Annotated in this window: 202 protein-coding genes, 1 tRNA gene, 5 pseudogenes and 2 riboswitches (1 of these 210 only partly in view); of the genes and pseudogenes, 93 read left to right on the top strand and 115 right to left on the bottom strand. The window is 67.3% G+C overall.

The features are described from left to right. Positions 1–656, top strand: partial view of an MFS transporter gene (locus tag AC5P9W_RS10860; protein ID WP_194445614.1) — the 3' portion only. 493 nt of this gene lie to the left of the window's left edge; only the last 656 of its 1149 coding nucleotides appear in the window; its start codon lies beyond the left edge, outside the window; it ends in the stop codon at positions 654–656. Here the strand turns inward: AC5P9W_RS10860 and AC5P9W_RS10855 are convergent. Then, positions 653–1351: a TorF family putative porin gene (locus tag AC5P9W_RS10855; RefSeq protein ID WP_111097664.1), complete on the bottom strand. Its 699-nt coding sequence runs from the start codon at positions 1349–1351 to the stop codon at positions 653–655. The genes AC5P9W_RS10860 and AC5P9W_RS10855 overlap by 4 nt on opposite strands. A gap of 178 nt (positions 1352–1529) precedes the next feature. Here AC5P9W_RS10855 and AC5P9W_RS10850 point away from each other — a divergent pair, with 178 nt between their 5' ends. Beyond that, positions 1530–1919 (top strand): DUF6165 family protein, encoded by a 390-nt coding sequence (locus tag AC5P9W_RS10850; RefSeq protein WP_031270855.1) that lies wholly within the window; start codon positions 1530–1532, stop codon positions 1917–1919. Positions 1920–1925: 6 nt separating this feature from the next. Here the strand turns inward: AC5P9W_RS10850 and AC5P9W_RS10845 are convergent, their stop codons facing one another. Continuing rightward, a complete protein-coding gene (locus tag AC5P9W_RS10845; RefSeq protein ID WP_021204740.1) occupies positions 1926–2603 on the bottom strand; it encodes a response regulator transcription factor in 678 nt (225 codons plus the stop codon). 190 nt (positions 2604–2793) lie between these two features. Then, complete coding sequence (locus AC5P9W_RS10840; RefSeq protein WP_021204739.1) at positions 2794–3366, bottom strand: OmpO family porin; 573 nt, start codon at positions 3364–3366, stop codon at positions 2794–2796. A 281-nt stretch (positions 3367–3647) separates the two neighbouring features. Here AC5P9W_RS10840 and AC5P9W_RS10835 point away from each other — a divergent pair, with 281 nt between their 5' ends. Beyond that, a complete protein-coding gene (locus AC5P9W_RS10835) occupies positions 3648–4007 on the top strand; it encodes a DUF1428 domain-containing protein (RefSeq protein ID WP_005407745.1) in 360 nt (119 codons plus the stop codon). A gap of 15 nt (positions 4008–4022) precedes the next feature. On the opposite strand, the gene AC5P9W_RS10830 is transcribed toward AC5P9W_RS10835, so the two are convergent. Together AC5P9W_RS10830 and AC5P9W_RS10825 are read right to left on the bottom strand one after the other, a co-directional pair. Continuing rightward, positions 4023–4715: a hypothetical protein gene (locus AC5P9W_RS10830; RefSeq protein ID WP_495219188.1), complete on the bottom strand. Its 693-nt coding sequence runs from the start codon at positions 4713–4715 to the stop codon at positions 4023–4025. 107 nt (positions 4716–4822) lie between these two features. Continuing rightward, positions 4823–5716: a histone gene (locus AC5P9W_RS10825; protein ID WP_478434381.1), complete on the bottom strand. Its 894-nt coding sequence runs from the start codon at positions 5714–5716 to the stop codon at positions 4823–4825. Positions 5717–6206: 490 nt separating this feature from the next. Between AC5P9W_RS10825 and AC5P9W_RS10820 the strand changes: the two genes are divergently transcribed. From AC5P9W_RS10820 to AC5P9W_RS10780, 9 genes are all read left to right on the top strand, one after another. After that, complete coding sequence (locus tag AC5P9W_RS10820; RefSeq protein WP_019661805.1) at positions 6207–7640, top strand: Do family serine endopeptidase; 1434 nt, start codon at positions 6207–6209, stop codon at positions 7638–7640. 100 nt (positions 7641–7740) lie between these two features. Then, positions 7741–8106, top strand: a complete 366-nt coding sequence (locus AC5P9W_RS10815; protein WP_010486932.1) for a hypothetical protein — start codon at positions 7741–7743, stop codon at positions 8104–8106. 8 nt (positions 8107–8114) lie between these two features. Then, positions 8115–8585 (top strand): phage holin family protein, encoded by a 471-nt coding sequence (locus AC5P9W_RS10810; RefSeq protein WP_111097669.1) that lies wholly within the window; start codon positions 8115–8117, stop codon positions 8583–8585. Beyond that, positions 8582–9049 (top strand): hypothetical protein, encoded by a 468-nt coding sequence (locus tag AC5P9W_RS10805; RefSeq protein ID WP_021204736.1) that lies wholly within the window; start codon positions 8582–8584, stop codon positions 9047–9049. Before AC5P9W_RS10810 ends, AC5P9W_RS10805 begins: the two co-directional genes overlap by 4 nt. Before the next feature lie 67 nt (positions 9050–9116). After that, positions 9117–10226: an AI-2E family transporter gene (locus AC5P9W_RS10800; protein ID WP_111101780.1), complete on the top strand. Its 1110-nt coding sequence runs from the start codon at positions 9117–9119 to the stop codon at positions 10224–10226. A 31-nt stretch (positions 10227–10257) separates the two neighbouring features. Continuing rightward, positions 10258–10977 carry an HAD family hydrolase gene (locus AC5P9W_RS10795; RefSeq protein WP_111101779.1) on the top strand — a complete coding sequence of 240 codons (720 nt, stop codon included), beginning with the start codon at positions 10258–10260 and terminating at the stop codon, positions 10975–10977. A gap of 3 nt (positions 10978–10980) precedes the next feature. Continuing rightward, on the top strand, positions 10981–12348 hold the full coding sequence (locus tag AC5P9W_RS10790; RefSeq protein ID WP_021204734.1) for a leucyl aminopeptidase family protein: 1368 nt from the start codon (positions 10981–10983) through the stop codon (positions 12346–12348). A gap of 135 nt (positions 12349–12483) precedes the next feature. Continuing rightward, entirely contained in the window at positions 12484–13587 is a 1104-nt protein-coding gene (locus tag AC5P9W_RS10785; protein ID WP_197575448.1) for a catalase, read from the top strand. Next, entirely contained in the window at positions 13584–14120 is a 537-nt protein-coding gene (locus AC5P9W_RS10780) for a cytochrome b (RefSeq protein ID WP_019661813.1), read from the top strand. Before AC5P9W_RS10785 ends, AC5P9W_RS10780 begins: the two co-directional genes overlap by 4 nt. Before the next feature lie 581 nt (positions 14121–14701). On the opposite strand, the gene AC5P9W_RS10775 is transcribed toward AC5P9W_RS10780, so the two are convergent. The 3 genes from AC5P9W_RS10775 to AC5P9W_RS10765 are packed head-to-tail and all read right to left on the bottom strand — an operon-like array spanning position 14702 to position 16649. Beyond that, positions 14702–15304 (bottom strand): response regulator transcription factor, encoded by a 603-nt coding sequence (locus AC5P9W_RS10775; protein ID WP_058979816.1) that lies wholly within the window; start codon positions 15302–15304, stop codon positions 14702–14704. Further along, the gene (locus tag AC5P9W_RS10770; protein ID WP_021203849.1) at positions 15301–16524 is read right to left on the bottom strand and encodes a sensor histidine kinase; all 1224 of its coding nucleotides are present in this window, start codon (positions 16522–16524) and stop codon (positions 15301–15303) included. The genes AC5P9W_RS10775 and AC5P9W_RS10770 overlap by 4 nt, the downstream gene beginning before the upstream one ends. Next, positions 16521–16649 (bottom strand): hypothetical protein, encoded by a 129-nt coding sequence (locus AC5P9W_RS10765; protein WP_021203848.1) that lies wholly within the window; start codon positions 16647–16649, stop codon positions 16521–16523. Before AC5P9W_RS10765 ends, AC5P9W_RS10770 begins: the two co-directional genes overlap by 4 nt. 202 nt (positions 16650–16851) lie before the next feature. Here AC5P9W_RS10765 and AC5P9W_RS10760 point away from each other — a divergent pair, with 202 nt between their 5' ends. The 4 genes from AC5P9W_RS10760 to AC5P9W_RS10745 all read left to right on the top strand — a co-directional run bounded on the left by AC5P9W_RS10760 (position 16852) and on the right by AC5P9W_RS10745 (position 21399). Next, a complete protein-coding gene (locus tag AC5P9W_RS10760) occupies positions 16852–18105 on the top strand; it encodes an efflux RND transporter periplasmic adaptor subunit (RefSeq protein ID WP_021203847.1) in 1254 nt (417 codons plus the stop codon). A gap of 103 nt (positions 18106–18208) precedes the next feature. Next, the gene (locus tag AC5P9W_RS10755; protein WP_004137569.1) at positions 18209–18898 is read left to right on the top strand and encodes an ABC transporter ATP-binding protein; all 690 of its coding nucleotides are present in this window, start codon (positions 18209–18211) and stop codon (positions 18896–18898) included. A gap of 14 nt (positions 18899–18912) precedes the next feature. Continuing rightward, entirely contained in the window at positions 18913–20070 is a 1158-nt protein-coding gene (locus tag AC5P9W_RS10750) for an ABC transporter permease (protein ID WP_021203846.1), read from the top strand. Positions 20071–20082: 12 nt separating this feature from the next. Next, entirely contained in the window at positions 20083–21399 is a 1317-nt protein-coding gene (locus tag AC5P9W_RS10745; RefSeq protein ID WP_021203845.1) for an ABC transporter permease, read from the top strand. 94 nt (positions 21400–21493) lie between these two features. Here the strand turns inward: AC5P9W_RS10745 and AC5P9W_RS10740 are convergent, their stop codons facing one another. Then, positions 21494–21772 carry a YrhB domain-containing protein gene (locus tag AC5P9W_RS10740; protein ID WP_019661820.1) on the bottom strand — a complete coding sequence of 93 codons (279 nt, stop codon included), beginning with the start codon at positions 21770–21772 and terminating at the stop codon, positions 21494–21496. A gap of 358 nt (positions 21773–22130) precedes the next feature. On the opposite strand from AC5P9W_RS10740, the gene AC5P9W_RS10735 reads away from it, so the two are divergent. Next, on the top strand, positions 22131–24956 hold the full coding sequence (locus AC5P9W_RS10735; protein ID WP_206621617.1) for a TonB-dependent receptor: 2826 nt from the start codon (positions 22131–22133) through the stop codon (positions 24954–24956). Between the two features lie 116 nt (positions 24957–25072). Here AC5P9W_RS10735 and rarD read toward each other — a convergent pair whose 3' ends face one another. Together rarD and yedA are read right to left on the bottom strand one after the other, a co-directional pair. Then, a complete protein-coding gene (gene rarD / locus AC5P9W_RS10730) occupies positions 25073–25969 on the bottom strand; it encodes an EamA family transporter RarD (protein ID WP_019661822.1) in 897 nt (298 codons plus the stop codon). Further along, positions 25966–26871, bottom strand: a complete 906-nt coding sequence (gene yedA, locus AC5P9W_RS10725) for a drug/metabolite exporter YedA (RefSeq protein WP_019661823.1) — start codon at positions 26869–26871, stop codon at positions 25966–25968. Before yedA ends, rarD begins: the two co-directional genes overlap by 4 nt. A gap of 223 nt (positions 26872–27094) precedes the next feature. Here yedA and AC5P9W_RS10720 point away from each other — a divergent pair, with 223 nt between their 5' ends. Further along, positions 27095–28429 (top strand): MFS transporter, encoded by a 1335-nt coding sequence (locus tag AC5P9W_RS10720; protein WP_206621618.1) that lies wholly within the window; start codon positions 27095–27097, stop codon positions 28427–28429. 67 nt (positions 28430–28496) lie between these two features. Further along, positions 28497–28796 carry a hypothetical protein gene (locus tag AC5P9W_RS10715; RefSeq protein WP_031270448.1) on the top strand — a complete coding sequence of 100 codons (300 nt, stop codon included), beginning with the start codon at positions 28497–28499 and terminating at the stop codon, positions 28794–28796. Positions 28797–28959: 163 nt separating this feature from the next. Here AC5P9W_RS10715 and AC5P9W_RS10710 read toward each other — a convergent pair whose 3' ends face one another. The 4 genes from AC5P9W_RS10710 to AC5P9W_RS10695 all read right to left on the bottom strand — a co-directional run bounded on the left by AC5P9W_RS10710 (position 28960) and on the right by AC5P9W_RS10695 (position 33607). Further along, positions 28960–30612, bottom strand: coding sequence for a M28 family metallopeptidase (locus tag AC5P9W_RS10710; protein WP_206621625.1), 1653 nt, complete (start codon positions 30610–30612; stop codon positions 28960–28962). A 105-nt stretch (positions 30613–30717) separates the two neighbouring features. Next, positions 30718–31650: an MBL fold metallo-hydrolase gene (locus AC5P9W_RS10705; RefSeq protein ID WP_111097679.1), complete on the bottom strand. Its 933-nt coding sequence runs from the start codon at positions 31648–31650 to the stop codon at positions 30718–30720. A gap of 201 nt (positions 31651–31851) precedes the next feature. Further along, positions 31852–32148: a hypothetical protein gene (locus tag AC5P9W_RS10700; RefSeq protein WP_111097680.1), complete on the bottom strand. Its 297-nt coding sequence runs from the start codon at positions 32146–32148 to the stop codon at positions 31852–31854. 166 nt (positions 32149–32314) lie between these two features. After that, entirely contained in the window at positions 32315–33607 is a 1293-nt protein-coding gene (locus AC5P9W_RS10695) for a tryptophan--tRNA ligase (RefSeq protein WP_111097681.1), read from the bottom strand. A 108-nt stretch (positions 33608–33715) separates the two neighbouring features. Here AC5P9W_RS10695 and AC5P9W_RS10690 point away from each other — a divergent pair, with 108 nt between their 5' ends. Beyond that, positions 33716–34516, top strand: coding sequence for a hypothetical protein (locus AC5P9W_RS10690; RefSeq protein ID WP_019661830.1), 801 nt, complete (start codon positions 33716–33718; stop codon positions 34514–34516). A gap of 72 nt (positions 34517–34588) precedes the next feature. Here AC5P9W_RS10690 and AC5P9W_RS10685 read toward each other — a convergent pair whose 3' ends face one another. From AC5P9W_RS10685 to rocF, 3 genes are all read right to left on the bottom strand, one after another. Next, complete coding sequence (locus tag AC5P9W_RS10685; protein WP_019661831.1) at positions 34589–34810, bottom strand: CsbD family protein; 222 nt, start codon at positions 34808–34810, stop codon at positions 34589–34591. A gap of 201 nt (positions 34811–35011) precedes the next feature. Beyond that, the gene (locus tag AC5P9W_RS10680) at positions 35012–35149 is read right to left on the bottom strand and encodes an entericidin A/B family lipoprotein (protein ID WP_019661832.1); all 138 of its coding nucleotides are present in this window, start codon (positions 35147–35149) and stop codon (positions 35012–35014) included. A 162-nt stretch (positions 35150–35311) separates the two neighbouring features. Continuing rightward, positions 35312–36232, bottom strand: a complete 921-nt coding sequence (gene rocF / locus AC5P9W_RS10675; RefSeq protein ID WP_021203836.1) for an arginase — start codon at positions 36230–36232, stop codon at positions 35312–35314. A 131-nt stretch (positions 36233–36363) separates the two neighbouring features. Here rocF and AC5P9W_RS10670 point away from each other — a divergent pair, with 131 nt between their 5' ends. Then, entirely contained in the window at positions 36364–36711 is a 348-nt protein-coding gene (locus AC5P9W_RS10670) for a hypothetical protein (RefSeq protein WP_057503835.1), read from the top strand. Positions 36712–36735: 24 nt separating this feature from the next. On the opposite strand, the gene AC5P9W_RS10665 is transcribed toward AC5P9W_RS10670, so the two are convergent. Continuing rightward, on the bottom strand, positions 36736–37506 hold the full coding sequence (locus AC5P9W_RS10665; RefSeq protein ID WP_495219183.1) for a DUF3011 domain-containing protein: 771 nt from the start codon (positions 37504–37506) through the stop codon (positions 36736–36738). Between the two features lie 582 nt (positions 37507–38088). Between AC5P9W_RS10665 and AC5P9W_RS10660 the strand changes: the two genes are divergently transcribed. Continuing rightward, positions 38089–38496: a hypothetical protein gene (locus tag AC5P9W_RS10660; RefSeq protein WP_495219182.1), complete on the top strand. Its 408-nt coding sequence runs from the start codon at positions 38089–38091 to the stop codon at positions 38494–38496. A 460-nt stretch (positions 38497–38956) separates the two neighbouring features. On the opposite strand, the gene AC5P9W_RS10655 is transcribed toward AC5P9W_RS10660, so the two are convergent. The 6 genes from AC5P9W_RS10655 to birA form a co-directional block, all read right to left on the bottom strand. Then, on the bottom strand, positions 38957–39259 hold the full coding sequence (locus AC5P9W_RS10655; protein ID WP_058979789.1) for an addiction module antidote protein: 303 nt from the start codon (positions 39257–39259) through the stop codon (positions 38957–38959). Positions 39260–39317: 58 nt separating this feature from the next. Further along, positions 39318–39605: a type II toxin-antitoxin system RelE/ParE family toxin gene (locus AC5P9W_RS10650; protein ID WP_111097688.1), complete on the bottom strand. Its 288-nt coding sequence runs from the start codon at positions 39603–39605 to the stop codon at positions 39318–39320. 206 nt (positions 39606–39811) lie between these two features. After that, positions 39812–39887: transfer RNA gene (locus AC5P9W_RS10645), tRNA-Thr, on the bottom strand. 40 nt (positions 39888–39927) lie between these two features. Then, a complete protein-coding gene (locus AC5P9W_RS10640) occupies positions 39928–40782 on the bottom strand; it encodes an SPOR domain-containing protein (RefSeq protein WP_188250543.1) in 855 nt (284 codons plus the stop codon). A 9-nt stretch (positions 40783–40791) separates the two neighbouring features. After that, the gene (locus AC5P9W_RS10635; RefSeq protein ID WP_019661840.1) at positions 40792–41523 is read right to left on the bottom strand and encodes a type III pantothenate kinase; all 732 of its coding nucleotides are present in this window, start codon (positions 41521–41523) and stop codon (positions 40792–40794) included. Next, positions 41520–42488, bottom strand: a complete 969-nt coding sequence (gene birA / locus AC5P9W_RS10630; RefSeq protein WP_164144457.1) for a bifunctional biotin--[acetyl-CoA-carboxylase] ligase/biotin operon repressor BirA — start codon at positions 42486–42488, stop codon at positions 41520–41522. The genes AC5P9W_RS10635 and birA overlap by 4 nt, the downstream gene beginning before the upstream one ends. Positions 42489–42632: 144 nt before the next feature. On the opposite strand from birA, the gene AC5P9W_RS10625 reads away from it, so the two are divergent. After that, positions 42633–42911: a hypothetical protein gene (locus AC5P9W_RS10625; RefSeq protein WP_005411956.1), complete on the top strand. Its 279-nt coding sequence runs from the start codon at positions 42633–42635 to the stop codon at positions 42909–42911. Next, a complete protein-coding gene (locus tag AC5P9W_RS10620; RefSeq protein ID WP_495219179.1) occupies positions 42878–43669 on the top strand; it encodes a M90 family metallopeptidase in 792 nt (263 codons plus the stop codon). The genes AC5P9W_RS10625 and AC5P9W_RS10620 overlap by 34 nt, the downstream gene beginning before the upstream one ends. A gap of 127 nt (positions 43670–43796) precedes the next feature. Here AC5P9W_RS10620 and AC5P9W_RS10615 read toward each other — a convergent pair whose 3' ends face one another. The 4 genes from AC5P9W_RS10615 to dusA form a co-directional block, all read right to left on the bottom strand. Continuing rightward, complete coding sequence (locus AC5P9W_RS10615) at positions 43797–45221, bottom strand: ATP-binding protein (RefSeq protein WP_032953760.1); 1425 nt, start codon at positions 45219–45221, stop codon at positions 43797–43799. A gap of 25 nt (positions 45222–45246) precedes the next feature. After that, positions 45247–45930, bottom strand: a complete 684-nt coding sequence (locus tag AC5P9W_RS10610) for a response regulator transcription factor (RefSeq protein ID WP_053520384.1) — start codon at positions 45928–45930, stop codon at positions 45247–45249. Between the two features lie 73 nt (positions 45931–46003). After that, positions 46004–46378, bottom strand: a complete 375-nt coding sequence (locus tag AC5P9W_RS10605) for a hypothetical protein (RefSeq protein ID WP_058979781.1) — start codon at positions 46376–46378, stop codon at positions 46004–46006. Positions 46379–46590: 212 nt separating this feature from the next. After that, on the bottom strand, positions 46591–47622 hold the full coding sequence (dusA, locus tag AC5P9W_RS10600) for a tRNA dihydrouridine(20/20a) synthase DusA (RefSeq protein WP_111101768.1): 1032 nt from the start codon (positions 47620–47622) through the stop codon (positions 46591–46593). Between the two features lie 220 nt (positions 47623–47842). Between dusA and AC5P9W_RS10595 the strand changes: the two genes are divergently transcribed. Together AC5P9W_RS10595 and AC5P9W_RS10590 are read left to right on the top strand one after the other, a co-directional pair. After that, positions 47843–48262: a lysozyme inhibitor LprI family protein gene (locus AC5P9W_RS10595; protein WP_024956209.1), complete on the top strand. Its 420-nt coding sequence runs from the start codon at positions 47843–47845 to the stop codon at positions 48260–48262. 42 nt (positions 48263–48304) lie between these two features. Then, positions 48305–50086: a peptidoglycan-binding domain-containing protein gene (locus AC5P9W_RS10590; RefSeq protein WP_021203769.1), complete on the top strand. Its 1782-nt coding sequence runs from the start codon at positions 48305–48307 to the stop codon at positions 50084–50086. Positions 50087–50308: 222 nt separating this feature from the next. Here the strand turns inward: AC5P9W_RS10590 and AC5P9W_RS10585 are convergent, their stop codons facing one another. Both AC5P9W_RS10585 and AC5P9W_RS10580 read right to left on the bottom strand, forming a co-directional pair. After that, positions 50309–50740 carry a hypothetical protein gene (locus tag AC5P9W_RS10585; protein WP_146256770.1) on the bottom strand — a complete coding sequence of 144 codons (432 nt, stop codon included), beginning with the start codon at positions 50738–50740 and terminating at the stop codon, positions 50309–50311. 1000 nt (positions 50741–51740) lie between these two features. After that, complete coding sequence (locus tag AC5P9W_RS10580) at positions 51741–51920, bottom strand: hypothetical protein (RefSeq protein ID WP_021203768.1); 180 nt, start codon at positions 51918–51920, stop codon at positions 51741–51743. A 104-nt stretch (positions 51921–52024) separates the two neighbouring features. On the opposite strand from AC5P9W_RS10580, the gene AC5P9W_RS10575 reads away from it, so the two are divergent. After that, positions 52025–53005: a cation efflux transmembrane domain-containing protein gene (locus tag AC5P9W_RS10575; RefSeq protein ID WP_206621622.1), complete on the top strand. Its 981-nt coding sequence runs from the start codon at positions 52025–52027 to the stop codon at positions 53003–53005. 111 nt (positions 53006–53116) lie between these two features. Further along, positions 53117–53542 (top strand): organic hydroperoxide resistance protein, encoded by a 426-nt coding sequence (locus AC5P9W_RS10570; RefSeq protein ID WP_004153735.1) that lies wholly within the window; start codon positions 53117–53119, stop codon positions 53540–53542. A 227-nt stretch (positions 53543–53769) separates the two neighbouring features. Here the strand turns inward: AC5P9W_RS10570 and mmsB are convergent, their stop codons facing one another. Genes mmsB through AC5P9W_RS10545 form a run of 5 tightly spaced genes read right to left on the bottom strand, consistent with a single transcriptional unit; the run spans position 53770 to position 59309 of the window. Further along, positions 53770–54660: a 3-hydroxyisobutyrate dehydrogenase gene (gene mmsB, locus AC5P9W_RS10565; RefSeq protein WP_021203766.1), complete on the bottom strand. Its 891-nt coding sequence runs from the start codon at positions 54658–54660 to the stop codon at positions 53770–53772. Next, positions 54657–55832, bottom strand: coding sequence for an enoyl-CoA hydratase/isomerase family protein (locus AC5P9W_RS10560; RefSeq protein WP_155028810.1), 1176 nt, complete (start codon positions 55830–55832; stop codon positions 54657–54659). Before AC5P9W_RS10560 ends, mmsB begins: the two co-directional genes overlap by 4 nt. After that, positions 55829–56626 carry an enoyl-CoA hydratase gene (locus AC5P9W_RS10555; RefSeq protein WP_495219176.1) on the bottom strand — a complete coding sequence of 266 codons (798 nt, stop codon included), beginning with the start codon at positions 56624–56626 and terminating at the stop codon, positions 55829–55831. The genes AC5P9W_RS10560 and AC5P9W_RS10555 overlap by 4 nt, the downstream gene beginning before the upstream one ends. Then, positions 56623–57789: an acyl-CoA dehydrogenase family protein gene (locus AC5P9W_RS10550; protein ID WP_111101765.1), complete on the bottom strand. Its 1167-nt coding sequence runs from the start codon at positions 57787–57789 to the stop codon at positions 56623–56625. Before AC5P9W_RS10550 ends, AC5P9W_RS10555 begins: the two co-directional genes overlap by 4 nt. 14 nt (positions 57790–57803) lie before the next feature. Further along, on the bottom strand, positions 57804–59309 hold the full coding sequence (locus AC5P9W_RS10545) for a CoA-acylating methylmalonate-semialdehyde dehydrogenase (protein WP_019661851.1): 1506 nt from the start codon (positions 59307–59309) through the stop codon (positions 57804–57806). Positions 59310–59423: 114 nt separating this feature from the next. Between AC5P9W_RS10545 and AC5P9W_RS10540 the strand changes: the two genes are divergently transcribed. Next, entirely contained in the window at positions 59424–60791 is a 1368-nt protein-coding gene (locus tag AC5P9W_RS10540) for a helix-turn-helix domain-containing protein (protein ID WP_019661852.1), read from the top strand. A 134-nt stretch (positions 60792–60925) separates the two neighbouring features. Here AC5P9W_RS10540 and AC5P9W_RS10535 read toward each other — a convergent pair whose 3' ends face one another. Both AC5P9W_RS10535 and AC5P9W_RS10530 read right to left on the bottom strand, forming a co-directional pair. Continuing rightward, on the bottom strand, positions 60926–61363 hold the full coding sequence (locus AC5P9W_RS10535) for a YfbO family protein (protein ID WP_111097697.1): 438 nt from the start codon (positions 61361–61363) through the stop codon (positions 60926–60928). Between the two features lie 43 nt (positions 61364–61406). Continuing rightward, positions 61407–63254: a patatin-like phospholipase family protein gene (locus tag AC5P9W_RS10530; protein WP_167693005.1), complete on the bottom strand. Its 1848-nt coding sequence runs from the start codon at positions 63252–63254 to the stop codon at positions 61407–61409. A gap of 154 nt (positions 63255–63408) precedes the next feature. Beyond that, positions 63409–63623, top strand: a riboswitch (cobalamin riboswitch). A 161-nt stretch (positions 63624–63784) separates the two neighbouring features. Between AC5P9W_RS10530 and AC5P9W_RS10525 the strand changes: the two genes are divergently transcribed. Together AC5P9W_RS10525 and pncA are read left to right on the top strand one after the other, a co-directional pair. Beyond that, positions 63785–64471: an epoxyqueuosine reductase QueH gene (locus AC5P9W_RS10525; protein ID WP_019661858.1), complete on the top strand. Its 687-nt coding sequence runs from the start codon at positions 63785–63787 to the stop codon at positions 64469–64471. Positions 64472–64526: 55 nt separating this feature from the next. Then, positions 64527–65153 carry a bifunctional nicotinamidase/pyrazinamidase gene (pncA, locus tag AC5P9W_RS10520; RefSeq protein WP_111097699.1) on the top strand — a complete coding sequence of 209 codons (627 nt, stop codon included), beginning with the start codon at positions 64527–64529 and terminating at the stop codon, positions 65151–65153. Between the two features lie 86 nt (positions 65154–65239). On the opposite strand, the gene purU is transcribed toward pncA, so the two are convergent. After that, positions 65240–66091, bottom strand: coding sequence for a formyltetrahydrofolate deformylase (purU, locus tag AC5P9W_RS10515; RefSeq protein ID WP_026347242.1), 852 nt, complete (start codon positions 66089–66091; stop codon positions 65240–65242). Between the two features lie 114 nt (positions 66092–66205). Between purU and AC5P9W_RS10510 the strand changes: the two genes are divergently transcribed. Beyond that, positions 66206–67117: a LysR family transcriptional regulator gene (locus AC5P9W_RS10510; RefSeq protein WP_021203759.1), complete on the top strand. Its 912-nt coding sequence runs from the start codon at positions 66206–66208 to the stop codon at positions 67115–67117. A 3-nt stretch (positions 67118–67120) separates the two neighbouring features. Here the strand turns inward: AC5P9W_RS10510 and AC5P9W_RS10505 are convergent, their stop codons facing one another. From AC5P9W_RS10505 to AC5P9W_RS10495, 3 genes are all read right to left on the bottom strand, one after another. Continuing rightward, entirely contained in the window at positions 67121–68221 is a 1101-nt protein-coding gene (locus AC5P9W_RS10505) for an NADH:flavin oxidoreductase/NADH oxidase (protein ID WP_206621623.1), read from the bottom strand. A 121-nt stretch (positions 68222–68342) separates the two neighbouring features. Continuing rightward, positions 68343–69158: an NAD-dependent protein deacetylase gene (locus AC5P9W_RS10500; RefSeq protein ID WP_111097701.1), complete on the bottom strand. Its 816-nt coding sequence runs from the start codon at positions 69156–69158 to the stop codon at positions 68343–68345. Positions 69159–69201: 43 nt separating this feature from the next. Next, positions 69202–69603 carry an acyl-CoA thioesterase gene (locus AC5P9W_RS10495; protein WP_005407672.1) on the bottom strand — a complete coding sequence of 134 codons (402 nt, stop codon included), beginning with the start codon at positions 69601–69603 and terminating at the stop codon, positions 69202–69204. Positions 69604–69755: 152 nt separating this feature from the next. Between AC5P9W_RS10495 and AC5P9W_RS10490 the strand changes: the two genes are divergently transcribed. Further along, a complete protein-coding gene (locus tag AC5P9W_RS10490) occupies positions 69756–70391 on the top strand; it encodes a LysE family translocator (RefSeq protein ID WP_206621624.1) in 636 nt (211 codons plus the stop codon). A 134-nt stretch (positions 70392–70525) separates the two neighbouring features. Here AC5P9W_RS10490 and AC5P9W_RS10485 read toward each other — a convergent pair whose 3' ends face one another. From AC5P9W_RS10485 to AC5P9W_RS10470, 4 genes are all read right to left on the bottom strand, one after another. Beyond that, positions 70526–71545, bottom strand: coding sequence for a ribonucleotide-diphosphate reductase subunit beta (locus AC5P9W_RS10485; RefSeq protein WP_005420683.1), 1020 nt, complete (start codon positions 71543–71545; stop codon positions 70526–70528). A gap of 147 nt (positions 71546–71692) precedes the next feature. Next, the gene (locus AC5P9W_RS10480) at positions 71693–74095 is read right to left on the bottom strand and encodes a ribonucleoside-diphosphate reductase subunit alpha (RefSeq protein ID WP_019661866.1); all 2403 of its coding nucleotides are present in this window, start codon (positions 74093–74095) and stop codon (positions 71693–71695) included. Between the two features lie 642 nt (positions 74096–74737). Then, positions 74738–75838 carry a cell division protein ZapE gene (gene zapE / locus AC5P9W_RS10475; RefSeq protein ID WP_111097704.1) on the bottom strand — a complete coding sequence of 367 codons (1101 nt, stop codon included), beginning with the start codon at positions 75836–75838 and terminating at the stop codon, positions 74738–74740. Next, positions 75835–76506: an alpha/beta hydrolase gene (locus AC5P9W_RS10470; protein WP_495215683.1), complete on the bottom strand. Its 672-nt coding sequence runs from the start codon at positions 76504–76506 to the stop codon at positions 75835–75837. Before AC5P9W_RS10470 ends, zapE begins: the two co-directional genes overlap by 4 nt. 43 nt (positions 76507–76549) lie before the next feature. Between AC5P9W_RS10470 and AC5P9W_RS10465 the strand changes: the two genes are divergently transcribed. After that, entirely contained in the window at positions 76550–77407 is an 858-nt protein-coding gene (locus tag AC5P9W_RS10465; RefSeq protein ID WP_206621540.1) for an EamA family transporter, read from the top strand. A 301-nt stretch (positions 77408–77708) separates the two neighbouring features. Here the strand turns inward: AC5P9W_RS10465 and AC5P9W_RS10460 are convergent, their stop codons facing one another. The 3 genes from AC5P9W_RS10460 to AC5P9W_RS10450 form a co-directional block, all read right to left on the bottom strand. Beyond that, positions 77709–79154, bottom strand: a complete 1446-nt coding sequence (locus AC5P9W_RS10460) for an ExeM/NucH family extracellular endonuclease (protein WP_111101761.1) — start codon at positions 79152–79154, stop codon at positions 77709–77711. A gap of 210 nt (positions 79155–79364) precedes the next feature. After that, positions 79365–79883, bottom strand: coding sequence for a c-type cytochrome (locus tag AC5P9W_RS10455; RefSeq protein ID WP_005407662.1), 519 nt, complete (start codon positions 79881–79883; stop codon positions 79365–79367). A gap of 218 nt (positions 79884–80101) precedes the next feature. Beyond that, complete coding sequence (locus AC5P9W_RS10450) at positions 80102–80719, bottom strand: TetR/AcrR family transcriptional regulator (RefSeq protein ID WP_021203751.1); 618 nt, start codon at positions 80717–80719, stop codon at positions 80102–80104. Between the two features lie 161 nt (positions 80720–80880). On the opposite strand from AC5P9W_RS10450, the gene AC5P9W_RS10445 reads away from it, so the two are divergent. From AC5P9W_RS10445 to AC5P9W_RS10435, 3 genes are read left to right on the top strand one after another with little or no spacing between them, the layout of a single operon-like run. Continuing rightward, a complete protein-coding gene (locus tag AC5P9W_RS10445) occupies positions 80881–82044 on the top strand; it encodes an isovaleryl-CoA dehydrogenase (protein ID WP_014035590.1) in 1164 nt (387 codons plus the stop codon). Positions 82045–82054: 10 nt separating this feature from the next. Next, positions 82055–83665, top strand: a complete 1611-nt coding sequence (locus AC5P9W_RS10440; RefSeq protein ID WP_021203750.1) for a carboxyl transferase domain-containing protein — start codon at positions 82055–82057, stop codon at positions 83663–83665. Between the two features lie 8 nt (positions 83666–83673). Next, positions 83674–85689 carry an acetyl/propionyl/methylcrotonyl-CoA carboxylase subunit alpha gene (locus AC5P9W_RS10435; RefSeq protein ID WP_495219174.1) on the top strand — a complete coding sequence of 672 codons (2016 nt, stop codon included), beginning with the start codon at positions 83674–83676 and terminating at the stop codon, positions 85687–85689. Between the two features lie 19 nt (positions 85690–85708). Here the strand turns inward: AC5P9W_RS10435 and AC5P9W_RS10430 are convergent, their stop codons facing one another. Next, complete coding sequence (locus tag AC5P9W_RS10430) at positions 85709–86875, bottom strand: putative peptide maturation dehydrogenase (protein ID WP_058979737.1); 1167 nt, start codon at positions 86873–86875, stop codon at positions 85709–85711. A gap of 138 nt (positions 86876–87013) precedes the next feature. On the opposite strand from AC5P9W_RS10430, the gene AC5P9W_RS10425 reads away from it, so the two are divergent. Further along, a complete protein-coding gene (locus AC5P9W_RS10425; RefSeq protein ID WP_021203747.1) occupies positions 87014–87310 on the top strand; it encodes an NHLP-related RiPP peptide in 297 nt (98 codons plus the stop codon). A gap of 7 nt (positions 87311–87317) precedes the next feature. Here AC5P9W_RS10425 and AC5P9W_RS10420 read toward each other — a convergent pair whose 3' ends face one another. The 4 genes from AC5P9W_RS10420 to aceB form a co-directional block, all read right to left on the bottom strand. After that, positions 87318–89810, bottom strand: coding sequence for a putative peptide modification system cyclase (locus AC5P9W_RS10420; RefSeq protein ID WP_111099315.1), 2493 nt, complete (start codon positions 89808–89810; stop codon positions 87318–87320). A gap of 13 nt (positions 89811–89823) precedes the next feature. Further along, positions 89824–90864: a GGDEF domain-containing protein gene (locus AC5P9W_RS10415; RefSeq protein ID WP_019661878.1), complete on the bottom strand. Its 1041-nt coding sequence runs from the start codon at positions 90862–90864 to the stop codon at positions 89824–89826. 418 nt (positions 90865–91282) lie between these two features. Beyond that, a complete protein-coding gene (gene aceA, locus AC5P9W_RS10410) occupies positions 91283–92584 on the bottom strand; it encodes an isocitrate lyase (protein WP_019661879.1) in 1302 nt (433 codons plus the stop codon). Positions 92585–92648: 64 nt separating this feature from the next. Beyond that, positions 92649–94271, bottom strand: a complete 1623-nt coding sequence (gene aceB / locus AC5P9W_RS10405; RefSeq protein ID WP_111099317.1) for a malate synthase A — start codon at positions 94269–94271, stop codon at positions 92649–92651. A gap of 110 nt (positions 94272–94381) precedes the next feature. Here aceB and AC5P9W_RS10400 point away from each other — a divergent pair, with 110 nt between their 5' ends. Beyond that, a complete protein-coding gene (locus AC5P9W_RS10400) occupies positions 94382–95350 on the top strand; it encodes a LysR family transcriptional regulator (protein ID WP_495219172.1) in 969 nt (322 codons plus the stop codon). Positions 95351–95645: 295 nt separating this feature from the next. Beyond that, positions 95646–96563: a LysR family transcriptional regulator gene (locus AC5P9W_RS10395; RefSeq protein ID WP_495219171.1), complete on the top strand. Its 918-nt coding sequence runs from the start codon at positions 95646–95648 to the stop codon at positions 96561–96563. Between the two features lie 128 nt (positions 96564–96691). Here AC5P9W_RS10395 and AC5P9W_RS10390 read toward each other — a convergent pair whose 3' ends face one another. Further along, positions 96692–97948: an MFS transporter gene (locus AC5P9W_RS10390; protein WP_021203744.1), complete on the bottom strand. Its 1257-nt coding sequence runs from the start codon at positions 97946–97948 to the stop codon at positions 96692–96694. 124 nt (positions 97949–98072) lie between these two features. Then, positions 98073–98699: a signal peptidase I gene (lepB, locus tag AC5P9W_RS10385; RefSeq protein WP_346484374.1), complete on the bottom strand. Its 627-nt coding sequence runs from the start codon at positions 98697–98699 to the stop codon at positions 98073–98075. Between the two features lie 257 nt (positions 98700–98956). Here lepB and AC5P9W_RS10380 point away from each other — a divergent pair, with 257 nt between their 5' ends. Next, entirely contained in the window at positions 98957–99358 is a 402-nt protein-coding gene (locus tag AC5P9W_RS10380; protein WP_021203742.1) for a hypothetical protein, read from the top strand. A gap of 3 nt (positions 99359–99361) precedes the next feature. Then, entirely contained in the window at positions 99362–99808 is a 447-nt protein-coding gene (locus AC5P9W_RS10375) for a 3-dehydroquinate dehydratase (RefSeq protein ID WP_004153636.1), read from the top strand. Positions 99809–99925: 117 nt separating this feature from the next. On the opposite strand, the gene dcp is transcribed toward AC5P9W_RS10375, so the two are convergent. The 3 genes from dcp to arfB form a co-directional block, all read right to left on the bottom strand. Then, positions 99926–102082 carry a peptidyl-dipeptidase Dcp gene (gene dcp / locus AC5P9W_RS10370; RefSeq protein ID WP_021203741.1) on the bottom strand — a complete coding sequence of 719 codons (2157 nt, stop codon included), beginning with the start codon at positions 102080–102082 and terminating at the stop codon, positions 99926–99928. Positions 102083–102193: 111 nt separating this feature from the next. Next, on the bottom strand, positions 102194–102796 hold the full coding sequence (locus AC5P9W_RS10365) for a lysophospholipid acyltransferase family protein (protein WP_010487088.1): 603 nt from the start codon (positions 102794–102796) through the stop codon (positions 102194–102196). 4 nt (positions 102797–102800) lie between these two features. Next, positions 102801–103232 (bottom strand): alternative ribosome rescue aminoacyl-tRNA hydrolase ArfB, encoded by a 432-nt coding sequence (gene arfB / locus AC5P9W_RS10360; RefSeq protein ID WP_005420755.1) that lies wholly within the window; start codon positions 103230–103232, stop codon positions 102801–102803. Positions 103233–103365: 133 nt separating this feature from the next. Here arfB and AC5P9W_RS10355 point away from each other — a divergent pair, with 133 nt between their 5' ends. Next, positions 103366–103893, top strand: a complete 528-nt coding sequence (locus AC5P9W_RS10355; protein WP_019661887.1) for a DUF2059 domain-containing protein — start codon at positions 103366–103368, stop codon at positions 103891–103893. A 76-nt stretch (positions 103894–103969) separates the two neighbouring features. Here the strand turns inward: AC5P9W_RS10355 and AC5P9W_RS10350 are convergent, their stop codons facing one another. The 4 genes from AC5P9W_RS10350 to AC5P9W_RS10335 form a co-directional block, all read right to left on the bottom strand. Next, a complete protein-coding gene (locus AC5P9W_RS10350) occupies positions 103970–104710 on the bottom strand; it encodes a pseudouridine synthase (protein ID WP_021203740.1) in 741 nt (246 codons plus the stop codon). Positions 104711–104865: 155 nt separating this feature from the next. After that, positions 104866–105444, bottom strand: a complete 579-nt coding sequence (locus AC5P9W_RS10345) for an O-methyltransferase (RefSeq protein WP_021203739.1) — start codon at positions 105442–105444, stop codon at positions 104866–104868. A 5-nt stretch (positions 105445–105449) separates the two neighbouring features. Beyond that, on the bottom strand, positions 105450–107105 hold the full coding sequence (gene ubiB / locus AC5P9W_RS10340) for a ubiquinone biosynthesis regulatory protein kinase UbiB (RefSeq protein WP_021203738.1): 1656 nt from the start codon (positions 107103–107105) through the stop codon (positions 105450–105452). Then, a complete protein-coding gene (locus AC5P9W_RS10335) occupies positions 107102–107737 on the bottom strand; it encodes a ubiquinone biosynthesis accessory factor UbiJ (protein ID WP_021203737.1) in 636 nt (211 codons plus the stop codon). The genes ubiB and AC5P9W_RS10335 overlap by 4 nt, the downstream gene beginning before the upstream one ends. A gap of 401 nt (positions 107738–108138) precedes the next feature. Between AC5P9W_RS10335 and ddlA the strand changes: the two genes are divergently transcribed. Beyond that, positions 108139–109233 carry a D-alanine--D-alanine ligase gene (gene ddlA / locus AC5P9W_RS10330; protein WP_031269342.1) on the top strand — a complete coding sequence of 365 codons (1095 nt, stop codon included), beginning with the start codon at positions 108139–108141 and terminating at the stop codon, positions 109231–109233. Between the two features lie 175 nt (positions 109234–109408). Here the strand turns inward: ddlA and AC5P9W_RS10325 are convergent, their stop codons facing one another. From AC5P9W_RS10325 to oleC, 3 genes are all read right to left on the bottom strand, one after another. After that, positions 109409–109564 carry a DUF1328 domain-containing protein gene (locus AC5P9W_RS10325; RefSeq protein WP_005407633.1) on the bottom strand — a complete coding sequence of 52 codons (156 nt, stop codon included), beginning with the start codon at positions 109562–109564 and terminating at the stop codon, positions 109409–109411. 81 nt (positions 109565–109645) lie between these two features. Continuing rightward, positions 109646–110638, bottom strand: a complete 993-nt coding sequence (gene oleD / locus AC5P9W_RS10320) for a 2-alkyl-3-oxoalkanoate reductase (RefSeq protein WP_495219169.1) — start codon at positions 110636–110638, stop codon at positions 109646–109648. Then, entirely contained in the window at positions 110635–112293 is a 1659-nt protein-coding gene (oleC, locus tag AC5P9W_RS10315) for an olefin beta-lactone synthetase (protein ID WP_495219167.1), read from the bottom strand. Before oleC ends, oleD begins: the two co-directional genes overlap by 4 nt. Before the next feature lie 104 nt (positions 112294–112397). Here oleC and AC5P9W_RS10310 point away from each other — a divergent pair, with 104 nt between their 5' ends. Continuing rightward, positions 112398–112829, top strand: a complete 432-nt coding sequence (locus AC5P9W_RS10310; RefSeq protein WP_005407630.1) for a YkgJ family cysteine cluster protein — start codon at positions 112398–112400, stop codon at positions 112827–112829. 114 nt (positions 112830–112943) lie between these two features. On the opposite strand, the gene AC5P9W_RS10305 is transcribed toward AC5P9W_RS10310, so the two are convergent. The 4 genes from AC5P9W_RS10305 to AC5P9W_RS10290 all read right to left on the bottom strand — a co-directional run bounded on the left by AC5P9W_RS10305 (position 112944) and on the right by AC5P9W_RS10290 (position 118456). Beyond that, on the bottom strand, positions 112944–113834 hold the full coding sequence (locus AC5P9W_RS10305; protein WP_021202089.1) for an alpha/beta fold hydrolase: 891 nt from the start codon (positions 113832–113834) through the stop codon (positions 112944–112946). A 140-nt stretch (positions 113835–113974) separates the two neighbouring features. Next, positions 113975–114991 (bottom strand): 3-oxoacyl-ACP synthase III, encoded by a 1017-nt coding sequence (locus AC5P9W_RS10300; RefSeq protein WP_014035559.1) that lies wholly within the window; start codon positions 114989–114991, stop codon positions 113975–113977. Positions 114992–115094: 103 nt separating this feature from the next. Continuing rightward, the gene (locus AC5P9W_RS10295) at positions 115095–115412 is read right to left on the bottom strand and encodes a DUF4156 domain-containing protein (protein WP_019661896.1); all 318 of its coding nucleotides are present in this window, start codon (positions 115410–115412) and stop codon (positions 115095–115097) included. Positions 115413–115606: 194 nt separating this feature from the next. Continuing rightward, on the bottom strand, positions 115607–118456 hold the full coding sequence (locus tag AC5P9W_RS10290; RefSeq protein ID WP_019661897.1) for a M16 family metallopeptidase: 2850 nt from the start codon (positions 118454–118456) through the stop codon (positions 115607–115609). 415 nt (positions 118457–118871) lie between these two features. On the opposite strand from AC5P9W_RS10290, the gene AC5P9W_RS10285 reads away from it, so the two are divergent. Further along, positions 118872–119348, top strand: a complete 477-nt coding sequence (locus tag AC5P9W_RS10285; protein ID WP_014035556.1) for an XAC0231 family protein — start codon at positions 118872–118874, stop codon at positions 119346–119348. Positions 119349–119417: 69 nt separating this feature from the next. Beyond that, positions 119418–119897 carry a tRNA (cytidine(34)-2'-O)-methyltransferase gene (locus AC5P9W_RS10280; RefSeq protein ID WP_021202091.1) on the top strand — a complete coding sequence of 160 codons (480 nt, stop codon included), beginning with the start codon at positions 119418–119420 and terminating at the stop codon, positions 119895–119897. A 304-nt stretch (positions 119898–120201) separates the two neighbouring features. Here AC5P9W_RS10280 and AC5P9W_RS10275 read toward each other — a convergent pair whose 3' ends face one another. Further along, the gene (locus tag AC5P9W_RS10275) at positions 120202–121365 is read right to left on the bottom strand and encodes an acyl-CoA dehydrogenase family protein (protein ID WP_111104930.1); all 1164 of its coding nucleotides are present in this window, start codon (positions 121363–121365) and stop codon (positions 120202–120204) included. A 257-nt stretch (positions 121366–121622) separates the two neighbouring features. Here AC5P9W_RS10275 and AC5P9W_RS10270 point away from each other — a divergent pair, with 257 nt between their 5' ends. Beyond that, positions 121623–123299, top strand: coding sequence for an electron transfer flavoprotein-ubiquinone oxidoreductase (locus AC5P9W_RS10270; protein ID WP_019661900.1), 1677 nt, complete (start codon positions 121623–121625; stop codon positions 123297–123299). Positions 123300–123363: 64 nt separating this feature from the next. After that, positions 123364–123765, top strand: a complete 402-nt coding sequence (locus AC5P9W_RS10265) for a c-type cytochrome (protein ID WP_021202094.1) — start codon at positions 123364–123366, stop codon at positions 123763–123765. On the opposite strand, the gene AC5P9W_RS10260 is transcribed toward AC5P9W_RS10265, so the two are convergent. Next, complete coding sequence (locus tag AC5P9W_RS10260) at positions 123759–127358, bottom strand: ATP-binding protein (RefSeq protein WP_180832892.1); 3600 nt, start codon at positions 127356–127358, stop codon at positions 123759–123761. The two genes, AC5P9W_RS10265 and AC5P9W_RS10260, sit on opposite strands and share 7 nt — an antisense overlap. Before the next feature lie 75 nt (positions 127359–127433). On the opposite strand from AC5P9W_RS10260, the gene AC5P9W_RS10255 reads away from it, so the two are divergent. The 7 genes from AC5P9W_RS10255 (at position 127434) to pnuC (ending at position 136200) form a co-directional block, all read left to right on the top strand. Next, the gene (locus AC5P9W_RS10255) at positions 127434–128072 is read left to right on the top strand and encodes a response regulator (protein WP_019661903.1); all 639 of its coding nucleotides are present in this window, start codon (positions 127434–127436) and stop codon (positions 128070–128072) included. A 378-nt stretch (positions 128073–128450) separates the two neighbouring features. After that, positions 128451–129221: a hypothetical protein gene (locus tag AC5P9W_RS10250; protein WP_134729736.1), complete on the top strand. Its 771-nt coding sequence runs from the start codon at positions 128451–128453 to the stop codon at positions 129219–129221. Between the two features lie 112 nt (positions 129222–129333). Next, positions 129334–131319 (top strand): XVIPCD domain-containing protein, encoded by a 1986-nt coding sequence (locus AC5P9W_RS10245; protein ID WP_495219164.1) that lies wholly within the window; start codon positions 129334–129336, stop codon positions 131317–131319. Between the two features lie 246 nt (positions 131320–131565). Further along, positions 131566–131973: a glycine zipper 2TM domain-containing protein gene (locus AC5P9W_RS10240; RefSeq protein ID WP_021202098.1), complete on the top strand. Its 408-nt coding sequence runs from the start codon at positions 131566–131568 to the stop codon at positions 131971–131973. 125 nt (positions 131974–132098) lie between these two features. After that, the gene (locus AC5P9W_RS10235) at positions 132099–133223 is read left to right on the top strand and encodes a phosphotransferase enzyme family protein (protein WP_495219162.1); all 1125 of its coding nucleotides are present in this window, start codon (positions 132099–132101) and stop codon (positions 133221–133223) included. A 43-nt stretch (positions 133224–133266) separates the two neighbouring features. Further along, positions 133267–133362, top strand: a riboswitch (TPP riboswitch). A 70-nt stretch (positions 133363–133432) separates the two neighbouring features. Further along, a complete protein-coding gene (locus AC5P9W_RS10230) occupies positions 133433–135622 on the top strand; it encodes a TonB-dependent receptor (protein WP_495219160.1) in 2190 nt (729 codons plus the stop codon). Positions 135623–135630: 8 nt separating this feature from the next. Next, positions 135631–136200, top strand: coding sequence for a nicotinamide riboside transporter PnuC (pnuC, locus tag AC5P9W_RS10225; RefSeq protein WP_031269344.1), 570 nt, complete (start codon positions 135631–135633; stop codon positions 136198–136200). A gap of 105 nt (positions 136201–136305) precedes the next feature. Here the strand turns inward: pnuC and AC5P9W_RS10220 are convergent, their stop codons facing one another. The 5 genes and pseudogenes from AC5P9W_RS10220 to AC5P9W_RS10200 all read right to left on the bottom strand — a co-directional run bounded on the left by AC5P9W_RS10220 (position 136306) and on the right by AC5P9W_RS10200 (position 139907). Continuing rightward, positions 136306–136725 carry a hypothetical protein gene (locus tag AC5P9W_RS10220; protein WP_111104918.1) on the bottom strand — a complete coding sequence of 140 codons (420 nt, stop codon included), beginning with the start codon at positions 136723–136725 and terminating at the stop codon, positions 136306–136308. A gap of 181 nt (positions 136726–136906) precedes the next feature. Continuing rightward, positions 136907–137881, bottom strand: a complete 975-nt coding sequence (locus tag AC5P9W_RS10215) for a Dyp-type peroxidase (RefSeq protein ID WP_312543136.1) — start codon at positions 137879–137881, stop codon at positions 136907–136909. A 122-nt stretch (positions 137882–138003) separates the two neighbouring features. Beyond that, the gene (locus AC5P9W_RS10210; RefSeq protein ID WP_111104914.1) at positions 138004–138372 is read right to left on the bottom strand and encodes a VOC family protein; all 369 of its coding nucleotides are present in this window, start codon (positions 138370–138372) and stop codon (positions 138004–138006) included. A 67-nt stretch (positions 138373–138439) separates the two neighbouring features. Then, positions 138440–139206, bottom strand: a pseudogene (locus AC5P9W_RS10205) (helix-turn-helix transcriptional regulator). A 125-nt stretch (positions 139207–139331) separates the two neighbouring features. Then, on the bottom strand, positions 139332–139907 hold the full coding sequence (locus AC5P9W_RS10200) for an OmpO family porin (protein ID WP_021202106.1): 576 nt from the start codon (positions 139905–139907) through the stop codon (positions 139332–139334). 215 nt (positions 139908–140122) lie between these two features. Between AC5P9W_RS10200 and AC5P9W_RS10195 the strand changes: the two are divergent. The 3 genes and pseudogenes from AC5P9W_RS10195 to AC5P9W_RS10185 form a co-directional block, all read left to right on the top strand. Then, a pseudogene (locus AC5P9W_RS10195) lies at positions 140123–140708 on the top strand (DUF2268 domain-containing putative Zn-dependent protease); the annotation flags it as partial. Between the two features lie 274 nt (positions 140709–140982). Continuing rightward, a complete protein-coding gene (locus AC5P9W_RS10190) occupies positions 140983–141255 on the top strand; it encodes a hypothetical protein (RefSeq protein ID WP_005407606.1) in 273 nt (90 codons plus the stop codon). Between the two features lie 157 nt (positions 141256–141412). After that, positions 141413–142105, top strand: coding sequence for a hypothetical protein (locus AC5P9W_RS10185; RefSeq protein WP_495219158.1), 693 nt, complete (start codon positions 141413–141415; stop codon positions 142103–142105). Between the two features lie 21 nt (positions 142106–142126). Here the strand turns inward: AC5P9W_RS10185 and arsH are convergent, their stop codons facing one another. Next, positions 142127–142855 carry an arsenical resistance protein ArsH gene (arsH, locus tag AC5P9W_RS10180; RefSeq protein WP_111104908.1) on the bottom strand — a complete coding sequence of 243 codons (729 nt, stop codon included), beginning with the start codon at positions 142853–142855 and terminating at the stop codon, positions 142127–142129. A 17-nt stretch (positions 142856–142872) separates the two neighbouring features. On the opposite strand from arsH, the gene AC5P9W_RS10175 reads away from it, so the two are divergent. The 5 genes and pseudogenes from AC5P9W_RS10175 (at position 142873) to AC5P9W_RS10155 (ending at position 146059) form a co-directional block, all read left to right on the top strand. Next, positions 142873–143202 (top strand): ArsR/SmtB family transcription factor, encoded by a 330-nt coding sequence (locus AC5P9W_RS10175; RefSeq protein ID WP_021204021.1) that lies wholly within the window; start codon positions 142873–142875, stop codon positions 143200–143202. A gap of 1 nt (position 143203) precedes the next feature. Then, positions 143204–143623, top strand: a pseudogene (gene arsN2, locus AC5P9W_RS10170) (arsenic resistance N-acetyltransferase ArsN2); the annotation flags it as partial. Between the two features lie 36 nt (positions 143624–143659). Continuing rightward, on the top strand, positions 143660–144163 hold the full coding sequence (locus AC5P9W_RS10165; protein ID WP_241744953.1) for an arsenate reductase ArsC: 504 nt from the start codon (positions 143660–143662) through the stop codon (positions 144161–144163). 8 nt (positions 144164–144171) lie between these two features. Continuing rightward, the gene (gene arsB, locus AC5P9W_RS10160; RefSeq protein WP_495219156.1) at positions 144172–145203 is read left to right on the top strand and encodes an ACR3 family arsenite efflux transporter; all 1032 of its coding nucleotides are present in this window, start codon (positions 144172–144174) and stop codon (positions 145201–145203) included. A 481-nt stretch (positions 145204–145684) separates the two neighbouring features. Next, entirely contained in the window at positions 145685–146059 is a 375-nt protein-coding gene (locus tag AC5P9W_RS10155) for a hypothetical protein (RefSeq protein WP_021204024.1), read from the top strand. Between the two features lie 60 nt (positions 146060–146119). Here the strand turns inward: AC5P9W_RS10155 and AC5P9W_RS10150 are convergent, their stop codons facing one another. Further along, the gene (locus AC5P9W_RS10150; protein WP_495219154.1) at positions 146120–146794 is read right to left on the bottom strand and encodes an Ivy family c-type lysozyme inhibitor; all 675 of its coding nucleotides are present in this window, start codon (positions 146792–146794) and stop codon (positions 146120–146122) included. Between the two features lie 59 nt (positions 146795–146853). Here AC5P9W_RS10150 and AC5P9W_RS10145 point away from each other — a divergent pair. After that, positions 146854–147141: pseudogene (locus tag AC5P9W_RS10145) on the top strand (YybH family protein); the annotation flags it as partial. Positions 147142–147284: 143 nt separating this feature from the next. On the opposite strand, the gene AC5P9W_RS10140 reads toward AC5P9W_RS10145, so the two are convergent. From AC5P9W_RS10140 to AC5P9W_RS10120, 5 genes are all read right to left on the bottom strand, one after another. Beyond that, positions 147285–148310, bottom strand: coding sequence for an NAD(P)H-dependent glycerol-3-phosphate dehydrogenase (locus AC5P9W_RS10140; RefSeq protein WP_021204061.1), 1026 nt, complete (start codon positions 148308–148310; stop codon positions 147285–147287). A gap of 20 nt (positions 148311–148330) precedes the next feature. Further along, complete coding sequence (gene secB, locus AC5P9W_RS10135) at positions 148331–148849, bottom strand: protein-export chaperone SecB (RefSeq protein WP_005407596.1); 519 nt, start codon at positions 148847–148849, stop codon at positions 148331–148333. 99 nt (positions 148850–148948) lie between these two features. After that, positions 148949–149386, bottom strand: coding sequence for a rhodanese-like domain-containing protein (locus tag AC5P9W_RS10130; RefSeq protein WP_058980222.1), 438 nt, complete (start codon positions 149384–149386; stop codon positions 148949–148951). 57 nt (positions 149387–149443) lie between these two features. Then, positions 149444–149869, bottom strand: coding sequence for a hypothetical protein (locus AC5P9W_RS10125; protein WP_058980224.1), 426 nt, complete (start codon positions 149867–149869; stop codon positions 149444–149446). A 32-nt stretch (positions 149870–149901) separates the two neighbouring features. Beyond that, positions 149902–150369 carry a YiiD C-terminal domain-containing protein gene (locus tag AC5P9W_RS10120; protein ID WP_008266702.1) on the bottom strand — a complete coding sequence of 156 codons (468 nt, stop codon included), beginning with the start codon at positions 150367–150369 and terminating at the stop codon, positions 149902–149904. A 35-nt stretch (positions 150370–150404) separates the two neighbouring features. On the opposite strand from AC5P9W_RS10120, the gene AC5P9W_RS10115 reads away from it, so the two are divergent. The 3 genes from AC5P9W_RS10115 to AC5P9W_RS10105 all read left to right on the top strand — a co-directional run bounded on the left by AC5P9W_RS10115 (position 150405) and on the right by AC5P9W_RS10105 (position 153598). Further along, positions 150405–151214: a uroporphyrinogen-III synthase gene (locus AC5P9W_RS10115; RefSeq protein WP_021204065.1), complete on the top strand. Its 810-nt coding sequence runs from the start codon at positions 150405–150407 to the stop codon at positions 151212–151214. A gap of 104 nt (positions 151215–151318) precedes the next feature. Beyond that, positions 151319–152296: a uroporphyrinogen-III C-methyltransferase gene (locus tag AC5P9W_RS10110; RefSeq protein ID WP_164144797.1), complete on the top strand. Its 978-nt coding sequence runs from the start codon at positions 151319–151321 to the stop codon at positions 152294–152296. 6 nt (positions 152297–152302) lie between these two features. Beyond that, positions 152303–153598: a heme biosynthesis HemY N-terminal domain-containing protein gene (locus AC5P9W_RS10105; RefSeq protein ID WP_495219152.1), complete on the top strand. Its 1296-nt coding sequence runs from the start codon at positions 152303–152305 to the stop codon at positions 153596–153598. 92 nt (positions 153599–153690) lie between these two features. Here AC5P9W_RS10105 and AC5P9W_RS10100 read toward each other — a convergent pair whose 3' ends face one another. Beyond that, on the bottom strand, positions 153691–154986 hold the full coding sequence (locus AC5P9W_RS10100; RefSeq protein ID WP_099551602.1) for an acetyl-CoA C-acetyltransferase: 1296 nt from the start codon (positions 154984–154986) through the stop codon (positions 153691–153693). 93 nt (positions 154987–155079) lie between these two features. On the opposite strand from AC5P9W_RS10100, the gene AC5P9W_RS10095 reads away from it, so the two are divergent. Continuing rightward, positions 155080–155967, top strand: a complete 888-nt coding sequence (locus AC5P9W_RS10095; protein ID WP_188250451.1) for a hypothetical protein — start codon at positions 155080–155082, stop codon at positions 155965–155967. 213 nt (positions 155968–156180) lie between these two features. On the opposite strand, the gene AC5P9W_RS10090 is transcribed toward AC5P9W_RS10095, so the two are convergent. From AC5P9W_RS10090 to glnA, 11 genes are all read right to left on the bottom strand, one after another. Further along, on the bottom strand, positions 156181–156807 hold the full coding sequence (locus tag AC5P9W_RS10090; protein WP_021204068.1) for a superoxide dismutase family protein: 627 nt from the start codon (positions 156805–156807) through the stop codon (positions 156181–156183). Between the two features lie 32 nt (positions 156808–156839). Further along, a complete protein-coding gene (locus AC5P9W_RS10085) occupies positions 156840–157409 on the bottom strand; it encodes a superoxide dismutase family protein (protein ID WP_019661930.1) in 570 nt (189 codons plus the stop codon). 93 nt (positions 157410–157502) lie between these two features. Then, positions 157503–158951, bottom strand: a complete 1449-nt coding sequence (gene ntrC, locus AC5P9W_RS10080; RefSeq protein ID WP_111097745.1) for a nitrogen regulation protein NR(I) — start codon at positions 158949–158951, stop codon at positions 157503–157505. Then, positions 158944–160005, bottom strand: coding sequence for a two-component system sensor histidine kinase NtrB (locus AC5P9W_RS10075; RefSeq protein WP_021204071.1), 1062 nt, complete (start codon positions 160003–160005; stop codon positions 158944–158946). The genes ntrC and AC5P9W_RS10075 overlap by 8 nt, the downstream gene beginning before the upstream one ends. A 115-nt stretch (positions 160006–160120) precedes the next feature. Beyond that, on the bottom strand, positions 160121–162163 hold the full coding sequence (locus tag AC5P9W_RS10070; protein ID WP_134729772.1) for a TonB-dependent receptor: 2043 nt from the start codon (positions 162161–162163) through the stop codon (positions 160121–160123). A gap of 103 nt (positions 162164–162266) precedes the next feature. Then, entirely contained in the window at positions 162267–162581 is a 315-nt protein-coding gene (locus tag AC5P9W_RS10065; RefSeq protein ID WP_021204073.1) for a hypothetical protein, read from the bottom strand. Between the two features lie 84 nt (positions 162582–162665). After that, on the bottom strand, positions 162666–163841 hold the full coding sequence (gene mltA / locus AC5P9W_RS10060) for a murein transglycosylase A (RefSeq protein WP_026347252.1): 1176 nt from the start codon (positions 163839–163841) through the stop codon (positions 162666–162668). Positions 163842–163908: 67 nt separating this feature from the next. Next, positions 163909–164655: an N-acetylmuramoyl-L-alanine amidase gene (locus AC5P9W_RS10055; protein ID WP_495219151.1), complete on the bottom strand. Its 747-nt coding sequence runs from the start codon at positions 164653–164655 to the stop codon at positions 163909–163911. Positions 164656–164876: 221 nt separating this feature from the next. Then, positions 164877–166313: an ammonium transporter gene (amt, locus tag AC5P9W_RS10050; protein WP_495219150.1), complete on the bottom strand. Its 1437-nt coding sequence runs from the start codon at positions 166311–166313 to the stop codon at positions 164877–164879. A gap of 22 nt (positions 166314–166335) precedes the next feature. Continuing rightward, positions 166336–166674: a P-II family nitrogen regulator gene (locus tag AC5P9W_RS10045; RefSeq protein WP_004134334.1), complete on the bottom strand. Its 339-nt coding sequence runs from the start codon at positions 166672–166674 to the stop codon at positions 166336–166338. A 346-nt stretch (positions 166675–167020) separates the two neighbouring features. Next, complete coding sequence (gene glnA / locus AC5P9W_RS10040; RefSeq protein WP_019661939.1) at positions 167021–168430, bottom strand: type I glutamate--ammonia ligase; 1410 nt, start codon at positions 168428–168430, stop codon at positions 167021–167023. A gap of 224 nt (positions 168431–168654) precedes the next feature. On the opposite strand from glnA, the gene AC5P9W_RS10035 reads away from it, so the two are divergent. Next, positions 168655–169449 (top strand): undecaprenyl-diphosphate phosphatase, encoded by a 795-nt coding sequence (locus tag AC5P9W_RS10035; protein WP_111097740.1) that lies wholly within the window; start codon positions 168655–168657, stop codon positions 169447–169449. Positions 169450–169522: 73 nt separating this feature from the next. Continuing rightward, positions 169523–170347, top strand: coding sequence for an META and DUF4377 domain-containing protein (locus tag AC5P9W_RS10030; RefSeq protein WP_134729776.1), 825 nt, complete (start codon positions 169523–169525; stop codon positions 170345–170347). 179 nt (positions 170348–170526) lie between these two features. Here the strand turns inward: AC5P9W_RS10030 and AC5P9W_RS10025 are convergent, their stop codons facing one another. The 9 genes from AC5P9W_RS10025 to AC5P9W_RS09985 form a co-directional block, all read right to left on the bottom strand. Then, the gene (locus AC5P9W_RS10025; protein ID WP_111097738.1) at positions 170527–171135 is read right to left on the bottom strand and encodes a YbhB/YbcL family Raf kinase inhibitor-like protein; all 609 of its coding nucleotides are present in this window, start codon (positions 171133–171135) and stop codon (positions 170527–170529) included. Between the two features lie 10 nt (positions 171136–171145). After that, complete coding sequence (locus tag AC5P9W_RS10020) at positions 171146–173215, bottom strand: tetratricopeptide repeat protein (protein WP_206621524.1); 2070 nt, start codon at positions 173213–173215, stop codon at positions 171146–171148. A gap of 56 nt (positions 173216–173271) precedes the next feature. Then, positions 173272–174261, bottom strand: coding sequence for a YheT family hydrolase (locus AC5P9W_RS10015; protein ID WP_026347255.1), 990 nt, complete (start codon positions 174259–174261; stop codon positions 173272–173274). Between the two features lie 52 nt (positions 174262–174313). Beyond that, positions 174314–175105, bottom strand: coding sequence for a lysophospholipid acyltransferase family protein (locus tag AC5P9W_RS10010; protein WP_019661944.1), 792 nt, complete (start codon positions 175103–175105; stop codon positions 174314–174316). A gap of 121 nt (positions 175106–175226) precedes the next feature. Further along, positions 175227–175661, bottom strand: a complete 435-nt coding sequence (locus AC5P9W_RS10005) for a hotdog fold thioesterase (protein WP_021204081.1) — start codon at positions 175659–175661, stop codon at positions 175227–175229. Positions 175662–175671: 10 nt separating this feature from the next. Continuing rightward, positions 175672–177723, bottom strand: a complete 2052-nt coding sequence (locus AC5P9W_RS10000; RefSeq protein ID WP_495219148.1) for a phospholipase D family protein — start codon at positions 177721–177723, stop codon at positions 175672–175674. Continuing rightward, the gene (locus AC5P9W_RS09995; protein ID WP_019661947.1) at positions 177720–178346 is read right to left on the bottom strand and encodes a YceI family protein; all 627 of its coding nucleotides are present in this window, start codon (positions 178344–178346) and stop codon (positions 177720–177722) included. The genes AC5P9W_RS10000 and AC5P9W_RS09995 overlap by 4 nt, the downstream gene beginning before the upstream one ends. Positions 178347–178350: 4 nt before the next feature. Beyond that, on the bottom strand, positions 178351–178827 hold the full coding sequence (locus AC5P9W_RS09990; RefSeq protein ID WP_019661948.1) for a SixA phosphatase family protein: 477 nt from the start codon (positions 178825–178827) through the stop codon (positions 178351–178353). Positions 178828–178876: 49 nt separating this feature from the next. Beyond that, entirely contained in the window at positions 178877–179506 is a 630-nt protein-coding gene (locus AC5P9W_RS09985) for a nucleotide-binding protein (RefSeq protein WP_010487235.1), read from the bottom strand. A gap of 123 nt (positions 179507–179629) precedes the next feature. Here AC5P9W_RS09985 and AC5P9W_RS09980 point away from each other — a divergent pair, with 123 nt between their 5' ends. Continuing rightward, positions 179630–181114, top strand: a complete 1485-nt coding sequence (locus AC5P9W_RS09980) for an AAA family ATPase (RefSeq protein ID WP_206621522.1) — start codon at positions 179630–179632, stop codon at positions 181112–181114. Between the two features lie 600 nt (positions 181115–181714). Here the strand turns inward: AC5P9W_RS09980 and AC5P9W_RS09975 are convergent. Beyond that, the gene (locus AC5P9W_RS09975) at positions 181715–182350 is read right to left on the bottom strand and encodes a tetratricopeptide repeat protein (protein WP_019661950.1); all 636 of its coding nucleotides are present in this window, start codon (positions 182348–182350) and stop codon (positions 181715–181717) included. 169 nt (positions 182351–182519) lie between these two features. Here AC5P9W_RS09975 and AC5P9W_RS09970 point away from each other — a divergent pair, with 169 nt between their 5' ends. After that, positions 182520–186206, top strand: a complete 3687-nt coding sequence (locus AC5P9W_RS09970; RefSeq protein WP_111099342.1) for an indolepyruvate ferredoxin oxidoreductase family protein — start codon at positions 182520–182522, stop codon at positions 186204–186206. 85 nt (positions 186207–186291) lie between these two features. Here the strand turns inward: AC5P9W_RS09970 and AC5P9W_RS09965 are convergent, their stop codons facing one another. After that, positions 186292–186906 (bottom strand): DUF938 domain-containing protein, encoded by a 615-nt coding sequence (locus tag AC5P9W_RS09965; protein WP_180832937.1) that lies wholly within the window; start codon positions 186904–186906, stop codon positions 186292–186294. A 749-nt stretch (positions 186907–187655) separates the two neighbouring features. Here AC5P9W_RS09965 and AC5P9W_RS09960 point away from each other — a divergent pair. The 10 genes from AC5P9W_RS09960 to AC5P9W_RS09915 all read left to right on the top strand — a co-directional run bounded on the left by AC5P9W_RS09960 (position 187656) and on the right by AC5P9W_RS09915 (position 201820). Further along, positions 187656–189287, top strand: a complete 1632-nt coding sequence (locus AC5P9W_RS09960; protein WP_206621521.1) for a TldD/PmbA family protein — start codon at positions 187656–187658, stop codon at positions 189285–189287. 30 nt (positions 189288–189317) lie between these two features. Beyond that, positions 189318–190952 carry a TldD/PmbA family protein gene (locus AC5P9W_RS09955; protein WP_134735930.1) on the top strand — a complete coding sequence of 545 codons (1635 nt, stop codon included), beginning with the start codon at positions 189318–189320 and terminating at the stop codon, positions 190950–190952. A 21-nt stretch (positions 190953–190973) separates the two neighbouring features. Then, positions 190974–192308, top strand: a complete 1335-nt coding sequence (locus AC5P9W_RS09950) for a TldD/PmbA family protein (RefSeq protein WP_019661955.1) — start codon at positions 190974–190976, stop codon at positions 192306–192308. Further along, entirely contained in the window at positions 192308–193015 is a 708-nt protein-coding gene (locus tag AC5P9W_RS09945; RefSeq protein WP_111098123.1) for a DUF4159 domain-containing protein, read from the top strand. The genes AC5P9W_RS09950 and AC5P9W_RS09945 overlap by 1 nt, the downstream gene beginning before the upstream one ends. 16 nt (positions 193016–193031) lie before the next feature. After that, the gene (locus AC5P9W_RS09940) at positions 193032–194015 is read left to right on the top strand and encodes an AAA family ATPase (RefSeq protein ID WP_019661957.1); all 984 of its coding nucleotides are present in this window, start codon (positions 193032–193034) and stop codon (positions 194013–194015) included. A 7-nt stretch (positions 194016–194022) separates the two neighbouring features. Next, a complete protein-coding gene (locus AC5P9W_RS09935; RefSeq protein ID WP_197575746.1) occupies positions 194023–194919 on the top strand; it encodes a DUF58 domain-containing protein in 897 nt (298 codons plus the stop codon). Then, positions 194916–196037: a BatA domain-containing protein gene (locus tag AC5P9W_RS09930; RefSeq protein ID WP_111103565.1), complete on the top strand. Its 1122-nt coding sequence runs from the start codon at positions 194916–194918 to the stop codon at positions 196035–196037. The genes AC5P9W_RS09935 and AC5P9W_RS09930 overlap by 4 nt, the downstream gene beginning before the upstream one ends. After that, entirely contained in the window at positions 196034–198199 is a 2166-nt protein-coding gene (locus tag AC5P9W_RS09925) for a hypothetical protein (RefSeq protein ID WP_206621519.1), read from the top strand. The genes AC5P9W_RS09930 and AC5P9W_RS09925 overlap by 4 nt, the downstream gene beginning before the upstream one ends. Next, entirely contained in the window at positions 198196–200016 is a 1821-nt protein-coding gene (locus AC5P9W_RS09920) for a hypothetical protein (protein ID WP_206621518.1), read from the top strand. Before AC5P9W_RS09925 ends, AC5P9W_RS09920 begins: the two co-directional genes overlap by 4 nt. Before the next feature lie 103 nt (positions 200017–200119). Further along, on the top strand, positions 200120–201820 hold the full coding sequence (locus AC5P9W_RS09915) for a DUF262 domain-containing protein (protein ID WP_206621517.1): 1701 nt from the start codon (positions 200120–200122) through the stop codon (positions 201818–201820). A 20-nt stretch (positions 201821–201840) separates the two neighbouring features. Here AC5P9W_RS09915 and AC5P9W_RS09910 read toward each other — a convergent pair whose 3' ends face one another. Together AC5P9W_RS09910 and AC5P9W_RS09905 are read right to left on the bottom strand one after the other, a co-directional pair. After that, positions 201841–202494 (bottom strand): hypothetical protein, encoded by a 654-nt coding sequence (locus AC5P9W_RS09910; protein ID WP_495219147.1) that lies wholly within the window; start codon positions 202492–202494, stop codon positions 201841–201843. A 63-nt stretch (positions 202495–202557) separates the two neighbouring features. Then, on the bottom strand, positions 202558–203076 hold the full coding sequence (locus AC5P9W_RS09905) for a hypothetical protein (RefSeq protein ID WP_206621516.1): 519 nt from the start codon (positions 203074–203076) through the stop codon (positions 202558–202560). A 191-nt stretch (positions 203077–203267) separates the two neighbouring features. Between AC5P9W_RS09905 and AC5P9W_RS09900 the strand changes: the two genes are divergently transcribed. From AC5P9W_RS09900 to AC5P9W_RS09885, 4 genes are all read left to right on the top strand, one after another. Then, entirely contained in the window at positions 203268–203477 is a 210-nt protein-coding gene (locus AC5P9W_RS09900) for a hypothetical protein (RefSeq protein ID WP_206621541.1), read from the top strand. A gap of 93 nt (positions 203478–203570) precedes the next feature. Beyond that, positions 203571–206060 carry a DEAD/DEAH box helicase gene (locus AC5P9W_RS09895; protein ID WP_111098116.1) on the top strand — a complete coding sequence of 830 codons (2490 nt, stop codon included), beginning with the start codon at positions 203571–203573 and terminating at the stop codon, positions 206058–206060. Beyond that, complete coding sequence (locus tag AC5P9W_RS09890) at positions 206057–207079, top strand: ribonuclease H-like domain-containing protein (protein WP_111103607.1); 1023 nt, start codon at positions 206057–206059, stop codon at positions 207077–207079. The genes AC5P9W_RS09895 and AC5P9W_RS09890 overlap by 4 nt, the downstream gene beginning before the upstream one ends. Before the next feature lie 78 nt (positions 207080–207157). Then, positions 207158–207472, top strand: coding sequence for an I78 family peptidase inhibitor (locus tag AC5P9W_RS09885; RefSeq protein WP_058983243.1), 315 nt, complete (start codon positions 207158–207160; stop codon positions 207470–207472). 92 nt (positions 207473–207564) lie between these two features. On the opposite strand, the gene AC5P9W_RS09880 is transcribed toward AC5P9W_RS09885, so the two are convergent. Beyond that, positions 207565–209556 carry a M56 family metallopeptidase gene (locus AC5P9W_RS09880; RefSeq protein ID WP_188250441.1) on the bottom strand — a complete coding sequence of 664 codons (1992 nt, stop codon included), beginning with the start codon at positions 209554–209556 and terminating at the stop codon, positions 207565–207567. Positions 209557–209559: 3 nt separating this feature from the next. Continuing rightward, positions 209560–209946 (bottom strand): BlaI/MecI/CopY family transcriptional regulator, encoded by a 387-nt coding sequence (locus AC5P9W_RS09875; RefSeq protein ID WP_019661969.1) that lies wholly within the window; start codon positions 209944–209946, stop codon positions 209560–209562. 189 nt (positions 209947–210135) lie between these two features. Between AC5P9W_RS09875 and AC5P9W_RS09870 the strand changes: the two genes are divergently transcribed. Further along, positions 210136–211203: a serine hydrolase domain-containing protein gene (locus AC5P9W_RS09870; protein WP_206621958.1), complete on the top strand. Its 1068-nt coding sequence runs from the start codon at positions 210136–210138 to the stop codon at positions 211201–211203. Between the two features lie 30 nt (positions 211204–211233). Here AC5P9W_RS09870 and AC5P9W_RS09865 read toward each other — a convergent pair whose 3' ends face one another. Continuing rightward, positions 211234–212340, bottom strand: coding sequence for an SDR family oxidoreductase (locus tag AC5P9W_RS09865; protein WP_206621959.1), 1107 nt, complete (start codon positions 212338–212340; stop codon positions 211234–211236). Positions 212341–212537: 197 nt separating this feature from the next. Between AC5P9W_RS09865 and AC5P9W_RS09860 the strand changes: the two genes are divergently transcribed. Beyond that, the gene (locus AC5P9W_RS09860) at positions 212538–212846 is read left to right on the top strand and encodes a putative periplasmic lipoprotein (RefSeq protein ID WP_019661972.1); all 309 of its coding nucleotides are present in this window, start codon (positions 212538–212540) and stop codon (positions 212844–212846) included. Here the strand turns inward: AC5P9W_RS09860 and AC5P9W_RS09855 are convergent. Continuing rightward, on the bottom strand, positions 212834–213892 hold the full coding sequence (locus AC5P9W_RS09855; RefSeq protein WP_019661973.1) for a DNA topoisomerase IB: 1059 nt from the start codon (positions 213890–213892) through the stop codon (positions 212834–212836). The two genes, AC5P9W_RS09860 and AC5P9W_RS09855, sit on opposite strands and share 13 nt — an antisense overlap. A gap of 111 nt (positions 213893–214003) precedes the next feature. Between AC5P9W_RS09855 and AC5P9W_RS09850 the strand changes: the two genes are divergently transcribed. The 3 genes from AC5P9W_RS09850 to AC5P9W_RS09840 all read left to right on the top strand — a co-directional run bounded on the left by AC5P9W_RS09850 (position 214004) and on the right by AC5P9W_RS09840 (position 220529). Beyond that, positions 214004–214393, top strand: coding sequence for an I78 family peptidase inhibitor (locus tag AC5P9W_RS09850; protein ID WP_026347258.1), 390 nt, complete (start codon positions 214004–214006; stop codon positions 214391–214393). 174 nt (positions 214394–214567) lie between these two features. Further along, positions 214568–219022 (top strand): glutamate synthase large subunit, encoded by a 4455-nt coding sequence (gene gltB / locus AC5P9W_RS09845; RefSeq protein WP_206621960.1) that lies wholly within the window; start codon positions 214568–214570, stop codon positions 219020–219022. A gap of 61 nt (positions 219023–219083) precedes the next feature. Beyond that, complete coding sequence (locus AC5P9W_RS09840) at positions 219084–220529, top strand: FAD-dependent oxidoreductase (RefSeq protein ID WP_019661976.1); 1446 nt, start codon at positions 219084–219086, stop codon at positions 220527–220529. On the opposite strand, the gene AC5P9W_RS09835 is transcribed toward AC5P9W_RS09840, so the two are convergent. Beyond that, positions 220515–222923: an ATP-binding protein gene (locus AC5P9W_RS09835; RefSeq protein WP_206621961.1), complete on the bottom strand. Its 2409-nt coding sequence runs from the start codon at positions 222921–222923 to the stop codon at positions 220515–220517. The genes AC5P9W_RS09840 and AC5P9W_RS09835 overlap by 15 nt on opposite strands. A gap of 167 nt (positions 222924–223090) precedes the next feature. Here AC5P9W_RS09835 and AC5P9W_RS09830 point away from each other — a divergent pair, with 167 nt between their 5' ends. Further along, entirely contained in the window at positions 223091–223957 is an 867-nt protein-coding gene (locus AC5P9W_RS09830; RefSeq protein WP_111102371.1) for a methylglyoxal synthase, read from the top strand. Positions 223958–224225: 268 nt separating this feature from the next. Here the strand turns inward: AC5P9W_RS09830 and AC5P9W_RS09825 are convergent. After that, positions 224226–224337: pseudogene (locus tag AC5P9W_RS09825) on the bottom strand (IS110 family transposase); the annotation flags it as partial.

Raw genomic sequence — 224337 nt, 5'->3', positions numbered from 1 at the left:
CATTGCAGCGCGGCCTGCCGCGCTTCCACCACAGCGCCGGCCTTGGCTACTTCGCATTGCTGCGCTCGATCGGCGTGCTGTTCGTGCAGGAACCGGTGCTGCGCCAGCGCACGCTGCTGGGCGCCTGCAGCTTCGCCATGTTCGCGATCTTCTGGACGCCACTGGCGTTCCTGCTGGCACAGCCGCCGTATGCCTACAGCGACGCCACCATCGGCCTGTTCGGGCTGGTCGGCGCGGCCGGCACGCTGGCGGCCGGCCTGGCCGGCCGCATGTCCGACCGTGGCCAGACCGGGCGTGCCACCGCCATCGCGCTGGCGCTGCTGCTGCTCTCGTGGCTGCCACTAGGGCTGTCGGCCCACTCGTTGCTGGCGCTGCTGGTCGGCGTGGTGGTGCTGGACCTGGCCGCGCAGCTGCTGCACGTCAGTAACCAGAACCTGATCTATGCACTGCAACCGGCAGCGCGCAACCGCCTCAATGCCGGCTACATGACCGGCTACTTCATCGGCGGTTCGCTGGGTTCGCTGCTGTCGGCGCAGGTCTACCAGCGCTTCGGCTGGACCGGCGTCTGCGTAGCCGGTGCTGCGGTGGCGGTGCTGGCCCTGCTGCTGTGGCTGCCCGGCGCGCTGCGTGCGCGCCAGGCCTCGGTGGCCGACTAGAAACTGCCCTGCAGCGCCAGCTCCCATCGTCCACCGGCATTGCCCGGGAACAGGCGCTTGGCCGCACTGTCGGTGTCATGCACGGTGGCACGCAGCTCCCATGCCGGGGCCAGCGTGGCAATGGCACTGAGCTGCCCATGCAGGTAGTCCGGGCCCTGCGCGGTGGCCAGCCAGTACTGGCCCACCGCCGCTTCCAGGCGGACGCGTTCGTGCAGCGGCACACGCACGCCCAGCTGGGCATAGGTACCGCGATGGCCACCGGCCAACGCATCGTTGGAATGGGCGACCTGCAACCAGGCGCGCTGCTTCCAGCTCACTGTGGTGTTGAGTTCGGTCCAGTCCAGCGCGCGGCCGGTGCCCGGGTACATGTAGCGGGTCAGGTTGGCATCCAGTGTCCAGTCCGGGGCCAGCGCACCGGACCAGCCGGCCACCAGGTCGAACTCGCTGCGCGCGCCATTGTCCGGCTTGAACGAAACGTTGGAGCCCCACACGCTGGCGTACCAACCCGATGGGATCGAAACCTTCGCACCCGCCTGCACCGCCGGGTCGCCGTCGCTCTGCGAGCTGCCACGCCACACGTAGTCACTGGTCAACGCCGCACTGCCACTGACCTGTACCTGTGCCTGCGCGCTGCCGATCCCGAGCAGCCCTGCCAGGGCGGCCACCACCGCCGCCATCATCCCCTTGCTGTTCACTGCACTGTGTTCCTCGTCGAAGGCGGTTATGCCGCCGGGAACGCAGTGTCGAGGCGGTGGCCGTAACGGATCGAGGGTGCTGCCGGGGCCGTGGCGCAAATTCGGCGTAAATCCCGTGATCGGGGCCACATGCCGGCAGCGCGGTATCATGGTGCCCTGTTTCCAGAGAACCAACCGCGTGGACGCCATCCTGACCCCGGTATCGATCGGCGAGCTGATCGACAAGATCACCATTCTCGAGATCAAGGCCGAACGCATCGACGATGCGGCCAAGCTGAGCAACGTGCGCACCGAGCTGGACGGCCTGCTGCCGTTGCTGCAGCAGCAGCTGCAGGCTCAGCCGGCGCTGGCCGTGCTGAAGCAGCAGTTGAAGGCAATCAACGAGCGCATGTGGGACATCCAGGACCAGCTGCGCGACAAGGAAGCGGCCCAGGTGTTCGACGATGGCTTCATCCAGCTGGCACGCGGTGTCTACGGCACCAATGGCGAGCGCGTGCAGGTGAAGAACGAGATCAACCGCGTGGCCGGTTCGGCTCTGGTGGAAGAGAAGCAGTACCAGGGCGAGTAAGCCCGCTCATCCGCATTCGAGCAGGTGCCGGATGCGGAACAGCTCACCATCGCTGTGGATGCCCAGCTTCTCGTACGCCGTCCGCTTCTGCGTGCTGACCGTACTGGCCGTGCGCCCGAAGCGCCGCGCCACCTCCCCGGTGGTGCAGCCCTGCAGGACCAGCCGGAGCACCTCGCGCTCACGTCGGCTCAAGGGCGTCAGCACCGGCGCCGGTGTGCGCCGCATGCGTGATCGGTTCAACTGCGTGCGCAGCTCCGGGGGCACGAAGCGGCCGCCACGGGCCAGTACCTCCACCGCGCGCCGCAGCATCGCCGGCGTGGTTCCCTTTGACAGGAAGCCGCGCGCGCCGGCCTGCATCGCCATGGTCACCATGCTGGCATTGCAGTGCGCAGACAGCACCAGCACCGGCAGCAGCGGCCAGCGCCGCGACAACAGCCGCAACAGGGACAGGCCCTGTTCGGGACCATAGGGCGCCAGCAGGTCGATCAGCAGCAGGTCGATGCCATCCGGCTGGCGCTGCAGCAGATCGAGCAGATCAGCTTCGCGGGTGAAGCTGCCACAGACCTGCACGCCACCGTGCTGGCAAAGCACCACCTCCACCCCCAGACGCAGCACGGGATGCGGCGCCAGCATTGCCAGGCGGCGGGGCCGATCGAGGGGCAGAGCGGGAACGGCAGGCGGCATCACATGGATCCGACGATACGAAGTGCCCACCGTAGGGCCGCGCCGGGAGCAGCGGAATCCAATTTATTGCAACGCAGCAGCGGCCTCGGAACATGCTCAGCTGCGGTTTCGGGTCGTCACAACGCAACAGGCCCGGCATAAGCCGGGCCTGTCGAGGCATCTTCAGCGCGCAGGCGCGCCGAGGAAGCAATTACCAGCTGAAGCGCGGGCCGACGGTGTATTCCTTGTCGCCGTCGCGGTTCATCTTCAGCTCGCCGTTCAGGCCCCAGTTCTGGTTCAGCTTGACCTGACCACCCAGGCGGCCGTACCACTGGCCTTCCGGATTGATGCCGTGCTTCTTCGAGAAATCTTCGTAGCCGACCATGCCGTAGACTTCGGCGTGGGCACCGAAGGCGGTGCGGATACCGGCTTCAGCGCTGTAGCCGTTGAAGTCCAGGCCGTGCTTCTGGTCGCGCTTCTGGTAGGCAACGCGAGCAACGAAGTCGGTGGTCGGGGCGATTTCAACGTTGTAGCCGGCGCCGATCTTCCACTGGTCCAGCTTGATGTTGGTGTGGTCGATTTCCTGGCGGCTGTAATCACCGAAAGCGTGGAAGTTCGGCAGGAAGCCGTACGAGCCCTTCACGCCCCAGCCGTCGGCCTTGAACGCATCGATGTCGGTCTTGGCGTAGTCGGCTTCGGCATAGTTGTACGACAGGTTCTCAGCAGCCGAGGCGGTGAACGGCAGGGCAGCGGCCAGGGCCAGAGCAATCAGCGAATTCTTCATGGGGGTACACCTTTACTTTCTTATGGTGTGCAGCAGCGCCAAGGCGCCATCGCATCGGGAATGTAAATTCTCCGTTATTCGCCACAACGCTCCCTGAAAACAGCGTTCTTCGCATTGCTGAATTTTTTGGCTTGATTCAGGCTGTTTCTGGCATACGCGCGCGGCGCGCGTGCATTTCATCGGCACAACGACTTCCGGTTGCAGGATGTCGATCCACGACGCCCTGGTTCGTCGGGTACTTGAAGGCCGTGCATGCGGCACGGTCCATCCGGAGGCAGGCAATGAGCTACATCGATGGTTTCGTCCTGGCGGTGCCCACCGCCAACAAGGAGAAGTTCCTCGCCCACGCACGCACAGGAGATCCCGTTTTCATCGAATACGGCGCGCTGCGCGTGGTCGAGTGCTGGGGCGATGACGTGCCGCACGGCAAGACCACCGACTTCTTCGGCGCGGTGAAAGCCACGCCGGATGAGACGGTGGTGTTTTCCTGGATCGAATGGCCGGACAAGCCGACCCGCGACGCCGGCATGAAGAAGATGATGGAAGACCCAAGGTTTGATCCGGCGACGAATCCGATGCCGTTCGACGGCGCGCGGATGATCTACGGCGGCTTCGTGCCGATCTACGAACTGACGCGCTGAACCGGGCGGACGTGCTCAGCGCGCGTCCGTTTCATCGCTGGCAGCGGCATGGCCGGCGCCCAGTGCGGCGCCAGCGCCGAGGCCCACACCGCCCATCCCAGCGCCCATTCCGCCACCGCCACCTCCTCCACCCGCACGACCGCCCTTGGCATCGCCCTCGTTGCGGCCCTTGCCGCCGCCACTGGCGCCACCCGGCCGGGTCGGCCCCTGCGGCGGTATCTGCAGGTCGGCCGGAATCGGCGCCAGATCCAGCGCTTCGCGCACGAAGTCGCGCAGCGAGACCACCAGTTCGTGGGTATGTACCGGCCGCCCCTGTGCCAGTTCATTGGCGGCACGCGCGGCCAGCCGCACCTGTTCGTCGGTGCCCAGCAGCAGGATGTCCGACAACGCCGCTTCAACGGCATCACGAATGCGGCGCGCGCGATCCGAACGGGGCTCGGCGATGCCCTCGGCATCCTCGCGCTGGCGCAGGTCACGGCGATGGCTGGGATCCACACCCAGTTCGCCGGTGAACGAACCGCCCAGGGTCTTGTAGGCCGCCATCAGTGTGCGCAGCCGTTCATTGATCTGCCGGTTCTCGCGCTCGCGGCGCTGTTGCAGGGTCTGCATCACCAGCAGGCGGATGCCCACGCCCAGCAGGGTGATCAGGACCAGGCCGGCCAAGGTGGACAGCACGCCCTGCCAGGAACTGAAGTCGATACCGCGCATGCCCGGGGCTCCGGCGGGAACAACCTGCATCTTGCCCCAGACCGCGTCCCAGAAACGCGAAAGGCCCCACCACCCGGGGGGTGGCAGGGCCTTCGGTCACGGCGCGATTACTTGCGCTTGGCGACCTTGCGCACGGCCTTCTTGGCCGGAGCCTTCTTGGCGGCGACCTTCTTCAGCGGCGCAGCCTTCTTGGCAACCGTCTTGCGGGTGGCGGCAACCTTCTTGCCAACTGCCTTCTTGGCAACGGCGGTCTTCTTGCCGACAACCTTCTTGGCAGCGGCGGTCTTCTTGCCGACGGCCTTCTTGGCGACAGCAGCCTTCTTGCCCACAACCTTCTTGGCGGCAGCGGTCTTCCTGGTGGCGACCTTCTTGGTGGCGGCAACCTTCTTGCCGACAACCTTCTTCGCAGCCACGGCCTTCTTGCCAGCGACCTTCTTGGCGGCGACGGTCTTCTTGGCCACGGCCTTCTTGGCGGTAGCGACCTTCTTGCCGACAACCTTCTTGGCGGCCGCGGTCTTCTTGGCAACGGTCTTCTTCGCGACGGCAGCCTTCTTGGTGGCGGCCTTCTTCACGGTGGCGACCTTCTTGCCGGCAGCCTTGGTGGCGGCCTTGGTGGTCTTCTTGGCAGCAGCGGCCTTCTTGGTCACAGCCTTGCCTGCAGCTGCCTTCTTCTTGGCCACTTCCTTCTTCAGGGCAGCGGCTTCGGCCTTGGCGTTCTTCTTGGCGGCTTCCAGCTTCTTCTTGGCGTTGGCAACAGTCTTGCCCACCGACTTGGCAGCCTTCTCGGCCTTCTTGGCAACGGTCTTCTCGACCTTGGCCACGGCCTTCTTGGCCTTGGCAACGCGGGTACCGGCAGCCTTGGTGGCGCGCTTGACGGTCTTCTTGACCGACTGCACTGCGTCTTCGGCAGCGTGGGCGATGGTCTCGCCAACGTTGGTGGCGGTTTCTTTGACGTTCTCGACGGCGTCGGTCACGACCGACACACCATTACCGTTGCTCATGTTGCCCTCCTGGGGACCTTAAGTATCAAAACGGGGCGATGCTATACCGACATTGACGATCGTGGAACGGGGCACGCACGAGCAATCGCATCTGATGCGACGGCAATGGTGTAGTCGGGTACCCTCGCGAGTACGATGTGTTGACGGGAAACCCCTTTTTTCAGTGCTGCGCCGCACGATGCGGGCAGCGGCAGGGGCTGCGTGCGCACACCCCGCCCGGACGTCGCGAAAGGCATGCGATATGGCGCATCGCGGCATCGGGATGCGCAGAACTGCGCAAGCATCGGCCTGCATACCCACGCGCTTGGGCAGACGTCGGCACAGTGCGAGGAACCTCCGGCGTTGCCGCCTGCGGCCCACGGTAGCGATGTTGGCCCGGGTTCCGGGCATGGCGTTTTCATGGCGCATTTATCCAGATCGCGACACACTCATTCAGCTTGTTCTACCGTAGGGCCGTACCGCCCCCACCCACGCCAGCGAACCGACTCCCATGCGACCGCTTCCTACCCTGCTCACGCTCGCAATCGCCGCCGCCTTCGGTGGCTTCGTTGCCACCGGCATCAATGCCCACATGGACAACCGTGCCGACGCCGCGCCGCTGCCGGCGGTGTTGCCGACCACGGCGGCCTTGCCGGCTTCGGTGGCCGGTCAGGCGGTGCCGTCGCTGGCACCGATGCTGGAAAAGGCAATGCCGGCGGTGGTCAGTGTCAACACCAAGCAGGTGGTGCGCGTGCGCAACCCCTTCTTCAACGACCCGTTCTTCCGCCGCCTGTTCCCGGATATCCCACAGGAACGCATCAACGAATCGCTGGGCTCGGGCGTGATCATCGACGCCAAGGAGGGGCTGGTGCTGACCAACCACCATGTCATCGACAACGCCGATGACGTACAGGTGACACTGGCGGACGGGCGCACGGTCAAGGCCGAGTTCCTCGGCTCGGACCGCGATACCGACATCGCGCTGATCCGCATCCCGGCGCAGAACCTGACCGACATCAAGCTCGGCAACAGCGACCAGCTGCGCGTAGGCGACTTCGTGGTGGCCATCGGCAACCCGTTCGGCTTCAGCCAGACCGTTACCTCGGGTATCGTTTCGGCGGTGGGCCGCAGCGGCATCCGCGGGCTGGGCTACCAGAACTTCATCCAGACCGATGCGTCGATCAATCCGGGCAACTCCGGTGGCGCGCTGGTCGACCTGCAGGGCCAGCTGGTCGGCATCAATACCGCCAGCTTCAACCCGCAGGGCAGCATGGCCGGCAACATCGGCCTGGGCCTGGCGATTCCTTCCAACCTGGCGCGCAGCGTGGTCGACCAGCTGGTCAAGCACGGCGTGGTGGTGCGCGGCACGCTGGGCGTGGAAAGCCAGAACCTGACCGCGCAGATCGCGCAGGGCCTGGGCCTGGGCGAAACCCGCGGTGCGCTGATCACCCGCGTGCTGGCCGGCTCGGCCGCCGCCGCAGCCGGGCTGAAGCCGGGCGACGTGGTGGTGTCGGCCAACGGCCAGCGCGTGGACAGCGCCGAGGCCCTGCACAACGTGGAAGGCCTGGCGGCCGTCGGCAGCGCGATGACGCTGGACGTACGCCGCGAAGGCAAGCCACTGCAGATCAAGGCGACACTGAAGGAACAGGCGCGCGCGGTCACCGGTGAGAGCCTGGACCCGCGCCTGACCGGCGCGACCTTCGTCGACCTGCCCGAGTCACTGCGCCAATCCGGTGTCGGCGGCGTGCTGGTCAGCGAGGTCAAGCGCGGCAGCCGCGCTGCCAGCAACGGCCTGCAGCAGGGCGACATCATCACCGACGCCACCGTGGGCGAATTCGCCGACCTGGCCAGTTGGCGCGCCAACTTCCAGCAACGCCCGCCGACCCTGGTGGTGCGCGTGCTGCGCAACAACGGCCAGCAGCAGGGCCAGCTCGTGATGCGCTGATCGCCCTGCCGTAACACCCCCTATACCCCGGCAATGCTATTGCTGTCAGTCCAGGTCGGCACCGCCGACGCCGTTCCCCCATCGCAACAGGAGTGATTCGATGAGCCCCACCAATACCGAGAACCTGAAGGAACACCTGGGTGAAGCCGGTTCCCACCTGAAGCAGGCCGCCAGCGCCGCCGGCGGTGCGATCAAGGGCGCCACCGGTGCCGCGACCGACGAACTGCGCATCGGCAAGGCCAACGTCAAGGCTGAACTGTCCGACAGTGCACTGTCCGGCCTGGCCGCTGCCGAGTTTGGTGGTGCCGCCGCCAAGGAGCAGGTCGATGCGCTGATGGACAAGGGCAAGGACCTGATCGACAGCGCCGCCGAATTGATCCGTGAGCGTCCGCTGGCCTCGTTCGGTGTTGCCTTCGCGGCCGGCTGGATCATCGCCAAGCTGGCCCGCGGCAGCAGCGACAAGTAAGCCGCGGCGTGAGCGAAGACAACGCGCAAGCCCCTGATCCGGCGGCTACCCCGCCGCTGGAGGAGAGCATCCGCCAGGTCGGCGCGGCCGGTCGTGCCGCTGCCGACTCGGCCAAGCACTCGCTGCGTTCGCTGCGCCGGTTGGCCTCGGCCGACTTCGCGCTGGCACGCAGTGCCTTCGGCCGCGCGCTGGCCTGGGCCGGCGTAGCGATCGTATTTGGTGCGTCGGCCTGGCTGCTGATGGCCGCCACCCTTATCGCGCTGCTGCAAAGCTGGGGCCTGAGCTGGCTGCAGGCACTGCTGATCACCTCGCTGCTGAGCCTGGCCGTCACCGGTTATGCGATCTGGCGGGTGTCCTACTTCTTCCACCACACCGGCATGCACGCCACCCGGCGCCAGCTGTCCCGCCTGGGCCTGTTCGACGAGCCCAGCGAAGACGACCCCGATGCCGATGTGGAGCTGCCAGAGGGCAAGCCATGAAGTTCGGTGCGCTGCAGCGTCGGGTGAAGCGCTGCGAACAGGTGGTAACCGTGCGTCTGGTCGAGACCCAGGACCACTGGTCCACGCTCGGCCAGGTCTGGCGCCAGGGCTGGTCGCCACTACGCATCGTGGTAGTGGGCCTGGCCGGTGGCTTCATTGCCGGCAAGCTGGAAATGCCGGGCAAGGTCAACGGTGCGCGCTGGCTGCAGATGGTGGGTTCGGTCTCGAACCTGTTCGCCAGTGCGCAGGCGGCGTTCGCCACGGCGATGGCGGCGCAGGCGGCGGCCACCGCCGACGATGCGGCCGAAGAAGCCGGCGATGCCAGCGAACAGGCACACGCAGCGGCCTCCGCCGCTGAAGCACGGCCCGCAGCGGCAGCGCGAGCTGTGCCGGAGCCGGAGCCGGAACCGGACCTGCGCGAACCGCGCCCGGCCGAGGCGGCCACCGAGCTGTCCGAACGTTGATCCCTGGAATCCGCCGCGCCGGTCGCGGCCGGCGGATAATGCGCTCCCCTTTCCGGCTGATGCGTCGATGAGCGAGTCCTCCCTGTCCCCGTCACCGGCCGGCCACGACGCATCCGAGGCACCGCTGCCGCCCCCGTCGCGCCCACGCGGACCGATGTCGCTGGTTGTGCTGGCGACCCTGGCCGTGGGCTATACGCTATGGGCGGCGCAGGACATCATCCTGCCGGTGCTGCTTGCGATGTTCTTCGCGCTGGTCGGCAATCCCATCCTGCGCCTGCTGCAGAAGCTGTGGATTCCGCGCGCGCTGGGCGCGCTGTTGATCCTCGGTGCGGGCCTGGGCGTGACCGGTTCGCTGGCCGTGCAGCTGATCGGACCGGCGATGGAATGGGCGCAGGAAGCACCGCAGCAGCTGCGCAAGGTCGCCCGCCAGGTGCAGAACCTGACCAAGCCGGTGCAGCAGGCCAACCAGGCGGCGGAAAACTTCGCCCGTGTGGCCGGCGGTGACAGCAACCACAAGGTGCAGGTGATCCGCACCCAGCTCGACGACCCCTACCGCATGCTGACCCGTGCACCGCGGCTGGCTGCCTCGGTGTTGGCCGTGGTGCTGCTGACGCTGTTCTTCATGATCTACGGGCAGAGCCTGCAGCGCGCGGCGATCGCCCTGTTCCCCAACCGCCAGCAGCAGCGCTTCACTACCGACATCCTGCGTTCGATCGAACGCGAGGTCTCGCGTTACGTGCTGACCATCACCGTCATCAACACCTTGGTCGGGCTGGTGTTCGCCGGCGTGCTGATGCTGCTCGGTATCGGCCTGCAGGAAGCGCTGCTGTGGGGCACGGTGGCCGCGCTGCTGAATTTTGCGCCGTATGTGGGTCCGCTGATCGGCGTGGCGCTGATGCTGTTGATGGGCTTCGTCGAGTTCCGCGACCCGCTGCAGGCCCTGCTGCCCGCAGCCGCCTACCTGGGCCTGCACACACTGGAAGGGCAGATGGTGACCCCGATCGTGCTGGGCCGTCGGATGAAGCTGTCGCCGCTGGTGCTGATCCTGGCGCTGATGGTGTTCGGCTGGGCCTGGGGCATGATCGGGCTGCTGCTGGCGGTGCCGCTGCTGGTGTGCATCAAGCTGGTGCTGGCACGCCTGGACGGCATGCAGGGCTGGGCACGCCTGCTGGAATGAAAGCCCGCGCGGGCAGGGGTAGAATGGCGGGGTGAATTTCCCCGTCCAAGCCATCACCCTCGACCTTGACGACACGCTGTGGCCGTTCGCTCCGATCGGCGCCCGCATCGAACAGGTCCTGCACACCTGGATGTGCGAACACAGCCCCGCTACCGCCGCGATGTATCCGGTGGAGGCGATGCGCGAACTGCGCGAGCGGCTGTACCACGCCCATCCGCACCTCCACCACGACCTGAGTGCGCTGCGCCGGCTGACCCTGCACGAAGCACTGCACACCAGCGGTGCCAGCCTCGATCTGCTGGAGCCTGCGTATGAAGTGTTCTACGCCGCACGCAACCAGGTGGAGTGCTATCCCGATGCGATCGATGCACTGGCACGGATTGCCGCGCGGGTTCCGGTGGCGGCGCTGAGCAATGGCAATGCCGACCTGGAACGGGTCGGCCTGGCCCATCATTTCGCCTTCCAGCTGGGTGCGCGCGAGCATGGCGCGGCCAAGCCCGAAGCCAGCATCTTCCACGCTGCCTGCACCCGACTGGGTGTCGCGCCGGCACAGGTACTGCACGTCGGCGATCATGCCGACATGGACGTGGCCGGGGCGATTGCCGCCGGCCTGCGCGGGTGCTGGATCAACCGCGAGGCAGCCACCTGGACCCATCCGCAGCTGCAGCCGGACCTGCAGTTCGACACCCTCACCGGCCTGGCCGACTGGTTGGATGCCAACCTCGACGCCGCCGCACTCCGGAGTACCTGACGCATGAGCGAGATCACTGGTTTCACTGCCGACACCGCCGCAGCGCTGCCGCTGTACGTGCTGGACCGCGAGCAGTTCGCCGCCTGGAAGGACGGCCAACCGGCCGCCACCCAGGCCTGGCTGGCATCGCAGGGCTTCACCGCCGGTGCCTTCACCACGGCGTTGCTGCCCGGCGCCGATGGCCTGTCCGGAGCGGTGATCGGTGTGGGTGATCGCGCCGATGCCTACAGCTATTCGCATGCCCCGCACGCCCTGCCGGAAGGCAGCGTGTGGCAGCTGGCCAACGAACTGCCGGCCGCCGAACAGGCGCTGCTGCAGCTGGGCTGGGGCTTGGGCAGCTACCGCTTCGACCGCTACCGCAAGCGCCACCGCGCACCGGCGCAACTGGTAGCCGCGCCGACCGGCGAGGTGGCCGACCTGATCACCGCCAGCCTGCGCGTGCGCGACTGGGTCAACACTCCCACCGAAGATATGGGCCCGCAGCAGCTGGAAGACGCTGCCCGCGCCCTGGCCGCTGCGCACGGCGCGCAGGTCGAGGCGATCACCGGTGACGAACTGCTGAAGCACAACTTCCCGGCCATCCACGCCGTGGGCCGCGCATCGCACCGCGCGCCGCGTCTGGTGGTGCTGCGCTGGGGCAAGGACACCGATCCGTCGCTGGTGCTGGTCGGCAAGGGCGTCTGCTTCGACACCGGCGGCCTGGACATCAAGCCGGCCGACGGCATGCGCAACATGAAGAAGGACATGGGCGGCGCCGCGCATGCGCTGGCCCTGGCCGGCCTGGTGATGGCACGCGGGCTGCCGGTACGTTTGACCCTGCTGGTGCCGGCGGTGGAAAACGCGATCGGTCCGGAGGCGTTCCGCCCGGGTGAAGTGATCGCCACCCGCAAGGGCCTGAGCGTGGAGATCGACAACACCGACGCCGAAGGCCGCGTGATCCTGTGCGACGCATTGACCTTCGCCGGTGAGCAGAAGCCGGACCTGGTGCTGGACTTCGCCACCCTCACCGGTGCCGCGCGCATCGCACTGGGCCCGGATCTGCCAGCGCTCTTCAGCAACGATGACACGGTGGCCCAGCAGTGGCTGCAGGCCGGTGACGCGACCCGCGACCCGGTCTGGCGGATGCCGCTGTGGCGCCCCTACCTGCGCTACCTGAGCAGCGGCATCGCCGACCTGGCCAACGCCGGTTCGCGCATGGCCGGCTCGGTGACCGCCGCGCTGTACCTGGAACGCTTCCTGGAAGACGGCCAGCGCTGGGCGCACCTGGACGTGTACGCCTGGAACGACGGCGAACGCCCGGGCCGTCCGGCCGGTGGCGAAGCGCTGGCGTTGCGCTCGGCGTGGGCGATGCTGAAGGCGCGCTACAGCTGATCGGGTGGGTGCCGACCTTGGTCGGCACGCCGTCCCCGGCAAACTTGACGAAAATTTGAATACCGGGCCTGGAAGGGTTCTGCGAGGATGTGTGGGTCGACCACCCACACGCTCCGTGAAGGCAGGACTCCGACCATGTCGCTCTTCCGCTACACCCGTGCCGGCCAGACGGCGGGCGCACCGCGCAGGCATTCGCCGCTGCTCTGGATCGCACTGATCGCGCTCATTCTGGGTGCCGTGGCGCTGGCCTTCGCCTGGCTGGCCGGCTGGATTGGAAACCGCCTCACCGCGCAGCGCTTCACCGATACCATCGAGGCCACCGGCCCGGCCCACCCGGGCTTCCGCCGCGCGCACAGCAAGGGCATCTGCGTGAGCGGCTGGTTCGAACCCAGTGCGCAGGCCCGCACCCTGTCCAGTGCACGGGTGTTCTCGCAGCGCCGCGTGCCGGTGATGGGCCGCCTGTCGATCGGCGGCGGCGACCCGTACGGCGCCGACAACACTGCACGCGTGCGCAGCCTCGCGGTGCAGATGGTCAGCGATGATGGGCAGGAATGGCGCATGGCGATGAACAGCTTCCCGTTCTTCGCGGTGCCCAGCGCCGAGGCGTTCTACGAGCAGACCCGCGCTTCCATTCCCGACCCGGCCACCGGCAAGCCCGACCCGCAGAAGATGGCTGCGGTGCTGGCGAAGTACCCCAGTGCGCAGGCCTTCCAGCAGTGGGCCAGGACGGCGCCGTGGACCAGCAGCTGGGCCGACACCACCTTCAACAGCGTCAACAGCTTCTGGTTCACCAATGCGCAGGGCCAGAAGCGCGCGGTGCGCTGGCGCTGGCAGCCGCAGGCGCCGGTGGTGGAGATGGATGCGGAAACGCGCAAGCAGGCCAGCGTCGATTTCCTCAGCCAGGAACTGCAGCAGCGCCTGGCCAACGGCCCGGTGCGCTGGAACCTGGTCGTGACCACCGCCGAGCCCGGCGATGCCATCGATGATCCGTCGGTGCCATGGCCCGAGTCGCGTGACCAGGTAGTGGCCGGCGTACTCAGCGTGGACCGCATGCAGTCGCAGGAACAGGGTGCCTGCGGTCAGATCAACTTCGATCCGCTGATCCTGCCCAGCGGCGTGCGCGGCAGTGACGATCCGATCCTGGCCGCCCGCTCGGCGGTGTATTCGCAGTCCTTCAACCGCCGCGAACGCGAGCGCGCCACCGGCAACGTCGAACAACCGAAGGAGGCCGCACGATGAGCATCGGCAACGGCCACTTCAACCTGCTGGCGCGGGTGCTGCACTGGTCCATGGCACTGATGATCATCGCCATGCTGTTCATCGGCGTGACCATGGTCGCCTCACTGCACCTGCGGCCAATGCTGATCGACCTGCACCGCCCGCTGGGCATCGCCATCCTGGTGCTGGTGCTGCTGCGCCTGTACAACCGGCTGCGCCATCGCCCGCCGCCGCTGCCTTCCGACCTGCCCGCCTGGCAGGTGCTGGCGGCCAAGGCCTCGCACTGGATGTTGTATGCGCTGATGCTGGCGATGCCGTTGATCGGCTGGGCGATGCTGTCGGCAGGCGGTTACCCGATCGTGCTGTGGGGCGGCCTGCACCTGCCGCCGATCGTGCCACACACACCGGCGCTGTACGCCGCGTTGCGTAATGCGCACAGTCTGCTGGCCTACGTGCTGTTCGCAACGGTGCTGATGCACGTGGGTGCGGCGCTGTTCCACCTGTGGGTGCGGCGCGATGGGGTGTTCCAGGCGATGGCGCGCGGGAAGGATTGAGAGCGAGCTCCTCTGCGCCCACGCATGAGTAGCGCCGGGCCATGCCCGGCGGATCGTTTCCGCGCCTGCGGTGGGGTGTCACTTTTCTTTTCGCGCGAAAAGAAAAGTAACCAAAAGAAACGCGCCGCCAGAGCGCGAGCCGGTGCTGCGCACCGGTGCCCTGTGCTTCTCGGTGAATCAGGGGACGGCGCCGAACTCGCTACGCTCAAACACCGGCGCCTCTTCGCCCCTGATTCCCCTGCGATGCTCGGCTCGCTCAAGGCGGACCCAACATCAAGAGCGACAGCTGCACCCAGAGATCCACGCCATGCGTGGATGCTGTTGCCGTTGATCTTGACCTTCCAGTCCGCCTTGAGCGAGCCGAGCACCGCAGGTCCGGCGAGGGCGAAGAGGCGCGGGTGTCTGAGCGCAGCGAGTTCCGCGCCGTCCCTCGGCGGGCCGAGGAGCGCAGGGCACCGGCGTGCGCAGCACGTCGGCTCGCGGCCGGCGGAGCGTTTCTTTGGTTACTTTCTTTGCGCGCAAAGAAAGTGACACCCCTCCGCGGTCGCGGAAATGACATCACCGGGAAAAGCAGGCCGCCGCTACAACCACCCCTTCTGTCGCGCCAGCCGATAGGCCTCAATCCGGTTGGCCACACCCAGCTTGCCGATGCACTCGGACAGGTAATTGCGCACCGTACCGTGCGACAACCCCAGCTGCTCGGCAATCTCGCTGGCGGTTCGGCCCTCCCCTGCCAGACGCAGCACACGGCGCTCGCGGTCGGTCAGCGGATCGGCCTGCGACCACGCATCCAGTGCCAGCTGCGGGTCGATCGCACGGATGCCCTGTTTCACCTTGCGCAGTGCATCGGCCAGGTTCTCGGCCGGTGCGTCCTTCAGCAGGTAGCCCAGCACGCCCGCCTCCAGCGCGCGGCGCAGGAAACCGGCGCGTGCGAAGGTGGTTACGATCACCACCTTGATCGGCAGCTCATGGCGGGCGATGCGCTGCGCCAGCTCCAGCCCGGACAGGCCCGGCATCTCGATGTCGGTGACCAGGATGTCCGGCTTCAGCTGCTGCAGCATGCGCCACGCGGTTTCGCCGTCGGCGGCGCTGCCCAGCACCTCGATATCAGGCTCCAACCCCAGCAGCGCCGACAGTGCGCCGCGCACCATCGCCTGGTCCTCGGCCAGCAGGATGCGGATCATGCGGCACCGTCCTGCACCAGCGACGACGGCGTGCCTGGCGGCAACGGTGTGGTCGCAGCAGCCAGTGGCACGCGCACGGTCAGCAGCGTGCCCTCGCCCTTTGCGGACTGAACCTGAAGGTTGCCCCCCAGGGCGGCCACGCGTTCGCGCATGCCGCACAACCCGTTGCCCTCGGCCTGCACACCGCCACGACCATCATCGCGGATCTGCATCGCCAGCATGCGTCCTTCCAGCATGAATTCCACCCGTGCCTGTGTCGCCTGTGCATGGCGCACGATGTTGGTCGCGGCCTCGCGCAGCACCAGCGCCAGCCCGCGTTCGACATCCACCGGCATCGCCGGTGGTGGTGCGTATTGAAGGTGGACCTGCTGGCACTCCAGCAGCAGCCGCGCCGACGCCAACTCACCGGCCAGGTCACTGGCGCGGATACCGGTGACCGCGCTGCGCACCTGCGCCAGCGCTTCGCGGGCAATGTCCTCGGCTTCGCCGATTTCCTGCCGCGCCCGCGCGTCGCCACGATCGTGCAGCTTGCGGGCCAGTTCCAGCTTCAACGTGATCAACGACAGGGTATGGCCGAGCAGGTCGTGCAGGTCGCGGCCGATGCGTTCGCGCTCGGCGGTGGCTGCGAGCCGCCGCACCTCGTCCTGCGACAGCTGCAGTGCCGCATCCTTCTGCTGGTTGAGTGCCTCCACGTTCACGACCAACCCGACGATATAGGACACGGCGGGGATCCAGACCAGGCTCTGCCACGGGTACTGGAACAGCAGTGCGAGGCCGCAGAACAGGAGGTTCAGGCCAGTGAGCTGCAGCAGGTACTGCCACCAGCCACCGCGTCCGCTCACCCGCAGCAGCACGCAGCCGAACACGAAGTAGGTCAACCCGGACGGGTACCACGGCAGCAGCACCAGCGACATCCCGATCAGGCCCAGGGCATAGCGCGGCGCGTGATGGCGTGGCGCCACCATCACCTTGGCGTACAGCAGCAGGAACACCGGATAGCTGGCCACTGTAAGCAGCAGCCAGCGCAGGGTGAAGCCATGGCCGAGCAAGGGCGTCAGGAAGATCCACACCGACCACAGCAGGTGGATCGCCTCGCTCCAGGGTGATTTTCCCCGGCGCAGCGTCTCGGCCACCGCCGAGTCCGGCGCGGGGCGCAGCAGGGAGGCAAGCCAGGTGGACGGCACAGGCGGTTCCAGGCGGGGATGATCGCCGCCGATCATGCCAGTTCGGCTGGCTGCGCGCAGGCGCCACCGCCGGCAAGGTGGCACCGGCGCAACCCGCCGCAGATCACGGTACGCTTGGCGGTACCGCTGCAGCGGGCCAGCGATGGGGTGGTCGGATCCATGAGCGGTACCGGCAGCGGGGACGTTGCCATCCTGTGCCGCCGCGGTCACATTTCGCAGTTGCCGCCGTCAGTGTCATCGGGTGACAGCTGTCACTGCCGTCATCGCTGTGCCTGCCTTCATGCTGTGCCGCACGCTCCACCGCCGGAACCGCCGCCGTCCGCGCTTCCGGCCACACCCGCCCGAACGCCTGTGATGGAACGAATGAACGCTTCTGCCGAGCTGTTGAAGGAACTCCGTATCGACCGCAAGTCGCCGCCGCCCGCCTCCGGTGGTGGCAGCAACGGCGGTGGTCGCCGTTGGTTGTGGATCGCGACCATCGTGGTCGTGCTGCTGATCGCCGCTGCCGTGGCGTTCCTGTTCGGCCGTGCGCCGGCCGTGGAGGTGGAAACCGCGCCGGCCGTGGCCATCCAGCAGGGTAGCGCCAGCAGTTCGGTGCTCGACGCCAGTGGCTACGTGGTCGCCCGGCGCATGGCCACGGTCTCGGCCAAGATCACCGGCAAGGTGCGCGAGGTGATGATCGAAGAAGGCATGCGGGTCGAGGCCGGCCAGGTGATGGCCACGCTGGACCCGATCGATGCCGATGCGCAGCGCAGCCTGTATGCCTCGCAGCTGCAGGCCGCACGCAGCCAGGTGGCCGGGCTGGAGGCTCAGCAGAAGCAGGCCGCCGCCGAAGCCAGCCGCCTGCAGGCACTGGTCGGCCAGCAGCTGGTGTCACGTTCGCAGTACGACCAGGCCGTGGCCCAGCGCGACAGCCTGCGTGCGCAGCTGGAAACGGCCCAGCGCAACGTCAAGGTCGCCCACGACCAGCTGGCCATCGCCGACCTGGGTGTGGACAACAACATCGTGCGCGCGCCCTTCTCCGGCGTGGTCACCGCCAAGGCCGCGCAGCCCGGTGAGATCGTCTCGCCGCTGTCGGCCGGCGGTGGCTTCACCCGTACCGGCATCGGCACCATCGTCGACATGGACTCGCTGGAGATAGAAGTCGAGGTCGGCGAGGCCTTCATCGGCCGCGTGCAGCCGAAGATGCCGGTGGAAGCCACGCTCAACGCCTACCCCGAATGGAAGATTCCCGGCGAGGTGATCGCCATCATCCCCACCGCCGACCGCGGCAAGGCCACGGTGAAGGTGCGCGTGGCGCTGAAGGTGAAGGACCCGCGCATCGTGCCGGAAATGGGCGTGCGGGTCAGCTTCCTGGAACAGGCACAGCCGCAGGCCACAACCAAACCGCAGGGCGTGCGCGTGCCGGCTGGCGCGGTGGTCCAGCGCGAGGGCGCCCCGGTGGCCTTCGTACTGGGTGACGAGAACCGCGTGCAGCAGCGCACGGTCGAGGCTGGCCAGGCAATGGGCAAGGACCGCCAGATCCTCAAGGGCGTGAGCGCAGGTGAATCGGTGGTGCTGAACCCGCCGGACACCCTGCGCGATGGCGCCAAGGTGCAACAGAAACAAGCGCAGTAGCGGCCTGGCGCCCACGGGCGCCGCCGGCAGCACCGCTCGACGCACGCCTGCGGCCCCTTGCCGTGGCGCTTCCCCGTTTCCCGCCTTCCGTGGAGAACCACCCATGTCGACCCTGGTTTCACTGCGCAACATCACCAAGACCTACCAGCGTGGCCCCGAGAAAGTGCAGGTGCTGCACGGCATCGACCTGGACATCGCCAGCGGCGACTTCGTCGCGCTGATGGGTCCGTCCGGCTCGGGCAAGACCACCCTGCTCAACCTGATCGGCGGCCTGGACAACCCCAGCGGCGGCGAGATCAGCATCGAGGGCGAGCGCATCGACCAGATGAGCGGCGGCCAGCTGTCGACCTGGCGCAGCCACCACGTCGGCTTCGTGTTCCAGTTCTACAACCTGATGCCGATGCTGACCGCGCAGAAGAACGTGGAGCTGCCGCTGCTGCTGACCCATCTCAATGCCGCGCAGCGCCGCCGCAATGCCGAGATCGCGCTGACCCTGGTCGGCCTGGCTGACCGCCGCAGCCATCGCCCCAATGAACTGTCCGGCGGCCAGCAGCAGCGCGTGGCGATCGCGCGGGCGATCGTCTCCGACCCGACCTTCCTGATCTGCGACGAACCCACCGGCGACCTCGACCGCCAGTCGGCCGAGGAGATCCTTGGCCTGCTGCAGCAGCTCAACCGCGAACACGGCAAGACCATCATCATGGTCACCCATGACCCGAAGGCCGCCGAGTACGCCACGCACACGGTGCACCTGGACAAGGGCGAGCTGGCCGACGCGCCGCTGGCCCACTGACGGAGGCCACGGCGATGAAATACTTCTCGTTGGTGTGGGCGCAGCTGTTCCGCAGCCGTACCCGCACCCTGCTGACCCTGCTCTCGGTGGTGGCCGCGTTCCTGCTGTTCGGCATGCTCGATTCGGTGCGGGTGGCGTTCTCGTCGGGTGGCAGCGTGGAAGGTGCCAACCGGCTGATCGTGGCCTCGCGGCTGTCGATCACCCAGTCGCTGCCGATCCGCCTGGAAACCCAGGTCCGCCAGGTGGCCGGCGTGCGCGACGTGGCCTACGGCATGTGGTTCGGCGGCATCTACCAGGACCCGAAGAACTTCTTCCCGAACTTCTCGGTGTCCCCCAACTACTTCGATGTCTACCGCGAGCTGCAGATCGACCCGGCACAGCTGGAGGACTGGAAGCAGACCCGTACCGGCGCCATCGTCGGCGAAACCCTGGCCAAGCAGTTCGGCTGGAAGATCGGCGACACCATCCCGCTGCAGGCCACGATCTTCCCGCGTGGCGGCAGCAACGACTGGCCGCTGGTGCTCAAGGGCATCTACCGTTCCAAGGACCGTGCGCTGGCCGCCAACGAAGAACGCCAGTTGATGATGAACTGGAAGTACTTCGATGAATCCAACGACTACATCAAGAACCAGGTGAGCTGGTACACGGTGACGCTGGACAACCCGGACCACTCTTCGCGGGTGGCGCAGGCGATCGACGCGATCTCGGCCAACTCCGACCACGAGACCAAGACCCAGACCGAATCGGCCTTCCAGCAGGCCTTCGTCAAGCAGTTCGCGGATATCGGCATGATCGTCACCTCGATCATGGGTGCGGTGTTTTTCACCCTGCTGCTGTTGACCGGCAACACCATGGCGCAGGCGGTGCGCGAGCGCGTGCCGGAGCTGGCCACGCTGAAGACACTCGGCTTCAAGGACGGCACCGTGCTGACCCTGGTGATGGTGGAGTCGGTGCTGCTGATCGGCCTGGGCGGCCTGATCGGCATGGGCCTGGCCGCCCTGATCCTGCCGGCGATCGGCCCGAAGAGCATGGGCATGCTGCCGCCGCACGTACCGACACCAACCTGGCTGATGGGGCTGGGCCTGATCGTGGTGATCGGCATCATCGTGGGGCTGCTGCCCGCGCTGCGTGCCAAGCGCCTGAAAATCGTCGATGCACTGGCCGGCCGCTGAGGAGGATTGCAGATGAACAAGCTCAAGAAGTGGCTGGGCAACGGCATAACCGTGCTGCTGCTTGCGATCGGCCTGGTGCTGTGGATCAGCCTGCCGTGGATCGGCGTGCTGGCCGTGGCCGTGCTGGTGGCGCTGTGGCTGCTGCTGACCCGCGGCGGACGGCTGGCGTTGGCCGCCACCCGCATCGGCGTGGCCAGCCTGCCGCAGCGCTGGGGCGCATCGTCGGTGATCGTGGTCGGCATTGCCGGCGTGGTCGGCGTGCTGGTGGCGATGCTGGCGATGGGCGAAGGCTTCCAGGCCACGCTCAACAACACCGGCGATGACACCACCGCCATCGTGCTGCGCGGTGGCTCGCAGGCCGAGACCAACTCGGTGATCACCCGCGAGCAGGTACCGATGCTGTCCACCCTGCCCGGCATCAGCCGCGATGCGCAGGGCCGGCCGTTGCTGTCACCGGAACTGTCGCAGGTGGTCAACCTGGTGTCCAAGTCCGATGGCACCGACGTCAACGCGCAGTTCCGCGGCGTCGGTCCGCAGGCCTGGGCCGTGCATGACAAGGTCAAGATCATCGAAGGCCGCAGGTTCGCCACCGGCCTGCGCGAGATCGTGGTCGGCCAGGGTGCCAAGGGCCAGTTCCGCGACATGGACGTGGGCAGGACGCTGACCCTGGGCAACCAGACCTGGACCGTGGTGGGTGTATTCGCCACCGGCGACGCGCACGATTCGGAGCTGTGGACCGACGCCGATACACTGGCCACCACCTACCAGCGCAGCGCCTGGCAGTCGATCAGCGTGCGTACCGAGGGCAAGGCCGGATTCGAGCAGTTCAAGGCAGCAGTCGCCGCCGACCCACGCCTGAAGCTTGACGTGGAAACCACCCGTGTCTACTACAGCAAGCAGGGCGGCGGGCTGACCAAGCTGATCGACATCCTCGGCAAGGTGATCGGCACGATCATGGCGGTGGGTGCAGTGTTCGGCGCACTCAACACCATGTATGCGGCAGTGGCCACCCGTGCGCGCGAGATCGCCACCATGCGCGCGATCGGTTTCCGCGGCCTGCCGGTGGTGACGGCAGTGATGCTGGAGACGATGCTGCTGGCGCTGCTCGGTGGCCTGCTCGGCTGTGCGGTGGCGTGGCTGCTGTTCAATGGCTACAGCGTGTCCACCATCGGCAGCAACTTCAGCGCAGTGGTGTTCAAGTTCCATGTATCGCCGGAACTGCTGTGGACCGGACTGAAATGGGCGCTGGGCATCGGCCTGGTCGGCGGCCTGTTCCCGGCGCTGCGCGCGGCACGTTTGCCGATCACCACGGCGCTGCGCGAAACCTGAGCATCACGCAGCGGCATTTCGCACATCCTGCAGGGACGGAGCGAAGGCTCCGTCCCTTTCAGGTTGCCGAACTCAGACATCCGCCGCCGCAGCATCAAACGGCGGGGCCGCGCGCGGCCAGATGCTGGCGGAGGACTTCCTCGGGCGGATACGCCGTGCCCAGCGCGTGCTGCTCGCCTGTGTGCCGGTCGACGAAGATCGGCCCATTGCCGGCCAATGCATCCGAGATTTCGCCGGATTGCAGGTAGCGCAGCGACTGGAAGCAGAACAGCCAGCCTTCGACCACTTCGTGCTCATGCGTGATGGCAACCGGCTCATCGTCGCTGGCAAGTGCAGCCTCCACGCGACGGCGTGCTTCTTCAAGCTGGATCATTCCTTCATCTCCTGCCTTCGATGACGAGGCGAAGAGCATTTCATGCGGGCAGATGCATCACAACGACTGCGCGCCTGCATACAAGCGCGTACTGCGACGCGTTGTCGCAACTACTCAAGCGTGCCAGCTTCGTGCCGCTATCGATGCCTCTGCCCATCGCGAACGCAGCGCGCGTGACGCCGCGCACAGCGCATCTGTGGATTGTTGGTTGCGATTCATGTTCACGCACATTCCGCAGCATCGCGACAAACAGTTGCGAATGAAAACACTCTAGAATCCGGCCCCCCACGTTGGTTTGCAGCACCCCACGCGTCCACAGAATGGACGCTTGTTTTTTCTGAAACACGAGATTTCACGGATGTCCCTGAAGACCACCCCGCTGCGCAACGCGATCATCATCGCGCTGGCCGCCAGCTGCACTACCCCCGCCTTCGCACAGGATGCGGGCGACAACACCACCAACCTCGACCGCATCGAAATCACCGGCTCGCGCATCCGCCAGGCCAGTGTCGAAACCGCTCAGCCGGTGGTCGCGCTCAACCGCGCGGAGATCGAGAAGAAGGGCTACGTCAACGTCGCCGACATCCTGCAGGATGTGACCGCTGCCGGCTCGCCAAGCATGAGCCGCGCGTCGTCGCTGACCTCATCGCGCGATTTCGGCGGAATGTATGTCAGCCTGCGCAACCTGGGCCCGGAACGCAGCCTGGTGCTGATCGACGGCCGCCGCATGGGCGTCAGCGCCGGCGGTTATTCCGACCTGGCCTCGATCCCCTCGGCCATCGTGGAGCGCGTGGAAGTGCTGACCGATGGCGCATCGGCGTTGTACGGCTCCGATGCCATCGCCGGTGTGGTCAACATCATCACCCGCAAGAACTTCGATGGTGGCGAAGCCAGCGTCTACGTCGGCCAGTACGGCGAAGGCGATGGGCAGAAGCGCTCCTACAGTGCCACTTTCGGCAAGACCTTCGACCGCGGTTGGTTCAGCGTTGGCGCCGAGCGCACCAAGGAAGACGAAGTGATGGGCGGCGCGCGCGAGTTCAGCCGCTACGTCAACGGTCCGCGCCATCCGAACGATGGCCTCAACGGCACCACGCCGTGGGGCAGCGTCACCGTCGGCGGCAAGCCGCTGACCGTCGGTCCGGGCGGCGACCCGACCAGCGCCGGCAACTTCCACGCGCCGAACCCGGCCGATGGTGCCAACACCAAGACCAACATGAGCCTGCTGACCGGCCTGGAGCGCACCTCGGTGTTCGCCAACGGCGGCTTCTCGATCACCGATGACCTGCGCATCGTTGCCGATGCCATGTACAGCAAGCGCGAATCGACCAAGCACCTGGCTGGCTACCCGTACTCGGTCACCGCCACGCAGGCGCGCAACGGCAGCCGCGCCGCCCTGTCCAAGGACAGCGCATTCAACCTGTGGGGCCAGGACGTGCTGTTCTCGCATCGCACCGAAGAGATGCTGCGCGGCACCGAGAACACCCTGGAAACCAAGCGCGGCAGCCTGGGCCTGGAAGGCAGCTTCGAAACCGGCTCGCGCTACTGGGACTGGAACGTCAGCTACACCTACAACCGCAATGAAGGCGAGCGCGTCGGCACCGGCAGCATGTACCAGCCGAACGTCAACCTGGCCGTCGGCCCGTCCTTCATCGAGAACGGCGTGGCCTACTGCGGTACCCGCACTGCGGTGATCGCCGGCTGCGTGCCGTGGAACCCGGCCGCGCCGATGGGCTACACCGGCCCGGGCTCGCTGAGCAACCAGGACGTGCAGGACTACCTGTTCGCCCGCTACGTGGACAAGAGCCAGACCACCACCAAGGTGGCCAGCGCCAACATCTCCGGCTCGCTGTTCTCGCTGCCGGCCGGCGACATCATGGCTGCGATGGGCTTCGAGCACCGCACCGAAGAAGCACGCTACACCCCGGACCTGATGGTGCAGAACGGCCAGATTGCCGGCACCAGCGGCAAGCCGACCCAGGGTGACTACTCGCTCAACGAGGTCTACCTGGAAATGCAGGTGCCGCTGCTGGCCGACATGGCCTTCGCCCGCGAGCTTTCGCTGGACGTTGCCGGTCGCTACTCGGACTACAACAATTTCGGTTCCACCACCAACAGCAAGTTCGGCGTGAAGTGGAAGCCGATCGACAGCCTGCTGGTGCGCGCCACCTACGGCACCGGCTTCCGTGCACCGACCGTGGACGACCTGTACGGCGGCACTGTCAGCAGCCGTGACTCGTTCACCGACCCGTGCGATACCTCGTTCGGCACTGCCGCCACCAGCGCCGCCGTTGCCGCACGCTGCAAGGCCCTGAAGGTGCCGGCCAACTTCCGCCAGCTCAACAGCGACGGCAGCGTGGCCAGCAAGCCGGGCCAGCAGGCCACCACCGATTTCAACTCCGGTTCCAACCCGAACCTGAAGCCGGAAACCGCCAAGACCTGGACCGTGGGCCTGGTCTACAGCCCCGACTTCGTGCAGGGCCTGGACGTCAGCCTGGACTGGTGGAAGATCCGCATCGACAACGCCATCGTTGGCGAGTCGGCCACCAACATCCTGGAACAGTGCTACGTGCAGGGCTCGGACGCCGCCTGCGGCCGCTTCACCCGTAGCAGCAACGGCCAGGTCAACACGCTGGACCGTTCGCTGGTCAACGCCGGCTACCGCGAAACCGCCGGCTATGACATCAGCGCGCGCTACCGCCTGCCGGAAACCGCGTTCGGCAAGTTCGCCGTTACCTGGAACACCACCTATACCGACTATCTGGAGCAGCGCAACGACAACGCCGCGACCACGCCGGTGGAACAGCTGACCAGCTGGGGTGGCAACTTCCGTGTGCGCTCTACCCTCAACCTGGACTGGCAGTACGGCAACCTGGGCATCGGCTGGACTGCACGCTACTACTCCAGCATGAAGGAGAAGTGCTCCTACATGGACGAGTGCAACATGCCGGGCTTCAGCTCGGCCTACACCGATGCCTCGCCGACCAACAAGGTGGGTTCGAACACCTTCCACGACCTGCAGGTGCGTTACGCCCTGCCGTGGGACGGCACCGTCTCGCTGGGCCTGAACAACGTGTTCGACCACCAGGGTCCGATCATGTACAGCCAGCCCAACAGCAGCTTCGTCTACTACGGCGGTTTCGACATCGGTCGTTTCATGTACATGAAGTACCAGCAGCGCTTCTGAGCCTGCACCCGCGTTCCCGCCACCGCCATCTCTCTCCTGGCGGTGGATGGAAGCAGGGCGGCGCCCCCCGGGGCGCCGCTCTTTTTTTCATGCGTGCCAGTCGATCCGGCCCGGTGCTACCGCTTGGCGCGCATCGTGCGGATGTTGTCGCCAACGAACAGGATCAGGCCGGCCCAGATCGCGGCAAAGCCAATCGCCTTGCCGGCGTCGAAGGCTTCGTGGAAGAAGAACACGCCCAGCAGCAGCTGCAGGCTCGGCGCGATGTACTGCAGGATGCCGACCAGTGACAACGGAATGCGCTTCACGCCGTAGGCAAAGCCAATCAACGGTACCGCCGTCACCACACCGCCGAAGATCAGCAGCAGGTCGTTGCGCCAGCCCCAGCCGTGGAAGAACGCGCCCCCATGACCATTTTCGGCCCAGATCGCGAAGCCCAGCGCCGGCAGGAACAGGTACATGCTCTCCACGCCAAGGCCCGCCACCGGATCGACCGAAACCAGCTTGCGCAGCAGGCCGTACAGGCCGAACGAACAGGCCAGGCCCAGCGCGATCCATGGTGGTGTGCCGGCATCGATGGTCAGCCAGGCCACGCCCACTGCCGCCATCGCCACCGCCACCCATTGCAGGCGGCGCAGCCGCTCCTTCAGCACCAGCACGCCCAGCAGCACGTTCACCAGCGGGTTGATGAAATAGCCCAGGCTGGTCTCGATCACATGGCCGGCGTTGACCGCCCAGATGTACAGGCCCCAGTTGAAGGCGATGGTCAGGCTCGAGACCAGCAGAATCGGCAGCGCGCGCGGCTGCGCAGCGATCTTCCGCCACCAGCCCAGGCGTGCGCTGAGCAGCAGCCAGCCCAGCACCAGCACGGTGCTCCAGATGATGCGGTGGGCGATGATCTGGAACGATGGCACCTCATTGAGCAGGTGCCAGTACACCGGCACCAGACCCCAGATGACGAAGGTGGAAGCCGTGACCAGCAGGCCACGGCGCTGTTCTTTCTCGTCCATGCTCATTTCTTGCGCGTCCTTGCCATCGTCAGTACCACCACACCCAAGAGAATCACCGCCATCGCCAGCAGGTCGCGCCAGCCGAAGCGCTCACCGTTGAGCAGCGCGCCCAGCAGCACCGCAATGACCGGATTGACGTATGCATAGCTGCCAGCCAGCGCCGGGCGCACGTTCTGCAGCAGCCACACGTAGGCGGTGAACGCGACGATGGAGCCGAACACGCACAGGTAGGCCATCGCCAGCAGGCCACCGGTATCGGGCAGCGTGGTCGGGCGCTCGCCGACCGCCAGGCCGATCAGCACCAGCAGCACACCGCCACAGATCATCTGCCCGGCGGCGGTCATGAACGGGCCCGGCAGGTCCAGTCCGCGTGCCCACACCGAGCCGAATGCCCAGCCGACCGGCGCGATCAGCAGCAGCACCAGCCCGGTCGGCGAGGCGGTCAGGCTGCTGCCTGCGTTGAGCCAGACCACGCCGAGGAAGCCGATGGCGATGCCCAGCCACTCACCGCGGCTGGCGTGCTGGCCGCGCAGCGCCGAGAACAGCGCCATCCACAGCGGCACCGAGGCCACCGCAGTGGCTGCCAGTCCCGAGGACACCTCGCGCTCGGCCAGCACCACCATGCCGTTGCCCAGCACCAGCATGGTCACGCCCATGATGCCCAGGTTGCGCCACTGCCGCAGGGTCGGGTTCGGCATCTTCCAGAACAGGCGCAAGGCCAGGAACATCAGGCCACCGGCAATGATGAACCGGCTGCCGGACACCATCGTCAGCGGCAGCGCGCCCCCGTGCAGGGCCTTGGCGATGCCCAGGTAGGTCGACCCCCAGACCACGTAGACCAGCAGCAATGCCAGCGCAACAAGGCCACCCCGGGGGGCAGCCGCAGACGAAGAGGGGGGAGCCGACATGACACACCAGGGAGCCGGGGGAAGGCGGATTCTAGGACGTTTTGAGTATGGTCCGGGACCCCATACGGTGGCACGCTGTCATCCATCCATGCACCCTGCTCTGGTCTGCTACCCCGTGTTGACGGCCCATGCAGTACCAAGAGGGCTGTCCGGCCGCGCCGCCCCAAGGCCGGGCGCCGTTTTCCCTGCGCACGGACGCGCCGCATCGAGGATTCCCACCCAGATGAGCACCACGTCCCATCCTGCCGTACCCGCGAACGACCGTGCCGCCCTGCGGCGTTCGATCTCCAACACCCTCAAAGGCTCCGCCGGCAACCTGGTGGAGTGGTACGACGTCTACGTGTACTCGGTGTTCGCCGTGTACTTCGAATCGCAGTTCTTCTCGCCGGACGACAAGAACTCCACCCTGTACGTGTGGGCGATCTTCGCCGCCACGTTCCTGATGCGCCCGATTGGTGCCTGGTTCTTCGGCCGCTTCGCCGACCGCCATGGCCGTCGCCTGGCGCTGACGGTCTCGGTCACGCTGATGGCACTGTGTTCGTTCCTCATCGCCATCACCCCCACCGCCGCCAGCATCGGCATCTGGGCCGCCGTGATCCTGCTGTTCGCGCGCCTGCTGCAGGGCTTCGCCACCGGCGGCGAATATGGCGCCAGCGCCACCTACATGTCCGAGGCCGCCATCCCGGGCCGCCGCGGCTTCCTGTCCTCCTTCCACTACGTCACCCTGGTCGGCGGCCATGTGCTGGCCCAGCTGAGCCTGCTGCTGATGCTGACCTTCTGGGGCAAGCCGGAGATCTCCGAGTGGGGCTGGCGCATCGCATTCGGCATCGGTGGCGTCGCCGCAGTGGTGGTGTTCTGGCTGCGCCGCGGCATGGACGAATCGCTGTCGGAGTCGTCCATCGAGGCCGCGCGCGAGGGCAAGGCACAGAAATCCGGTTCGATGTACGAACTGTTCGTGCACCAGTGGCGGCCGCTGCTGCTGTGCTTCCTGATCACCGCCGGTGGCACCGTGGCCTTCTACACCTACTCGGTGAACGGCCCGAAGATGATCCAGAGCGCCTTCGCCGGCAACGATCCGATGACCGGCACCCTGATCAACCTGGGCGTGCTGGCCTTCCTGATGGTGCTGCAGCCGGTCGGCGGCTGGCTGTCTGACATCATCGGCCGCAAGACCCTGCTGGTGTTCTTCGGCGCCGGCGGCGTGCTGTACAGCTGGTACCTGATCACCCAGCTACCGCACCAGCATGACGCCACCTTGGCCTTCCTGACCCTGGCACTGGCCTTCGTCATCCTCACCGGCTACACGTCCATCAACGCGGTGGTGAAGGCCGAGCTGTTCCCCACCCACGTGCGTGCGCTGGGCGTAGGCTTGGGTTACGCGCTGGCCAACTCGCTGTTCGGCGGCACCGCCCCGCTGCTGTACCAGGGCGCGCTGAAGACCGGCCACGTCGACTGGTTCGCCCTCTACGTGACTGCCACGATCGCGGTATCGTTGGTGGTCTATGTGTTCTTCCTTACCAACAAGGGCCCGAACTGGCTCGACGGCACCCGCAAGTAAGCGCGTTGCCCTGATCGCGGCCACCGGTGCACTGCCGGTGGCCGCTGCGTCTCCCGCTCCTCCACTGATGTGGATCGCGGTGACGCTGGCCGCAGCCACGGCACTGGCCTGGCTGCTGCGCCGCCCCAGCGCACAGGCCGCATGGCCACGCATCGGTTTCGGGGTCGCCCTGCTGCTGTTCTGCGCCGCACTGGCGCTGCAGCTGGCAGTGGACCTGGGCAGCGGCCACAGCTCGCTGCAGCTGCGCCTGCATCGCGGCGTCAACGGCGGATCGCTGGTCGGCCTGCGCACGATGGTGGCGTGCTATCTGGCAGCGCTCGCTGCCAGTGGCTGGGGCGCGTGGGCGCTGTTGCGCCGGCGCAGGTAGTGCCGGCCGCTGATCGGCAATCGGCAATCGGCAATCGGTAGAGTCGACTGTTAGTCGACTGCTCTCTCGGTCGGCACCGAAAAACCCGCGCTGCGCGCGATAGTCGACTATCAGTCGACTCTACCCGCGGCGGAATGACATGACACCCCGCCGATCCCGATCCTCAACGGCGGGCCGCTTCGCTCTTGTCGCGCGCGCCGCGGAACTCCGATTCCTTTTCCCACGTCGGCCAGCGGCGGCTGTTGGCCAGCTCGGCGCCCAGGTCGTAGACCAGCAGCGTGTCGGCAGCGTGGCCGCTCGGGTCCCAGCTCGGCGTCCAGGCATCGCAGGCCTGGTGGTAGCAGTCGGCGAAGTACTTCTCGCGCAGCGCGCGCCCGGCTTCAACCCCACCTTCCAGCTTGTCCAGGCCCGGGCCGATGGTGATCGCTGGCACGCCCAGGCGGGCAAAGGCGAAGTGGTCGGCGCGGTAGAAGAAGCCGGCTTCCAGGTTCGGATCCGGGCTGTAGCTGCGGCCGCGGGCCTTGGCCACGCGTTCCAGGTCGCCTTCCAGCGACACCCGGCCCTTGCCCCACGAGGCGATGTCGCGGGTCGGGCCATCCGGGCTGAACATCTCGATGTTCAGCACCGCAGCGGTCTTGTCCAGCGGCGCCAGCGGATGCGCGGCGTAGTAGCTGGCGCCCAGCAGGCCCTTCTCTTCGGCGGTCAGTGCCACGAAGTACAGCGTACGCTGCGGCTGCGGGCCAGCGGCGAACACACGGCCCAGTTCCAGCACCGTAGCCACGCCGGTGGCGTTGTCGATCGCACCGCGGCGGATGCGGTCACCCTTGGCGTCGGGCTGGCCGACACCGAACGCATCCCAGTGCGCGGAGAAGATCACCGCCTCGTCGGCATGCTCGCCACCGGGCAGCTTGGCCACCACATTGCGGGTGACTACCTGTTCGCGCTTGAGCGCGAAGTCCACGCTCAGCTTGGCGTTGTCCAGCGCCACCGGGCGGAAGTCGGCACGCATCGCCTTGCGCTTCTCCGCATCGAAGTCGAGGCCGGCGTCGGCGAAGATCGCCTCGGCCAGCTCGCGCTGCATCCAGCCGCGCAGCGGCGTGTGCTGCGCCATCGCCTCGGCCTGGCTGCGTTCGATGTCGAACAGCGGCGAGGTACCCGAGCTCTTCACCGTGGCCCAGCCATAGGCGGCCGGCGCGGTCTCGTGCACGATCAGCACGCCCTCGGCGCCACGGCGTGCGGCTTCCTCGAACTTGTAGGTCCAGCGGCCGTAGTAGGTCACCGCCTTGCCGTCGAACGCGCCCGGCGCATCGGCTTCGAAATCGGCGTCGTTGATCAGCACCACGGCGATCTTGCCGTGCAGGTCCACGTCCTTGTAGTCGTTCCAGTGGCGTTCCGGCGCATCAATGCCGTAACCGACGAACACCAACGGTGCATCCTTGATCTGCACGCGCTTGCGCGGCTGCAGGCTCTGCAGGGTTACGTCCACGCCATTGGCCAGCGCACGCTTGCCCTGCTTCAGCGACAGGCTGGCCTTGGCCGCGCCCTCCAGCTGCGCGCGCACCAGCGGCACCGGCTGCACCCAGCTGCCGTCCACGCCGCCCGGCTGCAGGCCATAGCTGCGGAACTGCTCGATCAGGTACTGCACCGTGCGCTCTTCGCCCTCGGTGGCCGGTGCGCGGCCCTCGAACTCATCCGACGCCAGCACGCGCACGTGCCGCGACAGTGCCTGCGGATCGATGCCGCCACCGGGAAGGTCATTGGCCGCATGGGCCAGGCCACCGACGAACAGGCAGGACGACAGCAGCAACACGCGCATCGGATTCACGGCAGTACCACGGCTAGCTTGGAAGTCACCAGAGTGTAACGTGGTCGTGACATCGCGGTGCAGCGTGAGCTTGCGTCATCCACGCATGGCGTGGAGCTACCGACGGATGCGATCCAGCCAGCAGGCCAGGCCCTGCGCGTTGAGTTCGATGTCCATCGCCAGCACCGCAGTCACCGCCGCATCGTCCAGCGCACAGCCATGCAGCTGCGCACGTTCCAGGTACAGCGCCTGCAGTGCAGCCAGCAGGCAGCGGTGACGGTCCGGCCGGCCGTCGCACTGGCGGCCGATGGCGGCCATCGCATCGATCTGCTCGAACAGGTCGTTGGCCAGTTTCTCCACCTGTTCCACACGACCGTAGTGGGTCAGGTACATCGCCTGCGGGCCGTAGCCCAGCATGCGCCGGATCGAGGCCTTCATCGCTTCCGGGTCGAACTGTACCGGCGACGACGTCGGGAAGATGAAGGCCCCCTGCGCGCTGTCCAGCTCGCGGTAGGAAATGCCGAAGGTATCGCCGGTGAACCAGCTGCGGCTTCGTGCATCCCATACGCAGTAGTGGTGCAGTGCGTGGCCCGGCGTGTGCAGCAATACCAGCTCGCGGCCGGCCAGGTCGATACGGTGGCCGTCCTCGGCCACCACCACACGATGTTCGGGAATGGCCTCGATACGACCATAGCTGCGAGCGATTTCCTCGGCGCCATACACCGCCGTAGCACCGGCGATCAGCCGGGTCGGGTCGATCATGTGCGGTGCACCGCGCGGGTGCAGCACCGCCTTTGCGTTCGGCAGCTGCTGCATGAGCAGGCCGGCGCCGCCGGCGTGGTCCAGATGCACGTGCGTGAGCAGCAACCAGTCCACCGCGTCCACGCCCAGGCCGGCATCCGCCAGCGCCTGCAGCATCGCCGGCACCGACAGGCCGGTACCGCAATCGACAAAGGCCGCGCGGCCGCTTTCAACGATCAGGTAAGCCGCGTCGAAGTCCGGGCGCTGGAAACCGGTATCGATGGGATGGATGCTGGGGTCGGCGGTCATCGGCACGCACCTGGCAGGATCGGGAACAGACACCATGGTAGGCGCGCAGGCGACCCGGGTTCGATGCGGCTTTGGTCGGAGGGCGCTTCTGTAGAGCCGAGCCCACGCTCGGCTGCCATTCTGTCAGGCACCAGCCGAGCATAGGCTCGGCTCTACAGCGGCACGCGAAGTCGAGCATGGCTCGACTCTACAAAGGCGGGACTACCGGTCCAGCCATCGCGGCCGCAGCAGCAGCGCCAGCACCAGCACCGCCAGGAACGCGCCGTAGGCGTAAAGCACCGCCAGCACCTGCGGCCAGATCGGGCCGGCACCGGGTTGCATCACGCCGATACGGTAGCCCCACAGCATCGACGCGATGCTCAGCGCGAAAGCCAGCAACAGGGTGGTGCCATCGAACAGGCGCCGCCGCGGGGTGCGCGGCTGGCGCGGGAACAGCCAGTACAGGCTGCCCAGCAGCAGGAACCAGGGCAGGAACAGCAGCAGCGACAACCAGGCCATCGCAGACTCCATGTCATCGCGCCGGAGGCGCGCGGACATCATGCCATGACCTTCGTTCGCGGGTAGGGCCGGTCGCTGGCCGGCATTCCCTATGCAAATACCGTGGTAGTGCCGGCCGCTGGCCGGCGTTTCCCATGCAATTGCCGGTCAGCGGCCGGCACGACCTTTATTCTTCGCGCAGCACGGCCAGCGCGGCCAGTACCGCGTCCACCTCGGCGTCCAGCTTGAACAGCTCGCTCTGCAGCTGGTCGCCCTGCTCGGCCTGCTTGATCACGGCAATCAACTGCCCGGCATCACGCGGCGAATCGAAGCCTTCGCTCTGGATCAGCAGCGTGCCGTCACCGGCGGTCAGCTTGAAGTAGAACCGGCCGTCCTTCTCACGGTACTGCTTGAACTGCGGCGGCGCCACGCGGGCCACGCCGGCATCTTCGCTGGCGATGTCGCCCGCCGTGGACAGGTCGCGCAGGCCCACGGCGTGGCGCAGTTCTTCCAGCAGCGGTGCCGCCAACTGCTCGCGCAGCTGCTGGCCACGGCGCTTGAGCAGCGCTTCGATTTTCTCCGGCTTGGCCATCAGCGCGTTGTAGCGCTCGCGCAGCGGCGACAGTTCGCTGTCGATGCGCTCGAACAGCTGCTGCTTGGCATCGCCCCAGCTGATGCCCGCAGCGAACGCCCTAGCGAATTCGGCGGTCTGTTCCGGGGTGGCGAAGGCCTGGTACATCTGGAACAGTGCCGAGCCCTCGGTGTCCTTCGGCTCGCCCGGTGCGCGCGAATCGGTCAGGATCGAGAACACCAGCTTCTTCAGCTCCTCGCGCGGCACGAACAGCGGAATGGTGTTGTGGTAGCTCTTGCTCATCTTGCGGCCATCCAGGCCCGCCAGGGTCGCCACCTGTTCGTCGATTACCACCTCCGGCAGCGGGAAGTACTCCTTGCCGTACACGTGGTTGAAGCGCTGGGCAAAATCGCGCGCCATTTCGATGTGCTGGATCTGGTCACGGCCCACCGGTACCTGGTTCGCCTTGAAGATCAGGATGTCGGCAGCCATCAGCACCGGGTACATGAACAAGCCGGCGCTGACACCTGCGTCCTCGTCCAGACCTTCCTCGCGGTTCTTGTCCACCGCCGCCTTGTAGGCATGCGCGCGATTGAGGATGCCCTTGCTGGCGATGGCGGTCAGGAACCACATCAGCTCCGTCGTCTCGCGGATGTCGCTCTGGCGGTAGAACCACACGTGTTCCGGGTCCAGGCCGCAGGCCAGCCAGCTGGCTGCGATCTCCAGGGTCGCGCGCTGGGTGCGCTGCGGGTCCTGCGACTTGATCAGGCTGTGCAGGTCGGCCAGGAAGAAGAAGCTCTCGATCCCCGGCGCGCGGCTGGCCGCGATGGCCGGACGGATGGCGCCAACGTAGTTGCCCAGGTGGGGCGTGCCGGAGGGGGTGATGCCGGTAAGGACTCGGGTGGTCATGACTGCGTGGGGTAACCTTCGATGAACGGGGCCAGTTTACCTTGCACGCCACCAACCCCGTCAGGGCCCGCGGCGCGTTCATTCACGCAACCCCGCTGGAGACGCCCGATGAAACGCCTGCTGCCCCTGCTGCTTATCCTGCCTCTGGCCGGCTTCCGCCCGGCCCCGATGCCGCCGCCGGTCTACGAGGGCGGCCCCGTGCGCATGGCCCTGGTCGACCGCGACCGCGGCACCGAACTGCGCAGCTACCCCGCCGAGGGCCAGCGCTGGGTGGCCGGTGAGCGCGGGCACCGCTACGCCGTGCGCCTGTACAACGACAGCCCCCGCCGGGTGCTGGTGGTGCTGTCGGTGGACGGCGTCAACGCCATCTCCGGCGAAGATGCCGATCCCTCGCAGACCGGTTACGTGCTCAACCCCGGACAGCGCGCCGACATCACCGGCTGGCGCAAGAGCCAGGACGAAGTGGCGCAGTTCGTCTTCAGCAGCCCCAGCGGCAGCTATGCCAGCCGCACCGGCCGCCCCGACAACATCGGCGTGGTGGGCGTGGCCGTGTTCGAGGAAGCGCGCCGCTGGCGCCCTGAGCCGATCCTGCGCCGCGGCCTGCCACCGCCGGCGCCGGCTGCACAGGCCGAAGCGGCCGCCGATGCCAGCGCCAGCCGCATCGAGGGCTACGCCAGCAAGCCGCAGGCGCCGGCGCTGGGCACCGGCCACGGCGCGCGCGAGCAGTCCTCGGTGCGCGATACCGAGTTCGAGCGCGCCAGCCGCAGCCCGGCGCAGGTGTTGCAGCTGCGCTACGACAGCGCCCGCAACCTGCGCGCGCGCGGCATCCTGGTCGATTCGCCGTCACGCCTGCCGCGCGAACCGCAGGCGTTCCCCAACCGCTACGTGCCGGACCCGCCGGCACGCTGATCCTCCGCGCAGACAACACAACGCCCGCAACCTTTCGGCGCGGGCGTTGTGTCGTGGGGGAAATCCGGGGGCTTACTTGTAATCCGGGTAATCCTTGCGCACGCTGTCTTCGAAATCCCGGACTTCCTTCTCGGCGCGGTCCTTGGCCCAGCCATAACGCTCCTGCAGGCGACCGGCCAGGTATTCGGCATTGCCTTCGGCCACATCGAAATCGTCGTTGGTCAGATCGCCCCACTTGGCCTGGGCCTTGCCCTTCAGCTGCGACCACTTGCCGGAAATGATGTCTTTGTTCATTGCTGGGAGTCCTTGGTTGCAACGGCGTTCTTACCGTGGTTCCAGCTTCGCGCAGTCGCTGTTGAGTACCGGTCAACCAGCAATGAAATGCGTGCTCACCTGCTTGAATGGTTCACTCCGCTTGCACAGCCGTGTGTGGCAGCGTGCAAGAAAAAGGCCGGGGATGATCCCCGGCCTTTTTCCTTCCGTTCCGCGCCGGGCTCAGTTGCCCTTGGCGGCATCCTCAACCTTCTCACCGGCCTTCTGCACGTCCTTGCCGGCACCGGCCACAGTGTTGCAACCGGCCAGCAGGGCCACCGAGAACATCGACAACAGCATCAGGGCAACTACGCGCTTCATGGGCTTCTCCTTGGGTTTGCCGCTACACCGCTTCATTCGCGGATGGGATTCTTTCGCTCAGCGGGAGAAGGCCAATGCCCGCCGCCGCCGCGTGAAGTGCAATCTGGCGGCAGGGGCGTGGAGCGGGTGTGAACGGATCGGCGATCCGTTCAGGCGGTTGCCTTAGTCGCGCATCAGGGTGGACTTGCCGAACAGGCTCTCGACCAGGTCCACGGCCAGTTCGGCGGTGGCATTCTGCTTGTCCAGCAAGGGGTTGAGCTCGACGATGTCCAGCGACCCCATGCACCCGGTGTCAGCGATCATCTCCATCACCAGCTGCGCCTCGCGGTAGTTCACCCCACCCGGCACGGTGGTGCCCACGCCCGGCGCGATGCTCGGGTCGAGGAAGTCGACGTCGAAGCTGACATGCAGGTGGGTGTTCTCGTCGATGCCCGCCAGTGCTGCTTCGACCGTGCGCTTCATGCCGTTCTCATCGATGTAGCGCATGTCATAGACATCCACGTTGTGGGTCTTGATCAGGCGCTTCTCTTCCGGGTCCACCGAACGGATGCCGATCTGGTGCACCTGGGTGGGAGTGATCGCCGGTGCGCTGCCGCCGAGGTGGGTCAGCGCCTCCGGGCCGAGGCCGCACAGGCAGGCCACCGGCATGCCGTGGATGTTGCCCGAGGGGGTGACATCGCTGGTATTGAAATCGGAATGTGCATCCAGCCACAGCACGCGCAGGGTCTTGCCCTGCTCGCGGCACCAGCGTGCCACGGCAGTGATCGAACCGATGCCCAGGCAGTGGTCGCCGCCGAGCATGATCGGCATGCGGCCGGCCTGCAGTTCGGCATAGCTGGCTTCCATCAGTGCATGGTTCCACGCCACCACTTCCTCCAGATGGCGGTAGCCCTGCACCGGCGCGGTCCACGGGTTGCGCGGGCCATCCAGGTTGCCCAGGTCGCGCACGTCCACGCCGCGCGCTTCCAGCGCCTCCGGCAGGCCCGCCACGCGCAGCGCTTCCGGCCCCAGCCGTGCACCGCGATGGCCCGCACCGACATCGGTGGGAACGCCGATCAGGGATACGGAAATGGGATGGGCCATGGGTGCCTCCTTGCGGGGGAAAAAGAAGCACAGTCTAGCTAGAGCTGTGTGACACCACTCGCGGCGGTGCAGCAGGGCATTGGCATGGCATGATGCCGCGCGGACCCAACCGCCCTTCATGGAAGATTGCGATGTCGCCCTTCATCAATACCGCCTGGCCACGCTTTTTCACCGTGGCGCTGCCGGTCGCCGTTTTTGCGGTTTTTTTGAGCAACTCGATCGATGCGTCGCCGAATGGCTGGCTGATGCAGGCGACACTGCTGCTGGTGCCGTTCTCGACCCTGGTATTCCTCGGGTTGGGCTGGCAGCGTCTGCGCAAGGCACACGCTGAATACCCGATTCTGAAAAGCGAACTGCACCGTATGCTGGCGGCGTTGATCGGCAACGTGAAGGTGGCCGCGCTGTGGTTCGGCCTGACCTTCGTTGGTATGTTCACCCTGATGCTGGCGTGGGTGTTGCTGTATAGGTCCTGCGGCTGAAGCCTGTCCCAACCCGCTGCGCGCTCAGCGTCCGCGGCGGCGCACCGGCGTCACGCTCTGCACCTGGCCGTTGTTGCGCATCATGCACAGGAAGCGGCCATCGGGGTAATCGATGATCAGTTCCTGGTAATCGCTGCCCACAGGCATCTGGGTGACCAGGGCGCCCTGCGCGCCCTTGCGCATGTTGCAGGCGCCCAACGCGGTATCGCCTGTCGGCGCGGGGGTAGTCACCGAGGACACATTGCGGAACACCGCGCGGCAGCCGCCATTGACCCACACCGAGTGCCGCGACAGGCCCCAGTTCTTGCCCTCCTCGCAGCGGGTACGGCTGAGCTGGTGCACGATTTCCACATTGCCGCGGGTATTCAGATCGCACGACGCCTGCTGCTCGCCGGTGGACTCGCAGGTGACTTCGCGCGGCAGCGCGGCATCGCCGGCGGCAGCGTCGCGAGGGCGGGCGCTGCTTTCAGCGGGCGCGGGCGTGCCGCTGGTACTGACCTGACAGATGCCATTGGTGCCGCCTCGGCCGGTGTAGCTGATCTGCGGCGTACCGTCATCGCTGCGGCTGATCGACAGGGTGATGCCGCTGTTGGCGTCGCGGGCTTCGAAATAGCGGTCGTTGAAATGTTTCAGCGTGGCCTCGCGGCCCTGCACATAGACCGGCCCGCCCTCGTCTGCGTGAACATCGATGCCGCCCGGGCAGCTGGCGTTGAAGAACGGCACAGCGGCCATGGCCGGGGCTGCGAACGCGGCGGACAACAGTGCGACGGTGAGCGGCAGGGCGTGGCGACGCATGGGGAGGTCCCGAATGGTATGTGCCCGAAGTATGCGGTGGGGAGCCGGGAGCGGTGTGTGAGGAGAATCAGTATCCGGGTGCGCGTTTTGAGGGGTGTGTTTGCTATGGTGGCCGTGACGCTCTGTCCGGGCTGTTAAGCCAGCTTTACTTGGTAGGCGGTTCCACGCCTTGCAACAGCGCCGACGCCCGAGATTTCCAGCGGATGATCGCACTGCGCGATATGTCGCTTTCTGCATCACAGCGGCGCGAACAGGCCAATCGCGATAATTCATTTTTCCTTTCAGATCACCCGATGCCATCGAAACAATCGACTGGCAGGCGGGGGTTTGGCGTGCGCATGATGAATCGCCACCTGCAGAGGTGGCCGGGTCTTCCAAGCCCGATTGATTGAAGCTGTATACGCTTGCCAGCCGGCGTCGTCCTCCCAAGAGCGGCGCCGGCTGGCAATCCGTTCGCCGATCGACGGCGGGCGGTGCGTGGGGGCCCTGTGCCCGCCGGCTCATCGATCTCCGGTCTTGGAAGCCACGCATCGCCCGCCACCCTATCGTGGCGGCACCTCTGTGCCTGACGAGGATGCCCGTATGTCTAAGACGCTCTACCCGTATCTGACCGCCACGTTGGGCGACGCCGCCCTGCATCTGCCGCTGGAACTGGCGCAGCCGCTGGAAGCCGCCTTTGCCGCCGCCAACGATGCACCCGCGCCCATCAACCTGCCCGGCTGCCTGCAGCGCATCCAGGCCGGTGACGCCGCCGATGGACAGCCGTGGCAGGGACCGGCAGGCACACCTGGCGACGCCGTGGCTGCCGCACGCAGGGACCGCGCCGCAGTGGGCCTGGTATCGCTGCTGGAGCTGTACCACGCCGCAGAGCGCGTGCGCGTGGATGGGGAAGAGAAGGACGACATCGGCGATGGCACGCGCGAGGGTCTGATGCTGGCCTGCCGGGGGCTGGCGGAGTATGTGGCGTTGCAGGTGGGTGGGGCTCAGTAATTCAGAACATTGAGATGCCCAATGCACAGGTTCACAACGTCACTGCCCCGGCTAGCGAATCAGGCAGACCCGCTGCTGGAATGAGCGCACCCTATCCAAACCTGAAGCCTGTTCTCGTTGAGCTGCGGCTGGACGAAGTGGATTCGCGCGCCGGCGCTGTTGCCGAGTTGATCGCCTCCACCGCACGCCCATGGCGCTCTCGATAAGCCCTGAAGTCATGTGGTACAGCTTCGTGCTGAATGACAGAGCCATCACCCGGATCCGTCCTGGAACGCGGACGAATTGCACGATCTCATTCATCAATTACGAAGGTGCGAAGGAGGTGTTCACTTGTGGCACGTCGGCCGCCTTCGGAGATGGATCGTCGACAAGGGGGTTGATCCGCATCATCCGGTTTGATTGAGACTGATCGCACCTGACTTCTTGAGGCGGCGGAAGTGGAGCGCAGTGCCTTGATGCCTCACGCGGCACTGGCATGCAGACGCACACCCAAGGCACGGGTCACCTTCAGGATGGTGGCGAAATCGGGGCTGCGTTCGCCGGACAGTGCGCGGTAAAGACTCTCGCGCGACAGGCCCGCCGCGCGCGCAACCTTGCTCATACCCTGAGCGCGCGCGATGTCGCCGAGCGCCTTGGCAATGAACGCGGAATCGCCGTCGCTTTCCTCGATGCAGGCGTCGAGATAGGCGGCCATTTCTTCGGGTGTCCGAAGGTGTTCGGCCACATCAAATGCTTTGAGTTCGACTTTTTTCTTGGTGGCCATGATGGAACAGCTCCAGTACTTCGGTATTGATTCGTTTCGACTACAGCCGGTTCGACGCTCACAGGGCACGTGCAATCTCCCTGGCCTTTTCGATATCGCGATGCTGTGAGCTTTTGTCACCTCCGACCAAAAGAATCAGCAACTGCCTGCCGCGCTGGGTGTAGTACAGGCGGTAGCCCGGCCCTGCATCGATACGCAGTTCGGAAATACCGTCCCCCAGACGGCGGTGATCACCCGGATGGCCTTCGGCGAGCCGACCGATACGGGCCAGGATGCGAGCGCGTGCAGTTACGTCCTTGAGAGCGTCAATCCATGTCGCGAACTGACGGGTACGCTGGATCTTCATGGAAAAATGTAGCCTACTGGCTACACATTTTCAACTACGAGAAACGCGCATCAACCACGAAGCACGCGCACAGGCAGGTGGGACGCGCCTCGTCAGGTGCAAGATGAGATAACAGCAAGGAAGGAAAAGAACGGGAGAGACGCAGCAGGGAGCAGTGCTCGACCGATTACTGCGCCGCCATGTCGAGCTGCACAACTGGAGTGTGGTGGTGCCGCTTATCCGAATCGAACGGATGACCTACTGTTTACAAGACAGTTGCTCTACCAACTGAGCTAAAGCGGCATGGGTGGATCACCGGCGGCAGCGCCGCAGTCAGGGGATTCTAGCGCAACCGCGTGCATTCCAGCGACCGGCTCTGTGCCGCCCCGCTGCGCTGCTGGGCCTGGGCCGGCTGCGTGCCCGCCGCCAGTTGCGCTTCCAGCCACCACTGGCCGGCGTCGCCGCTGGCGACCAGGCGCGGCTGGAAGCCGGCGGCCTGCACCGCTGCCATGCGGCGCTCGGCGCCCTCGCGATTACGGTACTGGCCCAGCGCCACGGCGTTGGCGTCCTCGCCCTGGCTGATGATGTAGTAGTCGCTCAGGCCGGCGGCGACGATGCGCTTCACGGTGGCCTGCGCTTCGTCGCGGTTGGCGGCGGCCGGCAGCATCACCCGGTAACGGGCACTGCCGCTGGCAGCGGGCTGTTCGCGCAGGCGCACCTGGCTGAGCAGCGTGCCGGCCTTGCCCTGCGCGCTGCTCGCGGCGGCGCGGTCGGCGAACGGGCCCAGCGCGACGCAGCGCGGCGGTTCGGCAGCCTCGGGCGGGGTTGCGGGTTTTCCCGGTGCTGGCACGGGCGCTGCGACCGGCTTGTCGGCGCCAGCAACCGATGTGGCGGCAGGCGCAGCTTCGGCCGCCTGCGGCTTGGCACTCTCCGGCTTGGCCGGGGCGGCGGGCGCCGGCGTTACAGCCACGGCCGTCTTCTCCGCCGGTTCGCGCTCCATCAACGGCGCGGTCGGCGCGGCAGCCGTGGCTTCGGCGGCCGCAGCGGCATCCACGCCACCGGGCACCCAGCGCAGCTCGGCCACGCCCGTGGGTTGCGGTGGCGGCGCAGGCTTCTGTGGTGCATCGCGCAGCAGCCACCAGCAGGCGACGCCAAGGTTGAGGATGGCCAGTACGACGATCAGGGCACGGGTCAGCATGCGCGGATACTAGCCTGCGGGCTGGTGCACCGCCCAGCGGGCGAGACCATCCAGCACCAGCGAGGGGTGGTAGTCGGCGCCGGGCAGCAACGGCATCAGCGCCGGTGCGCCGCCCCCGTGCACCAGCAGCGACGGCGCCACGCCCAGCAGCGCGTGCCCCTGCTGCGCGCTGCGTTCGATCAACGCCACTGCGGCGCCATCGCAACCGGAAGCCAGCGCATCGGCGGTGTCGTTGGCGAATTCGCTGTAGTCGCCGCCGGTAGCCGGCAGCTGCACCGCACGGGCATGCAGTGCTTCGCGCATGGTGGTGGGCGATGCGGAAATGCGGCCACCGTGGTGCTGGCCGTCCGCGTCGAGCAGATCAATCGTCAGTGCGGTGCCCACCCCGACCACCAGCACCGGGCGCTGCGCCTTGGCCGCGGCCAGCAGGGCCAGGAAGCGGTCCACACCGAATTTTTCGGGCTTGGCATAGGCAATGCGCACACCGGCGCATTCGGCGCTGGTACGCACCACGTGCACGTGCTCGAAGCGACGCTGCAGCTGGTCCAGCATCGCGCTGGTCAGCGACGGTGCGGCCACGCTGGCCACGAACGCGGTGGTGCCGCTGGGCAGGCTGTGCGGCGGCTGTCCGGCCATGCCTTCGGCGCCATGCGCCCAGGCCTGCACGTCACCGGCACGGTCGCCCTGCAACGGCGCGAACTTGAAGCGCGAGTTGCCGAGGTCGAACAACCAATCGCTCATGCCGCCCTCACGCTGACTTCGCCGGCGTGCAGCAGGCGCTCACGGCCATCGATGCGCACGCGCAAGGCGCCGTCATCGGCCAGGCCGAGCGCGGTGCCATGCTGCCACTGCCCTTCCAGTTCCACGCGTACTTCGCGACCGGCCAGCATGTCGAACGCGGCGTAGCGCGGCAGAAAGGGAGCGAGGCCTTCGCGATCGAATTCTTCCAGTGCCGGCAGCAGGCGCGCCAGCACGGCAGCAACCACCACGTTGCGGTCCACCGGCTTGCCGGCCAGCGTGTCCAGGTCCACCCACGGCTGGGTGATCTGCTCGGCGAAGGATGGCGGCATGTGCGTGTTGATGCCGATGCCGATCACCGCGCGCGCCGGGCCGGCATATTCGCCACCGCCCTCGGCCAGCAGGCCGACCAGCTTGCGCTTGCCATCGACGATCAGGTCATTCGGCCACTTCAGCTGCGCCTGGGTATAGCCCAGGTCGTGCAGCGCTTCGGCCACGGCGATGCCGGCCACCAGGCTCAGCCCGGCCAGGCGGCCGAGGCCACCGGAGAACAGCCGCAGCACCGACAGGTACACATGCGCGGCCAGCGGCGACGCCCACGTACGGCCGCGACGGCCGCGGCCGCCGGTCTGGCGTTCGGCCAGCAGGACGCTCACCCCGCGCTGGGGCGCGCTGCAACGCAGCAATTCGGCATTGGTCGAGTCCACCGTCCAGGCCACCTGCAGGTCGTACAGCAGCGGCAGCACCTCGGCGGGCAGGCCGGCACGGATCGCATCCGGGTCCAGCAGGTCGACCGGGCGGGTCAGGCCATAGCCCTCACCTGCACGGCCTTCGATGTCCACACCGGCGGCTCTAAGTCCTTGAATACGCTTCCAAATGGCCGCCCGGGTCTGGCCCAGCTCACGGGCCAGGGCGTCGCCGGAGAGGCGACCGGCAGCGAGTTTGGCCAGCAATTGGCGGTCGTCCACGGCAGCTTCCACGAAGTCAGGAAGGAATTATGCGGGAAAGCCGCCAGCGGCGCCCGCCACGCTGGGTTCTGCGGGGGCTTCCAACGGGGCGCCGGGTTCGGGCTAGAATCGGGAACTCACCTTCCCTTAACGTGGATGTCGTCAATGCGCCGCTATGCCCATTGCCTGATCCTGCTGACGATGCCCTTCGCGGCGTCTGCGACGGCAGCGCTGGACGACAGCCGCGGCGCCTGCGTGTCCTCCAACGGCGATGCCGCCTCGCAGCGTGCACCGACCGCGACCGCTTCGGCCGCCACCACCAAGCCGGCACCGGTCCGCCCGGCAGCCAACACCAGCACGGGCGGCGGTGGCAGCGACGACGACGTGCTGCAGCGCATCCGCGCACCGAAGTGGCACAGCTACCTGCCGGGAATGTTCCGCTGATCAAGTCGTTGCTGCAGTGGCTGCGACCTGCGCCGCGGCCTATCGACGATGTACTGTGGAATGAGGCCTGCCGCCGTGCGGCCTGGCTGCGCGGCCTGGACGACGAACGCCGCGCACGCCTGCGCGTGCTGGCCACGCGCTTCCTGCACGAGAAGACCATCACGCCGATCGGCGAGCTGCAGCTGGAGGCCGGCGATGGCGTGCTGCTGGCGGCGCTGTGCTGCCTGCCGCTGCTGGAGTTCGGCGAGGTGGGTCTGGAAGGCTGGTCGCAGCTGATCGTCTACCCCGATGCATTCCGCGTACATCGCAGCCACATGGATGCGGCCGGCGTACTGCATGAGTGGGATGACGAACTGATTGGCGAATCGTGGGACAGCGGTCCGCTGATCCTGTCGTGGGCCGATGTGCAGGCCGACCTGGCCGCGCCGCACGAGGGCTACTGCGTGGCGGTGCACGAGATGGTGCACAAGCTGGATGCACTGGATGGCGCGATGGACGGCACGCCGCCGCTGCCGCGCGAATGGCAGCGTGAGTGGGCGGCCATCTTCCAGCGCGCCTACGATGCGTTCTGCGCGCAGGTGGATGCGGGCGAAGAAACGCTGATCGATCCGTATGCGGCCGAAGCGCCGGAAGAATTCTTCGCGGTGACCAGCGAGTATCACTTCTCGGCACCGGATCTGCTGCAGCAGGCGTTGCCGGAGGTGGCCGCGCAGCTGCGGCGGTTCTATGGCGAGCCGCCCAGGATCGCAATACGGTAGTGCCGGCCGCTGGCCGGCACCTTGGCAATGCCACCGAGGATCATGAGGTTGCCGGCCAGCGGCCGGCACTACCGGAACACCACGCGTTGTTGCGCCAGGCGATGCCCGGCGGACAGGAACGTGCGGCTTACGGCCCCGGCGGCAAGCGCACTTCGAAACGGGCGCCGCCCAGTTCGCTGGAACGGCCGACGGCCAGTTCGCCGCGGTAGTCCTTGATCAGGTCCTGCACGATCGACAGGCCGATGCCGTGGCCCTGCACGCGCTCGTCGCCACGCACGCCACGCTGCAGCACCTTGCCGATGTCGTCCGGGGCAATGCCCGGGCCATCGTCGTCCACCGCCAGCAGCAGGCCGGCGCGGCGCGCGTTCGGTGCCGGCAGCGGCTGCGCGGTCAGCAACACGCGGCGGTTGGCCCACTTGAAGGCATTTTCCAGCAGGTTGCCGAGCAGTTCCTGCAGGTCGCCCGGTTCGCCGTGGAAGCGCGCGGCCGGGTCAATGTCGAATTCGCACAGCACGCCCTTGGAGGCATAGACCTTTTCCAGGCCGCGCACGATCTCCTCGGCGTTGGATTCAATCGGCAGCGGCGCGGAGAACAGCTTGTGGCCCGACGATGCAGCACGTGCCAGCTGGTAGGAGACCAGGTTGTTCATGCGCTGCAGCTGCACGTCCAGCTCCTCGCGCAGGGCGCCATCGCCGGCACCGCTGTCCATCTGCGTGCGCAGCACGGCGATGGGCGTCTTCAGGCTGTGCGCCAGGTCGGCCAGGGTATTGCGCTGGCGCTCGAGGTTCTCGCGCTCGCTTTCAATGAAGGCGTTGATGCTGTCGGTCAGCGGCTCCAGCTCGCGCGGGTGGCGCTCGCTCATGCGCTCGGTTTCGCCGCGCTGCACCTTGGTCAGCTCGGTGATCACGCGACGCAGCGGCCGCAGGCTCCACTGCAGGATGACGGTCTGCAGCAGCAGCAGGATCAGGCCGATGCCACCCAGGTAGAACCAGACCCGGCCACGGAACACGCGCAGCTGCGCGCCCAGCGCGCGCGAGTCTTCCATCACGTAGATGGTGTAGGGGAATTCGGTGGCCGGGTCGGCGTCGGCGTCCCACACCAGGCCCAGGCCATAGCGGTACACCGAGCCCTGGCTGCCGTCGATCTGGATCATCGGCAGCGGGCCTTCGAACACTTCCTGGCGCGGTGCCAGCAGGCCGCCGCCGACGGTGGGCAGCATCGGGCCTTCGGCGGACATCGAATTGCCCTTGCCGTGCGGCATCACCACTTGCAGGTACAGGCCACTGCCCGGCACGTCAAAGCGCGAATCCGGCGGCTGCTCGCGGATGTACAGCGAGCGGTCGCGGGTGAAGTCGATGCCGGCCGCGTAGGCGGTGGCGTAGTTCTTCAGGCGCTCACGCAGGTTCGCCTTCGCCGTATCGGCGAAGGCGGCGTCGAGTGCGTAACCGGCCAGGGCCAGGAACGCGACCAGGCCCACGGACGCGGCAAGCATCTGGCGCGCCTGCAGCGAGCGCGGCCGCCAGCGTCGGAAGAACCACAGACGGCCGGACATCATGGTTTCGCCAGGCTGAGCCGGCTCAGCCCTCGTTGCGCGGAATCGCGAAACGGTAGCCGCGGCCGCGCACGGTCTCGATCGGCTTCAGTTCGCCATCCGGGTCCAGCTTCTTGCGCAGGCGGCCGATGAACACTTCCAGCACGTTCGAATCGCGGTCGAAGTCCTGCTGGTAGATGTGCTCGGTGAGGTCGGCCTTGGAGACCAGTTCACCGGCGTGCATCATCAGGTACTCCAGCACCTTGTACTCGTAGCTGGTCAGGTCCACATTGCTGCCAGAGACGCTGACGGTCTGGGCGGCGAGATCCAGTGCAACGGGACCGCATTCCAGCGTCGGCTTGCTCCAGCCGGCGGCGCGGCGCAGCAACGCGTTGACGCGGGCAAGCAGCTCTTCGACGTGGAATGGCTTGACCAGGTAATCGTCGGCACCCTGCTTCAGGCCCTCGACCTTGTCCTGCCAGCTCGAACGCGCGGTCAGGATCAGCACCGGGAACTTCTTGCCTTCGTCACGCAGGGCCTTGATCAGCTCCATGCCCGACATCTTGGGCAGGCCGAGGTCGATGATGCCGACATCGAACGGAACTTCACGCCCCATGTAGAGGCCTTCCTCGCCGTCCTGCGCAGCATCGACGGCAAAGCCTTCGCGCTTGAGCCGGGCTGCCAGGGTCTCACGCAGCGGGGCTTCGTCTTCGACCAGAAGGATACGCATGAACTCTCCCTAGTGTCCTGGGTGTGGCCCGGAGGCCTGTGGGGTACGGGTTGATAGCGACAACTATCCCTGTTCAGGGGTTATCGCCGCGTAGTGATGACATATCCGACCGCGGCGTGCGCGGCTGTGAACGCGACGGGGCGGGGTCGTCCATGTAGCGGACACGGCCCCGGTCGTCCATGTACTTCACCCGGTTGATGTCACGCCCATCGAACGGCACGCGCTCGGCGCCGAGGATGTGGCCGCCGGTGGTGCGCTGCACGCGGCGCACGGCATCGGACAGCGAGCGCTCGTCGCCACGGCCACCGCGCTCGCCCCGCTCCATCATCTCCGCGCGCCCCTGGTCGCCGCGCGGCGGCTGCTGCGCAAGCGCCGACGACAGCGGCACAGCCGACAGCGCCACGCAGGTGGCCAGGGCAATGCGGCGATGGAAGGGAGCGGAAGACATCGATGCGATCCTAGCCGAGCACGGCGATTCGTTCAAAAGTCGTAAATCCGGAAGCCGGGTGCGGGACCCGGCCTTTACAATTCCTTTGCAAATTCTTGGTTTGGGGCAGTGAATCCGATCTGAACTTTTCCGGGCGATGCCGCGAGTTGTTCATCTAGGTGAACATTCGGGACGAATCGCCGCCCCTTGTCAAGTCAGGACCGTGACCGACGTCACGCTGCGGCGCGATCAGCTTCGCGTTCGGTGACCGCCAAGGCCTGTTCGACCAGGCTCCAGTCGGCGCCCGGGCGGTGTGCGCCCTCGCTCAGCACCTGACGGAATGCGCGGCCGCCGGGTTGGCCGTGGAACAGGCCGAGCAGGTGGCGGGTGATGTGCTTCAGCGCCAGGCCTTCGCCCAGACGCGCCTCGACGTAGGGGCGCAGCGCGCGCAACAGGTCACCACGGGCCTGCAGCGGGGCGCCGGTGTGCAGCGCCTCCAGCTGATGCAGCAGGTAGGGGTCGTGGTAGGCCGCGCGGCCCAGCATCACACCATCGACGTGCGCGGCCTGCGCCTGCACCGCCTCGATGCTGGCCAGGCCGCCGTTGATCACCACCGGCAGTGCCGGGCGCTCCTGCTTGAGGCGGTAAGCCCAGTCGTACTTCAGCGGCGGAACCTCGCGGTTCTCCTTCGGCGACAGGCCCTTCAGCCACGCGTTGCGCGCATGCACCACCACCATTGCGGCACCGGCGGCGACCTGGCGGTCGACGAAGGCGGCGAACACGTCGTAATCGTTGTCCTCGTCCACGCCCAGGCGGCATTTCACCGTCACCGGGATGTCGACCGCATCGACCATCGCCGCCACGCACTCGGCCACCAGCACCGGCTCGCGCATCAGGCAAGCGCCGAAACGCCCGGCCTGCACGCGGTCGGACGGGCAGCCGCAGTTGAGGTTGACCTCGTCGTATCCCCACTCGGCGGCAATGCGCGCAGCCTGCGCCAGCAGGGCCGGATCGCTGCCACCCAGCTGCAGCGCCAGCGGCTGTTCGCTGCGGTCGAAGCCGAGCAGGCGCTCGCGGTCGCCGTGGATGACCGCGTTGGCGTGCACCATTTCCGTGTACAGGCGCGCACCCGGCGCCAGCACGCGATGGAACACGCGGCAATGGCGATCCGTCCAGTCCATCATGGGGGCAACGGACAGGCGCAGGGAATCGGCGTAACGGGCGGTGGCGGACGTCATCGGGGCGTTGATCGTGGAGACTGGCATTGCCAGTGAGATCAATAGTTTACACCGCTCGGCTGAATGGCGGCGGCTGGCGCCCGGACAGCGCTGGGGCGCCCGGGCCCGAGGGCCGTCCGCAAGCCGGGCGGCGCCACCCCACAATGACGGGCAACCGGTCACAGTTGTCGCGATTCGTTGACGACGACGAAATATTGACGCCGTTATAGTCCGTCGCTCGCAATGGATTGGACGTGTGGAGCAGATGATGCAGCACAAGCGTTTGAGCAGGACCCTCGCCACCGCGCTGGCGGTCGCCGTACTGGCCATCGGCACGGCAACCGCAGCACCGGCTGCCACCGGGCTGAGCCCGACCTTCACCACCTGCCGTGACAAGGCACAGGGTGCGATCGAGCAGGCCGCCTGCCTGACCTCGGAAAGCGCACGCCAAGACCAGCGCCTGAACCAGGCCTACCGCCAGCTGCAGGCAAAGCTGACTGGCGCAAAGAAGACCAAGCTGGTGAATGCCCAGCGCGCGTGGCTGCAGTCGCGCAGCCGCGATGGCGAACTGGATACCGCGCTGTACGACGATTCGCAGCCCGGCAACCTGCAGGGCGAGCTGAACGATGTGATGCGCCTGAGCGCGCGTGCCGACCAGCTGCAGAAGTATCTGCAGCTGCTGGACTGACCCTTGAGGGGCAGACCCTCTGACTGCACAAGGATGTAAGACATGCCAACCAACATCGATACCCATGATCTCGATGCCACCTCCGGCGCCGTGTATTTCGCCGTCGGCCGTGGTACCGAAGGTGGCCCCGCCTCCTACCATCTGGCCATCGCCGGCATCACCCAGGGCGTGACCGAACCGCACTGGGGCACGGTGAACAAAGTCGCGCAGAACAGCGGTTACAGCCTGGGCGCGATCCAGGTCGACTTCGGCCAGCGCGGCGAGTGGGCGCTGGGCGCCATCGACGGCCACGCACTGAAGGCGGGCGAGACGACCTATGTCGACGCCGTGATCGATCAGGCCAGCACCTATGCCAAGGCGCACAACCTGCCCTTCACCCAGGACCACGCCGACCTGCGCCGCGACCTGCTCAGCCACGGCAATGGCCTGAGCGGGCGCAGCTCGATCCAGTTCATCGATACCAACACGCGCGACAGCATCAACGCCTGGGCCGGTTCGGCCGAGGGCAAGCAGTGGATCCACGCGAACATCGACTACCCGCAGGTGCGCAACGCCACCCGGATCGGCATGGCGATGGTGGACGCACACGGCAGCGGCATCGCCGAGGAAAACCGCTTCGAAGCGATCAGCCTGATCGCCAAGACCGCCAACCAGTTGCCCAGCCAGCTGCCCAAGCTGCAGAAGGTGCTGGAAGAAGGCGGTGACTACGAGGCGCTGCGCGCGAAGGCCGGGCAGATCCGCGAGACCTACCAGTACTTCGACGCGCCCAAGGCCGGCGACATCGCCGTGCGCTACGAAAATGCCTACGCCAACAACAAGGACGCAATGGACCGCGCCCATGCCAAGGTCAGCAGCCGCGACTACTCGCCCGCCGGTGAGCACAACGATGCGGACATCAAGGTGGCGCTGGACCAGATCGGCGCACCGCGCCAGCAGGCCGGTTCGCAGACGTTGAAGGAAGGGTCCAGCGGCCGTGACGTGCTGAAGCTGGAAAGCAACCTGGTCACGCTGGGCTATGCCAGTGCTGACGGCCAGCAGACACTGAATCCGGACCGGCGCTTCGATGCCACCACCCGCAAGGCGGTGGAAGACTTCCAGCGCGCACACAACCTGGACCCGGTGGACGGCAAGGCCGGGCCAGCCACGCTGGCCGCGATCGACCGCGACGCGCGCGAACTGCAGGGCAACCTGGCCGCGCTGGGGCTGACCGACGCCAAGGGCCAGGCCATCGGCAGCGATGGCTATCTGGGCGGTGGCAGCCGCCATGCGATCAATGCTTTCCAGCAGCAGCATGGCCTGCCTGCGACCGGCATTGCCGATGCGGAAACCCGCCAGGCGCTGGCCAATGAAGTGCAGCAGCGTGCGCAGGCGCAGGGCAACACCCCGGAACAGCAGGCAGCGGCCGAGCCTGCACGCGAGACGGTGTACCCGATGTCCGACCCGCGCAGCCCGCAGAACTGGCTGTACACCGAGACCCTGGTGCAGGTGAAGTTCGCCGAGGAAGCGCGTGGCCTGCCCTCCGGCGAGCACAGCGAGAAGCTGGCCGCTGCCCTCACCGTGGAAGCTGCGCGTGCCGGCCTGTACCGGGTTGATCGCGTTGAGCTGAACCAGGATGGCTCGATGGCGCGCGCGGTGCAGGCCAATGCGCTGCACGACGAAAGCGCGTTGAACCGCAATACCGCGCCGGTATCGACCGCTGACGCGATGCGCCAGAGCGTGCAGGAGAACAGCGAGCGGGCATTGCAGGTGAGCGATCAGCAGCGCGAGCAGCAGAAGATCGACCAGCAGACCCAGCATCACGGCCCGCGGGCCATGATGGCGTAAGAGAGCGGGCCAACTGGCCCGTGAGTGCCATTGCCTTGCTCACCCCTCGTCGGCTTGAGGCCGACGAGGGCGTTGGTTGAGGTGCGTCGAGGATTGTCGCAAATGCGAGGTCTTGCGCCCCGGAGCGTGCCCACGCTTCGAGGTAGTGGGCCTCGAGGTGTAGTCGATCCGGTTTGATCGCGTCGACGCTTTGACGACAGATAAGTCCGTCCGGAGCTTTCCCTAAGTGGTCAGTACCCGCCATCCATAGGCGGTCTGCTTCCAGTAGGCGTCCTGGCCATCTCCGGTCCATGCGAACGTCCACGTCTCGCGTGCGCATCCTGGAAGATCGTTGGTAATAGTGATCTTCTCTCCGGAAGCACCATGATGGAAAAGGGCGCGGATGGCTGGCGTCCGAGGTGAATCCCGCTCCCCCCTACAGCGATGGCGAATGGTCAGTGTCCCAAGTGCAAGCGTCCGCTGGTGGACATCCTTGCGTGCGTCCAGCCATCGAACGACTTCGTTCGCTTCGTCAGTTCCGGCGCTGTAGCGCGTGGTCCGATCGACGGCAACCGCAAGGCGGTCCAACGCCATCACTCCCGGCCATGTCGTCGAACCAAGCGCAAGCGCAAAAGCCAACAGACATTTGAATGACACCGAAAAATTCGATTTCATGGATGCTGCTTCCTTGAACACAGAATCGCGTGTCTCCAGCCTGCTTCCATACTCAGAAGATTGGCAATGAGAAAAGCTGCAATCTGCATCATGCGATCCGACGTCTTTCGGGTTTTGCGAACCAGGGAACGACGGCCAAACAACAACTTTTGTTGATAGCGACAGCTACTGACGTCAATGCCAGTTACCGCTCCCAGCCAAGTCGACACACTCATTGCCTCGCACCGGCTTACCCAGTCTGAGAGGCCTCGCCTGCAATCATCCTCCCTCCTGATGCTCGCCTCATGACCGCTATCACAAAGCGCGCCCTGAGCATCGTCTACGCATCCTTGAAGGACGCAGGATTTGTCCGAAGTGGAGCAACTTTTACGAGATGCCACGAGAGTTTCATCGATGTGTGTGCTCGCCCGCTTCATCCCGCGGCGTTGCATGGATTGGACCACCAATCTCAGCGAAACCGACTGCGACGTGAGATGCAGGCCGCTCCCCCAGGCAACAGCGACCATTGGATAGCCGTTGAAAAGGACGCTGATCTGCTCAGGACTGAGGTGGATGCTCTATTGATAGAGAGTGCCCTTCCATTTTCTCAAAGTTCCAGGACATCGATTTCATCTGTGAAGCTCTGACGGTCGCGGCCATTCAGGCTGACACGACGCCGGCACACTTCAGTTCGATCACGCGCGTCGGCAGGGCCCTGCTCGCTGCCCGTGGCAGGCAAAGGCTGACACCGAATCTGCCAAGGCGTTGGCCACATATGGACTCCCCATCTGTAATGGCGCTACCTCACTGAGAAGCCGATTCAGGAAAATTCTGGAAGCTTAGCCGGCCCCAGAACCGACGCAGGCATTGAAACACTGCCGCCTCAGTACCCGCCGCGCGCGCCGCCCACCTGCTCGATCAACGTCTGGCTGGCAGCATTCAGCCCCACCACCGTCACCTTCGCCCCATGTGCGGCCAGCTATTCCTGCGCGCGTTCCAGCGCGGCCGCGGCGGTCAGGTCTCACAGGTGGGCGTCGCGCAGATCAATCTGTACCTTCGGCGTCACGTGCTGGTAATCGAACACCGCACCCAGATGGCCGGCCGAGGCAAGGAACACCTGCCAACGCACGCGGTAGACCTGCGTGTCACCGGCATCGTAACGCTGCATATCCCGCATGCGGCCGAGGAATTCGATGACCATGTTGGCCAGGCCCTGGGCGACGCATTCGCGGTCACGCTCGCTGGGCCTCTCGTCGATGTCCTCAACGTTCTGCGACGATGCCAGACAGCGGAAGGCAGCGAGGCATGCCGCCGCTCTACAATCGGGCCATGGCCACCCACCGCCCGCAGTTCTTCGACCCCACCACCGAACAGGGCGTGCTGCGCCTGTCGATCGCCGCTTCGCTGCTGCTGGCCGCGGCGGCGGTGGTGTTCGGCCTGCTGGCCAATTCCTCGCTGATCATCTTCGATGGCATCTACGGCCTGATCGACGTGGTGATGACCTGGCTGTCGCTGCTGGTGGCACGGCTGATCGCGCTGTCCACCCAGACCGACGCGCTGCAATCGCGGCTCAACCAGCGCTTCACCATGGGCTTCTGGCACCTGGAGCCGATCGTGCTGGGGGTGAGCGGCACGCTGATGATCGGCGCAGCGCTGTATGCGCTGGTCAATGCGGTGGATGCGCTGATGTCCGGTGGCCGCCACATTGCGCTGGGCCCGGCCATCGCCTTCGCCGGGCTGTCCATCGTCGGCGAAGGCGCACTGGCATGGTTCATCCTGCGCGCCAACCGCCGCATCGGCTCGGAGTTCATCGCACTGGATGCGAAGAACTGGGTGATCGCGGCCAGCATGTCGGCCTGCTACCTGCTGGCCTTCCTCGGCGGCGTGCTGGTGCAGGGCACGTCCTGGGCCTGGGTCGGGCCGTACATCGACCCGGCCATCCTTGCCTTCGTCTGCGTGCTGGTGATGATCGCCCCGCTCGGCACCGTGCGCCGGGCGCTGGCCGGCATCCTGCTGGTCACCCCGCCGGAGCTGCAGGCGCACGTGGATGCGGTGGCGCGCGACATCGTCGCCAAGCACGGCTTCGTCGAGCACCGCAGCTACGTGGCGCAGGTGGGGCGAGGCGAGCAGATCGAGCTGTTCTTCGTGGTGCCGGAAAACGACCCGCCGCGGCCGCTGGTGGAATGGGACCAGTTGCGCGACGAGATCGGCGATGCGCTGGGCGAGGCCTCGCCGGACCGCTGGTTGACGATCATGTTCACCACCGACCGCGAGTGGACGATCTAGGCCCGCAGGACGATCGATCAATTTTTTAGTACGTTCTGCAACCCAACGTACGCGGAAAGCGGGCAAAGTAGTCTCCATCGCACCACCCACCCACTGACCAGGAGCATCCCGATGTCCATCGAAAAGGTTCTGTACACCGCCCAGGCCACCTCCACCGGCGGCCGTGAAGGCCGTTCCGTCTCCTCCGACAACGTGCTGGACATCCAGCTGTCGACCCCGCGCGAGCTGGGCGGCGCCGGTGGCCCGGGTACCAACCCGGAGCAGCTGTTTGCGGCCGGTTACTCTGCCTGCTTCCTGGGTGCGCTGAAGTTCGTGGCCGGCCAGGCCAAGGTCGCGCTGCCGGCCGACACCACCGTGACCGGCAAGGTCGGCATCGGCCAGATCCCGACCGGCTTCGGCATCGAAGCCGAGCTGACCATCAACGTGCCCGGCGTGCCGCGCGAGCAGGTGGAAGAGCTGGTGCAGAAGGCGCACATCGTGTGCCCGTACTCGAATGCCACCCGCGGCAACATCGACGTGACGCTGATCGTTGCCTGATGGGGTGCTGCCGGCCAGCGGCCGGCACTACCCGAGCGAGGGAAAAAAATGGGCGGATGCCGGTCGAAACCGAACATCCGCCCATCCCACCTCGGGTGGGCCCCGGCGCGCAGCCGGGGACGCATTCGCTTCTGTAGAGCCGAGCCCCTGCTCGGCTGATCCGTCCGGCGCGGGAACATCCGGCGGAAAAGCAGCCGAGCACGGGCTCGGCTCTACATATCCAAGCCTTACTTCTCGCTCGTGATGAGCTGCACGACGCTGGAGAAATCCAGCTTGCCGCGGCCAGCCTGGTGGTTCATCGAGTACAGGTTGCGGGCCACTTCGCCCAGCGGGATCGAGGCGCCGACACTCATCGCCGCTTCCACTGCCAGCCCCATGTCCTTCAGCATCAGATCGCTGCCGAAACCGCCGCTGTAGCCGCGCGAGGCCGGCGCATTTTCCAGCACGCCCGGCCACGGGTTGCACACTTCGGTAGCCCAGCTGCGGCCAGTGCTGACCGCCATCATCTGCGACAGCACCTTCGGGTCCAGCCCGTGTGCCACGCCCAGCGCAATGGCTTCACCGGTCACCGCCATGATCACGCCCAGCGCCATGTTGTTGCACAGCTTGGCGACCTGGCCGGCGCCGCTGGCGCCCACGTGGAAGATGTTTTTGCCCATCGCCTGCAGCACCGGACGGGCACGCTCCAGCGCGTCCTCTTCGCCACCGACGATGAAGGTCAGCGTGCCGGCCTGGGCGCCTGCGGTACCACCGGAGACCGGTGCATCGATCATCTGCAGGCCACGTGCGGCGGCGGCCTCTGACACCTTGCGCGCGCTGGCCGGTGCGATCGTGCTGCAGTCGATGACCAGTGCGCCATCCGGGATCGCGGCGAGGATGCCGTCGTCGCCCAGGTACACGCCTTCGACGTGACGGCTGGCTGGCAGCATGGAGATCACCACTTCGGCGTCGGCCAGGGTGTCGCGTGCCGACGACGCAGCACTGGCACCGGCGTCAACGGCGGCCTGGACCGCGGCCGGAACCAGATCGAACACGCGCACGCTGTGGCCGTTCTTGACCAGATTGGCGGCCATCGGGCCACCCATGTTGCCCAACCCGATGAATGCAATGCGGCTCATGCAAGGCTCCTTTCAACAAGGGGAGAGCCCAGGTCGGCCAGCGGATGCGCGGCATCGGCCCAGGGGGAAGCAAAGAAGGTGTCGGCCCACGCGCCGGTGGCCCCGGCCAGGGTGGCCGGGTTCCACTGCGGATTGCGATCCTTGTCGATCAGCAGCGCGCGGATGCCTTCGGCGAAATCACCATGGGCGGCGCAATGCAGGGCGACGATGTACTCCAGGCGGTAGATCGCGGCCAGATCCTGGCCGGCGCTGCGACGCTGAAGCTCGAAGGCCAGCCGCGCCGAACCCGGCGCACCGGCAGCAAGGGTCTTCTGAGCCGCCTGCAACCAGGCGTCGTCGGTCTGCAGGCCGGTAATGCGCGCCACGATGGCCTGCAGGTCATCGCCTTCGCACAGCGCCTCGACCTGTGCCGCATTGGCCAGCAGTGGACCGGTCGCAGCATCACTGGCATGCGACTGCAGCAGGTGGGTCAGGCGTTCGTGGTTGTGTGCGGGGTGGCTGGACCAGGCCACCTGCAGCAGCGCATCGAACACTGCACTGCGGCGCTCTTCGGCCACGTGCACATCGGCCAGGCCGGCATAGATGGCATCGCCCGGGTTGAGCAGTGCACCGGTCAGGGCCAGGAACAGGCCGCCCTTGGCCGGCACCCGCGGCAGCAGCCAGCTGCCACCGACATCGGGGAACAGGCCGACGGTGATTTCCGGGAAGGCCAGCTTGGAACGTTCGCTGACCACGCGGTGGCTGGCACCGGACATCAGGCCGATGCCGCCGCCCATCACAATGCCATGGCCCCAGCACAGGATCGGCTTGGCGTAGGTGTGGATGAGGTAATCGACGCGGTATTCGACGTCGAAGAACTCGGCAGCATAGGCGTTCTGGCGGATGTCGCTGTGGCCGGCCTCGCGGAAGGCGACCATGCTCTTGTACAGGCTGTGCAGGTCGCCGCCGGCGCAGAACGCCTTTTCACCGGCGCCCTGCAGCACCACCATGGCGATGCCGTCGTCGTCGGCCCAGGCATTCAACTGCTTCAGCAGCAGGTGCGCCATCGGCAGCGAGAATCCGTTGAGCGTGCGCGGCGCGTTGAGCGTGGCGATGCCGATGCGCGTGCCATTGCCGGCCACGCGCTCTTCGAACAGCACCGGTGCGTCGTCGGCAGCGGTGTCGATGCTCATGCGTTCTTCCACTGCGCGGTGCGCTTTTCCAGGAAGGCGGTTACGCCCTCGACCTGGTCGGCGGTGTCGAACAGGTCGACGAAGGCTTCGCGCTCGGCCACCAGCGCCGAGGCGTGGGTGCCGGCGCGGGTGGCCTGTACCAGCGTCTTGCAGGCGGCTATGCTGGTCGGGCTCTGCTTGCCGGCCTTCTTCGCCCATTCCAGTGCCAGTGCCTTGGCTTCGCCCTTGCCGACCTTTTCTTCGGCCAGGCCAATGCGCAGTGCGGTCTCGGCATTGATGCGCTCGCCCAGCAGGATCATGCGCTTGGCCCAGCCCTCGCCCACCAGGCGCGGCAGGTTCTGGGTGCCACCGGCACACGGCAGCAGGCCGACGGTGGCCTCCGGCAGCGCCACCTGGGCGTGGTCTTCGATGATGCGCAGGTCGCAGGCCAGTGCGCATTCCAGGCCACCGCCCATGGCGTAGCCGTTGATGGCGGCGATCGACACGCCACGGAACCCGGACAGCGCTTCGAAGGCTTCACCGAAGCAACGCGCGGCCTCGCGCGCAGCGGCCTTGTCGCCGGAGGCGAACTGGTTGAGGTCGGCACCGGCGGAGAAGAACTTCTCGCCGTTACCGGTAATCACCAACGCGTAGATGTCGCGGTCTGCGTTGAGCGCGCCCACCAGGTCGCGCAGCGCCGACAGGCTGTGCACGGTCCAGGTGTGCGCCGGCGGGTTGTTCAGGGTGACCACGGCGGTATGGCCGTCGGCCTCGACCTTCAGGCCCACGTGCTCCTGGGTACGCCAATCCTTCATCGCAGTTCCTCTTCGGTGTTGAGCAGGTGACGGGCAACGATCACCCGCATGATCTCGTTGGTGCCTTCCAGGATCTGGTGCACACGGCAGTCACGCAGCAGGCGTTCGATCGGGTATTCACGGATGTAGCCGTAGCCACCGTGGATCTGCAGCGCTTCGTTGCAGACGTTGAAACCGGCATCGGTAGCGAAACGCTTGGCCATCGCGCACCACACGTTGGCGTCGCTGGCACCGGCATCGAGCTTGCGTGCGGCGGTGTGCACCATCTGCCGCGCGGCCACCAGCTGGGTGACCATGTCGGCCAGCTTGAACTGCAGCGCCTGGAATTCGGCCAGCGCCTTGCCGAACTGGCGGCGCTCGCCCATGTAGCGGCGTGCGGCATCCAGCGCACCTTGCGCGGCACCCAGCGAACAGGCGGCGATGTTGATGCGGCCGCCGTCGAGCCCCTTCATCGCCAGTTTGAAGCCGCCGCCTTCCTCTCCCAGAAGGTGGCTGACCGGCACGCGGACGTTTTCGAAGGTGATGCCGCGGGTGGGCTGGCTGTTCCAGCCCATCTTCTCTTCCTTGCGGCCGAAGCTGATGCCCTGCAGGTCCGACGGCACGGCAATGGCGCTGACACCACCGGCACCGGCACCGCCGGTGCGCGCCATCACCACCAGCAGCTCGGTGGCCCCGGCGCCGGAGATGAAGGCCTTCGAGCCGTTCAGCACATAGAAGTCGCCATCGCGCACGGCGGTGGTCTTCAGCGAGGCCGCATCGGAACCGGCGCCCGGCTCGGTCAGGCAGTACGAGGCCAGCTTGCTGCCTGAGGACAGGTCGCTGCCCCAGGCATCGCGCAGTGCCGGCTGGCCCCACGTGGACACCATCCACGAGGCCATGTTGTGGATGCTGATGTACGCCGCCGTCGACGGATCGACGTTGGCGAGCTCCTCGATGACGACGGCGGCGTCCAGCCGGCTCAAGCCGCTGCCGCCCACTTCCGGGTCCATGTACAGACCGCAGAAGCCCAACTCACCGGCCTTGGCGATCGCCTCGCGCGGAAAGATGCCCTCCGCATCCCATCGCGCGGCGTGTGGCGCCAGTTCGGCCTGTGCGAAGTCGCGCGCTGCCTCGCGGTACGCCTGCTGTGCTTCGTCCAGTTCCGTCGTCATCGAGTGGCTCATGGCTGCTCCTGCCGTTACTTCAGGCTGATCGTGGTGTTGACGCCGTGGCTCAGCGTCTCGTCATCGAACCAGCGCGCGGTGACCGTCTTGGTCTGGGTGTAGAACAGCACCACCTGCTTGCCGTACGGGCCCAGGTCGCCCAGCTTGGAGGCGCGCGAACCGGTGAACGAGAACAGCGGCACCGGCACCGGGATCGGCACGTTGATGCCGACCTGGCCGACGTCGATGTCTTCCTGGAACTTGCGCGCGGCAGCGCCGGACTGGGTGAACAGTGCGGTGCCGTTGCCGTTCGGGTTGCTGTTGACCATCGCGATGGCGTCTTCCAGCGTCTCTGCTTCGAGGATGACCAGCACCGGCCCGAAGATTTCTTCCTGGTAGATGCGCATGTCGGTGGTGACACCGGCAAAGATGGTCGGGCCGACGAAGTTGCCCTTCTCGAAGCCATCGACCTGCGGCTTGCGGCCATCCAGCACCAGCTTGGCACCCTGCTCCACGCCCGAGGCGATCAGGCCTTCCACGCGCTCGCGGGCGCTGCAGGAGATGACCGGGCCGACGTCGGTGCCGGCCACGGTGCCGGCACTGACCTTCAGGGTCTTGGCCTTTTCAACCAGATCCTGCACCCAGTTGCGCGCTTCACCGACCAGCACCAGGGTGGAGGCGGCCATGCAGCGCTGGCCGGCCGCACCGAAGGCGGCGCCGACCATCGCGTTGAGGGTCTGTTCCTTGTTGGCGTCCGGCAGCACCACGGCGTGGTTCTTGGCGCCCATCATGCACTGCACGCGCTTGCCGGCCAGCGAGGCACGGTTGTACACGTGGGTGCCGACGCGCGTGGAACCGACGAACGACACGGCCTTGATGTCCGGGTGGTCGCAGATCGCGTTGACCACTTCTTCGCCGCCGTGGACGACGTTCAGCACGCCCTTCGGAATGCCGGCTTCCAGGGCAAGCTCGACCAGGCGCATGGTGACCATCGGGTCCTGCTCGGACGGCTTGAGGATGAAGGTGTTGCCGGTGGCGATCGCCATCGGGAACATCCACAGCGGAATCATCGCCGGGAAGTTGAACGGGGTGATGCCAGCGCACACGCCCAGCGGCTGCATGATCGTGTAGGTATCCACGCCATTGGCCACGTTGTTGGCCAACTCACCCAGCTGCAGGTTGCCGATGGCGGCCGCATGCTCGACCACTTCCAGGCCGCGGAACACATCGCCTTCGGCGTCGGGCAGGGTCTTGCCCTGTTCGGCGGTGAGGATGTGGGCCAGCTCGCTCATGTTCTCGCGGATCAGCTGCTGGTACTTCAGGAAGATGCGCGCGCGGGTGCCGATCGGGGTCTTGCGCCAGGTCTTGAAGGCTTCCTTGGCGGCGGCGACGGCGGCGTCCACTTCTGCGGTGGTGGCGAAAGGCACCTTGGCCAGCACGTCCTGGGTGGCCGGATTGATCACGTCCTGCCAGTGGGAGGTGGCCGATTCGATGAACTGGCCATCGATCAGCATGCGGATACGGGGCGCTTCAACAGTCATGACGACAATCCCACGGGCTCGAAAGATGCTTGGCATTATTCACAGCAGCCACCTCGATTTCCGGCCTGAATCCGCTTAATCTGGCCAACACGCCAGACGATTCATGTTAATTCTGTGAATTATTCATCCAGCCAGCGGCAGCTTGGCCTTCGCTTGCTGCGGCTGCGCGAGCAGCGCGGCTACAGCCAGGTGGATCTGGCCCGCGCCTTGGGCCTGTCGGCCAGTTACCTGAACCAGATCGAGCGCAACAAGCGCCCACTCACCCCGGCCGTTCAGAAGAAGCTGGGCGAAGTATTGGGCGACGTTTCCTCACTATTCGACGAAGATGAGCCTGCCGCGCTGCAGGAAGCGCTGGGCGAAACCCTGCGCGACCTGGGCCTGGCGGAGGTCAGCGCGACCGAGCTGCGCGCCTTGGCCGGCAACCTGCCGCAGGTCAGCCGCGCCCTGCTGGATCTGCACCGCCGCCACCTGGCGCTGCGTGAGCATGCCGCCGCCCTGGAGTTCCAGCTGGGCGAACCCGGCGCCGGCAGCATCCTGCCCGCAGGCGACCAGGTGCGTGAGTTCTTCAACCGCATGCACAACCACATTCCCGAACTGGACGAGCTGGCCGAGCGTCTGTTCGCCGAGTGGGGGCTGTCGCCCGGGCACGTGGCACCACGCCTGCGCCAGCTGCTGGCCGACCGCCACGGCGTGCTGGTGGAAGTGGCCGCGCTGCAGGCCGGGCGCGAGAAGCGCCAGTACGATGCCGAAGCACGGCGGCTGTGGTTGCCGGACTACCTGGAGCCAGGCCAGCAGGCATTCCAGATGGCCGCCGAGCTGGCCCTGCACGGCTACCTGCCGCAGATCGATGCGGTGGTGGCACGTGCCGGCTTCACCGATGAGGCACGCATCGCTCAGGCCCGCATCGGTCTGTCGAACTATTTCGCTGGCGCCCTGGTGATGCCGTACATGCGCTTCCTGCGTGCGGCCGAGGCCAGCAGCTACGACATCGAACTGCTGGCACACCAGTTCGGCGTCGGCTTCGAAGCGGTCTGCCATCGGCTGAGCACGCTGGCACGGCGCAGCGCGCCCGGGCTGCCGTTCTTCTTCATCCGCGTGGACCGCGCGGGCAATGTGTCCAAGCGCCATTCGGCCACCGACTTCCACTTCTCGCAGGTGGGTGGTTCGTGCCCGCTGTGGATCGTCTACGAGGCGTTCAACCAGCCCGGGCGCATCCTTACCCAGACCGCGCGCATGCCCGATGGGCGACGGCATTTCTGGCTGGCACGGCAGGTCAGCAGTGGTCCGGTCGGTCATGGCCAGCCGCGCAAGACCTTCGCGGTGGCGCTGGGCTGCGATCTGCAGCATGCCGAACGGCTGGTGTATTCGCTGGGGCTGGATGTGCAGAGCCCGGGCAATTCGGTGTCGATCGGCCCGGGGTGCCGGGTGTGCCCGCGCGAGGACTGCATGCAGCGCGCGTTCGCGCAGTTGCCGGGGCGGTAGGGTTGGTTCGGCAGGGCTGCGCCCTGCACCCCTGTAGAGTCGAGCCATGCTCGACTGAAGCAACGGGTAGGTGCCCACCTTGGTGGGCACGCTCTGGCCGTGCGCGAAATGCATCCACGCGTGGCGTGGATCTACTAATCCCAATACACGGTCAGCACGCGGTGGCCTTGCGAGGGTACGGGGGCGTCGATGTGCTGGCCGTAGGGCCAGCCTTCACCCACACCGTCGCATTCCAGACCCTGCAGCCAGCCTTCCACGGTCTCGACGTCGGCGCGGGTGAGCACGTGCACGTTCTCTGCGGCAGGCCATTCGCTGTCGTCTTCCAATGCGCTGCTCCAGTCCTGGTGCAGGCCTACATACACGCCTTCCACCTCGGGCTTTTCGGCAATCGCGGCCAGGCGCGCGTACAGCTCGGCAATCGGCGGACGGCCGAAACCCCATTGGTTGGGCGCGATGCATTCTTCGAAATCATTGCCTTCGAAGTACGCGGCCAGTGGCACCACCGGCAGGTGCTCCGGGTCGCGGGCATCAAGGCGTTCAAGCAGATCCAACAGTTCCTGGCGGGCAGACATCCACAGCTCCTTGCAGCATGAAGCACGATTGTATCGATCGCGCTCAGTAGATCGGCGTCACCTTCATCTGCGGCAGCGGACGCGGTGCGCCGTCGGTCAGGTCAGGGCCCAGGTCCTCCCAGGTTCGGCCCTGCTCGACCATCTGCGCCCACAGCTGCTGCGAGCCGCGACGCTTGTCTTCCGAGCCCAGCTTGTACGACGGCGGTGTCGGTTCGCCGCGAGCGACCATCGAGTACGCCGCGCGATAGGCCAGTACCTGCTGCGCCGGGTCGTCGGTACGGGCCACTTCCAGCGTGTACCGTTGGTAGGCCGAGGCCAGGTTGCGCCAGCGGATCCAGTAGTGGTTCTCGAACGAGAACGAACAGAACCGCGCACCGGCCAGGCTGCCCTTGTCGGCGATGCGGGTCAGCACCTCCTGCGGCATGTCCAGGTTCATGCCACCTTCGTCGCCCTGCAGGCTCACATGCACGATGCGGTCGCGATAACCCGGCGCGCGCGCCTGCAGCAGGTCGCGCCAGTTCTGCATGGTCGCCACCACCGCGAACAGGAAACGCCCCAGCTCGGCTGCGGCCAGCGGCGTGGCAATGGACTGGTAATGCCGTTGCCAGCCGTGGCGGTTCTCGGTGGGCAGGAACACGGCATGCTCCAGTGCCTGCCGGCTACCGCTGCCCTGGCTCACGTCTTCGGCGTGCTGCGGGTAGACCAGGTTGATGGCGAAGGTCGGCCAGCGCGGCAATGCGGCGTCAAACAGATGGATCGGGAAGTTGCTGCTGATGCCACCATCGGAGAACCAGCAGATGCGGAAGGCGGTGATCACCGGACCGCAAGCCTGCCCGGCGCTGGTCAGCCCTTCCATGCTGTCGGCCACGTTGTGCTCGGGGTCGGCCGCCGGCGCGGTGGGTTCGCAGCGGCGCTCGCGGCGCGAGGGTTCGTGCAGTGGCACCGCGCTGATCAGCAACGGGAAGCTCAGGCTCATGCGTGTGGCCACCAGCACCGGCAGCTTCGGGCCCTGCGGCAGGTGGTAGTACTGCCGCCCCTCCACGTCCAGCGGCGGGCCAGCCTGATCCACCAGCCACTGCACCACGCTGGCCGGGAACAACTGCTCGAACTCTTCGCGCAGGAACCAGAACTGCGCGCCGCCCAGTGGCAGCGTACGCGGCTCGTTGTGCGAGACGCAGGTGGTGATCATCTGCAGGCTGATCGCGTGCGGGCTGTCCGGCTCGCCGGCATAGCGCGGTGCGTCGTGCAGGTCGGCGAAGGTCAGCGGTGCATCAAGTGGCTTGCCTGACAACTGCTGCAGGCACTCATGCAGCCACTCGGTCAACGCCGGTTTGCGTGCATCGCGGCCGAGGCCACTGCACAGGCCCAGCAGGTTGCGCCGTGCCACGCGGGCCACGCGCAGCACGGCACCGGCCACACCGGCACCGTAGGCGCACAGCAGCGACGGCAGCAGCGTGGCGGCCACACCGCTCCAGCCGCCGCCCCACCCGCCCAGGCCCAGCAGCAGCGCCAGCGACACCAGCACTTCCAGCGGCGCGATCTCGAATACCGCCACCGCCAGGCACAGCAGCTTGTGTGGCAGGCCCGCATTGCCGGTCAGCACCACCAGCAGCCGATAGGCCGCACGCGCGCCCCGCGCCGGTTGGAACAGGCTGTAGATGAACCCGCGCCGCGACAGCTGCGCCGACACCGCCGACAGCCCCCCATAACCGGCATCACTGGGCAGGTGCTCGCCGGCCTGCTGGCGACGATCGCCGCATGCCGCCGCAGCCGCCACCGCCGCAGCAATGGCGCCGGCCGAGGTACCGCCGATGCTCTTGAAGCGATACTCGCGCGCCAGCGCCAGTACCGCATTGGGGTACACGATGCCGCTGGTGATGCCGCCTTTCATGACCAGATCGCAGTACTTCGCCGCCACGAGCCACCTCCCGTCTGTCGATGCCCAGTATGGCAAGCGGCGCTCTCACGGCCTGAGAAACGGACCAGAGCCCCGAGCTTTCATTGATCCTTGACCATTGCCCTCGACGCGTCCACCGTGGGCACGCCGAAGGTATCCCCGCCGCAGCGTTGATGGCGACAGGGATTTGAACGGGAATCCGGTGAAGGCGCCTGGCGCGCCCATTCCGGAGCTGCCCCGCAGCGGTGAATGGAAACGAATCCTGCCAACAGCACTGGGCTCGCGCCTGGGAAGCGGCAGGTAGTAGGTGGGCTGCGGCCCGTGTCCATCAGCCCGAATACCGGCCCCGGCCGGGGGACACGACCGTCCCCTGACTCGACCTGGACTCTCCGCGGGGAGGGTGCCGGGGCCGTCGCTGACCTGCGCGTGCGGGCAGTGCGGCCGCGTGCGTCCTTTTCACGGTATCCGGCCAGCCCTGTCCACCCACGCACAGATGCATGGGCCACCGCCGTTGCCGGCGGTCCATGCGGTACCTGACGATGACCGAGTTCCAACGCCCCACCCTGACCCTGCCTGCCAACGGCAAGCGCCTGCTGCTGCATTCATGCTGCGCGCCCTGCTCCGGCGAGGTAATGGAGGCGATCACCGCCTCCGGGATCGACTACGCGATCTTCTTCTACAACCCCAACATCCATCCGGTGAAGGAATACGAACTGCGCAAGCAGGAAAACATCCGCTTCGCCGAGCAGCATGGCATTCCCTTCATCGACTGCGACTACGACACCGACAACTGGTTCAGCCGTGCGCGTGGCATGGAGAACGAGCCCGAACGCGGCATCCGCTGCACGATGTGCTTCGACATGCGTTTCGAACGCACTGCGCTGTACGCGCACGAGCACGGCTACGACACCATCAGTTCGTCGCTGGGCATCTCGCGCTGGAAGAACATGGCGCAGATCAACGATTGCGGCATCCGCGCCGCCTCGCGCTACGAAGGCCTGCAGTACTGGGACTACAACTGGCGCAAGGGCGGCGGTGCCAGCCGCATGATCGAGATCAGCAAGCGCGAGCAGTTCTACCAGCAGGAGTACTGCGGCTGCGTGTATTCGCTGCGCGATGCCAACCGCCACCGTCGCGAGAACGGCCGCGAGCGGATCAAAATCGGCCTGCTGTACTACGGGCAGGACGCTGGGACGCCGCAGGGCGATTGACGTGTGAGCGAGGGGCGGCCACGCTGGTCGCCCCTTCTCTTGTAGTGGATCTGCCATGACCGCCCTGCCCGCCGACGTCGCCCTGCTGGTGATCGACCTGCAGCCGGACTTCATGCCGGGCGGCGCGCTGGCCTGCGACCAGGGTGATGCGCTGGTGGCACCGATTGCCGGACTGCTGGCGCAGCGCCGCTACCGCACGGTGGTGGCCACCCAGGACTGGCACCCGGCCGATCACGCCTCGTTCGCCAGCCAGCACCCCGGCCAACGCCCGTTCGAGACCATCCTGCTGCACGCGCAGCCGCAGACCCTGTGGCCCGACCATTGCGTGCAGGGCAGCGATGGCGCCGCTCTGCACCCGGACGTGGACTGGGCCATGGCCGACCTGATCCTGCGCAAGGGCACGCGCCAACAGGTGGATTCGTACAGCGCCTTCCGCGAGAACCACGGTCCCGATGGCGAGCGCCCGGCCACCGGCCTGGCCGGCTGGCTGCATGAGCGCCGTATCCGCGAAGTGCACGTGTGCGGCCTGGCCCGCGATTACTGCGTGCTGTGGAGCGCGCAGGACGCGGTGAAGTCCGGCTTCAAGGTGAAGTTCCTGTGGGAGCTGACCCGGCCGGTGACCGAGGCCAACGATACGATGGTACGCGAGGCGCTGGGCAAGGCGGGGATTACGCTCGCCTGACGCGCGACCGCCGGGCATGGCCCGGCGCTACCGGATCGCGCCCATGGGTAGCGCCGGGCCATGCCCGGCGGACGCGGGATGGGCGATTACCGGAACACCACCGTGCGATGCCCATTGAGCAGGATGCGGTGTTCCACATGGCGGCGCACCGCACGCGCCAGCACCAGCGATTCGGTATCACTGCCCAGCCGCACCAGTTCGCGCGGCGCCATCGCATGGTCAACGCGGGCCACGTCCTGTTCGATGATCGGGCCTTCGTCCAGGTCCTCGGTGACGTAGTGCGCGGTGGCACCGATGATCTTGACCCCGCGCGCGTGCGCCTGGTGGTACGGCTGCGCGCCCTTGAAGCTGGGCAGGAAGCTGTGGTGGATGTTGATCGCACGGCCGGCCAGCGCGCGGCACAGCGTGGGTGACAGGATCTGCATGTAGCGCGCCAGCACCACCAGGTCGATGCGCTCACGCTCGACCAGGTCGATGATCTGCTGCTCCTGCACCGCGCGCGTATCGGCGGTCACCGGCAGGTGGTGGAACGGCACCTGGTAGGAGGCGGCCAATGGCGCGAAGTCGGCGTGGTTGGACGCCACCGCCGCAATGTCGACCTTCAGCTGGCCGCTGTGGGCGCGGAACAGCAGGTCGTTGAGGCAATGCCCCTGTTTGCTGACCAGCACCAGCAGGCGTGCGCGGCGGCGGCCATCGTGCAGCTGCCAGTCCATGCCGAAGTCCTGGGCGAGCGTGGCCATCGCGGCGTGCACGGTCTCCAGCGGCAGGCCGGCATCGCGATCGAAATGCACGCGCAGGAAGAAGCGGCCGCTTTCCTCGTCGCCGAACTGCTGGGCGTCGAGGATGTTGCAGCCGTGGTCGAACAGCAGGCCGGACACGCGATAGACGATGCCGGTACGGTCGGGGCAGGACAGGGTAAGAATGGAATCGGGGCGCATCGCCACAGTGTAGGGCAGCGCCCTGCCCAGCGGCCGGATGATCACGGGTGCAACCGACCTGCTTGGTTCAGTACCAAGCGATACTTTGATCTTCCCGTGGCAAGCTGGTCGGTCATGAACCTGTTGCAACTGATCCGCAGCTTCACCCGCACCGCAGAGACCGGCAGCATTGCCGCCGCGGCCCGCATCCTTGGCATCAGCGCCACCGCGGTCGGCCAGAACATCAACCGGCTGGAGGCCCATCTGGGCGTACGGCTGCTGAACCGCAGCACGCGGCAGCTGGCCCTCAGCGAGGCCGGCGCGCTGTACCTGGCGCAGGTGCGCCACATCGAAGCCGACCTGGCGCGCGCGCAGGCGATGGTCACCGCCGGTGACATCGAACCGGCCGGGCCGCTGCGCATCGCCAGCAGCAGTGCGTTCGGCCGCCATGTGCTGGCGCCGTTGCTGCCTTCGCTGCAGCAGCGCTACCCGCAACTGCAGCTGGAGCTGCGCCTGACCGACCGCGCCGTGCAGCATGGCCCGGAAGCGGTGGATGCCAGCATCCGCATCGGGGCCCAGCTGGAGGACGGGGTGGTGGCGCGGCAGCTGGCGCGTGTTCCGTTCGTGTTCTGCGCCTCGCCGGCCTACCTGAAGGCACGCGGCACCCCGCAACAGCCATCCGAGCTGGGCGGTCATCGCGGGCTGCTGCACCGCTTCCCCACCGATGGCCGGCCATTGCGCTGGGGCCTGCTGAAGGACGGCCAGCGCGTGGACGCCGCGCTGCCACCGAGCATGGTCTGCGATGACATCGATGCGCTGGCGACGCTGGCGGCGGCCGGTGCCGGCATCACCCGGCTGGCCGCCTTCGTGGCCGAGCCGTACCTGCGCGATGGCCGCCTGCAGGCGGTGTTCGGCGCCGACACCGCGTGGCGCCCGGAACCGATGGAGGTCTACTTCTGCGTCAGCGACCGCCGCGATTTCACCGCCAAGATCCGCGCGCTGTTCGATCACCTTCAGGCCGGCATCGCGCCGGCTTGGCGGGTGTGAGCCTCAGCGCGTCTTGAACACGCCACGCGCCTCGCGCGGCTCGCAGCGCAGGTACTGCGGCGCCGGCTCCACGCTGTCGCGCAATGCGGCAGCAGCGTGCCACGGCCAGCGCGGGTCGTAGAGGATGCCGCGTGCCAGCGCTACCGCATCGGCGTGGCGATGGCGCAGGATCGATTCGGCCTGCTCCGGTTCGGTGATCATGCCCACCGCGATCACCGGCATGCGCACCTTGGCCTTGATCGCTGCTGCGAACGGCACCTGGTAGCCCGGGCCGACGGTGATCTTCTGGCGCTCGTCCAGGCCACCGCTGGAAACGTGCAGGAAGTTGCAGCCGCGCGCGTCCAGCACCTGGGCCAGCGCTTCGCTCTGCACCAGATCCCAGCCGCCATCGACCCAGTCGCTGGCGGAGATGCGCACGCCCACGGCGACCTTGTCCGATACCGCCGCACGCACGGCGTCGAATACTTCCACGAGCAGGCGCAGGCGGTTCGGCAATGAGCCACCGTAGCCATCGGTGCGGCGGTTGCTCAGCGGCGACAGGAACTGGTGCAGCAGGTAGCCGTGCGCGGCATGCAGCTCGATCAGCTCGAAGCCCAGGCGCTCGGCGCGCACCGCACTGGCGGCGAAGGCAGCAACGAGCTCGGCGATGCCGGCCTCGTCCAGTTCCTGCGGCGCCGGATCGGCAGCATGGAACGGCAGCGGCGACGGCGCCACGGTGGCCCAGCCACGCGCATCGTCGGCCGGCAGCTGGCTACCGCCGTCCCAAGGGCGGTTCACCGAGGCCTTGCGACCGGCATGGCCGAGCTGGATGCCCAGCGGCATCGGCGACCAGCGGCGGACGCTGGCCAGCACCTGCGCCAGCGCTGCCTCGGTGCCGTCATCCCACAGGCCCAGGTCGGCCCAGCTGATGCGGCCACGCGGCTCGACCGCCGTGGCTTCCAGGATCAGCAGGCCGGCGCCGGACTGCGCCAGGTTGCCCAGGTGCATGGCGTGCCAGTCGCTGGCGCGACCGTCTTCGGCGGAGTACTGGCACATCGGCGCGATGACGATGCGGTTGGACAGGGTGAGGGGGCCGAACGAGATCGGCGAGAACAGCTGGCTCAAGACGGTGATGAGACGACGTAGGGGGGCATATTGCACCGCTGCGCGGCTCCCGGATCAACCATCTGGATGGATCGCTGTTTCGCGGCGGCGGGTGGCCTGTAGAGTCGACTGACAGTCGACTCTACCCAGCCGATGGTTCGATAACCGACGCCAGCGCCTCAGCACAATCGCGTTCATCCTTGAACTGCAGCAGGTCGTCGGCACGGGTGCGGCCACGGTTCAGTGCCGCCACCGGCAGTCCTGCTTTGGCCGCCGCCTGCACGAAGCGGAAGCCGGAATAGACCATCAGCGACGAGCCCACCACCAGCACGGCGTCGGCCTGCTGCAGGTGCTCGTGCACCGCCTCCACCCGCTCGCGCGGCACGTTCTCGCCGAAAAACACCACGTCCGGCTTCAACACCCCGCCGCAGTGCGGGCACCCGGGTACCACGAAGCTGGAGAAATCGGTCTCCAGGTCGGCGTCGCCGTCCGGGGCGATGCCGGCCTCCAGCGTGTCCCAGCCGGGGTTGGCGTCCAGCAGGCGCTGCTGGAACTCCCCGCGATCGCTGCGCCGCTCGCAGCACATGCAGCGCACCAGGTCCAGGCGGCCATGCAGGTCGATCACGTTACGGCTGCCGGCGCGCTGGTGCAGGCCGTCCACGTTCTGGGTCAGCAGCACCTGCAGCTTGCCACGGCTCTCCAGTGCGGCCAGGGCCTGGTGGGTACCGTTGGGCCGGGCCAGGCCGAAGCGCGGCCAGCCCAGCAGGCTGCGCGCCCAGTAGCGCTGGCGGGTAGCGGTCTCGCCCATGAAGGCCTGGTAGGTCACCGGCGGGGTGCGCTTCCACTGGCCGTCGGCATCCCGGTAATCGGGGATGCCCGATGCGGTGCTGCAACCGGCGCCGGTCAGCACGAACAGGCGCTGGGCGCGGTCGATGAAGTCGGTCAGCGGCGAGGTCATGGCTGCCAGATGGGGGCGCCGCAGCGCCCGTGCAAGCGCCGGCTCAGGCGGCCGGCAGCGGCGGCACCGCGATCGGGTGGCCTTCCTCGTCCAGCGCGATCATCACGAAGTGGCCGCGGGTACACAGCTTGCGCTCGCCGCTGTGCAGGTCCTCGGCGACCAGTTCCACCTCCACCTTCATCGAGCTGCGGCCGACTTCGACAATGCGGCCGATGGTTTCCACCATCTGGCCGATGCGGATCGGCAGTTTGAAGTCGACCTGGTCGCTGCGCGCGGTCACCACGGTGCGGCGCGAGTAGCGGGCGGCGGCCAGGAAGGCGGCCTTGTCCATCCACGCCAATGCCTGGCCGCCGAACAGGGTGCCCAGGTGGTTGGTGTGGTTGGGAAAGACGATTTCGGCCATGCGCACTTCGATGGGCGGCACGGTCTCGGGGATCGGGGTCATGGGGGTGCTTCGGTGTGGGGTGCTGCGGATTCTAAGCGACCGGCGTGATGGCCATCGGAATGCACGTGCAACGGTCACCCGGCAGCGGTGCCTGCGCAGGCCGCGCCTGCAGCAGGCGTTACACTGCGCCACGCCCGCTGCCAGGACTGCCCATGCCCGCCACTTCCGACCTGCTGGCCTTTGCGCTGGTTTCGCTGGCCATGGTGCTCACGCCCGGGCCGAACATGATCTACGTCATCTCGCGCTCGATCTGCCAAGGGCCGATGGCGGGCCTGATCTCGCTGGGCGGGGTGGCGCTGGGCTTCGTGTTCTACATGCTGTGCGCGGCATTGGGCATCACCGCCCTGCTGATGACCGTGCCGTTCGCCTATGACGCGCTGCGCATCGGCGGCGCGCTGTACCTGCTGTACCTGGCCTGGCAGGCGCTCAAGCCGGGTGGACGTTCGCCGTTCGCGGTACGCGACCTGCCGCAGGACAGCCCGCGCAAGCTGTTCACGATGGGCTTCCTGACCAACCTGCTGAACCCGAAAATCGCGGTGATGTACCTGTCGCTGCTGCCGCAGTTCCTGCATCCGGACAGCGACGGCAGCGTGCTGATGCAGTCGATCGTGCTGGGCTCCACCCAGATCCTGGTCAGCGTCAGCGTGAACGGCCTGATCGCGCTGACCGCCGGCAGCATCGCCGGCTTTCTGGCCGCGCGCCCCACCTGGCAGAGGGTGCAGCGCTGGCTGATGGGCACGGTGCTGGCCGGGTTGGCGGTGCGCATGGCGATGGAAGCGCGGCGCTGATTGTAGAGTCGAGCCATGCTCGACTTTCTTGCGAACAGCAGTCGAGCATGGTTCGACTCTACAAAAGCGGGCGCGCAACAAAAAACCCCGGCATTGGCCGGGGTCTTTCGTTGCGACAGGCCTGACCGGTTCGATCAGAAGTTCATGTCGAAGGCGACTTCGCCCTGCACGCCGACCTGGTAGGCCGAGACGCGGCGTTCGAAGAAGTTGGTCAGTTCCTGCACGTCCTGCAGTTCCATGAACGGCAGCGGGTTGCGCACGTTGTACTTCTTTTCCATGCCCAGCTTGGCAAAGTGCTGGTCGGCGCAGTGCTGCAGGTACTGGCGCATGTCGCGGGTGGAAATGCCAGCCACGCCACCGGACAGCACGTCCTCGGCGAACTGCACTTCGCATTCGATGGCTTCGGCCAGCATGTCGTAGACCTGCTGCTTCATTTCATCGTCGAACAGGTCCGGCTCTTCCTCACGCACCACGCGCACCGACTCGAAGGCGAACTCCATGTGCGCGCTTTCGTCGCGGAACACCCAGTTGGTGCCCGAGGCCAGGCCTGGCAGCAGGCCGCGCGAACGGAAGTAGTACACGTAGGCGAACGCAGCGAAGAAGAACAGGCCTTCGATGCAGGCGGCAAAGCAGATCTGGTTGAGCAGGAACTGGCGGCGCTGCTCGCGGGTCTCGATGCGGGTCAGGTCCTGGATCGAGTCGATCCACTTGAAGCAGAAATCGGCTTTCTTCTTGATCGAGTCGATGTTCTCCACCGCCGAGAACGCCTTGGCGCGCTCTTCCGGGTCCGGCAGGTAGTTGTCCAGCAGGGTCAGGTAGAACTGCACGTGCAGTGCTTCTTCATACAACTGGCGCGACAGGTACATGCGCGCTTCCGGCGCATTGAGGTGCTGGTACAGGTTCAGCACCAGGTTGTTGGACACGATCGAGTCGCCGGTGGCGAAGAACGCGACCAGGCGGTGGATCAGGTGGCGCTCACCCGGCGACATCTTGCTGTGCAGGTCGGTGATGTCGATCTGGAAGTTGATCTCTTCCACCGTCCAGGTGTTCTTGATCGCGTTCCGGTACATGTCATAGAACTGCGGGTAGCGCATCGGGCGCAGGGTCAGTTCAAAACCGGGATCGAGCAGCATCTGCTTGGGCTTGTCGGCCATGGGTGTTTCCTTGTCTTCTCGGGTCAAAACGCCGGGCGTGGCCCGGCGCTACCTGGGTGTTTCCCTGCTGTGGCCGAGCGTGGCTCGGCTCCACAGGTGCGAGGTGCTCGAGTGCCGACCAACGGTCGGCACCCACCGCGCGGTGTGTTACTGGCAGGCCTCGCAGGCTTCCGGGTTTTCCAGCGAGCAGGCGATGGCTTCGTCCGGGCTGAACACCTTGGCCGGGGCCGCGCTGCTCACCGTGGTCTTGGCGATCTTGGTGGCCGGGCGCGAACGCAGGTAGTAGGTGGTCTTGATGCCCTGCTTCCAGGCGTACATGTACATGGAGGACATCGCGCCGATGTTCGGGCTTTCCATGAACAGGTTGAGCGAGGCCGACTGGTCGATGAAGGCGCCACGTTCGGCGGCCATGTCGATCAGCGAACGCATCGGCAGTTCCCACGCGGTGCGATAGACCTCGCGCAGCGTTTCCGGGATCTGTGGCAGACCCGCGATGGAGCCTTCGGCCAGCTTGATGGCATCGCGCATTTCCGGCGTCCACAGGCCCAGCTTCTTCAGCTCGTTGACCAGGTAGCGGTTGACCTGCAGGAAGTCACCGGACAGGGTCTCGCGCTTGAACAGGTTGGACACCTGCGGCTCTACGCACTCGTAGCAGCCGGCGATCGAGGCGATGGTCGCGGTCGGCGCGATCGCGATCATCAGCGAATTGCGCAGGCCGTGTTCCTTGATGCGCTCACGCAGGGCATCCCAGCGCGCAGTGTCTTCCGGCACCACGTTCCAGGCATCGAACTGCAGTTCGCCACTGGCGGCACGGGTGTCGTTGAACGACGGGTGCTTGCCGCGTTCCTGGGCCAGCTCGCAGGAGGTTTCCAGCGCGTGGAAGTAGATCGCTTCGGCAATCTTCTTCGACAGGGCGCGGGCCTCGGCGCTGTCGAACGGCAGGCGCTTGCGGAAGAACACATCCTGCAGGCCCATGCAGCCCAGGCCGACCGGACGCCAGCGCAGGTTGGCGCGGCGGGCGGTTTCGATCGGGTAGAAGTTCAGGTCAATGACGCGGTCGAGCTGGCGCACGGCCAGGCGCACGGTCTCGGCCAGCTTCTCGAAGTCGAACTCGTTGTGCTCGTCGAAGTGGTTGCCCAGGTTGATCGAACCCAGGTTGCACACTGCGGTTTCATCGTTGGAGGTGACTTCCAGGATTTCCGTGCACAGGTTGGACAGGTGGATCACGTTGCCCGGACGCAGGGTCTGGTTGCTTGCGCGGTTGCACTTGTCCTTGAAGGTCATCCAGCCGTTGCCGGTCTCGGCCAGCGTACGCATCATGCGGGCGTACAGCTTGCGCGCGGGGATGGTGCGGTTGGCCTTGCCCTGGGCTTCGGCCTGCAGGTAGGCGGCCTCGAAGGCTTCGCCGAACAGGTCGGTGAACTCCGGCACCACGCGCGGATCGAACAGCGACCATTCCTGGTCGGCCTCGACGCGCTTCATGAACAGGTCCGGTACCCAGTTGGCCAGGTTCAGGTTGTGCGCACGGCGGGCTTCGTCACCGGTGTTGTCACGCAGTTCGAGGAAGTCCTCGATATCGGCGTGCCAGGTTTCCAGGTACACGCAGGCTGCGCCCTTGCGCTTGCCGCCCTGGTTCACCGCGGCCACGGACGAATCCATGGTCTTCAGCCACGGCACGATGCCGTTGGAGTGGCCGTTGGTCGACTTGATGAGCGAACCACGCGAACGCACGCGGGTGTAGCTGACGCCGATGCCGCCGGAGAACTTCGACAGCTGGGCGATGTCGCCGTACTTGGCGTAGATCGACTCCAGCGAGTCCTGCGGCGAATCCAGCAGGAAGCACGAGGACAGCTGTTCGTGGGTGGTGCCGGAATTGAACAGGGTCGGGCTGGACGGCAGGTAGTCCAGGTTGCCCATGCGCTTGTACAGCGCCAGGGTCTCGGACACGTCCTCGCTGAGCGCACTGGCGATGCGCAGGAAGAACTGCTGCGGGGTCTCGATCACCTTGCGGGTGTGCGGGTGGCGCAGCAGGTAACGGTCATACAGGGTACGCAGGCCGAAGTAATCGAAGTTCAGGTCCAGCGAGATGTCGATGGCGTCGTTGAGCTTGCGTGCATTGGTCTGCACGAAGTTCAGCAGGCGGTCGTTGATCAGGCCGACTTCATGGCCACGGCTGACCGACTGCGAGAAGGCGTAGATTTCCTGGCCCGAGACTTCCTTGGCAATGTAGTTGGCCAGCAGGCGCGCAGCGAGGCGGCCGTACTCGGGCTCTTCACCGATCAGCAGGGCGGCGGTGCGGATGGACAGCTCGTCCAGCTCGCGGGTGGTGGCGCCGTTGTACAGGCCGGAAATGGTGCGGGTGGCCACGCGCATCGGATCGACGGCGTGCAGGCCTTCGGAGGAACGCTGCACCGCGCGCACGATCTTGTTCAGGTCCACCAGCTCGGTGGTCCCGTTGCGCTTGGTCACACTCATCGCGTTGGCCGTCGGCGGCGACGTCAACAGGAATTCGCTTTCCTTCTCGATGGTGGCGCTGGATTCGGTGCTCACGGCGTATGTCCTCTTGGCGTGATTTGGGGGTGCTCGATGCATCGGGGTGACGCAGCCCGGGACATGACGGCCCAGGATGGCAGGACGGCGTCGCAGAGGATGAGACCCTGCGCCTGCCACTGCCGTTGACGATCGCGGATGGGTGCTGCTGCCACCCCCAGACCTGGGGTTGCTGCGACCGACGGCCACAAGATAGTGGGGGTAATGGGGTCCGTCAACGCCAAATGTAGTGAAATTCGGCAATCCCTTGCGCCGCAAGGATCGTGCCATCGGCGCCCTGATCAGACGCTTCAGACCCGCCGGAACGGGCTGCGCAGTCAAGCCCGAAAGGCGTCACTGCGGTGGCACAACGCACCGCGGAAACGGAACAATGACAGCTTCACATGACAGTGATGAAGCTGGCTAGGGACAACCCTGTGGATAGGTGGTGGGCAGCCGGTGGGAATGCGGTGGACGTCGGGGATCACCCGCCGGGCAGCGACTCGAGGCCGCATGTGTCGGCCGGGCCGGAGGAGCGGCCGCAGGTAACGCCGTTTCGCCCTCCCCCCCCCCCCGAATCATTGCCGGCCAGCGGCCGGCACTACCGGAATTCCGGGGTGGTCGTGCCGGCCGCCGGCCGGCAATGCACGCCCGCAGCGTCGCTCACGCCCGGTGCGGGGTACCCAGGTACTCGGCGCTCTGCATTTCGATCAGGCGCGAGGCGGTACGCTCGAAGGCGCCCTGCAGGCGCTGGCCGGTGTACAGCTCGATCGGCGAGGTGCTGGCGGTGCAGACCAGGTTGACGTGGCGGTCGTACAGCTCGTCGATCAGGTTGACGAAGCGGCGCGCGGCATCCTCATTCAGGCGGTCGAAGGCGGGAATGCCGCCCAGCAGCACCGTGTTGAACTCGTGCGCGATTTCGATGTAGTCCGAGGGCCCGCGCGGGCCTTCGCACAGCGCGGCGAAATCGAACCAGGCGATGCTCTTGCCACGGCCGCGCACCGGAATCTTGCGGCCCTCGATCTCGATGTTGCCGGGCTTGGCCGGCTGGCCGCCGCTCAGCTCGCTCCAGCGCGTGGCCAGCCACTCATCGCTGTCGGCCGCCAGCGGTGCGCGGTATACCGGCGAGCGGGTCAGCGCGCGCATCCGGTAATCCTCGGTACCTTCGGCGTACAGCTCGACGCAGAAGCGCTGCAGCAGGGCAATGGCCGGCAGGAAGCTCTCGCGCTGCAGGCCGTTGAGGTACAGGTTCTCCACTGCGGTGTTGGAGGTGGTGACCAGGGTCACGCCCTCGGCGAACAGGCGCTCCAGCAGCCGCGCCAGCAGCATCGCATCGCCGATGTCGGTGACAAAGAACTCGTCCAGCACCAGCACGCGCAGGTTGCTGCGCCATTCCTGGGCGATCTTCGCCAGCGGGTCGCTCTGGCCCTGGTGCTCGCGCAGGCGCTCGTGGACGCTGCGCATGAAGCGGTGGAAGTGGGTGCGGTACTTCTGCTTGATCGGCAGCCCGTCGTAGAACAGGTCGACCAGGAAGGTCTTGCCGCGGCCGACACCGCCCCAGAAGTACAGGCCCTTGACCGGCTCGGGCTTCTTCCAGAACGAGGACAGGCGGTCCAGCCAGCCATCCTCGGCACTGTCCAGCAGGCCCAGGTGGATGCGGTCCAGCTCGGCCAGCGCCGCATGCTGGGCCGGGTCGTTCTGCCAGTCGCCACGGGCAACCCCTTCCGCATACCGCTGCGACGGGGTCAGCTCGGTTGCACTCATGCCGCCGCGCCCAACCAATGCTTCACGCCGTGGGTCAGCGCGCCACGCAGGTCGATCAGCTTGCGGTGGAAGAAGTGGCTGGTCTCGGGCATGCGCACCAGCTCATGCGGGAAGTCCAGCGTGTCCAGCCACTGGTAGACGGCCTGCGGGTCGACGATCTCGTCCTGCTCGCCCTGGATCACCAGCCAGCGGGCCGGCGGTGCGATACCGTCGAAATCCCAGCGACCGGCCGGTGGCGCGATCGAGATCAGCGCCTCCGGCTGCAGCGCGGCAGCCGCCTTCAGCGACACGAACGAACCGAAGCTGAAACCGGCCAGCCATAGGCGGTCGTCCGGGCGCTGGCTGCGTACCCAGGCGGCGACGGCCTTCAGGTCATCCTGCTCGCCCACGCCGTGGTCGAACTCACCGGCCGAACCACCGACGCTGCGGAAGTTGAAGCGCACCGTGGCGACGCCCAGTTCGCGCAGGGTGGTGGCGGTCATGGTGACCACCTTGTTGTGCAGGGTGCCGCCCTCAGTGGACAGCGGATGGCAGACGATGGCCACGATCGGCTGCACCGGTACATCGGCCTTGGGCAGGTCGACGACCACTTCCAGCGGGCCGGCCGGGCCGTCCAGTTCGAGGCAGGCGGTTTCGCCGGGGGCGACGGGGAACGAAGGCTTGTGCATGGCACCATGATACCGTCCCCCGCCCCTGCCCTGTGCCCGCCCCATGCTCTACCTGTCTTTGGCCGTGATCTGCAGCGTGCTGGTTTCGGTGCTGTTGAAGGTGGCCGGACGCCGCCAACTGGATGTTGCGCAGATGGTCACCTGGAACTATCTGGTGGCTGCGACCCTGACGGCCGTGGTGCTGCAGCCGCCGCTGGATGCGCTGCGCGCGCCGCATGCGCCGTGGCTGTCATTGCTGGCGCTGGCGGTGGTGCTGCCGTCGATCTTCCTGGTGCTGGGCCGCGCGGTGGCGGTGGCCGGCATCGTCCGCAGCGATGTCGCGCAGCGGCTGTCACTGCTGCTGTCGCTGGCCGCCGCCTTCCTGTTCTTCGGCCAGACCGCCACGCCGTGGAAGCTGGCTGGGCTCGCCCTGGGCCTGCTGGCGATGGTGGCCATCAGCCTGCGTCCGCGCGGCCCGATCGTAGCGTCCTCGCCCGCTGCCTGGGGCTGGCTGCTGGGCGTCTGGGCCGGGTTCGCGGTGGTGGACGTACTGCTCAAGCAGGTGGCGCTGTCGGGCACACCGTCGATGGCGGCAGTGCTGGCCAGCTTCAGCGTGGCGTTCGTGCTGATGCTGGCGTTGCAGCTGTGGCGGCATTTCAGTGGCTGCAGCCGGCTGGCCTGGCGGAACCTGGGCGCAGGCGCGCTGCTGGGCCTGCTCAATGGCGGCAACATCCTTTTCTATGTGCAGGCGCACCAGGCGATGCCAGAGAGTCCGGCCACCGTGTTCGCCGGCATGAACATCGGCGTGGTGGTGCTGGGCGCGCTGGTAGGCATGTTCGTCTTCGGCGAGGCCACCACGAAGTGGAACCGCGTCGGCCTGGCACTGGCGGTGCTGGCGATCGGACTGATCGCCTGGGGGTGAGCGTTGGTTGCGGCGGGCCATTTCCGCGCCCGCGGTGGGATGTCGCTTTTCTTTTCGCGCGAAAAGAAAAGTAACCAAAAGAAACGCGCCGCCAGCCGCGAGCCGGTGCTGTGCACCGGTACCCTGCGCTTCTCGGTGAACCAGGGGACGGCGCCGAACTCGCTGCGCTCAGACATCGGCGCCTCTTCGCCCCTGATCCACTTGCGATGCTCGGCTCGCTGGAAGGCGGACTGGTAGATCAAAAGCAAAGGCGGCATCCGTGCCGATCAAGGTCCCTACCAGAGCAGATCCCCGGCGAACCCTATCTGTCGAAACCCAGCAGCAGCGGGTCGTGGTCGGAGCTGCGCCACGGGCCCTGCACGTTGCGGCCCTGGTAGCCGCTGGCGTCCTGCTCGTCGGCATTGCTGTGCCATTCGGCGGCACCGCGCAGGCGCTTGGCCATGCCCGGGCTCAGCAGTGCATGGTCGAGGCGGCCGGTATAGCCGTTGTAGACGTAGCTGTAGGGATGCTCGACCTTGGCGACCTTGAATGCGTCCTGCCAGCCCAGGTCACGCAGGGTGCGGATCGGGTCTTCCATCGCGTAGGCATTGAAATCGCCCAGCAGCACCGCGTCCCTGGCACCGGTACCGGTCGGGTCGGTCTGCAGCCAGGCATGCAGCTGCTGCGCCGAGGTCACGCGGGTCGCGTTCCAGCAGCCCTGGTTGTCGTTGCGGTCGGCGTCGGCACCGGCGGCGTCGCGGCAGCCCTTCGACTTGAAGTGGTTGGCAACCACCACGAACGGCGCGCCCTGCTTGCCCTGGAAGGCCTGCGCCAGCGGCACGCGGCTGTGTTCGACGAACGGACCACCGGTCAGCGTGGCCGGCTTGCCCAGCGGCTGCAGGCGGCTGCTGCGGTAGATGATGCCAACCCGGATCGGATTGTCGCCGGGGCCGTTGCCGGCATCGACGAAGCGCCAGTCGCCCTGCGCGCCACGGTCGCGGTTGAGCGCATCGACCAGTTCGGCGATGGCCGACTGCGGACCATAGCCATCGTTCTCCAGTTCCATCAGCGCGGCGACATCGGCGCCCAAGGCGTTGACCGTGGTGACCAGCTTGGCCACCTGCGACTTGTGCTCGTCCAGGGTGCGCGCGCCGCGCAGGGTCGGGAAGCCACCGCCCTGGCCGTCACCATTGAAGAAGTTCTCCAGGTTGAAGGCCGCCACATGCAGGCTGCCCGGCACGGTCGGCACCGCCGGGCGCTTCAGCTCCGGCAGCTTCAGCGCTCCCTCGACCTGCAGGCGCGGATGGCCCTGCGCATCCACGCGCACGATGCCCTCCACGTTGCGCAGCTGCATGCCGGTGCGCAGCACCGGGTTGCCCGGCAGGTAGGGCACGCTTGCGGGGTCGCGGGCGTCACTGCCATTTTCCAGTACCAGCCGGCGACGCTGGTTGTCGGCCATCACCTGCTCGTAGCCGGCGGTGCCCGGCGCAGCCACTTCGGTCGGCTGCCAGAGGCGGCCGTCGAAGGCCACGGTGAGCTGGCCGAAGCGCTCCAGGCCATCGGTACCGGCCAGGGTCAGCGGTGCGGCGATGCGCACGCGCTGGCCATCCAGCGCGCGCCAGTCGGCCGGTGCGGCGGTCAGCACCACGGTGGCGCTGCTGCGCGCGACAGCGGGCGTCGTAGCTGATGCGGCCTGCGGCTGGGCCTGGGCAAAGGCGCTGGCCGGCAGCAGCAGGGACAGGGCAAGAGCAAGGGAACGGCGGCGCATCGACGGGCGATTCCAGTGAAGAGGGCGCACAGACTAACCCTGAAATGCGGAGATCCGCCTGCGCGGCGGGGGCACAGGGGCAATCAGGCCTCGGTGGGCAAAGCTTAGTAGGTGGTAGAGCCGAGCCCACGCTCGGCTGCGCCTGGCCACACCGTGCGCAGAGCAGCCGAGCGTGGGCTCGGCTCTACAGGAAGCGGCGCGTTGCGGCGGCTATTTCAGGTTGCCCAGCATCCAGTCCACGGTGGCGTGGATCTGTTCTTCGGTCAGGGCCGGGTTGCCACCCTTGGGCGGCATGATGCCGCCATCCGGGCCGGTATAGCCCTCGATGGCGTGCTTGTAGAGGGTGTCCTTGCCCTGCGCGATGCGCTTGTCCCAATGCGAGTGGTCCAGCGTCGGTGCCATGCCCACGCCGGTGGTATGGCAGGCGGTGCACAGGTTGTCGAAGATCACCTTGCCATCCTTGGTGCCGCCGTAAGCCACCTGCGAAGCAGCCTTGGCCAGCGCGGCGGCCTTGGCCGCAGCCTGCGCGGCGGCGCCGGTGCTGCCGGCATAGACCGCGCCGGTGGGCGAAATGCGCTGTTCGGTGCGCTTGGCCGCGGTCGGCGATACTTCGGGTGGAATCCGGGTGTGGATGTAGGCGGCAAGGAGGATGAGGCCGAGGGTGATGGTCGCCAGCAGCGCGATCACCATGGAGAAGCGTTTCAGGAACTCCAGATCGTAATTCCGCACTCTTCGTTACCCCTGGCTGATAGTCGTTGGACCACGGCTGAGCGACTGCGTGATGGGCCGAGTATAGAACGCGCTATGCGTGCGACAACAGGCGTCATGCTGGTGCGGCGCAGCATGCGGCCGTGGCCGCATGCGGGTAGCGCCGGGCCGTGCCCGGCGAGCGCGAAGCGCGGCAACAACGGTCGAGGATGGCAACAGCCGCCGGGCATGGCCCGGCGCTACCGAATTGCCGGGGCACCGATCGCGCGCAGGCAGAAGCTGCAGATTGCGTTCACCAGTGCATCTTCGTCGCGGTGTGCTTCGCGGCTTGGCGCGGTCGGGCCGACCATCGCCTCGGTGAAGGCGCCGACCAGGCACGCAGCGGCCACATGCGCGTCCTGCGCAGGCAGCTCACCGGCCGCCACGCCCTCCTCCACCAGCCGCAGGAACACGTCGCCGAAGGCGCGACGACCGCGCATGCGCTCGGCTTCCACGTCCGGGTCGACCGGTTCGACGATGAAGGCGTGCGCCAGCCCCGGCCCAGCCAGGGCACGGCGTACGAAGGCGGTGATCGCCAGCCGCAGGCGCTCGCTGGCCGCCTCCGGGCCACTGGCGATGCGCTCCATGATCGCCACCTCGTGGGCCACCGCGGCGTTGAGCACCTCCACGAACAACTCGGCCTTGGACGGGAAGTGCCGGTAGATCAGGCCGGTGGACACCCCCGCCAGGGTCGCCACGGCGGTCACCGGGGCATTGCGCCAGCCGCCAGTGGCGACCAGTTCACGGGTGGCCAGCAGGATCCGTTCACGGGCCCCGGCCAGGCGTTCTTCCATCAGTGCAGAGCGTTTGTAGGCCATGTTTTGATTCTGTTTTCAATTTTTGAATTTGTATTCACTTCTTATCCGAACCCCGCTACGCTGGGGTCCAATCGCCCGTGCGGGCAGCGGTCCTGCAGACCGCCGCCCGCTCCCCCGCCGGGTGCGTCCATTTCCTGCCATCCCGTCGTGGAGCCACCACAATGCACGTGCCATCCCTGAACTTCGACCTTGGCGAAGACATCGACCTGCTGCGCCAGAGCGTGGCCCATTTTGCCGCCGCCGAGGTCGCGCCGCTGGCCGCCGAGGCCGATGCCAGCAACCAGTTCCCGCTGGCTCTGTGGCCGAAGCTGGGCGAACAGGGCCTGCTCGGCCTCACCGTGGAAGAAGCATACGGTGGTACCGGCATGGGCTACCTGGCCCACGTGGTGGCGATGGAAGAAATCTCGCGCGCTTCCGGTGGCATCGGCCTGTCCTATGGCGCGCACTCCAACCTGTGCGTGAACCAGCTGCGCAAGAACGGCAACGAAGAACAGAAGCAGCGCTTCCTGCCCGGCCTCTGCAATGGCAGCCTGGTCGGTGCGCTGGCGATGAGCGAGCCGGGGGCCGGTTCGGACGTGGTGTCGATGAAGCTGCGCGCCGACAAGCGCGGCGACCGCTACGTGCTCAACGGCAACAAGATGTGGATCACCAACGGCCCGGATGCTGACGTGCTGGTGGTCTATGCCAAGACCGACATGGAGGCCGGCGCCAAGGGCATCACCGCGTTCCTGGTCGAGAAGGGCATGAAGGGCTTTTCCACCGCGCAGAAGCTGGACAAGCTGGGCATGCGTTCTTCGCCCACCTGCGAGCTGGTGTTCCAGGACTGCGAGATTCCCGAAGAGAACGTGCTGGGCCAGGTTGGCGGTGGCGTGCGCGTGCTGATGTCCGGCCTGGACTACGAGCGCGTGGTGCTGTCCGGTGGCCCGCTGGGCCTGATGGCCGCGGCCATGGACGTGGTGATGCCGTACGTGCACGAGCGCCACCAGTTCGGCGAGCCGATCGGCAGCTTCCAGCTGATCCAGGCCAAGATCGCCGACATGTACGTGGGCCTGGGTGCCTGCCGCGCGTATGTCTATGCCGTGGCACGCGCCTGCGACCAGGGCCGCACCACCCGCCAGGACGCCGCCGGTGCCATCCTGTACGCCGCCGAGAAGGCCACCTGGCTGACCGGCCAGGCGATCCAGATCCTCGGCGGCAACGGCTACATCAACGAATACCCGACCGGCCGCTTGTGGCGCGACGCCAAGCTGTATGAAATCGGCGCCGGCACTTCGGAGATCCGCCGCATGCTGATCGGCCGCGAACTGTTCCAGCGCACCCTGTAAGGCCAACGCGATGACCGTCCTGAACAGCCAGCTGCAACCGGGCAGCGAAACGTTTGAAAGCAACCGCGCGGCGATGCAGGCCGTGGTCGACGACCTGCATGCCACCCTCGCGCGCACCGCGCTGGGTGGCAGCGAAGCCGCACGCGCCAAGCACACCGCGCGTGGCAAGCTGCTGGTGCGTGACCGCATCGACGCCCTGCTCGACCCCGGCAGCGCCTTCCTGGAAATCGCGCCGCTGGCCGCGCACGGCATGTACGAAGACGCCGTGCCGGCCGCTGGCGTAGTGGCCGGCATCGGCCGCGTGAGCGGCGTGGAATGCGTGATCGTGGCCAACGATGCCACGGTCAAGGGCGGCACCTACTACCCGATGACGGTGAAGAAGCACCTGCGCGCGCAGGAGATCGCCGAACAGAACCACCTGCCGTGCATCTACCTGGTCGATTCCGGTGGCGCGTTCCTGCCGCTGCAGGACGAAGTCTTCCCCGACCGCGATCATTTCGGCCGGATCTTCTACAACCAGGCCAACCTGTCGGCGCAGGGCATTCCGCAGATCGCCTGCGTGATGGGCAGCTGCACCGCCGGTGGTGCGTATGTGCCGGCGATGAGCGACGAGACGGTGATCGTGCGCGAGCAGGGCACGATCTTCCTCGGCGGCCCGCCGCTGGTGAAGGCGGCCACCGGTGAAGTGGTGACGGCCGAGGAACTGGGCGGTGCCGACGTGCACACGCGCATCTCCGGCGTGGCCGACCACATGGCCGACAACGATCTGCAGGCGCTGGCACGGGTGCGCGCAATCATCGCCCAGCTGAACTGGCGCAAGCCGGAACCGGCGATGGCGGTACAGCCTTCCGAGGAACCACTGCTGCCGGCGCATGAACTGTATGGGGTGATTCCCGCCGATACGCGCAAGCCCTACGACGTGCGCGAAGTGATCGCACGCCTGGTCGATGGCTCGCGCTTTGACGAGTTCAAGCCGCGCTATGGCGCAACACTGGTTACCGGCTTCGCGCATCTGAACGGCTACCCGATCGGCATCATCGCCAACAACGGCATCCTGTTCTCCGAGTCGGCACTGAAGGGCGCGCACTTCATCGAGCTGTGCACCCAGCGCAACATCCCGCTGGTGTTCCTGCAGAACATCACTGGCTTCATGGTCGGCCGCAAGTACGAACAGGGCGGCATCGCCAAGGACGGCGCCAAGCTGGTATTGGCGGTGGCCTGCGCCAAGGTTCCCAAGTTCACCGTGGTCATCGGCGGCTCGTTCGGTGCCGGCAACTACGGCATGTGCGGCCGTGCGTACTCGCCCAACTTCCTGTGGATGTGGCCGAACGCGCGCATCGGCGTGATGGGCGGCGAGCAGGCCGCCAGCGTGCTGGCCACGGTCAAGCGCGATGGCATCGAGGCCAAGGGCGGCCAGTGGCCGGCGGCGGAGGAAGACGCGTTCAAGGCACCGATCCGCGAGCAGTTCGAGCAGCAGGGCCACCCGTACTACGCCAGCGCGCGCCTGTGGGACGACGGCGTGATCGATCCGGCCGACACCCGCCGGGTACTGGCCCTGGCGCTGTCGGCCAGCCTCAACGCCGCCCCGCAGCAGACGCGCTTCGGCGTGTTCCGCATGTAACCCGTGCCATGACCGAGCACGCTCCCATGAAGCCCGTTGCCATGTTCACCAAAGTCCTGATCGCCAATCGCGGCGAAATCGCCTGCCGCGTCATCGCCACCTGCCGCCGCCTCGGCATCGCCACCGTGGCGGTATATTCCGATGCCGACCGCAACGCGCGCCACGTGCGCCTGGCCGACGAAGCCATCCACATCGGTCCGGCCGCTGCACGTGAAAGTTACCTGCGCGGCGATGCCCTGCTCGACGCCGCACGCCTGACCGGCACGCAGGCGATCCACCCCGGTTACGGCTTCCTGTCCGAGAATGCCGACTTCGCCGATGCCTGCGCCGCCGCCGGCATCACCTTCATCGGGCCGCCGGCCAGCGCCATCCGCGCGATGGGCGACAAGAGCGCGGCCAAGGCATTGATGGCGAAAGCCGGCGTGCCGCTGACTCCGGGCTACCACGGCGACCAGCAGGAACCGTCCTTCCTGCGCGAACAGGCCGACGCCATCGGTTACCCGGTGCTGATCAAGGCCAGCGCCGGTGGCGGTGGCAAGGGCATGCGCAAGGTCGAGCGCAGCGAGGACTTCGTCGATGCGCTGGCCAGCTGCCAGCGCGAGGCGGCCTCGGCGTTCGGCAATGACCACGTGCTGGTCGAGAAGTACGTCGAGCGCCCGCGCCATATCGAGATCCAGGTGTTCGGCGACAGCCACGGTGACGCGGTGTACCTGTTCGAGCGCGACTGCTCGGTGCAGCGCCGCCACCAGAAGGTGCTGGAAGAAGCGCCGGCCCCGGGCATGAGCGCGGAACGTCGTGCTGCGATGGGCAAGGCGGCGGTCGATGCCGCGCGCGCGGTGGGCTATGAAGGTGCGGGCACGGTGGAGTTCATCGCCGGCCCGGACGGCGATTTCTACTTCATGGAAATGAACACCCGCCTGCAGGTCGAGCACCCGGTCACCGAGTACATCACCGGCACCGACCTGGTGGAGTGGCAGCTGCGCGTGGCCTCAGGCTTGCCGCTGCCACTGCGCCAGGAGCAGCTGGCCATCCACGGCCACGCGATCGAAGCGCGGCTGTATGCCGAGGATGCCGATCGAGGCTTCCTGCCGTCCACCGGCACCCTGCGCCGCCTGCGCCTGCCGGCGCCGTCGGCCCATGTGCGCGTGGATACCGGCGTCGAGGAAGGCGACAGCATCACCCCGTACTACGATCCGATGATCGCCAAGCTGATCGTCTGGGACGTGGACCGCGACGCTGCACTGCGCCGCATGAGCCAGGCACTGGCCGACTGCCAGGTGGTGGGCGTGACCACCAATGCCGGTTTCCTGCGCCGCCTGGTGAACACCGATTCGTTTACCCACGCCAAGCTGGATACCGCGCTGATCGAGCGCGAGCAGGCGGCATTGAGTGCCGTCGTCGACGCGGGTGCGGACCTGTGGCTGCTAGCCGCCGTGGCCGCAGTGGCAAGCACGGCACCCGCCAGCACCGACGCGCGCGATCCGCATTCGCCGTGGCAGTCACAGGACGGCTGGCGCCTTGGCGCGCCCGCGCCGCGCGTGCTGCCGCTGCAGCAGGGCGAACGCCGGCACACGCTGAAGGTGTGGGCGCAGGCCGATGGCTGGCGTGTGCAGTGCGATGACGCGGCACCCGTGCAGGTGGTCGGCACAGCCGATATGCGCGGGCTGGTGGTGCAGCTGGGCGGGCGCCGCTGGGCACTGCAGCTGCTGCGTGACGGAGACCAGCTGTACCTGTTCGGTGCTGACGGCCAGCATCGTTTCACCCTGCATGATCCGGTGGGCGAATCGGACCACGCCGTGGCCGATGCCGGCAGCCTACTGGCACCGATGCCGGGCAGGATCGTCGCCACGCTGGTCGCCGCCGGTACCGAGGTCAAGCGCGGCACGCCGCTGGTGGTGCTGGAAGCGATGAAGATGGAGCACACCCTGCAGGCGCCGGCCGACGGGACGGTGAAGGGCTACCGCGCCAAGGCCGGCGACCAGGTCGGCGACGGCGCGGTACTGGTGGACTTCGAGGCGGCGTGAACGCTGGGGTGGCGACCGCTCAGCGGTCGTCGCCCGCTACCACCCGCCCGGCGGGATCGAATTCGGCCGTGTCCAGCGTGGCACTGCGCCAGCCCAGGCCGCAGATGGCCATCGCGCTCTGCCCGATGCCGTCGAAACCGAAGGCACGATCGACATCGGCATCGTTGATGGCCGCCGTCACGAACGCCGCCAGCCCGCGCTCGGTCGCACACAGGTACAGCAGCTGCGAGATGTGACCGACATCCAGCGTCACCGCACGATGCGCCTTGGCGTGGTTGCGGTACTTCCAGAAGCAGCGGTCATAGCGCGGCGCCAGCACCAGCAGCGCCGGCGCATCGGCGAACCACGCCTGCCCGGACAGCATCCGCCGCGCCAGCGCCGGCAGTGCCTGCGGCGGTGGCGAGGGCAGCGGCAGCACGGCGTGCTGCACCGGGTGGTAGTGGTACAGGCCCGGTGCCAGTCCTTCCACGTTCTGCACCAGCAGGAAGCCTTCGGTGGGATGCAGGCCGCCACCGGAGGGCACGTTCTTCTTCAGGAACTCGGTATCGCGCTCGACCTTCTGCACCGCGTGGGCCATCAGCGTGCGCTGCAGCACCTGGGCCAGCAACGGCAGCGGCAGCGCGCGCTGGGTATCGAAATTGCGGCAGGTGCTGCGGCGCGCCAGCAGTGTGTCGAACGGCGCCTCTTCGCTGCGCGGCAGCGGCTGGTAATCGCCCTGCATCGGCTGCACCACCGGCGGTGGCGGCCCGAGGCGCTGGCGCAGGCCGGCAGCGGTGTCCAACCCTTGCCGACGCATGTCCTCCACGCTGTCCACGGCCTGCCAGCGCGCATGACGATGGGCCAGCGCCGCCAGCGGCCACCACTGGCTGCGCCGCAAAGCCTCGTCGCGCAGCTGGTGCCCCACCTCGCTCGGTGGGTCGGTCAACAGCAGGCCCTGCTCGACCAAGCGGGCCAGCATGGCCGGGCAGGCATCGGCGGGCGGTTCGCACCAGCGGTGCGCACTGAGCTCGCCGAGCAGCTGGCGCTCCTCGGCGTCCACCGGCAGTGGCTGGTCCAGATGCGCGGCCAGGGCCACCCAGCTGATCTGGCTGTCCATCTCGGCGTGGCCGGCCAGCATCGCGCGCAGGTCGAGGGTGATCGCCTCGCGGGGCTCGAACATCAGGCTGGCGCAGCGGCGCAGGCGCATGGGATTCCTTCCTTCTGCCGCACAACCGGCATAGCAGCAACGACCGCAGCGCGGCCAACTTTAGCGACGTACGCAGCGCGGCCCTCAATGGCAGGCTGTCGCGGCCGATACGAGAACTTCAGCCTACGGACGATCCCCATGAGCACCCATCCCCGCCTTTCCGCCGCAGACGCCAGCACCCTGCTGGACCACCTGATCGGCAACGACGACTTCCGCAGCCACTTCACCGCTTCGCCGGCCAAGGCCCTGGCCTCGATCGGGCTGGACGGTGCGGTCGGCGAAAGCGACTGCATGAAGATCGGCACCCTGGCTTCGGTCGAGGAGCTGAGCCAGGTGCGTGACAGCCTGCAGGCCCACCTGTCCGGGTCGGTGGCGGCGATGACCGTGGTGTTCTGCTTCGAAGCGGGCAAGGTCGGCGAGCGCATCGACGGCTGACCCGTCATCAGGGCGCGCCGGCCGCGGCCGGCGATGCCCACGTGGACACGTCGTGCACATTCAGTGGTTGCCAGACCTGCATGGCGGTGACCTCGGCAATGGCCTGGCCGCGATGCTGGGACAGCCAGGCCTGCTCGCGGCGTACGGCAGCTTCATTGCCCTGTGCGCGCAGCGCGAGCAGCAGCACGACGTGTGCCTGCACCGGCTCGCTGCCATCGAGCATTGGCTCGATCAGGGCGCGGGCAGCTTCGGGCCGCTGCATCTGCAGTTCATCCACGGCGCTGACAATGCGCAGCCAGCGATCGGCGACCGGACTGCGCAGGCTGCGCAGCAGCGGCCGCTGCTCGTCCAGCCAGCGTTTGGCCAGCTCGAACTGGCCCTGTCGCTGGGCCAGATGGACCAGAGCCAGCCATTGCAGGCCGCGGGCATGCAGCATGGGATCATCGCGCTGCTCCAGCAACGGATGCAGCAACGCAGCGATGGCCTGCAACTCGGCGCGGTCCGCGCTCGGGCACAGAGCTGCCACGCTGGCGTGCTGCAGCCGCTGCTGCACCTGGAAGTCGACCAGCGCCGGCGCCGACGCGTCGTCGCGTACCGCCTGCTGCATGGCCGCGCAATCGCGCTGCGTGGCCGCCAGCAGCAGCTGCGCACGCAGCTTCATGCGCTGCTGCAGGGCATCGTTGGCACGGATCTGCGGCAGCAGTTGGGCGGCCTTGGCGTACTTACCCTGCGCGACCAGCACGTCCACACCGGTCTCATCGGCATCATCACGACCGCGCAGGACCTGTGCCTGGGCCAGTGTCTCGGCCGCAAGCTGCGGTTGGTTGGCGGCGATCTGTATCCGCACCAGGTGGATCAGCGGATACAGGCGCAGCGGATCCTGCGGCACCGCAGCCGCACGCGCGTAGGGTTCGGCCTCGCTGAACTGGTTGGCCTGCAGCAGGTACCAAGACGTGTTGGACAGCCCGGCGAACGAATCCGGGTAGACCTTGGCCAGCGTGCGCCAGTGCTCCAGCGCCCAGCCACCAGGCTCCAGTTCGGCCATCCAGGCCTTCAGGTACAGGCGCTCGCGTGGCGGCAACCGATCCTGCAGGTCCAGCGCGTGCTGCATGGCTTCGCGTGCGCGCCGCCCTTCATCGACGCGCGCATGCAGTTTGGCCACGCCCATGTAGGCCAGGGCGAAACCGGGATCAATATCGATTGCAGCCTGATAGAGGTTGCGAGCCTCCTCGAAGCGACGCTGGCCCAGTGCATTCTCGGCCAGCGCGAACGCTCGCAGTGCGCGAAGGTCCTGGGTCGATGCCCGCGGCAGCGGCAACGACTGTTCCAGGCTCGCCACCGATTCGCCCAGTCCGCGACGCAGGCGCCCGACCACGTCGTCCACCGCGAATACCATCTGGTCGGATCGATCCGTGGTGGCGGTGAACGTCTGGATCACCTGGCCGGTGCCGGGTGCGGCGACATCAATGGCCAGCTCGTAGCCACCGATCTTCTGCCGCACCGTCGGCAGCAGCACGGCGCGCGCGCCCTCCCGCACCGCCACGTTGGCCGCGGTATCGCGGCTGAGCCGGGTATCGCCCGAGAGCCGCGCCATTTCCAGGCTTTCGCGGATCTTGCCCTCCGACAGCACGTTCACGTAGCGCGACTGCTCCAGCGCGATCCGGATCGCGTGCCGCATCGAGTCGTCGAAAATCGGGTCGCCGGTGAGGTTGTCGACATCGCCAAGCACCACCCAGTCCCGCTCGGCGAACGCGATCGCCGGTTCCGACCGCAGCAGCAACCAGCCGCCCAGCACGGCCACCGTCAGCACCAGGCCCTCGGCGGCCAGCACCAGCGGCTGCCGCCACAGCGGCAGGTCACGGCGTGCCTTGGCAGTGGCGCGTGGCATGCGCAACGGCGCTGAACCGATCTCACCCACTTCGATCACTTCCTGCACCACCGGCATTCCCTTGAAGCGCCAACGGCCGTGCGACTTCCACAGCAGGCGCGCACCCCGTTCCCCCAGCGCGCCGGTGGCGCGACGGGTCAGCGATTCGGCCACCGCCGACAACAGGATCTGGCCAGGGCGGGCCAGCGTCATCAGGCGCGCTGCCATCGGCTTGGCCAGGCCTTCCACTTCCATCGACTTGGCGCCGGCCCGGACCGCCTCGGCACTGTTCTCCCAGGTCAGCACGTCACCCACATGCAGGCCGGCACGCGCGCGCAGTTCGATCGCCCGCTGCTGGCCCAGCGCGTGCAGTTCGCGCTGGTAGTCCAGGGCGAAGCCCAAAGCATCGATGGCCCGCTCGAACAGCATGAACAGGCCGTCGGAGCGATCGATCAGCTGGCCGTTCCAGCGCTGCTGCAGGACCAGCACCAGGCGGTCGTGTTCCTGGAACAGGCTGGCGGCCGCCACATCGCCGATCCGCTCGACCAGTTGCAGCGAATCACACAGATCGGTGAACAGCAGGGCGCGTAGCTGTGGGCTATGCGGGGCTGACGTTCCGTTGTCGCCGTCCATCGCCTGCCTCCCCCTATTGGCCGTCCGGATCATTCGCCCAACGCAGGCAGTTGCCGCCATCGCGCTTGGCCTGGTACAGCGCGCGATCCGCGCGCGCGTACCACTCGCTCCAGCCTGCCTCCGGCGCCAGCAGGCACGCACCGATGCTGACCAGGCTGACATGCGGCGTACCGGGGCTGCGTTCGAGCAGGCCATGCACCGCGCTGAGGATGAACTCGGCCGCGTGCTGCACGATCTCGTGGTTGCCGCGGCGCAGGATGAGGCAGAACTCATCACCGCCAAGGCGGCAGGCCAGGTCATGCTCGCCGGCCATCGAGCGCAGGATGTTGCCCATGCTCTGCAGCACGCGGTCGCCGGCCTGGTGGCCGTGGCGGTCGTTGATCTGCTTGAAGCGGTCACAATCGATCAGCAGCAACGCCTGCGGCAGCCCCTCGGCACGCTCGCGGCACTCCTGCAGGTACAACGTGAGGCCACGGCGGTTGTGCAGCCCGGTCAGTTCATCGGTGCGCACCAGCTCGCGGGTATGGGTCAGCTGATGAGTGGTGATGTACAGGTTGTCCAGCGCGGTTTCCAGATCGTGGTTGCGGCGCCGCAGCTGGCTGATCAGGGCCTGTTCGTTGGTCAGCACGCGCATGATCGTGCGACGCAGGAAGTACGCCACCAGCCCGGGATCGGATTCGACCAAGCGGTGGAAATCGGCCGGCCCCAGCTCCAGGACATCGCAATCGACCAGCGCGCGCGCGCTGGCGCTGCGCAGGTGGTCGCCAACCAGCAGGCCCAGTTCGCCGAAGAACTCATACTGCCCGAGTGTCTTGATCACCAGGTCCTCGCCGAAGTCCAGTTCGATCTGGCCGTCGAGGATCACATACATGCGCTCGCCGCGGTGGCCCCGCTGGAACAGCCACTGTCCGGCATGAAGCTTGCATGGGCGGGCGAATCTGGCAAACAATGCCACCTCGGCATCCGACAACAGCGCATGCACGATCTCGGCCATCGCCACCCGGGCGATACCTGTCGTCATATCACTGTTCTCGGCCGCACCCCTGCCGGTCATTCCCTGCACCCGCCGCCAGCGTCCCCTGGTGAGCCGCGGAGCATAGCACCGCTTTAAAGTGTGCGCCCTATCTCATTTTGAGCCTCAGGGCGCTCTTGTGTGATGTGAAGATCGGTGGTGGCCCGTTCTGGTCACCCATGTCCGGGCAAAACCCCTGCTGGATCAATCCGATGCCGGGTTTCACAGGATTTCGGCCAAGTTGCGGCCAAGGGGGTGCGCCTGATTGACGCTGCCTGCCGGCCGCCGCGCCTTTGCACCGATACAACAACGCCGGCAGGTCCCCCGACCGGCCGGCGTTGTCTGGCCCTTCCCTGGCCACCCTGATCACCCGGTGCCCGGTAGTGCCGGCCGCTGGCCGGCAACTGCATGGGCTTCGGAAACACCGATGGGTTGCCGGCCAGCGGCCGGCACTACCGCATCACGCCGCGCGTTCGCTGCGCCCGCCATGGAACTGCTCTTCCTCGGTGGAGCCGGTCAGCGCGGTGGTCGACGACTGCCCCTGCTGGATCGCCTGGGTCACCGCATCGAAGTAGCCGGTACCGACTTCACGCTGGTGCTTGACCGCCGTGAAACCGCGCTCGGCCGCTTCGAACTCGGCTTCCTGCAGCTCCACGAAGGCGCTCATCTGGCGGCGTGCATAGCCGTGGGCCAGGTTGAACATGCCGTAGTTCAGCGCGTGGAAACCGGCCAGGGTGATGAACTGGAACTTGTAGCCGTAGCTACCCAGTTCGCGCTGGAACTTGGCAATGGTGGCGTCGTCCAGGTTCTTCTTCCAGTTGAAGCTAGGCGAGCAGTTGTAGGCCAGCAGCTTGCCCGGGAACTTCGCGTGGATCGCCTCGGCGAACTTGCGGGCGAACTCCAGGTCCGGCTTGCCGGTCTCGCACCACACCAGATCGGCATAGGGCGCGTAGGCCAGGCCGCGGCTGATCGCCTGGTCCAGGCCATTGCGGGTCTTGTAGAAGCCTTCCACGGTGCGCTCGCCGGTGGTGAACGGCTTGTCGTTGCCGTCGATGTCGCTGGTCAACAGATCAGCCGCTTCGGCATCGGTGCGCGCCACCAGCAGGGTCGGCACGCCCAGCACGTCGGCAGCCAGGCGCGCGGCGTTGAGCTTCTCGATGGCCTCGCGGGTCGGCACCAGCACCTTGCCGCCCATGTGCCCGCACTTCTTCACCGAGGCCAGCTGGTCTTCGAAGTGCACGCCGGCCGCACCGGCCTCGATCATCGCCTTCATCAGTTCGAAGGCGTTGAGCACGCCGCCAAAACCGGCCTCGGCATCGGCCACGATCGGCTGCAGGAAGTCGATGTCGTCCTTGCCTTCGGCATGATGCAGCTGATCGGCACGCAGCAGGGTGTTGTTGATGCGCTTGACCACCGCCGGCACCGAATCGGCCGGGTACAGCGACTGGTCCGGATACATCTGCCCAGCCAGGTTGGCGTCGGCCGCCACCTGCCAACCGGACAGGTAGATCGCCTTCAGGCCCGCCTTGACCTGCTGCATGGCCTGGTTGCCGGTCAATGCACCCAGCGCGTTGACGAACTCGCGCTCATGCAGCGACGCCCACAGCTTCTCCGCACCCAGGCGGGCCAGCGAATGCTCGATGTGGACGGTGCCGCGCAGGCGCACCACGTCGGCGGCGCTGTAGTTGCGCTGGATGCCTTCCCAGCGCGGGTTGGTGTCCCAGTCGTGCTGGATCTGTTCGGCAGTGGGCAGCTTGCTCATGTCTTTCTCCAGTTCGGTTCGTGCGTGCAGCGGGGAGTGAAACGGCAGGAGGGCCGGCAGTCGGTCAATCGATGCGCGCGTAGGCCGGCAGGGTCAGGAAATCGGTCAGTTCGTCACTGCGGCTCAGTTCGCCGAGCAGGGCGATGGCCTCGCCGATGCGCGCACCACCGGGCAGTACGGCGGTATCGCCCAGCCGTGCCGGCAGCTGCGAGAGGGTGGAATCCAGCAGCGCCAGATCGATCGCAGTGCCATCGTCCAGCTGCTGGCCCGGCGTATGCAGCCACTGCCACAGCTGGCTGCGGCTGATCTCGGCGGTGGCCGCGTCCTCCATCAGGTGATGGATCGGCACGCAGCCGTTGCCATCCAGCCACGCCGCCAGATAGCGCACGCAGACTTCCACGTTGCCCTCGAAGCCGGCGCGGGTGACGGTGCCCGGCGGCCGTGCGATCAGTTCGTCGCGGCCGACGCGCACATCCTGGCGCAGCACGCTGTGCTGGTTCGCACCGGGCATGTGTTCGTCGAAGATCGCCATCGCCACCGGAATCAGCGCCGGGTGCGCAACCCAGGTGCCGTCATGGCCGGCGGTGACTTCGCGCAGCTTGTCGGCGCGCACCCGGGCCATCGCCTGTTCGTTGGCGGCGGCATCGTTGTTGATCGGGATCTGCGCGGCCATGCCACCCATCGCATGCGCACCGCGGCGGTGGCAGGTCTGGATCAGCAGTTCCGAATAGGCCTTCAGGAACGGCTGGGTCATGGTCACCTGGCCGCGCTCGGGCAGCACGCGGTCGGCGTGGCGGCGGAAGGTCTTCAGGTACGAGAAGATGTAGTCCCAGCGCCCGCAGTTCAGGCCGACGATGCGATCACGCAGCGCGTGCAGGATCTCGTCCATCTCGAACACCGCCGGCAGCGTTTCGATCAGCACGGTCACCTTGATCTGGCCGTGCGGCAGGCCGAGCATGCCCTCGATATGCGAGAGCGCGGTCTCCCACAGCGCCGCCTCTTCCATGCTCTGCAGCTTGGGCAGGTAAAAGTACGGGCCACGATCCTTCGCCTGCAGGGTGCGGGCGTTGTGGAAGGCGAACACCGCCGCGTCGAACAGGCCACCGGCAAGGAACTGGCCGTCGATGCGCACGTGCTTTTCATCCAGGTGCCAGCCCCGCGGGCGCACGATCAGCACCGCCTGCTCGTCGTACGGGCGCAGCGTGTAGTGCTTGCCATTGGGGGCGGTGTATTCCAGATCGCCGCGCACCGCCGCCGCCAGCGACTGCTGGCCGGCCAGCAGGTTGCGCCAGGTCGGCGAGGTCGAATCCTCGAAGTCGGCCATGAACACCTTGGCGCCGGAGTTCAGCGCGTTGATGACCATCTTCGGGTCGGTCGGGCCGGTAATCTCGACGCGGCGGTCCTGCAACGCGGCCGGCAGCGGGGCCACGCGCCAGTCGCCGCTGCGGATGGCGGCGGTGTCCTCGCGGAAGTCCGGCAGGCCGCCCTGGTCGAAGAATGCCTGGCGTTCACGGCGGGCCTGCAGCCTCGCCTGCCGGCCCGGTTCCACCGCACGGTGCAGCGACACCAGCAGGGCCAGCAGCGGCGCCGGCAGCAGGGTGTCCTGGCCGGCCACGCGGGTCGCCAGGGCGACGCCGGGGGTAGCCTTCGCGGCGGGGGTGGGAACAGCGGAAGCGACGGCGGACATGAGGCGACTCCAGCGGTGGGGGAACGGCTCCACGGTGCCGCCGGGCCTGAGTATTTGGCAAAACAGTTTTTGCAATGTTCTACATAAGTTGTGCTAATACTCGTGACACGATGAGCACACGCACCCCGCCAAGTCCGCGTTTTTCCTACAAATCCGACCGGCTCAAGCCGTTGCGTGCGTTCTGCCAGACGGTGCGCCTGGGTTCGGTCTCACGGGCGGCTGAGGCACTTTTCGTCAGCCAGCCGGCGATCAGCCTGCAGTTGCAGGCCCTGGAACGGGAGCTGGGGGTGCCATTGTTCGAACGCAGCGGGCGGCGCCTGGTGCCCAGCCGCGAGGGCCAACTGCTGTACGAGATGGCGCAGCCGCTGGTGGAGAGCCTGGACGGGCTGGAGGCGCGCTTCCGCGACAAGGTGCGCGGCCTGGACGCGGGCGAGCTGAACATCGCCGCCAACAGCTCGACCATCCTGTACCTGCTGCCGAAGATCGTCGAACGCTTCCGCCTGCACCATCCGGATGTGCGCCTGACCCTGCACAACGCGATCAGCGCTGACGGCACCGACCTGCTGCGCGAGGATGCCGCCGACCTGGCCATCGGTTCGATGACCGATGTACCGGCCGACCTGACCTACGCCCCGGTCTACCGCTTCGAACAGGTGCTGATCGCGCCGCACGACCATCCGCTGGCCAGCGGCGGCGAGCTGGAGCTGGCCGACATCGCGCGCTATCCGCTGGTACTGCCGCCGAAGCGGCAGATCACCTACCGCCTGGTCGACCAGGTATTCCAGCGCCACCGCATTGCCTACACCGTGGCGCTGGAAGTGGGTGGATGGGAAGTGATCAAGCAGTACGTGGCGATGGGCATGGGCATTTCCATCGTGCCGGCGCTGTGCCTGCACGAAGCCGACCGCGAGCGGCTGGCGGCGCGGTCGATGAAGCGCTGGTTCCCCGAGCGCAGTTACGGGGTGATCGTGCGCCGCGGCAAGGCACTGTCGGCGCAGGCGCGGGCGTTCATCGAGCTGATCCAGCCGGAGTTGTTCAGTCCGCGCGATTACGACCAGAGCGGGCATTCGGAGCGGTGAGGGATGTTCGGCAGGGCTGCGCCCTGCACCCGCCGAAGCCGAAGCAACAGCAAAAGCCGGCTATCCGTGGGATGGCGGGGTGAGTCCGGTTGCGGGGGACGCTGTAAACCCGTCCATGGGGGCTTGGTCGCGGCATCCATGCCGCTCACACCCCCGCAACCGGACCCACCCCGCCTTCGACAGTTGGTCGCTGCTGTTGGTGCCAGCTGCTGTTGGTGGGTGCCGACCGTTGGTCGGCACGGGATCGGATCCCATCTCTGATTCATTTCCGGCTGACGATGAATAAACTGGCCCCATGTCCATCGAACTGCGCCACCTGCGCTACTTCCTCGCTGTTGCCGATACGCTGCACTTCGGCCAGGCGGCCGAGCGCCTGGGCATGTCACAGCCGCCGCTCAGCCAGCAGATCCGGCAGCTGGAGGAACTGATCGGCGCGCGCCTGTTCGTGCGAAGCCATCGCCGCGTGCAGCTGACGCCTGCTGGGGAGCTGCTGCAGGAACGCGCGCGCGCAATCGTGCAGCAGGTGGAAACCGCGGTGGCCGAGGTGCAGCGTGCGCAGCGCGGCGAGCAGGGTGAACTGCATATCGGCCTGACCCGGGCCACGCCGCTGTCGCCACAGATCCCGCGTTCGATCCTGCATTACCGCCAGCAGTATCCGCAGGTGCGGCTACAGCTGAGCGAGATGAATACGCTGCAGCAGATCGACGCGCTGCTCGATGGTTCACTGGACGTGGGCATCATCCGCAAGCGTGCGTTGCCGCCGGAACTGGTGGCACACAGCCTGTTCGTCGATCCGCTGGCGCTGATCGTGCATGCCGACCACCCTGCCCTGCGCAGGCTGTCGAAGCAGGGCACGGTGTCGTTGCGCGACTTCGCGCAGGAGCCGTTCGTGGCATTCCGGCGCAGCGCGGGCGCGGGCATCCACGACCACATGATCGCGTTGTGTGCGGCGGCGGGCTTCACGCCGCGCATCGTGCAGGAAGCCGGTGAAGCATCGACGTTGATCAGCCTGGCCGCTGCGGGCCTGGGTGCGGCGATCCTGCCGTCGTCGTGCGATCACATCCGGGTGGAAGGATCGCGCTTCGTGGCGTTGGCCGATGCTGGCGCGCATTCGGAAGTGCAGCTGGCGTGGCATCGCGAACGGGTGACGCCGCTGATCCGAAACTTCGCCGGGCTGCTGCGCGGGGCGTTCGCCGGTAGAGTCGACTGTTAGTCGACTATCGCGCGCAGCGCGGGTTTTCGCGATCTGATGGAAGAGCAGTCGACTGACAGTCGACTCTACCTCGGCAAAGCCGCTACACCGTGGTTGCCGGCCAGCGGCCGGCACTACCGTGCGTTGGGTCACGCGGTCACCGGCTGCGGGGCGCGGTGCTGCAGCGCCCAGACGATGCCACCACCGATCAGGGTCAGCACCGCGGCGAACGCACACACGCCCCACCAGTCCCAGGCCGCGTAGGCCAGGCCGCCGACCCCGCCCAGCACGCTGGAGCCCAGGTAGTAGGCGAACAGGTACAGCGCCGACGCTTCCGCGCGCATCGTACCGGCACGGCTGCCGACCCAGCTGCTGGCCACCGAGTGGCCACCGAAGAAGCCGAACGTGACCAGCGCGATGCCCAGTGCCATCGTGCTCAGCCACGGCATCGCCAGCAGCGCGATGCCGGCGCCGATCAGCGCGAACGAGATCGACAGGATGCGGCCGCGCCCGTACCGCGTAGCCTGCTGGCCCATCCACGCCGAACTGAAGGTGCCCACCAGGTACACGCTGAAGATCAGCCCGACCACGGTCTGGCTGAGGTGGTACGGCGGCGCCAGCAGGTGATAGCCCAGGTAGTTGTAGAGGGTGACGAACACGCCCATCAGCACGAACGAGGTGGCGAACAGCCACGGCAGGCCCGGGTCGGCGAACAGCAGGCGCCAGCGCGACGGCAACTCGCGCAGGCCATCGCGGCGGGGATGGAAATGGCGCGACGGCGGCAGCTGCAGCCACAGCAGCACGGTGCTGGCCACGGCGATGATCGAGACCACGCCGATGCCCCAGCGCCAGCCCCAGTGGTCGGCGATGATGCCTGCCAGCAGGCGCCCGCTCATGCCACCGATGGCGTTGCCGCCGATGTACAGGCCCATCGCCAGGCCCAGCGCGCGGCTGTCCATTTCCTCGACCAGGTAGGTCATCGCCACTGCCGGCACGCCGCTCAGCGCCAGGCCAAGCAGGGTGCGCAGCACCAGCAGCGTGGTCCAGTCGTCCACCAGCGCCGTGCTCAGCGACAGCATGGCCGACGCCAACAGCGCAACGATCATCAACGGGCGACGGCCGACCACATCGGACAGCAGGCCGGCCAACAGCATCGCCACCGCCAGCGTACCGGTGGTCAGCGACAACGACATCGCGCTGCCTGCGGCCGACACGCCGAAGTGGCGGCTGAACTCGGGCAGCAGCGGCTGCACGGTGTACAGCAGGCCGAAGGTGGAGAAGCCGGCCAGGAACAGTGCCAACGCGGTGCGGCGGAAGGCCGGGGTGCCCTGCTGGATGCGGGTGTCGGTGCCGGTATCGAGAGTGGAGGGACGGCCTTCAACGGCCGCCGCAGTTTCGCCAGTCATGGAATCGAAGGGCCGGTGGGGACGGCCGGGCGTGGGAGGGAACGGGCCTCAGACTAGGCCCGTCGATCCAGTCGATCCATAACCTGATAGATCAGGATTGATATATAGGAAGTATCAATTCAGCTTACAGGCGTTGCCACTCGAAACCGTCACCGCGGCGGTAATACACAGCCACCGCCCGGCCGTAGACCTTGTCCGCATCGACGAAGCCGAAGAAGCGGCCATCGAAGCTGTTGCCACGGTGGTCTCCCAGCACCAGCAGCTTGCCGGCCGGCACCACCAGATCGTCAATGTCCGGGCCACCGCCCATGTCCAGATCGAGGCGGGCTCGGCGCTCGCCGAAGGCTTCCACGTCCTGCAGGTCGGCGGTCTGCAGCGGCTGGCCGTTGATGCTCAGGTGCCCTTCGTGCAGCTGCACATGGTCACCGGCCACCGCCGCCACGCGCTTGATCAGCCGGGTGCCGTCGGCCGGTGAATCGAACACCGCCACTTCACCACGCTGCGGAACGCCGGTGGACATCAGTTCCCTGCCGGTGAACGGCAGGCGCAGGCCATAGGCACGCATGTCCACCACTACCCGGTCGCCGGGCTGCAGGGTTGGCTGCATCGAGCCACTGGGCACCACGTAGTGGTTGGCCAGGGTATCGCGGGCGGCGGCGAGCAGGCCGAGCATCACCAGCAGCGGCAATGCTTCCTTCTTCAGCCAGAGCAGCGCGCGTTCGGGAAGGGGAGGACGGCCAACAGCATCCATGACAGGCTCCGGGTGGGTGGTCGCTGCATCAGACCACACTCGGGCGGGAGAGGTTCCCGCGCCGGCTTGTTGTAGAGCCGAGCCCGCGCTCGGCTGCTCTTCGAGTGTCGGTGCACGCCAGCCGAGCGCAGGCTCGGCTCTACAGGAAGGGTTACGCAGGTTTTACGCGCGCACCCGGCCACGAGCATCGCACCTTTACGGCCAGCACGTGCATCGTGTGCCCACCGCGCCGCAGGGCGCATTCCGCAAGGTGTTGTATGACCCTCCTGGTGATCCGCCACGCCTCTTCGTCGGCACCGCGTCCCCAACTGCCGGCACAGTTGGCCGGCCATCGCGTGCTGTGCAGCGACTGCGCCAGCCTGTCCGAAGTGCGCCAGTGCCTGTGCCAGCCGCAGGCGCGTTCGGCCGACTGGGTGCTGCTGGATGTCGGCGTGGCCGACGAGGCGCAATGGCAGGCCGAGGGTGGCGCACTGCAGGCGGCGCTGGAACGGCTGCCGGCGCAGTACATCGAGCTGCAGTCGCCCAGCGAGCCCGGCCTGGATGCGCGGCTGCGCCTGCAGCACGGCCCCGCCGCGGTAGTGGTCGACCAGCGCAGCCAGCAGGCCGGCTATCCGCTGTCGCTGGCCATCGTCGGCCGTCGCCTGGCGCAGGAGGGCTGAGCCATGTCGATCTTCATCATCCGCGGCCCGGAAGCCGCCGGCGCCTTGATCCGCACGGCAATGCCACTGCCGGCGCCGGTCCTGAAGTCGCTGGTGCATCGCGCGATCGATGCCGGCACCAGCGTGGCGATCCGTGCCTGCGGTTCGGAGCAGGAACTGCTGGATGCGCTGCGCGTGGCCGATCACAGCCGTGGCGAAGTGACACTGCTTGACCCGGGTGCGTGCGCCAACAGCCTGCGCCTGCAGCGCCTGCTGCCCTACCTGCACAATGCCTACGTGGAGGTCCACGACGACGGCGCGGTGGCCGAGCCCTGCCTGCCGGCCGGTGTCGGCCAGCGCTTGGGCATCGCCGCCGGCTATGGCGCGCAGAGCTATGTGCTGGCGTTGGATATCGCGCTCGATCACCTCGGGTTGGCCGAGCAGGCCAACCGGGTGCACGTGGGGACGTGATCCGCTTGTGTAGAGCCGAGCCCATGCTCGGCTGCGTCTCCAGAAAAAGCCAGCCGAGCATGGGCTCGGCTCTACACAAAGAAAAACGGCGGGGTTTCCCCCGCCGTTTTCGATTTCTTACTTCAGCCCGCGGAACTTCAGCAAAGGTTCCACCGACGGGTCCTTGCCGCGGAAATCGCGGTACAGGGTCGACAGCTCCACGCTGTTGCCGCGCGAGAGGATCTTGTCGCGGAACTCCTGGCCGTTGGCCGCCGTCAGGCCACCGTGCTCGGTGAACCACTGGTAGGCGTCATGGTCGAGCACTTCGGCCCAGAAGTAGGCGTAGTAGCCGGCCGAGTAACCGCCACCCCAGATGTGGTCGAAGTAGGTGGTGCGGTAGCGCGGCGGCACCTGCGGCAGGTCGACCTTGAACTTCTTCAGCGCGCTGGCTTCAAAGGCGCCGACATCCTGCAGCGGCGCGTCGGCCTTCTGGGTGTGCCAGGCCAGGTCCAGCAGCGCGGCAGACAGGTACTCGGTGGTCGCATAGCCCTGGTTGAAGCTGCGCGCCTTGAGGATCTTGTCGACCAGTTCCTGCGGCATCGCCTCGCCGGTCTTGTAGTGCTTGGCGTAGTTGGCGAACACCTTCGGATCCAGCGCCCAGTGCTCGTTGAACTGCGACGGGAACTCGACGAAATCACGCGAGGTGGCGGTGCCGGCAATCGACGGGTACTTCACGTTCGAGAACATGCCGTGCAGCGCATGGCCGAACTCATGGAACATGGTGGTGACGTCGTCGAAGCTGATCAGCGCAGGCTGGCCGGCGGCCGGCTTGGTGAAGTTGCAGACGTTGTAGACCACCGGCTTGGCACCGGTCAGGCCGTCCTGTTCGACGAACACGTCCATCCAGGCGCCGCCGGACTTGCTGTCACGCTTGAAGTAGTCGGTGTAGAACAGCGCCAGCGAGGTGCCGTCCTTGTCGAACACTTCGTACACCTTCATGTCCGGGTTGTAGGTCGGAATGTCGGTGCGCGGCTTGAAGGTGATGCCGTACAGCTGGGTGGCGGCGTAGAAGACGCCGTTCTGCAGCACGTTGTCCAGTTCGAAGTACGGCTTGACCTGCGATTCGTCCAGATCGTACTTGGCCTTGCGCACCTGCTCGGCGTAGTAGTCCCAGTCCGAGGCGGCGACCTGGAAACCACCCTTCTGTGCGTCGATCACCTTCTGGATCTCGCCGGCTTCGGCACGCGCCTTGGCGGTGGCGGCCGGCACGGTGTCGGTCAGCAGCTTGAGTGCCGCAGCCGGGGTCTTGGCCATCTGGTCGCCCAGCTGGTAGTCGGCGAAGGTCTCGAAGCCGAGCAGCTTGGCCTTCTGCGCACGCAGCTGGGCCAGGCGCTGCACGGTCTGCCGGGTGTCGTTGGCATCACCGCGCTCGGCGCGGGTCTCCGAGGCCTTCAGCACGGCGGCGCGCTGGTCGCGATCGCTCAGCGAGCCGAGCACCGGCTGCTGGGTGGTGTTCTGCAGCGGCAGCAGGAACTTGCCGTCCAGCTTGCGTTCCTTGGCGGCGGCCGCGGCGTTGTTGATCGCATCCTCGTCCAGGCCGGCCAGCTTGGCCTTGTCATCGACGACGACGGCCGCAGCGGCGGTGGCGGCCACCAGGCGGGTATGGAACTGGGTGGAGAGGGTGGTCTCTTCCACGTTGAGCTTGCGCAGGGTCGCCTTGTCAGCGTCGGACAGCTGCGCACCGGCGCGCACCAGGCCGTCGTAGTAGTGCTCGACCAGGCGCTTCTGCACCGGATCCAGTTCCAGCGTGTCGCGCTGGTCATAGATCGACTTCACGCGCGCGAACAGCTTCGGATCGAGATTGATCTCGTCCTGGTGCGCAGCCAGCTTTGGCGCCACTTCTTCCTGGATCTTCTGGCGCGCATCGTTGGTATCGGCTTGGACCAGGCCGAAGAAGATGCGCGAGACGCGGTTCAGCGTCTCGCCGCTGCGCTCCATCGCCACGATGGTGTTGTCGAAGGTGGCCGGCTCGCTGCTGTCGGCGATCTTGCGCACGTCGGCCAGGTGCTGGCGCATCCCCTCTTCGAACGCCGGCAGGTAGTCGCTGTCCTTGATCTTGTCGAACGGCGGGGCCTGGAACGGCAGCGTGCTGGCGCTCAGCAGCGGATTGGTGGAGGCTTCGGCCGGCTGCTGGGCCGGGGCTTTCTGGGCATCGGACACGGGGGTGGACTCCTTGCCGGAACAGGCCGCCAGCGCCAGGCTGATGGCGGCGGCCAGGACTACGGTACGCGACATGTAAAACACTCCTTGGGCAGACGGTACGGGATACCAGCCCTCCACCCTACTCCTGTCGCGCTCGCCCGGCATGTGCCGGACGTGGCGTCTATGCGGCGGCCTGTGGCAGGCTCAGACCGTACCGCGGGTCTTGCCGATCCAGGGCCGGTAGAACTCGCGGATGGCGGCCATGTCGGCGGCGTCATCGCCGCTGGGCGTGAACAGCGGGCCGATGCCGATGGTCTTTTCCGGGTAGTGGAAATACGCGGCCAGGATCGGCACGTCGGCCATCCGGGCGATCTTCAGGAAGCCGGCCTTCCAGTCCTTCACGGCCTTGCGGGTGCCCTCGGGGGTGATGGCGAACCACATCTTCTCGTTGTTGCGCAGCAGGTCCACGGCCTGTCCGACGGTGCCCTGCGGCGAGCTGCGATCGAGCGGGATCACGCCCAGCCTGTGCAGCAGCGGGCCCAGCGGCCACCAGAACAGCGACGCCTTGCCCAGTACCTTCACCTTCATGCCCAGCGCGATCTTGGCCGCCATGCCCCACAGCCCATCCCAGTTGGACGAATGCGGGGCGATGATGAAGACCAGCCTGGGGATGTCAGGCAGGGTGCCGGTCACCTTCCAGCCGCCCATGCGCAGGGTGCAGCGCGCCAGCCAGCGCAGGAAGGCGTTGGGTTTGACCTGCGGCATCTGCGGCGGCACGGCCGGCAGCAACGAAGTCGGGTTGTTCAAGCAATCACTCCCAGTCACGTGATGAGCGACCGCGCTTGATCTGCGCGCGCCCGCGTTTGGCGTCCAGACGACGCAGTTTCGACCCGAGGGTCGGCTTGGTGGCCTTGCGCGGCTTGGGCACGCTCAGCCCGGCCTGGATGAAGGCCGCCAGCCGCTCGCGCGCATCCTCGCGATTGCGATCCTGGGTCCGGAAACGTTGCGCATCGATGACCAGCACGCCTTCGCCGGTCATGCGCCGGTCACGCCGCGCCAGCAGGCGTGCGCGCAACGGTTCGGGCAACGAAGGCGAGTTGGCCACGTCGAAACGTAGTTCCACCGCGGTGGAGACCTTGTTGACGTTCTGGCCACCGGCACCGCTGGCACGCACGAACCGCTCGACGATCTCGCCGTCGGGGATTTCAAGCTGCGCGCTGATGGTGACCGGTCCACTGCCCATCCGCGCATTGTAGCGGCAGCCACGTGCCGGAGTGCGGCATCGCGCGCCGTATGCCGCCGATCAGGTACCGAACACGCCGCCTTCGCCTTGGCTGCGGGTATGCTGGCCGTCCCATGTACCGCAGGAAGCCCGCATGACCCGCACCACACCCGCCCTGCCGTCCCTGCTGCGCCGCGCCGCCCTGCTGCTGGCGCTGGCCGTGGCCAGCGTTCCGGCCCTGGCCGCGCCACCGACAGACGGCGACATCAACCGCCTGCTGTCGGCCTCGCGTGCGCAGAGCATGATCGACACCATGCTGCCGCAGATCGAGGCGATGCAGCAGCAGCAGTTCCAGCAGGTGGCCGCACAGCGCCAGCTCAATGCCCAGCAGCAGGAACAGCTGAAGCGGATCCAGGCACGCACCAGCCAGACGCTGCGCCAGGCCCTGTCGTGGCAGCAGCTGCGGCCGATGTACGTGGACCTGTACAAGAAGACGTTCAGCAAGGAAGACGTGCTGGCGATGGCCGAGTTCTACGAGAGTTCGGCCGGCCAGAGCCTGCTGGACAAGACCCCGGCGCTGATGCAGAACGTGATGGTGGCCATCCAGGCGCGCATGCAGCCGCTGTTCGCGGATCTGCAGAAGGATCTGGAAGCCATCGTCAACGAGCCGGAAAAAAAGTGAGGTAGTGCCGGCCGCTGGCCGGCAACCTCGTACGGTTGGGATCAGGCAGGTGCCGGCCAGCGGCCGGCACTACCGTCTATAGGTCCACCTGCCAGCCAAACAGGTCCAGCGCCTTCTGGAACTCACGGTCCAGCGGCGCCCTGACATCCACGTCGCCGCCCTCCGGATGCGGGAAGCGCAGGCGCTCGGCGTGCAGCAGCATGCGGTGCACGCCCTGCATGCGGAAGATGCGGTTGTGGCGGCCATCGCCATGGCTGGTGTCGCCAATCATGTGGTGCGAGAGGTGCTTGAGGTGCCGGCGGATCTGCCGGAAGCGCCCCGTCTGTGGCTGGCAGCGCAGCAGTGCATAACGCGAACGGGTGAACTCACCGACCGGCACCGACAGCTCGCCCGTCGCCAAGCGCTGGAAGTCGGTGATCGCCGGCTTCTTCACCGGCTTGCCCGGGCCGCCATCCAGATCATGGTCCACCCGCCAGGACAGTTCCGCCGGCCATCCCCGGCAGACCGTCAGGTAGTCCTTCAACACTTCGCCGCCCATCAACGCCTTGCCCAGCGCGCTGGCGGTCTCGCGGTCGAAGGCCAGCAGCAGGCAGCCACTGGTGGCCCGATCCAGGCGGTGCACGAGGAAGATCGGCCGCCCCAGCTGCTCGCGCAGGCGGTCGGCCAGGAAGTCGTCTTCGCCACGGGCCAGCTTGCTGTCGTGGACCATCAGCCCGGCAGGCTTGTTGACCACGGCCAGGCGCTCATCCAGGTGCAGCAACTGCAGGGGCGCGGTGTCGGTCTCGACCGCGGCGAGGGTATCGGGTTCGGTGCTCACCGCGGGATTATCGGGGCTGGGCACTGAATGGGGTAGAGCCGGCCGCTGGCCGGCTGCCTCAGGGTCGTCTGGCCGCTGGGGTTGCCGGCCAGCGGCCGGCACTACCAGATCAGGCGCGGCCGGCCCTGCCGGATCAGGCGCGGGCAACGCTGCAGTCAGGCGCTGCGTACGGCCAACAGCTCGCCGTTGCCAACCGGCACCAGGCTGACGCTGAAGTCCGGATCAGCGTCCAGCAGCACGCGCAGCGGTTCCATTTCCTGCGCATGCGAGGTGGCGTTGTCCACCACCAGCAGGCCCCCCGGCCGCAGCACGCGGCGCAGCTGCGGCCACCAGCCGGCGTACTGCCCGCGGTCCGAATCGAGGAACAGCAGGTCAATGCTGGCATCGACGGCCTGTGCCAGCCACGGCCCTGCATCGTCGTGAACCAGCGTGATGCGATCGGCCAAGCCACTGCGCGCGAAGGTGTCACGCGCCATCGCCGCCTTGTCCTGTGCGTATTCCAGCGTGATCACGTGGCCGTCGATGGTGGCGGCAGCCTCGGCCAGCCACAGCGTCGAATAGCCGTTGGAGGTGCCGATCTCCAGCACCCTGCGCGCGGCGCCGAAGCGGACCAGCACGGACAGGAATTCACCCGTGTCCGGCGTGATGTTGAGCATGCGGCGGCCACGCGCGCTCTCGCGGGCGTCGTTGTCGGCGCCGAAGCGTGCCAGTTCGTCCTTGAGCGCTTGCAGCATGGGACCTACTTCCACCACGCGCGCGCCAGCGCCACTGCGCCCAGCGCACCGGACAACCAGCTCCACATTGGCAGGTCGCCCCAGTACCAGCCCGGCGGCTGCAGCACGTACATGAGCGCGGCAATGGCCAGCAGGCCCACGCCAGTGATCGCCCCCACCGCGCGCTTCTGCAGGCGCTGCACGCTGGCGTCCAGAGCGGCCAGGTCGCGCGACCGCATCGACAGTTCATGGCGGCCTTCCACCTGCTGGGTCAGCCAGGCGTGTACCAGACGTGGCATGTCCGGGGCATGGGTCATGATTTCCGGCAGGCGCTTGCCGATCTCGCGTACCACCCGGCGCGGGCTGTAGCGCTCGCGCAGGATCTTCGCCAGCACCGGCTTGGCCACCGCCCAGATGTCGATCTGCGGGTCCAGCTGGCGGCCGACGCCTTCGATGTTCAGCAGGGTCTTCTGCAGCAGGATCAGCTGGGGCTGCAGGGTCAGCTGGTAACGCTGCGCCACGCGGAACAGCTTCATCAGCACTTCGGCCAGCGAGATCTGCGACAGCGGCCGGGTGAAGTAAGGTTCGCAGACCGATCGCACCGCCGCTTCCAGATCGTCGATGCGTACGTGGTCCGGCATCCAGCGCGCCTGCACGTGCAGTTCGGCAATGCGGCGGTAGTCACGGTTGAAGATGGCCATGAAGTTCTCGGCCAGGTAGTACTGATCTTCCTGCGAGAGCTGGCCCATGATGCCGAAGTCCAGCGCGATGAAGCGCGGGTTGGCGCGACGCGCCGGATCGGTGTCGACCCAGATGTTGCCGGCATGCGCATCGGCATGGAAGAAGTTGTCGCGGAACACCTGGGTGTAGAACACCCGCACGCCCTTGGCGGCCAGCGCCTTGCGGTCGATGCCGGCCTTGTCCAGCGCGGCGATGTCGTCGGACGGAATGCCCCACACGCGCTCCAGGGTCAGTGCGCGCTCGGCCGTATGGCTCCAGATCACTTCCGGCACATACAGGTCGTCGCTGTTTTCCCAGAAGCGGCGCAGCACGCTGGCATTGGCGCCTTCGCGCTGCAGGTCCAGCTCGGCGGACAGGGTGTTCTCGACCTCGGCCACCACTTCGCGCGGACGGATCTTGTCGGCGCGTGGATGGGTGCGCTCGACCAGCGCGGCCAGCGAATTGAGCAGGGCGATGTCGGCGTCGATCTGCTTCTCGATGCCCGGGCGAAGTACCTTGACCACCACCTGGCGGCCATCGGCCAGCGTCGCCGCGTGCACCTGCGCGATCGAGGCCGAGGCCAGCGGTTCGGTGTCGAAGCTGGCGAAGGCCGCACTGACCGGCAGGCCGAGCGCGTCCTCGACGATGCGGCGCGCGGTCTCGCCATCGAACGGCTTGACCCGGTCCTGCAGCAGGGTCAGTTCATTGGCCACGTCCGGTGGCACCAGGTCGCGGCGGGTGGACAGGATCTGGCCGAACTTGACGAAGATCGGGCCGAGGTCCTGCAGCGCCAGGCGCAGGCGTGCACCGCGCGACTGTGCGGCGATGTCGGCCGAGGCCCGCGGCACGAACGGCTTGGCCAGGCGCAACCAGCGCTCGGCCGGTGTGCCCTGCAGCAGGTCGTCGAGGCGGTAACGCAGGATCACCCGGCCGATGCGGCTGGCGCGCAGCACGGCCTTCATGCGGCACCCCGCAGGCGCTGCACGCGTGCACCCAGACGCTCGACGTCATCGCGCAGCACGTCCACGTCATCGTGGAAGGCGTCCAGCTCGGCACGCGGCACCACATCGCGCGATTCCTCGGTGATGAACTCGGCGGCGCTGTGGGCCAGATCGATCGCGCCCTGGCGCGCGTGCTGCAGGCCGTTGCGCAGGGTGTTGGCAACCTGCACGCCCAGTACCTCGCCGAATACGCTGACGAAGGGCTGCTGCCAGTCCGGGTCGAAGCCCTTGGCCAGCTGCTGCAGGCGTCGCGCCAGTTCGGCATCGCCGGCCACGCGCACGCGACCCTTGCCGTTGCTGTCACCGCGCCGCGCGTTGGCCAGCAGCGGCAGCTGCGCCAGCACGCCGGCCAGGCTGCTGCGCACGGCCAGGTCGGCTTCCTGCGCGTCCACCGGACCGACCCGCAGCTGGTCGCCGTCGACGCTGATGCGCATCGCCAGCGACGGCGCTTCCAGGGTCAGGTCGATGTGGCGGCCGTCGAGGCTGGCCAGGGCATGGCGGGTATCCGGATCCAGCGCCAGGGCGCGGTTCAGGGCGATCTGCAGGGCGCGGCCAGCGACCGGCTTGAGGGACTTGAGCAGGGAAGGAGCCATGCGCGCATTCTACCTGCGTGGGTGGGGGGCTTGGGCCGGGCTGCCGCCCGGCACCCGTGGTAGTGCCGGCCGCTGGCCGGCAAGATCAACATCAAAAGCTGGCTATCCGTGGGATGGCGGGGTGGGTCCGGTTGCGGGGGACGCTGCAAGTACGTCCATGTAAGCTCGGTCGCGCCATCCATGGCGCTCATGCCCCCGCAACCGGACCCGCCCCGCCTTCGACAGCTTGCTGCGATCTGTCGGGACGGCGTTCTGTGTTGCTGTGGTGGGTGTCGACCTTGGTCGACACGGTAGATCCACGCCATACGTGGATGGATTTCTGGTTCATCTGTGCCTCACGCGGAGGGCCGATGAAGGTTCATGCTATGGGGCCACGCAACGCACAGGACATCGCATTCCCCATGGCACGGACCCGGGTCGGCATCATTTTCGGAGGCAAGTCTTCCGAGCACGAAGTTTCGCTGCAGTCGGCGAAGAACATCCTCGATGCGCTTGATCGCGAGCGCTTCGAGCCGGTGCTGGTCGGTATCGACAAGCAGGGTCAGTGGCATCTGAGCCAACCCGATACCTTCCTGATCAATGCCGATGATCCGTCGCGCATCGCGCTGCATCGGTCCGGTACGTCGCTGGCGGTGCGCCCGGGCGCCGAGCAGGCGCAGCTGCAGCCGTGCGATGCGGCCAGCGCGCTCGGCCAGATCGATGTGGTGCTGCCGATCGTGCACGGGCCGCTGGGCGAGGACGGTGCGCTGCAGGGGCTGCTGCGCATGGCCAACCTGCCCTTCGTCGGTTCACCGGTACTGGGTTCGGCGGTGGCGATGGACAAGGACGTGACCAAGCGCCTGCTGCGCGACGCCGGGCTGCAGGTGGCACCGTGGCTGTGCATCCGTCGCCATCAGGCGGCGGCAGTCGATGTCGATGCGGTGATCGCGCAGCTCGGCCTGCCGTTGTTCGTGAAGCCGGCCAACCAGGGTTCGTCAGTGGGGGTGAGCAAGGTCAAAGATGCAGCGGGCTTCGCCGAGGCGCTGGCATTGGCGCTGCGCTACGACCACAAGGTGCTGGTGGAATCGGCGGTGGTCGGCCGCGAGATCGAGTGCGCGGTGCTGGGCAATGCGCATCCGCAGGCCAGCCTGTGCGGCGAGGTAGTGGTACACGACGAGTTCTACGCCTACGACACCAAGTACATCAACGACGATGGCGCCGACGTGGTGGTGCCGGCAGACATTGATGGCGCAACGCAGGCGCGTATCCAGCAGATCGCGCTTCAGGCCTACCGGGCGCTGGAGTGCGCGGGCATGGCGCGCGTGGATGTATTCCTTACCGAAGCGGGCGGGATCGTCATCAACGAGGTCAACACGCTGCCGGGCTTCACCCGCATCAGCATGTACCCGAAGCTATGGGGCGCCAGCGGCGTGGACTACACCACGCTGATCACGCGCCTGATCGAACTGGCGCTGGAGCGCCACGAGGCCGATCGCGGACTGCAGAGCGCTGTGTAGCGGCGCTGTGTGTAGCGTCGAGCCATGCTCGATGATCCTCTGTAGAGTCGAGCCATGCTCGACTCACGAGAAGCAGTCGAGCACGCTCGACTCTACAAAGGAGCGTGCCGACCAACGGTCGGCACCCACCGGAAAGAGCAGTGCCGGCCGGCGGCTGGCACTACCCTGCGGTCTACTAGCCTCGCTTGCGGAACATCGAGATCACCGCAAGGATCAGGAACACCACGAACAGGATCCAGGCGATGTTCGTTGCGGCGCCGGCGATACCGGAGAAACCCAGAACGGCGGCGATGATGGCGATGACAAAGAAGATGATGGCGTAGTGCAGCATGGCGCTCCTCGCGGGTGGTCGAGCCTTGGATGGCGTGGGTCCATCCTCCCGATCCTGCGGTGTGCAACCAGTGATGGCGATCTATGCAGCAGATGAAGCCTTCAGCCTGCGCAGCCCTTCTTCGATGCTGACTTGCGGCACGTAGCCGAAGTCACGGCGCGCCGGTTCCATGCTGTACCAGTGTGGCGTACACAGCTGTTCGGCCAGGAAACGGGTCAGCGGCGGCTCCCCGCGCAGTCGCAGCAGCGGCCACAGCCGCTCGCAGACAGCGCCGATGCGGTAGGCAGTCTTGAAGCTGATCGCCTTGTCCACCGTCGGCGCACCCGCCGCAGCCAACAGCTTGTTCACCAGCTCGCGCATCGGCAACGGCTCGCCATTGGAGATGAAGTAGGCCTTGCCCGCGCACGCAGCGCCCGGTGCCAACGCTTCGAAGGCGAGGAAGTGCGCCAGCGCGGCATTGTCGATGTAGGTGGTATCGACCTTGTTGCTGCCATCGCCCACCAGGCGCAGGCGGCCCTGCCGCGCACGCTCGGCCAGGCGCGGCACCAGCTGCTGATCGCCAGGGCCCCAGATCAGGCGCGGACGCAACGCCATCGTCGCCAACGCGGCATCGTTGGCGGCCAGCACGCGCTGTTCGGCGATCGCCTTGGTGGCCGCGTACGGCGCCTGGAAATCTTCGCCGTACGGCACCTCGTCGGCGCCGAGGCCTTCCACCGGATGGGTGGCGCGATGGGTCACGCTGGGCGTGGAGGTGTAGACCAGCCTGCCGATGCGGTGCGCGCGGCAGGCTGCGATGACGTTGTCGGTGCCGACCACATTGGCCTGGTGGTAGCTGTCATAGCTGCCCCACGCGCCGGCCTTGGCACCATTGTGGAACACCGCATCGACGCCGGCCACCGCATGCAGCACCGCCTGCGCATCGGCCAGATCACCGCGGATCTGGCCCACGCCCATCGCCTGCAGTTCGGGGTATTGGCTGCGGTTGAACGCCAGCACTTGGTGGCCACGCTCAACCAGCCCTCGGCACAGCGCCTGGCCGAGGAAACCACCGCCGCCGGTGACCAGGATTTTCATGCGCGCTTCTCCAGTTCGGCGCCGGCCCAGACGGCGAGCTTTTCGCGGCCGATCTTGGCGTTGTGACGGATATCGACGGGGAACGCCGGATGCACCAGGACGTGCTGCAGGTTCGCATCGGGCAACCGTGCGGCGGCTTTCGCACGCAGGGCCTCGCGCAAGGCCGGGCTGTCGCTCTGCCCGCGCTGCAGTTCCACGCACAGCACCGGTACCTGTGCACCGGCCGGGCCAACACCCACCAAGGCCGTGCGCGCCACGCCGGGCACGGTGTTGAACACCGGCTCGACCTGTTCGGTGTACAACGGCCCCTGCGCGGTTTCCACGCGATGGGTCTTGCGGCCGCAGAACCACAGACGGCCCTGTGCATCAAAGTAGCCCACGTCGCCCATGCGATGGACGATGCGGGTGCTGCCATCGGCCAGCGTCTCACGGATCTTCGCCGCCGCGGTGGCCTGCGGGCGGTTGAAGTAGCTGTCGGTGGCGGTTGGGCCGGCCACAGTGATTTCTCCCACCTCGCCGGTGGCCAGCACACGTGCCTGCGACCAGTCGGCCAGCGGCGCGTCATCGATGGCGATGATGCGGACCTCGTTCGGTTCCACCACGCTGCCCACGCAGGTGCCAGCGCCGGCCTCGGTGGCGGCGCGGGTGCGCTCCAGCTCACGACCCTCCACCACTGCCACCGGCAGGCACTCGGTGGCGCCGTACGGCGTCCAGAACTGCGCGTCGGCCGGCAGCAGGCTGCGGATGGTGGCGACCACGTCCGGCGGCACCGGTGCACCGGCCGAGGTCACCCGGGTCACCGTCGGCAGCGGCCGGCCATGCTTCGCCAGCACCCGCATCAGCGCGGGCGAACCAAACAGCTGGGTCACGCCGAAGCGCTGGATGGCATCGTGCAGGCGTGCCGGGTCAGCCTGCGCCGGCCGCGTCGGGTCCATGTCCGGGATCACCGAGGTCAGGCCCAGCGCCGGGTCGAACAAGGCAAACGGCGGGAAGGTCGGCAGGTCCACCCCGCCCGCTTCCATGCCGAAGGCACTGCCCAGCAGCTGGATCTGGCCGACGAAATGGCGGTGGCGGTAGACCACGCCCTTGGGCACGCCGGTGGAGCCACTGGTGAACAGGATCGCGGCCATGTCCTCGCCATCGGTCTCGGCCAGCATCGGCCCAGCGCTGGCGCCGGCGCGCTCCAGCGCGGCCAGGCTGGTGCCGCCCCAGCCGAGGCGGCGGCCGACAGTGACCAGGCGGGTCGCCGAGGGCGCCCAGCGCAGCGCCAGCCGCGCCACATGCGCCAGTGGAATGCCGATGAAGGCCTGCGGCTGCGCCTCGTCCAGGCACTGCTTCAGGGCGCGCTTGTCGATGCCCGGGTCGACCAGCACCGGCACCGCCCCCAGCTTGAACAGCGCGAACATCAGCAGGAAGAATTCCGGCGAGGGCCGCACCATCACCACCGTGCGCACCCCGCGGCCGACCCCGTAGCCGGCCAGACCGGCGGCCATGGCGTCGCTGCGGGCATCCAGCTGGCGGTAATCGAGGGTGACGTCGTAGGCGGCCATGCCGTTGCCGGCGCCTCGGCGGCCCGGGCAGCGGATGGCGATCTGATCGGGGCGTTCACGCGCCAGTTCAGGCAGGCGCGCGGCAATGTTGCAGGGTCGGTTCATCCGTTCATTGTCGCCGCTTACGGAATTTCTTGCGCGGCGGCCGACTTCGTGGAAAATCCGCACCCTCGTTCCCGATTCCGACTGCCGCCCGAGGCGGCTTGCCCATGCAACATCCCTGCATGACCTGCGGCGCCTGCTGCACCCAATACCGCGTGGCCTTCCACTGGATGGAATCGGACGAGGTCACCCCCGGCGGCGTGCCGCACCAGCTTACCGAGGTGCTGGACCCGCACCGCCTGTGCATGCGCGGCACCCATTCCAAGCCGGTGCGCTGCGTCGCGCTGGATGCGCAGATCGGCGTGTATTCACGCTGCACCATCCACCCCAACCGGCCCAGCGTGTGCCGCGAGGTGGATGCATCGTGGGAGTATGGCAAGGCCAGCCCGCAGTGCGACAAGGCGCGCATCGCCTATGGCCTGGATCCGTTGACGCCGGCCGACTGGCGCTGGCGCGATGACGCCGACAATGACGACGACCATCCGGACGACAACGGCAACAGCCCTTCCTCGCCGCCGCAGGCGCCGGTCGCCGCGTAATGGTAGTGCCGGCCGCTGGCCGGCAACCTCATCAACCCTTCGGGTGTGCCGACCAACGGTCGGCACCCACCGGAAGAGGAAGGGGTGGATGCCGACCGTTGGTCGGCACACCGATCAGATCGGGTTGGCGTCCAGGAACGCGCGGATTTCCGGCACCAGCACCTCGTGCTTGTCCTCCAGCACGTAATGCCCGGCGTCCTCGAACGCATGTACCTGGGCCTTCGGCAGCGCGGCCTGGAAGCCCTTCAGGAAATGATGGTCGAACACGAAGTCGCGCAGGCCCCAGCCGAGAAAGGCGGGACGGTCGGCGAACGACGGCAGCGCCTTGCCGGCGCGTTCCAGCAGCGACCAGGCCTTGTCGGCCGGCGACAGCGGGATGTCCTGCATGAAACGGATGGTGCTGATGCGGTTGGCCCAGCTGTTGTACGGCGACACGTAGGCGCGGCGCACGTCGGCCGGCATCTTCCGCTCCACGCCCAGCCACGAGGCACCGGAGGAGAACGCGTTGAAGCTGCGGATGATCCACTCGCCGATCTTCCAGTGACGGCCCAGCGCGATCTGCCACGGCATCTTCTTCGCCGCCGGCATCGGGAACGCGGCGGTGTTGAGCACCACCAGGCGCTTGACCTGGTCGTGGTGCGACAGCGCCCAGCCGAAACCGATCATGCCGCCCCAGTCGTGCACGGCCAGGGTCACCGGTCCGGTGATGCCCAGGTGCTTGAGCAGCGCATCGAGGTCGTCCACGCGCGACTGCAGCGTGTACTCGTAGCGGCTGTCATCAGGCTTGTCCGACAGGCCCATGCCGATATGGTCCGGCACGATGCAGCGGTAGGTGTCCGACAGGCCGGCCACCAGCGTGCGCCAGTAATAACTCCACGACGGATTGCCGTGCACCATCACCACTACCTCGCCGTCGCGCGGGCCTTCGTCGAGATAGTTCATCGACAGGCCCGGGCGCACTTCGAAGCGCTGCGGGTGGGCGGGGTAACCGGGAAGATCGCGCATGCGGAGCACCTTGGAAGAATCGCGGCGCGGTGTAGCGCCGAGCCATGCTCGGCGGCTCTCCGGTCAGGCCGCGGAAGAACCGCGCTGTGCGCGTGAGCCGAGCATGGCTCGGCTCTACAGGAGGTCGGGCAGCGGGCTGCTTACCAGACCACTTCAGCCATCGAACAGTTCAGGCCGGAACCAATGCCCAGAAGCGCGATGCGATCACCCTTCTTCAGCTTGCCCAGCTGCTTGAGCTTGCTCAGCACGATCGGCACCGAGGCCGGCCCGATGTTGCCGTGCTCGCCGAAGATGGTCATGACCTTCTTCGGGTCGATGCCGAAGTTCTTGATGAACGCAGCGGTGTGCGGCTGGCTCACCTGGTGGATCACGAACTGGTCCAGCTCTTCCACGGCCCAGCCGAGTGCGATCTTGGCGGCGGTGAAGGTCTTCTGTGCCAGCTTGATGCCTTCGATCAGCAGCAGGCGGGTGTCAGTGACCATGCGGTCCAGGTTGCCCAGGCACAGCTGGTTCCACTCGGTCGCCGAGCGGGTGACGCCACCCTTGTAGCGCGGCGCGTCCGGCACCAGCTCCGAGCGCGCCATCACCATCGCCGCAGCACCCGAACCGGTGGTCAGGGCCGCCAGTTCGTTGCGGAAGTCGTCGGCGGTGACGTCCGGAGCGGTCATGCGCTCCAACGTCTTCTCGTACACCAGGTTGGCGGTCTCGCCATCCACCACCAGCGCGTAGTCGATGTCACCGCGCTCGATCATGCGCGCGGCGATATCCATGCCGTTGATGAAGGCCAGGCAGGCGTTGGCGACGTCGAAGGTCATGCATTCGTCGCTGACGCCGAGGTTGCCCGACACGATGGAGGCGGTGGACGGCTCCAGGTAGTCGCGGCTGACCGAGGTATTGACCAGCAGGCCCACCTGCGTCGCATCGATTCCAGCGTCTTCCAGCGCCTTGCGGCCGGCCATGGTGGCAGCGTCGGACGCCAGCACGCCGTTGTCCCACAGGCGGCGCGCGTGGATGCCGGCGATATCGCCGAGCACGTCGGTGCGGATGCCCAGGCGATCCAACGTCGGCTGCAGGCGTTCGTTGATTTCCTTGGTGGTCAGCGTATGCGGTGCGTCGACGTGTGCCAGGCCGGCGATCGAGACATTCTTGAAGAGCATCGAGGTTAGCGCCAAGGCTCAGGCAAAAGGGGGCGCTATTCTATAACCCCGGGGGCCTTCACCGCATCTTTACGAATTCAGCGCTGGCCGTATGGTGAAGCGTTCAGCGCGGTGGGCACTGGAACGCGGCGAAGCGCTGGCTGCCATCGGCCGGGGCCGCAGCGGCCTGCACGGCATTGGCACCTGCGCTCGGGGCCTCGTTGCGGGCCAGCGTTTCCAGCTCTTCCTGCACGCGCAGCGGGTTGCGGTTGTAGAAGCCGACCTTGCTCTTCACGGTGACGACCACTTCGCCCCTGGCGATGCAGCCAGCGGGAACGGGGCCTGCCGGCAGTACGCGGGTCGCCTTGCCGGCCGGTTCGATCGGCACCCAGGTACAGGCGGTGACGGTGAGCAGCAGGGAGGAAAGCAGCAGAACGCGCATGGGCAGATCCTGGAAGGGTATGGGGGGATTCTGCCTGAACAGCCTGAATCGGGGGTAGCCGGGGCGGAGCCCAGGTAGCGCCGTGCCATGCCCGGCGAGCGCACAGCGCGGCATGGCTGGCCGCCGGAAAGCCGCCGGGCATGGCCCGGCGCTACCACGGGAGACCTGCCCGCCGTGGCGGGCAGGCACATCCCTTATTTCTTGACCGGGTTGCCTTCGGCATCGATTACGGTCACCTCGCCCAGGTTCAGCGCACGCACGGCCGCTTCGGTCTGCTTGAGATCACCCACCACCACCCAGGTCAGCGCCTGCGGCTTGATCTCGGCGGCGGCCTGCTGCACCTGCGCCGGGGTCATCGCCTCGATCTCGGCCTTGCGACGCAGCACGTAGTCGTCCGGGCGCTTGAACTGCACGATCGAGCCGATGGTCGAGGCTACCGCGCTGGCGGTCTCGTAGGCACCGGGCAGGCTCAGGGTCTGGATGTTGCGGATGCGGTTGACTTCGGCGGCGGTGGCCGGCTTGCTGCCATCGGCGAACGCGGCGATTTCCTTGCGCATTTCCGCCAGTGCCGGGCCGGTCTTGTCGATCTGCACCGGCGCGCTGGCCATCCACGGGCGCTGGCCCACCGAATTGACCGCGCTGCTGCGCGCACCGTACGACCAGTGCTTGTCTTCACGCAGGTTCATGTTCAGGCGCGAGGTGAAGTCGCCGCCGATCACACCGTTGGCGATGTCGAAGCGGGTCGAGCTGGTGGCGCTGGAAGGTGCCACCACCTGGCCGGCGAACAGGTTGGCCTGCACCGCGCCCGGCTGGTCGATCAGGAACACGCGCGGGCCCTTCGGCAGCGCCACGTCGGTGGCCGCCTTCACCTGCGGGGCATCGCCGGCAGCCTTCCAGTCGCCCAGCTGCTTGTCCAGCAGCGGCACGATCTCGGCCAGGGTGGTGTCGCCGACCACGATCAGGGTGCCGTTCTGCGGGCGCAGCCAGTCGTGATGGAAGTCGACCAGGTCCTCGCGGGTCAGGCCGTTGATCGCCGCCTCGTCGCCGCTGCCGGTGAACGGAATGGCATACGGGTGGCCCTTGCCGTACAGCAGCGGGGGCAGCACGCGCATCGCCACCGCACCCGGGTTGACCTTCTCCTGCTGGATGCCCGCGATCCAGCTCGCCTTGACCCGGTCGATCTCGCCCTGCTCGAAGCGCGGTTCGCGCAGCAGGTCGCGGTACAGCGCCAGCGACGGCACCAGGTTTTCCTTCAGCGCCGACAGGTCCACGCTCATCGAGTCCAGGCCGGCCGAGGCATCCAGGCTGGCGCCCAGCGCATCCGCCGCATCGGCGAAGGCCAGCGAGCCGAGCTTGCCGGCACCTTCGGTCATCAGGCTCATGGTGAAGTTGGCGGTGCCCGGTTTGCGGCCCTGGTCGGCACTGAAGCCGCCCGGGAACTGGTAGCTGAACTGCACCACCGGAATCTCATGGCGCTCGGCCAGGATCACCTGGGTACCGTTCTTCAGTGTCGCGCGCTGCAGCGCCGGGAACTTCAACTGCGGGAACTCGCGGGTCTGCGGCACGCCGGCCTTGCGGTCGACCTGCTCCGGCAGCGTGCTGTACTTCGGGTCCACCGCTGGCACGGTGAACGGCTTCGGCGCCTGGCTCGGATCTTCCTTCAGCGCCACGCGCTCACCCGGTGCGATCACCAGGGTGTGGCTGCCCTTGTCCAGCCACTGCGCGCCGAGCCGGCTCAGATCGGCGGCACTGGCCTTCTCGATGTTGGCCAGCGAGGTGCGGAAGCAGCCCGGGTCGCCGGTGAACACCGCACATTCTGCAAGGGCGTCGGCCTTGCCGCCGAAGCCACCGATGCGCTCGATGCCGCGGATGAAGCCGGCGCGGGCGCCGGTCTTGGCGCGCTCCAGTTCCGCGGCGGTCGGGCCCTGCTTGATCAGCCGGTCCAACTCCTCGTCGATGATCTTCTCGACCTTGGCCGGGTCCTGGCCCTGCTTGACCGTGGCCATGATCACGAAGTTGGAGCCCAGCTGCGAGGTAGAGAGTCCGGCAGCAATGCTGTCCACCAGCTTGTCCTGGTGCTGCAGGCGCTGGCTCAGGCGCGAGGACTTGGCACCGCCCAGCACCTGCGCGAACAGCTGCAGCTGATCGACCTCGGTGGTGCCGACCTGCGGCACGTTCCAGGCGCGGTAGATACGCGCCTGCGGCACCTTGTCGGTCATCGTCTCGCGCGTATCGGCGCTGCGCTTGGCCACGTTCACCGCCGGCTGCGCCATGGTCGGGCCGGCCGGGATGCTGCCGAAGTACCTGGAGACCTTTTCCTTGGCGGTGGCCAGGTCGATGTCGCCGGCCAGCACCAGCACCGCATTGTTCGGGCCGTACCAGGTGCGGAACCAGGTCTTCACGTCATCCAGCGACGCCGCGTTCAGATCGTTCATCGAACCGATCACGCCGTGGTGGTACGGGTGGCCCACCGGATACAGCGCCTTGTTGAGCTGGTCCCAGGCCTGGCCGTAGGGCTGGTTCTCGCCTTGGCGCTTCTCGTTCTGCACCACGCCACGCTGCTCGTCCAGCGCCGCCTGGTCGATCGCACCGACCAGATGGCCCATGCGGTCCGATTCCATCCACAGTGCCATGTCCAGCGCGGTGGTCGGCACGTTCTCGAAGTAATTGGTGCGGTCGGTGTTGGTGGTGCCGTTCTGGTTGGTGGCACCGACCTGCTTGAATGGCTCGAAGAATTCGCCGTCGTGGTTTTCGCTGCCCTGGAACATCAGGTGTTCGAACAGGTGCGCGAAGCCGGTACGGCCGGCCGGCTCGTCCTTGCTGCCCACGTGGTACCAGACGTTGACCGCGACGATCGGCGCCTTGCGATCGGTGTGCACGATCACGCGCAGGCCGTTGGGCAGGGTGAACTGCTCGTACGGGATATCGACCTTGGCCGGTGCGGCCGGCTTGGCCGCCAGCGCATGGGAAGGCACAAGCGTGCCCAGGGCGGTGCTGAGGGCGACAGCCAGCAGTGCAGCGCGCGGGCGAAGGGCGATAGACATATCCGGATCCTTGGTCACGAAGGTGAACCCCGATCCTAGCCTGCGCGCACAGCGGCCGGAATCGGCCAGCAGTCACTGGGGGTGTTTGCCTCCTTGCCCCTCCACCCCTGCTTTGCGGCCCGGGAGGGGCGGTCACAAGCGCCCGCAGGCAACGTCCGGACAGTGTCCGCGGCCCGAGGAATGGACAGGTGTCCGCCCACCGGACACTTCTCTACCCGAACAAACCCCTTCTAAATCAACAACTAAAAGTTGGCACGCGGATTGCTTGGTAGTTCCTGCGCCAGGAAGGGCTTCAGACGAAAGCTGACTGAAGACTGAACAAATGCAGGAAATCGGAGATTTTCCTTGCAAGCCCAGAATTGGTGTACTACCTTACTACCACACCACTGATCGCCAACACTAAACAGGCCCCGTCATGAACGCCAAGACCATTGCCATCGCCATCGCCCTGATTGCCGGCACCGCGGTTGTTTCGTCGGTGCAGGCCTCCGAATCCATCAAGACGCTGTCCACCGTGCAGGTCCGCCCTGCCGCCGACCAGCTGGCCCAGCAGGCCTGGGAACAGGCCAGCGGCATCCCGACCCTGGCCACCGTGGAAGTGCGCCCGAGCGCCGACCAGCTGGCCGAGCGCAACGGCTACGTCGCCGCCCCGGTTGCGGCCGCGATGCCGATCACCACCCTGGCCTCGGTGGAAGTGCGCCCGAGCCTGGAACAGCGCGTCGCCCTGGCCGCCGAGCTGGAAGCCCAGCGCTACGCCGCGACCCTGGCTGCCGCCGCCACCAACGTCGCCAACTCGGTCATCGTCAACCTGCCGGCCCTGCAGGTGCGTCCGAGCGCCGCCGACCTGCAGGCCCTGGCCACCGAAACCGCCCAGGTCCTGCTGCGTCCGTAACCGGTGCCGCCCTGCCTCGCGCAGGGCGTGCGCCGTAAAGGCGGCCGCCGTCGCAGGTACACTGCGCCGATGAATGCCGCGCCCCAGTTCCACGTGATCCTGTTCCAACCGGAAATCCCGCCCAACACCGGCAATGTGATCCGGCTCTGTGCCAACACCGGCGCGCAGCTGCACCTGGTCGAGCCGCTTGGCTTCGCACTGGAAGACAAGCAGCTCAAGCGCGCCGGGCTGGACTACCACGAGTATTCACGCCTGCAGGTGCACCCCGACCTGGACACCGCGCTGGCGCGGATCGCACCGAATCGGTTGTTCGCACTCAGTACCCGCGCCAGCGTGCGCTACGACAGCGTGGCCTTTGAAGAGGGCGATGCCTTCCTGTTCGGGCCGGAAAGCCGTGGCCTGCCGCAGGACGTGCTCGATGCCCTGCCCGACGGCCGCCGCCTGCGCCTGCCGATGCGGCCGGGCAACCGCAGCCTCAATCTTTCCAACACCGTTGCGGTGGTGATGTACGAGGCGTGGCGGCAGCATGGGTTTGCCGGCGGCGCGTAGCGCCACGCGCCTCTCTTCTGCCTGATTAACGCGCCGCCATCCGCGAGCCGGTGCTGCGCACCGGTACCCTGCGCTCCTCGGCCCGCCGGGGGACGGCGCGGAACTCGCTGCGCTCAGACACCCGCGCCTCTTCGCCCCCGCCGGACCTGCGGTGCTCGGCTCGCTTCAAGGCGGACCCGACAGCCGCGCGGTACAGGCTGTCCTTGAACCCATCGCGGTCCGGTGCGCGGTTCGGCACACCGATCGCTCGCCTGCGAATACGCTACTGGACAATGCCGGCCAGCGGCCGGTACTACCGGTGCACTCAGAACGCGTTGATGCCGGTCAGTTCGCGGCCGATCACCAGCTGGTGCACGGTCTCGGTGCCTTCATAGGTGATCACCGATTCCAGGTTCAACGCGTGACGGATCGCCACGTGTTCGGTGGTGATGCCGGCCCCACCGAGCAGATCGCGACACTCGCGGGCGATGTCGATGGCCATGCGGCAGTTGTTCCACTTGGCCAGGCTGACCTGCTGCGGCTGCAGCTGGCCGGCTTCCTTCAGGCGGCCCAGCTGCAGGGCCAGCAGCTGGGCGGTGGTGATGCGGCGGGCCATCTCGGCCAGCTTGATCTGCGCGCTCTGGGTGGCGGCCAGCGGGCGGCCGAACAGCACGCGCTCCTTGGCGTAGCCCAGCGCTTCATCCAGGCAGGCGATGGCCGCGCCGATCGGGCCCCAGCTGATGCCGTAGCGGGCCTGGGTGAGGCAGCCCAGCGGTCCCTTCAGGCCCTTCACGTTGGGGAGGCGGTGGCTGTCGGGCACGCGCACGTCATCGAAGAACAGCGCACCGGTCAGCGACGCGCGCAGGCTCATCTTGTGCTTGATCTCCTGCGTCGTGAAGCCGGCCATGCCCTTTTCCAGCACGAAGCCCTGGATGCCGTCCTCGGTCTGTGCCCAGACGATCGCGAGGTCGGCCACCGGGCCGCTGGTGATCCACATCTTGCTGCCGCTGATGCGCCAGTCACTGCCGTCGCGCACCGCGCGGGTCTTCATGCTGGCCGGGTCGGAACCCCCATGCGCCTCGGTCAGGCCGAAGCAGCCGATCAGCTCGCCGCGCGCCATCGCCGGCAGCCACTGCTGGCGCTGTTCCTCGCTGCCATAGGCGTAGATCGGGTACATGCACAGCGAGCTTTGCACCGAGACGAAACTGCGCAGGCCGGAATCGCCGCGCTCCAGCTCCTGGCAGATCAGGCCATAGCTGACCGCGCCGAGGCCACCGCCGCCGTACTCGGTCGGCAGCGTTGCGCCGAGCAGGCCCAGTGACGCGATCTCCGGCACCAGTTCAGACGGAAAACGGGCCTGGTCGAAGGCATCGCCGATGATCGGCAGCACGCGCTGGTCGGTGAAGCGGGCGACACTCTCCTGCACCGCACGCTCTTCCTCATTGAGCAGGGAACGGACATCGAACAGATCGTACGGATGCAAAGCCATGGCACTCACACGCAGTCAGGACCCGGCCATTGTCGGTCATCCGGGCAGCGCGTGCCGACCAGGGTTGGCCCCCACCAGGGCTGAGGCACTACGCTGCGCTGCAGCAATCGTGCGGTGAACGGCGTCTATCTAGCTCGATCACGCGCGTCCCGGTACCCTGACACATTCAAACAACCGTTTCGCCCGTGGCCGCACGCGCGATTCCCAGGCACCGCCGGTGGCCCCGATGCCGGCCCTACCCACGAGTCATGCAATCGATGAGCGCTGAAGCCAACGCCCTGCCCCCGCGTGAAGTAATGGAGTTCGACGTGGTGATCGTCGGCGCCGGTCCTGCCGGCCTGGCCACCGCGATCCGCCTGCGCCAGCGCGCGATCGAAGCCGGTCGCGAGCTGTCGGTGTGCGTGCTGGAAAAGGGCTCCGAACCGGGCGCGCACGTGCTCTCCGGTGCGGTGATGGACCCGCGCGCACTGACCGAACTGTTCCCGGACTGGGCCGAACGCGGCGCACCGCTGAAGCAGAAGGTCACCCGCGACGAATTCCTGTTCCTCAGCGAGACCGGCGCACGCAGCACGCCCAACGCGCTGCTGCCGGAGTGCTTCCACAACGAAGGCAACTACATCATCAGCCTGGGCGAAGTGACCCGCTGGCTGGCGCAGCAGGCCGAGGCGCTGGAAGTGGCGATCTTCCCGGGCTTTGCCGCCGCCGAAGTGCTGTTCGGCGACAACGGTGAAGTGATCGGCGTGGCTACCGGCGACATGGGCATCGAGAAGGACGGCAGCATCGGCCCGGCCTTCGAGCGCGGCATGGCGCTGCACGCCAGGTACACGGTCTTCGCCGAAGGCGCGCGCGGCCACCTCGGCCGCCAGCTGATCGCCCGCTACAAACTGGACGAAGGCAAGGACCCGCAGGCCTACGGCATCGGCATCAAGGAACTGTGGCAGATCGACCCGGCCAGGCATGAGCCGGGGCTGGTGGTGCATGCGGCCGGCTGGCCGCTGGACAGCGACACCTACGGCGGCGCGTTTCTGTACCACGCCGACGGCGGCAAGGTCGCCATCGGCTACGTGGTCGGCCTGGACTACAGGAACCCATGGCTGAGCCCGTTCGAGGAGTTCCAGCGTTTCAAGACCCATCCCTCCATCCGCAAGCACCTGGAGGGCGGCACCCGCATCGGTTACGGCGCCCGTGCAATCACCGCCGGCGGCCTGCTGTCGCTGCCCAAGACGGTGTTCCCCGGGGGCGCGCTGGTCGGCTGCGAGGCCGGTTACCTCAACGCCAGCCGCATCAAGGGCAGCCACGCCGCAATCAAGACCGGCATGCTGTGCGCCGACGCCGCGTTCGACGCGCTGGCTGCTGATCGCCAGCACGATGAACTGAGCGCCTACCCGAAGGCGTTCGAAGCCAGCTGGCTGTTCACCGAACTGCAGCAGGCCAAGAACTTCAAACAGTGGTTCAAGAAGGGCCAGACCGTGGCCACGCTGATGACCGGCGTGGAGCAGTGGCTGCTGCCCAAACTGGGCGTGCGCAACCCGCCGTGGACCCTGCATCGCACCCAGCCGGATCATGCCTGCCTGGAGCCGGCGGCCAAGCACACCCGCATTGCCTACCCGAAGCCGGATGGCGTGCTGACCTTCGACCGCCTCAGCTCGGTGTTCCTGAGCAGCACCAACCACGACGAGAACCAGCCCAGCCACCTCACGCTGAAGGACCCGAGCATTCCGGTGAAGGTGAACCTGGCCGAGTACGCCGGTCCGGAAGCGCGCTACTGCCCGGCCGGCGTGTACGAGTTCGTCGGCGAAGCCGACAGCGCGCGCCTGCAGATCAACGCGCAGAACTGCGTGCACTGCAAGACCTGCGACATCAAGGACCCCACCCAGAACATCGTGTGGGTGACCCCGCAGGGCGGCGGCGGCCCGAACTACTCTGGCATGTGATCGCCCCGGGCTGCGACCGCGTGTCGCAGCCCGGCGGCTCGACCGCACCGCTATCCTGCCGCCCATGCGCGCCGACCGCCTGCTCATTGCCATTGCCGTGTCCCTGCTCGCCACGGCCTGCCAGCGCCCGCCTGCTGCGCCCGCCACGCCCGAACAGGCCCGGCAGCAGGCCATGCAGCGCGCGTTCGAACTGTGCGCCGGTTGCCACACCGTGCAGCCCGGCGGCATCCACCGCTTCGGGCCGAACCTGCATGGCGTGATCGGCCGCCGCGCCGGCAGCTTGCCCGACTACGGCTATTCCGAGGGCATGCGCCGCGCCGACATCACCTGGAGCGCGCAGACCCTGGATGCCTTCCTGCAGTCGCCCACCCACGTGGTGCCCGGCACCCGCATGTACAACGCCTTTCCCAGCGCCGAACGCCGCGCGCTGGTGATCGCCTACCTGCAACAGCAGTCGGCTCAGTGAGCGAGGCGCTGCAGCTGATGCTGCAGCCGGGCCACGAACGCCGTTACGGCTGCGAACAACGGTGCCGGATCGGTTTCGCCCGCATCCTGCAGGCGCTCGACCAGTGCGTTGGCCTGCCCGGCCAGCACCGTCGCCCCAACCGCACCCAGGCCGCCGGCCAGGCGATGCAGGTGCAGCGCCGCGGTTTCGCGGTCGCCGGCCTGCACGGCGCGTTGCACGGCCGCCAGATCGCCCTCGCTGGCCTGCAACAGGCTGTCGCGCAGCTGCTCGGCCACCACGCGTGAGCCGAACCGCCGCTGCAGGCTGGCCAGATCAGGCAGCGTCCCGCCATCGTCGGCAGCGGGTCCGGCCTGCGGCTCCGCAACCGATAGTCCCTGCGCCTGCGGCAACCAGCGCAGCAGCGCGGCGCGCAGGGTTGCCAGCGACAGCGGCTTGGACAGTACTTCGTCCATGCCGGCCTCGCGGCAGCGCCGTGCATCGTCGTCCAGTACGCTGGCGGTGAGCGCCAGTACGGTCAGCCGCGGCTGGCCGTTGCGACCCTCGCGTTCGCGCAGCAGGCGGGTGAAGGCGAAGCCATCCAGCACCGGCATCCGGCAATCGGTGATGACCAGATCGAACGGCTCCGACGCCAACCGGTCCAGCCCCTGCTGGCCATCGCCGACCAGCACATGCGGCACACCCAGCTGCTGCAGGCGCCAGGCCATCATCGCCTGGTTGGTCGGATGATCTTCGATCACCAGCACGCGTGCCTCGCGCAACGCCGGCGGCAGCAGCGCCGCCTGTTCCTCCTCGGCGGCAAGCGCTTCAACATCGCCACGGCCGGCTTCCACCAGCGACAGCCGCACCTCGGCGCGGGTACCCTCGCCCAGCGTGCTGTGCAGCTCCAGTTCGCCGTCCATCATCTGCACCAGGCGCTGGCAGATGCTCAGGCCAAGGCCGGTACCACCATGGTCACGCTGGATGTATGCACCGGCCTGGGTGAACGGCGCAAACAGGTGCTGCAGCTGTTCCGGCGCGATTCCGATGCCGGTGTCGGTGACGCTCAGGCACAGCGGCTGGCTGCCGTCTTCGGCGGTCGGCCCCAGCACTTCCAGCTGCAACCGCACTTCGCCGCGCACGGTGAACTTGATGGCGTTGCTGAGCAGGTTGAACACGATCTGGCGCAGGCGCACGCCATCCACTTCGTGCGCCGCTGCCAGCTGTGGGTCGATCTGCACGTGCAGGTCCAGCCCACGTGCACTGGCCTGCGCCGACAGCAACCGGCACACGCTCTCCAGCAAGGGCCGCAGCGGCTGCGGCACCGGTTCCAGGCGCAGTGCGCCGGCCTCCAGCCGCGAGTAATCGAGAATATCGTCGAGGATCTGCCGCAGCATCTGCGCGGAATCCTCGATCACGTCGAGAATGCGCTGCTGCTCGGCATCCAGCGGCGAATGGGCCAGCACCTCAAGCATGCCCAGCACGCCGCTCATCGGCGTGCGGATCTCATGGCTCATGGTTGCCAGGAAACGCGACTTCGCCTCCGCGGCCTGTTCGGCCTCTGCCTTGGCCGCAGTCAGGGCCTCGGCCTGCGCACGCGCCTCGCTGACGTCCACCCAGTAACCACTCCAGATCACCGCGCCCGCTTCCGCAGCATAGGGATGGGCCTGGCTGCGCACCCAGCGCGCGCCGGTGCCTTCAGGACGCAGCCGGAACTCGAGAATGAGCGGCGCGAACTGCCGCGCCGCCTGCTCGACCGCATGCAGGATGTGCTCGCGGTCATCTTCCTCGATGCGCTCCAGCAGGCAGGTTGCATCCTGTTCGGCCTGCTGCCGGCTGATCCCGAACAACGCCTGCAGGTCGCCGGCAATGAACGGGAAACTGAGGGTTCCGTCAGCCGCACGGCGTGCCTGATAGACCACGGCGGGCAGGTTGTCGGTGACTTCGGCCAGGCGCTGTTCCAGATGGCGACGCCCGGCTACCTCACGGCGCAGCCGCCAATGCCCGATGGCGTGCACCAGCAGCGCGGTAAGCAGCACCAGCAGCAGCGGCACGCCCCAGCGCGCCACGCGGGTCCACTCGAGGCCGTTGCGGTATTCGACGGCCAGCCAGTCGCCGCGCAGGGCTTCGCGCTTGCGTGGGGTCATCTGCAGCAGCAGGCGGTCGAAGGTGGTGGCCAGGGCGGCATGGCGACGCTCGACAGCCAGCACCAGCTGATCGTTGAAGCCGGCCGGTGCGGCCACCTGCAGGCGCCCCGGGAAGCGGTTGCGCAGCAGGTGGTCCACCACGGCCAGATTGCCTATATAGGCGTCGGCGTCGCCATTGATCAGGCGCTGCAGGGCCTGTTCCGCGCTGCGCGCCGCGATGATCCGGGCCTGCGGTGCCTGCTGCAGCACATAACCACGCACGCGCTCCGGATCGGACAGCAGCACCCGCTTGCCCTGCAGGTCTGACAGGCCCAGCAGCGCCGGGCTGTCGCGCCGGCTGACGATCACGTTCGGCACGCTGATGAAGGGCTGGCTGAACACCCAGTCCGGGCCCAGGTAGCGCGAATCGGCCGGAATGCCCATTACCGCCTGCAGCTCGCCGCGGCGCGCCTTCTCGCGCACTTCGTACCAGTCATGGCTGTTTTCCACCTGCAGGTTGGCGCCGGCCTGCAGCAGGCGGCGCAGGTATTCGCTGGCCAGGCCGCTGGGGTTGCCATCCTGGTCGGCGAACGACAGTGGCGCCGCGTTCGGCGCGAAGCCGATCCTCAACGGTTGCTCCAGTACCCGCTTCTCGGCCTGGCTCAGCGCCAGCTGCGCCGATGCCGACCACCGCGGAGGTGGCAGCCAGCGCTGCGCCAGCGCATCGCGCTGGGCCTGGCTGGTCGCGGCCAGCGCCAGGTCCAGCGCTTCGGCCAGTGGCTGCTTGCCGTTGGGAATGCCGAAGTGCAGTCGCTCCGGCGGGAGATCGCTGGGGCGCAGCAGCACGACGCCCTGCAGGTCCTCGCGGGCGATCAGTTCGGTGGCCACATAGGCATTGCCGATGTAAACGTCGGCCTTGTCGTCTCTGACCATCTCCAAGGCCGCCAACGAGTTGTTTGCGACAAGCTGGCGCGCATGCGGAAAGCGGGCGCGCACCTGGGGCCCGGTCAGGAAGTCCTGCTCGATCACCACCCGCAGTCCGTCCAGATCGGGATTGTCGGAGGCACGCAGGTCATCCGGGCGCCCCACCAGGGCCAGCGGGGCCTCGCCATAGGCGGCGGTGTAGACCATGCAGCGGGTGCGGTCGGCACTGAGCCCGACGTTCATCACCACATCAATCTCGCCACGACATGCCGCATCCAGCACGGATGTCCAGTCGGAGTAGCGCCTTGCCTCCACCTTCACGCCCAACTGACGGGCAAGAAGCGACAGATAATCCGGACCCAGGCCAACCTGTTGGCCATCACGGAGGGACTCGAACGGTGGCCAGCCACTGTCATACTGACCCACGACGATGCTCGGATGGGCGGCCAGGTACTCGCGCTGCAGGGGGCTGAGCGGCAACGGCCCGGGCACCGCCTGCGCCAACGCTGCCGGCAGCGCCAGTACGACCAGCAGCAGGACCAGCCCGCGAACAGCCCAGCTACGCATCGGCGTCGATCTCCTAGAATCCTGCCAGGGACCGCGATGGTCGCGGCCCAGCCAGCCCGGTGGCCATACTAGAGCATGAGCTTGCGCATCATCATCGCAGACGACCACCCGGTGGTCCGTATCGGTACCCGCGCCGTCATCGAATCGAGCGGGGTGGGCCGCGTGGTCGGCGAAGCCGACAGCGCGCAGGCGCTGATGGCCCTGCTCGGCAGCCAGCCCTGCGACCTGCTGGTGACCGACTACTCCATGCCGGGCAGCCCGCAGGCCGACGGCTTCGCCATGATCGGCATGATCCGCCGCCGTCATCCAGACCTGCCGGTGCTGATGCTCAGCGTCTCCAGCAATCTGGCGATCCTGCGCATGGTGCTCGACAGCGGCGTGCTCGGCCTGGTCGACAAGAGTTCGTCGATGGACGAGCTGCCGCAGGCCATCCAGTCGGTCTACCGCGGCCAGCCCTACATCAGCCGCAGCCTGCGCGAGCGGGTCGAGGCTGCCGGCAGCTGGCGCATGCGCGAGGGTGACGGCAAGCCGCTGTCGCCACGCGAGGTGGAGGTGCTGCGGCTGCTCGGCACCGGCATGACCGTGAAGGAAATCTCGCTTCAGCTGCACAAGAGCGTCAGCACCATCAGCCGGCAGAAAGGTGATGCCATGCTCAAACTGGGCCTGAAGGGCGACGCCGAGCTGTTCGATTACCTGCGCGACGGCAAGATCTGAGAGCCAGATCGCACAAGAAGGGCATCTGGCACTGCCCTCTTTGACGGGCCGCCGATCTGTGCCAAGATGGTGGGGCATGAGTTCCCAATGCGAGGTCGAAGGAATCGACCGGCTCATGTCCTCGCTCCCGTCCCTGGTGGACGTGGCGCGGTTCCCTGCCGGCCGTCTGGCCCGGCAACGCTGACCATGGAGAGGCGCATGCAACATCCCCCCAAGCTACGCTGGACCCTGCCGTTGCGGCCTCTGCGCGCATTCGCGGCGTGCCTGCTCGTCTCTCTTTCCGCTGCCGCCTGCAGCGCCGCCGATCCGGTCCCCTCGTCCTCCCAGCCCGGCGCCCCTGCGCAGGCTGCCAATGCGCCCCGACAGGATGTTGCCACGATGCAGAACACCTCTCCCGACACCGCCGTTACCCCGCCCGACGCGCCGACCGTGATGTATTTCACCTATCAAGTGGATGGCGATGGCGCGACCTCCTATGAGGTCCAGAACGGCAGCGTGGCGACCTTCTGGTTCGGCCATACCTTCACCCTCGACGGCACCACGTATTACACGGGTTTCTCCTGGGATACCCGCGAGCACTACGGCAAGCCGGGCGAGCAGTCGCCGGCCGGCCCGGATGACCGCGCCAACCTCGCCGAGGCCACCTTCGTGCTGGCCGGCAGCGACGCGAACAAGCCCTGGAAGTTCCGTGGCCAGGAATGGACCATCGGCGCACTGGGCGCTTACGACAAGGCCGACGATATCGATACCCGGCGCAAGCTGCTTGAACATCGAACCGCCGACGGTCGCCTGTTGCTGGCGGTGCCGACCAGCAGCTTCGACCGCGGCATCAGCAGCACCGGCTATGCACTGCTGCTGTTCAACCCCAAGCGCAGCGAAGACGACGTGGACAGCAAGGTCTGGCGCTATGTCGGTTCGGTGCGTACGGGCGAGGACAACAGCGCCGCCTGCGACGAAGGCAACGTGATGCCCTGCACCGGCAGCGACGGCGAACTGGCCTTCGCTGCCGACGGCAACGGCCTGCCGCGACTGACCGTGACCTTCAAGGGCACCACCCTCGAAGGCCCCGGCAGGACCCGCACCCTGGGTGCCGGCGACACCGTGCACTACACCTTCGACAGCGCGACCCAGCAGTACCTCGCGCGCTGAAAGCACCCGCCACGCGCGGGTCCCCTGTTGACCGACATGTTCTTGACTCACGGATGAGTCCGGTTGGCGATTCGCGGCATGCGCCGCTCCATCAACCCCGAGGAAAAACGTCATGGCACAGCATGACTACAGCAGAAAGGAAGTCCTGGACATCGTCGAGCAGGTCGCCAGGCAGAAGAGCATTCCGGTCGACGACTTCATGCGCTTCGCGTACATCGAGACCGGTGGCACGTTCAACGAGCGCGCCCACAACGCGTCATCCGGCGCCAAGGGCCTGTTCCAGTTCGTGCCCGGGTCCGCACGCCAGTACCACCTGACCGGCCACGAGTTCGACCCCACCCGCAACACCGAAGCGGCCGCGCAGATGTACCAGGACAACCTGGACTCGATGGCACGCCGCAACGAGCGCACCGGCCACCCGTACCTGTCCGGCGGCAGTACGCCGACCGGGCTGGACCTGTACCTGGCCCACCAGCAGGGCAGTGCCGGCTATGGCTCGGTGCAGACCGCCATTGCCACCGGCACCTTCGGCGTGGTCCGCAACAGCCACGGCGACGAGATCAACATGCGCCGCAACGTGCTGAACCAGATCGGGTCGGACGCGAAGGCGCTGACCGGCCACAGCCTGGCCGAAATGCGCGGCATGAACGATGGCGACCTGGCACGGGCCTTCTCCAGCTACTACATCCACAAGTACGCAGCGATCAGCATCCCGGAAAAGAACATCGAACCGCAGGCGGTGGCACAGGGCCAGGCCCCGGCCGCGCCTGCACAGGCCAGCGCAGCCGTGGCGGCCGGTGCTGCCACGCTGGCGGCAACCGCAACAGCCGCTGCCGCGCCGAAACCGGGCATCGAACTGCAGGCCGCCTACGAGGCCGGCGTGAAGTACGACGATGTGAAGTACGCCATCAACATTCCGGGCCACGCGCTGTACGTACCGGGCAAGACCGGCAAGAACGTGGACCAGGGTTACATCGATTGCTCCGGCTGGGTCGGCACGCTGCAGAACCGGACCATGGACGAGATCAACCAGAAGGCCGGGCATGCGGTGTTCAGCAAGGCCGATCGCATCGACCTGGGCAACCTGGGTTCCGGCGGCATCGTGCGCAAGGCATTCGACCAGTCCGGCGTGCTGCTTGACCGCGACGCGATCCTCAAGCCCGGTGCGCTGAAGGAAGGCATGATCATCGGCCTGGATACGGCCAGGACCCGCCATGAACACTGGAACGGCATCGACCACATCGTGATGGTGGTGCGCGACCCGAACACCGACAAGCTGCTGATCAGCCAGTCCACCGGCAGCAAGGGCGTGCACACCATGCCGGTGGAGGACTACCTCAAGCAGGTGAAGGACCACCCGCACTGGAAGCTGTTCGCGTCCGATCCATTGTCCAAGGCCCGTGACCTGCTGGAAAACCGCACCCAGTCGCACGAGCAGACCCAGGGCAAGGCCAACGCCGAGCACAAGGCGGCCGCCACGCCGCACGCCGAACTGTACAAGCAGGGCGCACACAGCGAGGGCGTGCGCAAGGTGCAGGAGCAGCTGGGCCACCTGGGCTACGTCGGCGCCGACGGCAAGCCACTGGTCGAGGATGGCCGCTTCGGCCGCAACACCGACGCGGCAGTGCGCCAGCTGCAGAAGGACAACGGCCTGGTCGTCGACGGCATCGTCGGTCCGAAGACGCTGGAAGCGATCAAGGAAGCACGCGAACGACCCTTGCTGAACGACGAGCGGCACCCACGCAATCCGATGTACCTGCAGGCCACCGAGGGCCTGGAGCGGCTGCCGGCAGGTACCTTCAAGGATCGCCACGCGCTGGAAAGCGCCGCCGCGGCCCTGACCAAGGAGGCGCATGCCGCCGGCCTGCAACGCATCGACACAGTGGTGCCGAGCCCGAACGGTGAGCGCCTGTTCGCCGTGCAGGGCACGATCGGTGACCCGGCGGCCAGCCGCGTGGCGCTGGAGACCCGTGCCGCCAGCGAGCAGAGCCTGGCGCTCAGCAGTGGTGCCGTGCAGGGCGCCCCAAACGTGCTGCACCAGCAGCAGGATGCCCAGCAGGAGCAGGCCCGGCAGGCACAGAAGGCGATGGGCGTCTAAGCCCGCAGCGCCTTGGGAGAGAAGGGAGGGCCACGTCCGCGTGGCCTTTTCCCTTTCTGCCAGCTGAGCGGCCGGGGCCGCTTTCAGCCTTGCTTCATGCCGCCTGCCGCTAGATGAATGCGCAAGCCGCACGGTGGACCAGGCAATGTTCCGGCAATGTTGGAACGCCAGCGTGGACACCACGGCAGCCGGGGCGCCCCGCGCCCTCCCTGCCCAGCGTGGCATGCACCTCACAGGAGAACGAACATGCTCAGTACTTCCGCACTCAGCTTCCGTGGTCTGGCGATGGCTCTGGCATTGGTGGCCAGTGTGGCCGTGGTCAGCGATGCCAGCGCGATGTCGAGGAAGGACAAGCGCACCCTGGTCGGCGCCGTGGTCGGTGGCGTGGCCGGCAACCTGCTCTCCAACGGTGATCCTGCCGCCACCGTGGGCGGCGCCGTGGCCGGCGGCGCGATCGGCAACCTGACCACCTCCGACCGCCGCGACCGTCGTTACTACGACAACCGCCGCTATGACGACCGCTACGATCGTCGTTACGACCGTGGCTATTACCGCAGCGGCTACTACGACCGCGGTGACAACCGTCGCTGGCAGCGCGAGCGCTACTACGACAACCGCTACTACCACGACCGCGGTCGCCATCGCGGCTGGTAAGCGGCACGGCATCTCCCGTGCCGATGCACGGACGGGCGGGTCGATGACCCGCCCGTTTGCGTTGGCCACGTGCATGGCGTTGAATGCGCAGCCTTGGATGCGACTTTCCCCACCGGGGCTGCGGCATGACTTCTTCCTCCCACCGCGTGCAGGGCCTGAACAACGACGAGGTTGCTGCCGACTGGCCACCGATCAGCGCGGCGGACATTGCGTGGCTGCGCCAGCGCTACCCTCAGCTGGACGAGCAGAGCCAACCGCGCTGGCACAGCCCGCGGCCACTGTCGGCCGCCGCCATCGTCAATGGCAGGGACGGCGCGGTGTTCATCAAGCGCCACCACCACAGCGTGCGCAGCGCGGCCTGCCTGGAAGAAGAACACCACTTCATCGCCCATCTCGCCGCCGCCGGCGTGCCGGTAGTACAGGTGCTGCCGGCCACCGATGGCCACACTGCCGTCGAGCATGGCGAATGGACCTTCGAGCTGCATGCGGTTGGCGTCGGTGAGGACCTGTATCGCGACGCGGTGTCGTGGTCGCTGCTGACCGATATCGCGCAGGCCCGTGAAGCCGGACGCGCACTCGCACAGCTGCACCGTGCCGCCGCCAGCTACCACGCGCCCCAGCGCAGCACCCATGTGCTGGTCGCGCGCGACGATCTGATCCGCGCCGACGATCCGATCGCGGCCATCAAGGCAGGGCTGCACGAGCGCCCCGCGCTGGCCCGCTATCTCGCGCGCATTCCGTGGGAAGCGCAGCTGCAGCGTGACGTGCTGCCGTGGCATGCCGGCCTGGCCAAGCGCCTGCGCGACGAGCCGCGGCTGTGGGCCCACAACGACTGGCATGTTTCCAACCTGCTGTGGCGCGATGGGCAGATCAGCACCGTGCTGGACTTCGGCCTGGCGTCGCCGACCAGCGCACTGTTCGACCTCGCCACCGCGATCGAGCGCAACGCGGTGGCGTGGCTGGAACTGGAGCGCGGCATGCAGGCAGTGCGCATCGATATCGCGCTGGCGCTGCTCGACGGCTACCGCCAGGCGCTGCCGCTGTCGGCGGCACGCGTGCACCTGCTGGCCGACCTGCTGCCGATGGTCCATTTCGACTTCGCACTGTCCGAAGTGGAGTACTTCGAAGGCGTCACCGGCTCGACCGCCAATGCCGATGTAGCGTGGCGGCCCTTCATGCTGGGGCACCCGGCGTGGTTCCACAGCGCGCCGGGACAGGCATTGCTGCAGGCCCTGCACGCGGCAGCCTGAAGGGCGCCGGCTCGCAAATCCGTACCATTTGTAGTGAAATGGTCACCTGAAGCGGGGGTGCCTGGATCTGCCAGGCTGAGAGAGTCCCTTGGAACCTGATCCGGTTTGCACCGGCGTAGGGAGCTTTGAGCCGCAGCCACACCCCCGTCATGGGCAGGTGCACCTGCGCGCCGTCGCTTCGTCTCCCTTGTTGTCCGAAGACGAATCGAATGAACCGCTGCCTGCGCCCCACCCTGCTCTCCCTCGCCCTCTGCGCCGCGCTGCCGCTGCACGCCAGCGAGGCCGAGGCGTCCCCCGATGCGGCTGCCACCGGCGCCGAGCATTCGCCGACCGAACTGGCAGCGGTGCGCGTGCAGGCCGGCAAACCGAAGGCCGATACCTCGCGCGTGAATGCCTTCGGCGGCGGTTCGTGGAAGGACACGCCGGCGTCGGTGAACGTGCTCGAGCGCGACTATCTCGACCGTCGCCAGGTACGTTCGCTGTCCGAGCTTGCCAGCAACGATGCCTCGCTGGGTGATGCGTATGCACCTGTGGGCTACTACCAGAACATCGCCATCCGTGGCTTCGCGCTGGACGCCGCCACCGGCTACCGCTTCAACGGCCTGTCCATCGCCGGCGAACAGCGCCTGGCGCTGGAGAACGTGCAGTCGGTTGAGATCCTCAAGGGTGAAGCCGGCCTGGCCGCAGGCGTGATGGCACCGGGTGGCATCATCAACTACATCGGCAAGCGCCCGGCCGAAGTGCGCACCGCCACGCTCGGCACCGATTCGGAAGGCTCGCGCTACGTCGCCGTCGATGTCGGCCACTGGATCACCCCGCGCTTCGGCCTGCGCCTGAATGCCGCGTGGGATTCCAGCAATTCCTATGTCGAGCACGCCGATGGCCGCCGCAATTTCTACTCGCTCGCGGCCGACTGGCTGATCGGCGAACGCGGCAAGCTGGAGGTGGACGCCAATTACCAGACCAGTTCGCAACGTTCGGTGTCCGGCTACCAGCTGCTGGGCGCGCGTGACCTGCCGCGCGGCGTCGACCGCGAGCACCTGCTCGGCTACCAGCCGTGGCAGCGCCCGGTGGATATTGCCAGCACCAACATCACCGCGCTGCACACCTACGATTTCAACGACGCCTGGCAGTCCCGCGTGTCGGTCGGCCACAGCCGGTCGGTGATCGATGACAACGTCGCCTTCGCCTATGGCTGCTACTACGCCGTGCAGTGCGCCGATGGCAGCGTGCCCGGCAACTACTTCGCGCCCAATGGCGACTACGACGTCTACGACTACCGCAGCCCGGACGACACCCGCCGCAACCAGCAGGCCCGTGCCGAGCTGCGCGGCCGTTTCGAGACCGGCAGCGTCGGCCATGAGCTGACCCTCGGTGCCGACTACTTCCGCCGCACCGTGGACAAGCGCCCGAGCGTCAACGAGTACGTCGGCACCAGCAACATCCACGAGGCACCGGTGCCGGTGTTCGAGCCGTCGCCGAAGATGCCCGGCCCGTCCGCACGTCGCCTGGACAGCCGCCAGACCGCCTTCTTCGCGCTGGACCGGATCAGCTTCGGTGACGACTGGCAGTGGCTGGCCGGTGGCCGCTTCGTGCGCCTCGATGAGCGCGCCTACGACAAGCGCGGCACCCCGCAGCGGCACAGCCGCCTGTCACGCTTCCTGCCGCAGACCGCGCTGGTGTGGAAGGCCACCGACCAGCTCAACGCCTATGCCAGTTACGTGCGCGGCATTTCGCTTGGCCAGGAAGCGCCGTTCTGGACCAGCAATGCCGACACCTTCCTGCCGTCGGTGCAGTCGCGCCAGCTGGAAGTGGGCGTGAAGTACGTGCCGGTCGAGGCGTTGACCCTGGGTGCGGCCGTGTTCCGCATTTCGCAGCCGTACCAGTACGCCAGGCCGGACAACAGCGACGTGGGCTACACCTTCGTCGAGGAAGGCACCCAGACCCACACCGGCCTGGAGCTGACCGCCAACGGCCAGCTGACCGACGCATTGCAGATCGTGGCCAGTGCCAGCGTGCTGCAGGCGCGTGCGCGCGACACCGGCACGCCGGCTTATGACGGCCATCAGCTGGTGAATGTGCCGAAGGTGCGGGCCAGCGTGCACCTGGCCTACGCGCTGCCGTTCGTGCAGGGCCTGGATGTCACTGGCGGCTGGCGTTATGCCGGTGCCAACGTGGCACGCGCCGACGGCGGCGTGCGCGCACCGGACTACTCGGTGTTCGACGCTGGTCTGCGCTTCCAGCATCGCCTGCACGAGCGTGCGGTGACCTGGAACCTGTCGGTGGACAACGTGTTCAACCGCTTCTACTGGCGCGATACCGGCAGCAGCGGCGGTGACTACTACCTGTTCCCCGGCGCACCGCGACAGGCCCGCCTATCGGTGACGTTCGCGCTGTGAGCGGCGTGATGCTCGAGTGGACCGCCGCACTGTGCAGCATCCTTGGCGTCTGGCTGATGGCCCGGCGCCGGCTGGTGGCGTGGCCGGTGGGCCTGCTGTCGGTGACGCTGTACGGGCTGGTATTCGCCGAGGCCAAGCTGTACTCGGATACCCTGCTGCAGGTCGCCTTCGGTGGCTTCCTGGTCTACGGCTGGCTCAACTGGCGGCAGCATGCCGCCGACGAGGGCAGCATCCGCATCGTGCCGCTGGCGCGCGGCACGCTGCTGCGCGACCTGGCCATCGGCCTGTGTGGTGGCGTGGCGCTGGGTGCAGCCATGCACAGCTTCACTGATGCCGCCCTGCCGTGGTTGGACGCGCTGCTGACCGGTCTGAGCCTGGTCGGGCAATGGTGGCAGGCACGCCGCCACGTGGCCTGCTGGTGGGTGTGGATCGCGGTGGACGTGGTCTACGTGGGCGCGTACCTGTTCAAGTCGCTGCACGTGACCGCCGCGCTGTACGTGTTCTTCCTCGGCCTGGCCGTGTTCGGCCTGCGCGCATGGAGCGCCGCCGCGCGCGAGCCACAGGTGGCAACGCAGTAGAGCCACGCCATGCGTGGCGGGCTACCGGTAGTCGCCAACCTGGGTTGCCGCGCGCCTGCCGACCAAGGTCGGCATCTACCCACCACATCCACGCATGGCGTGGATCTACTTCGGCTCCAGCAACAGGCCCAACCGCAGCGGCTGGCGCATGTCGGCCGGCGGGGCTGCCTGCAACGGCGCGCCCTGCAGCGTCGCGCGCAGGTCTGCGTCGACCTGGGCGTCACCCAGGCTGTCGAATTCCAGCTTCGAGATGCGGCCATCCGCCGCGATCCACACGCTCACCGGCAGCGGCGTCGGTGCGTCCGGATGTGCCTGCAGCCATTCCAGCACGCGCTGCGCCTGCGGGTCCTGCTCCTGCTGCAGGCGCTGCTGCAGCTGGCCACCGACCGCAGCGGCGTAGGCCATCCAATGCGCAGGGGCTTCCTGCGCGGAAACGCTGGCACTCCCCAGTGCCAATGCCCCGAACAACGCGGCAAGTGGCCGCCACCAGCGGCGTGCACCGGTTGTGTTCCTTGCCATCGCCATCGCCTGCCTCCTGCACTCGCATCCAACAGCAGATGGTCGGGGCGGCAGATGACAGGCAGATGGCGGCACAGTAGAGCCACGCCATGCGTGGCTGCTACGGGCAACGTGCGTACCATCCACGCGTGGCGTGGATCTACTGGAACAGAGCGGCCAGTAGCATGCGCAAGGACGAGAGCCGCGATCAGTCGCCCAGATCGGCCAGCACTTTGCGCGAGGGCGCGAAGAAGGTCACGCCGGTGGTGGCGGTGGAGAAATCAAGGATGCGGTCGTGCAGTGGCGCGGGATTGCCGATGAACATGCGCTCGAGCATCTTCTCGATCACCCACAGGCGGCGCGTGTAGCCGATGAAGTAGGTGCCGTATTCGCCGCGGCCCGGGTTGGCGAACGGCATGTTGTCGCGCAGGATCTCATGCTCGCCGTCGGCGTCCTCGATGGTGCACAGGGTCTTGTGCGATTTCTGCGCATCGGCCGGTGCATCGTCCAGCTCGATGTTGTCGTGCTTGGTGCGGCCGATGATCGCCTCCTGCGCCTCGGTCTTCTGCGCGCGCCAGGCATCGAGATTGTGCAGGTACTTCTGCACCACCACGTAGCTGCCGCCGGCATGCTCCGGGTCTTCCTCACCCACGATCGTGGCTTCCGGCAGCGACAGCCCTTCCGGGTTGGCGGTGCCGTCGACGAAATCGAGCAGGTCGCGGCCATCGAAATAGCGGAAGCCAGCCACGTCATCGACCGCTTCCACCGCATCGCCGAAGGCCATCAGCAGGTTGCGCTCGAAGGCCACGATCAGGTCCATCGTGCGTGCACGGATGTGGTACAGCAGGTCACCCGGCGTGGACACGGCGGTGTGGGTCGCGCCCTTGATCTCGCGGAACGGCTGCAGCTCACGCGGCGGCGTGGTGCCCACCAGCGGCTTCCACACGCGGTGACCAATGGCCACGTTGCAGGTGAAGGTGCGCTCGATCTCGCGGATGGCGGTGTTCTTGATCAGGTCGTCGGTGCTTGCCAGCACCTCGCGCGCCCTGGCGATCGACGCCTCATCATCCTTCACCTTCAGCACCAGGAACGCCGCCGAATGGGTCAGTGGCGCGGTGATCTGCTGCGGCTCATTGTCGAGCGTGTGGTTGACGGCGGTGATCTGGGCGGGCTGGGTGTTCACGGTATTCCTGCGGGCTTGAGGCGGGCGCGTCGCGTGTGGCGATGTGCGGGCGATCATAGCGGAACCGCCTGACCGGGGACGGAGCGGTTCTCGTTCCGTCCACCAGCGAAGGTACGAAGACCTCAATCCACATCACTCCAGACCGCCAGCTCGTAGCCATCCAGGTCGCGGAAGTGGAAGCGGCGGCCGCCGGGGAATGCGAACACCGCCCGCACCACCTCGCCACCGGCAGCGACTACGCGCTGCTGCGCGTCGGACAGGTCCGCGCAATACACGATCACCAGCGGCCCTCCGTGGACACGCACCGGCACGTCGGCCACGAAGCCGCCCTTCAGGCGGCCATCGTCGAATTCGGTGTAGGCCGGGCCATAGTCGGTGAAGTGCCAACCGAACACCTCGCCGTAGAAGCGTTTGCTGCGGGCAATGTCGGCGACGTTGAATTCGATGTTGTCGATGCGGCGTTCGGCATCGCGGGATGCGGCGTGGCTCATGGCGTGGCTCCGTGTTGGGAGCCCAGCATCGATCAATGCAGCACCGTGGTCTTGAACAAAACGGCCATCATTGCCCCCACTCCAGGCGCAGTTCACTGGCGGTCACGCCAGCCAGTTCGCGCGCCTCGCGGCTGAGGTGCGCCTGGTCGGCATAGCCGGCCTCGGCGGCCAGCATCGCCAGGGAGTGCTGCGGCAGCGCGCGGCTGTGGCGCAGAAAACGTTGCAGCCGCAGGATCCGTTCCAGCGTCTTGGCGCCGTAGCCGAACTGCGACTGGCTGAAGCGTCGCAGGCTGCGCGGGCTCAGGCCGACGTGCGCCGCGAGCGTGTCCAGCGTGGCGTGGCCGGCGGCGAGCGCCTGGAACAGGGCATGTGCGCGCGTGGCGGGGGTGTCGAGCGCGACCGCACCCATATGCTGTTGCAGGCAGTGCGCCATTCGCTGCAGGCGCTGTGCAGGCGCGGTGTCGCCGATGGAGGCCGCCGCCTTGTTCGCCCACGCGCCCTTCAGATCAGCCAGTGGCACGGCCTGGCCGATGATCCCGGCCAGGGGCAGGCCCAGCGCGGCCAATGCCTGGCCAGGACGGAAGCGTGCCCCCAGCACCTGCGCACCGGGTGCCAGCGCCGGGTGCGCGGCCACGCGGTCCGGGCCGACCACGAACAACGCACCGTCGCGCCAGAGGATATCCACGCAACCGTCAGGCAGTACGGTGATGTGCCCATCGGCATCGTCAGGAAGCTGGCTCTGCCACAGCTGGCCAAAGTGGCCGCGCAGCGGCGCAGGCGCCGGATGCTCCTGGTAGGCGTGCCAGTACCTGCGAGGGGGGAAGAGTCGCCCATGCCGCATTGTCGCGCTACAGGGCCCATAAAAGTGAAGCCCGGCGCGAGGCCGGGCTTCGGTTGGCGTGTGGGAGAGAGAGAGAGAGTCACACGCCAGCACAACACGCACTAACGACAGGCGTTTGTTACCAGGTGAAGCGCGGGCCCACGAACCACTCGCGGTCGCCGGCCTTGGCCAGCTTCACTTCGCCGCTCAGGCCCCAGTTCTGGTTGAACTTGGCGGTGGCGCCGACACGGCCGTAGAACTCGCCGTCCGGGTTGTAGCCATGCTTCTTGCTGAAATCTTCGTAGCCGGCCATCACATAGCCTTCCACGTACGGGTTGAACGCGGTGCGCACGCCCACTTCGGTGGAGTAGCCGTTGAAGTCCAGGCCGTGCTTCATGTCGTACTTCTGGTACGCAACGCGAGCCACCAGGTCGGTGTTCGGTGCGATGCCGTAGTTGTAGCCGGCGCCGATGCGCCACTGGTCGACATCGTTCTTGAACTTGTCGGTCTCCTGCGCGCTGTAGTCGCCGAAGATATGGAAGTTCGGGTGCACCGCAACGGAACCCTTCACCTTCCAGCCATCGGCGTCGCCGCCCTTGGCATCGGTGTTCACGTAGCCGCCTTCAACGTAGTTGTACGACAGGCCATCGGTTGCCGATGCAGCGAACGGCAGGGCAGCCAGAAGACCCAGGGCAAGCAGCGAATTCTTGTTCATCGGGACACACCTTTAATTATTTTGGTTTCGTCGGCCGCCTCCCGGGAGGGGGAGAGAGAGGAGGCGATCGACAGGTGTGAATTATCCGTTAGGGGGTCTAATCAACCCTGAATATTGAACTGACTGGTATATAAATATGGGCGACGTTCAGGGAACTCCGCATGCCGCACACATCCGCCGCGTCACTGCTGTTGCGGGGACGTGCCCGCCGTAGGGTGCGCGAGCTGCTGCTCATCATCCTTGCGATGATGCTGCAGGCGGCCGAGCGCAGCCAGCCTCCTGCGCGCATCGTGATTCAGACGGACGATGTCACGCGTTTCTTCCATGTGCTGGATGCCAGCGCTGGAAAGCCGAGTGCCGACGATCTGCAGCGCGGCTATCTGGATGCTGGCACAGACGCTCTGCGCAGCTTCACCGACAGCCGTATCGGCTCGATGGAGCGGCTGGCCAGGGCCATCCAGGACACGCCGGCATTGTTTGCGAAAGCGAGAACCTGCGCGACAGCATTGCCATCGATCCGCATGCGCGTCGCCGCTGCCGTCGATCAGCTGGGCACCTTGTTGTCGTCTGCGGCGCTTTCCCCCGGTCACCGTACTGGTGGGCCGCGGCAACAGTGGTGGCGTGACCGCCGAAGCAGGCGTGGTCATTGGACTGCAAGCGCTGTGCGACGCCGACTGGATGCAGGCCGATGTCGGCGACCGTTTCGTGCACCTGATTGCCCATGAGTACGTGCACGTGCAACAGCCAGGTGCACGCGTGGAATTCGAGCAGCCCACCCTGCTCTATCAGGCGCTGCTGGAAGCCAGCCGGTGGCGGCCCGCGTGCGCTGGCATCGAGGCGGTGCCGACGGCACTTCGATGAAATCCGCTTCATGCTGATGAATACGTGCTTCTGAACAGGCACAAGGCAAGCCGGCCGATGCACGTCCGCCCGCGTGATCTTGCTTGTTAAGTTTTGTTGATCGAACGTCTTCACAGCGCTTCCACGTCTTCCAATTCCAGCTGAAAGCACGGGCTAGCGCCGGGAACAAACGCCGCTATATTCCAGCTTCCCCAGACGAAGGAGGGAGTTGGAAATGAAATTGACCAAGCAGCACATCAACGCAGCACGCGCCATCACCGTCGCCATCGTGGCCACCGTAAGCCTCGGCGCTTGCGCCACCTACAAGGACGAGTTCGCAACCATCAACTCGCGCCTCGATCAGCTCGACGTAAAGGTGCAGGGCGCTGCCCAGAGTGCCGAGTCCGCCAACCAGTCGGCGCAGCAGGCCAACCAGCGTCTGGACCAGATCGAAGGCCGCGTACAGCAGCTTGAAAGGGCACCGGCCGGTCGCAAGCCGCGCGGCTGATAGCTCTCTCACCCTTTGAATTGATCAACCTCTGTATCGGGAACCAGTGGCCTTCGCCGGCCACTGGCATCCTTCCACCCAGAATTGCATTGCAAGGAGCCGTCCCATTCGTACCTCCTCCTCCCCTGCACGCCGCGTCTTCCATGCCGCACTGGCGTTGGCACTGGCCGTTGCGTGCAGCGGCGCAGCCAGCGCCAAGGGCAAGGACAAGGAAGCGCCTGAACAACGCATTGCCGCCGTTGATGAACTTCCGCCCGACCAGAGCGTGTCCGAAACAGTGATCGAGCTGGCCGGCTGGGTGGTCGCCAGCAAGGACAACCAGGGCTATCCGTTTGCGGTCATGGACAAGGCGGCGGCGCAGGTTCTGGTCTTCGGCGGTGATGGCAAGCTGCGCGGCGCAGCACCGGCGCTGTTTGGGTCGGCGATCGGCGACCACTCCGCACCGGGCGTCGCCAAGCTCGCACTGAGCGCGATTCCCGGCCACGACCGTACCACGCCTGCCGGCCGCTTCATTGGCGGTTACGGCACGTCCGACGATGCCGGGCGCGTGCTGTGGGTGGACTACGATTCCGCAGTCTCGATGCACCCGCTGCCGCCGGGCAGCCCGAAGGAAAAGCGCGCCGAGCGGTTGGCATCGCCCTCGCTGGACGACAACCGTGTCACCCACGGTTGCATCAACGTTTCGCCTGCGTTCTACGAGCAGATCGTGCACTCCACGTTCGAGAAGGGCGGTGTGTTCTACATCCTGCCGGACAAGGATTCGATCGCGAAAACCTTCCCGGAGTTCGCACAGAGCCGTGGGAATGCGAAGGAAGAAGACGAGAAGGGCGCGCGGCGCGCGAGCAAATAGAGCGCGTTTGCGTAGCGGAACTCAGGAGGCGGTAGCGCCAGCAGCCTGCGCCAATGCGGCCGCGAGCGCGTCGCCCTTCCTCTCGCTGTAGCGGTCCACCAGGTAGTCCGACCGGCCACGCGTCAGCAGCGTGAACTTCACCAGCTCTTCCATCACGTCCACCACCCGGTCGTAGTACGGCGAGGGTTTCATCCGCCCGTCGTCATCGAATTCCTGCCAGGCCTTGGCCACCGATGACTGGTTGGGGATGGTCAGCATGCGCATCCAGCGACCGAGCACGCGCAACGTGTTGACGGTGTTGAACGACTGCGAGCCGCCGCTCACCTGCATCACCGCCAGCGTCCTGCCCTGCGTGGGCCGCACGCTGCCATCTTCCAGCGGCAACCAGTCGATCTGGTTCTTGAACACGCCGGTGACCGTGCCATGCCGCTCGGGGCTGACCCAGACCTGGCCTTCCGACCACTGCGACCACGCACGCAACCGCTGCACTTCAGGGTGGCTCGTGTCCACGCTGTCCAGCATGGGCAGCGCATGTGGATCGAACATGCGGGTTTCGCACCCCAGATGGCGCAGCAATCGCTCGGCTTCGAGCGCCAGCTTGCGGCTGAAGGACTGCGGCCGCAGCGAGCCGTAGAGCAGGAGGATGCGTGGCGGCCCCAGATCTGCCGCGGCGAGCTTGTGATGATTGGGCTGGGGCAATGACGATTCCACCAGATTGGGCAGGTCAGGGCTTGTGATTGGCTTATTCATTCGATTATTCTAGAAATATGGAAACGTTAAATGCAATCACCGCCCTCACCGCGCTCGGTCATGCCACCCGCCTGGCTTCTTTCCGCCTGCTGGTGGAGGCTGGCCCGGCAGGGCGCATGGCGGGCGACATCGCCACGGCCCTGCAGGTGCCCCCAGCCACGCTCAGCTTCCACCTGAAGGAGCTGGTGCAGGCCGGGCTGGTGGAGAGCGAAAGCCAGGGCCGCCATGTCTGCTATCGCGCCAACTTCGATGCGATGAACGGCTTGATCCAGTACCTGACGCACAATTGCTGCGCGGGTTCGCCGGACCAGCAGTGCGCGGCAAGCGAACCGGCCTGCAGGTGCTGAGATGAAGCCAGACCCCGTGATTCGTGCCGGCACACGCGACGACCTGTCCTGCATCCGAGACCTTCTGCAGCGGGCGCAGTTGCCCGTGGCCGATCTGGAAAGCAGCGAGGTCGTGTTTCTCGTCGCAGACCTCGACGGCGTCCCCGTGGGCGCCGTTGGATTGCAGGTTTTCGGCGCCTCGGCGCTGCTCCGCTCCCTGGTGGTGTCTGATGACCGACGCGGCACCGGCCTTGGACGCGCATTGCTGGCAGCGGCCGAAGAGATGGCCCACCGTATGCAGGTCAGGGAACTGGTGCTGCTGACAACATCGGCAGGCTCGTGGTTCGCGCGGCACGGCTATGCCGGATGCGATCGCGCGCAGATAGCGGAGGCGATCCGCAGCTCTGCCGAGTTCACCCGTCTCTGTCCGGGCAGCGCGCTTTGCATGTCCAAGCCACTCACTGACCACGGAAGCCACATGACCCGTAATGTCCTGTTCCTCTGCACCGGCAACAGCGCCCGCAGCGTGCTTGCTGAAGCCACCCTGCGCGCCTGGGGCGGCGATCGCTTCAGCGCATTCAGTGCGGGCAGCCAGCCCACTGGCCAGATCAACCCCTTCGCGCTGGCCCAGCTGCAGGCCGAAGGAATGCCCATTGAAGGGCTGCGCAGCAAGTCGTGGGATGAGTTCGTGGATGCACCGCCGACGGACCTGGTGATCACCGTGTGCGATTCAGCCGCAGCGGAGGCCTGCCCGGTGGTGTTCGGTGACTTCATCCGCAGCCACTGGGGCCTGCCCGATCCGGCGGCCGTAGCGGGTAACGATGCCGACAAGGTCGCGGCATTCGCGCAGGCCCATGCCATCGTGAAGCTGCGACTGCGTGCATTGCTCGCCTTGCCTGACTCATTGTGGTCCGACCGCGAAGCGCTGCAGCACGCGCTGGATCAGATTGGACAGTTGCAGCCGACCGACAGCATGCCGTGACTTCCCGCATGAATCTGTTCGAACGCCACCTGACGCTTTGGGTCGGGCTTTGCATTGCGGTCGGCACGCTGCTGGGCCACTTCCTACCCGGTGCTTTTGCCGCGCTGGCATCCGCAGAGATCGCCAAGGTCAACCTGCCGGTTGCGGTACTGATCTGGCTGATGATCATCCCGATGCTGCTGAAGGTCGACTTCACTGCGATGCGCCAGTTGCAGCAGCACTGGAAGGGCATCGGCGTAACGCTGTTCATCAACTGGGCGGTCAAGCCATTCTCGATGGCGCTGCTGGGCTGGCTGTTCCTGCGCCATGCCTTCGCCGACTGGTTGCCCGCAGCACAGATCGACAGCTACATCGCCGGGCTGATCCTGCTGGCGGCCGCGCCCTGCACCGCCATGGTGTTCGTGTGGAGCAACCTGTGCCGTGGCGATGCCAACTTCACCCTGAGCCAGGTGGCGTTGAACGACGCGATCATGGTGGTTGCCTACGCGCCGGTGGTTGCACTGCTGCTGGGCCTGTCGGCGATCACCGTGCCGTGGGATACGCTGCTGCTGTCGGTGGGCCTCTACATCGTGGCGCCGGTGCTGGTGGCGGCGTTGCTGCGGCACTGGATCCTGTTGCATCGTGGCGAGGCGGCGTTGCAGCGGGTGCTTCGCAAGCTTGGGCCCGTCTCGCTGTGTGCGCTGCTGCTCACACTGGTGCTGCTGTTCGGCTTCCAGGGCCAGCAGATCGTGAAGCAACCGCTGGTGATCGCACTGATTGCGGTGCCGATCCTGATCCAGGTCTATTTCACTTCCGGCCTGGCCTACCTGCTCAATCGTCGCCTGGGCGTGGCGCATTGCGTGGCCGGCCCTTCGGCGTTGATTGGTGCCAGCAATTTCTTCGAACTGGCGGTAGCCACCGCGGTGGGGCTGTTCGGCGTGCATTCGGGGGCTGCGCTGGCGACGGTGGTGGGTGTACTGATCGAGGTGCCGGTCATGTTGTCTGTGGTGCGGATCGTGAACCGTACTCAAGCTTGGTACGAGAGACGCGAAGAGCACTGACACACCGGAGTGCGCCGAAGTCGATTTACGTTCTTCGCCCCGCACTGTCGTCATCGGCCTGGTGGGGTACCCGTACGCCACGTCATCAACTTCGACCCATGTCGCATATTCCCCATGCCGCTACGGACGTTGCGGCGCCTGCGTCTGCGACGGCTTAACAGCATGCAAAAATGCCAAAAGCGTCTTTGATCAAGCATTGAATGCAACTGTTCTGATTGGCACCGCGCAGCAGCACGCGTACAGATGACGTGCCATCGAAAAAGGATGGCCGGGCTTCGAAAACCCGTGCGCTTGTTTGACAACGCTTGCCCGCCGGCGTCACCCCTCGTGGCGCCGGCGGGCATTCCGTCTGCCGGTCATGGCGGGCGGAGCGTGGAGGCCTTGTGCCTGCCGGTTTCAACAAGCGCCCGGTTTTCGAACCACGTCTCCGCCCGCCACCTTTGCGTGGCGGCTGCCGTCTGTCCTGCACGGAGCCCTTGCCATGAGCACACCCGAATCCTCCCGGCTGCGCACGCAGTACGTACCCGCCAACGCGGACGCGCCTTCGGAAGCGGCGCACGCGCGCGATCCTCTCGGTTTCATCGCCACGCTCGACCGCATCGGCAAGGGCGCTGCCGCCGACGGCCAGCCCTGGCCCGAACGTCATCAGATGCCTGGCCGCCGCATGGCCTTGGCCGACGCGGATTGCGCATTGACCGGCCTGCGCGTGGCGTTGGAAATGCTGCTGGCTGCCGAGCGCGTGCGCCAGAACGGACCCGACGAGGAGTACGTGGGCGACCGCGTGATGGAGGGCCTGATGATGGCCAGCCTGTCGCTGGCCGCACAGGTCAGCGCACGCATGCGGCCGGAAGGGTAATACGGGGAACAACGCACACTGCAGCGCCGTGCGCGGCCCGGCGCTGCGGAGCGCGCCACATCACTCGCAGAGCGCGCTGTCTTCCTTCAACGCGGCATCCTGCAGTGGTTGGCGCTGTTCGATCTGCTCACGTTGTTCCGCCGTCGGCTCACCCAGCCACCACACACGGCAGCGTGCGGTGAGACGGCCGACCATCTTCGACTGGTCGGGTGAATACAGCATCGCCAACGCGGTACCGGGGCAGTCATGGGCCTGGCAGGCGGTATAGAACCACCACGGCTCGCCCTGCAGCACCGCCAGATCGCCAGGACCGCTGGGCCCGCTCAACAGGCGTTCGCGCAGCGATGGAATCTCCTTGTCAGCGGATTCGGCTGCAGCTGTGTTCTTCATCAGGGCGTTGAACGCGGCCAGTACCTTCGGGTCCTCGCGGCCGCAGTCGTCCACGGTATTGCCGCCCACCAGGGTGAAGAAATGCGTCGCCAGCGGGTTGTCCGCGCAGGTGAGTTCGCCGCCGGCACTCGGGTCTTCCGGTTCGCCTTCGTTGTCCCACACCGAGGGGTCCACACCGTCTTCGGCGGGCGGTTCCTTCTCGACTACCGTCGCCGCGGCGGCCGGCGCTTCGGCGGTCGGCGCTGGCGCCACAGCAGGTGCAGTCTCGCCAGTCTTTTCCGGTGCCTGTCCGCAGGCTGCCAGCAGCGCGGCCATCATCGCCATCCCTGTGATTCGCATCTTCATCGCGTGTCCTTGTCTGATCTGCGCTGCGTCCGCCGAATCGACGGCCGCATGATTCTAATGCGCTGTTCGCCGAAGATGGCTTTGTGCTGCAGAGCAACCAGCTGCCGATGCGCGGCCGCAGCGCGATCGAGGCCGCGTATGCCGGCCGGGGTGGCAGTCCGTTGCGGCTGCGTGCGTTGCCGTATTCGATGGAGGGCAGCACGGGCTACATCATTGGTGCGTACAGCTACGGCAGCAACGAGAGGGATACCGGCAAGTTCACGCTCACGCTGAAGCGTGAGGGGGATGGGCCGTGGGTGATCTTCTCGGACATGGACAACAGCAACGCGCGGCCGCGCGCGCGGTGATGAATGCCGCCGGGCATGGCCCGGCGCTACCGGGCGCCAACCAAGGTTGGCCGCTACCAGAAGCGGGATCCGTCCTGGATCTACGCCATGCGTGGATGGGGCGCGCATAAAAAAACCCCGGCGCGTGGCCGGGGTTTTTCGATTCACTTGAACAGCGTGTCCGGGTATTCCGGTTTCTGTTCCCGCGCCAGCAGCGCGCGCAGACCTTCTTCCGGCGTCTGCTCGCCGTGCAGCACGGCACGCACGCGGTCGGAGATCGGCAGGTCAATGCCATGGCGGCGTGCCTGTCGCATCACTTCGTCGGCAGTCTGCACCGACTCGACCACCTGGCCGATTTCGCGAACAGCATCCTGCAGCGTCTGACCACGGCCCAGGGCCAGGCCCAGGCGGCGGTTGCGCGACAGGTCGCCGGTGCAGGTCAGCACCAGATCGCCCAGCCCGGCCAGACCCATCAGCGTTTCCGGCTTGGCGCCGATCGCAGCGGCCAGGCGCAGCATCTCGTTCAGACCACGGGTGATCAGGCCGGCACGGGCGTTCAGGCCCAGCTGCATGCCATCGGCCACGCCGGTGGCCACGGCCAGCACGTTCTTCATCGCGCCGCCCAGCTCGGCACCGACCATGTCGTCGCCGGTATAGGCGCGGAACGCCGGGCCATGCATCGCCTCGGCCACCGTCTGCGCGAACTCGGGCACGTCGCCATGCACGGTGATCGCGGTCGGCAGGCCCTGGGTCACTTCCTTGGCGAACGACGGCCCGGTGACGACGGCCAGCGGCACGTCCTCACCCAGCACTTCGCGCGCCACTTCATGCAGGAAGCGGCCCGAACCGGGTTCGAAGCCCTTGGTGGCCCAGGCCACGCCGGCACCGGCCGGGCGCAGCGGCGCCAGCGCGCGCACGGTTTCGCCGAAGGCATGCGAGGGGGTCACCACCAGGATCCAGGCCGCGCCCTCCACCGCCGACGCCAGGTCGGTAGTGGCACGCAGGCTGTCCGGCAGCGGGATGCCCGGCAGGTAACGCGGGTTCTCGTGGCGCTGGTCGATGGCGTCGACCACGGCAGCATCGCGCCCCCACAGCACGGTCGGGTGACCGTGCCGTGCGAGCAGGCTGGCCAGCGCGGTTCCCCAGGAACCGGCGCCCAGCACGGCGATCTTGTCAGCGGGAGTGCTCATCCGTGACGTCGCGGCAGGAATCAGGCGTTGCCGGCCGGCTCGGAGTCAGCCAGCGACGGTGCGTCGCCCTGCTCCTGGCGCTGGCGCAGGGTTTCTGCGTACAGGCCTTCGAAGTTGATCGGCTGCAGGAAGAACGGCGGGAAGCCGCCGGCCTGGATCAGGTCGCTGATCAGCTGGCGCACGTACGGGAACAGGATGTTCGGGCACTGGGTGCCGAGCAGCACGTCGATCGACTGCGGGTCCAGGCCGACCAGGCCGAACACGCCGGCCTGCTTCACTTCGGCCACGTAGGCGGTGCGCTCACCGGCCTGGCAGGTGAGGGTCACGGCCAGCACGACTTCGAAGGCGTTCTCACCCAGGCGCTGCACCTGCTGGTTCAGGTTCAGCTGCAGCTCCGGCTGCACCTGGTCATTGAAGATGGTCGGGGCGTTCGGCGACTCGAAGGAGACGTCCTTGACGTAGATCTTCTCGACGGTGAAAGCGGGGCCGGTGGCGGCATCGACCGGCGCAGCAGCGCCGTTGGTGATCTCTTCGGACATTTCCAGTAACTCCAATGAATGCAATGAAAACGATGGTCGAATTACTGCGATGGGGGCGGGATCAGGCCCATACAAGGCCGGATCCGCCACCTGCGGCAATCAGTTGCGGCCCTTGACCAGCGGCAGCTCGGCCTGCTGCCAGGCAGGAATGCCGCCGTCGAGCACGTAGACCTTCTCGAAGCCGGCCTTCTTCAGCGCCTTGGCGGCGGTTTCCGAGGCGTTGCCGCTGCGGCACACCAGCACCACCGGCGACTGCCTGGCGTTGGCCACCAGCTTGTGCTCCGGGCCGAAGGCACTGGCCTGGGCGTTGCGGCTGCCGGCAATGTGGCCCTTCTCGAAGTCACCGCTGGCCGACAGGTCGACCACCACCGTGCCGCCCGCGTTGATCAGCTGGGTCAGTTCGGCGGGCTTGATGCCCTTGAAGCCCCGGAACAGGCGGCGGATCTCGGTGACGATGATGGCCACGGTCAGGCCGACCAGGGCCGCGGACAGCATCGGGTTTCGGCCTGCAAAGGCCAGCAACTCTTCGTAATTCACTCAGGTCACGGGTCGATTAAGCGGGCGCCGATTGTCGCACAAGCCGGACGCGGCCCGTCACTGCCCCTTCCACAGGTCCGGCAGGCCGGCGGTCTGCCACCACCGCTTGGCCTCCGGGTCCCAGCGCCAGCGCTCGACCACGACCACGGTGCGCTCGGCCTGGGTGTTCTGGTTGATCACCCCGATTTCGACACGGCGCTCGACCAGGCCGCCATCCAGCGCGGCGCTGCTGCGCTCGCGATAGGACGACACGCGCAGCTGTGCGTAGCGGTTGAGCTCGAACTCGGTCGGCGGCTTTTCCTTGCGCAGCTTGGGGTCCAGATAGCCGATCGCATCGTCCATGCTGCCCCAGCGGATGGTGGCGCCGTAGGCGATCTGGGTCTCTTCCAGCAACTTGCGCTGCTTGCGGCTGAGGTCGTCGGCCGAAGCCACGGCGCTGACCAGCAGCAGGGAACACATCAGGAACTGGATGAGGCGGCGCATCGGTGGTTTCCCCAGGACGTCAGCCTGCCATCCTACCCTTTGGCGAAGGCAACGAAGCGACCGCTGAACTCGGCGGCCGGCTTGCCATCGGCGCCGGGCTGGGTGGCGATGATGCTGATGCGGGCCTTGCGGCGCTGGCGGAAGGTATTCAGGAAGGCATCCCAGCCGCTGGCTTCGGCCGCTTCGGCATGGGCATGCAGGTCTTCGTAGACCGGGGCCAGGTAGCGCAGGTTGCTGTCGGCCACGTAGACCTCGGCATCGTGGCCGGCCAGGCGCAGGCGCAGGCTGACCAGTGCCCAGCCGGACAGGGTCAGCACCGAGGCCAGGCTGCCACCGAAGGCGTTGCCCTTGTCGTTGACGTTGGCGGCCAGCGGCGCGGTGATGCGCAGCACGCCATCGGCATAGCCATCGAGCTGGATCTGCATGGCGCGCACCGCCGGCATGCAGTCCAGCACGTCCTGCAGGGCGGCCAGCGAGGAAGTCAGAGCATCAACGGACATCGGAGCAGCGACCACGACAACGAAGGGCCCGCATAATGCAGGCAATGGCCGACCATACGATACCCACTGGCGCCGCCGGTTCCGAGCCGGGCTGGACCTTCATTTCGCTGCGACCGCAGGGCCAGAATTCCGCGCTGCGCCGCGCCGTTGCTGGGCTGGGCGGGCATGTGGTGGCCCTGCCGCCCTGGCGCCTGCAGCGCTTGAACGGCATGCCAGTGGTGCGTCAGCTGCAACGCGCGCTGAACTGCGACCGGGTGGTGTTCACCAGCCCGGCCGCGGTTACCGCGGCCGCCACCCTGCTGCCGCTGGCCAAGGCGCAACGCAGCCCGTGGCTGACCGTGGGCGAAGGCACCGCGCGCGCGCTGCGGGAGCACGGCGTCGCCGGGGTGCATGCGCCGCAGCGGATGGACAGCGAGGGGCTGCTGGCGCTGCCGGTGCTGGCGGACGTCCGCGGCCTGCGCATCGGACTGGTCACCGCGCCCGGCGGACGCGGCCTGATTGCTGCACACCTGCAGGCCGCCGGCGCCGCGATCGAACGTGCCGATGTCTACCAGCGTCGCCTGCTGCGCCTTTCGCCCCGCACGCTGGCGCGATTGGCGCATTCAGCGCAGCCGTGGGTGCTGGCGGTCAGCAGTGGCGAGGCGCTGCTGCATTTCTGGCAGCAGCTTCCGCCGACTTGGCAGCAGCGCCTGCGGGCGTCTGCCCGCGTGGTGGTTGCCAGCGACCGCCTCGGCGAACAGGCGCGGTCGCTCGGCCTGCGGCACATCTCACGCAGCGCCGGCCCCACTGCTGCGCAGCTGGTGGCCGCTGCACACGCCACGCTCACCGTCCCGGCAGCGAACTGAACAGGGACGTGGATCACGCTTGCCGCTGTGGTCGGCAACAGTGATGCTGTGCACCATGCGGCCTGCCGGACCCTGACCGGCGACGTTGCCGACAAGGAAGCCCCATGAACGAGACTCCGCCCGTTTCCCCGCCCCGTAGACCCGTGCGCTGGTTGCTGCCGCTGGCCGCTGCGGTCGTGCTTGGCGCGGGCGGCTACGCTGGCTGGTACGTCTGGCAGCAGCAACAGCATGAGCAGGAAGCGCAGGCACAGACCACGGCCGTCCAGCTGAAGGGCCTGGAGGCCACGCTGGATGCGCTGCGTCGTGACCAGCGCGCAACCAGCCAGCGCCTGCAGGACGCGGCCACCACCAACCGCGTGCTGCGCGACGAGATGCTGGGCCTCTCCCAGCGCAGCGCGTTGCTGGAAGAGAACCTGGCCAAGCTGGCCGACAGCGCCAACCAGGGCCGCCAGGCCGTACAGCGCGATGAGGCCGAACTGCTGCTGACCCAGGCGGCGCAACGGCTGAATTATGCCGACGACGTGGAGGGCGCACGCCGCCTGTACGCACAGGCGGCCACCGCACTGGCCGAACTGCCCGACGCTGATGGCCTGAACCTGCGCCAGGCGCTGGTGCAGGAGCGCGAGGCACTGGACGCGCTCGGCAGCGGCCCGCGCGTGCAGTCGCTGCAGCGTCTGGATGCTGTGGCCCGGGCGCTGCAGGGCCTACCGTCACAGATCACCGGCACGACCGGCGGCAATGCTGCCAAGCCGTGGTGGCAGGCCACCCTGGCCCCGTTCGTGGACATCACCCCCAGCCGCCAGAACGGCCCACTGACGGCCGCCGAACAGCGCAACGCCGACGATGCACTGCAGCTGGAACTGACGCTGGCACGTGCCGCCATCGAGCGTGGCGACCGCGCGGGCCGCAACTCCGCCCTGGACCGGGTGGAACACTGGGCACAGCGACGCTGGCCGGATTCACCGGCCCTGCGCGCGCAGCGTGCTGAACTGAAGGCCTTGCGCGAGCTTCCCCTGCAGGCCAACGACGCTGTCCTTGGCAGCACCCTGCAACAACTGCGCACCCAGACCGACCGGAGGTAAGCCCGCATGAAACCCCTGCAATCCCTGGTCGTGCTGTTGCTGGCCGTGGCCATCGGCGTGGTCGCCGCGCAATGGCTCGGCGCCGATGACCTGAACCGCTTCGGCGAGGTGACCCTGCGCTACGGCGGCTACGACTATCACAGCAACCTGCCGAAGGTAGCGCTGCTGGCGGTGATCACGGTCCTGGTGCTGTGGCTGCTGTGGAGCCTGATCGCTGCACCGTTCCGTGCCTGGGGCCGCTACCGCCGCAAGCAGGGCAGGGTGCGCCTGATCGACGGCCTGCAGGCCTACGAGCATGGCCAGTGGCAGCGTGCCGAGAAACTGCTGGACGGTGCGGCCAAGGACCCGGAGGTGAGCGCGGTGGCGCTGGCCAATGCGGTGCGCAGCGCACAGGCGCGCGCCGACGGCCCCGCCGGTGAAGCACTGCTGCAGCGCCTGGGCGAAAGCGATGCCACGCTGCAGGCGCTGCTGCGCGCCGAACAGCTGTTGGCGCGCGACCTGCCGGTGGATGCGATCAACGCATTGGACGTAGCCGCGATCCAGCCGCTGCCGCCGCGCGGCCTGTGGCTGCGTACCGAAGCGCTGGCGCGTGCCGGCCGCGCACACGAGGCCTATGGCCAGCTGGGTGCGCTGCGCCAGAGCAAGGTACTGCCGGCCGAATCAAACAGCGAACTGGAAGCCCGCCTGGCCGCACAGGCGCTGCTGGAAGCGGCCGACGTCAACGCATTGGCCGCACAGTGGGAAGCCACGCCGAAGGCGCTGCGGCCGACCCCGGACGTGGTGGGCGCCTATGCCAGCCGCGCGGTGGCCCTGAACTGGGATGAGCCGGCGCTGCTGGCGCTGGAACAGGCGCTGGACCAGCGCTGGGACGACGAACTGGTGGCGCTGTACGGCCGCCTGCCGGCCGAGCGCCTGGCCACCCGCCAGGCCAACCTGGCGCGCTGGCGCAATGTGCATGATGGCTCGGCCGCACTGCATCTGGCGCAGGGCCGCGTGGCCCTGGCCCAGCAGCAGTGGGATGCCGCCGATACGTTCCTGCACGAGGCCATCGCCGCCGGCGCCGGTGCCCCAGCGTGGGAGGCACTGGGTGAACTGTTCGCGCAGCGTGGCGAACACGCGCTGGCGGCACAGTGCCTGGCCAATGCGCTGCGCCTGCAGCGCGGCGAGGACAGCGTGGAACTGGTACGCGGCAGCGAAGCGCCGCTGCGTGCCACGGTGGAAGAGCAGCCGGTCGCGGTGCAGCCCCCGGTGTATGACGCCAACGAAGAGCGCGACGAATTCGGCAACCCGCGGTTGCCGTGAAGCGTGCCGACCAACGGTCGGCACCCACCGGAGAAAAAGAACGCCGCCCACCGGGCGGCGTTTTCATATGTGGAACCCGGTAGTCGCAGCGATCAGCGTTCGACGATCGCCACCACGCCCATGCCGCCGGCGGTGCAGATCGACACCAGCGCGCGGCCACCGCCGCGTTCGGCCAGCTGCTTGGCGGCGGTAGCGATCACGCGTGCGCCGGTGGCGGCGAACGGGTGGCCGGTGGCCAGCGACGAGCCCAGCAGATTGATCTTGTCCGGGTCGATGCGGCCCAGCGGCGCGTCCAGGCCCAGGCGGTTGCGGCAGTAATCCTCGCTCTCCCACGCACGCAGGGTGCACAGCACCTGCGCGGCGAAGGCCTCGTGGATCTCGTAGATGTCGAAGTCCTGCAGGGTCAGGCCATTGCGCTTGAGCATCTCCGGCACGGCCACGGTCGGTGCCATCAGCAGGCCTTCGCCATGCACGAAGTCCACCGCAGAGACATGCGCATCGCGCAGATAGGCCTGCGGCTCATGGCCATGCGCACGTGCCCACTCTTCGCTGGCCAGCAGTACCGCAGCGGCACCGTCGGTCAGCGGGGTGGAGTTGGCGGCGGTGAGCGTGCCACGGCCGGAGACCTTGTCGAACGCCGGCTTCAGCGTCGCCAGCTTTTCCAGCGAGGTATCCGGGCGCAGGATGTTGTCACGCTCGACGCCACGGAACGGTGCGATCAGGTCGTTGAAGAATCCGCGCTCATAGGCGGCAGCCAGCTTCTTGTGCGAGGACACCGCCCACTCGTCCTGCGAGTCGCGCGAGATGTTCCACTCCTTGGCCATGTCCTCGCAGTGGTCGCCCATGCTCTTGCCGGTGCGCGGCTCGGCCACGCCCGGGAACTCGGGCTTGAGCTCGGAGAACTTGAAGCCAGCGGTGAGTGCGCGGATCTTGTCGCCGGTGCTCTTGGCGCGGTTGGCGGCCAGCAGGCGTGCACGCAGCTTCTTGCCGTAGACGATCGGCACGTCGGAGGTGGTGTCCGAACCACCACCGATGCCCGATTCAATCTGGCCCAGCGCGATCTTGTTGGCCACGGTGATGATGCTGTCCAGCGAGGTACCGCAGGCGCGCTGCAGGGTGATGCCCGGGGTCAGCGGCGACAGGCCGGAGGACAGCGTGGCTTCGCGGCCCAGGTTCCAGTCGCTGGAGTGCTTGATCACCGCACCCATTGCCACTTCACCCAGCTGCTGGCCATGCAGGCCGAACCGTTCGACCAGCGCACCCAGCGTACGGACCGACATGCCGAGGTTGCCGACATCCGAATACGCGGTGTTCTGGCGACAGAACGGAATGCGGACGCCACCGAGGATGGCGACGGGACGAGCGTTGGGCATGGAGATACCTGGCATGGATGAGGGTGTCTGCAACATGGCCTGCACGGCGGAGCAGGCATAATGGAGCCAAGTGTAGCTGCCGCCCTGTGATGGGCCAACCGTGGAACCATGAGCAAACCCGACCCCGCGATGAATGCCCTTGGCGTGCTGGCCCTGGAACTGGCCGGCGGTGAAATCCCCCGCCAGGCGGTGCTCAGCGCAGAACAGGCCGGTGAACTGGCCGAACGCGTCGGCCGTGACCTGTCCAAGCTGGTGCCGCAGGTAGCCGAGCTGGACCTGGTGTTCGCCGCCGCCCATTTCGACCCGGCCGAAGTGCTGCGCCCGGGCTGGCCGATCCATCGCCGCCTGGAAGAACTGCAGATGCGTGCTCCGGGCCGCAACCAGGGCCCGCGCCTGCTGGCCTTCGGTACCGATGCCGAGGGTGATGTGCCGCTGCCGTTCCAGGCCGATGCCAGCCTGGTTGGCGGTGGCCTGCGCGTGGTGCCGTTCCTGCTGACCGGCAGCGATGTGGCCACCACCAACGCGGTCGCGCATGCGCTGGAAGACACCTTGCTCGCCAACGGCATGGCGCATGCCGACACCGCGCTGATGGCGCAGAACAGCTTCGGTGCGCGGATCGAACACGCACGCTACTTCACCGTGAACGATCTGGCCGCGATGATGTCGATGCAGTACGACAACCAGGGCCTGGCCGCGCTGTGGCCGCTGATCGAGACCGCGATCATGGCGCCGGGCGAGGACGAGTGGCTCAATGCCGCGCCCGAGCCGCTGCTGCGCTATACGCACGGCGAAGCACGCATGGCACTGTTCGACCCGGCCGGTTGGTGCGCGCACTACAACCACAGCAAGAACGATTGCGACCGCCTGAAGGGCATCTACGAACAGTTCCTGATGCGCCAGCGGCAGATGGCTGCGGTGCTGGAGGCACACGGCGTGCCGGTGCTGTTCGTGCACTGCGAGGCCGGGCACGACGCGCGCGAGCTGCTGGCGCGCTGATCTGCGGATGCGCACCGCCGGGCATGGCCCGGCGCTACCGTGCAATTGCGTTTCGCCGGGGCGCGACCGCCGTGCGTATTGCTGTAGCGCCGGAGTCCATGCTCGGCTCAGGTCCACCGAAGAGCAGCCGAGCATGGGCTCGGCTCTACAGGAAGCGATGCAAAGAAAAACGCCGGCTTGCGCCGGCGTTTTCCGTTTCCAGCAAAAGCGTCCTTACGGGGCCTTCTGGATCACCGCACACGCCAGGCGCGCGCCGGCGTTGCCGGTCGGCTGGGTCTTGTAGTCATCCGCATCGGCGTGGACGATCAGGCCGCGGCCGATGATGTCGAAGTCATCACCCTTGCCGATGTTGACGTTGCTCGACACCGGGCCGTCGATGGTGGCCACGCCCTTGTCGTCGGCCTTGATGTTGGGCATGTCGCCGCCGTGGTGCGGATCGGCCGCCACGCTTCCGTGGTCCTGCTTGCCCGGGTTGAAGTGGCCGCCGGCACTCATGCCGTCCGGCGCGCTGCAGTCGCCCTTCTCGTGGATGTGGAAACCGTGCTCGCTACCCGGCTTCAGGCCCGTAACCTGGCCGGTCACGTGCACCTTGCCATCAACCACCTTGAAGGTGACGCTGCCCTTGGTCTCGTTGCCCTGGGTCGGTGCCAGCTCGGCCGTTGCCGAAGCATCGGCCGCCGGTGCCGCAGCCGGTTCCGGAGTTGCCGCCGGTCCGGTGGTGGCGCCGTCGGCCGGCGCGGCCGGCGGAGTTTCAGTCTGCGGCGTGGCGGGCTGCTGATTACAGGCCGCCAGGCCCAGCGCGGCGATGGCCGCAAACAGCGAAGTGTGGATCAGACGCATTGGAATCTCTCCCTCGATGATGCCTGCAGTGATCAGCGGACGACCCGGATCACGCCACAGGCGATGCGGACGCCGGCATTGCCGGCGGGCTGGCTGCGATAGTCGTCGGCGTTGGCATGCACGACCAGTGCACGTCCGGCGATATCGGTGGCGGCGCCTCCGCCAAGGGTAACGCCCTTGAGGTGGATATCGACGTTGGCGCGGCCCTGGGCGTCGGCACGCAGGTTGTCCATGTCGCCCAGGTGGTGCTTGCCGGTGCCGGCGCGGCCATGCGCAGCGCCACCGGGATTGAAATGATTGCCGGCACTGCTGGCATCCACCGCACTGCAGTCGCCGCGCTCATGGATGTGGAAGCCGGCCTGCTGCATCGGCTGCAGGCCACCGACCAGGCCGGTGATGTGCATGCCGCCGGGCTCCACCATCAGTGCGATGCGGCCACTGACAATGCTGGCCGAGGCCGGCGCGAGATTGGCCTCGCCCTGCTTCGCAGCGCTGACCACGGTCGGCGGCGGCGGGGTGGGCTCGGCTTTCTTCGGCGTACTGCCACAGGCAGACAGCAGCACGGCGGCGGACAACGGCAGGATGGCAAAGGACAGACGCATCGAAGACTCCTTGCAGGTGACACTAAGCGTTGCATCGTCCATGAACGATCAACAGTTCGGCAAGCAGGCGCGAGGACCGCGTGCAGGGACCGTTCAATGGCCCCCGCGGCGGCGGCCAGCGCCCAGCTTGCGGGTAAGGGTATTGCGGCCCAGGCCCAAGCGGGCAGCGGCTTCGGCGCGGCGGCCATGGGTGATCTGAAGCGCCGCTTCCAGCAGCGCATGGTCGACCCGCTCGCGCACCTGCGCATGCAGCCCTTCCACGCCTTCGGCGAGCTGGCGGCGCGCCCATTCGGCCAGCAGCGCTTCCCACTGGCCTGGATCGGCACCGCTGATGCCGCCGCGACCGCCCCGCGTACGGTTCAGCGCGGTATCGACGTCGGCCACGCCGATGGTGTCAGCGGCGGCCAGCGCGGCCATCCGCCAGCACACGTTTTCCAGTTCGCGCACGTTGCCGGGCCAGTCGTGTTCGCGCAGCGCCTGCAGTGCGGCGGCGGTCAGGCGCTTGGGCGGCGTGTCCAGCCTGCGTGCGGCGGCGGCCAGGAAGGTGCTGGCCAGTTGCGCGATGTCCTCGCGGCGCTCGCGCAGCGGCGGCAGCTGCAGGCGCACCACGTCGAGGCGGTGCAGCAGGTCCGCGCGGAACTTCCCCTGCGCGACCAGCCCTTCCAGGTCCTGGTGGGTGGCGGCCACCACGCGCACATCGACGCGGATCAGTTCGCGGCCACCGACGCGGAAGAACTCGCCCTGCGCGAGCACGCGCAGCAACCGGGTCTGCAACGGCAGCGGCATGTCGCCGATCTCATCCAGGAACAGCGTGCCGCCATCGGCCTGCTCGAAGCGGCCGGTATGGCGGCGCTGCGCGCCGGTGAAGGCGCCGGCTTCATGGCCGAACAGCTCACTTTCCAGCAGCTCGGACGGAATGGCAGCAGTATTGAGCGCGACGAACGGCCCATGCGCGCGCGGCGATTCGCGATGCAGTGCATTGGCCACCAGCTCCTTGCCGGTGCCGGTCTCGCCGGTGATCAGCACCGCCAGCGGCGCCTGCGCCAGGCGACCGATGGCGCGGAACAGCGCGCGCATCGGTGGCGTCTCACCCACCAGTTGCGGCGGTTGGTCGCCATGCGCTTCCGGCGCAGGCGTGGGCGCTGCCAGTGCCGGCGCCACCGCCGGCAGCACGCGCTGCGCCAGCGCCACGGCATCGTCCAGGTCGAACGGCTTGGACAGGAATTCATGCGCGCCGCCGCGGAACGCACCGGCCGTGCTGGCCACATCGGTATAGGCCGACATCACGACCACCGGCAGCTGCGGCAACGCGGCCTTGAGCTTGTCCAGCAGCACGAGGCCATCGTCGCCAGGCATGCGCACATCGGTGAACAGCAGCGCCGGCGGCGCGCCTTCGCCCAGGGCCTGCAGGGCTGCCGCAGCGCTGTCGAAATCGACGACCTGGTAGCCCGCCTCGCGCAGCGCGGTGCACAGCACGAAGCGCACGGCACGATCGTCATCGACCACCCAGATGCGCTGCGGGGACGAAGAAGACTCAGACATCGCGCGGGGCCTCCTCGGCCGGGGCGGCGCCACTGACAATCGGCAGCAGCAGGGTGAACACGGTATGACCCGGGCGCGAGCGGTAGGTCAGCGTGCCGCGGTGCTCGCGCGCCACCTGCTGGGCCAGCGCCAGGCCCAGGCCAGTGCCTTCGGCGCGGCCACTGACCAGCGGCAGGAACAGGTGCTCGGCCAGTTCCTCGGGTACACCACGGCCGTCGTCGGCAATTTCCAGGCGCAAGGCCAACGTGTGCAGCTGCTCGGCGATGCGCGCGCCATGCTCCACGCGGGTGCGCAGGGTGATGCTGCCGGCACCGGCCTGGATTGCGTTTCGCACCAGGTTCCACACCGCCTGGGTAAGACGGTCGGCGTCGCCACGGAATTCGGGAATGCTGGGGTCGTAGTCGCGCTGCAGGCGTACTGCCCAGCCGGCCTCGTTCTCGGCCAGGCGCAGCACGCGTTCCAGCGCGGCATGGATGTTCAGTTCGGCGTGGGGTGCGGCCGGGGCCGGCGACAGCAGCTGGTCGAGCAGGCCGTTGAGGCGCTCGATCTCCGAGCCGATCAGTTCGATCAGTTCGCGTTCGCTGGCCTCGCGCTGGGCCGCGCGGCGGGCCAGCAGCTGGGCCGCACCCTTCAACCCGGCCAGCGGGTTGCGCAGCTCGTGGGCCAGGCCCTTCAGCGCCGCGCTGAGCGCGCTGGGCAGGGCCTGCGTCGGGTCCAGCCCAGGGAATTCGTCGACCGGATGTGCCTCCAGCAACCAGCCGCCATCGTCGCGGCGGCTCATCCAGCCCTCGGCGAAGCGCGGCGCCTCGCCGGGCACCGCCAGCGCCAACCGGTTCAGGCGCAGGCTGTCGCGCTCATCGCGTGCCAGGAAGTGGGCCAGCGCTTCGCCCTGCACTTCCAGTGCAGCCAGCGGCTGTCCCAGCAGGCGGCGCCCGCTGACACCCAGCCAGCGGCCGAAGGCCGGATTGCAGCCGATGATGCGGCCATCGGCCCCGGCCCAGGCCAGCGGCGTGCCCAGGGCATCGAGGGACGGCGGGGGTGCGGGGTCGGACATTGCACCAATGTAGTGCAAAATGCGGGGTTCGGGGTCAGAGCACGTTCCGCCAGAAAAGGGCTCCGGCCCCTGCCGCAGGTCGAGCGAGCTCGACCACTACCAGATGCGTGGCCGGTTACAGCTTCATGTTGAGGCCGACGAACACACTGCGTCCCGGGGCCGGCGAAAACATCGGGCGGGCGCTGTCCCAGAAGAAGCTGTCGTACCAGGCGTAGGCGTACTGGCGATTGGTGGCGTTCTTCAGCTGCAGGTCCACGCTGAATCGCGGGGTGAGCTGGTAGGCAGCACTGAGGTCGAGCACGGCGAAGCCACCGAACTTGCCGGCTACGTTGCGCTCTTCCAGGTAGTAATCGCCCTGTGCACGCGCCTGCAGGCCCAGCCGCAGCGCATCACCGGCGCGGTAATCCACGCCCAGATTGCTGATGTGGCGCGGGGTGGCAGCCACTTCGCGTCCCTGCAGGGAAACGCCGGCATCGCGGTCGTCGCGGGTGATCTTCGCTTCCTGGTAGGCGTGCGACGCCCACACCGTCCAGTCGTCGCCCAGTTGCAGGCTCAACTGCGCATCCACGCCGCGCCGGCGGGTCTTGCCCAGAATGACCGTGGTTCCGGTGGCCGGCATGTTGGATACCTCGTTTTCCGCGTCCTGCTGCCACACCGCCAGACGTGCCTGGGCGCCCGCGAACGGCTGGAACTTCAGGCCCAGCTCCATGCCGGTGTTGGTGGACGGCTGCATCGGTGCCTGCCCCGGGGTGAGGTAGGCCGGTGCGGTGGAGCCGGTCAGTACCTGGAAGGTGCGGCCCCAGTTCGCGTAGACGTGGGTGGTCTGGCCCAGGGTGTGGATGATGCTCAGCTTGGGCTGGCCGATCGTGCCGTAGTCCTGCAGGCGGCCGCTGACGCCGTTCACCAGGTGGGTGCGGCCGCTGAAGCGGTCGACGCGATAGGCCGGCACGACCTTCCAGGCTTCGACGGGCTGGTAGACGGCTTGCACGTAGGCGCCCCAGTTGTCGAAGCTGTGGCGATCATTGTTCTGCACCCGCGCCGGTGGCTGCCTGAAGTCGGTGGGTTCGGCGTAGGCGTAGCGCTCGCGGATGTAGCCGTTGTCCTGCTGCTCGTAGTTCAGGCCACCCTCGACGGTAAGCGTCGGGCTGGCCTGCCAGGTGAGCGTGCTGAGCAGGCCATGCTGCCGCTCGTCCCACACGCGGCGCTGGCGCGGCAGGTTGCCGTTGGGCACGTCGCTGAAGGTCACGCGGCGGTCGTCTTCATAGCGGTTGTAGTACAGCCGCGTGCCGAAGGTGAGCGCGTCGGACAGTTTCATGTCCAGGTGCGCGGCGATCTGGCGCATGTCGCGTTCATCGCCATCGTTGCCGTTGCGCAGGTCGCTGCCACGGCGGTGCGTACGCAGCTCCTCGGCGGTCATGAAGCCGGGTTCGTCGGCTTCGTGGTGGTACGCACGCGCGGTCAGGCCCACGCGCAGGCCGTCGTCCAGCGAGCCATGGAACCACTTGCCGCCCAGCGAATACTTCTTCGAGGCATCGTGATCGCGGTAGCCGTCGCTGGCCTGGGTGCCGACGAAATAGTTCTGCGCGAAGCCATTGGCTTCGCGGCCGACTGCCAGCTGTGCATCTCGGGTGTTGTAGCTGCCATAGGCCAGTCGCACGTCGGTGTAGGTGCCGCCCTGGCGCGTACCGAAGTTCACGTTGCCGCCGATGTTGTGCAGGCCGTAGCGCGGGTCGTTGGTACCGCGCACCACTTCGATGTAGCTGATGTCCAGCGGGAACAGCATGTCGATGAAGCGCTGGTTGCCGCTGTTGACGTTGCTGGGGATGCCGTCAATGAGGGTCTTGATCGCGTTGAGGTAGCCCTCGCCGTTGAAGGCGCGGAAGCTGACCTTGCCCGATTCGGCACCCTGCCGCGTTTCGGTGAGCTGGATGCCGGGCATCTGCCCCAGCAGCTCCCAGCTGTGCGAGACGTTGCGGTCTTCGATCTGGTCCGCGCCGAGCACGTCCACCGAAGTCAGTACCTGGTGCGCACTGAGCTGGCCTTCGCCGTGCTGGTGCACCTGCACCTTGCCGAGGGTGAGCGCGGCATCGGCGGACTGTGCGAAAGCTTCAGGGGCGAACGGCGCGGCCGCCAAGGCGGCCAAAAGGGTGGGAGTCATGGGAAGGGGCGGTTACGGTGAAATGTAATCATATAACATTTCACGTGTCCGCTTTTGCAGCGTCGAGCAAAGCTCGGCGCTACAAGGGCGGGAGCCGGGGGGATTACACCGGGTAGCCGGTGGCTTCCCGTGCCTTCTTCCAGGCGGCTTCGAATTCACGCGCGGAGATTTCGTCGTCCTCGTCGAAATCCAGGAACGACACCGGCTGGTCGGCCAGCAGGAAGCGGTCGTCGCTGTGGGCATGCTCGTCGGCCCAGACCATCCTGGTGCCGTAGATTTCCACCTGCCGCACGATCTTCTCGCCGCGCGCTTCCATCAGCACGTTGCCCTTGCCCAGGCCCGATTCGGCCCAGTGCTTGTAGTACTTCTTTGCGGCGGACTTCGCGCCGGGTTTTGCGTTGTGCTTTGCGTAGGTCATTGCAGGAGCCCTGGCCGCTGGCGCGGCCGGAAAGTGCGGAATGGCGCCATTATCGCCCGACCTCGCAGCGCGCAGGTGGGCGCTTCAGCGGGCCGGCGCTGGCAACGCCACGCCCTTCGGCCACAACATCCAGATGTTGCCCTTCTGCTTCATGTCGCCGGCCAGCTTGCCCGCGGCTTCGCCGCTGCCCCAGTACAGGTCGGCGCGCACTTCGCCGGCGATGGCACCGCCAGTGTCCTGCGCGGCCACCGGGCGCACCACCGGGCTGCCGTCCGGGCGCGTGGTGGACAGCCACAGCAGGCTGCCCAGCGGTACCACGGTGCGATCCACCGCCACGCTGTAGCCGGCGGTGAGCGGTACGTTCAGTGAACCACGCGGACCTTCCGGGCTGTCCGGAGTGCGCACGAAGAACACGTAGCTGGGGTTGCTGCGCAGCAGTTCCGGCACGCGCGCGGGATGGGCCCGGGCCCAGGCGCGGATCGCGTCCATGGTGACGTCTTCCTTCTTCAGCTGGCCCTGGTCCACCAGCCAGCGACCGATCGCGCGATAGGGGTGGCCGTTCTGCTCGGCATAGGCCAGCCGCACCTGCGTGCCATCAGCCAGGCGCACGCGGCCGGACCCTTGGATCTGCAGCAGCTGCAGGTCCATCGGGTCGGTCAGCCAGGCCAGCACCGGCGCCTTTACGCCTTTGGCGGCGATGGTGCCGGCATCGTCATAGGGCTTGAGCACCTTGCCCTCAACCCGCCCGCGCAGGCGCTTGCCCTTCAGTTCCGGGTAGAGGCTGTCCAGCTGCACCACGATCAGATCATCCGGCGTGCCGTACACCGGCACCGTGGCCTTATCGGTACGGGTAAGGCTGCCGGGGTAGATCGGCTCGTAGTAACCGGTGATCAATCCGTCGGCCTGACGGCCACCAGCACGCAGCGCATAGGCATCGAGGTCGCGCTGCAGGAACTGGCGGATCGCGGCCGGGTCCTTGTCTGACACGGCTGCGGCGGTGGCACAGGGCTTGGCCCAGGCAGCGTCGTTCTTCAGGCGGGTGCAGCTGCTGCGCCAGGCAACGAAGCCGGCCTGCAGATCGCTGTTTGAGACCGCTGGCAGGGCTTTCCAGTCGACCTTGGCGTAGGTGGCCGCCGGCGGTGAGGTCGCCGTGGGCGCTTCGGAACCCGTGCGGGGAGCGGTGGTGGCGCAACCGGCGAGCACCGCCGCTGCCAACAGGGTCCAGTGCTTGCGCTTGAAGAAGGTAGCGGAATCGATCATGCCGCCATGGTGGCGGGCCGGCCGCTGGGCGGCAACCCGGCGCGGGGTCAAGCGTTCATGCGCGGAGTCACGGCATCTGCAGCAGCAACGAATGCAGGATGCGAGCGTCCTCGGCATCCAGCGCCTTGGGCAGGTCGTCGCGGCCACGGAAACGGCGGTGGAAGGCGACGACGGTGGCTTCTCGGTTGTCCAGTGGATAGCCGAAGCGGGCCAGCGCATTCCACGCGTCGAAGCCTTCCGGTGCCGCGCCGTCGGCCGCGCGCGGCCACACGCCGAAGCCGGCCTCGGCCAGCTGTTGCCACGGGAAGAAGCGGCTCGGATCCTGCTTGCGCGTCGGTGCCAGGTCGGCGTGGGCGATCACCTGGCGCGGCGGGATGTTCAGGCGGGTGGTGAGGTCACGCAGCAGCACGATCAGCGATTCGATCTGCGCCGCACTGAACGGGCTGCGGCCATCGTTGTCGAGCTCGATGCCGATCGAGGCCGAGTTGAGATCGGTGATGGTGCCCCATCGCCCGGCGCCGGCATGCCAGGCACGGCGCTCATCGGCGACGAGCTGGTAGCGATGGCCATCGGCGCCGATCAGGTAGTGCGCGCTGACCGGTCCACCGCTGTTGGCGGTACGCAGCGTATGCAGGCTCTGCTGCACCGATTTCTGCTCGGTGTGGTGGATGACGATGATGACCGGCGTGCGCGCGTTCTGGTTGGGCGAAGGCACCCAGGTGGCGAGCGGGTTGCGCGTTTCCCGTGGCGTGGAAGCGCAGGCGGCCAGCAACAGGCAGGCCGAGAGCATCAGTGTGGTGCGGATCGGAGGCATGGCCTGATTGTGCGCGATCTGGCGCGAGGGTGCATGTCACAAGAAAGATTCGGTAGATCCACGCCATGCGTGGATGCGCCACTCCGGCCGTGCCAGCCAACGGTCGGCACCCACCAGAGCAGACCCGGACCCTGTGCCAAGCAAGCTTGGCACCTACCAGAACCAGGACAGGGGAAGTGCCGACCAACGGTCGGCACCCACCACGTCAGTACGCCGCTACCTCAGGCCTCGTAGGCAGACTCGCCGTGCGAAGTCACATCCAGGCCGGTGCGTTCGGCCTCTTCGGTCACGCGCAGGCCGACCACGACCTTGACCACCAGCAGGATGGCCGCGGTCACCACCGCCGACCACAGCACGGTCAGGCCGACGCTGACCACCTGCACCCACACCTGGTGGCCGATATCCAGATCGGCCTTGGTGCCGCCCAGCGACTGCGCGCTGAACATGCCGGTGAGGATCGCGCCGACGATGCCGCCGACACCATGCACACCGAACACGTCGGCGGTGTCGTCCACCTTCAGCAGGCGCTTGAGGCCAGTCACGCCCCACACGCAGATCACGCCGGCGACGAAGCCGATCACGATCGCGCCAAGCGGGCCGACCGTGCCACAGGCCGGGGTGATGCCGACCAGGCCGGCCACCGCACCCGAGGCTGCACCCAGCGCCGACGGCTTGCCCTTGCCGATCGCTTCCACCAGGGTCCAGCCGAGCACGGCGGCGGCGGTGGCCAGCACGGTATTGAGGAAGGCCAGCGAGGCCACCGTATCGGCCGCAGCGGCGGAACCGGCGTTGAAGCCGAACCAGCCTACCCACAGCAGCATGGCGCCGATGTAGGTAAACGGTACGTTGTGCGGCTTCAGCGCGGTCTGGCCGTAGCCCAGGCGCTTGCCGACGAACCACGCGCCGACCAGGCCGGCCACGCCCGCATTGATGTGGACCACGGTGCCACCGGCGAAGTCGATCGCGCCCAGTTCACCCAGGTAGCCGCCGCCCCAGACGATGTGCGCCATCGGGATGTAGCTGAGGGTGAACCACAGTGCCGAGAACAGCAGTACCGCACGGAACTTGATGCGCTCGGCGAAGGCACCGACGATCAGCGCGGTGGTGATGCCGGCGAAGGTCGACTGGAAGGCGACGAACAGGTAATCCGGCAGGCCCTTGATCGGCGTATTGCCCACCGACTCCGGAGTGAGGCCCTTGAGGAAGGCGAATTCGGTGAACGAGCCGAAGAACGGATTGCCGGCGCTGAACACCGCACTGTAGCCATAGGCCACCCACAGCAGCAGCACCAGCGAGAACACCACCAGGATCTGGCTGAGCACCGACAGCACGTTCTTCGAACGCACCAGGCCGCCATAGAACAGGGCCAGGCCTGGAACCACCATCAACAGCACCAGCAAGGTGGAGGTGAGCATCCAGGCGACGTCGCCACGATCATAGGCAGCGGCCGCTTCGGCCACGGCCGGCGCGGCGGCGGTGGCGGTGGCGGCCGGATCGTGCAGCGGCTCGACCGCCACGGTTTCGCTCGGCAGCGGCGACACCTGTGCCTGGGCGTGGGCGCTGCCCGGCCAGGCACCAGCGGCCAGCGCGCTGAGCAGCATCAACAGGCACACCAGATGGAACCGGGCTTGCCACCCGGTGAGAAGGCGCATCTTCATGGGGGAGTCTCCGGAAGGGGGCTTACAGCGCGTCGGCGCCGATTTCGCCGGTGCGGATGCGGATGACCTGCTCGACAGCGGTCACGAAGATCTTGCCGTCACCGATCTTGCCGGTGCCGGCAGACGACTGGATCGCTTCGATCACCGCGTCGGCACGTTCGTCGGTGACGACGGTTTCGATCTTGATCTTGGGCAGGAAGTCGACAACGTACTCGGCACCGCGATACAGCTCGGTGTGGCCCTTCTGGCGACCGAAACCTTTCACTTCGGTCACGGTGATGCCCGACACGCCTGCATCGGACAGGGCCTCGCGGACCTCGTCGAGCTTGAACGGTCGGATGATGGCGGAGATCAGTTTCATGCGCATGTCCCGAGGGTGGATGGGGCCAGCGCGCCAGCGCGCGTTGGCATCAGGCAACCACGGGTCATCAGGATGATGACCGTGGCTGTTGCACCGGACACGTACAGGGCCGGGACGGCCGTGCCTCTCTCCTTGCACGACCGACGCGGGAGGGAGGGCGGCCCTGGTCGCGTATCCGGTCTCTCTCTTGCCCCTGGATAAGCGGGCCAATGGCTCGCGTTCCAATGCAGCGGACTGACAGTCCGCTCTACAACGGCGGGCCTGCGCCCGCCCTGCGGCTCCCCAGCCGCGAGAACGGAAGCGATGGCGGCGGGTGGGAGGGGGAACCCACCGCCATCGCGCCCGGTCAGCTCGCGTAGTACAGCTGGTATTCCAGCGGGTGGGTGGCCGCGCGGAACTTGGTCACTTCCTGCATCTTCAGCGCGATGTAGCCGTCGATGAAGTCATCGCTCATCACGCCGCCGGCCTTCAGGAACTCGCGGTCCTTGTCCAGCGCTTCCAGCGCCTGGTCCAGCGAGGAGCAGACCTGCGGGATCAGCTTCTCTTCCTCCGGCGGCAGGTCGTACAGGTCCTTGTCGCTCGGTGCACCCGGGTCGATCTGGTTCTTGATGCCGTCCAGGCCGGCCATCATCAGCGCGGTGAAGGTCAGGTAGCCGGACTGGATCGGGTCGGGGAAGCGCATTTCGATGCGGCGCGCCTTCGGGTTGGAGACCCACGGAATGCGGCACGAGGCCGAACGGTTGCGGGCCGAGTAGGCCAGCATCACCGGCGCTTCGAAGCCCGGCACCAGGCGCTTGTAGCTGTTGGTGCCCGAGTTGGCGAAGGCATTGATGGCCTTGGCGTGCTTGAAGATGCCGCCGATGTACCACAGCGCCAGCTGGCTCAGGCCACCGTAGCCGTCACCGGAGAACAGGTTGGTGCCGCCCTTGGACAGCGACTGGTGCACATGCATGCCGCTGCCGTTGTCACCGACGATCGGCTTGGGCATGAAGGTGACAGTCTTGCCGTTGCGATGCGCGACGTTCTTGATGACGTACTTCATGCGCAGCAGCTCGTCGGCCTTCTGCACCAGGGTGCTGAACTTGGTGCCGATCTCGCACTGGCCGGCGGTGGCCACTTCGTGGTGCTGTACTTCCACTTCGATGCCGACCTGTTCCAGGGTCTTGCACATCTCGGCGCGCAGGTCGTGCAGGGTGTCGGTCGGCGGAACCGGGAAGTAGCCGCCCTTCACGCCGGGACGGTAGCCGCTGTTGGCGCCGTCATACTTGGCGCCGCTGTTCCATGCCGCTTCTTCCGAGTCGACCTTGAAGAAGGTGTTGCCCATTTCGTTGGCGAAACGGACCGAGTCGAAGATGAAGAATTCCGGCTCCGGGCCGAAGAACGCGGTTTCGGCGATGCCGGAGGACTTCAGGTAGGCCTCGGCACGCTTGGCGATGCCGCGCGGGCAGCGGCCATAGGCCTGCATGGTGGCCGGATCGAGGATGTCACAGCTGATCACCAGGGTCGGATCGGCGTAGAACGGATCGACGTAGGCGCTGGACGGGTCCGGCAGCAGCACCATGTCCGATTCGTTGATGCCCTTCCAGCCGGCGATCGAGCTGCCGTCGAACATCTTGCCTTCTTCGAACAGCGACGGCTCGACGATGCTGACCGGGAAGGTGACGTGCTGCTCGACGCCACGCATGTCCACGAAACGCAGATCGACGAATTCGATCTGGTTGTCCTTGATCAGCTTCTCAACGTTTTCCACGGACATCGGTACGACCTCGGATGGGGATGAATGCCTGCTGAGGTACAGCAATGACCGTGCCAACTTTTTGCGACCCGCAAGTCGTTGATTTCCCTAAGCCCGCCCCGCACCGGTGCGGAACAGCGCGCACCAAACGGGTGCAGTCGGCAGCAGGCGCACCCGTTTGGTGCAGCAGGGATCGTCTATCCTCTCGACCTTCTTCCTTCCTGCCGCGCGTGCCCGCACCGTCCATGTCCGACCTGCTCTCTGCCCTGCTGCTGGGCATCCTCGAAGGCTTGACCGAATTCCTGCCGATCTCCAGCACCGGCCATCTGCTCATTGCCCAGCACTGGCTGGGTGCCCGCTCGGACTTCTTCAACATCGTCATCCAGGCCGGCGCGATCGTCGCGGTGGTGCTGGTGTTCCGCCAGCGCCTGCTGCAGCTGGCCACCGGCTTCAACCAGCGTGAGAACCGGGAGTATGTATTCAAGCTGGGGGCGGCCTTCCTGGTCACCGCCGTGGTCGGCCTGGTGGTACGCAAAGCCGGCTGGTCGCTGCCGGAGACGGTCAGTCCTGTGGCCTGGGCGCTGATCATCGGCGGTGTCTGGATGCTGCTGGTGGAGGCCTACACCGCGCGCCTGCCTGACCGCGACCAGGTGACCTGGACCGTGGCGATCGGCGTCGGCCTGGCGCAGGTGGTGGCAGGCGTATTCCCCGGTACCTCGCGCTCAGCCTCGGCGATCTTCCTGGCCATGCTGCTGGGCCTGAGCCGCCGCGCGGCGGCGGCCGAATTCGTGTTCCTGGTCGGCATTCCCACCATGTTCGCCGCCAGTGCCTACACCTTCCTGGAACTGGCCAGGGACGGGCAGCTGGGCAGCGAGAACTGGACCGAGGTGGGCGTGGCCTTCCTTGCCGCGGCCGTCACCGGCTTCGTCGTAGTGAAGTGGCTGATGGGCTACATCAAGTCGCACAGGTTCACGGCCTTCGCCCTCTACCGCATCGCGCTGGGCGCGGCGCTGCTGCTGTGGTTGCCCTCCGGCAGCTGAACAGCACCGGGGCACGGTAACCCCAATGCCAGCCCCACCCCGTTTCCCCCACGGTTCCCCAAGGAGAATCACCATGAACCGCAAGCTCACCCTGCTCCTCCCGCTGGCCCTGATGGCCGCGTGCAGCCAGACCCCGGCCCCGGCCGGCACCGGCGGCGATGACGTGGCCCCGGCCGCGGCCAAGGCAGCGGACCAGCAGACGCTGGCGCATCTGGACGCGCAGCGCCTGCAGAGCCAGCACTGGCTGCTGCAGCAGGCCACCGGCGCCGACGGCAAGCGCATCGACGCGCTGTTCGCCCGCCAGGACAAGCCGGTCACCCTCGACTTCGCTGACGGCCGCCTGTCGGTCAGCAACACCTGCAACCGCATGGGCGGTGGTTATACCTTCGACGCTGGCAAGCTGGCCGTCAGCGCGATGGCCTCGACCATGATGGCCTGCACCGACAAGGCGCTGATGGCGCTGGACGAGGCCGTGTCGAGCCGCCTGCAGGGCGAACTGAAGGCCGAGCAGGATGCCGATGGCAAGCTGACCCTGACCAACGCCAAGGGCGACACGCTGGTCTTCAACCCGGAACCGACCGCTGAAACCCGTTACGGCGGCGCCGGCGAAACCGTGTTCCTGGAAGTGGCCGCGAAGACCGAGAAGTGCTCGCACCCGCTGATCCCGGACTACCAGTGCCTGCAGGTGCGTGAAGTGAAGTTCGACGACAAGGGCCTGAAGCAGGGCGAGCCGGGCAAGTTCGAGAACTTCTACGGCACCATCGAGGGCTACACCCACGAAGACGGCGTGCGCAACGTGGTGCGCGTGAAGCGCTACGAGGTGAAGAACCCGCCGGCCGATGCGCCGTCGCAGGCGTACGTGCTGGACATGGTGGTCGAGTCGGCCGTCGAGAAGTGATGTGGAGCCGACTGTTAGTCGGCTGGCACTTGAAGGGCGGCCGCGAGGCCGCCCTTCTTCGTTGTGCGTTGTAGAGCCGAGCCCATGCTCGGCTGCTGTCTATCGGGAAAAGCAGCCGAGCATGGCTCGACGCTACCGAAAGCAACGCCGGCCCACGGCCGGCGCTACCGGGGTTGCGGTTACAGCGCCGGGTTCAACGTGTAGGTGCCGTGCAGTGCGGCTTCGGCCAGCACGTGGCCGTGCATGGCGCGGTACGCGTCGGCGGCGCTGAAACGCTGCGGCAGGTCCAGCGACGCCACGTCCAGCGCGAATACCCGGAAGAAATAGCGGTGCATGCGCTCGTCGTTGAACGGCGGATACGGGCCGTCATAGCCCAGGTAGTCACCGGCCATGTCCGGGTTGCCCGCAAACCAGCCGGTGAAGTCGTTCAGGCCCTGATGGCTGCCCGCCGGGCCGGCCGGGGTGGTCTTGCCCTTCACCACGAAGCCGTCGCTGCAGCTGCCAGCGGCGATCTCCTGCACCGTGGCCGGGATATCGGCCATCACCCAGTGCACGAAATCGCAGCGCGGCTGGTCGCGCGGCACGCTCATGTCGCTGCGGCCAACCGTCTCCGGCACGGTCGGTACGTCCGGGTCCACGCATACCAGCAGGAACGAACGGGTGCCGGCCGGCGCCCCGCTCCAGGCCAGGTGCGGGTTGCGGTCGGGCGCAAAACCATTGGCATCGCCGGCGGCGAACTCACGATCAATCGGTGCGCCATTGGTCAGGCTGTTACTGGTCAGCTGCATCAGGATCTCCTCACTCTTCCGGGTAACCCAGGCGCACCGCAACCGGGGTGAGCTGGGCGAAGGCGGCGCTCATCACGTCGCGGTAGTTGCGCCAGTGGCCGGGCGGGAAGCGCGGCGCGCCCAACTGCGCCGCCGGCGGCATCGGCCGCTCGAACAGGCGGCCCAGCAGTTCGGCCATCGCCTGCGGATCGTTGCCGACCTGGTCGATGCGGAGCAGCACGTGGGGGTACAGGTCGTCCTCATGCAGCGTGGCAATCTGGTTCAGCGCGCGGGTCAGCCATTCACTGGCTTCGGCCAGCGAGGTCATCGCCAGCGGCGCGGCGGCACCGTAGGCCACCCAGTCCAGCAGCATGTCGCGCGGATCACGCAGCACCAGCACCAGTCGCCCCTGCGGCAGCTGCGGGCGCAACGCCCACAGCAGGGCGTTGTCCCACCACAGCAGCCAGTCGATGACGGTATCGCTCTGCAGGCCACGCGCCGGCAGCTGTTCGCGCCAACGCTGCACCAGCCGCTCCGGCGTCAGTGCGCCCGAAGCGAGATCCTGCAGCGTGTTGTAGTTCTGGAACGCATCGTCGGGCGGGTTGCTGGTGTAGCGGTCGCTGCGCAGCACCGGGCTGGCGGCCGCCAGGCCGGTCGCCACGCGCTCCACGCCCGAGCCCGGCGCGCCCCAGAGGAAGATCGGCGCGGAACTGGTGTTGCCGTCAATCTCACCCTTCTCCGGCCAGCTTGGCGGAGACTTGGCCTGCGGTGGCAGCGGCAGGCGTTGCGGGGCCTGGTCGGCCTGCAGCGACAGCCAGGTACGCAGGGCCTCCTGCGGCTGGCCGGCACGGTCCTGGATCTCGCCCATCCAGGTGCGCAGATCGGCGCGATGCGCTTCCGGCGCCTGCTCGACCAGCGCCTGCACGCGGGCCACCGCAGCAGGCGGATCACGCTGCAGCAACCCTTCAACCAGGCGGGTTTCGCCACTGACACGCCCCGGTTCAATGCTGACGATACGCTCGGCAATGGCTTCGGCCTGCTCGTGCTCGCCCACCATGTCGTGCAGGCGCAGGCGTGCTTCCAGCGCCGGCAGGTGGCCCGGCATGGCGTCCATCCAGCGTTCAACGGTCGCCGCGGCAGCGGGGCTGCCAACTTCTTCCACGGCCAGGCGCGCCAGCCACAGATCATGCAGCTGCGGGTGCTGCTCCAGGGCAGCGTCGAGGCGTGCACGCGCCTCGTCTTCGCGGCCAAGGCGCTGCCAGGACATCAGCAGCAGCTGCAGCAGCTGGCGGTCATCGGGGATCGCTTCCAGCAAGGGCAGCAGATGGTCCAGCGCCTGCAGCGGCTGGCCGTTGCGCAACGCCAGCTCACCGGCCAGGCGCCGCATCGCCGGCACGTCCAGCTCCGGCTGCCGCAGGGCCACCTCCATGGCTTCGGCCGCCGCCGGCACGTTGCCCTGGCGCAGCGCCAGCTGCACCACCAGGCCATGCAGCGAGCTGATGGCCGGGTTCAGTTCCAGCACGCGGCGGAACGCCTGCTCGGCGAATGCCAGCATGTCCTTGCCAAGGTAGGCAAAGCCCAGCGCATAGAGCACGCGGGTGTCATTCGGCTGGGCCTTGTTGGCTGCCGACAGCAGCACCAGCGCACGGTCCGGGTCATCGCGGCGCAGCGCGATCATGCCGTCGATGGTCAGCAGCTCGGGGTGGTCCGGCTCCACGCGCGAGGCCAGGGTGGACAGGCGTTGTGCCTCGTCGAAGTCATTGCGGCCAACCGCCAGGTGCGCCTGCATCAGGTAGGCGGAGAAGGAGTTCGGGTCGAGCCCGGTGGTGCGCGCCAGTGCCTCGTCCGCGCCCTGGTACTGGCGCAGGGCCAGCAGCAGGCCAGCATGCTGCAGGTGCAGCTGGGCATCATCGGGGGCCAGCTGCAATGCCTGCTGCAGGGCCTCCATGGCATCTTCGGCCTTGCCCTGCTGCTGCAGCGCAAGCGCCAGCCAGCGGTGGGCCCCGGCCTGGCCGGGTTCGTCACGGGTCCACGCCTGGGCCAGCTGCACGGCCTGGTCGGCCTGGTTCTGGCGCAACGCTTGGATGATCTGGTCTTGCATGGCGGTCCGGTTCGAGTGCAAACCCGCATTGTAGCGGTCCACGCGCCGGTGCCGGTTCAGCCCGCCAGCACCCGCTGCAGGCGCTGCGCCACCCACCGTTCGGAGAAGCCGTCGCCCCGCCAGTTTTCCAGGAAACCGCAGTGGCCTCCCCAGCAGGCGGTCTCCAGGCGCGCGTGGCGCGGCAGCTGCCAGTCGCTGAAGGTCGCATAGGGAATCACCGGGTCGTCCTGCGCCATCAGGATGTCGGCCGGCACCTGCAGGGCCGACAGGCGGTCACCGGCAATCGAGTAGCCATCGAAATAGGCCTGCAGCGAGCCAAAGCTGGTATGCCGTTCAACCAACCAGGCGGTCAGCGCACGTATATCCAGCTTCAACACGCGGTCGTCGCAGTCGCTCAGCTCGGGGAACAGATCGCGCTTGCGGCGCAGCGAGCCGGCCCATTTGCGTCGGAAGTACCAATCGTACATTGCCGGACCATTCTCGATGCTCTCCATGGTCAGCCCCGGGTCCAGCACCGGGCACACCGAGGCCACGCGCAGCAGCGGCACGCCGGCGGCCGGCGCGCGCAGGGCCAGGCGCAGCACGAAATTGCCGCCCAGTGAGTAGCCGGCCGCCACCAGCGGCAGCTGCGGCCAGCGCTGGGCGATGTCTCCTGCGGCATGCACCACTTCATCGATCAGGTTGGAGTGGAAGATGCCGGGGTTCAGGTGATGGGTGTTGCCGTGGTCGCGGAAGTTCAGGCGCACGACATCGAAACCCTGTTCGATCATGCGCGCGGCCGCCATGCGCATGTAGCTGGATTCGGCACTGCCCTCCCAGCCATGCAGCAGCAGGGCCATGCCCTTGGGTTCGCGGCCTTCGACATGGCTGTGCCAGCCCTGCAGGCGCACGCCATCGCCGCCGTCGAGGATCAGCTCTTCGCTGACCGCGCCGGTGGCCGCCAGCAGCAGCAGGCCGCGCTGCAGGCGCATGCGGCTGGAGCTGAGCATCGACTGCAGGTGCGGGTTGCGCAGCCAGCGCGGCGGCTGGTAGTCAGCCGCATGCAACGTCGGCGTACCGGCGTCCAGGACAGGTGGCGGAACCAGGGCCACCGTGCCCTCAACCGGTGCTCATGGCCGCCACGATGCGCGCGCGCGAGGTCTCCGCGATGCGCCGACGGCCTTCCAGGTCCTGTGCACCGATCGGTGCCAGGAAGTGCACTTCCGCACGCCGCGCCGGCTCACCGAGCAGGCGCAGGAAATTGGCGAAGAAGCTCTCGCCGGGGCCGAATGCCACGATGGTCTGTGCGTCACCCTTGAGCCCATAGACCAGCGCCACCGGCTGCACCGGAACGCCGGTTTCAACCGCGGCCTGGAAGATGCGGGCATGGAACGGCCCCACTTCGTGGCCACCGCGGGTGCGCCCTTCCGGGAACACGCCCACTGCCTTGCCGCCACGCAGGCGATCGGCCATCACCTGCATCACCCCGCCCAGCGACTCGGTGTTGCCACGCTGGTGGAAGATGGTCTGCCCGCGCGCAGCGAGCCAGCCGACCAGGGGCCAGCTGGCGATTTCGCGCTTGGCGACGAAGCCCATCATGCGCTGGCTGTGCAGGATGCAGATGTCCACCCAGCTGACATGGTTGGCCACGAACAGCACGGCACCGGGCAGCGGCGCGCCCATCTGCACCAGGCGGAAGCCGAAGATCCACATCAGGCCCCCCTGCCACCAGTTCACCACCTTCGCCCCGAGGGTATCCTCGCCCACGCGCAGCTCGCCCCACGGCGGAAGCATGCCGATCAGGATCAGCGGCAGGAACACGGTGATGTGGACCAACAGCAGCGGTACGCGGTACAGGTAACGGCACACACGCGCCACGCCGCCACGGGGGGCCGGAGTGGGGGAAGTCATCCGCGCACGATACCGGAGCGTCGCAGCAGCTGCCAGCCGATTTAGGCCATAACCGCCATTGACCGGGGCAATCGGTGGGGAACGCTGGGTTCTGCCGTCGTCAACACGCCCGACCGGGGGCTCAACCGTGGCCGGCCGCCACCACCGCCAGGGTCAGCCGCGAAATGCATACCAGGCGACCCTGCTCGTCCTCGATGCGGATCTCCCACAGCTGGGTGCTGCGGCCCACATGCAGTGCGCGGGCGGTGCCGGTGACAATCCCCGAGCGCACCGCCCGCACGTGGTTGGCATTGATCTCCAGGCCCACGCAGACCTGCTTTGCGGTATCCACGCACAGGTTGCCGGCGCTGCTGCCCAGCGTCTCGGCCAGCACCACCGAGGCCCCGCCGTGCAGGATGCCGTAGGGCTGGCGGGTGCGCTGGTCCACCGGCATGGTGGCCTGCAGCCAGTCTTCGCCCGCTGCGCTGAAGACGATGCCCAGGGATTCGATCGCCGTGTTGCGGCTGAGCGCATTGAGCTGCTCGAGGGAAACGGCTTCGCGGAACACCTGGGTCATGCGGTCACCTTCAGAGAATGGGAACGAGGCCGGCACCGAATGCGGTCAGCATGCGCACCAGCAGCCACTTCGGGCCGACGTTGACTTCGGGGAAGTCGCCGACGGCAACGTAGCAGCGATGGAACTCCGGGTCCTGCCGTGGCAGCGGCTGCGGGCAGTCCGGGCCGGGCTTGAACTCGTAGTCGGTGGCATAGCGCCATGGCCAGAAGTCGAGGATCGGCAGCGCTTCGGAGGCTTTGCCGACGCTGTAGTTCAGCCCCGACAGCACCGGCGGCTTGGCCCGCGGCGCCACCGTCCAGGAGTTCTGCGGATGGGTATCGCGCAGGATGCTCTCGGCCAGCTGCTCGGCAAACACCGGATCATCGATGATCACCGCGCCTTCGGTGTTGTAGTTCTCGCTGCGCGGATCGAAGTTGTGGGTGCCGACCACGCCGATGCGGCGGTCGACCACCAGCGACTTGGCGTGCAGGCCCATGCGCGCGCCCTTGCGGGTGACCGGCAATGGCTTGTTGACCGCCTTGCTGCCCAGGAACGAGGGCCGCGTTTCGGTGCGCAGCAGGCGCGTTTCCACCTCGCTGCCGGCCGCGCGGCGGCGTTCGTGCGCGTTCTGGTAGGCACTGCCGGTACGCGGATGATTCACCACTGCCTGCCTGCGCGTTGTTGCCCGGTTCCCCTCGCTGCCCCCCCCGGCATTGCTGCCGGCGGCGCTGCCGCCGATCAGCGGGTTGCGGCCGCCGTCGTCGTCTGCCCCGGGGGCGGCGATCGGGTCGGGCAGCAGGTTGCGGTAATCAACCGGCGCATCCAGCGGGAACGGCTTGTATTCGAAGATGTTGAAGCCCAGTTCGCGCATGTTGCGCCGCTTGTACTTGTACGACAGCGCATACACGATGGGATTGTCGGTGGCCGCCAGGCTGTTGCTCGACACCACCACGCGCGGTGGCTGCGGGCGCTTGCGCAGCTCGCGGAACAGCTTCTGCGCCGGCTTGGACAGTACGAGGTACGGCGTCTGCAGGATCACTTCCTTCTGCGCACCGGCAATGAGCGCATCCAGCTGGGGCTCGGTCACGTGCTGGCCGGCCAGCGGGGCATCGGCCTTCTCGCGCCGGTGCTTGCGCGGCAGGTCGGCGACATAGCGCACCGAGGCCACCGGCAGCGCGGTATCCACGAAGGAACGGGTGACGAAGTCCATGTCATTGGCTTCGGCACTGACCCGCTGCACCCGTTCCGGGCGGCGGAACGTGGCGGGGGGCAGCGCCGGCACGCCCTCGCGCAGCAGGGTGCGGCCGACATCATTCAGGCGCTCGGCCGGCACGCTGCGCTGGGCACGCCAGAAGGCATCGAAGTTGGCCGCCATCGCACGCGCCTCGGGGCCGGCAATCAGCACGTCGCGGTCGCGGAAGTTGTACTCGCGGTCCCAGTCGTAGTAGTCGTCCTGGTAGTTGCGGCCTCCGACCACGCCGATTGCGTCGTCGATCACCAGCAGCTTGTTGTGCATGCGCTGGTTGAAGCGCCGGAAGCAGCACAGCACGCTGCCGGCATAGTCGAAGTAATTCAGCCGGGCCTTGCCGAACGTCGGGTTGTAGACCCGCAGCTGGAAGTTCTGGTGGGCGCCGGACAGCGCGCCGAGGATCTGCAGGTCGGAGATCGCCGAGAGCTGGTCGATCAGCACCCGCACCTTCACCCCGCGCCGCGATGCAGCCAGCAGTTCGTCGATGACCAGCCGGGCGCTGTCGTCCTTGTCGAAGATGTAGGTCTGCAGGTCGATGCTGCGGGTGGCGCTGCGCAACAGGTTCAGCCGCGCCACCAGGGCGCCTTCTCCCTCGTCCAGCAGGGTGGCGTAGTGGCGCGGCTGCTCCGGGGTGGATTCGGTGAACGCCCGGCCGGCCAGCGCCCGCAGCGGCGAGTCCTGTGCGCAGCGGTCGGCGCGCTGGCAGTCGACCTGGGTCGAGCGCGCCTGCACGGCGATCGCTTCGGCGCGGTCGCGCTCGGTATTGGACAGCGATGCACAACCGCTGCCCAGCAACACGGTTGCCAGCGCCAGTACACGCAGCAGGAGGTTCACGGTTTCGGCGCCTCGCTCAGGCGCGCTCGCAATACGAAGGTCACACGATCACTCAAGGCAAGCTGCCAGCTGTCCATTCCATACCGGCCTCGCTGCACGGTACCGCGGCTGACGACGTCGCAATCATAGCCGGGTCGGGCGCACTCCGCCTTCTCCACCCTCAGCTTCTCGGGATGGCTGACCCCGCGCAGGGTCAGCCGGCCGTTGATGTCACCCCCCTCTTCCACGGTCTCCGGCCAGTACGGCAGCGAGTCGAACTCGACCACCGGGTGGCGGCCCGCGTCGAAGAATTCCTCGCCGCGCATCCAGCCGGTATAGCGCGCCTTGCCGGGGATCTCGACCGAGCGCGTGAACATCTTGAGGTGCACCTGGTGGCGGCCATCGGAGAGGATCTCGATGCGGCCCTCGAAGTGCGGGAACACACCTTCGATGCGCTGGCCGAAGCGGGTGCGCACCTCGAAACCGATCTGCGAGCGTTGGGTGTCCAGGCGCAGGACCCGATGCGCTTCGGCGACCACCGGCGGCAGGGGCGTTGGCGTTGGCGGAGGAGGCGCGGCAGGCCAGGCCGCGCCGGAAGCCAGCAGCACGGGCAGCAGAAAGCGGCTGCGCCGCGCCAGGCTCATTGGATCACGGCCACCAGAACGCGTTCAGGCTGGCCACGCCCGGCTCGATCGAAGCCTCGCGCGGGAAGCCGAGCACGGCAATGCCGGCCGGCGGCATGCCGCGGTAGTCGCTGCTGGTGCCGTCGGTCATCAGGGCCACCAGCTGCTCCAGGCCCGGGTTGTGGCCCACGATCAGCACCCGGTCCAGGTCGCGACGCTCGTCCACCAGCGCCGCCAGGGTGCCCGGGGTGGCTTCGTAGATCCGGTCTTCCAGGCGCTTCTCTACATAGCCGATGGCCGTCATCACCGCTTCCAGGGTCTCACGGGTACGTCGCGCCGGCGAGCACAGCACGCAGTCCGGCAGCAGGTTGTTCTCCTTCAGCCACTTGCCGGCGGCTTCGGCTTCGGCCAGCCCCACCGGCGACAACGGCCGGTCGAGGTCGGCCTGGCCGGGGGTCGCCGGCTCGGCATGGGCATGGCGCAGCAGGATCAATTCACGCATCGCGGGTTTCCATGAAGAAGAGGATGCAGCAGGAAGGGTGATGCAGGCATCAAAGCTTCAGCCAGGACAGCAGCGGCTCCCAATCGGCCTGGTGCTCGCGCACCTGGGCCGAGCGGTAGTCGAACAGGCTGCGGCCAAGGCCGGTCATGACCACATAGCTCTGGCTGTCGCGCAGCTGCGCGACCACCGGGTACGGCCATTCACCCAGCATCTGCAGCGCCTGCTGCGAGGTCTGGGTCCAGGGCTTGGTACGGTTGAGCACCAGACCCACTGGCAGCTTGCGGCTGTGCACGCGCGGGTTCTGGGCCAGGCTGTTGAGGAAACCGACGATGGCTTCGATATCCAGCGCCGAGGGCAGCACCGGCACCACCACCGCGTCGGCAGCGTCGAGGAAATGGGGAATATCGTCGGCCAGGGCGCCGGCCGGCGCATCGATGATGACGGTGTCGGTACCGTCGGGCAGCTTCTGCGCCCACTGCTTCTTCCGATATACGTCGATCGGCAGCACCGCACTTTCCAGCCCGGCACGGCGTTGTGCCCAGCGGGTGCTGGAGCCCTGCGGGTCGGCATCGGCAATCACCGTGGCCTTGCCCTGCAATGCCGCGTACGCGGCCAGGTGGGTGGCGACGGTGGTCTTGCCCACCCCGCCCTTGGAACCGGCCACCAGGATCGTCTTCATGCCAGCCTCGCTTCCGGGTACGTTCCCCGAGCGTACACCGGCGATGGTGACGGGAGGTAGCGTCGTGCTGAACCAGCGGCCATCGCCTTTGCTATCGTGGCGCTCCCGAAGGATCGAACCGGCATGAGCGAACTGCAGGACCTGAGCGCGTTGATCCGCGCCAATACCCCACTGATCGTGATCGAGACCCAGGACGAGGGTCGCATCGTCGAGCTGTTCCGGCAGACGCTGATGCACGTATGGCGGGCGCTGCACCGCTGGTCGATCACCGAGGGCCTGCGCCGCATCGACCTGGACAGTGAAGACCCGCCGGTCGGGCCACCCGATGCCAGCGCGGCCCTGCAGATGATCCGCCAGGCCGACCAGCGCGGGGTCTACCTGCTGCTCGATTTCCACCCGTACCTGGGCTATGCCAGCCATCAGCGCGCCCTGCGCGACCTGATCCAGCGCCGCCACAGCGAGCCGCATGTGCTGGTGTTGATCGGTGCCAAGGTGGAGCTGCCGGCCGAGCTGGAAGCGTTGGCGGTGCGCTTCAACCCGCGCCTGCCTGATGCCAACGCCCTGTTGAAGATGCTGCGCGAAGAGGCCGACGCCTATGCGCGCGAGCACGGCGGCCGCCGGGTCGAAGTCGACAGCGAGGCGGTGAAGAAGATCCTGAAGAACCTGCAGGGCCTGAGCCTGGTCGATGCCCGGCGCATCGCGCGCCAGCTGATCTACGCCGATGGCGCGCTGCGCGACGACGACCTGCCGCAGCTGGCACGGCTGAAGTTCGAGCTGCTCAACCGCAGCGGCCACCTGTTCTTCGAGCATGACAGCGCGCGCTTCGGCGATGTGGCCGGCGCCAACCGGCTCAAGCGCTGGATCAGCCAGCGGCGCGTGGCCTTCATCGCCGGCTCGGCGCCGGCCGGGCTGGACCCGCCGCGCGGCATGTTGCTGCTGGGCGTGCAGGGCTGCGGCAAGTCGATGCTGGCCAAGGCCACCGCCGCCGGCTTCGGTGTACCGCTGCTGCGCCTGGACGTGGGCGCGCTGTACAACAAGTACCACGGCGAGACCGAGGCCAACCTGCGCCAGGCACTGGCCTCGGCCGAGCAGCTGGCACCCTGCGTGCTGTGGATGGACGAGATCGAGAAAGGCCTGGCCAGTGGTGGCGAGGACGGTGGCGTATCACGCCGTGTACTCGGCTACCTGCTGACCTGGATGGCCGAGCGCAAGGCGCCGGTGTTCATCGTCGCCACCGCCAACCAGGTGCACGAGTTGCCGGCCGAGCTGCTGCGCAAGGGCCGCTTCGACGAGATCTTCTTCGTTGACCTGCCTTCGCCTGACATGCGCGTGGAACTGCTGCGGCTGCACTTGGGCCGGCGCCAGCTCAATGGCGACGACTTCGCGCTGCCGGCGCTGGCGGCCGCGGCCAATGGTTTCTCCGGCGCGGAGATCGAGCAGGCGATCGTGGCCGGGCTGTATGCAGCGCACGCCGAAGGCCGGCCGCTGGACACCGAGCTGCTGATGAACGAGATCCGCGCCACGCGGCCGCTGTCGGTGCTGATGGCCGAGCAGGTGGAGGCATTGCGGGCGTGGGCGTCGGGACGGACGGTTTCCGCGGACGATTGAGGTTCCCGCGAACGGCGCAGCCCCTCGTGGCGGCTGGTTGACCGTGAACGTCAAAAGCCGCGCTTGGCCGGGCGGGATGGATTCGCGGGGGACGCCGTCAACCCGTCCATGGGGGCTTGGCCGCGGCATCCATGCCGCGGACACCCCCGCGAACCCACCCCGCCCGGCCTCTGACAATTTCCGAGTGCGTCCGCCACGGAAAAGAAAAAAGAAAAGCAGAAGCAAAAGCAAAAGCCGGTTGGTTGGCCGCCTTCTGTAGAGCCGAGCCCACGCTCGGCTGCTCTTCGATCAGATATCGAATAGTCGATTCCGATACAGATTCATCCACGCATGGCGTGGATCCACCGTGTCGACCAAGGTCGACACCTACCCACAGCTGCGAAAATCTGTCGAAGGCGGGGCACTGTGGGTTTGCGGGGTGTGAGCCGCATGGATGCGGCGACCAAGCCCCGGGGGTCACTTCATGGATGGGTTTACGGCGTCCCCGCAAACCCACAGTGCCCCGCCATCCCACCGGAAGACCGCTGTTGCTGTTGCTTTGGCTTTGGCTTTGGCTGTTGCCTCTGCGGGTGCCGGGTGCAACCCGGCCGAACCCCTCCCTCAGGGCCAGGCAGGCGGTGCGGCCGCCCAGGCCTGCTGCACTTCGGCCAGCGACGCACGCTCATCCTCGCGCCACTGCGGCAGCAGCTGCGCATAGTTGGCCGTGGTATTCCACTGCGTCGGCTCGGTGCGTACCGCAGCCGCATACCACTGCACCGCCTCCTGCTTCTGCCCCATCCGCCACAATGCCAGCGCATAGGTCGGCGGCACCCAGCTCGGCTTGGTACGCGCATTGGCGGCCGAGGCCAGCCACTGTTCCAGCGCCGCCTCTGGCTTGCCCTGGCGCAGCAGGTCCCAGCCGTAGTTCCAGCGCACGCTGCGGCCACTGCTGCTCTGTGCCGGGGCCTCTTTCATCGCCTCGGCATACAACTGCTCGGCCAGCTCGCCACGGCCCTGCGCACCGGCCACCGAGGCCAGTTGTACCGTGGCCTCGACCGCACGGCGGCCGCGTTCACGCAGCTTGACCAGCTGGGCGACCAGATCATCGCCCCCGCCCTGCACCGCCACCATCGGCGTGGCCGCCGGGTCATTGTCGAAGTAGAACTCCTGTGGTGCCGGCATGGCCGGCGCGGCCCACGCCGTGGCCGCTCCCGAGGCCAGCAGCACGCTGGCCAGGATCTTTCCTGGAACTGACATCCCTTCTCCCCAGGCCGCGACTGCAGCCTCCCTCTCTCTCCCCGATCCTAACCCCAGCACCGCCACGGGCGCGAGTGCCGGGGCCTGCGCGGCCCCGCTGCTACAATTCGCGCCTTTCCCGCTGCGTGCGTGCACGCGGCCGGTGCCAGCCGATCCTACCGGGCCAGCCATGACCAGTACCGCGCAACTCACTTCGCCCTCTTCCGCCGACCTGCTCGACCGTGACTACACGCTCGACCACAAGTACACCCGCAACGAGGGGCGGATCTACCTGAGTGGCGTGCAGGCGCTGGTGCGGCTGCCGCTGATGCAGCGCCTGCGCGATGCCGCCGAAGGCATCGACAGCGCCGGCTTCGTCAGCGGCTATCGTGGCAGCCCGCTGGGTGGCTTCGACCTGGAACTGTGGCGCGCGCGCAAGCATCTTGAAGCGGCGAAGGTGAAGTTCACCCCGGGCCTGAACGAGGACCTGGGCGCCACCATGGTGTGGGGCACGCAGCAGACCAACCTGTTCCCCGGCGCCAACGTGCAGGGCGTGTTCGGCATGTGGTACGGCAAGGGCCCTGGCGTGGACCGCTGCGGCGACGTGTTCAAGCATGCCAATGCCGCCGGCACCTCGCGCTACGGCGGCGTGCTGGCGCTGGCCGCCGATGACCATGCCTGCCGCAGTTCGACCCTGCCGCACGGCAGCGAAGACGAATTCGTCAGCGCGATGATGCCGGTTCTCAACCCCGCCGGCGTGCAGGACATCCTCGACATGGGCCTGCTGGGCTGGGCGATGAGCCGTTACACCGGCCGCTGGGTCGGCTTCAAGACCATTGCCGAGACGGTGGAATCGTCGGCCTCGGTGCAGGTCGATCCGATGGCGCGCCGCATCGTGCTGCCGGAAGACTTCGAAATGCCCCCGGGTGGCCTCAACATCCGCTGGCCGGACCCGCCGCTGGACCAGGAGATGCGCCTGCACCGCTATGCGGTGAAGGCCGCACAGGCATTCGCCCGCGCCAACGGCATCGACAAGGTGGTGATGGACGCGCCGCGCGCGCGGCTGGGCATCGTCACCACCGGCAAGAGCTACCTGGACGTGCTGCAGGCGCTGGAATACCTTGGCCTGGATGAAGCCGCGTGCGCCGACATCGGCATCCGCGTGTACAAGGTCGGCATGACCTGGCCGCTGGAACCGCAGGGCATCGCGCGCTTCGCGCAGGGCCTGGAAGACATCATCGTGGTGGAGGAGAAGCGCGCCTTCATCGAGCGCCAGATGAAGGAACAGTTCTTCAACTGGCCGGCCAGCTGGGGCCAACGCCCGTCCATCGTCGGCAAGTACGACGAAAGCGGCGAATGGATCCTGCCGTCCACCGGTGAACTGACCCCGGCCACCATCGCCGGCGTGATCGGTCGCCGCATCCAGAGGTTCTTCAACAACGAGTCGATTGAGCAGCGCCTGCAGTGGATGCAGGAAAAGGAAGCCGAGCTTGCGTTGCCGCGCGCCAGCTTCCCGCGCGTGCCGCACTACTGCTCAGGCTGCCCGCACAACACCTCCACCCAGGTGCCGGAAGGTTCACGTGCGCTGGCCGGCATCGGTTGCCATTACATGGTGACCTGGATGGACCGCAGCACCGACACCTTCACCCACATGGGCGGCGAAGGCGTGACCTGGGCCGGGCAGGCGCCGTTCACCGACACCCCGCACGTGTTCCAGAACCTGGGCGACGGCACCTATTTCCACAGCGGCTCGCTGGCGATCCGCCAGGCGGTCGCCGCCGGCGTCAACATCACCTACAAGATCCTCTACAACGATGCGGTGGCGATGACCGGCGGCCAGCCGGTGGACGGCCCGCTGAGCGTGCCGGATATCGCAAAGCAGATGCGCGCCGAAGGCATCCACACCATCATGGTGCTGTCGGACAACATCGGCAAGTGGACCGGCCAGCGCGAACACTTCCCCAGCGACGTGGAGTTCCACGACCGCAGCGAACTGGAGGAGGTGCAGAAGCGCCTGCGCGAAGTGAAGGGTGTTTCGATCCTGATCTACGAACAGACCTGCGCCACCGAGAAGCGTCGCCGCCGCAAGCGCGGCAAGCTGGAAGATCCGCAGAAGCGGGTGCTGATCAATTCGCTGGTCTGCGAAGGCTGCGGCGACTGCGGCAAGAAGAGCTTCTGCGTGTCGGTGCTGCCGAAGGAAACCGAGTTCGGGCGCAAGCGCGAGATCGACCAGTCCAACTGCAACAAGGACTATTCCTGCGTGAACGGCTTCTGCCCGAGCTTCGTCACCGTGCACGGTGGCCAGCCGCGCAAGGGCAGCAAGCGCGATGCCTCCACGCTGCTGGACAACCTGCCGGCGCCGACGATCCGCGGCACGCTTGAGCAGCCCTGGAACATCCTGATCACCGGCGTCGGCGGTACCGGCGTGGTGACCATTGGCGCGCTGCTGGGCATGGCCGGCCACCTGGAGGGCAAGGGCGCGACCGTGCTCGACCAGACCGGCCTGGCGCAGAAGGGTGGCGCGGTGACCACGCACATCCGCATCGCACGCCGCCCGGATGACATCCACGCCGTGCGCATCGCCGCCGGTGAAGCCGACCTGGTGCTGGGCTGCGACATGGTGGTGGTCAACGACTACTGGGCGCTGTCGAAGGTGCGTGCCGGCCGTTCGCAGGTGGTGCTGAACACCTACGAAGCGATGCCGGGTACCTTCACCACCCGCCCGGACATGCAGTTCCCCGCCGCCGACATCATCGCCGGTGTGCGCGTGGCACTGGGCGGCCAGGAGCCGTTGCTGCTGGATGCCACCCAGCTGGCCACCGCGCTGCTGGGCGATGCCATCGCCGCCAACCTGTTCATCCTCGGCTACGCCTGGCAGCAGGGCCTGGTGCCGCTGTCGTTCGAGTCGCTGATGCGCGCCATCGAGCTCAATGGCGCTGCGGTGGCCATGAACCAGCAGGCCTTCGCCTGGGGCCGCCTGGCCGCGGTCGATCCGCAGGCCGTGCAGCAGGCCGCCGGCTTGGTGCGCAACCGCCACACCGATACCGAATCCACCCCGGGCCCGCTGCATCCGCTGCCGCCGGGCGAATGGGAGGGCAACGAATGGGGCGCCACCGCTGCACCGCGCAACACCGGCGACGAACGCGAGCTGCGCGGCCTGCCCTCGCACGGTGGCGACGTGGCATTCCTGCCGCTGGACGACGCGCGCCTGTCGCGCTCGCTGGATGAAATGATCGAGCGCCGCGCCGCCTTCCTGGTCGAGTACCAGGATGCTGCCTACGCCACGCGTTACCGTGATCTGGTGGCACGCGTGCGCGCTACCGAAGCCGAGCGTATCGGCGGCTCCACCGCGTTGACCGAGACGGTTGCCCGCTACCTGTTCAAGCTGATGGCCTACAAGGACGAGTACGAAGTGGCCCGCCTGTACACCAGCGGCGACTTCCAGCGACGCCTGCAGCAGCAGTTCGAGGGCGACTATCAGCTGCGCTTCCACCTGGCGCCGCCGCTGTTCGCCAGGAAGGACGAGCAGGGCCGGTTGCTGAAGAAGGAATACGGCCCGTGGATGTTCAAGGCGTTTGGCTTGCTGGCGAAGCTGAAGTTCCTGCGTGGCGGCCGCTTCGACGTGTTCGGCCGCACCGAAGAGCGGCGCATGGAGCGCAAGCTGATCAGTGATTACGAGGCCACTGTGCAGGTGCTGCTGGATGGCCTGGATGACGACCGCCTGGCGCTGGCGGTGGAGATCGCCAGCATTCCCGAACACATCCGCGGCTTCGGCCACGTCAAGGAAGCGCATTTCGAGCAGGCCAAGGCGCGCGAAGCGGCCCTGCTGGCGCAGTGGCGCAATCCGAAGGCGCTGCATATCGTGCAGGTGGCCTGATGGCAGTGCCGGCCGCTGGCCGGCATTCATCCCGGCATTCATCCCGGCAATCGGTTGCCGGCCAGCGGCCGGCACTACCGATGGATTACCCCAGCCGCCACAGCAGCAGGCGGTTGTTGGCCGGCATCGCCACATCCCCCAGTCGGGTGAATCCGTGGTCGGCGGCCAGCGCCTGCACCGCTTCGCTGTCGCGGATGCCGCTGCGCGGATCACGTGCCTTCAGCCAGGCATCGAACTGCGCATTGCTGTCGCTGGTGTAGCGGCCGCCGTAGTTGAACGGGCCATACACCGCCAGCAGCGCACCGTGGCGCAACAGGGGCGGCAGCGCCGCGAACAATGACTGGACGTGTGCCCAGCTCATGATGTGCAGGGTGTTGGCGCTGAATGCGGCATCGAACGTACTGCCCGGTGCCAGGTTCAGGCCGGGCGCTGGCGGCAGTTCCACCTGCAGCGCTACCGGCGGCAGCAGATTCAGCAACGCCGTTTCGGCACGCCATGCCTCGATGCCTGGCAGGTGGTCCGGATGATCACTGGGCTGCCAGCGCAGCCAGGGCCAGCGCTCGGCAAAGAAGGCAGCATGCTGGCCGGTGCCGCTGCCGATCTCCAGCACCCGGTGGCGGTCGCCCATCCACGGGTCGAGCGCGGCGGCGATGGGTTCGCGGTTGCGTTCGCAGGCTTCTGAATACGGCTTGCTCGACATCAGGACGGGGTCCAGGCGGGGTCGGCCCCATTGTGCACGAGGGGGTGTTGCTCGGCAGGGCGGCGCCCTGCACCCGCCGAAGCAACGGCAACAGCAACAGGGGGCTTCCTGTGGGATTGCGGGGTGGGTCGGGTTGCGGGGGACGCCGTAAATCCGTCCATGGAGGCTCGGTCGCCGCATCCATGCGGCTCACGCCCCCGCAACCGGACCCACCCCGCCTTCGACGGTTTCCTGCGGTCTGTTGGAACGGCTCTTGGGGTCAGATCCGTTTTCCACAGGAAAACGGATCTGACCCCGGATACATTTCGATATCTGACAGATTGTGTCGACCAAGGTCGACACCCACCAACAGCACACGAAATCTGTCGAAGGTGGGGCGGTGTCGGAGTGCGGGGTGTCAGCCGCATGGGCCCGAGGCATGCCTCGAGCGGGTTGGGCAGGACGCCCAATTCCGGTCTTGCCGTGTGCGCAGGAAAGCGCACACGAGCAAGCGGCTGCCAAGCCTCCATGGACGGATTCACGGCGTCCCCGCAATCCGACACCGCCCCACCCACCCACGGAATGCCCGCTTTTGACGTTGACGTTGCCCTGGCTTGAAGCAGGTGCAGGGCTGCAAGCCCTACCGAAACCCCCACCAACCATGACTGCAGTCACTTGCCCGCACGCGCCGCGCTGGCGAAAGTCGAGAAGTTGACGTGATCGGCTCGACCCATTGTCGGCCGCACGCAAGCGAGAGAGAGAGAAACGCTGTGCAACGACGTGAGTTCCTGGCTTTTTCCGGTCTGGGCCTGGCGGGCCTGCTGCTGCCGCATTCCCGTGCCATCGCCGCCGAGCAGTTGCTGGCCCCGGTCGACACCGCCCAGCGCAGGCGCCTGGCCGAGGTCGCGCTGGCCGCCGCACGCACCGCCAAGGCCAGCTACTGCGATGTCCGCATCGGCCGCTATCTCAACCAGTCGGTCATCACCCGCGAACACCAGGTCGGCAATGTGACCAACCGCGAATCATCCGGTGTGGGCGTGCGGGTGATCGTCAATGGCGCGTGGGGCTTCGCTGCAACCCATCAGCAGACCGAGGCCGCCGTGCGCGCCGCGGTCGAGCAGGCAGCGGCAATCGCCCGCGCCAATGCCGGCATCCAGACCCGGCCGGTACAGCTGGCGCCGACGCCGTCGGTCGGCGAAGTGCGCTGGCAGACGCCAGTGCGGAAGAACGCCATGGCGGTGCCGATCCAGGACAAGGTCGAACTGCTGCTGGCGCTCAACGCCGCCGCGCTGGATGCGGGCGCCGACTACATCAATTCCACGTTGTTCCTGGTCAACGAACAGAAGTACTTCGCCTCCAGCGACGGCTCGTTCATCGACCAGGACATTCACCGCATCTGGCTGCCGTTTACCGCCACCGCCATCGACAAGGCCAGCGGCAGGTTCCGTACCCGCGCCGGCCTCTCCTCGCCGATGGGCATGGGCTACGAGTTCCTCGATGGCGATGCGCGTGGAAAGGTCCAGCTGCCCGGCGGCATCACCGCCTACCGCGATTCCTACGACCCGGTCGAAGACGCCATCGCCGCCGCCCGCCACGCGCGCGAGAAACTGAAGGCGCCGTCGGTGAAGCCGGGCAAGTACGACCTGGTGCTGGACCCGTCCAACCTGTTCCTGACCATCCACGAGAACGTCGGCCACCCGTTGGAGCTGGACCGCGTGCTCGGCTACGAAGCCAACTACGCCGGTACCAGCTTCGCCACGCTGGACAAGCGCTATGCCGGCTTCCGCTGGGGCAGCGACATCGTCACTTTCTTCGCCGACAAGACCCAGCCGGGCAGCCTCGGCGCCGTCGGCTACGACGATGAAGGGGTGAAGACGCAGCGCTGGGACCTCGTACGCGACGGTATCCTGGTTGACTACCAGGCCACCCGCGACGAGGCCCATATCCTCGGCCGCGATGCATCGCACGGCTGCAGCTACGCCGATTCCTGGTCCAGCGTGCAGTTCCAGCGCATGGCCAATGTCTCTCTGGCACCGGGCAAGCTGCGGCTCAGTGTCGAGGACATGATCAAGGACGTGGAAAACGGCATCTGGATCCACGGCCGCGGTTCGTATTCGATCGACCAGCAGCGCTACAACGCGCAGTTCGGCGGCCAGCTGTACTACCAGATCAAGGACGGGAAGATTGCCGGAATGGTTGAGGATGCGGCCTACCAGATCCGCACGCCGGAATTCTGGAATGCCTGCACCGCCATCTGCGATGAACGCGACTTCCGCCTGGGCGGTTCGTTCTTCGACGGCAAGGGCCAGCCCGGCCAGGTCTCGGCGGTCTCGCACGGTTCGTCCACCACCCGCTTCAACGGCATCAACATCATCAACACCGCGCGCAGTCTCGGCGCTTGAGCCACCCATCCTTCGACATGGAGAGCAGCCTTGCAAAGACGTGACTTCCTGGCCCTGACCGGGCTTACCGCGGGCGGGCTGATCGTGCCCTCCTTCTTCGGCAAGGTGATCGCCGCCGAGCAGCTGCAGTCCAGCCTGGACCCGGCGCTGAAGAAGCGCCTGGCCGACGCTGCGTTGCAGGCCGCACGCAGCGCCGGCGCCACCTACTGCGACGTGCGCATCGGCCGCTACCTGCGGCAGTTCGTGATCACCCGCGAGGACAAGGTGCAGAACGTGGTGAACACCGAGTCCACCGGGGTGGGCATACGCGTGATCGTCAACGGCGCCTGGGGCTTTGCCGCCACCAATGCGCTGGGTACCGCCGATGTGGCCAGGGCGGCGCAGCAGGCCGCGGCGATCGCCAAGGCCAATGCTGGCGTGCAGACCGCGCCGGTGCAGCTGGCCAAGGCGCCGGGCGTGGGTGAAGTGAGCTGGCGCACGCCGATCCGCAAGAATGCGATGGAGGTGCCGATCAAGGACAAGGTCGGGCTGCTGCTGGACGTCAACGCTGCGGCGATGGGCGCCGGTGCCAGCTTCGTCAACTCGATGCTGTTCCTGGTGAACGAGCAGAAGTACTTCGCCTCCACTGATGGTTCCTACATCGACCAGGATGTGCACCGCATCTGGGCACCGATGACGATCACCGCCATCGACAAGTCCAGCGGCAAGTTCCGTACCCGCGAAGGCCTGTCCTCGCCGATGGGGCTGGGCTACGAGTACCTGGACGGTGCGGCTGCCGGCAAGGTGGTCAGCCCGAATGGCGTGGTGAACTACAGTTCTTCCTACAACATGAAGGAAGACGCCATCGCCGCCGCCAAGCAGGCGCAGGAGAAGCTGAAGGCACCGTCGGTGAAGCCGGGCAAGTACGATCTGGTGCTCGACCCGTCACACACCTGGCTGACCATCCACGAGTCGATCGGCCACCCGCTGGAGCTGGACCGTGTGCTCGGCTACGAAGCCAACTACGCCGGCACCAGCTTCGCCACCCTGGACAAGCGCGAACAGCAGTTCCAGTACGGCAGCGAGCTGGTCAACATCTTCGCCGACAAGACCCAGCCGGGCAGTCTGGGCGCGGTGGCGTACGACGATGAAGGCGTGAAGTGCAAGCGCTGGGACCTGATCAGCAACGGCAAGCTGGTGGATTACCAGACCATCCGCGACCAGGCCCACATCCTCGGCAAGAGCGAGTCCGACGGCTGCTGCTATGCCGACTCGTGGTCCAGCGTGCAGTTCCAGCGCATGGCCAACGTGTCGATGGCACCGGGCAAGAAGCCGCTGAGCGTGCCCGACCTGATCAAGGACGTGGAGAACGGCATCTACATCATCGGTGACGGTTCGTTCTCGATCGACCAGCAGCGCTACAACGCGCAGTTCGGCGGCCAGCTGTTCTACGAGATCAAGAACGGCCAGATCACCCGCATGCTGGAAGACGTGGCCTACCAGATCCGCACGCCGGAGTTCTGGAATGCCTGCACCGCCGTGGCCGACGAGCGCGACTACCGCCTGGGCGGTTCGTTCTTCGACGGCAAGGGCCAGCCGGGCCAGGTCTCGGCGGTCTCGCACGGTTCGTCCACCGCGCGCTTCAACGGCATCAACGTCATCAACACCGCACGCAGCCTCGGCTGATCGGTCAGGAGCCCTTACACCATGAGTATCTTCACCGAAGCCCAGGCCAAGGCCATCCTCGACAAGGTCATCGCCCTGTCCAAGGCCGACGAGTGCACCGCCGTGCTGTCCGGCGCGATCAGCGGCAACATCCGTTTCGCGCTGAACAATGTCTCCACCAGCGGCATCGTCGACAACACCGAGCTGGCGGTCACCGTCGCCTTCGGCAAGCGCGTCGGCACCGCCTCGATCAACGAGTTCGACGATGCCGCGCTGGAACGCGTGGTGCGCCGTGCTGAAGACCTGGCGCGCCTGGCCCCGGAGAACCCGGAGTTCATGCCGGCCATCGGCAAGCAGAGCTACCGTCCCAGCCCGACCTTCAGCGAATCCACCGCCGCGATCGATCCGGCCTTCCGCGCGAAGGTCGCCGCCGATTCGATCGCCCCGTGCCGTGGCAACGGGCTCATTGCCGCCGGCTTCCTCGAGGACGGCCAGGGCTTCCAGGCGACCGCCAACAGCAACGGCAACTTCGCCTACCAGCGCACCACCAACTTCGATTACACCTGCACCGTGCGTACCGAAGATGGCCGCGGTTCGGGTTGGGTCGGCCGCAACTTGAAGGATGCCGCCGACTTCAAGGCCGACCAGGACATCCGCATCGCCATGCGCAAGGCCACCGAATCGGCCGAAGCCAAGGCGCTGGAACCGGGCAAGTACACGGTGATCCTGGAGCCGGCCGCAGCGGCAGGCCTGATCAGCTTCATGATGAACTTCTTCAGCGCACGCTCGGCCGATGAAGGCCGCAGCTTCCTGTCAAAAAAGGGTGGCGGCAACAAGCTGGGCGAGCAGGTCTACGACCCGCGCGTGACCATGATCGCCGACCCGTGGCATCCGGAGGCGCCGGTGCTGCCGTGGGACAACGAAGGCCTGCCGCGCGAACGCATGGCGATCATCGAGAACGGCAGGATCGCCAACCTGGACTACTCGCGTTTCTGGGCGCAGAAGCAGGGCAAGACCGCCAAGGCCTCGCCGGGCAACCTGCTGATGAGTGGTGGCGACAAGAGCACCGCCGAGCTGGTACGCGGCACCCAGAAGGGCATCCTGGTCACGCGTACCTGGTACATCCGCATGGTCGACCCGCAGACCGTGCTGCTGACCGGCCTGACCCGCGACGGCACCTTCTACATCGAGAACGGCCAGATCAAGCACCCGGTGAAGAACTTCCGCTTCAACGAGTCGCCGGTGATCATGCTCAACAACATCGAAGAGCTGGGCAGGCCGGTGCGCGTGGCCGGTGATGAGTCCAGCTTCGTGATGATGATCCCGCCGATGAAGCTGCGCGATTTCACCTTCACCTCGCTGTCCGACGCGGTCTGATGGATCGCCGGGCCTGCCTGCGCTGGTTGGCTGCTGCCGCTTCGGCGGCGGCGCTGCCGGCCTGGGCACAGGCAGGCCCGCGCAGTTCGCGCTACGACTTCTGGTTCACCCGCCTGCAGTACGACTCCGGTGATTGGGACGTGGACGCGCGCATGCCGTCCAACCTGATCACCTCGCTGATCGACTACACCTCGCTGCGCGTGGACCCGCAGGAGCACGTGGTGGCACTGGCCGACCCGCGCATGCTGGAAGCGCCGTTCTGCTACCTGGCCGGCCACACGCTGGTGGAGTTCAATGGCGCCGAGCGGCAGAACTTCGTGCGCTATGTGCGCAATGGCGGCTTCGTCTTCGTGGACGACTGCAACCACGACATCGATGGCCTGTTCGCCACCTCGTTCGAGGCGCAGATGGGTCGCCTGTTCGGCCCGAAGGCACTGCAGAAGCTGCCCAACAGCCACCCGCTGTACCGCAGCTTCTTCCGCTTCCCCGACGGCCCGCCCGCCACCAGTTTCGAACTCAACGGCTGGGGCGACGACCTGGTGCACGACTACCTGAAGGGCATCGAGGTCGATGGCCGCCTGGGGCTGCTCTACAGCAACAAGGACTACGGCTGCGAGTGGGACTACGACTGGCGCAACAAGCGTTTCCTGGCCGAAGACAACACCCGCTTCGGCGTCAACATCGTGATGTACGCGTTGAACAACTGATAGGACCTGCACGCCCATGACCTCCCCCGACCTCGATTCCCTGCTGCCGCGCCTGGATGCGCTGCGCGCCGCGCTTGCACGCGCAGTGGTGGGCCAGAACACCGTGGTCGAGCAGCTGCTGATCGGCCTGCTGGCCGGCGGCCACTGCCTGCTGGAAGGCGCGCCCGGGCTCGGCAAGACCCTGCTGGTGCGCTCGCTCGGGCAGGCGCTGGAGCTGCAGTTCCGGCGCGTGCAGTTCACCCCCGACCTGATGCCCAGCGACATCCTCGGCACCGAGCTGCTGGAAGAAGACCACGGCACCGGCCATCGCCATTTCCGCTTCCAGCAGGGCCCGATCTTCACCCACCTGCTGCTGGCCGACGAACTCAACCGTACCCCGCCCAAGACCCAGGCCGCACTGCTGGAAGCGATGCAGGAGCGCACGGTCAGCTACGCCGGCACCACCTACGCGCTGCCCGCGCCGTTCTTCGTGCTGGCCACGCAGAACCCGATCGAGCAGGCCGGCACCTACCCGCTGCCGGAGGCACAGCTGGACCGCTTCCTGCTGCACGTGCTGGTGGATTACCCCAGCGAAGACGAGGAGCGGCAGATCCTGGAACAGACCACCGGCGGTACCACCGACGCGGTGCCGAAGGTGATGGATGCCGAAGCGGTGACCGCACTGCAGGCGGCCGTGCGCCAGGTGCATGTCAGCCCCGATGTGCTGGCCTGGATCACCCGCCTGGTGCGTGCCAGCCGGCCGGGCGAAGGCGCACCGGCAGCGATCAACCAGTGGGTGAAGTGGGGCGCCGGTCCGCGCGCCGGCCAGTCGCTGGTGCTCGCGGCAAAAGCGCGCGCACTGCTGCAGGGCCGCTTCGCCGCCACCCGCGAGGATGTGCAGGTACTGGCCGCACCGGTGATGCGCCATCGCCTGCTGCTGTCGTTCGCCGCCGAAGCCGAGCAGAAGCGTGCCGACGACGTGGTCGCCGCCCTGCTGCAGGCCGTGCCGTTCCCGGGTTGAGCCACGCGTGAACGCCGGTACCCCGCTGACCTTGCCACCGGACTTGCGTGCGCGCCTGCGCCTGCTGCGGCTGCGGCCGCGCCTGGCCAGCGGTGCCAGTGGCATCGGCCAGCACGCCAGCCGCAGCCGCGGTGCCGGCCTCGAGTTCGCCCAGTACCGTGCCTACGAGCCGGGAGACGAACTGCGCCAGATCGACTGGAAGCTATACGCCCGCTCGGATCGCTTCTTCGTGCGCGAGTCCGAACGCGAAAGCCCGATCACGGTCTGGCTGTTGCTCGATGCCACCGCCTCGGCCGGCCAGGCCGATCGCGCGGCACCGCAGCGCACGCGCTTGGATCACATGCGCGGCGTGGCCGCCTGCGTGGTGGAACTGGCGCTGCAGCAGGGCGACCGTTTCGGCCTGCTGGCGATCAATGGCGATGGCCTGCGGCTGGTTCCCGCGGCGAACGGCGCACGCCAGCGTGATCGCGTGCATCTGCAACTGCATGCCTTGCAGGCGCGCGGCGCCTGGCCCGCGCCTGATCGCCTGCGCCCGCTGTGGGAACGCGTGCGCCCGGGCGACCTGCTGCTGGCGATCGGCGACGGTTTTGACGAGGCCGGCATTGTGCTGCTGGAACAGCTGGCCAGCGCACGCCGCGAAGTGGCACTGCTGCAGATCCTGACTGCCGACGAGCGCGACTTCCCGTTCGACGCCGGCCACCGCTTCCGCGACCCGGAAACCGGCGAGGAACTGTTGGGCGACGGTGCGGCGATCCGCGCCGATTACCTGCAGCGCTTCGCTGACGCACGCAGCGCATTACGTGCGCGCCTGCAGGCCGGCGGCATCGCCAGTGCCACCGGCTGGCTCGACCAACCGTTGGACCAGCCGCTGCAAGCGCTGTTCGGCCGTGGGGGCGCTGCATGACCCTGCTGTTCCCGCTCGGCCTGGCCGCTCTCGCCGCAGGGCTGCTGCCGCTGCTGATCCACCTGGCCCGCCGCCATCCGTATACGCCACTGGATTTCGCCGCGCTGCGCTGGCTGCGTGCACAGATACGGCCGCGCCAGCGCATCCGCTTCGATGACTGGCCGTTGCTGCTGGTGCGGCTGTTGCTACTGGCAGCCTTGGCGCTGCTGCTGGCGCGGCCCGCGCTGACGGGCCCGGCAGCGCCCCCCGCTGCATGGACCGTGGTAGCGCCGGGACTGGATGCTACGGCACTGCGTGGAGCGGCCGAGGATGGCAACTGGCACTGGCTGGCACCTGGCTTCCCCGCCATCGATCAGGCACCACCGGCATCCAGCGCATCCCTGCCCAGCCTGTTGCGCGAACTGGACGCACAGCTGCCTGCGGGCACCGCGTTGACCGTGCACGTTCCCGATCCCCTGCCCGGCCTGGATGGCGCCCGCCTGCAGCTGTCGCGCGACGTGCAATGGCACACGCAGCCGATGCCGGTGACACCGCCGCAGACTGCAGCGGCATTGCCGCAGCTGCGCGCGCACGGCGAGGCATCCGCCACTGCCCAGCACTGGTTGAACGCACTGCAGCGCGCGTGGGGCGTGCAGGCAACGCTCGCTCCGCTGTCGGTGGATGCCCTGCCCGAACGCGGCGAGATCGGCGTGTGGAGCCGCAGCGATGCACTGCCGGCGAACTGGCAGGCGTGGCTGCTCGACGGCGGTCGTGTCATCACCGCCGGCAAGCCCGCTGCCGACGCCCGCATCCTGCTGCGCGACGCGGAGGGCGCACCGCTGCTGTGGCAACAACGCGTCGGCCACGGCTATCTGCTGGCGCTGCCGGGCGACTGGAATACCACGAGCAACGCCGCGCTGCGCGATCCGAAGTTGCCGCGTGCCCTGCTGCTGGCGCTGCAGCCACCCACGGCTCCGCGCCTGGGCGATGCACGTGACCAGGCACCGCAGCGGGCCGCATTGCCTGCTGCAACACCACCGCTGCGTGAGCCGACGCCTTGGCTGTTGCTGGCTATCGTGCTGCTGTTCGCCCTGGAACGCTGGATGGCCAGCAGCGCCCGCCGCAGGGTGGCCGCATGAATACCTTGCAGCACGCCTGGCAACGTGCGCGCCGGCGCCGTGCGCTCATCACCCTGCTGCTGGGCCTGCCATGGGCGCTGGCTGCGGCGGGGCTGGCCCTGCGTCTGGCAGGTTTCGATATCGCCTGCGTCGTCGGTACGATCAGCCTGCTCGCGTGTGCGGGCTTCGCCACTGCGCATGCCCGCCAACTGGACCGGCAGTGGCTGCAACGCCACCTTGATGGCAGCGGTGCCAGCGAGGACAGTGCCGATCTGCTGTTCGCCGATGCCGCCACGCTCAATCCGCTGCAGCAGCGCCAGCGTGCGCATGTGCTGGCCACGCTGGAACGCGCGATGCCGGAGCTGCGTCCACACTGGCCGCCTGGGGCATTGGCGCTGTGCTGGATCGCAGGCCTGGCCATTGTTGTGCTGGCAGTCGGCTGGCCACGTTCGAACCCCGGTTCCGCGCCAGTCCGCACCTCAGCGCCGGGCAGCACGGCCGCGGCAGGCCCGCTACGCCTGCAGTCCACCCGCCTGCGCATCGACGCACCGGCCTATACCGGCCAGGCCACGCTTACCCAGAATGCGCTGGACGCCAAGGTCGCCGCCGACAGCCGACTGTCCTGGTCGCTGCGCTTCGACCGCGCACCGGACAAGGCATGGCTGCAGTTCCACGATGGTCGCAGGTTGCCGCTGAGCGAGCACGAAGGACAGTGGCAGGCGCAGGATGTGGCACGCGCGCCGGTGCTGTACCGCGTGGTGAGCGAACCGGCACTGGCAGAGACCCGCCTGCATCGGCTGGATGTGGTGGCCGACCGTGCACCCAGCGTGCGCGTACTGGAGCCCACGGCCAGCCTGGTGCTGGGCACGCCGGGGCAACGACAGTGGGCACTGCGCTTCGAAGCCAACGACGATTACGGTGTCGCGGCGCAGGCAACGCTGTCGATCACCACCACCCAGGGCAGCGGTGAGAACATCACCTTCGTGAAGCGCAGCGTCACGCTTGCCGGCAGCGGCGAAGCCACCGCGCGGCGTTTCGCCCACACCCTTGATCTGGCGTCGCTGGGCGCGCAGCCCGGCAACGATGTGATCGCCCAGCTGGAGGTGCGCGACAATCACGCGCCCACGCCGCAGACCGGGCGCAGCAGCAGTGTGATCCTGCGCCTGCCCAGCGCCGAAGTCGCGCTCGGTGCAGAGCTCGAGGGCCGCATCAAGAAGACCCTGCCTGCGTATTTCCGCAGCCAGCGGCAGATCATCATCGATGCCGAAGCGCTGATCCGGCAGCGACGCAGCCTGGCCGCCGAGGACGTCGTGAAGCGCAGCGATGCGATCGGTGTCGACCAGCGCATCCTGCGCCTGCGCTACGGCCAGTTCCTGGGCGAGGAAAGCGAAGGTGCGCCAAAGCCGCCGCCGACCAGCGACCTGCCCACCAGCGATGCGCCGACCGCAAAGGGCCACGACGACGATCACGAGCACGCCCTTGGCACGCAGGCCGGTGCGCACGACGACCATGGCCACGATCATGGCGGTGCAGCCAACGCAGATATCCCGCCGGTGTTCGGCAGCGCGACCGACGTGCTTTCCGAATACGGGCACACCCATGACCACGCCGAGGCGGCCACCCTGCTCGACCCGCAGACCCGCGCCACGTTGAAGGCCGCGCTTGACCAGATGTGGTCGGCCGAAGGTGAGCTGCGCCAGGGCCGCCCGCAGCAGGCGCTGCCATTTGCCTACAAGGCGCTGGGCTTCATCAAGCAGGTGCAGCAGGCCGAGCGCATCTACCTGGCCCGGGTCGGGCCGGAGCTGCCACCCATCGATGAAAGCCGCCGGCTGGGCGGTGATCGCGCCGGACTGGCCAGTCGCGAACTGCCATTGGCCGCGCGCACCCCGCCCGATCCGGCCATCGTTGAAGCCTGGCAGCGCCTCGGTGATGACAACGGCGCACCGGATCTCGATGCGCTCGCGGCCTGGCAGCAGCGCAACGCGGCCTACCTGCCCGATGCATTGGATCTGGCTGCGGCCATCGAGCAGCTGCGCATCGAGCCCGACTGCATCGACTGTCGCCAGCGCCTGCGTGCGCAGCTGTGGCGCGCGCTGCAGCGTCCACTGCCGCAGGCGATGCGGCGCAGTGCGGCCGATGCGATGGGCCAGCGCTACCTCGATGCGCTGGAGGCGCAGCCATGACCGCCACCAGCCTGAACCTGTGGATTGCGCTGGCACTCACTCTGGTCGTGGTCATCGCCAGCGTGCGCCAGTTGCGTGGAAGCACAACGCACCCTGGCCACCGGTGGAGCGTGATCGCACTGCAGGTCATCGTCGCCACGCTGCTGTACTTCTGCCTGATGCCGCCCACCCGCCAGCAGCCCGCAGGCGGGCTGGTCGTGCTTGGCGTCGATGCCGGCAAGGCCGGCGCACCCCCGGCCAGCGAAGGCCCGCTGTTGCTGTTGCCCGAAGCTGCCGATGTGCCCGGCGCACAGCGCGTTCCCGACCTGGCCACCGCGCTGCGCCAGCATCCGGCCGCCACGCTGACGCTGGTCGGTGCAGGCCTGGCCGCACGTGACCGCGACACGGTGCTGCCGCTGGATGTACGTTGGCAGGCCGCACCGGAGCCGCGCGGCTGGATCGCACTGCAACCACCGGCCGATGTCGCACCCGGTGCCCGCTTTGACGTGCAGGCACAGGCGCGTGGCGTGGTCAAGGCGAAAGCAGAACTGCTCGACCCGGCCGGCAGCGTGGTCGATCGCACGGAGGTTGCCGACGACGGCCGCGTGCAGCTGAGTGGTATCGCCCGCGCCGAAGGCCGCAGCGTGTTCCAGCTGCGCCTGCTCGATGCCGACGGCCATGTGGTGGACAGCCTACCGGTGCCACAGCAGACCCTGCCGTCCGCACCGCTGCGCCTGCTGGTGCGCGCCAGCGCGCCGGGGCCAGAGCTGAAGTACCTGCGCCGCTGGGCGGCCGATGCCGGCATCCGTGTGCAGGTGCAGGCGGATACCGGGGCCGGACTCAGCATCGGCGATGGCGCAGTGGCGATTGATGCAGCATCGCTCACGCGCAGCGATCTGCTGCTGCTGGACGAGCGCAGCCTCGTAGCATTGAGTGCGGGCCAGCTGGCCGCCGTGCGCCAGGCGCTGCGCGATGGACTGGGCGTGCTGGTACGCAGTGCGGGCGCACCTTCGGCCAGTGCACGCCAGCGCCTGCGCGATCTGGGCCTGCCAGTGCAGGGTGATGGCAGCAGCCACCCCCTCGAACTTCCCGGCGATGGCGAAGGCGCGATCCTCGCCGCACGCCGTGGCCCGCTCGCCGCCGGCACATTGCCCACCGGCTACGGCGAAGAGGCCGACCGCAGCTCGCACAGTGCCGCGCTGCCTTCGCTGGAAGCACTGGCGTTGCAGGCGCCGGGCGGCAGCGCACTGCTGCACGATCGGGCTGGCAACGCCATCGGTGGCTGGCGCGCGGTCGGCAAGGGCCGCATCGGCCTGCTGCCCATCACCGACAGCTGGCGTTGGGTGCTGGCCGGCCGCGATGACCGCCACGGCGAACTCTGGAGCGACGCGGTGGCCACGTTGGCACGCGCGCAGGACAGCGCTGATGCACTGTGGTCACCGCAGCCGATCGCCTGGGCAGGTGAACGACAGGCGCTGTGCGGTGTGCAGGCACCACTGCAGGCCTTCAACAAACGCGGCGACGACGTGCCCCTGATCGTCGATGGCACGGCGTCGGCGCTGCGCTGCGCCGGCTGGTGGCCCCGTGAGGCAGGCTGGCAACGCCTGCAGCATGGCGACAGCGTTGTCTGGCGCTATGTGTTCGACCCGAAGGATGCACCGACGCTGCATCGACAGGTGATGATCGATGCGACCACGCGGGCGTTGGCTGCCAGCACGCTGGCAGACGCGTCGGTGGTGCAACCCGTGCCGGGCTCACGCTGGCCGTGGTGGCTGGCGTTCGTGTTGTGCGCTTCGTCGCTGTGGTGGCGGGAACGAAAGACGCCTAGGAATACTTGAAAATCGCTAAAGTTCTCTAGCCGCTTGCCGAAATTTATTGCGCACTAGCGCAGAATAATCTACCGCACTGATAAACAGAGCCTTCATTCTTTCGGAAGAACCAATGGAATTAAATGCAGAGACGCGATCCGTCAACGAAATTTTCTCGCCCAGTAAAAAATATGTAGTGCCGCGCTTCCAGCGCGAGTATTCGTGGACGCAGGAAGAGATCGACGAATTCTGGGAAGACATTGTTCAGCAGATTACTGCGCAAGGTAGCAAGCCTGCTAAACATGAGGAGTACTTCATTGGCTGCATAGTCCTTGTTGGCGAAGATACACGCCCAGACTATCTCATTGTCGACGGTCAGCAGCGACTTACAACTTTAACACTCCTGCTGCGTTGCATCGTTGCCAGGCTTGATGCTCTAGGAGACAGCGCAGCAGCCCAGGCGCTATACAACAATGTCATCGAAGGAACGGACAATGATGGCAAAAAGTACTTCAAGCTAGCGAATGAGAGCCCCAAGCCGTTCTTCCAGAACGAACTTCAGGCAATGACGCCCGAGAAGATTAGCACCGCGTCCACTGACGAAGAGAAAAACCTAAAGGACGCATTTGACAAATTTACAAAGCGAGTATCTTCTTACAAGCTTGGCACGCTTAGCGACCTAGAGTCGACAAAATCGCTGCGAGAGCAAGTTCTGAATCATCTTAAGTTTATTCTTGTCACTGCAAAGAATGAAGACGACGCATATACAATCTTTGAAACGTTAAATGCCCGCGGACTGAGCCTGACATCGGTCGATCTTATAAAGAATTGGATATTTAAGAACTACAAAACAACTCACCCAAACGACAATGCAAAGGATATATGGGGATCCCTTCGCCGCGAAATTTCCAAGTTTGCAGACTTGGAAACATTCTTTCGGCACTACTGGAATTCCAAATATGCCTTTGCATCGAATGACCGCCTTTACAAAAGCTTCAAGGACTTACTAAAGAAAAACAAGATTGCGCCAGCAAAAGAATTTCTTCTTGAGCTTCAAGCAGCCGCAAAATTTTACAAAATGATCTGCGCTCCAGATGATCGCAACTGGCCACAGCAAAAGGAGAAGCCAGTTGGGAGAGCCCTAAAGTTAATCAACAGCTACAAGGTCACTCAGGTTCGTCCATATCTTCTCTCCCTGCTTGCCGCGAGGGAGGCGAAAACAGTTGCGCAGACTGATTTTGTAAATTCCGTTACAAACGTTGAATCCTTCCACTTCGCGTTTTCGAACCTTTGTCAAGAGCGGGCCTCTGGTTTAGAGGGAACCTACACGCGTGCGGCCAAGAAGCTCTATGCTGCGGGCACCAACAAGACGAAGGCCAAGCAGGCAATTGTTGCCCTCAACGAGAGCATCAAGAAGAAGCTACCTGCAGCGTCGAAGATAAGCGATGCAGTTCGAAAGCTCTCTCTCGACAAAAACAATGATAACGACAAAAAGACAATTCAGATTGTCTTTACCAAGTTAGAACATTATTTGCAGGGCACGAATGAACTTAAAATTGAAAGCATCTCAATTGAGCACGTCAAAGATCAAAGCTCAGGTGATGACTGGGCCAGTGGAATTGGCAACCTGATCCCACTTGACGAAAAGTTGAACAACGAGATGAAAAAAGGACTTTCGTTCAAAAGCAAGAAGGAAATTTACAAAAAGTCAAATCTAAAAATTGTCGCCCTATTCCTCCAGCAGAACCCGCAAGACACCTGGACAAAGAAAGATTCGGAACGCTGGAGCAAAGTGGTCTGCGATAATCTCGCGACGGCTCTTGCAATCAAATAAAAATGACGCGCCGCCACGTCCTAATTGGACCTGGCGGCGCGCCGGTACACACCGTTGAAGCGCACGTTCATGCCACCGCATTCGCTGTTGTCGGCCACGATCAGCACCGCACCCAGCGAATGCACGCGGACCTTGCAGGTGTCCTCGACGAACTCGACATCAGCACCACGCGGCGCCGCGCGCGCTTCCACCTGGTCCATGTTGGGTCCATAGGGACGCTGCTCCGGCGTGGGGTTGGCGGAGGGCCAATAAGCGTCACCCTCCACATGCAGTTGCCCGCCCTGCACGGTAATGCGCAGGCCGTTGTCACCATCCTTCCACTCCCCCGCCCAGTCCTGCAGCGTTGGCACGGCCACCGGCAATGGCTGCAGCTTGCTGCGGTCGACCCAACCGGCACTGCCACCCACCTTGTTCGGGAAGAACGCGCAGCGGTAGCGGCCGAGATCACGCCCGGTCACCACCGTATCGCCGTTGACCACATAGCTGCGCTGTCGGCAGGCAGGCTCGCCCTTGGCCGGGCAGCCGTCCATGTCGCCAAGCAGGTACAGACGGGGTGCATCGATCACCCGCGCCAGTGCGAACTGGCTTTGTTCGGAGGGGAACGCACCGTTGCGGCAGGCACCACCGCCGGCGATGCCAGCCGCAAAGGCGGAGACCGGCAGCAATGTGGCCACAGGCAGATCGAACGCAGGAACATGGCAGCACTATTGGTGGGGGAGCCGGCAGGATGTACCGGGCTACTTGACCGGCGGTGCATCGCCGGCATCCTGCTCCTGAGAGAACCGCAGCGCGCGCTGCTGCTGTTCGGCGCTGAGCTCTGGCGGTGGCCGCGCCACGGCCGCCTGGATCTGGTCCGGCCCGCCGGTGAGTTTGTTGATGCCTTTGGCTGCCGCCATCACACCCTTGACCACGCCCATCATGATGTAGCCACCGCCCATGCTGACCTGCTCCGGCGAGGGCGGTTCGCTCCAGTCGCGGCTGAAGCGGTTGTCGCCGAACTTCACCGGATTCTTGAAGCGGTACAGGTCCAGCGGTTCGTCATCGGGCTTGAGCGCACGCACTTCGCCGAGGGTGGTGACATTGTCCTGTGGCAGGGTGGTGGAGATCGGCGCGGCAGGTGTTGCCGGGGCATCAGCAGGGGGAGCGGGCACAGGATCGGACACCGCTACCGGCGCTGCCTGCTGCGCCTGCGCGATGCCCGCCAGCAACAGGCTGGCCAGCAGCGCTCCCTGCGTTCCACGTCGTGCCACAGCCATCCACCCTGTTGGTTGCGTCCAGTGAACAAGGATACGGATGCGGGCTTCAGATTTCGTTGGCATCGGCGGGGGCATTCAGGGTGTGTCACGCATCGTCGCTGCGCTGACCGGGCACCGAAGTTTGCAACGAACTTCATTCCCGCCGGGGGATGGGGACGGCATCCTGCGGTTTTCCCGGTAAGGCCTCGCTGATGACAGCTCCCTCCATACGCCTGCCGCGTCGGCCGCCGTTGTCGCAGCGCCTGGAGCTGGGCTGGCCGCTTGCGTCTGGGTGGCGGGCGGCGGCATTGCTGGCGTTGGGCTGGCACGCGATGCGGTTTGTGGTCTGCATGGTGCAGTTCCTCCGCCGCAATGAGGCGCTTGACGCGGATATCGCGCAGCGTCCGGACCCGTGGCACTGAACGGTTCACGCCCCTCGCGCGCGATGTCTCACATCCTGAGACGTGGATGTGGTGCCATGTGACCCCTCGCAATCCGTCCGGGCTCCACTTTCCATGGCCTACGAACTCGCCAAGCGCACCGCCGACGCCGAGCAGAAGCTCGCCACCCGCGACGGCCTGCCCGCCCGCGACGGCGCCCTGCTCAGCGCGCGCCTGCAGCGCCGCTACCAGGACCGCATCACCGGCAGCTTCGCCATTCCCGGCCGCGAAGGCCGCTACGCGCCCATTCCCGGGTCGGTGCCGCCGGCGCTGGCCGCCGCGCTGAAGGCACGTGGCATCGAGCAGCTCTACAGCCACCAGGCCGAAGCGTGGGAGGCCAGCCAGCGCGGCGAACACGTGGCCATCGTCACCCCCACCGCCAGCGGCAAGTCGCTGTGCTACACCCTGCCGGTGGTCAGTGCGGCCATGCAGGACAAAGCCAAGGCGCTGTACCTGTTCCCGACCAAGGCGCTGGCACAGGACCAGGTGGCCGAGCTGCTGGAACTCAACCGTGCTGGCGATCTGGGCGTCAAGGCCTTCACCTTCGATGGCGATACCCCGGGTGATGCGCGCCAGGCGATCCGCCTGCATGGCGACATCGTGGTGTCCAATCCGGACATGCTGCACCAGGCGATCCTGCCGCATCACACCAAGTGGGCGCAGTTCTTCGAGAACCTGCGCTACATCGTCATCGACGAAGTACACACCTACCGCGGCGTGTTCGGCAGCCACGTCACCAACGTGCTGCGCCGGCTCAAGCGCATCTGCGCGTTCTACGGCGTGCAACCGCAGTTCATCCTGTGCTCGGCCACCATCGGCAACCCGCAGGCACATGCCGAGGCGCTGATCGAGGCGCCGGTCACCGCCATCACCGAATCCGGCGCGCCCAGCGGGCCGAAACAGGTGCTGCTGTGGAACCCGCCGGTGATCAATCCGGACCTGGGCCTGCGCGCCTCGGCGCGGTCGCAGAGCAACCGCATCGCGCGCATCGCGATCAAGTCCGGGCTGAAGACCCTGGTGTTCGCGCAGACCCGGTTGATGGTCGAAGTGCTGACCAAGTACCTGAAGGACATCTTCGACCACGACCCGCGCAAACCGCCGCGCATCCGCGCCTACCGCGGTGGCTACCTGCCCACCGAGCGGCGCGAGACCGAGCGCGCGATGCGTGCCGGCAACATCGACGGCATCGTCAGCACGTCGGCGCTGGAACTGGGCGTGGATATCGGCAGCCTGGACGTGGTCATCCTCAATGGTTACCCCGGCAGCGTGGCCGCCACCTGGCAGCGCTTTGGCCGTGCCGGTCGCCGCCAGCAGCCCGCGCTGGGGGTGATGGTGGCCAGTTCGCAGCCGCTGGACCAGTACGTGGTGCGGCATCCGGACTTCTTCGCCGAGGCCTCGCCCGAGCACGCGCGTATCGCGCCGGACCAGCCGCTGATCCTGTTCGACCATATCCGGTGCGCGGCCTTCGAGCTGCCGTTCCGGGTCGGCGATGGCTTCGGCCCGATCGATCCGGAGGTATTCCTGGAAGCGCTGGCAGAGACCGAAGTGATCCACCGCGAAGGCGAGCGCTGGGAATGGATTGCCGACAGTTATCCCGCCAATGCGGTCAGCCTGCGCGCGGTGGCCGACGGTAACTTCGTGGTGGTCGACCGCAGCGATGGCCGCCAGCAGATCATCGCCGAGGTCGATTACTCCGCCGCCGCACTCACCCTGTACGAAGGGGCGATCCACATGGTGCAGTCCACCCCGTACCAGGTGGAGACGCTGGACTGGGAGGGCCGCAAGGCCTACGTCACCCGTACCCACGTGGACTACTACACCGACAGCATCGACTTCACCAAGCTCAAGGTGCTGGACCGTTTCGACGGCGGCGTGGCCGGCCGTGGCGATTCGCACCATGGCGAAGTGCATGTAGTGCGGCGCGTGGCCGGCTACAAGAAGATCCGCTATTACACCCACGAAAACATCGGCTACGGCCCGGTGAACCTGCCTGACCAGGAACTGCACACCACGGCGGTGTGGTGGCAGCTGCCTCAGGCGCTGCTGCTGCGTGCGTTCGCCAGCAAGCAGGATGCGCTGGATGGTTTTCTCGGCGCCGCCTACGCGCTGCACATCGTTGCCACCGTGGCGGTGATGGCCGATGCGCGCGACCTGCAGAAGTCGGTCGGCAACGGCGATGGTTCCTGGTTCGCCATCGCCGACCAGAGTGGCCGTGGCCAGCTACGCGGCAGCGAGGGCGATCCCGCTGGAGTGGAGCTGCTGCAGGAATTCGTGCCCACCGTGTACCTGTACGACAATTTCCCCGGCGGTGTCGGCCTCAGCGAACCGCTGTGGCAACGCCAGGCCGAGCTGGTGCAGCGCGCGCGCGAACTGGTGCAGCGCTGCGACTGCAAGGCTGGCTGCCCGGCCTGCGTGGGTCCGGTGCTGGCCGCGCAGGAAGACGATGAGACTTCGCCGCGCACGCTGGCGCTGCGCGTGCTCGACCTGTTCGACGCCGACGCCTGCCAGCATGTGCCCGACGTGGTGATCACCACGCGCGAGCCGATGGAGTTGCTGGCACCGTGAGCCTGAGCCTGGACAAGCTGCGCCTGCTGCGGAAGCAGGCCGGCGACCCGAAGGCGATCACACCGGCCGCGCCGGACGCGCCCCCTGCGCCACCGGCGCCCGTGGCCGCCAACGATGCGCGGCAACCACCGGCCGAACGTTCGGTGTTCGCCTGGGTCGAACAGGAAATCCGCCACAAGCCGACCGGCGCTGCGGCCTCCGCACCGGCACCCGTACCGCTGCGTCGGCCGGAAGTAGGCAGCCTGCATCGCCTGCTCGGCCTGCGCTCCCGCGGCAGTACCACGCCGGCACGCGCCAGCGCACAGGATCGTCAGCTGCCCGGCGAGGAGATCGCACCGGGCCTGTTCCTGATCGAATCGCTGCAGCCGCAACCAATCCCGACCGCCCCGCTGTCATTGGCCTTCGCCAAGCGCGAGGACCAGCACGTAGCTGCGCGCGACCTGCTGTTCTTCGATACCGAGACCACCGGCCTGGCCGGTGGCACCGGCACGCGTGCCTTCATGATCGGCGCGGCCGACTGGTACGTGTGCCCGCAGCGTGGCGAAGGCCTGCGCATCCGCCAGCTGCTGATGTCCACCATGGCTGCGGAAGAAGCGATGCTGGCCACCTTCGCCAGCTGGCTGCAGCCCTCCACCGTGTTCTGCAGCTACAACGGCCGCAGCTACGATGCGCCGCTGCTGAAGGCGCGCTACCGGCTGGCGCGCCAACGCGATCCGATCACGGCGCTGGACCATGTGGACCTGCTCTACCCCACCCGCCGGCGCTATCGCGGCACCTGGGAGAACTGCAGGCTGTCCACCATCGAGCGCCAGCTGCTGCGCGTGGTGCGCGAGGACGACCTGCCGGGCTCGGAGGCACCGGGAGCATGGTTGCGCTTCCTGCGTGGCGGCGACGCCGTGAACCTGCGCCGGGTGGCCGATCACAATCATCAGGACGTGGTGACGCTGGCCTTGCTGCTGCAGCGGCTGGTGCGCGAGGAACAGCGCGAGCGCGAGACACTGGCGCTGGTCGGGCAGTAATGACACGGGGCAGCGTTGACATGCCCTGACGGTGGCAGCGGTGACACTGCCGCCACCATCCACGCCTGGAGCCCGACGATGCGCCTCAATCCCCTGGTCCTGCTCGCCATCCTGCCCTTGGCCGCCTGCAGCCATGCCGGCAGCAGTACCGCCCCCGATCCCGCGCCAGCGCCCGTGGCCGACGCCGCGCACGAATGCAGGCCGGAGGCGCTCGAGGCCTTCACCGGCAAGACGGCTGACGAAGCCACCATCAAGAAGCTGGTGGCCGCCAGCGGCGCGCGCGGTGCACGGGTGGTCAAGCCAGGCATGGCGGTGACCATGGACTTCCGCCAGGACCGCGTGACCGTGCAGGTGGATGCGCAGAACCGCATCGAACGCGCCAGCTGCGGTTGATGTTCCGCTGGTAGCGCCGGGCCATGCCCGGCGCCTTCCCTCTTCAGGTGTGCCGCTGCGCTCGCCGGGCATGGCCCGGCGCTACCGCCGTTTCAGAGGCGCTCGGCCTTGCCGCTGGCCAGTGCACGCGCGATCACCTGCTGTGCCTGCTGCGATGCCTGCGCATGCACGCGTGCCTGGCGCTCACCCAGCGCGGCCTGCTGGCTGCCCAGTGCCGCCTGGCGGCTGGCCAGTTCAGACTGCTGGCTGGCCAGGCGCTGCATGTCACGGGTGCGGCCGGACTGCGCGGCCTCGCTGCGGGCTTCCTGCATCGCACGGCGTGCCACGGCGGCGGCCTCGCGTGCAGCCTCTCGCGCAACGGCCATATCACTGGTTGCACCGCGCGCTGCCTTCGCCGCTTCCGCGGCGGCCTCACGGTTGATGTCGTGGGCGGCCATGGCATTGCGTGCAGCCTCGGCGGCAATCAGTGCGATGCGGCGCGACTCCTCGCCCTGCAGGCGGCTCATCTCACCCATCTGCCTGCCGAGTTCGCCCTGCTGGCGACCCAGCGCACTCTGCTGGCGGCCCAGTTCGCTCTGCTGGCGACCCAGCTCTGCGGCACCACTGTAGGCACGCTGCAGGCTCTGGATCAGCATCGGGTCGCGCACCACATAGCGCTTGTCGCCCTGGCGGAACCACAGCGCCGGGCCCTTGCCGAGCTGCCTGCGGGCCACCGTCACGTCGTCCATGCCGCCGTTGGCGAAAGTCGAATCACCATCAACCAGCACAAAAGCCTCCCGGGGCGACTTGCCCAGGTCCAGGCGGCCGTAGGTGGTGATGGAGCGGGCGGCCGACGCCGTGCCTTCATCGTCTTCGGCCATGCCGGTGGAATCGTCGACGTCGGCCACGTCGGCCACGTCGGCATCGTCGGGCCCGGTCGCGTCAGCAGGTTCGGCCGGGGCTGCCGGTGCGGCAGGTGCCGCTGGGGCAGCCGCGGCCGCCGGCGGTGCGGACGGTGCTTCCGGGGCCTTAGGCGGTGGCGGCGCCACGGCCTTCGGCGCGGCCGGAGGGGCGGGCGGGGCGGGCGGCACCGGCGCTGCGACCAGCCGCATCGGCGCCACGCCCACCACCACCACCGCAGCGGTCAGCGCCACCGCCAGCAGACGCGGGCAGGACCGGGGCGACTGCAGCGAAAGCAGGCGACGCTTGAGGCTGGTGGTGCTCGGTGCGGCGCTGGCCACGCCCAGATGCGGCTGCGGGGCCACGCCCAACTGCAGCAACAGGCGGCCATAGGCCTGGCGGCTGGCGCCATGTTGGCCAACCACCGCTGCATCCACCGCTTCCTCGCGCGCCTGTGCATATTCACGCACCGACAGGCGCAGCAGCGGGTGGAAGAAGAACAGGTGCTGGGCCAGTGCAGGCAGCAGGCCCCATTGCAGGTCACGCCGCTGCAAGTGCTGCAGTTCGTGGGTCAGGGCCAGGTCCAGCGCATCGCCCTGCAGGGCATTGTCGCCGGCCGGCAGCAGCAGCACCGGGCGGAACGGCCCGACCAGCTGCGGTGCGTCCACCTGCGTGCTCATCCACAACCGCGGCGCAGGACGCACGCCGTGCGCATCGGAGGCCAGCTGCAGCGCCTGTACCAGCGCCTCGTCCTCGCAGGGATAGGCCGCCGCCAGCAGTGCGCGGCAGCGGCGCCACTCACCCAAGGTGCGCAGCGCCATCAGCAGCACGCCGGATGCCCACAGCGCAGCCAGTGCAACGGCCCACCACGCCACTGCCGGCACGTCCGCTGCAGGCATCGGCATCGCGGCCAGCAACTGTGCCGAGGCCTCCGGGGCCAGCGGGTAGACCATGTCAGCGGCCACGTCAGTCGCGGTCATCGCCACCGCCTGCGGGGCCGGCAGCCAGGGCAACTGCAACGGCTGGCTCCAGAACAGGCCGAGCACGGCCTGCAGCGAGACCAGCCACCACAGGCGGCAGCGGGTGGCCGCCGACAGCGACGGCAGCACGCGGCACAGGCCGTACACCAGCGCCACCAGCAGTACGGTCTGCAGGCTGGTCCAGCCCAGCCGTTCCAGCATCGGGATCAGCATCGTGGTGTCCATGGCTCAGCCCTCGTGGCGACGCGATTGGAGTTGGGCGACCAGCGCTTCCAGCTCGGCCAGCTCGTTGTCGCTGACCTGCTGGCGCTGCGACAGGTAGGCCACGAACGGCGACACCGAGCCCTGCAGGGTGTTGTCGACGAACTGGGCCACGGCACCCTGCAGCACGCTCTGCGGGCCACGGGTGGCCTGGTAGCGGTAGACGCCGTCCTGCTGCCGGCGCTGAAGATACCCCTTCGCCCGCAGCCGCTCCATCATCGTCAGCACGGTGGAACGGGCCAGGCCTCGGGCCTCTCCATATCCACTGGCGACCTCGCCGACGCTGGCCGGCGCATGTTCATCGATGTACTGCAGCAGGGCCAGCTCCTGGTCCCCGATGGTTTTGCCACGCATGACACCACTCCCTTGACTACACGTGTCGTCACTGTCAGCTTGACGACAGCTGTAGTCAACCCCCCGGAAGTCATGGGCCGACGAACGGTAGCGGCGCCGAGCACTTAAACCTTTGGCGCGCTGTCCGCATCCGATCCGCAACGCCCGCTGGAATTCCGCATGTTCCGTCCAATGCTCCGAGTCGTGCTCATGCTCATCAGTGCCCTGCCCTTCACCGCCGTCTCTGCCAGCCAGGACCATGCCAACGACCAGACCCGCCGCCTGATCCGCCAGATCATGATGCAGCAGCGCATCCCCGGGCTGCAGGTCGCGGTGGTCAAGGACGGGCAGATCGTGCTGTCTGAAGCCTACGGCCTGGCCAACGTCGAGAACGGCGTGCTTGCTTCGCGCCACACCCGCTTCCCGCTCAACTCGGCCACCAAGGCGTTCACCGGCGTGGCCGCCGCGCAGCTGGCGCAGGAGGGGCGATTGGATCTGGACGCGCCGGCCTCGCGTTACCTGGATGATCTTCCACCAGCGTGGACAGACGTACGCGTACACCAGTTGCTGGCGCATACCTCCGGCCTTCCGGACATCCTTGATGCGAACGGGCTGTTGGGCGCTGGCTCAGAAGCGCAGGCGTGGGCGGCCGTCACTGCGCAGCCGGTCGAAGCCGAACCCGGGCAGCGCTTCGCCTACAACCAGACCAACTACGTTCTTCTGGCACGGATCATCGCGAAGCAATCCGGCATGCCCTACGAACGTTTCCTCGCCACCGGCCAGTTCAGCAGCGCGCGCATGGCACGCACCACCTTCGGCGACAGCTACGACCTGATTCCGGATGCGGCGACGATGTACAGCCTGGCCCCGCGTGCCACCGACGCGGCCGATGCACCGCCGCGCCTGTCGCACTGGTTCTACGACATACCGCCTTCGCTGTGGGCAGGTGGCGGCATCCTCACCACCGCCGACGACACCGCGCGCTGGCTGGCCGCGCTGACCGAAGGCCGCCTGCTGCGGGAGGCGGCCCTGCGGCGGATGTGGAGCGCAGAGCGCTTGGCGGATGGCCGTGCCGGCCCGTGGGCGGAGGGCTGGCCGGTACTGCGCGCATCGCCCGACCTGCAGGTGGCAGGTATCGGCGGTGCGCGTGCGGCGTTCGTGGTCTATCCCGAGCGCGGCGTGGCGGTGGTGGTGCTGACCAACCTGGTCGGTGCCAATCCGCAGCAGTTCATTCCACGCATCGCCGATCTCTATGCGCCTGCGGTGACCGTGCCCTGAGGCTGCCGGCCAGCGGCCGGCAGCCCCGTCTCACCCACGTGGACCGCCCATCACCGGCAGGATCACCCCGCTGATGTAACTGGCACAGGCCGGAGAGGCCAGGAACACATAGGCGGGCGACAGTTCCTCGGGCTGTGCGGGCCGGCCCATGTCGCTGTCCTTGCCGAACTCGGCGACGTCCTCGGCCTGCTTGTCGGCCGGGTTCAGCGGCGTCCACACCGGCCCCGGCGCCACGCAGTTGACCCGGATGCCACGTGGCAGCAGCTGGCTGGCCAGCGACTTGGTGAACGCATGGATCGCGCCCTTGGTGGCCGAGTAGTCGATCAGCGCCTTGCTGCCGAAGATGCCCGTTTCCGAACCGGTGTTGATGATGCTGGCGCCCTCGCCCAGATGCGGCAGCACCGCGCGCGCCATCTGGATGTAACCGCCGATGTTGGTCTGCAGGGTCTCCTGCAGGTGCGCGTCTTCCAGGTCTTCCAGCCGCTCGCAGTGCAGCTGGAACGCGGCGTTGTTGACCAGGATGTCGATGCCGCCGAACGCCTTGGCCACCTGCTTGACGGCCTTGTCGCAGAAGCGCGGATCACGCACGTCACCGGCGATCACGATGCAACGGCCGCCTTCGCGCTCCACGTGCTGGCGGGTAATGTCGGCATCTTCGGCTTCGTCCAGGTGCAGGACCGCCACGTCCGCGCCTTCGCGTGCGAACAACACCGCCACCGCACGGCCAATGCCGGAGTCGCCACCGGTGACGATCGCACGCATGCCCTGCAGCTTGCCGCTGCCCGCGTAGTCGGGTGCAAGGAAGCGGGGCGCCAGCTCCAGTTCGTGCTCATGCCCGGGCTTGGCCAGCTGCTGCGCCGGCATCGCCTCCGGCTGGCGCCGTGCGCCGGCCTGGGTCGCGGTCTTCTTCGTGGCCTTGCTGGCCGCCCGGGCGTCCTTGGCCTTCTCCTGGTCCTGCAGGCGCCGCTGCCGGGCCGCGACGCGTGCTGCCCGAGGATCGCTGGCGGCCGCCTTGCGGGTCGCGGTCTTCACTACTCGCGGGCGGTCGGGGTCGGCGACCGCCTTGGCCGAGGTGCTGCCTTTACGCACTTTCGGCGATGCCTTTCGGCGGGCGGGTGTCTTCTTGGTGGTGGCCATGCAGGTCTCCTCGGGAGGGAACGGGGCTGCCGGCCAGCGGCCGACACTACCGGGGGGGCGGCGCGCGCCGCACCTGCAGTCTCTCTACGCACGCTGTTGGCGGCAGTGAGCGCGCCGTGTCCACGATGTGCACGGCATTCATTCCGCCACCACGTGCGCCGTCGCACCCTGCACGCAACCACACAGGGAACGCCTCCATGAAACATGCCATCGCCACCGCCGCCGTCTGCTTTGCCCTCGCCGCCTGCAGCAGCACACCGATGGCCCAGGTGCAGCCGATCGACGGCGTGATTTCCGGCCAGTGCCACAGCGACAGGGTGCGCGGCGCGGTGGGCCTGGCCGCCTCGGACGCCACTGTGGCCCGTGCACGCGTGGACAGCGACAGCCTGCACGTGCGGGTCCTGCGCCACGACGGCCCGCGGGTGCCACCGGCCAGCGAAGGCGGCGACCGCCTGACCATCGAGAAGGGCCGCACCAACAATATCGTCGCGATCTACTGCGGCTGACGACTGCGGCTGAGCCGGCGTGCCCTGCGCAGCACGCGCAGGGTGGCCTGCTCCCACTGGCGCGGCCCGCGCAGGCCGGCCAGCTTGGCCAGTTCACCGCGCTCCCAGCCGACGAACACGCACGGGTCGATATAGGCCTTGCGGCACACCGCCGGCGTGTTGCCCAACCGGGCCGCCACCTGGCACACCACGCTGCGCTGTGCCTGCGCCAGCGCACGCTGGCTGGCCGGTTCCGGCAGCTCGGTGGCAGCAAACGCCTGCACCGCCGCGACGGTCCCGCCCCAGGTGCGGAAATCCTTGGCAGTGAAGTCCTCGCCCATCACCTCGCGCAGGTAGTCGTTCACCGCACCGGAGTCGACCGGCTGCAGCGCACCGTCGTCATCGCGGTACTGGAACAACGCCTGCCCCGGCAGCTGCTGCAGGCGCCGCACCAGCAGCCCCAGCCTGCGGTCGCCCACGGTCACCTCCTGCAGCTGCCCGGACTTGCCGCGGAAACGCATGCGCACCCGGCCGCCACGCAGCAGCTCCAGATGACGGTTACGCAGTGTGGTCAGTCCGAATGACCGGTTCTGCTGCGCATAGGTCTCATTGCCGACCCGCACCAGGGTGTCGGCCAGCAACGCGACCACCATGGCCAGCACCTTTTCCTTAGGGAAACCCGGCCGTTTCAGATCCCGCGACAACCGCCGCCGCAGCGTGGGCAAGGCCTCGCCAAAGGCGATGATGCGGTCGAACTTGCCGGCGTCGCGCTCCTTCGCCCAGTCGGGGTGGTAACGGTACTGCTTGCGCCCGCGCGCATCGCGGCCTGTGGCCTGCAGGTGGCCGTTGGCGTGGGCGCAGATCCACACCGCGGTGTAGGCCGGTGGAATCGCCAGTGCGCGGATGCGTTGCAGGGTGGTGGCGTCGCGTATCGCGTGGCCATCAGCATCGCGGTAACTGAAACCTTTTCCGGCGCGGCGCCGGCTGATGCCCGGCTGGGTGTCGTCGACATAGCGCAGGCCGGCCGCGCGCGCGGCCTGTCGTTCGGGAGTGGAGGCGGTCGGCATGCCAGTAGTGTCGCGGTCGCCGTGCCGCGATCCTGTCGATAACACAAGACAAACACGTGAGGGCCGGTTCGCCGCTATGCTCGGGTCTTCACAACCCCTTCCGGAGTCATGATGTCGTTCCCGATTCGCGCCCGTTCGCTCTCCGCCCTGCTGCTGCCGGCCGTGCTGGCCTTGACCGCCTGCCAGGCACCGGCGCTGGATGAACAGGATTCGGCCACGGCCCACGCCCAGCAGGCGGCCGAAGCCGCCAAGGCACCGGCCGACGAAGCCGGCAAGGCCATCGAGGCGCCGCCGGTCGGCACCTGCGATGCCAGCCAGGTGCAGAGCCTGGTCGGCCAGGCCTACACCGATGGGCTGGGCAAGCAGGCGCAGGAAGATGCAGGCGCCAGCCAGGTACGCGTGCTCAAGCCCAATGATGTGGCCACGATGGAGTTCCTCGGCGACCGCCTGAACATCGAAGTGGACGCCAAGGGCGCCATCAGCGGCGTGCGCTGCGGCTGAGTCCCGCCCCGCGCCGGCACTGGGTTGCCGGCGCGTTCTGTTGCACCTGCAACCGTGTATTGCGGCGTTGCAGCAACCTGTGATCTAGTCGAGGCATCCGGTGGCCTCACGATGCGCTCCAGGGAATGAGCGGGGACGAGTGTCGCCGCCAACCCTATACGCATCGAGGTAGAGATGGCCCCCCGCAACCGCCAAGGGCTTTACGACCCGCGCTCCGAGCGCGATGCCTGTGGATTTGGCATGGTCGCCCAGCTCGACGATCAACCATCGCGCCTGTTGGTTGATACCGCCATCGCCGCGCTTTCGCGCATGACCCACCGTGGCGGTGTTGCCGCCGATGGCCTGACCGGTGATGGCTGCGGCCTGCTGCTGCGCCGCCCCGATGCGTTCCTGAAACTGCTCGCCAGCGAAGCCGGCATTGCCGTCGCCACACGCTTCGCCGCCGGCCTGGTATTCCTACCGCACGACGCCGACGCGGCGCAGGCCTGCCGCGCGCAGCTGCAGGCGCAGGTGGAAGCGGTGGGCTGCAAGGTCGCTGGCTGGCGCGAGGTACCGACCGACGACAGCGTCTGCGGCCAACTGGCGCGCGACACGCTGCCGCGCATCGAGCAGGTGTTCGTCGATGCGGGGGTTGGCCAGGATGATGCCGGCTTCGCGCTGGCGTTGTTCCTGGCCCGCCGCCGCAGCGAACAGCAGCTGCGCGATCACGCCGACTTCTACGTCACCACCCTCACCCCGGATGCGATCAGCTACAAGGGCATGGTGCTGCCGGACAAGCTCAGCCGCTTCTTCCCGGACCTGCAGCGCCGCGAGCTGGCCTCCAGCGCGATCGTGTTCCACCAGCGCTTCTCGACCAACACGCTGCCGCGCTGGCCGCTCGCCCATCCGTTCCGCATGCTCGCCCACAACGGCGAGATCAACACCATCGAGGGCAATCGTCGCTGGGCGCAGGCGCGCAGCAAGGTGTGGAAGACGCCGCGCTTCGATATTGGTGAATTCGACCCGGTCATCTCCATGCACGGTTCGGATTCGCAGAGCCTGGACAACATGCTGGAGCTGATGGTCGCCGGTGGCATGGAGTTGATCCAGGCGCTGCGCATCCTGGTGCCGCCTGCCACGCAGTCGCTGGAATTCAAGGACCCGGACCTGGCCGCGTTCTACGAATTCCACGGCCTCAACAGCGAGCCGTGGGACGGCCCGGCCGGCATCGTCGCCTGCGACAGCCGCTATGCGGTGTGTACGCTGGACCGCAACGGCCTGCGACCGGCGCGCTGGATGCTCACCGCCGACCGCCACTTCCTGGTCGCCTCCGAAGCCGGCGTGTGGGAAGTGCCGACCGAGCGCGTGGTGCGCAAGGGCAAGCTCGGCCCCGGCGAGATGATCGCGATCGACCTCAAGCGCGGCGACCTGCTCGACTCCGATGCGGTCGACCGCATCAACCGCGGCCGCGCGCCCTACAAGCAGTGGCTGCAGCAGGGCGTGACCTACCTGCAGACCGAACTGATCGACCCGTCGCTGGTGGAAGAGCCCTTCGACGAAGGCACCCTGCGCAGCTACCACAAGCTGTACCAGCTCAGCAGCGAGGAGGTGGAGCAGGTGCTGCGGCCGCTGGCCGAGACCGAGCAGGAAGCCACCGGCTCGATGGGCGACGACACGCCGATGGCGGTGCTGAGCCAGCGCAGCCGCCCGCTGTACGACTATTTCCGCCAGGCCTTCGCGCAGGTCACCAACCCGCCGATCGACCCGCTGCGCGAAGACTGCGCGATGTCGCTGTCCACCCAGCTCGGCAAGGAAACCAACATCTTCCATGCCGGCCCGGAGACGGTGAACCACGTCATCCTCAATTCGCCGGTACTGAGCCAGCGCAAGCTGCGCCAGCTGTTGAAGATGGACCAGTACGTGCAGGCCAACCGCCTGCTCGACCTTTCCTACAGCGAAGACGAAGGCCTGCGCGCCGGCATCGAACGCATCTGCAGCGAAGCGGAACAGGCCGCGCGCGATGGCATGGTGATGCTGCTGCTGTCCGACCGCTACCCGGTGGCCGGGCGGCCGATGGTGCACGCGTTGCTGGCCACCAGTGCCATCCACCACCACCTGTCTCGGCTGGGCCTGCGCTGCGACGTGAACCTCATCGTCGAGACCGGCACCGCACGTGACCCGCACCACATGGCCTGCCTGCTCGGTTTCGGTGCCACGGCGGTTTACCCGTACCTGGCCTACCAGACCCTGTTCGACCTGGGCCGTCGCGGCATCCTCAAGCTCAGCAAGGGCGGCGAGCAATCCCAGATCGGCCGCCGCTACCGCAAGGGTATCTACAAGGGCCTGTCGAAGATCATCTCGAAGATGGGCATTTGTACGGTGGCCAGCTACCGCGGCGCGCAGCTGTTCGAGATCATCGGCCTGGAACCGGAAGTGGTGGACCTGTGCTTCCCCGATACCGCCTCGCGCATCGGCGGCGCCGGCTTTGCCCGCCTGGATGCCGACGCGCGCGAACTGTGCGCGCAGGCCTGGGACGCGCAGCAGGGCGTGGATGTCGGCGGCCTGCTGAAGTACGTGCACGGCGGCGAATACCACATGTACAACCCGGACGTGGTGACCACCCTGCAGCGCGCGGCGCGCAGCGGTGACCCGCGTGCGTGGCAGCAGTACTGCGATGCGGTGCATGCGCGCCCGCCATCGGCGCTGCGTGACCTGCTGGAGCTGGTGCCGGCGGCCGCGCCCGTGCCGCTGGACGAGGTCGCTCCAGCCAGTAGCCTGTTCCCGCGCTTCGATACTGCGGCGATCAGCCTGGGCGCACTGTCGCCGGAAGCACATGAAGCATTGGCCATCGCCATGAACCGCCTCGGCGGCCGCAGCAATTCCGGCGAAGGCGGTGAGGATCCCGCGCGCTATGGCACTGCGAAGCGCAGCAAGATCAAGCAGGTCGCCTCGGGCCGCTTCGGCGTTACCGCCGAGTACCTGGTCAATGCCGAAGTGCTGCAGATCAAGGTCGCGCAGGGCGCCAAGCCCGGCGAGGGCGGCCAGCTGCCCGGCCACAAGGTCAACGAACTGATCGCACGTCTGCGCTACGCGCGGCCGGGCATCGGCCTGATCTCGCCGCCGCCGCACCACGACATCTATTCGATCGAAGACCTGGCGCAGCTGATCTACGACCTCAAGCAGGTCAACCCGACCGCGCTGGTATCGGTGAAGCTGGTCAGCCATGCCGGCGTTGGTACCATCGCCGCCGGTGTGGTCAAGGCCGGTGCGGACCTGATCACCATCTCCGGCCATGACGGTGGCACCGGTGCGTCGCCGGTCAGCTCGATCCGCTATGCCGGCGTGCCGTGGGAGCTGGGCGTGGCCGAAGCGCACCAGGCGCTGCTGGCCAACGACCTGCGCGGGCGCACCCTGCTGCAGACCGATGGCGGGCTGAAGACCGGCCTGGACGTGGTCAAGGCCGCGCTGCTGGGCGCGGACAGCTTCGGCTTCGGCACGGCGCCGATGATCGTGCTGGGCTGCAAGTACCTGCGCATCTGCCACCTCAACAACTGCGCCACCGGCGTGGCCACCCAGGACGAACGCCTGCGCGAGAACCACTTCACCGGCCAGCCGGAGCGCGTGGAGAACTTCTTCCGGCTGCTGGCCGAAGAAGTGCGTGGCTGGCTGTCCTACCTGGGCGCGCGTTCGCTGGAAGAGATCGTCGGCCGCACCGACCTGCTGAGCCAGATCGAGGCTGCGCCGCGTGACGACGTACGCGTGGACCTGTCGCGCCTGCTGGCCGATGCCCGTTACGAGGGCAGCCACTGCGCCGCGCAGCGCCTGTACGAGTCGCCGGACAGCCTGGCCACGCAGATGGACGGCCTGCTTGCCTCCGCCATTGAACACAAGCGCGGCGGCGAGCATCGCTTCCTGATCCACAACACCGACCGCAGCATCGGCACCCGCCTGGCCGGCGCGGTGGCGCGTGCGCACGGCAACCAGGGCATGGCCGAGGCACCGCTGGAACTGCGCTTCCGCGGCAGCGCCGGGCAGAGCTTCGGCGCGTTCAACGTGGGTGGCCTGCACCTGGAGGTGGAAGGCGAAGCCAACGACTACGTCGGCAAGGGCATGGCCGGTGGCCGCCTGGTGGTGCGACCGCCGCGCGGTGCCCGCTTCGAGGCACGCAGCACCGCCATCATCGGCAACACCTGCCTGTACGGCGCCACCGGCGGCGAGCTGTTCGCCGCGGGCAGGGCGGGCGAGCGCTTCGCGGTACGCAACTCCGGCGCGCTGGCGGTAGTGGAGGGTGCCGGCGACCACTGCTGCGAGTACATGACCGATGGCGTGGTACTGGTGCTGGGCAAGGTCGGGCTGAACTTCGGTGCCGGTTTCACCGGCGGCCTGGCCTACGTGCTGGACGTTGATCGCGATTTCGTCGACCGCTACAACCACGAGCTGATCGACATCCATCGCGTGTCCGCCGAGGGCTTCGAGAACTATCGCCAGCACCTGCACCGCCTGATCGGCCGCCACCGCGAGCTGACCGGCAGCATCTGGGCGCAGCAGATCCTGGACGAGTTCCGCGATTACATCGGCAAGTTCTGGCTGGTCAAACCGAAGGCCGCCAGCATCGAGTCGCTGACCGAAACCCTGCGACGCGCCGCGTGATGTTTTCCGGTAGTGCCGGCCGCTGGCCGGCAACGTTCCCCCTCGCATTACAGAGCCCGCCATGAGCCGCAAGCACGCTTTCCAGTTCCTCGACCTGCCCCGCACCATGCCGCAGCGCATTCCGGTGGAACTGCGCACCTCCGGCGACTGGGGTGAGCTGTACGGCAGGTTCGGCAAGGAAGACGCGCAGTACCAGGCCGGCCGCTGCCTGGACTGCGGCAACCCGTACTGCAGCTGGAAGTGCCCGGTGCACAACGCCATTCCGCAGTGGCTTCAGCTGGTGCAGGAGAACCGCATCCACGAGGCGGCCACGCTGTGCCACAGCACCAACCCGCTGCCGGAAGTGTGCGGCCGGGTGTGCCCGCAGGACCGGCTGTGCGAAGGCAGCTGCACGCTGGAGGAGTTCGGTGCGGTCACCATCGGCGCGGTGGAGAAGTACATCGTCGATACCGCATTGGCCAGTGGCTGGCGCCCGGATCTGGCCGCGGTGCAGCCAACCGGCCACAGCGTGGCGGTGATCGGCGCCGGTCCGGCGGGGCTGGCCTGTGCCGACCGCCTGGCTCGCGCCGGCATTGCCGCCGTGGTCTATGACCGCTACGAGCAGATCGGCGGCCTGCTGCAGTTCGGCATCCCCAGCTTCAAGCTGGACAAGGACGTGATCCGTCGCCGCCGCGACGTGCTGGAGGGCATGGGGGTGCAGTTCCGCCTCGGCGTGGAGATCGGCCGCGACATCAGCCTGCAGCAGCTGCTGGATACCCACGATGCGGTGTTCGTCGGCACCGGCGCCTACCGCTACACCGATGGCGGCCTCGACGGCCAGGACCTGAAAGGCGTGCTGCCGGCGTTGCCGTTCCTGGTGCAGAACAGCCGCATCGTCGGTGGTGATGATCCGAAGGGCCGGCCGATTGCCGGCTGGGAAGACACCATCGCCCTGCCCGATCTCAACGGCAAGCGCGTGGTGGTGCTCGGCGGTGGCGATACCGGCATGGACTGCGTGCGCAGCGCGATACGGCTGGGCGCGGCCAAGGTCACCTGCGCCTACCGCCGCGACGAAGCAAACATGCCCGGCAGCGCGCGCGAGGTCGCCAATGCACGCGAGGAAGGTGTGCGCTTCCTGTTCAACCGGCAGCCGCTGTCGATCGAAGCCGGCGCCGATGACGAAGTAATCGGCGTAACCGTGGTCGAGACCCGGTTGGGTGAGCCGGATGCGAACGGCCGCCAGAACGCGGTGCCGATCGATGGCAGCGAATCGCTGCTGGAGGCCGACGTGGTGATCATCGCCTTCGGCTTCTCGCCGACCGTTCCGGCATGGCTGGCCGAGCACGGCGTGGAAGGCCGGTCCAACGGCCGTATCGTGGCCGGAGGCAAGGATCGCCTGCCGTTCCAGACCGCGCATCCGCGCCTGTTCGCAGGTGGTGATGCGGTACGCGGTGCCGACCTGGTGGTGACCGCCGTGGCCGAGGGCCGCGATGCCGCCGCCAGCATCGTCCGGCTACTGGCCCACTGAGTCCGGCGCCAGCAGTACCGCCAGCAGCGCCCGCAGCACGTGCGGCTCCACCGGCTTGGCCAGGAAGTGGTCGATGCCAGCCGCGCGACAGGCTTCGCGGGTGCTTTCCATCACGCTGGCCGTGAGCGCGATGATCGGCACCTGCGCACGTGCCGGGCAGGCATCAGCGCGGATCGCCCGCGCCAGTGCGAAGCCGTCCATGCCCGGCATGTGGCAGTCAGTGATCACCAGCTCGAACGGCTGCGCCTGCCATGCTTCAAGCGCCGACTGCCCATCGGTACAGGCGTGGACCCGCAGCCCTAGCGCGCACAGGCGCTGCTCCAGCAGCTGCAGGTTGGTAGGATGGTCTTCAACCACCAGTACGCACGCCGCCGGCAATGGATGCTCATCCGCTGATGCCGCCGAAGGTGCGGCCCTGGGTGCCTCGCAGGCCTCCAGGTCCAGATCCATCCATACCGTGGTGCCCTGCCCAGGGGAGCTGCGCAGCTGCAGCTCCGCCCCCATCGAGGTTGCCAGCTCGCGGCAGATCGCCAGGCCCAGCCCACTGCCGCCGAAGCGCCGCGTGGTCGAGCGCTCCGCCTGGGCATAGGCGGCGAACACCGCCTGCTGTCGTTCCTCGCTGATGCCCACGCCGCTGTCGCTTACCTGCAGGCGCAGCCGCTGCCCGCGGGCATGCTGCTGCAGTACCTGCAACCGCAGTTCCACGTGGCCGTGCCGGGTGAACTTCAGTGCATTACCGGCCAGGTTGAACAGGATCTGGCGCAGGCGCAGGCCATCGGCCAGCGATCCCGGCTGCATCTCCGGATCAAGCACCACCTGCAGGTGCAGGCTGCGGCTGGCGGCCACCGGCATCAGCAGCTGCTGCACCGCGCGCACCAGTGCCGCCAGATCGGTGGGCCGCAACTGCAGCGGTGCGCCCTGCAGGCGCTGGCTGTGCAGTACATCGTCGAGGATCTGCCGCAGCATCCGCGCCGCATCATCCACCGTGGCCAGCACCTGCTGCTGGCGTGGCTCCAGCCTGCTGCCCGCCAGCCGTTCGAGCATGCCCAGCAGCGTGCTCATCGGCGTGCGGATCTCATGGCTCATCGTGGCCAGGAAGTGCGCCTTGGCCTGTGCCACCTGCTCGGCCTCGCGGCGCGCGTCGGCCAGCGCGCGGGTACGTGACTGCACCTCGCTGACGTCGATCCAGTAGCCGCTCCACTCGACGTAGCTATCGTCGCAGGGCAACGGCCGCCCATGCGAACGCACCCATCGCCAGCCCTGTGGTGAACGGGTACGGAAAGTGACATCGATCGGGCCACGCGCCAATGCGGCTGTCTCGATACAGGCCATCACCCTGCTGCGGTCCTCGGGGTGGACTGCGGCCAGCAGCCACTGGTGATCGATGCGCGCGCTCTCCACGCTGATTCCGAACAGGGACTGCACGTCGCCGGCGATCTGCGGAAAGCTGTAGTGACCGCACGCCGAACGGCGCGCCTGGTAGACCACCGCCGGCAGGTTCGCAGTCACCTCCTGCAGGCGCTGCTCCACGACTCGGCGCCGCACGCTTTCGCGATGCACCCGCCAGTAACCGTAGGCATGTACCAGCGCCAGTGCGAGCAGGATCAACGAGGCCGGCACCAGCCAGCGCAGGGGTGACGATGACGGCCAATTGCGCGGCCGGTCCGGCAGCCAGGCCGCGCGGATCTGATCGCGCTCGGGATCGGTCAGCTGCGACAGCGCCTGCTCGAAGCCGGCGATGACATCGGCGCAGGCGGGCGTGGTCGCCAGCACCAGGGCATCATCGAAACCGGCCGGCGCAGCAATCAGCAGTGCATCGCCCTGGTAGCGGCGCAACGCGGCCTCGACTTCGCCGAGGTTGGCAACCACGGCATCGATCAGGCCGGTGCCCAGCAGCGGGAGCGCATCGTCCAGCGCTGCCGGTGGCAGCAGCTGCGCACCCGTTGCCTGCTCGGCCAGCAGCCCCTGCAGCGGCATCCGGCTGGGGCTGGCTACGGTTCGCTCACGCAGATCTTCCAGGCCCAGCACCGGCGGCGTACCCTCCCGGCGCACGATCACCTGTGGCAGCTGCAGGTAGGGCGTGCTGGCCACCCACCCGGCGGGCAGCTGCGAGCGTGGCCATCCCAGCAGCGCCTGGGTGCCGGCCGGCAGCTCATCCCGTTCCACGCTGGCGGCCGGCACGGGCAGCAGCTGCAGCGGCCGTTGCCGGCCCAGCAGCTCCAGGTACACCGCGCCGAGCCCCCGTGCCTCACCCTGTTCGCTGGACGACAAGGGTGCGCGGTCGGAAGGCCAGGCAATGCGCAGCGGTGTCCTGCAGCCCGTGGCGGAGGCCGTGGCAGGCAGCAGCAGGCTGGCCATGACAGCAATGGCTGCCGGGAGGCCGGCGACATTCACGGTAGGCATCCTCATCTCGCGGGCGGAAGGAACGGCCGCGCTGCGGTACCGCTGCCTGCCACGCTATCGACGTGCGGACCGACGGCAATGAAGAAAGTTGTAAAAGCATCCAGATAGGGGAATGCCGACATACACTGCCGCCTTCACCCGTAACTGCGGAGCGTTCGATGCGCATCGGCCTGGCTGCCAACCGTCTTCATCACCACGACGCGCGCGCCGCGCTGTTCCGTTGGCTGCGCAGCAGCGAGCCCGGCCTGCGCGAGCTGGGCGTGTCGCTGCATGCGGTCGGTCGCACCCATGACGCGATCGAACGACAGGGCTTCCTGACCGGGTACGCGGGCCTGCACCGTTACCCGTACGGACGCGAGGGCGGCCTGATGAAGCTGGTCGCCGAAGTCGTCGGCATGGGTCCGGATCGGACACTGGATGGCGCGATCTACCTGATCGATCCGGTCGACCCATCCTCGGTGTTTCCAGAAGCCACGGCGCTGAAACGGCAGTGCGTGATTCACGGCAAGCCGTTCATTTCGACCGTGGCCACCGCACGCGACTGGGTCGAAGTGGAGCGCGTCCACGGCGGGCTGCCGGCAGACCGCGGCGCTGACGACCTGCATGCGTTCGAAAGCCAGACGCTGGCACTGATCGCGCATGATGCGATGAAGCCGGCGATGCTGGCCTTCGCCGATGAGCATTTCGATGTGCTGGCCCGGTTCGGCGAGCGGGTGGCGACCGGCACCACCGGCCAGCGTTTGAACGAACTGGCCTGGAGCCGGGGCTGGCCGCGTGATACGCCGTGGGTGACGCGCTACCAGAGTGGCCCGATGGGCGGTGATGCGCAGATTGCCGACCGGGTACTGGAGGGGCGTTGCCAGCGTGCGATCTTCTTCGAGGACCCGCATGTGGCGCGCCAGCATGAGGCGGATATCCAGCTGCTGGAGCGTGCGGTGACGACGGTGACCGACCAGGCAGTGTGCATTACGGCGCCGCGGGTGGCGGCGCGGTGGGCGGCGGCCGCGGCGTTGCGGGTGGGGTGAGGGTTTCGGCCAACGGCTGCGCCCCTCGTGGTGGGTCGTTCAAATCAGAAGCCGTGCTCGGCCGGCCGGGGTGGATTGCGCAGGGGTCGCTGCAAGTACGTCCTTGTAAGCTCGGTCGCCGCTTGCTCGTGTGCGCTTTCCTGCGCACACGGCAAGACCGGGGTTGGGCGTCCTGCCCAACCCGCCCGAGGCATGCCTCGGGCCCATGCGGCTCACGCCCCTGCCCACCACGGACACTCCCTGTAGAGCCGAGATCCTATGTTCGTGGTCAAGCCTGCTGGAAGCAGGCTTGACCCACTTTCAGCATGGCCGGGTCAAAGTCCCGGCCGCTCTTGAAGACGCCCCAAGCGATCCTGGCCAGCTTTCTGGCCAGGATGTTG

This window comes from Stenotrophomonas sp. YJH_SMC_33, from assembly GCF_059372295.1.
Note: the sequence above shows the minus strand (reverse complement) of the source record. Positions and strands in the feature narration are given on the sequence as shown.

Bases quoted from the DNA above. Each gene is read 5' to 3' on its own strand.
- AC5P9W_RS10845 (WP_021204740.1), bottom strand. From the start codon at position 2,603: ATGCCGCCTGCCGTTCCCGCTCTGCCCCTCGATCGGCCCCGCCGCCTG.
- AC5P9W_RS10840 (WP_021204739.1), bottom strand. From the start codon at position 3,366: ATGAAGAATTCGCTGATTGCTCTGGCCCTGGCCGCTGCCCTGCCGTTC.
- AC5P9W_RS10835 (WP_005407745.1), top strand. From the start codon at position 3,648: ATGAGCTACATCGATGGTTTCGTCCTGGCGGTGCCCACCGCCAACAAG.
- AC5P9W_RS10830 (WP_495219188.1), bottom strand. From the start codon at position 4,715: ATGCGCGGTATCGACTTCAGTTCCTGGCAGGGCGTGCTGTCCACCTTG.
- AC5P9W_RS10825 (WP_478434381.1), bottom strand. From the start codon at position 5,716: ATGAGCAACGGTAATGGTGTGTCGGTCGTGACCGACGCCGTCGAGAAC.
- AC5P9W_RS10820 (WP_019661805.1), top strand. From the start codon at position 6,207: ATGCGACCGCTTCCTACCCTGCTCACGCTCGCAATCGCCGCCGCCTTC.
- AC5P9W_RS10815 (WP_010486932.1), top strand. From the start codon at position 7,741: ATGAGCCCCACCAATACCGAGAACCTGAAGGAACACCTGGGTGAAGCC.
- AC5P9W_RS10805 (WP_021204736.1), top strand. From the start codon at position 8,582: ATGAAGTTCGGTGCGCTGCAGCGTCGGGTGAAGCGCTGCGAACAGGTG.
- AC5P9W_RS10800 (WP_111101780.1), top strand. From the start codon at position 9,117: ATGAGCGAGTCCTCCCTGTCCCCGTCACCGGCCGGCCACGACGCATCC.
- AC5P9W_RS10790 (WP_021204734.1), top strand. From the start codon at position 10,981: ATGAGCGAGATCACTGGTTTCACTGCCGACACCGCCGCAGCGCTGCCG.
- AC5P9W_RS10785 (WP_197575448.1), top strand. From the start codon at position 12,484: ATGTCGCTCTTCCGCTACACCCGTGCCGGCCAGACGGCGGGCGCACCG.
- AC5P9W_RS10780 (WP_019661813.1), top strand. From the start codon at position 13,584: ATGAGCATCGGCAACGGCCACTTCAACCTGCTGGCGCGGGTGCTGCAC.
- AC5P9W_RS10775 (WP_058979816.1), bottom strand. From the start codon at position 15,304: ATGATCCGCATCCTGCTGGCCGAGGACCAGGCGATGGTGCGCGGCGCA.
- AC5P9W_RS10770 (WP_021203849.1), bottom strand. From the start codon at position 16,524: ATGATCGGCGGCGATCATCCCCGCCTGGAACCGCCTGTGCCGTCCACC.
- AC5P9W_RS10765 (WP_021203848.1), bottom strand. From the start codon at position 16,649: ATGGATCCGACCACCCCATCGCTGGCCCGCTGCAGCGGTACCGCCAAG.
- AC5P9W_RS10760 (WP_021203847.1), top strand. From the start codon at position 16,852: ATGAACGCTTCTGCCGAGCTGTTGAAGGAACTCCGTATCGACCGCAAG.
- AC5P9W_RS10755 (WP_004137569.1), top strand. From the start codon at position 18,209: ATGTCGACCCTGGTTTCACTGCGCAACATCACCAAGACCTACCAGCGT.
- AC5P9W_RS10750 (WP_021203846.1), top strand. From the start codon at position 18,913: ATGAAATACTTCTCGTTGGTGTGGGCGCAGCTGTTCCGCAGCCGTACC.
- AC5P9W_RS10745 (WP_021203845.1), top strand. From the start codon at position 20,083: ATGAACAAGCTCAAGAAGTGGCTGGGCAACGGCATAACCGTGCTGCTG.
- AC5P9W_RS10740 (WP_019661820.1), bottom strand. From the start codon at position 21,772: ATGATCCAGCTTGAAGAAGCACGCCGTCGCGTGGAGGCTGCACTTGCC.
- AC5P9W_RS10735 (WP_206621617.1), top strand. From the start codon at position 22,131: ATGTCCCTGAAGACCACCCCGCTGCGCAACGCGATCATCATCGCGCTG.
- rarD (WP_019661822.1), bottom strand. From the start codon at position 25,969: ATGAGCATGGACGAGAAAGAACAGCGCCGTGGCCTGCTGGTCACGGCT.
- yedA (WP_019661823.1), bottom strand. From the start codon at position 26,871: ATGTCGGCTCCCCCCTCTTCGTCTGCGGCTGCCCCCCGGGGTGGCCTT.
- AC5P9W_RS10720 (WP_206621618.1), top strand. From the start codon at position 27,095: ATGAGCACCACGTCCCATCCTGCCGTACCCGCGAACGACCGTGCCGCC.
- AC5P9W_RS10715 (WP_031270448.1), top strand. From the start codon at position 28,497: ATGTGGATCGCGGTGACGCTGGCCGCAGCCACGGCACTGGCCTGGCTG.
- AC5P9W_RS10710 (WP_206621625.1), bottom strand. From the start codon at position 30,612: ATGCGCGTGTTGCTGCTGTCGTCCTGCCTGTTCGTCGGTGGCCTGGCC.
- AC5P9W_RS10705 (WP_111097679.1), bottom strand. From the start codon at position 31,650: ATGACCGCCGACCCCAGCATCCATCCCATCGATACCGGTTTCCAGCGC.
- AC5P9W_RS10700 (WP_111097680.1), bottom strand. From the start codon at position 32,148: ATGGCCTGGTTGTCGCTGCTGCTGTTCCTGCCCTGGTTCCTGCTGCTG.
- AC5P9W_RS10695 (WP_111097681.1), bottom strand. From the start codon at position 33,607: ATGACCACCCGAGTCCTTACCGGCATCACCCCCTCCGGCACGCCCCAC.
- AC5P9W_RS10690 (WP_019661830.1), top strand. From the start codon at position 33,716: ATGAAACGCCTGCTGCCCCTGCTGCTTATCCTGCCTCTGGCCGGCTTC.
- AC5P9W_RS10685 (WP_019661831.1), bottom strand. From the start codon at position 34,810: ATGAACAAAGACATCATTTCCGGCAAGTGGTCGCAGCTGAAGGGCAAG.
- AC5P9W_RS10680 (WP_019661832.1), bottom strand. From the start codon at position 35,149: ATGAAGCGCGTAGTTGCCCTGATGCTGTTGTCGATGTTCTCGGTGGCC.
- rocF (WP_021203836.1), bottom strand. From the start codon at position 36,232: ATGGCCCATCCCATTTCCGTATCCCTGATCGGCGTTCCCACCGATGTC.
- AC5P9W_RS10670 (WP_057503835.1), top strand. From the start codon at position 36,364: ATGTCGCCCTTCATCAATACCGCCTGGCCACGCTTTTTCACCGTGGCG.
- AC5P9W_RS10665 (WP_495219183.1), bottom strand. From the start codon at position 37,506: ATGCGTCGCCACGCCCTGCCGCTCACCGTCGCACTGTTGTCCGCCGCG.
- AC5P9W_RS10660 (WP_495219182.1), top strand. From the start codon at position 38,089: ATGTCTAAGACGCTCTACCCGTATCTGACCGCCACGTTGGGCGACGCC.
- AC5P9W_RS10655 (WP_058979789.1), bottom strand. From the start codon at position 39,259: ATGGCCACCAAGAAAAAAGTCGAACTCAAAGCATTTGATGTGGCCGAA.
- AC5P9W_RS10650 (WP_111097688.1), bottom strand. From the start codon at position 39,605: ATGAAGATCCAGCGTACCCGTCAGTTCGCGACATGGATTGACGCTCTC.
- AC5P9W_RS10640 (WP_188250543.1), bottom strand. From the start codon at position 40,782: ATGCTGACCCGTGCCCTGATCGTCGTACTGGCCATCCTCAACCTTGGC.
- AC5P9W_RS10635 (WP_019661840.1), bottom strand. From the start codon at position 41,523: ATGAGCGATTGGTTGTTCGACCTCGGCAACTCGCGCTTCAAGTTCGCG.
- AC5P9W_RS10625 (WP_005411956.1), top strand. From the start codon at position 42,633: ATGCGCCGCTATGCCCATTGCCTGATCCTGCTGACGATGCCCTTCGCG.
- AC5P9W_RS10615 (WP_032953760.1), bottom strand. From the start codon at position 45,221: ATGTCCGGCCGTCTGTGGTTCTTCCGACGCTGGCGGCCGCGCTCGCTG.
- AC5P9W_RS10610 (WP_053520384.1), bottom strand. From the start codon at position 45,930: ATGCGTATCCTTCTGGTCGAAGACGAAGCCCCGCTGCGTGAGACCCTG.
- AC5P9W_RS10605 (WP_058979781.1), bottom strand. From the start codon at position 46,378: ATGTCTTCCGCTCCCTTCCATCGCCGCATTGCCCTGGCCACCTGCGTG.
- dusA (WP_111101768.1), bottom strand. From the start codon at position 47,622: ATGCCAGTCTCCACGATCAACGCCCCGATGACGTCCGCCACCGCCCGT.
- AC5P9W_RS10595 (WP_024956209.1), top strand. From the start codon at position 47,843: ATGCAGCACAAGCGTTTGAGCAGGACCCTCGCCACCGCGCTGGCGGTC.
- AC5P9W_RS10590 (WP_021203769.1), top strand. From the start codon at position 48,305: ATGCCAACCAACATCGATACCCATGATCTCGATGCCACCTCCGGCGCC.
- AC5P9W_RS10585 (WP_146256770.1), bottom strand. From the start codon at position 50,740: ATGAAATCGAATTTTTCGGTGTCATTCAAATGTCTGTTGGCTTTTGCG.
- AC5P9W_RS10580 (WP_021203768.1), bottom strand. From the start codon at position 51,920: ATGGTCATCGAATTCCTCGGCCGCATGCGGGATATGCAGCGTTACGAT.
- AC5P9W_RS10575 (WP_206621622.1), top strand. From the start codon at position 52,025: ATGCCGCCGCTCTACAATCGGGCCATGGCCACCCACCGCCCGCAGTTC.
- AC5P9W_RS10570 (WP_004153735.1), top strand. From the start codon at position 53,117: ATGTCCATCGAAAAGGTTCTGTACACCGCCCAGGCCACCTCCACCGGC.
- mmsB (WP_021203766.1), bottom strand. From the start codon at position 54,660: ATGAGCCGCATTGCATTCATCGGGTTGGGCAACATGGGTGGCCCGATG.
- AC5P9W_RS10560 (WP_155028810.1), bottom strand. From the start codon at position 55,832: ATGAGCATCGACACCGCTGCCGACGACGCACCGGTGCTGTTCGAAGAG.
- AC5P9W_RS10555 (WP_495219176.1), bottom strand. From the start codon at position 56,626: ATGAAGGATTGGCGTACCCAGGAGCACGTGGGCCTGAAGGTCGAGGCC.
- AC5P9W_RS10550 (WP_111101765.1), bottom strand. From the start codon at position 57,789: ATGAGCCACTCGATGACGACGGAACTGGACGAAGCACAGCAGGCGTAC.
- AC5P9W_RS10545 (WP_019661851.1), bottom strand. From the start codon at position 59,309: ATGACTGTTGAAGCGCCCCGTATCCGCATGCTGATCGATGGCCAGTTC.
- AC5P9W_RS10535 (WP_111097697.1), bottom strand. From the start codon at position 61,363: ATGTCTGCCCGCCAGGAACTGTTGGATCTGCTTGAACGCCTTGATGCC.
- AC5P9W_RS10530 (WP_167693005.1), bottom strand. From the start codon at position 63,254: ATGAAAGGCGGCATCACCAGCGGCATCGTGTACCCCAATGCGGTACTG.
- AC5P9W_RS10525 (WP_019661858.1), top strand. From the start codon at position 63,785: ATGCGGTACCTGACGATGACCGAGTTCCAACGCCCCACCCTGACCCTG.
- pncA (WP_111097699.1), top strand. From the start codon at position 64,527: ATGACCGCCCTGCCCGCCGACGTCGCCCTGCTGGTGATCGACCTGCAG.
- purU (WP_026347242.1), bottom strand. From the start codon at position 66,091: ATGCGCCCCGATTCCATTCTTACCCTGTCCTGCCCCGACCGTACCGGC.
- AC5P9W_RS10510 (WP_021203759.1), top strand. From the start codon at position 66,206: ATGAACCTGTTGCAACTGATCCGCAGCTTCACCCGCACCGCAGAGACC.
- AC5P9W_RS10500 (WP_111097701.1), bottom strand. From the start codon at position 69,158: ATGACCTCGCCGCTGACCGACTTCATCGACCGCGCCCAGCGCCTGTTC.
- AC5P9W_RS10495 (WP_005407672.1), bottom strand. From the start codon at position 69,603: ATGACCCCGATCCCCGAGACCGTGCCGCCCATCGAAGTGCGCATGGCC.
- AC5P9W_RS10490 (WP_206621624.1), top strand. From the start codon at position 69,756: ATGCCCGCCACTTCCGACCTGCTGGCCTTTGCGCTGGTTTCGCTGGCC.
- AC5P9W_RS10485 (WP_005420683.1), bottom strand. From the start codon at position 71,545: ATGGCCGACAAGCCCAAGCAGATGCTGCTCGATCCCGGTTTTGAACTG.
- zapE (WP_111097704.1), bottom strand. From the start codon at position 75,838: ATGAGTGCAACCGAGCTGACCCCGTCGCAGCGGTATGCGGAAGGGGTT.
- AC5P9W_RS10470 (WP_495215683.1), bottom strand. From the start codon at position 76,506: ATGCACAAGCCTTCGTTCCCCGTCGCCCCCGGCGAAACCGCCTGCCTC.
- AC5P9W_RS10465 (WP_206621540.1), top strand. From the start codon at position 76,550: ATGCTCTACCTGTCTTTGGCCGTGATCTGCAGCGTGCTGGTTTCGGTG.
- AC5P9W_RS10460 (WP_111101761.1), bottom strand. From the start codon at position 79,154: ATGCGCCGCCGTTCCCTTGCTCTTGCCCTGTCCCTGCTGCTGCCGGCC.
- AC5P9W_RS10450 (WP_021203751.1), bottom strand. From the start codon at position 80,719: ATGGCCTACAAACGCTCTGCACTGATGGAAGAACGCCTGGCCGGGGCC.
- AC5P9W_RS10445 (WP_014035590.1), top strand. From the start codon at position 80,881: ATGCACGTGCCATCCCTGAACTTCGACCTTGGCGAAGACATCGACCTG.
- AC5P9W_RS10440 (WP_021203750.1), top strand. From the start codon at position 82,055: ATGACCGTCCTGAACAGCCAGCTGCAACCGGGCAGCGAAACGTTTGAA.
- AC5P9W_RS10435 (WP_495219174.1), top strand. From the start codon at position 83,674: ATGACCGAGCACGCTCCCATGAAGCCCGTTGCCATGTTCACCAAAGTC.
- AC5P9W_RS10430 (WP_058979737.1), bottom strand. From the start codon at position 86,875: ATGCGCCTGCGCCGCTGCGCCAGCCTGATGTTCGAGCCCCGCGAGGCG.
- AC5P9W_RS10425 (WP_021203747.1), top strand. From the start codon at position 87,014: ATGAGCACCCATCCCCGCCTTTCCGCCGCAGACGCCAGCACCCTGCTG.
- AC5P9W_RS10420 (WP_111099315.1), bottom strand. From the start codon at position 89,810: ATGGACGGCGACAACGGAACGTCAGCCCCGCATAGCCCACAGCTACGC.
- AC5P9W_RS10415 (WP_019661878.1), bottom strand. From the start codon at position 90,864: ATGACCGGCAGGGGTGCGGCCGAGAACAGTGATATGACGACAGGTATC.
- aceA (WP_019661879.1), bottom strand. From the start codon at position 92,584: ATGAGCAAGCTGCCCACTGCCGAACAGATCCAGCACGACTGGGACACC.
- aceB (WP_111099317.1), bottom strand. From the start codon at position 94,271: ATGTCCGCCGTCGCTTCCGCTGTTCCCACCCCCGCCGCGAAGGCTACC.
- AC5P9W_RS10400 (WP_495219172.1), top strand. From the start codon at position 94,382: ATGAGCACACGCACCCCGCCAAGTCCGCGTTTTTCCTACAAATCCGAC.
- AC5P9W_RS10395 (WP_495219171.1), top strand. From the start codon at position 95,646: ATGTCCATCGAACTGCGCCACCTGCGCTACTTCCTCGCTGTTGCCGAT.
- AC5P9W_RS10390 (WP_021203744.1), bottom strand. From the start codon at position 97,948: ATGACTGGCGAAACTGCGGCGGCCGTTGAAGGCCGTCCCTCCACTCTC.
- lepB (WP_346484374.1), bottom strand. From the start codon at position 98,699: ATGGATGCTGTTGGCCGTCCTCCCCTTCCCGAACGCGCGCTGCTCTGG.
- AC5P9W_RS10380 (WP_021203742.1), top strand. From the start codon at position 98,957: ATGACCCTCCTGGTGATCCGCCACGCCTCTTCGTCGGCACCGCGTCCC.
- AC5P9W_RS10375 (WP_004153636.1), top strand. From the start codon at position 99,362: ATGTCGATCTTCATCATCCGCGGCCCGGAAGCCGCCGGCGCCTTGATC.
- dcp (WP_021203741.1), bottom strand. From the start codon at position 102,082: ATGTCGCGTACCGTAGTCCTGGCCGCCGCCATCAGCCTGGCGCTGGCG.
- arfB (WP_005420755.1), bottom strand. From the start codon at position 103,232: ATGGGCAGTGGACCGGTCACCATCAGCGCGCAGCTTGAAATCCCCGAC.
- AC5P9W_RS10355 (WP_019661887.1), top strand. From the start codon at position 103,366: ATGACCCGCACCACACCCGCCCTGCCGTCCCTGCTGCGCCGCGCCGCC.
- AC5P9W_RS10345 (WP_021203739.1), bottom strand. From the start codon at position 105,444: ATGCTGCAAGCGCTCAAGGACGAACTGGCACGCTTCGGCGCCGACAAC.
- ubiB (WP_021203738.1), bottom strand. From the start codon at position 107,105: ATGAAGGCCGTGCTGCGCGCCAGCCGCATCGGCCGGGTGATCCTGCGT.
- AC5P9W_RS10335 (WP_021203737.1), bottom strand. From the start codon at position 107,737: ATGGCTCCTTCCCTGCTCAAGTCCCTCAAGCCGGTCGCTGGCCGCGCC.
- ddlA (WP_031269342.1), top strand. From the start codon at position 108,139: ATGGCACGGACCCGGGTCGGCATCATTTTCGGAGGCAAGTCTTCCGAG.
- AC5P9W_RS10325 (WP_005407633.1), bottom strand. From the start codon at position 109,564: ATGCTGCACTACGCCATCATCTTCTTTGTCATCGCCATCATCGCCGCC.
- oleD (WP_495219169.1), bottom strand. From the start codon at position 110,638: ATGAAAATCCTGGTCACCGGCGGCGGTGGTTTCCTCGGCCAGGCGCTG.
- oleC (WP_495219167.1), bottom strand. From the start codon at position 112,293: ATGAACCGACCCTGCAACATTGCCGCGCGCCTGCCTGAACTGGCGCGT.
- AC5P9W_RS10310 (WP_005407630.1), top strand. From the start codon at position 112,398: ATGCAACATCCCTGCATGACCTGCGGCGCCTGCTGCACCCAATACCGC.
- AC5P9W_RS10305 (WP_021202089.1), bottom strand. From the start codon at position 113,834: ATGCGCGATCTTCCCGGTTACCCCGCCCACCCGCAGCGCTTCGAAGTG.
- AC5P9W_RS10300 (WP_014035559.1), bottom strand. From the start codon at position 114,991: ATGCTCTTCAAGAATGTCTCGATCGCCGGCCTGGCACACGTCGACGCA.
- AC5P9W_RS10295 (WP_019661896.1), bottom strand. From the start codon at position 115,412: ATGCGCGTTCTGCTGCTTTCCTCCCTGCTGCTCACCGTCACCGCCTGT.
- AC5P9W_RS10290 (WP_019661897.1), bottom strand. From the start codon at position 118,456: ATGTCTATCGCCCTTCGCCCGCGCGCTGCACTGCTGGCTGTCGCCCTC.
- AC5P9W_RS10285 (WP_014035556.1), top strand. From the start codon at position 118,872: ATGAACGCCAAGACCATTGCCATCGCCATCGCCCTGATTGCCGGCACC.
- AC5P9W_RS10280 (WP_021202091.1), top strand. From the start codon at position 119,418: ATGAATGCCGCGCCCCAGTTCCACGTGATCCTGTTCCAACCGGAAATC.
- AC5P9W_RS10275 (WP_111104930.1), bottom strand. From the start codon at position 121,365: ATGGCTTTGCATCCGTACGATCTGTTCGATGTCCGTTCCCTGCTCAAT.
- AC5P9W_RS10270 (WP_019661900.1), top strand. From the start codon at position 121,623: ATGAGCGCTGAAGCCAACGCCCTGCCCCCGCGTGAAGTAATGGAGTTC.
- AC5P9W_RS10265 (WP_021202094.1), top strand. From the start codon at position 123,364: ATGCGCGCCGACCGCCTGCTCATTGCCATTGCCGTGTCCCTGCTCGCC.
- AC5P9W_RS10260 (WP_180832892.1), bottom strand. From the start codon at position 127,358: ATGCGTAGCTGGGCTGTTCGCGGGCTGGTCCTGCTGCTGGTCGTACTG.
- AC5P9W_RS10255 (WP_019661903.1), top strand. From the start codon at position 127,434: ATGAGCTTGCGCATCATCATCGCAGACGACCACCCGGTGGTCCGTATC.
- AC5P9W_RS10250 (WP_134729736.1), top strand. From the start codon at position 128,451: ATGCAGAACACCTCTCCCGACACCGCCGTTACCCCGCCCGACGCGCCG.
- AC5P9W_RS10245 (WP_495219164.1), top strand. From the start codon at position 129,334: ATGGCACAGCATGACTACAGCAGAAAGGAAGTCCTGGACATCGTCGAG.
- AC5P9W_RS10240 (WP_021202098.1), top strand. From the start codon at position 131,566: ATGCTCAGTACTTCCGCACTCAGCTTCCGTGGTCTGGCGATGGCTCTG.
- AC5P9W_RS10235 (WP_495219162.1), top strand. From the start codon at position 132,099: ATGACTTCTTCCTCCCACCGCGTGCAGGGCCTGAACAACGACGAGGTT.
- AC5P9W_RS10230 (WP_495219160.1), top strand. From the start codon at position 133,433: ATGAACCGCTGCCTGCGCCCCACCCTGCTCTCCCTCGCCCTCTGCGCC.
- pnuC (WP_031269344.1), top strand. From the start codon at position 135,631: ATGCTCGAGTGGACCGCCGCACTGTGCAGCATCCTTGGCGTCTGGCTG.
- AC5P9W_RS10220 (WP_111104918.1), bottom strand. From the start codon at position 136,725: ATGGCGATGGCAAGGAACACAACCGGTGCACGCCGCTGGTGGCGGCCA.
- AC5P9W_RS10210 (WP_111104914.1), bottom strand. From the start codon at position 138,372: ATGAGCCACGCCGCATCCCGCGATGCCGAACGCCGCATCGACAACATC.
- AC5P9W_RS10200 (WP_021202106.1), bottom strand. From the start codon at position 139,907: ATGAACAAGAATTCGCTGCTTGCCCTGGGTCTTCTGGCTGCCCTGCCG.
- AC5P9W_RS10190 (WP_005407606.1), top strand. From the start codon at position 140,983: ATGAAATTGACCAAGCAGCACATCAACGCAGCACGCGCCATCACCGTC.
- arsH (WP_111104908.1), bottom strand. From the start codon at position 142,855: ATGAATAAGCCAATCACAAGCCCTGACCTGCCCAATCTGGTGGAATCG.
- AC5P9W_RS10175 (WP_021204021.1), top strand. From the start codon at position 142,873: ATGGAAACGTTAAATGCAATCACCGCCCTCACCGCGCTCGGTCATGCC.
- AC5P9W_RS10165 (WP_241744953.1), top strand. From the start codon at position 143,660: ATGACCCGTAATGTCCTGTTCCTCTGCACCGGCAACAGCGCCCGCAGC.
- arsB (WP_495219156.1), top strand. From the start codon at position 144,172: ATGAATCTGTTCGAACGCCACCTGACGCTTTGGGTCGGGCTTTGCATT.
- AC5P9W_RS10155 (WP_021204024.1), top strand. From the start codon at position 145,685: ATGAGCACACCCGAATCCTCCCGGCTGCGCACGCAGTACGTACCCGCC.
- AC5P9W_RS10150 (WP_495219154.1), bottom strand. From the start codon at position 146,794: ATGAAGATGCGAATCACAGGGATGGCGATGATGGCCGCGCTGCTGGCA.
- AC5P9W_RS10140 (WP_021204061.1), bottom strand. From the start codon at position 148,310: ATGAGCACTCCCGCTGACAAGATCGCCGTGCTGGGCGCCGGTTCCTGG.
- secB (WP_005407596.1), bottom strand. From the start codon at position 148,849: ATGTCCGAAGAGATCACCAACGGCGCTGCTGCGCCGGTCGATGCCGCC.
- AC5P9W_RS10125 (WP_058980224.1), bottom strand. From the start codon at position 149,869: ATGCGCCGCCTCATCCAGTTCCTGATGTGTTCCCTGCTGCTGGTCAGC.
- AC5P9W_RS10120 (WP_008266702.1), bottom strand. From the start codon at position 150,369: ATGTCCGTTGATGCTCTGACTTCCTCGCTGGCCGCCCTGCAGGACGTG.
- AC5P9W_RS10115 (WP_021204065.1), top strand. From the start codon at position 150,405: ATGCAGGCAATGGCCGACCATACGATACCCACTGGCGCCGCCGGTTCC.
- AC5P9W_RS10110 (WP_164144797.1), top strand. From the start codon at position 151,319: ATGAACGAGACTCCGCCCGTTTCCCCGCCCCGTAGACCCGTGCGCTGG.
- AC5P9W_RS10105 (WP_495219152.1), top strand. From the start codon at position 152,303: ATGAAACCCCTGCAATCCCTGGTCGTGCTGTTGCTGGCCGTGGCCATC.
- AC5P9W_RS10100 (WP_099551602.1), bottom strand. From the start codon at position 154,986: ATGCCAGGTATCTCCATGCCCAACGCTCGTCCCGTCGCCATCCTCGGT.
- AC5P9W_RS10095 (WP_188250451.1), top strand. From the start codon at position 155,080: ATGAGCAAACCCGACCCCGCGATGAATGCCCTTGGCGTGCTGGCCCTG.
- AC5P9W_RS10090 (WP_021204068.1), bottom strand. From the start codon at position 156,807: ATGCGTCTGATCCACACTTCGCTGTTTGCGGCCATCGCCGCGCTGGGC.
- AC5P9W_RS10085 (WP_019661930.1), bottom strand. From the start codon at position 157,409: ATGCGTCTGTCCTTTGCCATCCTGCCGTTGTCCGCCGCCGTGCTGCTG.
- ntrC (WP_111097745.1), bottom strand. From the start codon at position 158,951: ATGTCTGAGTCTTCTTCGTCCCCGCAGCGCATCTGGGTGGTCGATGAC.
- AC5P9W_RS10075 (WP_021204071.1), bottom strand. From the start codon at position 160,005: ATGTCCGACCCCGCACCCCCGCCGTCCCTCGATGCCCTGGGCACGCCG.
- AC5P9W_RS10070 (WP_134729772.1), bottom strand. From the start codon at position 162,163: ATGACTCCCACCCTTTTGGCCGCCTTGGCGGCCGCGCCGTTCGCCCCT.
- AC5P9W_RS10065 (WP_021204073.1), bottom strand. From the start codon at position 162,581: ATGACCTACGCAAAGCACAACGCAAAACCCGGCGCGAAGTCCGCCGCA.
- mltA (WP_026347252.1), bottom strand. From the start codon at position 163,841: ATGATCGATTCCGCTACCTTCTTCAAGCGCAAGCACTGGACCCTGTTG.
- AC5P9W_RS10055 (WP_495219151.1), bottom strand. From the start codon at position 164,655: ATGCCTCCGATCCGCACCACACTGATGCTCTCGGCCTGCCTGTTGCTG.
- amt (WP_495219150.1), bottom strand. From the start codon at position 166,313: ATGAAGATGCGCCTTCTCACCGGGTGGCAAGCCCGGTTCCATCTGGTG.
- AC5P9W_RS10045 (WP_004134334.1), bottom strand. From the start codon at position 166,674: ATGAAACTGATCTCCGCCATCATCCGACCGTTCAAGCTCGACGAGGTC.
- glnA (WP_019661939.1), bottom strand. From the start codon at position 168,430: ATGTCCGTGGAAAACGTTGAGAAGCTGATCAAGGACAACCAGATCGAA.
- AC5P9W_RS10035 (WP_111097740.1), top strand. From the start codon at position 168,655: ATGTCCGACCTGCTCTCTGCCCTGCTGCTGGGCATCCTCGAAGGCTTG.
- AC5P9W_RS10030 (WP_134729776.1), top strand. From the start codon at position 169,523: ATGAACCGCAAGCTCACCCTGCTCCTCCCGCTGGCCCTGATGGCCGCG.
- AC5P9W_RS10025 (WP_111097738.1), bottom strand. From the start codon at position 171,135: ATGCAGCTGACCAGTAACAGCCTGACCAATGGCGCACCGATTGATCGT.
- AC5P9W_RS10020 (WP_206621524.1), bottom strand. From the start codon at position 173,215: ATGCAAGACCAGATCATCCAAGCGTTGCGCCAGAACCAGGCCGACCAG.
- AC5P9W_RS10010 (WP_019661944.1), bottom strand. From the start codon at position 175,105: ATGACTTCCCCCACTCCGGCCCCCCGTGGCGGCGTGGCGCGTGTGTGC.
- AC5P9W_RS10005 (WP_021204081.1), bottom strand. From the start codon at position 175,661: ATGACCCAGGTGTTCCGCGAAGCCGTTTCCCTCGAGCAGCTCAATGCG.
- AC5P9W_RS09995 (WP_019661947.1), bottom strand. From the start codon at position 178,346: ATGAGCCTGGCGCGGCGCAGCCGCTTTCTGCTGCCCGTGCTGCTGGCT.
- AC5P9W_RS09990 (WP_019661948.1), bottom strand. From the start codon at position 178,827: ATGCGTGAATTGATCCTGCTGCGCCATGCCCATGCCGAGCCGGCGACC.
- AC5P9W_RS09985 (WP_010487235.1), bottom strand. From the start codon at position 179,506: ATGAAGACGATCCTGGTGGCCGGTTCCAAGGGCGGGGTGGGCAAGACC.
- AC5P9W_RS09980 (WP_206621522.1), top strand. From the start codon at position 179,630: ATGAGCGAACTGCAGGACCTGAGCGCGTTGATCCGCGCCAATACCCCA.
- AC5P9W_RS09975 (WP_019661950.1), bottom strand. From the start codon at position 182,350: ATGTCAGTTCCAGGAAAGATCCTGGCCAGCGTGCTGCTGGCCTCGGGA.
- AC5P9W_RS09970 (WP_111099342.1), top strand. From the start codon at position 182,520: ATGACCAGTACCGCGCAACTCACTTCGCCCTCTTCCGCCGACCTGCTC.
- AC5P9W_RS09965 (WP_180832937.1), bottom strand. From the start codon at position 186,906: ATGTCGAGCAAGCCGTATTCAGAAGCCTGCGAACGCAACCGCGAACCC.
- AC5P9W_RS09950 (WP_019661955.1), top strand. From the start codon at position 190,974: ATGAGTATCTTCACCGAAGCCCAGGCCAAGGCCATCCTCGACAAGGTC.
- AC5P9W_RS09945 (WP_111098123.1), top strand. From the start codon at position 192,308: ATGGATCGCCGGGCCTGCCTGCGCTGGTTGGCTGCTGCCGCTTCGGCG.
- AC5P9W_RS09940 (WP_019661957.1), top strand. From the start codon at position 193,032: ATGACCTCCCCCGACCTCGATTCCCTGCTGCCGCGCCTGGATGCGCTG.
- AC5P9W_RS09930 (WP_111103565.1), top strand. From the start codon at position 194,916: ATGACCCTGCTGTTCCCGCTCGGCCTGGCCGCTCTCGCCGCAGGGCTG.
- AC5P9W_RS09925 (WP_206621519.1), top strand. From the start codon at position 196,034: ATGAATACCTTGCAGCACGCCTGGCAACGTGCGCGCCGGCGCCGTGCG.
- AC5P9W_RS09920 (WP_206621518.1), top strand. From the start codon at position 198,196: ATGACCGCCACCAGCCTGAACCTGTGGATTGCGCTGGCACTCACTCTG.
- AC5P9W_RS09915 (WP_206621517.1), top strand. From the start codon at position 200,120: ATGGAATTAAATGCAGAGACGCGATCCGTCAACGAAATTTTCTCGCCC.
- AC5P9W_RS09905 (WP_206621516.1), bottom strand. From the start codon at position 203,076: ATGGCTGTGGCACGACGTGGAACGCAGGGAGCGCTGCTGGCCAGCCTG.
- AC5P9W_RS09900 (WP_206621541.1), top strand. From the start codon at position 203,268: ATGACAGCTCCCTCCATACGCCTGCCGCGTCGGCCGCCGTTGTCGCAG.
- AC5P9W_RS09895 (WP_111098116.1), top strand. From the start codon at position 203,571: ATGGCCTACGAACTCGCCAAGCGCACCGCCGACGCCGAGCAGAAGCTC.
- AC5P9W_RS09885 (WP_058983243.1), top strand. From the start codon at position 207,158: ATGCGCCTCAATCCCCTGGTCCTGCTCGCCATCCTGCCCTTGGCCGCC.
- AC5P9W_RS09880 (WP_188250441.1), bottom strand. From the start codon at position 209,556: ATGGACACCACGATGCTGATCCCGATGCTGGAACGGCTGGGCTGGACC.
- AC5P9W_RS09875 (WP_019661969.1), bottom strand. From the start codon at position 209,946: ATGCGTGGCAAAACCATCGGGGACCAGGAGCTGGCCCTGCTGCAGTAC.
- AC5P9W_RS09870 (WP_206621958.1), top strand. From the start codon at position 210,136: ATGCTCATCAGTGCCCTGCCCTTCACCGCCGTCTCTGCCAGCCAGGAC.
- AC5P9W_RS09865 (WP_206621959.1), bottom strand. From the start codon at position 212,340: ATGGCCACCACCAAGAAGACACCCGCCCGCCGAAAGGCATCGCCGAAA.
- AC5P9W_RS09860 (WP_019661972.1), top strand. From the start codon at position 212,538: ATGAAACATGCCATCGCCACCGCCGCCGTCTGCTTTGCCCTCGCCGCC.
- AC5P9W_RS09855 (WP_019661973.1), bottom strand. From the start codon at position 213,892: ATGCCGACCGCCTCCACTCCCGAACGACAGGCCGCGCGCGCGGCCGGC.
- AC5P9W_RS09850 (WP_026347258.1), top strand. From the start codon at position 214,004: ATGTCGTTCCCGATTCGCGCCCGTTCGCTCTCCGCCCTGCTGCTGCCG.
- gltB (WP_206621960.1), top strand. From the start codon at position 214,568: ATGGCCCCCCGCAACCGCCAAGGGCTTTACGACCCGCGCTCCGAGCGC.
- AC5P9W_RS09840 (WP_019661976.1), top strand. From the start codon at position 219,084: ATGAGCCGCAAGCACGCTTTCCAGTTCCTCGACCTGCCCCGCACCATG.
- AC5P9W_RS09830 (WP_111102371.1), top strand. From the start codon at position 223,091: ATGCGCATCGGCCTGGCTGCCAACCGTCTTCATCACCACGACGCGCGC.